Annotated in this window: 208 protein-coding genes, 5 pseudogenes and 3 riboswitches (1 of these 216 cut by a window edge); of the genes and pseudogenes, 54 read left to right on the top strand and 159 right to left on the bottom strand. The window is 38.0% G+C overall.

Features of this window, described 5'->3' with window-relative positions; genetic code table 11:
* Positions 1-43: the 5' end (the start) of a glutaminase A gene (gene glsA / locus LKW28_RS13460; protein ID WP_229140885.1), read on the bottom strand. 887 nt of this gene lie to the left of the window's left edge; 43 of the gene's 930 nt are visible here — the first part of the coding sequence; its start codon is at positions 41-43; its stop codon lies beyond the left edge, outside the window.
* A gap of 203 nt (positions 44-246) precedes the next feature.
* Here glsA and LKW28_RS23260 point away from each other — a divergent pair.
* Positions 247-435 (top strand): annotated as a pseudogene (locus LKW28_RS23260) (hypothetical protein); the annotation flags it as partial.
* A gap of 29 nt (positions 436-464) precedes the next feature.
* Here the strand turns inward: LKW28_RS23260 and LKW28_RS13450 are convergent.
* The 12 genes from LKW28_RS13450 to LKW28_RS13395 form a co-directional block, all read right to left on the bottom strand.
* Entirely contained in the window at positions 465-1448 is a 984-nt protein-coding gene (locus LKW28_RS13450) for an MBL fold metallo-hydrolase (RefSeq protein WP_229140884.1), read from the bottom strand.
* A gap of 130 nt (positions 1449-1578) precedes the next feature.
* A complete protein-coding gene (locus LKW28_RS13445) occupies positions 1579-2835 on the bottom strand; it encodes a benzoate/H(+) symporter BenE family transporter (RefSeq protein WP_229140883.1) in 1257 nt (418 codons plus the stop codon).
* A gap of 83 nt (positions 2836-2918) precedes the next feature.
* Positions 2919-3719 carry an enoyl-CoA hydratase/isomerase family protein gene (locus LKW28_RS13440; protein WP_229140882.1) on the bottom strand — a complete coding sequence of 267 codons (801 nt, stop codon included), beginning with the start codon at positions 3717-3719 and terminating at the stop codon, positions 2919-2921.
* Entirely contained in the window at positions 3719-5272 is a 1554-nt protein-coding gene (locus LKW28_RS13435) for a class I adenylate-forming enzyme family protein (protein WP_229140881.1), read from the bottom strand. The genes LKW28_RS13440 and LKW28_RS13435 overlap by 1 nt, the downstream gene beginning before the upstream one ends.
* Before the next feature lie 3 nt (positions 5273-5275).
* On the bottom strand, positions 5276-5779 hold the full coding sequence (locus LKW28_RS13430; protein WP_229140880.1) for a (2Fe-2S)-binding protein: 504 nt from the start codon (positions 5777-5779) through the stop codon (positions 5276-5278).
* A 2-nt stretch (positions 5780-5781) separates the two neighbouring features.
* The gene (locus tag LKW28_RS23150) at positions 5782-6657 is read right to left on the bottom strand and encodes an FAD binding domain-containing protein (RefSeq protein ID WP_229140879.1); all 876 of its coding nucleotides are present in this window, start codon (positions 6655-6657) and stop codon (positions 5782-5784) included.
* A gap of 18 nt (positions 6658-6675) precedes the next feature.
* On the bottom strand, positions 6676-7131 hold the full coding sequence (locus LKW28_RS13420) for an SRPBCC family protein (RefSeq protein ID WP_229140878.1): 456 nt from the start codon (positions 7129-7131) through the stop codon (positions 6676-6678).
* A 19-nt stretch (positions 7132-7150) separates the two neighbouring features.
* Entirely contained in the window at positions 7151-9562 is a 2412-nt protein-coding gene (locus LKW28_RS13415; protein WP_229140877.1) for a xanthine dehydrogenase family protein molybdopterin-binding subunit, read from the bottom strand.
* The gene (locus tag LKW28_RS13410) at positions 9546-10160 is read right to left on the bottom strand and encodes a nucleotidyltransferase family protein (RefSeq protein WP_229140876.1); all 615 of its coding nucleotides are present in this window, start codon (positions 10158-10160) and stop codon (positions 9546-9548) included. Before LKW28_RS13410 ends, LKW28_RS13415 begins: the two co-directional genes overlap by 17 nt.
* Positions 10157-11293 carry an XdhC family protein gene (locus LKW28_RS13405; protein ID WP_229140875.1) on the bottom strand — a complete coding sequence of 379 codons (1137 nt, stop codon included), beginning with the start codon at positions 11291-11293 and terminating at the stop codon, positions 10157-10159. The genes LKW28_RS13410 and LKW28_RS13405 overlap by 4 nt, the downstream gene beginning before the upstream one ends.
* 195 nt (positions 11294-11488) lie before the next feature.
* Positions 11489-12262, bottom strand: a complete 774-nt coding sequence (locus tag LKW28_RS13400; protein ID WP_229140874.1) for a helix-turn-helix domain-containing protein — start codon at positions 12260-12262, stop codon at positions 11489-11491.
* Positions 12263-12340: 78 nt separating this feature from the next.
* On the bottom strand, positions 12341-13840 hold the full coding sequence (locus tag LKW28_RS13395; protein WP_229140873.1) for a class I adenylate-forming enzyme family protein: 1500 nt from the start codon (positions 13838-13840) through the stop codon (positions 12341-12343).
* A 576-nt stretch (positions 13841-14416) separates the two neighbouring features.
* Here LKW28_RS13395 and LKW28_RS13390 point away from each other — a divergent pair.
* Entirely contained in the window at positions 14417-14710 is a 294-nt protein-coding gene (locus LKW28_RS13390; protein WP_229140872.1) for a hypothetical protein, read from the top strand.
* A gap of 145 nt (positions 14711-14855) precedes the next feature.
* Positions 14856-15023 carry a hypothetical protein gene (locus tag LKW28_RS13385; RefSeq protein WP_229140871.1) on the top strand — a complete coding sequence of 56 codons (168 nt, stop codon included), beginning with the start codon at positions 14856-14858 and terminating at the stop codon, positions 15021-15023.
* 471 nt (positions 15024-15494) lie between these two features.
* On the opposite strand, the gene LKW28_RS13380 is transcribed toward LKW28_RS13385, so the two are convergent.
* On the bottom strand, positions 15495-18122 hold the full coding sequence (locus tag LKW28_RS13380) for a putative bifunctional diguanylate cyclase/phosphodiesterase (RefSeq protein WP_229140870.1): 2628 nt from the start codon (positions 18120-18122) through the stop codon (positions 15495-15497).
* Positions 18123-18390: 268 nt separating this feature from the next.
* Between LKW28_RS13380 and LKW28_RS13375 the strand changes: the two genes are divergently transcribed.
* Positions 18391-19923, top strand: a complete 1533-nt coding sequence (locus LKW28_RS13375; protein WP_229140869.1) for a glycine betaine uptake BCCT transporter — start codon at positions 18391-18393, stop codon at positions 19921-19923.
* Positions 19924-19993: 70 nt separating this feature from the next.
* Here LKW28_RS13375 and LKW28_RS13370 read toward each other — a convergent pair whose 3' ends face one another.
* The 5 genes from LKW28_RS13370 to LKW28_RS13355 form a co-directional block, all read right to left on the bottom strand.
* The gene (locus LKW28_RS13370; RefSeq protein ID WP_229140868.1) at positions 19994-20947 is read right to left on the bottom strand and encodes a cation diffusion facilitator family transporter; all 954 of its coding nucleotides are present in this window, start codon (positions 20945-20947) and stop codon (positions 19994-19996) included.
* Between the two features lie 112 nt (positions 20948-21059).
* Complete coding sequence (locus LKW28_RS23145; protein ID WP_324255036.1) at positions 21060-21395, bottom strand: helicase-related protein; 336 nt, start codon at positions 21393-21395, stop codon at positions 21060-21062.
* Positions 21396-21407: 12 nt separating this feature from the next.
* Positions 21408-24383, bottom strand: coding sequence for an SNF2 helicase associated domain-containing protein (locus tag LKW28_RS13365; RefSeq protein WP_324255035.1), 2976 nt, complete (start codon positions 24381-24383; stop codon positions 21408-21410).
* A 375-nt stretch (positions 24384-24758) separates the two neighbouring features.
* Entirely contained in the window at positions 24759-26123 is a 1365-nt protein-coding gene (rlmD, locus tag LKW28_RS13360; RefSeq protein ID WP_420708875.1) for a 23S rRNA (uracil(1939)-C(5))-methyltransferase RlmD, read from the bottom strand.
* A 431-nt stretch (positions 26124-26554) separates the two neighbouring features.
* Positions 26555-26845, bottom strand: a complete 291-nt coding sequence (locus LKW28_RS13355; RefSeq protein WP_229140866.1) for a hypothetical protein — start codon at positions 26843-26845, stop codon at positions 26555-26557.
* Between the two features lie 238 nt (positions 26846-27083).
* Between LKW28_RS13355 and LKW28_RS13350 the strand changes: the two genes are divergently transcribed.
* From LKW28_RS13350 to LKW28_RS13340, 3 genes are read left to right on the top strand one after another with little or no spacing between them, the layout of a single operon-like run.
* Positions 27084-27581: a hypothetical protein gene (locus LKW28_RS13350; RefSeq protein ID WP_229140865.1), complete on the top strand. Its 498-nt coding sequence runs from the start codon at positions 27084-27086 to the stop codon at positions 27579-27581.
* An 18-nt stretch (positions 27582-27599) separates the two neighbouring features.
* Positions 27600-28529 (top strand): prenyltransferase, encoded by a 930-nt coding sequence (locus LKW28_RS13345; protein WP_229140864.1) that lies wholly within the window; start codon positions 27600-27602, stop codon positions 28527-28529.
* A gap of 15 nt (positions 28530-28544) precedes the next feature.
* Positions 28545-29027, top strand: a complete 483-nt coding sequence (locus LKW28_RS13340) for an immunoglobulin-like domain-containing protein (RefSeq protein ID WP_229140863.1) — start codon at positions 28545-28547, stop codon at positions 29025-29027.
* Positions 29028-29119: 92 nt separating this feature from the next.
* Here LKW28_RS13340 and LKW28_RS13335 read toward each other — a convergent pair whose 3' ends face one another.
* Complete coding sequence (locus LKW28_RS13335) at positions 29120-29578, bottom strand: hypothetical protein (protein ID WP_229140862.1); 459 nt, start codon at positions 29576-29578, stop codon at positions 29120-29122.
* A 5-nt stretch (positions 29579-29583) separates the two neighbouring features.
* The gene (locus LKW28_RS13330; RefSeq protein ID WP_229140861.1) at positions 29584-30372 is read right to left on the bottom strand and encodes a hypothetical protein; all 789 of its coding nucleotides are present in this window, start codon (positions 30370-30372) and stop codon (positions 29584-29586) included.
* A gap of 190 nt (positions 30373-30562) precedes the next feature.
* On the opposite strand from LKW28_RS13330, the gene LKW28_RS13325 reads away from it, so the two are divergent.
* The 3 genes from LKW28_RS13325 to LKW28_RS13315 are packed head-to-tail and all read left to right on the top strand — an operon-like array spanning position 30563 to position 34316.
* Positions 30563-32071, top strand: coding sequence for a spore germination protein (locus tag LKW28_RS13325; protein WP_229140860.1), 1509 nt, complete (start codon positions 30563-30565; stop codon positions 32069-32071).
* 29 nt (positions 32072-32100) lie between these two features.
* Positions 32101-33192, top strand: a complete 1092-nt coding sequence (locus tag LKW28_RS13320; RefSeq protein ID WP_229140859.1) for a Ger(x)C family spore germination protein — start codon at positions 32101-32103, stop codon at positions 33190-33192.
* 20 nt (positions 33193-33212) lie between these two features.
* Positions 33213-34316: a GerAB/ArcD/ProY family transporter gene (locus LKW28_RS13315; RefSeq protein ID WP_229140858.1), complete on the top strand. Its 1104-nt coding sequence runs from the start codon at positions 33213-33215 to the stop codon at positions 34314-34316.
* Positions 34317-34372: 56 nt separating this feature from the next.
* On the opposite strand, the gene LKW28_RS13310 is transcribed toward LKW28_RS13315, so the two are convergent.
* Positions 34373-34621 carry a hypothetical protein gene (locus tag LKW28_RS13310; protein WP_229140857.1) on the bottom strand — a complete coding sequence of 83 codons (249 nt, stop codon included), beginning with the start codon at positions 34619-34621 and terminating at the stop codon, positions 34373-34375.
* 173 nt (positions 34622-34794) lie between these two features.
* Between LKW28_RS13310 and LKW28_RS13305 the strand changes: the two genes are divergently transcribed.
* Entirely contained in the window at positions 34795-35409 is a 615-nt protein-coding gene (locus LKW28_RS13305; protein ID WP_229140856.1) for a PH domain-containing protein, read from the top strand.
* 110 nt (positions 35410-35519) lie between these two features.
* Here the strand turns inward: LKW28_RS13305 and LKW28_RS13300 are convergent, their stop codons facing one another.
* From LKW28_RS13300 to LKW28_RS13265, 8 genes are all read right to left on the bottom strand, one after another.
* Entirely contained in the window at positions 35520-36056 is a 537-nt protein-coding gene (locus tag LKW28_RS13300) for a ribonuclease H-like YkuK family protein (RefSeq protein ID WP_229140855.1), read from the bottom strand.
* 271 nt (positions 36057-36327) lie between these two features.
* Positions 36328-36705, bottom strand: a complete 378-nt coding sequence (mnhG, locus tag LKW28_RS13295; RefSeq protein WP_229140854.1) for a monovalent cation/H(+) antiporter subunit G — start codon at positions 36703-36705, stop codon at positions 36328-36330.
* Positions 36680-36967, bottom strand: coding sequence for a Na(+)/H(+) antiporter subunit F1 (locus LKW28_RS13290; RefSeq protein ID WP_229140853.1), 288 nt, complete (start codon positions 36965-36967; stop codon positions 36680-36682). Before LKW28_RS13290 ends, mnhG begins: the two co-directional genes overlap by 26 nt.
* A complete protein-coding gene (locus LKW28_RS13285) occupies positions 36967-37443 on the bottom strand; it encodes a Na+/H+ antiporter subunit E (protein WP_229140852.1) in 477 nt (158 codons plus the stop codon). The genes LKW28_RS13290 and LKW28_RS13285 overlap by 1 nt, the downstream gene beginning before the upstream one ends.
* A gap of 56 nt (positions 37444-37499) precedes the next feature.
* On the bottom strand, positions 37500-38987 hold the full coding sequence (locus tag LKW28_RS13280) for a Na+/H+ antiporter subunit D (protein ID WP_229140851.1): 1488 nt from the start codon (positions 38985-38987) through the stop codon (positions 37500-37502).
* Positions 38980-39318, bottom strand: coding sequence for a Na(+)/H(+) antiporter subunit C (locus LKW28_RS13275; protein WP_229140850.1), 339 nt, complete (start codon positions 39316-39318; stop codon positions 38980-38982). The genes LKW28_RS13280 and LKW28_RS13275 overlap by 8 nt, the downstream gene beginning before the upstream one ends.
* Positions 39318-39743, bottom strand: a complete 426-nt coding sequence (locus LKW28_RS13270) for a Na(+)/H(+) antiporter subunit B (protein ID WP_229140849.1) — start codon at positions 39741-39743, stop codon at positions 39318-39320. The genes LKW28_RS13275 and LKW28_RS13270 overlap by 1 nt, the downstream gene beginning before the upstream one ends.
* Positions 39727-42141, bottom strand: a complete 2415-nt coding sequence (locus LKW28_RS13265) for a Na+/H+ antiporter subunit A (RefSeq protein WP_229140848.1) — start codon at positions 42139-42141, stop codon at positions 39727-39729. The genes LKW28_RS13270 and LKW28_RS13265 overlap by 17 nt, the downstream gene beginning before the upstream one ends.
* Positions 42142-42502: 361 nt before the next feature.
* Here LKW28_RS13265 and LKW28_RS13260 point away from each other — a divergent pair, with 361 nt between their 5' ends.
* Entirely contained in the window at positions 42503-43192 is a 690-nt protein-coding gene (locus LKW28_RS13260) for a universal stress protein (protein WP_229140847.1), read from the top strand.
* A 94-nt stretch (positions 43193-43286) separates the two neighbouring features.
* Here the strand turns inward: LKW28_RS13260 and LKW28_RS13255 are convergent, their stop codons facing one another.
* Complete coding sequence (locus LKW28_RS13255) at positions 43287-43850, bottom strand: tyrosine-type recombinase/integrase (RefSeq protein WP_229140846.1); 564 nt, start codon at positions 43848-43850, stop codon at positions 43287-43289.
* Positions 43851-44097: 247 nt separating this feature from the next.
* On the opposite strand from LKW28_RS13255, the gene LKW28_RS13250 reads away from it, so the two are divergent.
* From LKW28_RS13250 to menC, 6 genes are all read left to right on the top strand, one after another.
* Complete coding sequence (locus LKW28_RS13250; protein ID WP_229140845.1) at positions 44098-46314, top strand: PQQ-binding-like beta-propeller repeat protein; 2217 nt, start codon at positions 44098-44100, stop codon at positions 46312-46314.
* A gap of 212 nt (positions 46315-46526) precedes the next feature.
* Positions 46527-47564 carry a TRAP transporter substrate-binding protein gene (locus tag LKW28_RS13245; RefSeq protein ID WP_229140844.1) on the top strand — a complete coding sequence of 346 codons (1038 nt, stop codon included), beginning with the start codon at positions 46527-46529 and terminating at the stop codon, positions 47562-47564.
* A gap of 67 nt (positions 47565-47631) precedes the next feature.
* Positions 47632-48105: a TRAP transporter small permease gene (locus tag LKW28_RS13240; RefSeq protein ID WP_229140843.1), complete on the top strand. Its 474-nt coding sequence runs from the start codon at positions 47632-47634 to the stop codon at positions 48103-48105.
* Positions 48105-49373: a TRAP transporter large permease gene (locus LKW28_RS13235; protein ID WP_229140842.1), complete on the top strand. Its 1269-nt coding sequence runs from the start codon at positions 48105-48107 to the stop codon at positions 49371-49373. Before LKW28_RS13240 ends, LKW28_RS13235 begins: the two co-directional genes overlap by 1 nt.
* Positions 49374-49564: 191 nt before the next feature.
* On the top strand, positions 49565-50371 hold the full coding sequence (locus LKW28_RS13230) for a GNAT family N-acetyltransferase (protein ID WP_229140841.1): 807 nt from the start codon (positions 49565-49567) through the stop codon (positions 50369-50371).
* A 21-nt stretch (positions 50372-50392) separates the two neighbouring features.
* Positions 50393-51508: an o-succinylbenzoate synthase gene (gene menC / locus LKW28_RS13225; protein ID WP_229140840.1), complete on the top strand. Its 1116-nt coding sequence runs from the start codon at positions 50393-50395 to the stop codon at positions 51506-51508.
* Between the two features lie 305 nt (positions 51509-51813).
* Here the strand turns inward: menC and LKW28_RS13220 are convergent, their stop codons facing one another.
* Positions 51814-53865, bottom strand: a complete 2052-nt coding sequence (locus tag LKW28_RS13220; RefSeq protein WP_229140839.1) for a catalase — start codon at positions 53863-53865, stop codon at positions 51814-51816.
* Positions 53866-54019: 154 nt separating this feature from the next.
* Positions 54020-54568: a cupin domain-containing protein gene (locus LKW28_RS13215; RefSeq protein WP_229140838.1), complete on the bottom strand. Its 549-nt coding sequence runs from the start codon at positions 54566-54568 to the stop codon at positions 54020-54022.
* Between the two features lie 159 nt (positions 54569-54727).
* Here LKW28_RS13215 and LKW28_RS13210 point away from each other — a divergent pair, with 159 nt between their 5' ends.
* Positions 54728-55741 carry a DUF3231 family protein gene (locus LKW28_RS13210; RefSeq protein WP_229140837.1) on the top strand — a complete coding sequence of 338 codons (1014 nt, stop codon included), beginning with the start codon at positions 54728-54730 and terminating at the stop codon, positions 55739-55741.
* 27 nt (positions 55742-55768) lie between these two features.
* Here the strand turns inward: LKW28_RS13210 and LKW28_RS13205 are convergent, their stop codons facing one another.
* The 10 genes from LKW28_RS13205 to LKW28_RS13160 all read right to left on the bottom strand — a co-directional run bounded on the left by LKW28_RS13205 (position 55769) and on the right by LKW28_RS13160 (position 65943).
* Positions 55769-56152 (bottom strand): hypothetical protein, encoded by a 384-nt coding sequence (locus tag LKW28_RS13205; RefSeq protein ID WP_229140836.1) that lies wholly within the window; start codon positions 56150-56152, stop codon positions 55769-55771.
* Between the two features lie 72 nt (positions 56153-56224).
* Positions 56225-57604 (bottom strand): sensor histidine kinase, encoded by a 1380-nt coding sequence (locus tag LKW28_RS13200; RefSeq protein ID WP_229140835.1) that lies wholly within the window; start codon positions 57602-57604, stop codon positions 56225-56227.
* On the bottom strand, positions 57601-58281 hold the full coding sequence (locus LKW28_RS13195; RefSeq protein WP_229140834.1) for a response regulator transcription factor: 681 nt from the start codon (positions 58279-58281) through the stop codon (positions 57601-57603). Before LKW28_RS13195 ends, LKW28_RS13200 begins: the two co-directional genes overlap by 4 nt.
* 53 nt (positions 58282-58334) lie before the next feature.
* Entirely contained in the window at positions 58335-59021 is a 687-nt protein-coding gene (locus tag LKW28_RS13190; RefSeq protein WP_229140833.1) for an ABC transporter ATP-binding protein, read from the bottom strand.
* Between the two features lies 1 nt (position 59022).
* Positions 59023-60057: an ABC transporter permease gene (locus tag LKW28_RS13185; protein ID WP_229140832.1), complete on the bottom strand. Its 1035-nt coding sequence runs from the start codon at positions 60055-60057 to the stop codon at positions 59023-59025.
* Between the two features lie 258 nt (positions 60058-60315).
* Complete coding sequence (locus LKW28_RS13180) at positions 60316-61581, bottom strand: hypothetical protein (protein WP_229140831.1); 1266 nt, start codon at positions 61579-61581, stop codon at positions 60316-60318.
* A 46-nt stretch (positions 61582-61627) separates the two neighbouring features.
* A complete protein-coding gene (locus LKW28_RS13175) occupies positions 61628-62203 on the bottom strand; it encodes a hypothetical protein (protein ID WP_229140830.1) in 576 nt (191 codons plus the stop codon).
* Positions 62204-62397: 194 nt separating this feature from the next.
* A complete protein-coding gene (nagZ, locus tag LKW28_RS13170) occupies positions 62398-64104 on the bottom strand; it encodes a beta-N-acetylhexosaminidase (RefSeq protein ID WP_229140829.1) in 1707 nt (568 codons plus the stop codon).
* Positions 64105-64341: 237 nt separating this feature from the next.
* Entirely contained in the window at positions 64342-65265 is a 924-nt protein-coding gene (gene coaA / locus LKW28_RS13165; RefSeq protein WP_229140828.1) for a type I pantothenate kinase, read from the bottom strand.
* Positions 65266-65325: 60 nt separating this feature from the next.
* Positions 65326-65943 carry a YczE/YyaS/YitT family protein gene (locus LKW28_RS13160; protein ID WP_229140827.1) on the bottom strand — a complete coding sequence of 206 codons (618 nt, stop codon included), beginning with the start codon at positions 65941-65943 and terminating at the stop codon, positions 65326-65328.
* A gap of 263 nt (positions 65944-66206) precedes the next feature.
* Between LKW28_RS13160 and LKW28_RS13155 the strand changes: the two genes are divergently transcribed.
* The 5 genes from LKW28_RS13155 (at position 66207) to LKW28_RS13135 (ending at position 71992) form a co-directional block, all read left to right on the top strand.
* Positions 66207-67931: a sensor histidine kinase gene (locus LKW28_RS13155; protein WP_229140826.1), complete on the top strand. Its 1725-nt coding sequence runs from the start codon at positions 66207-66209 to the stop codon at positions 67929-67931.
* Position 67932: 1 nt separating this feature from the next.
* Positions 67933-68718, top strand: coding sequence for a response regulator transcription factor (locus LKW28_RS13150; protein WP_229140825.1), 786 nt, complete (start codon positions 67933-67935; stop codon positions 68716-68718).
* A gap of 107 nt (positions 68719-68825) precedes the next feature.
* Positions 68826-70130: an extracellular solute-binding protein gene (locus LKW28_RS13145; RefSeq protein ID WP_229140824.1), complete on the top strand. Its 1305-nt coding sequence runs from the start codon at positions 68826-68828 to the stop codon at positions 70128-70130.
* A gap of 76 nt (positions 70131-70206) precedes the next feature.
* On the top strand, positions 70207-71085 hold the full coding sequence (locus LKW28_RS13140; RefSeq protein ID WP_229140823.1) for a carbohydrate ABC transporter permease: 879 nt from the start codon (positions 70207-70209) through the stop codon (positions 71083-71085).
* A gap of 16 nt (positions 71086-71101) precedes the next feature.
* Positions 71102-71992, top strand: coding sequence for a carbohydrate ABC transporter permease (locus LKW28_RS13135; protein WP_229140822.1), 891 nt, complete (start codon positions 71102-71104; stop codon positions 71990-71992).
* 73 nt (positions 71993-72065) lie between these two features.
* Here the strand turns inward: LKW28_RS13135 and LKW28_RS13130 are convergent, their stop codons facing one another.
* From LKW28_RS13130 to xylA, 4 genes are all read right to left on the bottom strand, one after another.
* Entirely contained in the window at positions 72066-72683 is a 618-nt protein-coding gene (locus LKW28_RS13130) for a YesL family protein (RefSeq protein WP_229140821.1), read from the bottom strand.
* 127 nt (positions 72684-72810) lie between these two features.
* A complete protein-coding gene (locus tag LKW28_RS13125; protein ID WP_229140820.1) occupies positions 72811-73794 on the bottom strand; it encodes an aldo/keto reductase in 984 nt (327 codons plus the stop codon).
* 50 nt (positions 73795-73844) lie between these two features.
* Positions 73845-75344 (bottom strand): xylulokinase, encoded by a 1500-nt coding sequence (gene xylB, locus LKW28_RS13120; protein ID WP_229140819.1) that lies wholly within the window; start codon positions 75342-75344, stop codon positions 73845-73847.
* A 67-nt stretch (positions 75345-75411) separates the two neighbouring features.
* Positions 75412-76728, bottom strand: coding sequence for a xylose isomerase (gene xylA / locus LKW28_RS13115; RefSeq protein WP_229140818.1), 1317 nt, complete (start codon positions 76726-76728; stop codon positions 75412-75414).
* Positions 76729-77025: 297 nt separating this feature from the next.
* Between xylA and LKW28_RS13110 the strand changes: the two genes are divergently transcribed.
* On the top strand, positions 77026-78162 hold the full coding sequence (locus LKW28_RS13110; protein ID WP_229140914.1) for an ROK family transcriptional regulator: 1137 nt from the start codon (positions 77026-77028) through the stop codon (positions 78160-78162).
* Positions 78163-78270: 108 nt separating this feature from the next.
* On the opposite strand, the gene LKW28_RS13105 is transcribed toward LKW28_RS13110, so the two are convergent.
* Positions 78271-79260, bottom strand: a complete 990-nt coding sequence (locus LKW28_RS13105) for a glycoside hydrolase family 43 protein (RefSeq protein WP_229140817.1) — start codon at positions 79258-79260, stop codon at positions 78271-78273.
* A 274-nt stretch (positions 79261-79534) separates the two neighbouring features.
* Between LKW28_RS13105 and LKW28_RS13100 the strand changes: the two genes are divergently transcribed.
* The 3 genes from LKW28_RS13100 to LKW28_RS13090 all read left to right on the top strand — a co-directional run bounded on the left by LKW28_RS13100 (position 79535) and on the right by LKW28_RS13090 (position 83056).
* Entirely contained in the window at positions 79535-80227 is a 693-nt protein-coding gene (locus LKW28_RS13100; RefSeq protein WP_229140816.1) for a response regulator transcription factor, read from the top strand.
* A complete protein-coding gene (locus tag LKW28_RS13095) occupies positions 80205-82445 on the top strand; it encodes a sensor histidine kinase (RefSeq protein ID WP_229140815.1) in 2241 nt (746 codons plus the stop codon). The genes LKW28_RS13100 and LKW28_RS13095 overlap by 23 nt, the downstream gene beginning before the upstream one ends.
* An 80-nt stretch (positions 82446-82525) precedes the next feature.
* Positions 82526-83056, top strand: coding sequence for an RNA polymerase sigma factor (locus tag LKW28_RS13090; protein WP_267497998.1), 531 nt, complete (start codon positions 82526-82528; stop codon positions 83054-83056).
* 97 nt (positions 83057-83153) lie between these two features.
* Here the strand turns inward: LKW28_RS13090 and LKW28_RS13085 are convergent, their stop codons facing one another.
* The gene (locus LKW28_RS13085) at positions 83154-83765 is read right to left on the bottom strand and encodes a DUF4352 domain-containing protein (protein ID WP_229140814.1); all 612 of its coding nucleotides are present in this window, start codon (positions 83763-83765) and stop codon (positions 83154-83156) included.
* Between the two features lie 162 nt (positions 83766-83927).
* Between LKW28_RS13085 and LKW28_RS13080 the strand changes: the two genes are divergently transcribed.
* Entirely contained in the window at positions 83928-84245 is a 318-nt protein-coding gene (locus LKW28_RS13080) for a hypothetical protein (RefSeq protein WP_229140813.1), read from the top strand.
* A gap of 220 nt (positions 84246-84465) precedes the next feature.
* Here the strand turns inward: LKW28_RS13080 and LKW28_RS13075 are convergent, their stop codons facing one another.
* The 4 genes from LKW28_RS13075 to LKW28_RS13060 form a co-directional block, all read right to left on the bottom strand.
* A complete protein-coding gene (locus tag LKW28_RS13075) occupies positions 84466-85029 on the bottom strand; it encodes a Uma2 family endonuclease (RefSeq protein ID WP_229140812.1) in 564 nt (187 codons plus the stop codon).
* Positions 85030-85141: 112 nt separating this feature from the next.
* The gene (locus LKW28_RS13070; RefSeq protein WP_229140811.1) at positions 85142-86812 is read right to left on the bottom strand and encodes an SWIM zinc finger family protein; all 1671 of its coding nucleotides are present in this window, start codon (positions 86810-86812) and stop codon (positions 85142-85144) included.
* Between the two features lie 151 nt (positions 86813-86963).
* Complete coding sequence (locus tag LKW28_RS13065) at positions 86964-88136, bottom strand: diflavin oxidoreductase (RefSeq protein WP_229140810.1); 1173 nt, start codon at positions 88134-88136, stop codon at positions 86964-86966.
* Between the two features lie 320 nt (positions 88137-88456).
* Complete coding sequence (locus LKW28_RS13060) at positions 88457-89287, bottom strand: alpha/beta fold hydrolase (protein ID WP_229140809.1); 831 nt, start codon at positions 89285-89287, stop codon at positions 88457-88459.
* Positions 89288-89422: 135 nt separating this feature from the next.
* Between LKW28_RS13060 and LKW28_RS13055 the strand changes: the two genes are divergently transcribed.
* The 3 genes from LKW28_RS13055 to LKW28_RS13045 all read left to right on the top strand — a co-directional run bounded on the left by LKW28_RS13055 (position 89423) and on the right by LKW28_RS13045 (position 93091).
* Complete coding sequence (locus LKW28_RS13055; protein ID WP_229140808.1) at positions 89423-90202, top strand: ABC transporter ATP-binding protein; 780 nt, start codon at positions 89423-89425, stop codon at positions 90200-90202.
* 1 nt (position 90203) lies between these two features.
* On the top strand, positions 90204-91850 hold the full coding sequence (locus LKW28_RS13050) for a hypothetical protein (RefSeq protein WP_229140807.1): 1647 nt from the start codon (positions 90204-90206) through the stop codon (positions 91848-91850).
* A 191-nt stretch (positions 91851-92041) separates the two neighbouring features.
* Positions 92042-93091 (top strand): 2,3-butanediol dehydrogenase, encoded by a 1050-nt coding sequence (locus LKW28_RS13045; protein ID WP_229140806.1) that lies wholly within the window; start codon positions 92042-92044, stop codon positions 93089-93091.
* A 90-nt stretch (positions 93092-93181) separates the two neighbouring features.
* Here LKW28_RS13045 and LKW28_RS13040 read toward each other — a convergent pair whose 3' ends face one another.
* The 13 genes from LKW28_RS13040 to LKW28_RS12980 form a co-directional block, all read right to left on the bottom strand.
* On the bottom strand, positions 93182-93505 hold the full coding sequence (locus LKW28_RS13040; protein ID WP_229140805.1) for a hypothetical protein: 324 nt from the start codon (positions 93503-93505) through the stop codon (positions 93182-93184).
* Positions 93506-93600: 95 nt separating this feature from the next.
* On the bottom strand, positions 93601-94980 hold the full coding sequence (locus LKW28_RS13035) for an LLM class flavin-dependent oxidoreductase (RefSeq protein ID WP_229140804.1): 1380 nt from the start codon (positions 94978-94980) through the stop codon (positions 93601-93603).
* A 21-nt stretch (positions 94981-95001) separates the two neighbouring features.
* A complete protein-coding gene (gene ssuE / locus LKW28_RS13030) occupies positions 95002-95553 on the bottom strand; it encodes an NADPH-dependent FMN reductase (RefSeq protein ID WP_229140803.1) in 552 nt (183 codons plus the stop codon).
* Positions 95554-95656: 103 nt separating this feature from the next.
* A complete protein-coding gene (locus LKW28_RS13025) occupies positions 95657-95839 on the bottom strand; it encodes a YezD family protein (RefSeq protein ID WP_229140802.1) in 183 nt (60 codons plus the stop codon).
* Positions 95840-95974: 135 nt separating this feature from the next.
* A riboswitch (SAM riboswitch) is annotated at positions 95975-96075 on the bottom strand.
* A gap of 166 nt (positions 96076-96241) precedes the next feature.
* On the bottom strand, positions 96242-96745 hold the full coding sequence (locus tag LKW28_RS13020; RefSeq protein WP_229140801.1) for a hemerythrin domain-containing protein: 504 nt from the start codon (positions 96743-96745) through the stop codon (positions 96242-96244).
* Between the two features lie 124 nt (positions 96746-96869).
* The gene (locus LKW28_RS13015; protein WP_229140800.1) at positions 96870-97364 is read right to left on the bottom strand and encodes a DUF5381 family protein; all 495 of its coding nucleotides are present in this window, start codon (positions 97362-97364) and stop codon (positions 96870-96872) included.
* Complete coding sequence (locus tag LKW28_RS13010) at positions 97354-98154, bottom strand: hypothetical protein (protein ID WP_229140799.1); 801 nt, start codon at positions 98152-98154, stop codon at positions 97354-97356. The genes LKW28_RS13015 and LKW28_RS13010 overlap by 11 nt, the downstream gene beginning before the upstream one ends.
* A gap of 71 nt (positions 98155-98225) precedes the next feature.
* Complete coding sequence (locus tag LKW28_RS13005; protein WP_229140798.1) at positions 98226-99476, bottom strand: hypothetical protein; 1251 nt, start codon at positions 99474-99476, stop codon at positions 98226-98228.
* A gap of 288 nt (positions 99477-99764) precedes the next feature.
* Positions 99765-100619, bottom strand: a complete 855-nt coding sequence (locus LKW28_RS13000) for a glycerophosphodiester phosphodiesterase (RefSeq protein ID WP_229140797.1) — start codon at positions 100617-100619, stop codon at positions 99765-99767.
* An 89-nt stretch (positions 100620-100708) separates the two neighbouring features.
* Complete coding sequence (locus LKW28_RS12995; RefSeq protein ID WP_229140796.1) at positions 100709-102076, bottom strand: ABC transporter substrate-binding protein; 1368 nt, start codon at positions 102074-102076, stop codon at positions 100709-100711.
* A gap of 42 nt (positions 102077-102118) precedes the next feature.
* Positions 102119-102928: a carbohydrate ABC transporter permease gene (locus LKW28_RS12990; protein ID WP_420708874.1), complete on the bottom strand. Its 810-nt coding sequence runs from the start codon at positions 102926-102928 to the stop codon at positions 102119-102121.
* A gap of 2 nt (positions 102929-102930) precedes the next feature.
* A complete protein-coding gene (locus LKW28_RS12985) occupies positions 102931-103866 on the bottom strand; it encodes a carbohydrate ABC transporter permease (protein ID WP_229140912.1) in 936 nt (311 codons plus the stop codon).
* 5 nt (positions 103867-103871) lie between these two features.
* Positions 103872-104993, bottom strand: a complete 1122-nt coding sequence (locus LKW28_RS12980; RefSeq protein WP_229140794.1) for an ABC transporter ATP-binding protein — start codon at positions 104991-104993, stop codon at positions 103872-103874.
* Positions 104994-105421: 428 nt separating this feature from the next.
* Between LKW28_RS12980 and LKW28_RS12975 the strand changes: the two genes are divergently transcribed.
* Complete coding sequence (locus LKW28_RS12975) at positions 105422-105907, top strand: DinB family protein (protein ID WP_229140793.1); 486 nt, start codon at positions 105422-105424, stop codon at positions 105905-105907.
* A gap of 129 nt (positions 105908-106036) precedes the next feature.
* On the opposite strand, the gene LKW28_RS12970 is transcribed toward LKW28_RS12975, so the two are convergent.
* Together LKW28_RS12970 and LKW28_RS12965 are read right to left on the bottom strand one after the other, a co-directional pair.
* The gene (locus LKW28_RS12970; RefSeq protein WP_229140792.1) at positions 106037-106459 is read right to left on the bottom strand and encodes a VOC family protein; all 423 of its coding nucleotides are present in this window, start codon (positions 106457-106459) and stop codon (positions 106037-106039) included.
* 76 nt (positions 106460-106535) lie between these two features.
* Positions 106536-107780: an MFS transporter gene (locus LKW28_RS12965; RefSeq protein ID WP_229140791.1), complete on the bottom strand. Its 1245-nt coding sequence runs from the start codon at positions 107778-107780 to the stop codon at positions 106536-106538.
* A 520-nt stretch (positions 107781-108300) separates the two neighbouring features.
* On the opposite strand from LKW28_RS12965, the gene LKW28_RS12960 reads away from it, so the two are divergent.
* Together LKW28_RS12960 and LKW28_RS12955 are read left to right on the top strand one after the other, a co-directional pair.
* A complete protein-coding gene (locus tag LKW28_RS12960) occupies positions 108301-109056 on the top strand; it encodes a DUF2087 domain-containing protein (protein ID WP_229140790.1) in 756 nt (251 codons plus the stop codon).
* A 48-nt stretch (positions 109057-109104) separates the two neighbouring features.
* Positions 109105-109461 (top strand): GIY-YIG nuclease family protein, encoded by a 357-nt coding sequence (locus LKW28_RS12955; RefSeq protein WP_229140789.1) that lies wholly within the window; start codon positions 109105-109107, stop codon positions 109459-109461.
* A gap of 119 nt (positions 109462-109580) precedes the next feature.
* Here the strand turns inward: LKW28_RS12955 and LKW28_RS12950 are convergent, their stop codons facing one another.
* Both LKW28_RS12950 and LKW28_RS12945 read right to left on the bottom strand, forming a co-directional pair.
* Positions 109581-111191, bottom strand: coding sequence for an ABC transporter permease (locus LKW28_RS12950; protein WP_229140788.1), 1611 nt, complete (start codon positions 111189-111191; stop codon positions 109581-109583).
* Entirely contained in the window at positions 111191-112096 is a 906-nt protein-coding gene (locus LKW28_RS12945; RefSeq protein WP_229140787.1) for an ABC transporter ATP-binding protein, read from the bottom strand. Before LKW28_RS12945 ends, LKW28_RS12950 begins: the two co-directional genes overlap by 1 nt.
* A gap of 145 nt (positions 112097-112241) precedes the next feature.
* Between LKW28_RS12945 and LKW28_RS12940 the strand changes: the two genes are divergently transcribed.
* Entirely contained in the window at positions 112242-112826 is a 585-nt protein-coding gene (locus LKW28_RS12940) for a TetR/AcrR family transcriptional regulator (RefSeq protein WP_229140786.1), read from the top strand.
* Here the strand turns inward: LKW28_RS12940 and LKW28_RS12935 are convergent.
* From LKW28_RS12935 to LKW28_RS12920, 4 genes are all read right to left on the bottom strand, one after another.
* Positions 112791-113387, bottom strand: a complete 597-nt coding sequence (locus tag LKW28_RS12935) for a hypothetical protein (protein WP_229140785.1) — start codon at positions 113385-113387, stop codon at positions 112791-112793. The two genes, LKW28_RS12940 and LKW28_RS12935, sit on opposite strands and share 36 nt — an antisense overlap.
* Before the next feature lie 414 nt (positions 113388-113801).
* Positions 113802-113999 (bottom strand): glycine zipper domain-containing protein, encoded by a 198-nt coding sequence (locus LKW28_RS12930; RefSeq protein ID WP_229140784.1) that lies wholly within the window; start codon positions 113997-113999, stop codon positions 113802-113804.
* 142 nt (positions 114000-114141) lie between these two features.
* Positions 114142-115053 (bottom strand): ABC transporter permease subunit, encoded by a 912-nt coding sequence (locus tag LKW28_RS12925; RefSeq protein WP_229140783.1) that lies wholly within the window; start codon positions 115051-115053, stop codon positions 114142-114144.
* Positions 115037-115915, bottom strand: a complete 879-nt coding sequence (locus LKW28_RS12920; RefSeq protein WP_229140782.1) for an ABC transporter permease subunit — start codon at positions 115913-115915, stop codon at positions 115037-115039. The genes LKW28_RS12925 and LKW28_RS12920 overlap by 17 nt, the downstream gene beginning before the upstream one ends.
* A 458-nt stretch (positions 115916-116373) precedes the next feature.
* Here LKW28_RS12920 and LKW28_RS12915 point away from each other — a divergent pair, with 458 nt between their 5' ends.
* From LKW28_RS12915 to LKW28_RS12905, 3 genes are all read left to right on the top strand, one after another.
* Complete coding sequence (locus LKW28_RS12915; protein ID WP_229140781.1) at positions 116374-118308, top strand: endonuclease MutS2; 1935 nt, start codon at positions 116374-116376, stop codon at positions 118306-118308.
* Between the two features lie 251 nt (positions 118309-118559).
* A complete protein-coding gene (locus tag LKW28_RS12910) occupies positions 118560-119306 on the top strand; it encodes an SGNH/GDSL hydrolase family protein (RefSeq protein ID WP_229140780.1) in 747 nt (248 codons plus the stop codon).
* A gap of 292 nt (positions 119307-119598) precedes the next feature.
* Positions 119599-120327, top strand: a complete 729-nt coding sequence (locus LKW28_RS12905; RefSeq protein WP_229140779.1) for a CAP domain-containing protein — start codon at positions 119599-119601, stop codon at positions 120325-120327.
* A gap of 71 nt (positions 120328-120398) precedes the next feature.
* Here LKW28_RS12905 and aroQ read toward each other — a convergent pair whose 3' ends face one another.
* Entirely contained in the window at positions 120399-120842 is a 444-nt protein-coding gene (aroQ, locus tag LKW28_RS12900) for a type II 3-dehydroquinate dehydratase (RefSeq protein WP_229140778.1), read from the bottom strand.
* 232 nt (positions 120843-121074) lie between these two features.
* Here aroQ and LKW28_RS12895 point away from each other — a divergent pair, with 232 nt between their 5' ends.
* Positions 121075-121620 carry a shikimate kinase gene (locus tag LKW28_RS12895; protein WP_229140777.1) on the top strand — a complete coding sequence of 182 codons (546 nt, stop codon included), beginning with the start codon at positions 121075-121077 and terminating at the stop codon, positions 121618-121620.
* 61 nt (positions 121621-121681) lie between these two features.
* On the opposite strand, the gene LKW28_RS12890 is transcribed toward LKW28_RS12895, so the two are convergent.
* The 4 genes from LKW28_RS12890 to LKW28_RS12875 are packed head-to-tail and all read right to left on the bottom strand — an operon-like array spanning position 121682 to position 125016.
* The gene (locus LKW28_RS12890) at positions 121682-122785 is read right to left on the bottom strand and encodes a D-TA family PLP-dependent enzyme (RefSeq protein WP_229140776.1); all 1104 of its coding nucleotides are present in this window, start codon (positions 122783-122785) and stop codon (positions 121682-121684) included.
* Between the two features lie 33 nt (positions 122786-122818).
* Positions 122819-123928, bottom strand: a complete 1110-nt coding sequence (locus LKW28_RS12885) for a threonine synthase (protein WP_229140775.1) — start codon at positions 123926-123928, stop codon at positions 122819-122821.
* A gap of 14 nt (positions 123929-123942) precedes the next feature.
* Positions 123943-124320, bottom strand: coding sequence for a RidA family protein (locus LKW28_RS12880; RefSeq protein WP_229140774.1), 378 nt, complete (start codon positions 124318-124320; stop codon positions 123943-123945).
* Positions 124321-124368: 48 nt separating this feature from the next.
* Positions 124369-125016 carry a helix-turn-helix transcriptional regulator gene (locus LKW28_RS12875; RefSeq protein WP_229140773.1) on the bottom strand — a complete coding sequence of 216 codons (648 nt, stop codon included), beginning with the start codon at positions 125014-125016 and terminating at the stop codon, positions 124369-124371.
* A 339-nt stretch (positions 125017-125355) separates the two neighbouring features.
* Between LKW28_RS12875 and LKW28_RS12870 the strand changes: the two genes are divergently transcribed.
* Positions 125356-126576 (top strand): dicarboxylate/amino acid:cation symporter, encoded by a 1221-nt coding sequence (locus LKW28_RS12870; protein WP_229140772.1) that lies wholly within the window; start codon positions 125356-125358, stop codon positions 126574-126576.
* An 88-nt stretch (positions 126577-126664) separates the two neighbouring features.
* Positions 126665-127360, top strand: coding sequence for an aspartate/glutamate racemase family protein (locus tag LKW28_RS12865; RefSeq protein WP_229140771.1), 696 nt, complete (start codon positions 126665-126667; stop codon positions 127358-127360).
* A gap of 110 nt (positions 127361-127470) precedes the next feature.
* Here LKW28_RS12865 and LKW28_RS12860 read toward each other — a convergent pair whose 3' ends face one another.
* Positions 127471-128337 carry an RNA polymerase sigma-70 factor gene (locus tag LKW28_RS12860; RefSeq protein WP_229140770.1) on the bottom strand — a complete coding sequence of 289 codons (867 nt, stop codon included), beginning with the start codon at positions 128335-128337 and terminating at the stop codon, positions 127471-127473.
* A 15-nt stretch (positions 128338-128352) separates the two neighbouring features.
* Positions 128353-129627: a phytoene desaturase family protein gene (locus LKW28_RS12855; protein ID WP_229140769.1), complete on the bottom strand. Its 1275-nt coding sequence runs from the start codon at positions 129625-129627 to the stop codon at positions 128353-128355.
* Positions 129628-129767: 140 nt separating this feature from the next.
* Here LKW28_RS12855 and LKW28_RS12850 point away from each other — a divergent pair, with 140 nt between their 5' ends.
* Complete coding sequence (locus LKW28_RS12850) at positions 129768-130127, top strand: Lin0512 family protein (RefSeq protein WP_229140768.1); 360 nt, start codon at positions 129768-129770, stop codon at positions 130125-130127.
* 65 nt (positions 130128-130192) lie between these two features.
* Here LKW28_RS12850 and LKW28_RS12845 read toward each other — a convergent pair whose 3' ends face one another.
* The 5 genes from LKW28_RS12845 to LKW28_RS12825 form a co-directional block, all read right to left on the bottom strand.
* The gene (locus LKW28_RS12845; RefSeq protein ID WP_229140767.1) at positions 130193-130933 is read right to left on the bottom strand and encodes a type II toxin-antitoxin system Phd/YefM family antitoxin; all 741 of its coding nucleotides are present in this window, start codon (positions 130931-130933) and stop codon (positions 130193-130195) included.
* A 236-nt stretch (positions 130934-131169) separates the two neighbouring features.
* Positions 131170-131802: a nitrite reductase gene (locus tag LKW28_RS12840; RefSeq protein ID WP_267497996.1), complete on the bottom strand. Its 633-nt coding sequence runs from the start codon at positions 131800-131802 to the stop codon at positions 131170-131172.
* 56 nt (positions 131803-131858) lie between these two features.
* Positions 131859-134291, bottom strand: a complete 2433-nt coding sequence (locus tag LKW28_RS12835; RefSeq protein ID WP_229140766.1) for a heavy metal translocating P-type ATPase — start codon at positions 134289-134291, stop codon at positions 131859-131861.
* A gap of 71 nt (positions 134292-134362) precedes the next feature.
* The gene (copZ, locus tag LKW28_RS12830; RefSeq protein WP_229140765.1) at positions 134363-134569 is read right to left on the bottom strand and encodes a copper chaperone CopZ; all 207 of its coding nucleotides are present in this window, start codon (positions 134567-134569) and stop codon (positions 134363-134365) included.
* A 66-nt stretch (positions 134570-134635) separates the two neighbouring features.
* Positions 134636-134968, bottom strand: coding sequence for a metal-sensitive transcriptional regulator (locus LKW28_RS12825; RefSeq protein WP_229140764.1), 333 nt, complete (start codon positions 134966-134968; stop codon positions 134636-134638).
* Positions 134969-135473: 505 nt separating this feature from the next.
* On the opposite strand from LKW28_RS12825, the gene yidC reads away from it, so the two are divergent.
* Positions 135474-136265, top strand: a complete 792-nt coding sequence (gene yidC, locus LKW28_RS12820; protein WP_229140763.1) for a membrane protein insertase YidC — start codon at positions 135474-135476, stop codon at positions 136263-136265.
* Between the two features lie 110 nt (positions 136266-136375).
* Here the strand turns inward: yidC and LKW28_RS12815 are convergent, their stop codons facing one another.
* The 6 genes and pseudogenes from LKW28_RS12815 to LKW28_RS12790 form a co-directional block, all read right to left on the bottom strand.
* Positions 136376-138721, bottom strand: coding sequence for an ABC transporter permease (locus LKW28_RS12815; protein WP_229140762.1), 2346 nt, complete (start codon positions 138719-138721; stop codon positions 136376-136378).
* Position 138722: 1 nt separating this feature from the next.
* Positions 138723-139484 (bottom strand): ABC transporter ATP-binding protein, encoded by a 762-nt coding sequence (locus tag LKW28_RS12810; RefSeq protein WP_229140761.1) that lies wholly within the window; start codon positions 139482-139484, stop codon positions 138723-138725.
* A 133-nt stretch (positions 139485-139617) separates the two neighbouring features.
* Positions 139618-140880, bottom strand: coding sequence for a HAMP domain-containing sensor histidine kinase (locus LKW28_RS12805; protein WP_229140760.1), 1263 nt, complete (start codon positions 140878-140880; stop codon positions 139618-139620).
* The gene (locus LKW28_RS12800; protein ID WP_229140759.1) at positions 140877-141566 is read right to left on the bottom strand and encodes a response regulator transcription factor; all 690 of its coding nucleotides are present in this window, start codon (positions 141564-141566) and stop codon (positions 140877-140879) included. Before LKW28_RS12800 ends, LKW28_RS12805 begins: the two co-directional genes overlap by 4 nt.
* 154 nt (positions 141567-141720) lie before the next feature.
* Positions 141721-143151: pseudogene (locus LKW28_RS12795) on the bottom strand (MFS transporter).
* Between the two features lie 168 nt (positions 143152-143319).
* Positions 143320-143670: pseudogene (locus LKW28_RS12790) on the bottom strand (pyridoxamine 5'-phosphate oxidase family protein); the annotation flags it as partial.
* A 126-nt stretch (positions 143671-143796) separates the two neighbouring features.
* Here LKW28_RS12790 and LKW28_RS12785 point away from each other — a divergent pair.
* From LKW28_RS12785 to LKW28_RS12770, 4 genes are read left to right on the top strand one after another with little or no spacing between them, the layout of a single operon-like run.
* Positions 143797-144930 carry an ABC transporter ATP-binding protein gene (locus tag LKW28_RS12785; RefSeq protein ID WP_229140758.1) on the top strand — a complete coding sequence of 378 codons (1134 nt, stop codon included), beginning with the start codon at positions 143797-143799 and terminating at the stop codon, positions 144928-144930.
* Complete coding sequence (locus LKW28_RS12780; RefSeq protein ID WP_229140757.1) at positions 144930-145844, top strand: carbohydrate ABC transporter permease; 915 nt, start codon at positions 144930-144932, stop codon at positions 145842-145844. The genes LKW28_RS12785 and LKW28_RS12780 overlap by 1 nt, the downstream gene beginning before the upstream one ends.
* Positions 145841-146653: a carbohydrate ABC transporter permease gene (locus tag LKW28_RS12775; protein ID WP_229140756.1), complete on the top strand. Its 813-nt coding sequence runs from the start codon at positions 145841-145843 to the stop codon at positions 146651-146653. The genes LKW28_RS12780 and LKW28_RS12775 overlap by 4 nt, the downstream gene beginning before the upstream one ends.
* A gap of 17 nt (positions 146654-146670) precedes the next feature.
* Positions 146671-148035 carry an ABC transporter substrate-binding protein gene (locus tag LKW28_RS12770; protein WP_229140755.1) on the top strand — a complete coding sequence of 455 codons (1365 nt, stop codon included), beginning with the start codon at positions 146671-146673 and terminating at the stop codon, positions 148033-148035.
* A gap of 59 nt (positions 148036-148094) precedes the next feature.
* Here the strand turns inward: LKW28_RS12770 and LKW28_RS12765 are convergent, their stop codons facing one another.
* The 14 genes from LKW28_RS12765 to LKW28_RS12700 all read right to left on the bottom strand — a co-directional run bounded on the left by LKW28_RS12765 (position 148095) and on the right by LKW28_RS12700 (position 158765).
* Positions 148095-148355, bottom strand: coding sequence for a metal-sensitive transcriptional regulator (locus LKW28_RS12765; RefSeq protein WP_229140754.1), 261 nt, complete (start codon positions 148353-148355; stop codon positions 148095-148097).
* Positions 148356-148785: 430 nt separating this feature from the next.
* Positions 148786-149562: a sulfite exporter TauE/SafE family protein gene (locus tag LKW28_RS12760; protein ID WP_229140753.1), complete on the bottom strand. Its 777-nt coding sequence runs from the start codon at positions 149560-149562 to the stop codon at positions 148786-148788.
* Positions 149563-149619: 57 nt separating this feature from the next.
* Positions 149620-150747 (bottom strand): MBL fold metallo-hydrolase, encoded by a 1128-nt coding sequence (locus tag LKW28_RS12755; protein WP_229140752.1) that lies wholly within the window; start codon positions 150745-150747, stop codon positions 149620-149622.
* A 51-nt stretch (positions 150748-150798) separates the two neighbouring features.
* On the bottom strand, positions 150799-151374 hold the full coding sequence (locus tag LKW28_RS12750; protein ID WP_229140751.1) for a sulfurtransferase TusA family protein: 576 nt from the start codon (positions 151372-151374) through the stop codon (positions 150799-150801).
* Between the two features lie 75 nt (positions 151375-151449).
* Entirely contained in the window at positions 151450-151746 is a 297-nt protein-coding gene (locus LKW28_RS12745) for a rhodanese-like domain-containing protein (RefSeq protein ID WP_229140750.1), read from the bottom strand.
* A 21-nt stretch (positions 151747-151767) separates the two neighbouring features.
* Entirely contained in the window at positions 151768-152127 is a 360-nt protein-coding gene (locus LKW28_RS12740; RefSeq protein ID WP_229140749.1) for a rhodanese-like domain-containing protein, read from the bottom strand.
* A 19-nt stretch (positions 152128-152146) separates the two neighbouring features.
* Positions 152147-152626 (bottom strand): DsrE/DsrF/DrsH-like family protein, encoded by a 480-nt coding sequence (locus LKW28_RS12735; protein ID WP_229140748.1) that lies wholly within the window; start codon positions 152624-152626, stop codon positions 152147-152149.
* A 20-nt stretch (positions 152627-152646) separates the two neighbouring features.
* Positions 152647-152874: a sulfurtransferase TusA family protein gene (locus LKW28_RS12730; protein ID WP_229140747.1), complete on the bottom strand. Its 228-nt coding sequence runs from the start codon at positions 152872-152874 to the stop codon at positions 152647-152649.
* Between the two features lie 255 nt (positions 152875-153129).
* On the bottom strand, positions 153130-154824 hold the full coding sequence (locus tag LKW28_RS12725; RefSeq protein ID WP_229140746.1) for an FAD-dependent oxidoreductase: 1695 nt from the start codon (positions 154822-154824) through the stop codon (positions 153130-153132).
* Between the two features lie 283 nt (positions 154825-155107).
* Entirely contained in the window at positions 155108-155740 is a 633-nt protein-coding gene (locus LKW28_RS12720; RefSeq protein ID WP_229140745.1) for an FMN-dependent NADH-azoreductase, read from the bottom strand.
* 449 nt (positions 155741-156189) lie between these two features.
* Positions 156190-156507, bottom strand: a complete 318-nt coding sequence (locus tag LKW28_RS12715) for a hypothetical protein (RefSeq protein WP_229140744.1) — start codon at positions 156505-156507, stop codon at positions 156190-156192.
* Positions 156492-157517, bottom strand: a complete 1026-nt coding sequence (locus LKW28_RS12710) for an anti-sigma factor (RefSeq protein WP_229140743.1) — start codon at positions 157515-157517, stop codon at positions 156492-156494. The genes LKW28_RS12715 and LKW28_RS12710 overlap by 16 nt, the downstream gene beginning before the upstream one ends.
* Entirely contained in the window at positions 157510-158001 is a 492-nt protein-coding gene (locus LKW28_RS12705) for a sigma-70 family RNA polymerase sigma factor (protein WP_229140742.1), read from the bottom strand. Before LKW28_RS12705 ends, LKW28_RS12710 begins: the two co-directional genes overlap by 8 nt.
* Positions 158002-158183: 182 nt before the next feature.
* Positions 158184-158765 (bottom strand): hypothetical protein, encoded by a 582-nt coding sequence (locus tag LKW28_RS12700; RefSeq protein ID WP_229140741.1) that lies wholly within the window; start codon positions 158763-158765, stop codon positions 158184-158186.
* 173 nt (positions 158766-158938) lie between these two features.
* On the opposite strand from LKW28_RS12700, the gene LKW28_RS12695 reads away from it, so the two are divergent.
* Positions 158939-160330: an amino acid permease gene (locus LKW28_RS12695; RefSeq protein ID WP_229140740.1), complete on the top strand. Its 1392-nt coding sequence runs from the start codon at positions 158939-158941 to the stop codon at positions 160328-160330.
* 40 nt (positions 160331-160370) lie between these two features.
* On the opposite strand, the gene LKW28_RS12690 is transcribed toward LKW28_RS12695, so the two are convergent.
* The 8 genes from LKW28_RS12690 to LKW28_RS12655 all read right to left on the bottom strand — a co-directional run bounded on the left by LKW28_RS12690 (position 160371) and on the right by LKW28_RS12655 (position 169980).
* Entirely contained in the window at positions 160371-161111 is a 741-nt protein-coding gene (locus LKW28_RS12690; RefSeq protein ID WP_229140739.1) for an amino acid ABC transporter ATP-binding protein, read from the bottom strand.
* 20 nt (positions 161112-161131) lie between these two features.
* Positions 161132-161875, bottom strand: a complete 744-nt coding sequence (locus LKW28_RS12685; protein WP_229140738.1) for an amino acid ABC transporter permease — start codon at positions 161873-161875, stop codon at positions 161132-161134.
* A gap of 65 nt (positions 161876-161940) precedes the next feature.
* Positions 161941-162777, bottom strand: coding sequence for a transporter substrate-binding domain-containing protein (locus LKW28_RS12680; RefSeq protein ID WP_229140737.1), 837 nt, complete (start codon positions 162775-162777; stop codon positions 161941-161943).
* Between the two features lie 94 nt (positions 162778-162871).
* A riboswitch (Lysine riboswitch) is annotated at positions 162872-163052 on the bottom strand.
* 101 nt (positions 163053-163153) lie between these two features.
* The gene (locus LKW28_RS12675) at positions 163154-164353 is read right to left on the bottom strand and encodes an MFS transporter (protein WP_229140736.1); all 1200 of its coding nucleotides are present in this window, start codon (positions 164351-164353) and stop codon (positions 163154-163156) included.
* A gap of 241 nt (positions 164354-164594) precedes the next feature.
* Positions 164595-165833, bottom strand: coding sequence for an amidohydrolase family protein (locus LKW28_RS12670; RefSeq protein WP_229140735.1), 1239 nt, complete (start codon positions 165831-165833; stop codon positions 164595-164597).
* Positions 165834-166116: 283 nt separating this feature from the next.
* Positions 166117-167442 (bottom strand): 6-phospho-alpha-glucosidase, encoded by a 1326-nt coding sequence (locus LKW28_RS12665; protein WP_229140734.1) that lies wholly within the window; start codon positions 167440-167442, stop codon positions 166117-166119.
* A 49-nt stretch (positions 167443-167491) separates the two neighbouring features.
* Positions 167492-169093 (bottom strand): PTS transporter subunit EIIC, encoded by a 1602-nt coding sequence (locus tag LKW28_RS12660; RefSeq protein WP_229140733.1) that lies wholly within the window; start codon positions 169091-169093, stop codon positions 167492-167494.
* A gap of 116 nt (positions 169094-169209) precedes the next feature.
* Positions 169210-169980, bottom strand: coding sequence for a MurR/RpiR family transcriptional regulator (locus LKW28_RS12655; RefSeq protein WP_229140732.1), 771 nt, complete (start codon positions 169978-169980; stop codon positions 169210-169212).
* Positions 169981-170236: 256 nt separating this feature from the next.
* Between LKW28_RS12655 and LKW28_RS12650 the strand changes: the two genes are divergently transcribed.
* Positions 170237-171127: a cation diffusion facilitator family transporter gene (locus LKW28_RS12650; protein ID WP_229140731.1), complete on the top strand. Its 891-nt coding sequence runs from the start codon at positions 170237-170239 to the stop codon at positions 171125-171127.
* A 137-nt stretch (positions 171128-171264) separates the two neighbouring features.
* Positions 171265-171825 (top strand): annotated as a pseudogene (locus LKW28_RS12645) (DUF2935 domain-containing protein).
* Positions 171826-172134: 309 nt separating this feature from the next.
* Here the strand turns inward: LKW28_RS12645 and LKW28_RS12640 are convergent.
* The 11 genes from LKW28_RS12640 to LKW28_RS12590 all read right to left on the bottom strand — a co-directional run bounded on the left by LKW28_RS12640 (position 172135) and on the right by LKW28_RS12590 (position 188287).
* On the bottom strand, positions 172135-172464 hold the full coding sequence (locus LKW28_RS12640; RefSeq protein ID WP_229140730.1) for a hypothetical protein: 330 nt from the start codon (positions 172462-172464) through the stop codon (positions 172135-172137).
* A 436-nt stretch (positions 172465-172900) separates the two neighbouring features.
* Complete coding sequence (gene nadX / locus LKW28_RS12635; RefSeq protein ID WP_229140729.1) at positions 172901-173680, bottom strand: aspartate dehydrogenase; 780 nt, start codon at positions 173678-173680, stop codon at positions 172901-172903.
* An 81-nt stretch (positions 173681-173761) separates the two neighbouring features.
* Complete coding sequence (locus LKW28_RS12630; protein WP_229140728.1) at positions 173762-174268, bottom strand: DoxX family membrane protein; 507 nt, start codon at positions 174266-174268, stop codon at positions 173762-173764.
* Between the two features lie 190 nt (positions 174269-174458).
* Complete coding sequence (locus LKW28_RS12625) at positions 174459-176717, bottom strand: ATP-binding cassette domain-containing protein (RefSeq protein ID WP_229140727.1); 2259 nt, start codon at positions 176715-176717, stop codon at positions 174459-174461.
* A 37-nt stretch (positions 176718-176754) separates the two neighbouring features.
* The gene (locus tag LKW28_RS12620) at positions 176755-181218 is read right to left on the bottom strand and encodes a hypothetical protein (protein WP_229140726.1); all 4464 of its coding nucleotides are present in this window, start codon (positions 181216-181218) and stop codon (positions 176755-176757) included.
* Complete coding sequence (locus tag LKW28_RS12615; RefSeq protein WP_229140725.1) at positions 181196-181942, bottom strand: DUF6063 family protein; 747 nt, start codon at positions 181940-181942, stop codon at positions 181196-181198. Before LKW28_RS12615 ends, LKW28_RS12620 begins: the two co-directional genes overlap by 23 nt.
* Positions 181942-183453, bottom strand: a complete 1512-nt coding sequence (locus LKW28_RS12610; RefSeq protein WP_229140724.1) for a hypothetical protein — start codon at positions 183451-183453, stop codon at positions 181942-181944. Before LKW28_RS12610 ends, LKW28_RS12615 begins: the two co-directional genes overlap by 1 nt.
* Complete coding sequence (locus LKW28_RS23140) at positions 183444-184517, bottom strand: Wadjet anti-phage system protein JetD domain-containing protein (RefSeq protein ID WP_229140723.1); 1074 nt, start codon at positions 184515-184517, stop codon at positions 183444-183446. The genes LKW28_RS12610 and LKW28_RS23140 overlap by 10 nt, the downstream gene beginning before the upstream one ends.
* Positions 184518-184907: 390 nt before the next feature.
* The gene (locus LKW28_RS12600; RefSeq protein ID WP_229140722.1) at positions 184908-185813 is read right to left on the bottom strand and encodes a Gfo/Idh/MocA family protein; all 906 of its coding nucleotides are present in this window, start codon (positions 185811-185813) and stop codon (positions 184908-184910) included.
* 206 nt (positions 185814-186019) lie between these two features.
* Positions 186020-187000: a tRNA dihydrouridine synthase gene (locus LKW28_RS12595; RefSeq protein ID WP_229140721.1), complete on the bottom strand. Its 981-nt coding sequence runs from the start codon at positions 186998-187000 to the stop codon at positions 186020-186022.
* Positions 187001-187432: 432 nt separating this feature from the next.
* Positions 187433-188287: a malate synthase gene (locus LKW28_RS12590; protein WP_229140720.1), complete on the bottom strand. Its 855-nt coding sequence runs from the start codon at positions 188285-188287 to the stop codon at positions 187433-187435.
* Positions 188288-188774: 487 nt separating this feature from the next.
* On the opposite strand from LKW28_RS12590, the gene LKW28_RS12585 reads away from it, so the two are divergent.
* Positions 188775-189416, top strand: a complete 642-nt coding sequence (locus LKW28_RS12585; RefSeq protein WP_229140719.1) for a DUF3267 domain-containing protein — start codon at positions 188775-188777, stop codon at positions 189414-189416.
* 96 nt (positions 189417-189512) lie between these two features.
* Here the strand turns inward: LKW28_RS12585 and LKW28_RS12580 are convergent, their stop codons facing one another.
* The 18 genes from LKW28_RS12580 to LKW28_RS12495 form a co-directional block, all read right to left on the bottom strand.
* A complete protein-coding gene (locus tag LKW28_RS12580) occupies positions 189513-190112 on the bottom strand; it encodes an HAD-IA family hydrolase (RefSeq protein WP_267498002.1) in 600 nt (199 codons plus the stop codon).
* A gap of 85 nt (positions 190113-190197) precedes the next feature.
* Complete coding sequence (gene metH / locus LKW28_RS12575) at positions 190198-193641, bottom strand: methionine synthase (RefSeq protein WP_229140717.1); 3444 nt, start codon at positions 193639-193641, stop codon at positions 190198-190200.
* Positions 193622-195505, bottom strand: a complete 1884-nt coding sequence (locus LKW28_RS12570) for a bifunctional homocysteine S-methyltransferase/methylenetetrahydrofolate reductase (protein ID WP_229140716.1) — start codon at positions 195503-195505, stop codon at positions 193622-193624. The genes metH and LKW28_RS12570 overlap by 20 nt, the downstream gene beginning before the upstream one ends.
* Positions 195506-195681: 176 nt before the next feature.
* Positions 195682-197700 carry an ABC transporter ATP-binding protein gene (locus tag LKW28_RS12565; RefSeq protein WP_229140715.1) on the bottom strand — a complete coding sequence of 673 codons (2019 nt, stop codon included), beginning with the start codon at positions 197698-197700 and terminating at the stop codon, positions 195682-195684.
* Positions 197701-197724: 24 nt separating this feature from the next.
* Complete coding sequence (locus tag LKW28_RS12560; RefSeq protein WP_229140714.1) at positions 197725-198621, bottom strand: ABC transporter permease; 897 nt, start codon at positions 198619-198621, stop codon at positions 197725-197727.
* 37 nt (positions 198622-198658) lie between these two features.
* Complete coding sequence (locus LKW28_RS12555) at positions 198659-199588, bottom strand: ABC transporter permease (protein WP_229140713.1); 930 nt, start codon at positions 199586-199588, stop codon at positions 198659-198661.
* 23 nt (positions 199589-199611) lie between these two features.
* Entirely contained in the window at positions 199612-201252 is a 1641-nt protein-coding gene (locus LKW28_RS12550; protein ID WP_229140712.1) for an ABC transporter substrate-binding protein, read from the bottom strand.
* Between the two features lie 66 nt (positions 201253-201318).
* On the bottom strand, positions 201319-202653 hold the full coding sequence (locus tag LKW28_RS12545) for an LLM class flavin-dependent oxidoreductase (protein WP_229140711.1): 1335 nt from the start codon (positions 202651-202653) through the stop codon (positions 201319-201321).
* Positions 202654-202762: 109 nt separating this feature from the next.
* Complete coding sequence (locus LKW28_RS12540; RefSeq protein WP_229140910.1) at positions 202763-204079, bottom strand: LLM class flavin-dependent oxidoreductase; 1317 nt, start codon at positions 204077-204079, stop codon at positions 202763-202765.
* Positions 204080-204137: 58 nt separating this feature from the next.
* Complete coding sequence (locus LKW28_RS12535) at positions 204138-204503, bottom strand: hypothetical protein (protein WP_229140710.1); 366 nt, start codon at positions 204501-204503, stop codon at positions 204138-204140.
* A 62-nt stretch (positions 204504-204565) separates the two neighbouring features.
* The gene (locus tag LKW28_RS12530; RefSeq protein WP_229140709.1) at positions 204566-205882 is read right to left on the bottom strand and encodes an O-acetylhomoserine aminocarboxypropyltransferase/cysteine synthase family protein; all 1317 of its coding nucleotides are present in this window, start codon (positions 205880-205882) and stop codon (positions 204566-204568) included.
* Between the two features lie 211 nt (positions 205883-206093).
* Positions 206094-206204, bottom strand: a riboswitch (SAM riboswitch).
* Between the two features lie 127 nt (positions 206205-206331).
* Complete coding sequence (locus LKW28_RS12525; RefSeq protein WP_229140708.1) at positions 206332-206673, bottom strand: hypothetical protein; 342 nt, start codon at positions 206671-206673, stop codon at positions 206332-206334.
* 215 nt (positions 206674-206888) lie between these two features.
* Positions 206889-207404 (bottom strand): spermidine N1-acetyltransferase, encoded by a 516-nt coding sequence (speG, locus tag LKW28_RS12520; RefSeq protein WP_267497995.1) that lies wholly within the window; start codon positions 207402-207404, stop codon positions 206889-206891.
* A 305-nt stretch (positions 207405-207709) separates the two neighbouring features.
* Positions 207710-208039 (bottom strand): type II toxin-antitoxin system RelE/ParE family toxin, encoded by a 330-nt coding sequence (locus LKW28_RS12515; RefSeq protein ID WP_229140707.1) that lies wholly within the window; start codon positions 208037-208039, stop codon positions 207710-207712.
* 3 nt (positions 208040-208042) lie between these two features.
* Positions 208043-208294 carry a type II toxin-antitoxin system prevent-host-death family antitoxin gene (locus tag LKW28_RS12510; protein ID WP_420708869.1) on the bottom strand — a complete coding sequence of 84 codons (252 nt, stop codon included), beginning with the start codon at positions 208292-208294 and terminating at the stop codon, positions 208043-208045.
* Positions 208295-208568: 274 nt separating this feature from the next.
* Complete coding sequence (locus tag LKW28_RS12505) at positions 208569-210362, bottom strand: ABC transporter substrate-binding protein (RefSeq protein WP_229140705.1); 1794 nt, start codon at positions 210360-210362, stop codon at positions 208569-208571.
* Between the two features lie 54 nt (positions 210363-210416).
* Entirely contained in the window at positions 210417-211910 is a 1494-nt protein-coding gene (locus LKW28_RS12500) for an ABC transporter permease (protein WP_229140704.1), read from the bottom strand.
* 12 nt (positions 211911-211922) lie between these two features.
* Positions 211923-213353: an ABC transporter permease gene (locus LKW28_RS12495; protein WP_229140703.1), complete on the bottom strand. Its 1431-nt coding sequence runs from the start codon at positions 213351-213353 to the stop codon at positions 211923-211925.
* Between the two features lie 157 nt (positions 213354-213510).
* On the opposite strand from LKW28_RS12495, the gene LKW28_RS23135 reads away from it, so the two are divergent.
* A complete protein-coding gene (locus LKW28_RS23135) occupies positions 213511-215232 on the top strand; it encodes an ABC transporter ATP-binding protein (RefSeq protein ID WP_324255034.1) in 1722 nt (573 codons plus the stop codon).
* 419 nt (positions 215233-215651) lie between these two features.
* Here LKW28_RS23135 and LKW28_RS12480 read toward each other — a convergent pair whose 3' ends face one another.
* From LKW28_RS12480 to LKW28_RS12445, 8 genes are all read right to left on the bottom strand, one after another.
* Positions 215652-216899: a DUF4153 domain-containing protein gene (locus LKW28_RS12480; RefSeq protein ID WP_229140702.1), complete on the bottom strand. Its 1248-nt coding sequence runs from the start codon at positions 216897-216899 to the stop codon at positions 215652-215654.
* 171 nt (positions 216900-217070) lie between these two features.
* Positions 217071-217571: a DUF1456 family protein gene (locus tag LKW28_RS12475; RefSeq protein WP_229140701.1), complete on the bottom strand. Its 501-nt coding sequence runs from the start codon at positions 217569-217571 to the stop codon at positions 217071-217073.
* Between the two features lie 30 nt (positions 217572-217601).
* On the bottom strand, positions 217602-218555 hold the full coding sequence (locus tag LKW28_RS12470) for a DMT family transporter (RefSeq protein WP_229140700.1): 954 nt from the start codon (positions 218553-218555) through the stop codon (positions 217602-217604).
* A gap of 384 nt (positions 218556-218939) precedes the next feature.
* The gene (locus LKW28_RS12465; protein ID WP_229140699.1) at positions 218940-219698 is read right to left on the bottom strand and encodes an AAA family ATPase; all 759 of its coding nucleotides are present in this window, start codon (positions 219696-219698) and stop codon (positions 218940-218942) included.
* A 332-nt stretch (positions 219699-220030) separates the two neighbouring features.
* Positions 220031-220543 carry a DUF4652 domain-containing protein gene (locus tag LKW28_RS12460; RefSeq protein ID WP_229140698.1) on the bottom strand — a complete coding sequence of 171 codons (513 nt, stop codon included), beginning with the start codon at positions 220541-220543 and terminating at the stop codon, positions 220031-220033.
* On the bottom strand, positions 220530-220958 hold the full coding sequence (locus LKW28_RS12455) for a hypothetical protein (RefSeq protein ID WP_229140697.1): 429 nt from the start codon (positions 220956-220958) through the stop codon (positions 220530-220532). Before LKW28_RS12455 ends, LKW28_RS12460 begins: the two co-directional genes overlap by 14 nt.
* A 289-nt stretch (positions 220959-221247) precedes the next feature.
* Positions 221248-221463 (bottom strand): hypothetical protein, encoded by a 216-nt coding sequence (locus LKW28_RS12450; protein ID WP_229140696.1) that lies wholly within the window; start codon positions 221461-221463, stop codon positions 221248-221250.
* Between the two features lie 121 nt (positions 221464-221584).
* Positions 221585-222070: a hypothetical protein gene (locus LKW28_RS12445; protein ID WP_229140695.1), complete on the bottom strand. Its 486-nt coding sequence runs from the start codon at positions 222068-222070 to the stop codon at positions 221585-221587.
* A 99-nt stretch (positions 222071-222169) separates the two neighbouring features.
* Between LKW28_RS12445 and LKW28_RS12440 the strand changes: the two are divergent.
* A pseudogene (locus LKW28_RS12440) lies at positions 222170-222631 on the top strand (isochorismatase family protein); the annotation flags it as partial.
* A gap of 349 nt (positions 222632-222980) precedes the next feature.
* Here LKW28_RS12440 and LKW28_RS12435 read toward each other — a convergent pair.
* From LKW28_RS12435 to LKW28_RS12400, 8 genes are all read right to left on the bottom strand, one after another.
* Entirely contained in the window at positions 222981-224618 is a 1638-nt protein-coding gene (locus LKW28_RS12435) for an acyl-CoA dehydrogenase family protein (RefSeq protein WP_229140693.1), read from the bottom strand.
* Positions 224599-226116: a class I adenylate-forming enzyme family protein gene (locus LKW28_RS12430; protein ID WP_229140692.1), complete on the bottom strand. Its 1518-nt coding sequence runs from the start codon at positions 226114-226116 to the stop codon at positions 224599-224601. Before LKW28_RS12430 ends, LKW28_RS12435 begins: the two co-directional genes overlap by 20 nt.
* A complete protein-coding gene (locus LKW28_RS12425) occupies positions 226113-226496 on the bottom strand; it encodes a MerR family DNA-binding protein (RefSeq protein ID WP_229140691.1) in 384 nt (127 codons plus the stop codon). Before LKW28_RS12425 ends, LKW28_RS12430 begins: the two co-directional genes overlap by 4 nt.
* Before the next feature lie 116 nt (positions 226497-226612).
* Positions 226613-227404: a serine hydrolase domain-containing protein gene (locus LKW28_RS12420; protein ID WP_229140690.1), complete on the bottom strand. Its 792-nt coding sequence runs from the start codon at positions 227402-227404 to the stop codon at positions 226613-226615.
* A 304-nt stretch (positions 227405-227708) separates the two neighbouring features.
* Entirely contained in the window at positions 227709-228275 is a 567-nt protein-coding gene (locus LKW28_RS12415; RefSeq protein WP_229140689.1) for a nucleotidyltransferase, read from the bottom strand.
* Positions 228262-228495, bottom strand: a complete 234-nt coding sequence (locus tag LKW28_RS12410; protein WP_229140688.1) for a hypothetical protein — start codon at positions 228493-228495, stop codon at positions 228262-228264. Before LKW28_RS12410 ends, LKW28_RS12415 begins: the two co-directional genes overlap by 14 nt.
* Positions 228496-228950: 455 nt before the next feature.
* Positions 228951-229688 (bottom strand): tRNA pseudouridine(38-40) synthase TruA, encoded by a 738-nt coding sequence (truA, locus tag LKW28_RS12405; protein ID WP_229140687.1) that lies wholly within the window; start codon positions 229686-229688, stop codon positions 228951-228953.
* A 41-nt stretch (positions 229689-229729) separates the two neighbouring features.
* Positions 229730-230578 carry a sialate O-acetylesterase gene (locus tag LKW28_RS12400; protein WP_229140686.1) on the bottom strand — a complete coding sequence of 283 codons (849 nt, stop codon included), beginning with the start codon at positions 230576-230578 and terminating at the stop codon, positions 229730-229732.
* Between the last annotated feature and the right edge of the window lie 108 nt (positions 230579-230686).

Genomic DNA, 230686 nt, shown 5'->3' with positions numbered 1-230686 from the left:
CTTGAACCAGCTCTTTTAATTCGTCACTTGATTGACAAGCCATTTTCATCACCATCAGTAGTATTTACTAAATGTAATTTTACTATGAAAATAACATAGCCCATTCCCGGAAATGGGAAGGGCCTTTGTTAACTGCATATGTGTACCCTAGGAAATGTGTTTTAATTACTATCCTGTTGCCTTTTCAGCGAACTGACTATTGTATAGATCCGCGTAAAAGCCTTTTTTCTCTAACAACTCCACAGTGTTGATACGAGGACTGAACGTTTTATCCAAAAAGCAATGAATCGTTTGATGCATGGACGGACAAATTTCGTCATTGCCCACCGTTTATCAACAATTAAGGATGCTGATTTAATTCTTGTAATGAACCACGGACAAGTGATTGAACAAGGAACTCAACAAAACAGTTATCCACAGATCGTTTTTTTATAATATCAGAAACAAAAAAACACATGATAGTTTCATGTGTTTTTAGATCCGATTTTATATTTTTTTATATAAACAATGGGATCTTGATTTTGTTTTGTAATCCGGCCCTCTCGTTCTAAATAGTTTAAGTGCGCGATTGTTTCTGCAATTGCGAAACGCCATTGATGTGAATTTAGCTCTTTATAGGAAAATAATATCTTCGCAATCTCATAAGTTGTATTATGATCAGCTAAGCTCTCAATATATGCAAGCCGCTCCTCATGATGCTGGATTAATTCGTCGATTCGTTCATTTACGTTTAGAACTGGTGTATGATGGGCAGGGTATATTTTCTTAATCGGATACTTTTTAAGTTTCCGTAACGAGTCAATATATTCATGTAACGGCTGCTGACATGCACCTGGCATTACACTAATATTCGGTGTAATCTTTTCAAGAACATGATCGCCACCAATTAAGATACCTTCTTCTTCCTGAAAAAAGCAAATATGTCCAGGACTATGCCCTGGGGTATGAATAACTGACCATTGTTTTTCGCCAAACTCAATCTTATCACCGATTGGTTTTGAAGCAGGCAGTGGGAGAACATTCTTTTGTAAATTATCCATTTGGTCGGTGATTTCATCAGCTAAATCGACTGGAACTCCATGCTGTAATACCATTTCCTTCATTCTTGCAACATATACATTACCCTCACCCCATTCGAGCTCGATCATTCTAGCGTCCACTTCATTCATAAATAGATCAGCACCCGAGTGCTCTTGCATCCAACCAGAAAGACCAGAGTGGTCTGGATGGAAGTGGGTTAAATATATTGTTCGAATATCTTGAGGTCCGATTTCAAAATGGTCAAATATTTCCTGCCACATTTCTCGTGCTGCCGGATAATTTAAACCTACGTCAATCAACACATAACCATTATTCTGTTTAAAAAGATAACAATAGACATACTTCATTGGAAAAGGAACTGGAATTCCAATACGATAGCCACCAAATTCAATTTTTTCAATATTCATGGCTCACCTCAGTTAGATTTTGTTCTCTTCGAGTAGTTTGATTCCTTAGATTTCATTAACCTTGTACTCAATCGAAAGAAAGGACACCTTCGTCCGTATTGTCCAAAAAGGTGTCCATTCATTTGTTAAATCAAACTACTTTTTCAATTTCTTCTTGCATTTTTGTAACCTCTATTTCCGATCTAAAGGAATCAAAATCAGCCTTTTCAATGATTAGTGAAACTAATACACCACCAATAAGCGCCCAGAAAGGTGAGCTTACACTAAAGAAACTTACACCTGACATTGCAATGACCAATGAGAAAAATGCTCCAATTTGAAATCTTTTCTCTGAGAAAGCTGTTTGCAGTGAACTTAAAAGAACACCTATCATTGCCAAACCTGCAACAGTAGCAATTAATGCTCCTGGTAAAGCAGTAACAAACGGTACCGCAATCCCTGCAATTAATCCAAAGCAACCAAATATTACCCCGTTTACTATAACTGCTGCATAGCGACCATCTTTATTTTCACCAGACTCTTTCGATGAGCATATTGCGGTCATTGGTCCTGCAATATTAGCATTATGTCCTCCAAAGAATGATGTAACAATCCCACCAATACCACTCCAAATTGTCATTTCATTAATTGGTGGTTTGTATCCTTCTGCCATTAATACTCCAATTGATTGCGCATTTTCGGCACCAATTACCAATAGGGCTAAAGGAATTCCAACTGATATGATTGCTTCAATTGAAAAAGCTGGCATCAATATTTCAGGTAGGGTAAACCCTGCATTCATAGTGGATGACTGAAAATCACCCATAATTGCAGCGAGAACACCGCCAACAACAAAAGATATTAAGATTGGAGGTACTTTTTTTATGAATCGTGAAGAAAATAAATAAACTAAGATTGCTGAGCCTACGATGATGGGTACGCTTTCTAAAGCGGTAAACATACCGGTTCCAAATCGGATCATTGCTCCAACAATCATTGCCATTACAATTGGTACAGGTATCCATTTCATTGTTTTTCCAATAAGTCCAGAAATCCCAAGGATAAATACAAGAATACCAGCAACTAGGTAAGCTCCAGATATTTCACTTAGTGAATAATGCTGTAAACCTCCAGCTACTAGAACAGCCCCAGGTATAGACCAAGCTCCAGCAATTGGTTGGCGATATTTTAATGCTAAATATATTCCTATTAAACTACCAAAAAAATACACAGAAAACAGCCAGGAAATGGTTTGTTCAATGGACAATCCAGCATCTGTTGCACCACCAATAATAATTAATGCTGGACCCGTACAACCGAAAATAGCAGCAATTGTCCCCGCACTAAACGTATTTGCATTTAAATACTTGGGTAACAACCTTACACTTTCTCCAACAGAATATTTCATATATAGCNCAACCTTACACTTTCTCCAACAGAATATTTCATATATAGCCTCCTTTATTAAATAATTACAGATAAAGATAGACCTTATTTCCCTTTGAAATTAGGTTTTACCTTATTTCCAAACGCTTGAACACCTTCATTAAAGTCTTCTGTCGAACGAAGCATTCCATAGGCAAATCCTTCAATTTCCATTCCCATACTAAGGGGTGTATCTTGGGAAGAGTTTATTACACGCTTTAACACACTTAGTGTCATCGGAGAAAGTCTTACTAGATCCTTTACTAATTTGTCTACCTCTTCTTCTACGTTTTCAGGAGAGGTAACTGTTGTTAATAATCCCCACTGATGTGCTTCTTCGGCTGGAATACGGCGCCCTCTCATAATCATGTCTTTTGCTCTTCCAACCCCAACAATTTTTGCTACACGTTGTGAGCCACCACTTCCTGGAATCATACCTAGGTTGATTTCTGGTAAAGCTAATAGTGTGTTATCAGCTGCGATTCGGAAATCGCAAGCCATTGCAATCTCTAGTCCAACCCCAAAGGTATACCCTTGTAATTGTGCAATAACAGGTTTTGGAGAACGTTCTGGTGCGGCTACATTTACATGTAATTCTGAGAGTACCGCTGGATGCTGCTCCATGAATTCAGCGATATTACCACCAGAAGTAAATGCCTTTTCACCAGCACCCTTAATAATGATAACCCTTACATCATCATCGTGATTTAATTCATTAAAAATTGCATGAAGATGTGAACGAGCAATAAAGCTTAAAGTGTTCATTTTTTCTGGTCGATCCAAAATAATCGTTGCTGTTTTTGCCTCAACATCTTTTTCTACAGAAATATGGTCCCACTGAGTTGTTTGGTTATTAATTGTTGTCATTATAGTACACTCTCCTCAATTTTAAATGTTTGATAGTTTTCTTTTAATTTTCTTCTTAAGATTTTACCAACTGGACTTTTCGGAATTTCTTTAATAAACTTGTACTCTCTTGGGCGTTTGAAGTTTGCAAGTTGGCTCGACTGTTTACAGAAACTGTCTAATTCCTCAGTTGTTAGTCTCTCACCCTTGCTAACGACAAAAGCAACTACCTTCTCACCAAATCGTTCATCTGGTATTCCTGCAACTGCTACCTCCAAAACGTTCGGATGTGATGCTATAACATCTTCTACTTCAAGTGGATGTATATTTTCGCCACCAGAAATAATCATGTCATCTACACGTCCAACCACGTACAAATCCCCATCTTCGTCTAGCACACCCATGTCTCCTGTAAAATACCAGCCATTTCGGATTGATTTTTTATTTGCGTCTGGTCGATTCCAATAGCCTTTAAATGCTTCAATCGAATCGATATTTATTATGATTTCTCCTGGAGTACCGTTTGGAATAATATCATCTGGTGTCGAGTTTCCATCAGGGTCGGGTGTAACTAATCTTAATTGTTGATGAAAACCTGCCTTCCCTGCACAACCTGGTTTTTTATCTAGATAATCACAAATAGTGAATGTATAGACCTCTGTAGAACCATAGTGATTGACAAACACTTCTGGTTTAAGCTTGCTAATTACTTCTTTTGTTAACTCTGATGTCATCGAAGCTCCTGCATATCCAATCTTTCGAAGACTCAGTAGATTGAAAGTATCGAAATTCTTATGATGTAAAAGGTCATGGATAATTGTTGGGACTAAATACACACAGCTTACTTCTTCTTCTTCCATCACTTTTAGCATTGTTAGTGTATCGTTATCTGGAATCATGCATAACTTACCATTTAAGAATGTCATTGATAAAAGAGAGCGCATTCCCATTGTATGGTAAAGTGGCATGACACCAAGTGTACTTTCATGTAGCACATATTTGTTTTGAATAATATGTGCAGTTGCTGCGCTATACTCATTCTTGTGACTTCTAGGTACACCCTTTGGTTTACCAGTAGTTCCTGAAGTGTAAAGCATTAAACAAATGTCATCAAAATGAATAGTTGGTTCGTCAAAAGACTCTTGGTTATGATCAAGAAGTTCTTCATACGTTACGTCGCCACCTGATGCTCCTAGTACACTTATAAATAATGGTTTGTGCTCATACTTCCCTTCAAGTGCTGCAGCCTGACTACTTGGTTCATATACTACAGCTTTCGCATCTGCATTATTTACACAATAAGCAACCTCTTCTGTTGAAAGACGAAAATTAATAGGTGTAAATACCGCACCCAATTTTTGAATGGCCCAATATAACGCAACCATCTCTAATCGATTTTTTAAGATAATGACAACACGGTCACCTTTTTTAATTCCATGCTTTTGTAATGAAAATGCAATCTTATTCGTAATTTGATTAAATTCCTTATACGTTAATCTTCTTTCACCTTCAACAATTGCTGTTTTGGAAGGAAACCTATGCACTGCAAAATTAAATAATTTTCCAAGATCCATTCATTATTCACCTTCTTTGCAATTATTCATTTCACAAGCCTTCTCTATTGCTTCAATAATTCCAGTGTAGCCAGTACATCGACATAAATGTCCCGAGAGCATTTCTTTAATTTCCTCTGTTGATGGTTTTTCATTGTTATTCAACATTTCAAGAGAGGACATTAAAATCCCTGGCGTACAAAAGCCACATTGTAAACCATGGCATTCACTAAAAGATTGCTGTAAAACATGCTGTTGCCCATCCTTAGCCAATCCTTCAATTGTTTGAATTTCAGAGCCATTTGCTTGTACTGCAAACATTAAACAGCTTCTAACTGCAGCTCCGTTGTAGAGAACAGTACAAGAACCACATACTCCATGTTCACATCCAACATGTGTCCCTGTTAAGCCAAGTTCTTCTCTAATAAAATCACTTAGCAACTTTCTAGGCTCTACTTGCTCTTCCACCACCTTTCCATTTATAGAGAATGAGACTTTGATCTTTTCTTTTAGTGTGGAATACGACAATATTAGCCCTCCTTTTGTAATTCTCGATTGTATGCTTTCAATAACGCCCTTCTAGTTAATACCTTTGATAAATGAAGTCTATATTCTTTTGAAGCGTGTAAATCTTCATCTGGGTCAGCATCAACTATTGCTAATTCTGATGCTCTTTCAAGTGTTTTTTCTGTTAGATTTTTTCCAACTAAATATTCCATTGCTTCTTCAGCTAATAATGGTACTGCATCTACTCCACCTAAAACGATTCTTGCATCATCAATTGTTCCACTATCATCGGTAGTAAGAACACAAGCAACCGCAACTAATGCAAAGTCTCCATGTCTTCTACTAAATTCTTCAAATGCATATCCGTTCCAACGGGACAATGGTACATGTATCTCAGTTAACATATCCTCTGGCATTAGTTCTGTTGTTAAGTACGTTATGAAGAAATCATTGATACTCGTCTCTCTGACTTCATCAACGTTTTGAATGACAATTGTAGCATCAAGTGCCAAGAAACTAAGGGGCAATTCCGCACTTGGATCTGCATGTGCAACACTACCACCTATCGTTCCTCTATTACGTGTTTGAACATGACCTATATATCTAGCTGCTTCCGCAAGCAATGGAGCATGTTGTTTGATCAAATCAGACTGCTCCAGTTTTCTTTGAATGGTTAGAGCACCAATTTTTAAAACTTCGTCCTCTATTCGAATTCCTTTTAATTCGTCAATTTGACTTATATCAATCAGGCAACCCGGGTCGGACATCCTCATATTTAAGATTGGAATAAAGCTTTGCCCTCCAGCGATGATTTTGCATTCATCACCATACTCATTTAATAATTTTACTGCTTCTTCTATACTTGAAGGACGTAGGTAGTTAAAAGTAGCTGGTTTCACGATGCCCCCGCCTCCTCTCTAATTAGCAATATCAACCTTTTCTAGTTCCTTTTTTATTTTCTTAAAAAAGTCTTTTATGATGAGCTTAGCGACTCCACCGAGCATTCTTTGACCAATCGAGGCCACTTTTCCACCAACCGCTGCTTCATAGACATATCTAAGCTCAGTATTTTCTTCATCTAGCTGTGTGAGATAAATATCTGCCTCTGCATCAACAAATCCTGGTGCACCTTCGCCGTGAACAATCAACTTATAGTGATTTGGTGGTTCTAGGTCACTAAGTGTAATCGTCGCATCATATTTTCCTTTAACAGCTGCAACCCCAACAGAAAGATTTGCAAGATAAACATTATCCCCTTGTTTCTGTAATTCTTCACAACCCATTATGCAACTTTTTAGTACTTCAGGGTCTAATAAATTATTAAAAACAGTTTCTACATTTCCATTTAGTTGAATATTTCCTTCACCATTCATGATATTTCCTCCTTTAGTGTTATATCTTTACTTCCTGTTTTTTATGAATTGCTGACCAAACACGATCAGGTGATAATGGAAGTTGATTAAATGATAGATTAAATGGCTTTAATGCATCCGTTACTGCATTCGCAATTACAGCTGGTGCACTCATCGTATTACCTTCTCCTAATCCTTTTGCTCCTAATGGAGTCAATGGAGATGCTGTTTCAATATGCTTAATTGTGACTTTTGGGATCTCTGTTGCTGTTGGACATAGGTAATCCATAAAGCTTCCCGTTAAAAACTGACCTTTTTCGTCATAAACAAGCTCTTCATATAATGCTGCACCGAGTCCATGTGCTAACCCACCCATAATTTGACCTTCTACGATTTTTGGATTTAACAGTTTCCCCGCATCATGAATGGTCGTATAGTCTAGGATTTTCACTTCACCTGTTTCAATATCTACCTCTACTTGAACGGCATCAAATACAAATCCATATGTTACAGAGCCATTAACCAGGTCCTTTTCATTCGGTGGTTTGGCAGTTGATAGACTGAAAAATGCTGTCTCATGAATTCCAGGCTCTACTCCGGTCGGAAGTCCATCAGGATTCCAATGAGCCAGCCCTACTAATCTTTTAAGTGAGATATTTCTTGTTGAATCATCTTTCACCCAAACTTTTCCGTCTCGCATAACTAATTCATCTACTGTTACATCCAATTGATCTTTTGCAATTTCTAGTAATTTCAACTTTACCTTTTGGGCAGCTTGATAGACTGCACTTGAACCAATAGGAGCAAATCTACTAGAATAGCTACCAGAAGCTACTGACCACGGGCTTGTTAGTGTATCTAATTCAGCAACTACCCGAATCGTGCTTGGGTCAACTCCTAGTATATCTCCTATAATTTGAGCGGTAACCGTTTCATGACCTTGACCAGTAGGAACCGTACTTATTCTAGCAGTGATACCACCCATTGGATCAATGGAAATGGTGGCTCCTTCATTAGTACCTGATTTTGGTAGTGATTTTGCTCTTTCTTCAGGTGTTAATGCAATCGTGACATAACCCATATTAGATCCTGATGGCTCGACAATGCTTGCAAATCCTATTCCTAAGTATTTTCCTTGTTTCCAAGCCTCTTTTTGTTTTTGTCTAAAACCTTCATAGTCAATCGTTTGAAGAGCCAGCTGTAAGGCTTTATGATAATCCCCACTATCATAAATACCACCCGGTGCTGTTTGATATGGAAATTCTTCCTTTCTTATAAGATTCTTACTAATTACTTCAATAGGATCTAAGTCAAGTTCATGTGAAATAATTTGTACCATTCTTTCTAATGGAAAATAAAGCTGTGGACCACCATATCCACGTATTAAGCCTGTCGGTAACTTGTTTGTCACAACCGCAATCGCTTCCATTTGTAGGTTTTGAATACGATATGCTCCTGTCGAATTTGAATGTGTACGATATAAACTAGCTGGTTCTGGTGCTCGAATATATGCTCCGACATTATCTGCAAACTTCATCTTCATACCTAGAATAGTCCCATCATTTTGTACAGCGACATCAATCCAGGTTACACGATCTGTTCCACTTGAACTGGCTAATAGATGTTCTTGGCGATCTTCAATCCATTTCACGGGTACACCTACAATTCGTGAAACAACTCCCATTAATACCATGTAAGGAAATACACCTGCTTTGATACCATAGCTACCTCCAATATCTTTTGGAGTGATAATGCGAAGTCTATTACTTGGTACTTTAAGTGCAGCAGTCATAACCGAATGAAGTGTGAATGGACCATGGAAATTTGCCCAAATCGTATATGCCCCTTCACTTTGGGTAAAGTTTGCGATAACCCCGTAATTTTCAACAGGTGTTGCAGTAACCTTTGGAAATGTAAATTTCCTACTTATAACATGATCAGCATTGTTAAATGCTTCTTCTACGTTTCCGTAATTAAAGTGACGATGATTTACAATGTTATTTCCTACTTCTTCATGTAAAATTTCTGAATCAGGAGATAGAGCGTCTTCAATCTGAACTACCGCAGCTAACGGTTCATAATCCACCTTAATTTTAGAAACCGCATCTTCAGCAATGTACCGATTTTTTGCTACAACAACAGCAACTGTCTCCCCAACAAAACGAACTTTATCCACTGCAATTGGATAATATTTTACCGGGGCTTTTACACCTACAGGAAATGGTTTTGTTAACTCTTCCACTTGCTTACCAATCACGACACCTACAACACCTGGTACTTTCACTGCTTCTTCGATATGGATATCAATGATACGGGCATGTGCATGTGGACTTCTTAGAATAGCTGCGTAATGAATGTTTGGTAATGGTGAGAGGTCTTCTATATATGTGCCTTGCCCAGACAATAATCGCGCATCCTCAACACGATTCATAGGCTTACCCAAAAATGTCAATTTCCTTCCTCCTTTTTAATAAACTGATATAATCTTCTACTGTATCAATATCTTCAGGAGCTTTTTCTTCTACTGTGTGAATAAGGGCATGTTTTCGATTTGATTGAATAATAGATTTGGCACCTTCGTCCCCAGTTAAGTCCATCAAGTCTTTGAAAAACGGTTTGCCAAAAATGATAGGATGGCGAGTCTTTCCTAAATAAGACGTTACTATCAATGATTGTTTTGATGTTTGATACAAAGTAAGTATTTCATTCATAACCTCTATTTTTATCTCTGGCTGATCAGCTAATAAAATCATTGCAGCATCACAAGTGGAAGGGAGACATTCAATTCCTAATTTAAGTGAGCTGCTCATTCCCTGTGATGTGACATGATTCCAAACAATAGACACAGGTAAATCTGATAGCTCCCGTACCAATAGTGGAAATTGCTGATTCAATACCACCACTGTATGATCTGCTTGATTGCGTAACACTTTTTTTACGGTATATCGTAAAATTGTTTCTCCATCTAAATCCAACGCTAATTTATGACACCCTTGCATTCTTGTAGAAAGACCCGCTGCTAATACAATGTTCCATATTTCTTTTTTCATTTTGCTACCAATTCGTTTGGCCTTGATTCATGATTTGGAATTGACTCTTTAATGTGAATCGAATCTTTTTTAAATTTTAAAGACCGGTTGGACGTATTATTTTTATGACCCATGATTTCAGCTACAATACTTAGTGCGATTTCCTGAGGAGTTTCAGATCCAATATCAAGCCCAATTGGAGTATAAATATTATTTTCAATCTTTGAAGGAATCGAAATTCCTTTTTGCTCTAAATCTTTTTTTAATTTTAGAAACCTTTTCTTTGGTCCTAATAATCCAATGTAATTGATTTCTGAGTGAAGTAATCCTTCTAGATAAATGAGGTCCTGTTCATAATGATGCGTCATAATCACAGCGTACAAATTGGAATGAAAATCTACATCTGCCGGAAATTGTCTTGGTGGAACAAGGATTGAATCATCAACATTTGATTGTTGAATTTGCTCCAAATATCCTGGGCGATGATCTACAACCGTCACCCTCCAATCTAGAAGTTTCAATTGTTGAATCAAAGGTATAGCATCCGGCCCTGCACCAAATATGACTATGTTAGGCGTCGGTGTAATCGTTTCCAAAAATAACGTTGTTGAAACAAGTTCGTTATTAATCAAAAATGTATGTGTTATCATTCCGCTGTTCGAGTTTAACCCTATCAAGTTTGGGCTTTCTTGTATTTCACTTGCTTCCAACATGTGACCTAATGGCATTAATCTGTGATTACTTGACTGAAGAACTGTATATATAGTATATGGAGTAGTCCTTTTATATTTTTTATTAAAGATGTTTAACATTTTGTCTGTTTCAAACTTCTTATTAATAGGATCAATAAGAGATAGCCATATTGTAATTTCTCCATTGCATCCCACACCTAGTCCCCATGGTGCGTCATCATCATTTCGCAGATCATAGATTACTTGCTTAGGATGACCATTTTCAAACACTTCTTTTGCATGTTCAAATAAATCTTGTTCAACGCAACCACCACTGAGAATTCCATAACTTCTTCCATTTTCAAGGATGAGGCTTTTTGCACCAATTTGTCGATACGAAGACCCATTCTTGTCAATAATAGTAGCAAGGACTGCTTTTTCATTGTTCTGTATGCATCTCATGAGTTCTGTTGTTACTTTCAATAGCTCCTCACTCCCTTTGAAATATAAACCAATTATAAAAATAATCAGAATCTTCAAGTTTCACATTTTTGTCATAGTTACTTCTAAATTTTTATTAACAAAGTTTATTTCGTTTAGCGGGGAAGATATAGACGTTCATGCTCATTCAATAAACCTAAAGAAGGAGACACAAAAAAAAGATAAATCCTTTTAGATTTATCCTTCCTTTCTAATTATTTGCTTGTTAAAAAACAAATTTCTATATTCTGAGGGTGTACAACTTTCGCTTTTCTTAAAGGTCGTTGCAAAATACCCAGAGCTTGTGAAACCGATCTGATGAGCAATTACTTCAATTGGTAAAGCGGTCATTTTTAATAATTTTTTTGATTGTTCAATACGATATGAAGTTAAATATTCAATAAAGTTAACACCCATTTCCTCTTTAAACAAACGACTAAAATGTGAGGGACTTAAATATACGGTATCAGCAACTTGATTCAATGTAATGGGTTCTTTGAAATTTTCTTGGATATATTGAATAGAAGCATTTATAGGATTCGCTAAATCAGGATTTGTAGGTAATTTATTGTTACCAATAAATTGTTCTGATTCGTTAGATATACTTTTGATCATGATTCTATCAAAAATTTTTATTATATCACTCTTGGAACATGGTTTTAATAAATACCCAGAAAACCCAAGATTTATACTTTTTTGCACATATTCAAAAATTTGAAGATGAGTAATAATTATGACTGAAATATTTGGATCCCACCGAATAGCCTCCATCCCTAATTCTAAACCACTACGATCTGGTAAAGATATCTCGGCGATAAGTATAGATGGTTTTATTTGCTTTAGTAGCATTTCCCCTTTTTCATACGTTTCTGATTCATGTACTGAAAAATAATTATATTTACTTGAATTAACAAATTCACGAAGGGAATACCGACTTTCAAATTCATCATCAACTATTAATATGTTCGCCATTTTGAATTCCCCTCCTATGGCTGATTTTTAAAATTTTGCGAAATGAGAAAAATTTAAATATTTACCATTTAACCCCAACTACACAAAAGTCTTTGTTCTTAAATATTTTTTTGGTAAGGTTGATTCAAATATATAGCGTCGTGGTCTTTTATAATTAGATAATATCGGATGATTTTTGCAAAATAAGTCTAACTCACCCACTGATAATGTATCGTCACTTGGAACGATAATCGCAACAACAATTTGTCCCCAACGCTCATCACATTCTCCGACTACAACTGCTTTATCAACTTTTGGATGTTCCATTAATACATTTTCAACCTCTAAGGGGTATATGTTATCCCCTGCACAAAGAATCATCTCATCAATTCTGCCCACTACATACATATCACCATCAGAATCGATATAACCTAAATCTCCAGTATAATACCAACTTTGTACAACACTACGTTTTGTTAAATCTGGCTTATTCCAATATCCTTTAAACGCTTCGGGTGATTGCAAATTTACAATAATTTCCCCTACTTTTCCTTCTTCTACAATATCCTCTGGAGTTTTTGTTCGTTTAATATCGGGTTCAATAATTCGAATGTTTTGATGAATACCAGGTTTGCCAGCGCAACCAGGCTTTTTATCAATGTTATCACAATAAGTAAACGTATACACTTCTGTGCTCCCATAATGATTCACAAAATACGAGGGCTGAAAAATATCTTGACATAACTGAACTACTCTCTTAGACATTGGAGCACCCGCATATGCGATTGTTCGAATTTCGTTAAAATAAGAACTTGTAATATCAGTAAGCATGGCAATATCATAGTACATATTTGGAAATAAGTATAAACATGTTATTTTTTCTGTCTCAATTAATGTAACAGCATCATAAGCATCAAATTCTCTTTGAATGATGTATGTTCCATTTAACATAACCATACTGATTAGTGAACGCAGTCCCATCGTATGATAAAGAGGCATCACCCCTAAGGTCGTATCATGCAACTGATAATGACATTGAAAGATATGAGCATACGATGAAGAATACTCATTTTGATGAGAACGAGGTACTCCTTTTGGTCTTCCAGTTGTCCCAGATGTATAGAGTATGACAGCTAAATCGTCACTATTAATCTCATTCGGATTAAAATCATTCGAACTTAATCTTGTTAGTTCAGAATAATTAATATCACCTTTTCCATCTATATTTAATAAAAGTGGACGTTCTTTAAATTTTGTTTTATTGATTAAGATTTCGGTGGATTGTTCATATATGATTAATTTAGCCTCAAGATCATTTAAACAATAATGAACAACTTCTTGGGATTGTCTACTATTTATTGGAGCAAAAATAGCACCAAGCTTTTGAATGGCCCAAAAAATAACGATTGATTCTAACCTATTCTTCAACAAAAGAGCAATTCGGTCTTTTTTCTTTATACCAATTTTATGAAAAGAGGACGCTACACTATTAACTTCTTTTCCTAACTGACGATATGTATATTTTCTTTCTCCATCCACAACGGCAATTTTATTCGGAAATCTTTCGACTGCGAAATTGAAAATTTGATTCAAATCCATCCTATCTCCTCCTAAAACGTTTATACTCTCTCGACAAAGTTTTCGATTAGATTCTTTTTCTGAATTTTCAATACTCTAACTTCCATTCAATATACCATTTATTGTGTAAGGTCACAACAATAATTCATTTACATCATAAGTTGTCATGACATCGGTGAAAAGAGTTCAGAGCTTCTCATTTCATCCTTTTTCACACAAAATAAATACACCCACAAACATTGTTGGAATACCATTTGTGAGTGTTAGAAAGTTCTTTAAAGGGTAACCGGTGTCTAGGTTGATAATCTCCTACATTTAAACCACAATTTTTCCTGTATGACCATTATTTAATCTTCACCGGTTGAATCTTATTTGAATATAACTTGCCTAACCTGACATATTCCATTTCTGATTCTCTTATTCTTTCACTTTCATCAGGCGAAATCGATTTTATTACTTTAGCTGGTATACCGGCAACAAGACTATTAGGCTCAATTCTGGTTTTAGCACCAAAATTAGACATCCTTCCGTCATGGATGTGATGTAAATAGCTGGACATACTAATCACAACCGAAAATCTCAGAGAGGTGATTCAACATGAATATTGATATAACATCAATTTACGACAACATGCCGGATTTTTCGAATCATATGGAAGCGAGAGAATGGTTTAAGAACGAGTTTCAAGACAGATTTTTCCTACGGACACATAGTGATAACGATGGAAAGATGACGTATTATTATCACATCGTGAAAGATCCCGAAACGTATCAACGATATATGGAGAGTTTTGCGAGTGAGGAAAAACGAGAAATCACCGAGATGTCCACATTTGAAAGCTATACAACCGTTAAAATAAGTGAAGACGGAGATGTAAATATTACAATATGAGGAGATAAGCTTAATGCTTCTGCTAATCGGCGACAAGCATAAGACGTGCGCTGACAGAAGGTGCATTTTACCTTCCGAAGCGATTGGCTAGACCCAAGAGCCGAGATGGCTTCTTGAGCTAGACATTGAAAAAAGGAGGTTCACCGTGGAACGGGTTCCGTTTCCTGTCGCAAAACCCGAAAATGTAGCCCATTTTGTACTGCTTTTTGTATCTGTTTTTGCAATTAAAAATAAGGTGGCTCAGTTCACTGAGCCATTTTTGATTGGAAAAGAGGTTAGGGGGGCAGCTTACGCACCGGATTTTAAAAAATAGAGGGAGAAATTCCTCTTAATTTGTAAATAGGCTAAAAAATAGCGTAAATAAGAGGAGAAATTTCCCCTATTGACTCAAGTAACGTAAAAATTGGGGATTTTTCTTTGCATAAGCGGAAAATTTCCCCCTATCAACCCCGAAAAGAGCTCTATTCTGCATTTAATGGAAATATCTCCGCTTATTTTAAATATCACTGGGTATTCAATTAAGGATAGGATTTCCTATGTTTCTAAGTACTTTTGTAAGATAAAATGTATGCCAAATTGTAGGGGTACAACAGCCATTGTACCCCTACAATTTGGGGGTCATTTTCCTATACAACTTTTTATATAATTTCAGCACAAATGGCTTTACTCCCAATAAAAAATGAGCGTCAATTTCATATGCAAATTGGCACTCATTTTAACTTACATTTTTAATGTTTGTGATAGTTAACGGAACCCGTTATTCACCGTGGAATCCTCCTTTTCCTTATAATCTATCCTCTTCAACTGCCGCTTCTATCATATTTGAATTTTTATGATGAATGAATTCAACCATGTCTTCTTTACTGATTGGTCGACTGAATAAATAGCCTTGAATTTCATCACAGCCCATATCCACAAGCATTCCACATTCATCCCATGTTTCTACACCCTCAGCGACTACATTCAGTTGCAGCCCGTGTGCGATATCAAAAATCGCCTTAACCAATAAAGCCTTTTTATCATTTTTATCAATATTATGGATAAATTTTCGATCAATTTTAATTTCATCAATTGGAAGCTTTAATAATTGGTACAGGGATGAGTATCCTTTACCAAAATCATCGATGGAGATTTGCACTCCAAGCTCTTTTAGTTTTTGAATCCTCTCCGCAACACGCTGTTGGTCTGAAATAAACACACTTTCTGTAATTTCGAGTTTTAAATATTTGGGCTCTAATCCTGAATTCTCCAACGCATTCTTTACCATAGACACTAAAAATTCTTGTTGAAAATGCTTTGCCGAGAGGTTTACTGAAATCGGAACGTGTAATAGATTGTTAAGTTGCCATTGTTTATTCTGCCTGCATGCCTGAACAAGGGACCATTCGTCAATTTGAGAAATTAAGCCGATTTCCTCAGCCACTTCAATAAACACCCCTGGAGAAACTGTACCTAAAACAGGATCATTCCAGCGAAGCAGGGCTTCGATACCTGTTATTTTGCCTGCAAATATTTTGGGCTGATAAAACTGTTCAAACCCTTCTTTATCAACTGCAATGCGCAAGGAGTTTTCAATAGTTAGACGCTGCTGGAATTTATTTTTCATCGATTCATCAAAAAACTGAACCGTGTTGCCGCCCATCTCCTTTGATATATACATGGCAATATCTGCATATTTTACTAATTCATCTAAGTCTTCCCCATTCTCAGGGTACATACTTACTCCAATGCTAGCGGTAATGTAGTGGTCTTGACCTGAGATGGTGAAATAGGATGAAAATTCCTTAACAATCATATCTAAGGTTTGATGGACTTCCTCTCTATTTTCCACCGAATGAACGACAACAAACTCATCCCCGCCAAGTCGGAATACCTGCCGATTATCTGCTTGCAATGTCTTCAGCTTATTCCCAGTTGCTTTAAGAAGCATATCTCCGGCCTCATGGCCCAAAGTATCATTTATTTGCTTGAATTGATTTAGGTCAATAAAGATAATCGCAATTTCCTTTTTAAGGCAATTTCTAATTAAATCTCGAACGTATTTTTGAAAAAAATAACGATTAGGTAGATAAGTCAAGCTGTCATAAAAAGCTAGCTTATGGAGCTTGTCCTCGGATTCCTTCAGTTTCACAGTTTGTTCTTTTAAAATATGGTTCATTTCGATACTTTCTTGAAAAAGCTCCTTCAACTTATCTGCCATCTTTTTAAGATTTTTACCTAACACTCGCAGCTCTGAAATTGTACTTTGAGGCCACTCAATATTCTCCATTCTTCGCAGCTTATTTGGTAAACCAGTCGTTATTGTTGTCAGCTGCTTTAAGTTATTCGTAAGAAGCCGACTAATGACCACCACAAAAGAAATAGCTGATATTGCAAGAATGAGTAAGAATTTTAGCTGATCAAGTGAAGTATTAAAGAGCTGTTGTTGATCCCCGGCAATAGGGAATTGGAGCATGATTCGAAATGAATCTGTATCCCTTGTATAAAAATAAAACGCATCCATCCATCTTGTAATTGGCTGAACATCATCCTCAGTAACTGGCAACGCTTCAAATAATCTTGGTGAAATCTCACGAATCTCAAACCTATTAGGATCAAAATCGACCAAGGCTGTAGATGCTATGACATTATTCTTATTATCAAAGATAATAATTTCGCTTTCTTTAGTCTTATTGCGCCAAATGATGTCCTCAATTTGCTTTACATCGATTGTGCCATTGTCTTTTTCCAATTGAAGAAACTCATTCTCTATTCGATTTACCCTCGTTTCCCCAACAGAACCCAAATCCTTTTTTATGAGTTCAAACGTATTCACTGCATTTATCATCACACTTATAAAAAACGGAACAAGTATGGTGAAAATGGTGATCTGGGATAAAAACTGATGAATCGACACATTATTTTTATTTAGCCGGTTATTCTTAACCAATTTATAAAATGGAAAATAGGCCAGGAGCACGTCTGCTACTAAAACATTGAAAAGCCCATTCGTAATATCTTTACTGATTAAAAAATAAAGTGTAGTCCCTGATAAAGATTCTCGACCTGCAAAAAATAATAGCCCTATTCCAATCGAGAACCAAAAAAACACATCAACAAAGAACATTTTTGCTTTTCTGCCACGCAGGAAAAACGCACCAACAAAAATGATTTCCACCAAGCCTATGATTGAATAAAATGGACTATTTGAAAAAATGAGAGCAAAGAAGATTGTGATAAGCCCGGTTACAATCGCAGCGGTATAGCCAAATATGCGAAGTATTAAAAATAGAAAGATACTCGCAAAAGTGAATGTTATTCCATACAAAAGTGACAATTTAAAGTGAGAGGCGAGCAGTACCAGTCCCATTAGGGCTACTAATAGGATTATGTCGCTATTCAGTTTGCCTTTTATTTGTGTCAATCCTATCATAAAGTCTCCTCTAATTTTTCATACGATCTATGTAAAACGATTTTTCATTATGATTATGATAATATCATAAGTTCTACAAATTATTCCGATATTTTCTCTTTAAATGATGCCTATTATTACTACTTTCCTTTATAACCCACGACTGACAACACTTTAGTTTTGTTGGAAAAAAACAATAAACTCTGTTAACCTAAAATGAGCTAATTATTTTGGAGTGTGGGAAAGCTATGAAATACATATAAGTTTTTAATATAGAAAGGATTTTATAATGAAAAAAGTATCGAATGTTTTTTGGATCTCTACTGCAATCGTTCTTGCAGCTGTCATATTTGGTGTTGCTGCACCAAATAGTTTTGAGGAAGTAACGAATAATTTTCAAGCATTTATCACTTCAGCCTTTGGATGGTACTACTTAATTTTAGTTACAATCATTGTGATTTTCTGTGTTTTTCTTATTTTTAGCCCTGTCGGCACGATCCGTCTTGGAAAGCCTGATGAAAAACCCGAGTATTCAAACACATCTTGGTTTGCCATGTTGTTTAGTGCAGGGATGGGGATTGGACTTGTGTTTTGGGGCGCAGCAGAACCGCTTTCCCATTATCTTACTCCACCACTTGCAGAAGGCGCTACAAATGCTGCCCAAAAAGAAGCAATGCGCTATACCTTTTTCCATTGGGGGATTCATGCCTGGGGAATATATGCGCTTGTTGCTCTTTCCTTAGCCTATTTTAATTTTCGGAAAGGCGAACCTGGTCTCATATCAGCAACCTTAAAGCCTGTTTTAGGAAAAAAAGCAATGGAAGGGAGACTAGGTACACTTGTCGATGTGTTAGCCGTGGTAGCAACCGTTGTTGGTGTCGCAACAACATTAGGTTTTGGAGCCGCACAAATTAATGGTGGGCTTTCGTTTCTACTTGGAATACCTAATAATTTTTTCGTCCAATTCATCATTATTGCTATTGTTACCGTCTTATTTATGATTTCGGCATGGTCGGGATTAAGTAAAGGTATTAAATATTTAAGTAATGCAAACATGATTTTAGCACTTGCTTTACTCATTTTAATGTTTGTTTCTGGCCCTACTGTTCTAATTCTTGACATGTTTACAGATACAATAGGTGGATATATACAAAATATTGTACAAATGAGTTTTCGGATTGCCCCACTTAATGAGGAACATCGCTCTTGGATTAATGGTTGGACTATTTTCTACTGGGCTTGGTGGATTTCATGGTCGCCATTTGTAGGTATTTTTATTGCACGTGTCTCTAGAGGAAGAACGATTCGTCAATTTATTATAGGTGTTTTATTACTTCCTGCTCTGGTAAGCTTTTTATGGTTTGCCGTATTCGGAACTTCCGCAGTAGAGGTTCAAAAGGAAAGCATTGTTGATCTATCGCAATTTGCTACTGAAGAGGTTCTTTTCGCTATTTTCAATCAATCTTCCCTGTCCGTTATTTTATCGGTAGTAGCTATTGTACTTGTTGGAACATTCTTTATTACGTCTGCTGACTCTGCAACATTTGTACTAGGGATGCAAACAACATACGGGTCACTCACACCCCCTAACAATGTAAAACTAACTTGGGGAATCCTACAATCAACCGTTGCCTTAATTTTATTATACAGTGGAGGGTTACAAGCATTACAAAATGCACTCATTGCAGCAGCTTTCCCATTCTCCATTATTATGGTGCTGATGATGATTTCCCTGTACCGCTCATTAACAAAAGAGAAAAAAGAACTTGGCTTATATTTAAAGCCTAAACCAAAGAAAACGACTTCACCACAGCAACATTAAATAACAACAAAAAACCAGGATGAATATCCCGGTTTTTTGTTTTTTTCATGTGAACTTAGTTAGGAACAATTCATTGTGTCCATGACTTCACACCATCGTCCTCTACGAACTCAATGATGACATCAGTCACTCCTTTCAATCCTTGAATTTTTTCTTCAATTTTGTTTTTTATTTGAATAGCTTCTTTAACTGTTATATTCGGGTCAATTTCCAGCTTCATTTCGATATGGAAATCCTCCCCTTCCTTCATGGCAAACAATGTGTTTATATCTTTGATTTCTGGGTTCTTAAAAATACATTCCGCAATTTTGTTTTCTAGTTCTTCGTCTGCTTCCCCAAGCACCCCTTTGGCATTGTCCAAGAATACTTTACCTACAACATAAAACATCATGAGACCAATGATAATCGAGGCAATTCCTTCGGCAGCATGCCAACCTCCATAATAAGAGAGTAATATCCCAATAATAGCAATAAGTCCACCCAGAGTTGCGACTAAATCCTCCATAAATACAAGCTTTGTTGCAGGTGTTGCCCTTCCTAAATGACCAAAGCTTTTACCTACAACGGCAAATCCAGTTGCTTCCACATGTGCTTCGTGCAGAACCTCCTTCATTGCCTTAAAAAGAACGTATGACTCCAAGAGGGCTGCCAACCCTAAAACGGACAGGTTAATGGCGATACCAGTAGATTCAGTTGGGTGTTTAATATGGTGATACCCTTCTTTTATTGTTTCATAGCTCATTATTCCAACGATGAGAACAGCACCGAGTAAAACCAGATTTACCAGACGGCCAAAACCATTCGGATATTTTTCAGACGGCATTTTTTTACTTAATGCACTCCCGATAAACACGAAAAATTGATTGGCTGCATCCCCTAAAGAATGCATCGTTTCCGCAAACATTGCGACATTTCCTGTAAAGAAGTACGCAACTCCTTTAATAATCGCAATAATCGTATTTACAATTGCCGCAATTAAAGAGGACTTGTTTCCATTCTTTAATAACCCCTGTTTTTTTGCCATAGTAACCTCCAATGGATGAATCATGGTAATAATTGTAGTATTTATTACTTTTGAAAATATTATCAGGATAACAGTAAAAAAGGTGCCCAACCACCAGGATAGGCACCAAAAATCATATATTCAATATTGCCCTAATTTCTTGTTCAGTAATGGTCGAGATTGCTTGGTCACCTGGTTGAATGACCGTTTCAATGAGCTCCTTTTTGTTTTGTTGAAGTTCATATATTTTTTCTTCTATAGTCCCTTGGGTGATGAGTCTGATCACTTGAACGACATTTTTTTGACCCATACGATGTGCCCTTCCCGCAGCTTGCTCTTCAACAGCTGGATTCCACCAAAGATCATATAGGATAACCGTGTCCGCACCTGTTAAATTGAGTCCAGTATTTCCGGCTTTTAATGAAAGTAAAAATACATCTCCTTCACCTTGATTAAATTGATCCACCATCTTAACCCTTTCCTAAGGTGCTGTTTGCCCATCTAGATAAAAGTAATTCAATCCCGCTTTATTTAAATGCTCACGAATTATTGAAAGCATGCTTGTGAACTGAGAAAAAATCAAGATCCGTCTTCCGTTCTCAACAGCATTGTTAACAATTTCCATTAACTGCTGTAGCTTGCCTGAATCCCCATTGTAGTTGTCCAAAAATAACGATGGATGACAGCATAGTTGACGAAGTCTCGTCAAACCAGCTAGGATTTTTATCCGGCTTTTTTGAAAACCTTCTCCTTCGAGTGATTCCTTTGATTCCTTTTGGATTTTTTCCAAGTATGCTAGATATAACTTTTTTTGTTGGTTCGTTAGCTCAGAATAGTTAACCGTTTCGATTTTATCGGGCAATTCCTTTAATACATCTTTCTTTACCCTTCGTAATAAAAACGGCCGAATCATTTTTGCAACCTTTTCTGGCTCTAATTGACGAAATGTCCTTTGATTAGGGAAAAAGTTGGGCATGATCGTTTGAAAAATGGACCAAAGCTCATCAATTGAGTTTTCAACCGGTGTCCCGCTTAGCGCAAAACGTGTATCAGCCTGAATACCCCTGACCGCTTTCGATATTTTGGTTGTATAATTTTTAACCACCTGGGCCTCGTCTAAAATAAGTGTACTGAACTTATGTTGTCTATAAGAATCGATATCCTGTCTTAATGTATGGTAGGACGTAATCCAAACATCGGGTAACGTACTATTTTGTAGCCTTTCTGTTCTCTCCCCGGGGTCTCCAATCATCACTTCAACCGTTAAAGTGGGGGAGAACTTTTGAAATTCATTTTTCCAATTATAGACAAGTGATGCAGGTGCCACAATCAATGCAGGCCCGCTATCCTTGTTGCTTTCTTTCTCAGATAAAATATAAGAAATGCTTTGCAACGTCTTCCCTAACCCCATATCATCAGAAAGGATTCCACCGAGCCCATAACTTTTTAGGGTTTTAAGCCATTGATATCCATAGTGTTGATAGTCCCTTAAAGTAGCTTGTAACGATTCAGGAACCTCAACTTCGAGCTCCTCTGGATTTTTCAAACGATTTAAGAAGCGCCGAAACTGTTTTCCGTATTTTGCTTTGTTTCCCGCTTTCTTGTCAATCATTTCATCAAGCTGTAAGCCTCTGTATATAGGGAGCTGGACTTTGTCCGTTTGTAATTGCAATGGGTCAATCCTTAACTCTTGAATCATGTTTTGAATAGAATGAAATTCCTCAGATTCCAGGGAAACGAATGCACCATTAGGGAGTCGGTAATATCTTTTCTTTTCAACGACTGATTGTAATATATTTTTAACTTCGTCCTGTTCAATACCATCCATATCAAAACGCACCTCAAGCCAATTCCCTGATGAATCAACATCGATATTTGTTACTGGGTTATGGCTATTCGGTAAGAGTAATGACTTAACACTGCTTGTAAGGTAAATTTCAGCCTTATCCTCAAGCTTTGGAAGAATACCATATAAAAACTCAAAAATTTCTTCCTCGCCTTCAACATATAGCATCTTTTCATTGAGCCTTAGAGATGTTGACTCAATCACGTTCATTATCTCCTGTTCCTTCTCTGAATCCCGCATTAGTATGCGCCCAACTTTATCAGGTCTTGATTGTTCAAACGGATTTATTTTATCCTCACCATACCAAAATTCCAAAGAAACAGTGAGTAACTCGCCACGACGGTCGACAATCAGCTTAGTCTTCAATGGAAATTTACTAATTTTTTCTGAAACTTTATCACTTATCACCAATTTACTAACCTTCCCGATTCTCGGAACCACCTGGGAAACAAAGGGCTCGATTTGGTCATTAGCAATTGGTAAGATAGGGTTTCTCGACTGATCAATTAACTTCTTTAGTTCCTTAATGAGGAGTTGCTGCTCTTCCGATATTTTATAAAAATGATTATCTAAGATCAGGTAACCGTATAAATCAATATATCTAAAGGATTGGAAAGCGGTTAAATCCAACTGGAATTCGTCTGCTCTCCCTGTATCTAATTTAACGGAAAATGGAAGCTCGGTATCTTGAATTTCAATGTGATTAAATACTTCCCCCTCCATTTCAAAGCGAATTAGCTTTTGATCAAACTTTGTAAGAAGTTCATCTGCAATCATTGGCGGGATGGTAAGCATGCGCTCATCAGAAGACCGTGTCACTTGATAAGGATTGTTGTATTCCTGATAGACTTCCTCATATTTGATTGCGTCATGTAAAAGATTAATAATCTCTTGATCCTCCGGTGTAAACACCATTTCTGTCGGATCATAGGTAAAGCTTTTTGTAAATGGATATTGCGCTTGAACTTTAATAGCTTTAAGAAATTCTTTTATTTTCTTAACCACATAAGTTCGCTTTTGACCAACCTTTATTTCCAATGACAGAAATGGTTTTGATGTGTAGTATGGTTTATAAATTCTTAGAATCCAGTCAACCATTAAGGGTGATTGTGAATTCGCAGCTCTATGTTCATTTCTATCAATCGATAAACCCGAGATTGTTTGAATAAATTGATTCGTAAGATACTTTACATGGATGCCTTGCCTTTTTTCCCTATCCCTTTTCAATTCCTGTTGAAGCATTTGAATATTGTCCAATTGTTTTTGAATATTAACATTTTGTATCTGATCGGGAATGGAATGTGCACCGGAAGTAACAGTACTTTCTTGATTACTGTAATAGATTTTTAACATAACCGCAGCAATGTGTTTACAAGGCGCCCAGTATGTTTCATACGCTGGACAGTTACATTCTGAAGATATTCCAAACTTATCTTCCTCAATTGTGACTTTATAGGATTTGGAGCCGCGCACACTTGCAATCCACATGTTTCTTACGGGATCATGCGCCAAATTTCGGACACGTCCCTCACGAAAGTAACTAAGCCCACGGCGATATACTGTATTTGAAAATTTTTTTACAATTTCATCTTTTGTTATTTTGCTAATCATATTTATCACACCTTTTGTACCCTATTAATCTTAAATATTTAGTTAGGAATATATAGACTTATAATACTAGATTTATAAGGAAATAAAAAAAAGTTTCAGGCTCCGAGTTTGGCAGGCCCAGATGAAGGACTTTTTAAAGTGGAATCGCTGTCGTAAAGTCCTTCATAACCCCGATGAAGGACATTATGAAGAAAAACCCGAGCCAATTTGTCCTTCATAGCCCCGATGAAGGACTTTTCAAAGTAAATTCACCGTCGAATGGTCCTTCATAACCTCGATGAAGGACATTCCGAGTCAAAATCATGGGGAAATTGTCCTTCATATTAGCCGAAAACCAAAAATGCCCACCCCCAATACAGGAGGTCAGGCATCTGATTATTCTTTTACAAGTAATGCAACGGCTTCAACATGCACAGTATGGGGGAATAGGTCCACTGGCTGCACAACTTTTAATGTATATCCGAATGGTTCAAGTTCTTTAATATCCGTTGCGAAAGTCTCTGGATTACATGAAACATAGACGATTCTTTCTGGCTGTGAACGGCCAATTCTTCTCATTACCTTGCCGCCAGCTCCTGAGCGTGGAGGATCGAGTAAGAGCAGTTCAGGTCTTCCAAAGCTCTCAAGCACTTCGTCGATTCCTTTTCTCGCATCCTTGGCTAAGAAGTAAGTGTTAGATAAACCATTGTCACTTGCATTTCTCTTAGCAGATTCAATCGAGCTTTCAACGATTTCAATTCCCGCAAGCTTTTCAACCCGGCTTGCGAACGGCAATGAAAATGTGCCGACACCACAGAAAAGATCAATCATTTTTTCGGTTTTCTTCGGCTCGCCCATTTCAACCGCTAGATCAACTAATTTTTGAGCTTGGGTTGGATTTGTTTGGAAGAATGTATCAAACCAAACGCGGAAACGATATCCATCCATTTCGTCGTAAATAAAATCGCGACCCGCTAATACATGTGTCTTTTCAGATTGCGTGCGGTCCGCCCAATCTGTATTTTCAAGCCATAATAAACTTTTTACCTCTGGGAATTTTTCTTCAATGCGTTTGACTAAATCATCCGCCGCTTCTTGCAGTTTCCCCTCTGGTGCTTCGGTTGCAAAAAGGGCAAGCATGATTTCACCAGTTGCAAAGGATTGTCTCACCATCAGATGGCGAAGAAGTCCCTCATGCTGATCTTTGTTATAACCTGGTAGGCGATGGTCCTTAGCCCACTTAGCTACCTCCATCGCACCTTCCACCATTTTTTCACCTGCGATTAGGCATGTTTCAAGGGAAATGATTTTTCGGAAATTTCCTTGTTCATGTAAACCAAGTGCCCCATCAGGTGAGAATGTAAATTCCATTTTGTTACGGTAACGCCAAGGTTCGTCCATGCCAATGGTATCTTTAACAAGGTCCGGATCGAAGCCCTGTGATTCAACTTGCCGTTTCACATAATCGGTTTTGTACTGAAGCTGACCATTGTAGTCCCAATGCTGCCATACGCAACCGCCACATTTTTCAAAATGTGGACAAGCTGGTGCAATTCGCTGTTCATTTGATGTAAGGATTTCACCAGCCGGGACTCTTCTTCGTTTGCGGTCAGGCTGATCAACTGTGACACGAACTTGTTCACCAATAAGGGTTTGTGGAATTGTGAGCTTTAGCTTCTTTTTATTACCATGCTCATTTTCGCGCCAGACGTTTCCCCGCCCTGATCCCTTTTCATCTAAACTCTTTATCTCAACAATCATTGTTTCTGGTTTTGTTAGTGCCAATTATTGTTCCTCCCTCGGTTAAAACTAGTTATCTATATTGGGTTCATTCATTTTAGTTATCGGGTTTCATAAAAAATATAAGTATAGTCCATTTCTATCCTATTTTACAACATACTAACCCAGTATAAAGCACAAACTGTAAATTTGGAATTCTTATAGCCTTAGAAAGTATTAACAATCCACTGAATCTTGCTTATCAAAGGTGGCATATTCACGGATTTGAGTCTTCATTCCACTTTTTGCATCCTCGGGACAAAATTTGCTTCTTCGGTCCACCTTTTGCATTTTCAGCACAATATTTGCTTCTTCGGTCCACCTTTTGCATTTTCAGCACAATATTTGCTTCTTCGGTCCACTTTTTGCATCTTCGGCACAATATTTGCTTCTTCGGTCCACCTTTTGCATTTTCAGCACAATATTTGCTTCTTCGGTCCATCTTTTGCATCTTCAGCACAATATTTGCTTCTTCGGTCCACCTTTTGCATCTTCAGCACAATATTTGCATTTTCGGTCCACTTTTTGCATCTTCGGCACAATATTTGTTTCTTCGGTCCACCTTTTGCATTTTCAGCACAATATTTGCTTCTAATCGGTCCACCTTTTGCATCTTCGGCACAATATTTGTTTCTTCGGTCCACCTTTTGCATTTTCAGCACAATATTTGCTTCTAATCGGTCCACCTTTTGCATCTTCGGCACAATATTTGCGTCCCCGTTCCACTTTTTGCATTTTCAGCACAATATTTGCTTCTTCGGTCCACCTTTTGCATTTTCGGCACAATATTTGCGTCCTTGACAGGGAAACTTGTACAAAAGCAATAATAATCCCCTCCTTTAATTTGAGGCGAAAATGTGACAGTTTCTCAAAATTGATGCAGGTCACATTTTTTAAAGTTAGACCGTTTTATAATGAAGAAAAAGGCAGTTGGTGATAAAAATGTCTTGGGAATTGTACCTTTTATTGAAGGGATTTCATATTCTGCTCGCGATTATTTGGGTGGGCGGTTTGCTGTTTATGGGCTGGGGTGTTTTTCCGGCTCTAAATATATTGAAGGTTCCAGAACAGCGTCTTTTCCTTAAAACGCTCATGAAACGTTCACACTGGAAATTTACACTTATAGGTGCAGTCGTTATTATCACCGGAATTCTACTTGGAACTGTTGCTGGCCCGATTGATAGCTGGCATGATGTATGGCATACACGCTACGGTAACATCTGGTTTGCAGCATTCATAATCGGAATCATTACATTGGCTTGGGGAGTACTCGTTGGATACAGGCAAACAATGAAGGTCCTTTTTAATGACTCCATTTGGGAGCTTGCCGAAAAAGGAAACGCTAAACCCTTATATAAAGCCTTATTCCTTACAGCAGCAGTTGAATCGATTGAGGTTTTTGGATTTGTCGCGCTTCTAGCTTTGATGATTTTATTTTGATAAAGGAGGAATAAGAAAATGGGCATGAATCAAATTCACTTTATCCACGAAAAGCATGAACGCCTTACCTATCGTACTTCCTGGTTTCAGCTTGTACGTCCGATGACCTTTACAGGAACCGTAAGCCCTGTACTTGCCGGGACTGCTTTAGCCTATTTAAAAGGGCCAGTTAGATTAGATTTATTTTTCGCAATTATCATCGCTGGGCTTTTTGTTCAATTTTCGATGAATATGCTAAATGATTATTTGGATTATCAAAAGGGGCAAGATCATGAAAAATGGGTACGCCCTGGCGATCCCTTATTTGGAAAGGGTCCAAATTATCATACTATTCCTTATGTGGCCACAGTCCTGATCCTAATCACGATTGGAATCAGTATTTGGATTGCATCCCAAAGTACTTATTGGATTCTAGCCGTAGGTGGTTTTGGATTTTTAATAGGGCTCAGCTATTCCGCCGGTCCACGCCCTTTATGTTCCATTGCTTTAGGAGAAATCGATGCAGCGATTTGCATGGGGATTGTTCCAGGGGTTCTTTCCTATATCATTCAGGGACACAGACTTGATATAGAAATCATAGCCGTCATTGTTCCCTTTATGTTTTTAATTTTTTCTATGATTCTATCAAATAATATTCGCGACCTTGAAAAGGATAAAGGAATCCGCAAGACACTTCCGATGTTCATTGGACGTGTCCGTGCCTCACAGTTATTAACAATATTACTATCTCTCGCTTATCTCTGGGTTATTACTCTAGTTAGTATCGATGTTCTACCACTGTTCACTGTTGCTGTTATTCTGGCGTTACCGCTAGCATATCGCTTAAATATGTCCTACAAACCCGGTGCAAACCGCAGTGATGAGGTCAAGGGTATGAATCGGGCAGCGTTACACCATATGGGCTTTGGATTCATTTTAGCTGCCAGCCTATGGTTATCATCCTTTTAAAGGAGGTACCTTGGAATGAAATCAACTCATAATATTCTAATCAGTACTTTATTTATTATATTATCCTCATGTAATCCACAGAATTCGGCGCTCACATATGAGGAACCTGCTCCAATTCAGGAGTTAGGTTCTTCCAAAAAGGGGATTAAGATAACGCTAGCGGATACTTCCTATTCTTCCTCTCCGTCCAGTATTTTTGCCACTATAAAAAATACCAATCGTTACGCATGTGCGTACGGCCATTTCTTTTATATAGAGAAAAAGCATAATGGACAATGGTTCGGTGTGATTTTTAAGGAATCTGTTTTTTATATTTACACTGGATTCTCCGACATTGGGTTTATATTAAATGAAAATAGCAGTGTGACCCAAGTTTATTGGCTCACTCATTTGAATTTGGAACTACCGCAGGGGGAATATCGAATTGTTAAGACACTATCTTGTCCAACCACAAACGGAACTGAAATCATGATTTCGGCAGAATTTGACGTTCAATAAGTAAACAACAAAATCAGTGTAATTACGGGATAACCGAATTACATTGATTTTTAATATTGTTTCATTGGATCTTTAAATGAGCGTTACCATGTTTATTGAATTAGTGCTACTCCCATGGCAAAATGTTCCCATAAAATAGACTCGACTTGTTTCGCTTCTGTTTCTTCACAATCAATGATGAGGATGATTTCTGCGATTTTCCCTTTTTTTAATCTTTTTTTCTTTTTATAGACTGTTTCCACGAATAACCTAATTAAAAGCCCGACTATAAATCCTATGGCAGCACCAATTAACCCCCAATAGATGGGGCCCCAAGTCAGTTTGAACCCGACGCTTGCGCCAATTACGGAAAATGCAGTAGCAAGTGCCACCCCAATATCAATAAGGGTGGTTCCATCTGACCGGTGCAAGGTATCAAATAGTTTTAGGTCCTCAGTTCGATTATCAAGCGGAACAGCGAAAATGTTTTCGCTCTTGATCCCTTTTTTTTCTATTGCCGCGATTGCTATTTCAAGATAGCCATGGCTATCAAATGTTGCAAACAACTGCATTCATATCACTTCACTTTTTGTCCTTTTAGAACTTGAAATTGGCTAGACTGATAATTTTCTCGTAGGTATTTACGCTGTTCCCTGTCATAGAGGTTATTATTTTCAACAGCATTTATATAAGAATCATATATCGCAAACCCAAAAACAGATGGCAAGAACATAAACCACTCTGGGTCCAAAACTGCTGTGGCTTCATCTATTTTCCCTAGAAACAATAAAGAGGCCGCTTCAAGTGCATGAGAAAAATAAAAAAAGACGACGCTGCAAATGATGATAAAGAAGGCTGAAATCGTCTTATGGTTATAAAGATGCCCTAGCCCTGGCATAAAAACCGACCATACAAAAGCCAATACCGGATTTCTTTTATCTAAGTAGTTCATACCTGCCGCGCCCATACTAAACGTGTTAAAACGATGATCTTCATGGTCAGCCAAGATATAGATCCTATTCAGATCAATCGTTGAACGATAGCTATCCCAAACACTAAATATATATACAGGGATGTAAATGAGAAGCCATCTTGTATCCAATATATCCTTAGCCACCTCAATATTTCCGTGAAACGAATGGATCATTGCTAAATTTATGTTTGCTTTAAGATTTATAATAATTTCCCAAATAATAAGGAGGTAACCCCTATGAAATTTACCTAACATAATGTGGCCGAAGCCCGGAAAAGCAGCCGACCACCAGCCCATAATATATGGGTTTCTCAAATAAATGATAGCTGTACCAAACATACTGACATCCGCTATATAACGCCTTGCCGTATTATCATTCGTATAGTTTCTCATGATGTATAAGGATTTCCCCCATCCACTTCCTCGCCTTCATAAGTGGTAATATCCCCCAATATGCCGAAAATATTTCAAAACGAAACTGACAAATATCAAAAAATACCTTTATTTTCGATTAGGTACATAATTCCATTAAAGTTGCTTCATACTAAAATGACCATTTTTAACCTGTTATGGGGGTGGATGTATGAAGCGAAAAGTTTTGCCGTCACATTATGAAACGAAAGAGCGAACGATTGCTGAAGTCTTTCAACAGTCAAAAAAGTCAGCTGATTTTACAACATTCTCCCCTGTCCTGTCTTATGAACTTTTCGAAATTGGCTTTTTTAGTACGATGGTTGATATGAATACCCTTCAACAGTCTGTTTTAGTAACATTGAAGGAAAAAATTACAGATGTAAAGCAGCTTTCTGATTTAAAAAATATTATTCCGATTGAAAATATTCAATTTATAAAAAGTGCGCAGGACCTTGAAAAAGGATTACATTTAGGTGCAGTTGCTGCTTATTTTAAAAATCAGTTAGATGAAATTGCCCTGCTGAACATTGGAAATTCAAGACTTGGCCAGCGTGAAACAAATGAAACAGAAAATGAATTTAGTGTCATTGGTCCAAAGGTAGGATTTATCGAAGACCTTAACTCTAATCTTCATTTATTAAGGGATACGTTAGCCACAACAGACTTGATTATTGAGGAATTCACGATTGGTACTAGGTCCAATACAACTGTCGTCGTTGCCTACATAGAAGGAGTAACGAATCCGCAGTATATCAATACAGCGAAACAACGGATATTGGATCTTGATGTGGATAGTGTATTCGATAGTACTGAACTGGAACAAATGATTTCTGATCACTCTCGTTCACCATTCCCGTTATTTATTTCAACTGAAAGAGTCGATCGTGCCTCAGCAGCACTTTTAAAAGGCGAAATTATAATGATGTGTGATAAATCCCCTTATGCTGTAATTGGACCTGTTACACTGATGGACTTTTTCTCAACTCCAGAGGATTTTTATATTCCTACCGTGATTGCATCTTTTTTTAAATTAATTCGCATATTTGGTATGTTGTTTTCCATTTTTGCCACTGCGTTTTATGTGGCGATTTTAACCTACCATTTTGAAGTGATACCGAAGGATTTACTAGGTCCACTTATTTTCTCGAGGGCCAATGTTCCTTTCCCTCCATTTATAGAGGCATTATTTTTAGAGGTAACTATTGACCTTCTGAGAGAAGCAGGAGCCCGTCTTCCAACAAAAATTGGGCAAACTCTTGGGATTGTTGGGGGTATCGTAATTGGACAAGCGACAGTTCAAGCAGCACTAACAAGTAATATTTTGTTAATCATTGTTGCACTAGCAGCATTATCTTCATTTACAACACCGATATATAAAATGTCAAATGCGGTACGGTTGTTAAGATATCCGTTTATTATTCTCGCTGCCATTTGGGGAGGGTTGGGGATTTATGTAGGGATATTATTCTTAATTGGGCACTTACTACGTTTAAAATCACTTGGTATACCATATTTAGTACCACTTTACCCCTACCGAAAAGGGGGCGTCATTTATTCATTTTTTAGACCGAGTTACGAAGGGGATGGAAAACGCCAATCATTTTATCGACCTTTAAGTTTTATTAGATTTAAGCCCGCTGCAAATCAAGATTCTGAAGATGGTCTAAATTCAGAGTAAAATATGATAAAAAGGCTGAGATTGAAAATATGGACAAGTGGAGAAAAGCGATCATATTATTTTTAGTATTTGCTTGTTTGGTAACCCTTGTTGGCTGTACAAGAATGAGAATAGTCGACAAATTAAGCATTATTCATGTCTTTGGATTTGACTTAAATGATAGGGGGGAATTGATTGGAACTGCCCTTATTCCCGAATATACAAAAAGTAAGACAAACGATAAAATTGAGTATTTACAAGAAGAAGCGGATGTAGCTGCTATATTATCACATAGGATGGCAACTCATACGAGTACTCCTGTTGAATTAGCCAAAACGAGGGTATTGGTTTTAGGAAAAGACTATTCTGAGGCTGGAATTCGTGATGTGGTAGATCGTATTCTTGTGAATCCAAAAATCGGAACGAATATTCAAATTGTCGCTTCCACTCACTCTGCTGAGGAATCACTTAAAGCCTTGAAAAAACAAGGAGATCTAACATTAGCCGATCAAATCAAACAAAATATGACAGGACAAATAATTCCAACCATGAATCTCCACGTCTTCTTAAATCATTTTTATGGAGAAGGAATGGATCCATATTTACCAATGATAACAATTGACAAAAACGGAAAGATCCAAGTGGATAAAGTTGGAATTTTTAAAGATGATACGTTCAAGCTTCATTTAAACGTGGAACAAACCTTTATATTTTCGATTCTTAAAGATTATCGGACACAAGCAATGTTTGAAATTGATTTTCAAAATGAAGATCGGCAGGAAGCAATCGTTGTCCAAGGTTTCCGAAGCAGAAACACATGGGAATGGATAAAAAGCAAACAACAAGTAAATCTTACGATGAATCTTATCTGGACGATAACCCATCGCCCACAACGGTATGATTTAACAAACACAAACGATATTGTAACGTTAAAGAAAATTATTGCGAAAGACGTAAAAAAAGATGTAGAGGATCTAATAACTACCTTTCAAGAAAAAGGGGTTGATCCCTTAGGAATCGGAAATATTGTTCGTTCACAAGATAAGGACTGGAATGAAGAATCATTTTATGAACTTTACCCTTCAATACCAGTAAATGTTCACGTGAATTTGGAATTCATACATTCCGGCCTTCAAGGCTAGCTAGACTAGGATGGTCCATTATGAATAGTAAAATGAGCGAAAATAAATTAGTATCACCCTTTTTCCTATTCTTTTTATTTCATGGTTCCCAAACTGGAATAACCCTTTTAAAATATCAAAGATCTATCGCCCAAGGAGCCGGCTATGATGCATGGTTATCCGTGTTCGTAGTAGGTTTAAGTACACACCTTATCTTTTTCATGATGTTATATATCATAAAACAATCTACCGCCGGCGATATTCTTTCATTACACAAGGATATATTCGGCAAATTTTTCGGGGGGGCATTGAATATATTATTGGCTTGCTATTTTTCTGTAGCTGGCGTATCTGTTTTATATTCATATATCGATGCTCTCCAAGTTTGGGTATTTGATGGAATAGCTAGCTGGGAATATGCATTGGTTCTATGTATTCTCATTTTTTATCTTGTCGCAGGCGGATTTAGGTGCATTACCGGGGTTGCCTTTTGGGGTGTGGTTATACCTTCTTTCTTGTTACTTTCCTTATTGTATTTAATACAATATCTCGAAATATCTTACCTTTTACCACCCTTTAAATATGGGTTAAAAGAGCACTATATTTCCACTAAAGAATCTGTACCTTTATTCCTAGGATTTGAAACAGCACTTATTTATTTCCCCTTCTTAAAGAACGGAAAAAAGGCGAGTAAATGGGGGCATTTTGCTTTATTCCTTACAACGATCATGTATACAGTAATAACCATCGTCACGTTCATGTTCTTTACCGAAGGCAAACTTCAGCATTTAACATGGCCAACCTTAACGATGATTAAGATTATTGAATTCTCGTTTTTGGAGCGCTTTGAATTTATATTTATCTTTACATGGCTTTTAGTGATTATGCCGGTCATTTGTATTTATCTTTGGTCTGCTGTGAGGTCCATTAAATTTACACTTCCTAAAATAAAACCGACATACATCCTACTCTTTTTGCTCGCCCTTTATTTGTATACCAATAGTTTCCTAATCGATTTGTACTACACCCAGTTAATTAGAAAAATCGTGAAGTATAGTGGCACCTTATTCATATATGGATACATTCCATTGATTTTTTTGATAAGTGTTATTCGGAATTTGATTAAGTCACAAAGGAAAGCCTGATTTCCTGATACTTATTGAAAGAATAGCTCAACCATATATAGGCTGAGCTATTTCTTTCATTTTTCGACTTTCATTTCTACTTTTTCAAGAATTTCTAGCAGTGCCTCGTATTGAAGCTGATAAGCTCCTTTACCATCTAAACCTTTGTTATCTTTTATCACATTTGCGGCATCTTCAAGTTCATGATCCTTTAGAGAATCAAACATGACTAGATGCGGTTCAAGGGTCAGGAATCCTTCATACCCTTGTCGGATTGCCTGTGTGAGAATTTCCTCAACTTTGCCTTCGCCCGTTCCACATACCACGTTTTGATTAACTTTAGCTGGGTTGTCATTTCTTTAGGTGACAAAAAATGAAGCACTATGGCTTAAATGGTCATCATACAAGTGGAGTGTTTTTGTGAATTTCTGGTTATATTCACCCAGCAAACGCGATATAATGAAGTCGGAGTTAAAGTTTTAATGGAGGGGATGCTATCATGTTAAAAAAATTCGCTGCAGATGCATTAGGTTTATCGGACATTGGAAAAATTATTGGCCCAGAGGACTATGACAAAACGGACGCGGACGATTACATACGTCATGAGGATAATGAGAAGATTTACTTTTTAATTAAAACGAAGGCAGATGAGTATTGTTTCACAAATATTGCATTCATCCATGTTGATGGTGCCAATGCCGTTTCTTCGAAAAGGATGTTAAAACGATACCCATATTCACAGCATAAAATCACAAATGTATTTCTTGAAACTGCTGGCAGAGTTGACTTAGATATCGAGATTAAATTCAATCTAGGTAACCAAGCCTTTAGTATTGATGTAGATAAAAAACAGCTTGAAAAACTAAATGATTTATATAAAGCACTTGTTTATATTTCTGAAGTTATCCATGAAAATAACGTGATGTATGATATAGCAGTCAATAGCCTAGATAAAGCCGTAACTGTATTGCATAATTCAAGACCGGCAGAAATCAAGCTTTCTGACGAATACAAGCAACTAACAGAATACGGATTCTCCTGGCTATCCTCAGCACGCGATCAGTATCATAGAAAAGACTTTGGAGAAGTATTTGAAAAGTATATAAATAACTAAAAAAAAATCGGTGCCTGATTCCCAGCGAGAGCTTAAGATTGCTCGTTCACTGGGTGCCAGGCACCGATTCCGTTTTACCGGGTAAGGTGGGCTAGCCACCTTAGGCACATTTATTTGGTGTAACGGTTTGCGTAGCATGAAGCCACAAATGCATTTGGTTTAATTTTTGGTTCCACGCCGATCGCTTCCATTCGTGTGACCATTTCTTTCACAAATTCACGTGTTTTGTTCCTCTTCCCTGCCCCAATATCAATATGCCCCTCCATTGTGAATGATGCACCGTCGTATATATGTGGCAGCACAATATCGATAAGTTGATTTTTCTTTTCCTCTGTAAATAATGAAACGATTTCCTCCGATAAGGATAATTCATAAGAAATCCGCTCATGCAAATGCTCCATCCTCCTCGGAACAACCACTTTTCGAATACAAGCCCACACACCTTTTCCTTCATTAAGTATCACAACACCCGTAATAAAGGTGGTCTGCCTTGGATGTACTTGAGAATCTGTGCCAATGATGAGCCTAAACTTGCCCTTGGGATCTGATCGTATGAAATCTAAAATATGTTCAAACACCCGCTCAAAAGACATCCGTTTTTCCATCAAATTTTTAAATAAGTAGTGATTGTTTGAATTGTTTTTCATAAATTCACATCACAACTTTCCCAGTCATTATTTGACCTGCTTTTATACAGTTTATGACTGGAATCAGGATAATGTGTGCTAAATGGTGATTTGGTACAAAAATTGGATGTCCACGATAAAAAAGCCGATCCCAAAGTGAAAGGAACAGCCTGAATCACGGAAATTAATTTCCAAATGAGAATATTTAAGTAAACAATAAATTGCCCAACCTCTGAACTTATGAAGGACTTTACTGACCCGCCGTCCCCAAGTACAGCGGTCCCGTAATCTCCTACTGCTCCCTTTCCCCTTCAATCTCAATGATCCCCTTTAGATCGTCTTGGACACTTATTGGAGCAAGCGGAACTTTGGAGCGGTACGCAGAGCGCATGATGACGTGCGCTGAGACGGGAGCTGTTAAGAATACGAAGAAGATTCCTAGAAATAGACGGATGCTAAACGTACCTTCCATTATAAAAAATAGAAACGTTCCTACTAATATAAACAGCACTCCCATCGTTGAGCTCTTTGATGCTGCATGGGCGCGAGAATAGATGTCAGGTAACCGAATCAATCCAACAGCACTTAAAAAACTGAAGATCGCCCCTACCAGAATAGATATGACTGCAAGGACTTCTATTACCTCAATCGGATTGTTTACGTCGCTCAATGACAACACCTATTTCCATAAATCTTGCAAAGGCAATCGTTCCGATAAAGGAAAGGATTCCAATTAACAAAATGACTTCAAAAAATCCGCTATTCTTTAAAAACACAGAAAAAATAGCTACACCTGAAATAATATTGATCCCTAGTACATCTAGTGCTTGTATTCGGTCAGAAGCTGATGGCCCCTTCACTAAGCGATAAATCGTTGCAAAAATGGCAAATGTAAGAAAAACCATTGAAATGATTAAAATTGTTTTGATCATTAACGCGTCACCCTCTTTATCGCCTTTTCAAATTTTGCTGTCGAGCGTATGACAGCATCACTTGATTCAGGAATATCCATGGCATGGATATAAAACTTTTTCTCATCGTGTGAAACTTCAACTACAACCGAACCAGGAGTTAATGTTAATAACATCGCAAGTAAGGTTATTTCCAAATCCCCTTCCAGCTCCGTTTCTAGGGTGAAAATGCCCGGAGTTATGTTAATCGTAGGTCGCATAACCTGTTTTACAACTAATACACTTGAAGTAAATAGCTCATGGATAAAGACAAGGAATAACTTTACAATTGCAAGTAAAGTCACTACATAAAATTGGTGCGGAAAATACCTGCGCAATATAAATAGCACGATTAAACCAAATAAATAACCACTAAAAAAGGTGAGAACGGTCCAACTATCTTGAAGAAACATCCAAATAAAACCGATCAGCAAATTGATAAGAACCTGCATGGGCATTGATACCACCCCTTTCCTATATAGAATGCAGCAACGCACCCGCCGCCTCTAACACCCTACTCCGTAAAAGCACCTAAAACTGCATCAACATAGATGCTTGGATTCATAATGGCATCAACAGCAAGATCAACATACTCGCTAATCCCTTGTGCCCCTACTCCAAGCGTAATTGTCATAGCTGTAAGAATCCCCATTGGCAGTAACATACCTTTTAATGATTTGGATTCACTTTCTTCAGGTACGTCTGTGTGACCCCAAAAACCGTTCATAAAGATTTTCATAATTGAGTACAGCACCATCAAGCTAGTTAACAAGCCGATTCCTCCAAGCCAAAAATAACCGGAGGCAAATGTGCCCTCTGTGATAAATATTTTTCCTAAGAACCCGCTTAAAGGGGGAATTCCTGAAAGCGACAAAGCTGCGATGAAAAACATCCAGCCGAATTTTGGCTGAAGTCGCATAACCCCACTGAATTCTTTTAAATTACTCGTTCCAGTAAAATAAATAAGCGTTCCGCCTAAAAGAAAGATAAGTGCTTTCACAATCATATCGTGGATTAAATAATAGATAGAACCCGTAATCCCTTCAGCCGTAAGTGAAGCTACCCCAGCTAAAATAAATCCAACCCCTACTACCACATTGTAGGTAATGATTTTTTTAATATCCCAATAAGCTACCGCACCAAACGCTCCAAGCAACATCGTAACAGCTGCTAATATGCCGATTAATAAATGCGTCACCTCTGGCTCATGGTAAAAAATGAGCGTGAACACTCTCATAATCGAATAAATTCCAACCTTAGTTAAAAGTGCTGCAAAAATGGCCGCAATTGCTGTTGGAGGAGCACTGTATGAGCCAGGCAGCCAAAAGAACAGAAACAGACCTGCTTTTAAACTAAATACGATTAAAAAGAGGATTGCTACTGTCGTCATGACGCCATCTTGGCCAACTTCAGCAATGCGAACAGAAAGATGAGCCATATTCAATGTACCTGTCATCGCATATAAATAGGCAACTGCCACTAAAAATAAAAATGACGAAATCAGGTTCACTAAAATATACGTAATCGATTCGCGAAGTTGGATTTTCGTCCCGCCTAACGATATCAAGACATATGAGGAAACTAGCATGACCTCAAAACAAACAAACAAGTTAAAAATATCACCTGTCAAGAAGGAACCATTCACACCTGTTATTAAAAATAAAAAGAGCGGATAAAAATAAAATGATTCCCTTTCCCTCCCAATTGTTCTAAAGGCATAGACTAGACAACAAAATGCTACAAGGCTAGTAACCATAACCAAGATTACAGCTAACATATCTGCAACCATACTTATACCAAATGGTGCGTCCCAGCCACCTAATTGTAGGACCTGAATGCCTTCTATTTTATTTCGATGCATGAGCACCAAAGAAATGATAAATATACTCACTACTGCAACAAGACTAAGCACCCTGTGCAGCGTAATTTTATTTCGAAAAATAACCAAGATCATCCCAATAATAACGGGAATGATGATTGGAAAAATGACTAAATTACCCATCGCTTTTACCTCTCAAGCTTCTCGTATCGTCCGTGCCTAACACCTTGTATGCACGGTAACTTAGCACTAAAAATAATGCTGTTGTAGCAAAATTAATAACTATTGCTGTTAAAAGAAGTGCCTGCGGCAATGAATCAACATAGGATAATCCCTTTATTCCCAGTAAGGGTGGTCCACCTTTTTCAAGTCCACCCATTGTGATAATGAGTAAGTTCACACCATGACCGAGTATAGAGGTTCCTAAAATGATTCGTAATAGAGTTTTCGTTAAGATCAGATAAATCCCGATTGAAAATAAGATTCCTACTAGAATAGACATTAAAGTTTCCATTATCGATCATCCCCTATACTCATAATAATTGTGAGGGATGTTCCAATGACTGCCAAGGCGACACCTACGTCAAATAAAACAGCTGAAGCAATCTCTGTTTCCCCGAAAACAGGAAGCTCAATATATCCATAGGTTTGTGTTAAAAATGGTGCACCAAAAAGCATGCTTCCAAACCCAGTCCCTACTGCGATCAATACCCCAATTGCCGCAACCACTTTAAAATCGAGGGGCAGATTTTTACGAACCGTTTCAATATCATAGGTGAGGAACAGAAGAACCAATCCAGCCGAAAAGGTTAAGCCTCCAATGAAACCTCCGCCCGGATGGTGGTGACCCGAAATAAACAGGTTGATTGCAAATGTAAAAATGATAATTACGGCAACCTTCGTTACACTGCGGATAATGACATCATTCGGCTCCTTCATCTGATCCCTCCTTTGCTAAACGCAGCTTGATTAATGAATAAACACCAAGACCCGCAATAGTTAACACAAGAATCTCGAGCATCGTATCAATCCCACGAAAATCAACAAGGATTGAATTGACGATATTTTTTGCACCTGCAAGCTCATAAGCATTTTCATAGTAGCTGGAAATGGAATCAAACAGTCGATTTCCATTCACAGATAAAGCCACTATCGTTACTACCGCTCCCGCCCCGATGGAGATAATCGCATTTGTTAGCTTAAATGGGATTCTTGTTATTTCCTTGTGAAATTGTGGCAAGTGATAAAAACATAACAAGAACAGAGCAGTCGTCACAGTTTCCACAACAAGTTGGGTCAAAGCCAAATCAGGTGCACGGAACAATACAAAGAAGAACGCAATTAAAAATCCAAGTGCCCCCACCGCGACGATGGAAGTAACTCTCGTTTTTGAAAATAACACAGAAACCGCTGAAACAACCGTAGCGATCATAATCGCTATTTCAAATAGTGTCACCGGATTATCGTTTGAGGAATCAAAGGAAACTCCATCAAATAACCAGATCGACCCTCCGACAACTATGATCATGAAGCCAAAAATATAAACTAAATAATCCCGAATGAAACCTGTCATATAAAAATTGGTGATTGAACCAGAAAGATTCTCCATTTTATCTAATCCAAGATTATAAAGATTGTTAATCGTCAGTGACTGTGGATAGGAATTATACATTCGGTACCATTTTCTAAGATTGACATAAAGAATCGTCCCGAGAACAACTACGCCAATTGTCATCCATAGTTCTGGACTTAAAAAACCATGCCAAGCTTCTATGTTGAGTTCCAGTACTTCTGCCTCAGAGAGCACTGGTAATATGGAAGTCAATGCCGGCTTTAATAAATAATTCGAAAGTAGATTCGGGAAAAAGAAACCAAGAATGACAAGTGAACCTAAAATAATTGGTGAAATCAGCATTCCTAATGGTGCTTCATGGACTACTCGGGTTTTATCAAGCTTATTTTTCCCTCTAAACGTTTTAAATACAAGAATCATGCAATAGATGAATGTAAATACACTTGCAATCCATGCGACTATAGGAATGAGTATCCCAATTGTCCCCATATGGAAAAAATCCATTTTTGCAACATGATTTACCGCAGCAAAAAACATTTCCTTACTTAGGAAACCATTAAATGGAGGTAAGCCTGCCATTGAAAAGCCACCAATCACCGTAAGCGTAAAGGAAATAGGCATAAGCTGCATCAGCCCACCAAGTCTTCGAATATCACGAGTCCCCGTCTCATGGTCAATGATCCCAACTACCATAAAAAGGCTTCCCTTAAAGGTTGAATGGTTCACTAAATGAAAAATAGCAGCAAAGGTAGCCGTCCCATAAATCACGGTTTCGTCTCCCAATCCGAAATACATTGCAGCAGAGCCAAGACCTAAAAGACTCATTATCAAACCCAATTGACTGATTGTCGAATATGCTAATAACGCTTTTAAATCTGTCTGACGTACCGCATTGACTGATCCATAAAGCAAGGTGATTAATCCGACACCCGTAACAAGCCAAAACCAGACACTGGAGCCGCCAAATACAGGAGTTAATCGCGCAACTAAATAGATGCCCGCCTTTACCATTGTGGCTGAGTGCAAGTACGCACTGATCGGTGTTGGTGCTTCCATCGCATCTGGCAACCAAATGCTAAACGGAAATTGAGCTGATTTTGTAAAAGCACCAAGCAGGATTAATACCATTGCCGGTATGAATAATTCACTTGAGTAAATCGACTCAACATTCAATATCATTTCACGAATACTGTATGTTCCTGAACTGCTCGCAATCATAATGAGTCCAGCAAGCATCGCCAATCCGCCAAAAATCGTAATTAACATCGACTTCTGTGCACCATATCGTGACTTTTCACGCTCATACCAATAAGCAATTAATAAGAAGGATGACACGCTCGTCATTTCCCAGAATACATATAATACAAATATATTATCGGAGAACACTAAACCAAGCATCGCACCCATAAACATCAGTAAATAAACGTAAAAGTTATGAAGTTCTTCACGTTCTTTTGATAAGTAAAAAATGGAATATAAGATGACTAATGCACCAATACCAGATATTAACAAACCAAAAATTAAACTTAAACCATCGATATAGGTTGTAAAGTTGATATTATAGGAAGGCATCCAAGGTAAACTTGAGATGATGGTATTCCCGTTTGCAATATTGGGAATATATGTTATAAGGTAAGAAAATATCAGAAGTGGCACGAAGAGAACGAACCAGCCCGTATGAATACGTGGAATAAATTTATATAATATAGGAACAAACACGGCAAAGATAAATGGCAGCATGATTAAAATATGGAACCAATACAATGGAATCCCCTCCTTAAATCGGATATTTTTTACAAATCTCCTGAATGGATTGACTCATTTTGTGGCATGCGATATAGTCATACATAGTTTACTTAGTTTTCAATGTCTAGCTCTAGGCGCCATCGGCTCGGGGTCATAAGCCAATCGCTTCGGAAGGTAAACTGCACCTTCTGTCAGCGCTCGTCTTATGCCTGTCACCGATAGGCAGGCGCCTTGCGCTTTTATAATTTATAGGTGGTGTGTTAAATGTAAGCCCGGCAGAATGAGGGACTTTCTATAAGGTTTCCTTATTTTCTAGGTATTTATGAAACGGAAAATTGGCTAGGCCAATGATTTCACATCAACTCTGAGGTGAGTAATAATGAGAATGAAAAAAGAACGCATGGACGAAAGTATTCTTGTCTGTGTATATTATGGTCCAAATGGTGAACGGCTTATCCAACGCGGTTGCAAGATTGCCAAAATGCTAGACTGTCCACTATATATCTTAACCGTAGACCCGAAACCTTTCGATGATCTTGATCCTGAGAAAGTAAATTATATTACGCGATGGAAGGAATTAGCTGACCAACATAGTGCTGATGCATTTATTATGAAGGACGATGAAAAAAGGCCAATTTCAAAAGTGATTGCCGATGTTGCCAGGGAGAAAAATATTACCCAAATTATACTTGGCCAAACCGCACAAAGTCGCTGGGAGCAAATCGCGAAAGGTTCAATTATAAATTCATTACTGAAAGAAATCCCTTTTGTTGACCTCCATATCATTTCAGTTGCACGTTTTCTTAAAAATACGGAAGGTCAATTTGAAAAGGGTTGTCGTGCATATTTAGTTAATGACGATGATCAATATCGCCTAATCTTTAAGCATACAAAAGATGTTGTTTACGAAGGAATCTTCTTCAAAGAGTTTGGCACCGACTTTAATAACGGTATTTTTAAATTTATGATAGACCAGAAAACGTTACAGGTCCAAGTGAATGACGATATCGTCACCGACTTTACAAACGTTGATATGAATACAAATGTAGATGATGATGACTTTTTATAAGTACTCCACCTTTGGGTGGAGCTTTTTTATGCCCACACGATGTCGGTCAAAGACATCATTCCCTAGACTTATTCTGTGATTTCGCTGATTAAAGTTATAAATTAACATCCACTTTCACTAAACTCTTCTCTTCCTTGTTAATTCCGATATATTTGAATGTCTCTGATGGGGAATGATGGTTATAGATGTCCATTAAGATGGAAATTGCAATTCCTTTTAGGTAGGCGTGATAACCAAATGTTTTCCGAAGCGTATGCATGCCAATTTTCCCAGGAATCCCGACCTCTCTAGCAGCATGATTGATGATCCGATAGGCCTGTTGTCTAGAGATTGGCTGGTTATCTTTTTTTGATTTAAATAAGAAATCACTGTATTCGTATTCTATTGTTTGTAAATACTCACTGAGTTCTTTTTTAATCATATTGTTTAAGTAAAAGGCATTTACTTCCCCGCTTGTAGTGTCCTTCACATATAGGAATTCCTTCATCCCTGATTCATCCCATACATCCTTGACTCGCAAATAGAGTAAATCACTTACCTTAATCCCTGTATTAATCCCGAAAACAAAAAGCAATAAATCTCTTTGGGACTGTTTTTTTAATACATCTTTAATTTCATTGATTTTATTTACGTCCCGTATTGGATCGACAAACTCCATCAGTTTATCCTCCCACTCATGTTACATAACTTAAATCTAACATAGATTAAGTAACATGACAATTATTTTGCTTACAAAATTAATTGAAGAAAGTTTTTCCTGTTTTGTTTGGAATATTAAAAAAAGCTCTGATTATCCTCTCAAATTCACTATTAAAACATGATTATTTTATGTAAAGCAGGGCAAATTATAAAAAGCTATTTTAGCAATTATCACCATTATCACTATGGAAAGGAGTTTTAAAAGTATGGGTAAGTTTGGATGGATTATTATTGCCGTGCTTCTTGTGATTGCGATCGGTGCAGGTGTGATTATTTCACAAAATCTCGGCGAGGAAGAACAGGCTGAACAAGGCATTGAAAACCAAGTAAAAGAAAATCAAAATGCCGACAATGACAAACATTTTTCGGTACAGCATATGGACTACCCAGGAAAAATTGCCCCTAAATTTTCTGGGGATGATTTAACTGCTGCACCAGCAGGTGATTGGATTACAAACGGTGGGAATATTTTTAATGGAAGATACTCTCCATTAGATAAGATCACTAAGTCCAACGTTAAAGGTTTAAAAGCCGAATGGGTCACAAGTCTCGGATCTGGTTATGAATTCAAGTACTCAGGTGAAGCAACACCAATCGTTTATGATGGGGTTATGTTCACCATTACTGGAGCAGATGACGTACAAGCCATCGATGCAAAAACGGGTGAATTAATTTGGGAATACCGTCCTGAGTTAGCTGCCAATTTAGATACCGTCTGCTGTGGATGGACAAGTCGGGGTGTTGCATTAGGTGACGGTAAAGTATTTGTCGGAGCTTTAGATGCAAGATTAATTGCCTTGGATCAAAAAACAGGCGAATTTATTTGGGAAGCTACAGTGGAAGATTGGAACAAAGGTTATACCATTACAAGTGCACCTCTTTATTATAATGGCATGGTATATACAGGTATTGCCGGCGGTGAATACGGGATTCGTGGATTTGTTGCCGCATATGATGCTGAAAAGGGTGAAGAGGTTTGGAGAAAGCACACGGTTCCGGGACCAGATGAAATTGGGCATGACACTTGGCCAAAGGATACCGATGCTTGGAAAAGAGGCGGTGCAGCTGTATGGCAAACACCAGCCATTGACCCTGAATTAGGTCTTATCTATTTCTCTACTGGTAATCCGTCTGCAGACCTTGATGGAAGCACTCGTGAAGGGGATAACTTATTTTCAGATTCCGTTCTAGCATTAGATGCAAAAACGGGTGAATATAAATGGCATTTCCAAGAAGTGCACCATGATATTTGGGATATGGATGCCCCTAACCCAGTCGTTCTATTTAATGTAGAAATGGATGGGAAAATGCGAAAAGGAATTGCACAAGCTGGAAAAACAGGTTGGGTCTACATATTGGATCGAACAAATGGTGAGCCGCTTATCGGGATTGAAGAAAAGCCTGTTCCCCAAGATGAAAGACAAAAAACATCTGCAACCCAGCCGTTCCCTGTTGGTGATGCTTTTATTCCACAGGAAGTAACAGAGGAAGATGTTAAAAAGGATTTTCCTGAAGGTTGGAAAGGAAAAATCGGATCGATCTATACACCATTCTGGGACGAATTTGTTACATTAAAGCCTGGCCCACAAGGTGGAGCAAACTGGCCACCATCGGCCTATAACCCAAATACAGAGCTTTTTTACTTATTAGCAAATGATACGTATTTCTCATTCTCACATCATGAAGGTGATGAGGCTAATAAATACAAAGAAGGTGAACAATGGCTTGGCAGTATATGGCAGCCAGTAAAAACGGCACCTGGTCGTGGTGTTGTTACAGCAATGGATATTAAAACGAATAAAATTGTTTGGCAGAAACATTGGGATACAATCGCTTATAGTGGGCTATTAACCACAAAAGGAGATCTCCTGTTTGCTGGCCATAATGATGGCCGAGTAATTGCCTTTGATGCAACGAATGGGGACGAATTATGGGAGTTTAAAATGGACGCGGGGGCAAATGCACCTCCTATCACATATGAAATTGATGGTAAACAATATATCTCTATTTTTGCTGCGGGTAACTCACTTGCTGGAACTACCCATGGTGACAAGATTTATACATTCTCTTTAGAAGGCGCATATGCATCTCTAGAAGAAATACCTGAAGATAAAATCAACAAATCACCGACAGCTAATGACCCATCAGCTACTGATAAGAAGCAAGATAAGGAAGAAACAGATAAGTCAACAGCCCATGAGGGTATGGATGTTTACAAAAACAATTGTTTAGCATGTCATGGTGACAACGGTGAAGGCGGACACAATGGGCCAAAATTAATGAATAGCGACATTGTTAAAGACACAGATAAATTAATTGAACAAATCAAAAATGGTAGTGCCGGAATGCCTCCATTCAAGGACCAACTTGATGATAATCAAATCAATGTGTTAGTTGAGTACTTACAAGGGCTTGGGAAATAGCATTATAGGGAATCGTTCATAGTGAACGATTCTCTTTTTTTGTATTAAAACCTAGAAAGTACTATTCAAATATAATAACAACCCCTACTTTTTCCTGTAAACGCGTCCATTTAAAAAAATATCAAAAAACATAAAATATTGTAGAAAAATATCGAAAAGATGTTATAATGTTCAATATCATCTAAAATTTTCTGACAATAGGGGGCTTTATCATGAAAGGAAGAAAACTTTCATGGATGGTACTATTTCTAGTGTTTGCTCTAGTTTTAGCAGCATGTGGAGGTACTGAATCCAGTAAAGAAGGCGACTCTTCATCTGAAGGCGCTAAAGACGAAGGAAAGACATACAACTTTAAGGCAGGGCATTCTCAAACTGAAGAACACCCTTATCATCTTGCTTTGCTTGACTTAGCTAAAAATGTAAAAGAGCGCACGAATGGAAAAGTTAATATTGAAATTTTCCCACTGAACCAATTAGGAGCAGAGAGAGAATTAACAGAAGCTCTTACACTTGGTACAGCTGATATGTCCATTTCATCTACAGCACCGATTGCAAACTTCTACCCACAAATCGGGATTGTTGATTTACCATTCTTATTTGAATCAAGAGAACATGCTTATTCTGTTCTTGATGGACAAGTTGGTCAAGATCTTTTAGCTGGTATGGAAGATGTTGGTCTTGTTGGACTTGCTTGGGCTGAAAATGGTTTCCGCCATATCACCAACAGCAAACACCCAATCACAAAACCTGAAGACTTAAAAGGATTAAAAATCCGTACGCAAGAAAACCAAATACACCTTGATGCATTTAATGCACTTGGCGCTCAACCAACACCAATGGCATGGAACGAAGCATTAACTGCCCTTCAACAAGGCGTAGTGGATGCACAAGAAAATCCATTAATCATCGCAGATACGTATAAGCTTTTTGATTCAAACCAAAAATACATGACCCTAACAGGACATATTTACTCACCAGCTGTTGTTATGTTTAGTAAATCTGTTTTTGATACACTTCCTGCTGAATACCAAGAAATTCTTAAGGAAGAAGCAAAGATTGCTGGTGACAAAGTACGTGAACTTAGTACAAAAGCTGATACTGATTCTTTACAAGTTGTAAAAGACGCGGGTATGGAAGTAATCGAAAATGTTGATGTACAACCATTCCGTGATGCCATTCAATCCGTATATGAAAAATACGAAAAAGACTTTGGTAAAGAAAATATCGATGCAATCTTAAACGGGAATTAATCTAAATAAAAAACTTGGTGAGTGCCTTCGCACAATCCAAGTTTTTTTACCATAAGGGGAAATACAGGTGAAAAAAGTAGTAGATTTAATAAACGGATTTTTTAAATGGATATTAATAGTTCTATTCTTTGTTTTGGTAGTTGTTGTCTTTTTACAGGTTCTCTTCCGATTCGTCCTTGAACAGCCGTTAGCTTGGACAGAGGAATTAGGGCGTTATTTACTTGTGTGGACCACATTCATCGGAGCAGGTTATGGAATGAGTGTAAAAGCACACCCCGGTGTTGAGATTCTTTATGATGCTTTTGGACCCAAAGTAAAAAAAGTGCTAAATGTGATTATTGCGATTCTTGTCATCTTTTTCTTTTCGCAAGTCATCATTCACAGCTTTGACTTTATCGAACGCAGTATGATTCAGAAGTCTCCTGTCCTGCAAATACCGATGGGATATATCTATACAGTTATTCCGATATCTAGCATCCTGTTCATAATCAATCTGCTTTATGTCGTAATTTCTGAATGGAATAAGGAGGCGAAGAACTGATGGCTTGGTTACTATTTGGAATTTTAATTGTTCTTTTCTTTATTAATATACCAATTGCTGTTGCTCTTGGACTCGCTTCGATGATTGTACTGATGATTCAGGACAATGTTCCATTAATGGTTATCGTCCAAAAAATGTTCACATCAACAGACTCCTTCACATTAATGGCTGTCCCCTTCTTCATCTTAGCAGGAAAGTTAATGGAAGTTGGTGGCATTTCAAAAAGACTCGTTGATTTTGCCATGACGATCGTTGGAAGAATGCATGGTGGTTTGGCAATGGTATCCGTTGTTACCTGTATGTTCTTTGCCGCTATTTCAGGATCTGGTGCGGCAACAACAGCAGCCGTTGGTGCGATCATGATCCCGGCAATGGTTCAAAAAGGCTATGATAAAAGCTTCTCAACTGCAATTCAAGCAGCCGGTGGTACGATCGGTGTCATGATTCCACCAAGTGTACCAATGATTTTATTTGGTGTTATCGCTGGAGCATCGATTAGTGATTTATTTATTGCTGGAATAATACCTGGTATTTTTGTTGGTCTTTCATTAATTGTAGTTGCTTACTTTATTTCTAGAAAACGTGGTTATGGAAAAGAAGAAAAGAGCTCAATGCGTGATGTTTTCACATCTTTTAATCGAGCAATCCTTGCGATTTTAATGCCCGTTATCATTCTTGGCGGAATCTACGGCGGGATTTTTACTCCAACCGAGGCTTCGGTTGTAGCAGTCGTATACGGTTTGATTGTTGGTCTGTTTATCTATCGTGAAATAAAATGGAAAGACTTACCGGAGGTCTTTATTCAATCAGCCGTAACATCGGCGGTTATTATGTTTATCATTGCCTGTGCATCGATATTTGGATTTATTTTAACGAGGGAACAGATTCCACTTCAAATCACAAATTCACTACTTGAGATTTCATCAAATCCGATTGTCGTTCTGATTATTATTAATATCATTCTGTTGATTGTAGGTACATTCTTAGAAACATCCGCTGCGATTATCATCATGGCACCAATCTTGCTTCCAGTTACAACAGCCGTCGGTATCGATCCAGTTCACTTTGGGGTTATCCTCGTTGTTAACCTTGCGATTGGTTTTATTACACCACCGGTAGGAATAAACTTATTCGTAGCTTCCAATATCGCAAATCTTCGATTGGAAAAAGTCGTGCGGGCTATCATCCCGTTCCTAATTATATTAATTGTAGACATTATCATTATTAGTTTCGTACCAGAATTAAGCTTATTCTTTTTAGATAAGTAATAGCTGTTATGATTGAGGAGTGCTTGCTTCCATATATCCGTGGAATGCAGGCACTTTTTTATGCTATTGGACAGAGGGACAGGTCCCTGTTGAGTCACGAACCTGTCCCCTTGTCCTTCCTTTATTTATCCTTGATGATCATTTTATAATGAAGGTATACGTTTTTTAGACGGAAAAGTAGGAGGGAAACAATGCAACTAGAAATTTTATCTTCAATGACGATTAGGAATGTAAAATCTATTAAAGAATTGGAGCAAGTCCACAAACTAGAATCAATGGTTTGGAGTCCAGAGGACACGGTTCCTATCAGTCATACAGCTGCCACTATAAAAAACGGCGGATTTATTTTAGGTGCTTTTTACAAGGACGAGCTAATTGGCTTCCAATATAGTTTTCCTGGATTTGATGGGAAAAAGCCTTACCTTGTTTCTCATAGCCTTGGGATTCATCCTGACTTTCGAAAGCTAGGAATCGGTGAAAATTTAAAACATGAACAAAGGAAATTGGCCGCTGAAATGGGTTATGATTTAATTACTTGGACGTATGACCCACTTGAAACAGTAAACGGCAATTTGAACCTGCATAAATTAGGGGCCGTGTGTACCTCTTATATCGAAAATGCCTATGGTGATATGACAGATGGTATGAATGACGGTCTTGCCACGGATCGATTCGTCGTAGAATGGGCTGTTAACGGAAGAGGACATGATAATAGAAACATTAATTTTAATAATGCAATGGTCTTAATTAGTACGGAAATTGAAGATGAGTGTTTATCACCTGGTGAAATTAATTTGGAAGCATCCAGCAAGACATTGTTGGTTCCGGTACCTAGTAATTTTCAAGAAATAAAGAGTAAGAACTTTCGTGTTGCGTTAATGTGGAGGGAAAAAACGAAGCAAGTGTTTACTCATTATTTGAATCACGGCTGGGTTGTCACTGATTTAATAAAAGATCCTGAACTTGAGGGGCAGTACATGTACCTTTTAGAAAAATAATATTAACGAGGTGATTCAGGTATGGAAGTTAAAAGTATTGTTTTGCGATATATGAGAATGCAATTGCTCACCCCTTTTAAAACAAGTGTTGGAACACTAACAGATAAAGACTTTATTTTGGTGGAGGTAAAATCGAAAAGCGGTATCTCAGGTTGGGCGGAAACCGTCTCTGATGCCATCCCTATTTATCACGAGGAAACGGTTAAAACGAATTGGCATATGTTAAAGGATATTTTAATTCCAAAGCTTATGAAAACAGAAATCGGGCACCCTGATGATGTATCGAAAGCCTTCAAGGATTTACGCGGAAACTATAATGCAAAGGCCGCTTTAGATGGAGCAATTTGGGACCTGTATGCGAAGGAAAAAGGTATTTCATTGGCTAAAGCTATTGGCGGTGTAAAAGAGAAAATTGAAGTTGGGGTAAGTGTTGGGATTCAAAAGACTGAAAAAGAATTACTTCAAAAAATTGAGGGCTTTGTAACGAATGGCTACAAACGCATTAAGGTTAAAATTATGCCAGGTTGGGATATGACTATTTTAAAAGCGATTCGCAGAGAATTTTCTGATATTCCGCTGATGGCGGATGCAAATTGTGCGTACACCATTGATGATATTCCATACCTTAAACAATTGGATGAGTTCAATCTCATGATGGTCGAGCAGCCTTTTGCCTATGATGATTTGATTGATCATGCGAGATTGCAAAAAGAGTTGAATACATCAATTTGCTTGGATGAGTGCATTCACACAGCAGAAGATGTTCGGAAAGCAATCGAGATCGGGAGTGGCAAAATCATCAATCTAAAAATCGGTCGAGTTGGTGGTATTACTGAATCGTTAAAGATTCATGAGCTGTGTGAAAGGAACAATATCCCAATGTGGTGTGGTGGCATGCTTGAAGCAGGTGTTGGCCGAGCACATAATATCGCTATCACGAGTCTGGCAAACTTCACGTTACCTGGAGATACTGCCCCCTCCGCTCATTATTGGAAAGAAGATATTATTACCCCAGAGGTTACGATGACGGATGGATATATTGAGGTTCCAAAGGGGCCAGGTATTGGCTTTGAACCGAACAGGGATAAAATTGAGGATTTTATGTTGTATAGTGAGACGTTTCACAATCATGAATAAAAAGTGGGACGGTAATCGGTATACTCTTTCTCGGTATATCAACTAGTTGATTTGGTGCGGTTGATATACCTCTAGGCTCTTTTGCGGTATATCACCTAGTAGATTTGGTGCGGTTGATATACCTCTATGCTCTTTTGCGGTATATCAACTAGTAGATTTGGTGCGGTTAATATACCGCTAGGCCCTTTTGCGGTATATCAACTAGTAGATTTGGTGCGGTTGATATACCGCTAGGCTCTTTTGCGGTATACCAACTAGTTGATTTTAAGAAGTTGGTATACCGATATTGAATAATGAGCCAACTACTAATCTATTTCACGCTGCCAGAACCGATGCTGTTTTACTGCATTAGTAAATTCCTTTTCAAATTGCCCCTTATCGTCAGAAAAAATCACACCCGGAGCGCTTTCAATGTGATTAACCTCGAGCCACTTTTTCCCTTCTCCGATTGCTCCAATTGGCTTATAATGTGTGTAGGCTTCATAGATAAAGTGTGCTGCATCCTTATTAAACTTCTTGCTTTTTCTACTTCCTCTCACCATCAGTACTCCATCAAATAATACCGATTCAGATGTTAAAAAGGTGTGGTCCACCTTAAGCTCGGTACCATCCGTGCCCTTAATTGATCCTAACTTTTCACTAATGATTTCAGGTTGTATTCCATTCGCTTTCAAGTCTTTAAGTATATTTTTTACATCTGGTCCATTAAAACCATCTGTCAGAATGACTGCAACTTTTCTAGTTTTTGGGCTGAATTTTGTGTTGAGCTGACTAAGTGCAGGAGAGGATTTTTTTATGTTTGATCCACCACCTTTTGGCGGGTTCACACCTAGATAATTCGCTATATCGGTCGCCAATCCAAGATTAACATTCGCAAACATGTCTACCACTTGCTGTTGAACGGATTTACTCTGAACTTTACCCAACTCAAATTGAAAAGCAGCCTGGATATGCTCTTTTTCAGGTTGACTCATGCTATTCCAGAAAAGAGTTGCTTGTGTGAAAAAGTCCTTAAAGCTTTCACTTCTTGCTTGGACTTTTCGTCCTTCAACCTTTTCTTGATAATGTGCAAACCCACCTTCTTCAACACTTGCTGGTGCTGGTGTATTCCCCGCTAATGAATTCTTGTTATAGCTCACATTGCCGACATTAATTGTTTGCCGGTGATAGCCATCACGCTGATTATTATGGAATGGACATACTGGCCGATTAATTGGGATTTCGTGAAAGTTTGGTCCACCAAGACGGATTAATTGGGTATCTGTGTATGAAAACAAACGCCCTTGCAATAATGGGTCATTCGTAAAATCGATCCCCGGCACCACGTGTCCCGGATGAAAAGCAACTTGTTCTATTTCAGTAAATGCATTGTCCACATTCCGATTTAATGTCATCTTTCCAATGATTTTTACTGGAATATCTTCCTCAGGCCATATTTTTGTGGCATCTAAAATATCAAAATCAAATTTAAACTCATCTTCTTGAGCAAGAATTTGGACACCTAATTCAAATTCTGGAAAATTCCCTTTCTCAATGTTTTCCCATAAGTCTCGGCGGTGGAAGTCAGGATCCTTTCCGGCAATTTTTTGTGCTTCATCCCACACAAGGGAATGTGCGCCAAGCGTTGATCTCCAATGGAACTTAACAAAGTGTGATTTGCCTTCCTCATTGACCAGACGGAAAGTGTGAACCCCGAAACCATCCATCATCCGGAAGCTTCTTGGTATCGCCCGGTCTGACATCAGCCACATGATCATATGGGCAGTTTCTTGGTTATTTGCGACAAAATCCCAAAATGTGTCATGGGCAGAGGATGCTTGGGGAATCTCGTTATTTGGCTCTGGTTTGATTGCGTGGACCATGTCCGGAAATTTAATCGCATCCTGGATAAAAAAGATTGGGATATTGTTACTCACCAAATCATAGTTTCCTTCTTCTGTATAAAACTTGGTTGCAAACCCCCTCACATCACGAACTGTATCTGCGGATCCGCGTGAACCTACGACTGTTGAAAACCGAACAAAAACAGGTGTCTTTACAGTTGGATTCTGTAAGAATTTTGCTCTTGTATACTTCTTCATGCTATTGTCATACACCTGGAAATCACCAAATGCCGCAAAACCACGAGCATGAACAACCCGCTCTGGAATTCGTTCATGATCAAAATGCGTCATTTTTTCACGAAAATGAAAATCCTCCATTATCGTAGGGCCACGTACCCCCGCTTTTAAAGAAAATTCATCATTCGATACCTTAAGCCCTTGATTTGTTGTAAGCTTTTTCCCTCGATCATCTACCCTGAATTGATCCAACTGTTCATCTTTACGATTTCTATTCACCTTACGCTCATCGCTCAAATCACTGCCTCCTCCCTCATACTACATACTATGAGCAGCCATAACTGGTTATTCTCTAAATTTCTTAACAGGTATCGTCGTGATAGCGCCCCAACGAAAATAGGGCAAAGCCTTATGGCTTTGCCCTATTTTGGTCCAGTGATTATGGATTTGTTTAGTGATGCTCGTGTTCGGCTTCCATTGCGGCCTTTTTCGTTTTATGGACAGTTCCAAATGGATGGTTTGGTGGTGCGTAGATGGAATACAGCTTTAATGGGATGTTTCCTGTATTGGTTAGATTGTGCCAGGTACCAGCCGGGATAAAAATGGCGGAGTCGTCATTAACCTCACGCACAAAATCCAAATGGTCTTTTCTATTTCCCATTTGAACAATTCCATGCCCTTGCTCAAGACGTAAGAATTGGTCTACATGTGGGTGCATTTCGAGCCCAATATCTTCACCTACATGGAGACTCATTAAGGTTACTTGCAGGTGGTCACCTGTCCAAATCGCAGTGCGATACGTATTGTTTTGCTTTGTTGCTTCATTAATGTTAACTACATAAGGCTTTTTCCCATGATCTTTTAACTCATGTTTTTCTCGATAGATAGGTGTTTGATAATAATCCCAGTGATGCATAGGTACATTCATATAGTACGGATGATGTTGGTGATGATAATATTGATGGTAATGATATGGATACATATAAGGTATATAATACATTTTTTCATGATCCCTCCACATATTGATAAATTATCCTATGCAGGTCAGCTTGGGAATGTAACTTTTCATCTGTCACTCCATTTGTCCAAATTCTTTTGCATATTTTTCACTTAGAAGAAACATACTTCAAGTAAAAGAAGTGCAAGGAGTAGAACCTTAATGTTCAAACACGATAATCCATTAAGTGCAGCTGAAATTGGGACGCTTTGGCTTACCTATCAGGAAAAAACACTGATCCTTCGAGTATTAGAGTACTTTCTTGAGAAATCAAATGATCAGGAAGCAAAGAATATCATGGGCATGCTGTGGCAGGAATTGGACTATTACGTAAAATTAATTGAAAAAGTGTATGAGAGTGAAGGAATTGTAGTGCCGAATGGGTTTAAAAAAGAGGATGTTAATTTAGATGCTCCTAGCCTTTTTGACAACGGATTTGATATTATGTTCCTCCGAATTTTAAAAGAGGTAAGTATGGGCATGTATACAATCAATATGAATATGGCTTACCGAATAGACGTCATGACGATTTATGAAGGGCTAACCGTCGTCACTCATAAGGTTTATAAATTAGCGACCCTTTATTTATTAAAAAAAGGCGTACTTACTCTGCCACCAAAAGCAACACTGCCCAAATCAACGGAGTTCGTAAAAAGTAAAGATTATATGAAAGGATTTAACCTTTTCAATGATAAAAGAGCCTTAAATCATATCGAATTAGGATTTCTTCACCACAGTGTTGAAACAAATAATATTGGGATGCAATTAATGACGGGATTTGCCCAATGTGCAAAAAACAAAGAAGTTAAACAATATTTTATAAAAGGAAAAGAACTTTCAAAGAAACAAATAAGAATTTTTGAAGAAATTCTTTTAGAGAGCGATGTTCAGTTTTCTGCAACCTCTGGCAGTACGGTCACAGCTTCAACGGTTGTTCCCTTTTCTGATAAATTGATGATGTATTGTACATATTTATTGAATGGATTCAGTATGGTGGGAGGCAGCTTCGGCACTTTTTTTATGTTGCGCAACGACATTACCATGAAAACCGCAGCTATTGTGAAGGATATCTACTTTTACGGTGAAGACGGCGTTAAACTCATGATCAAACATCAATGGTTTGAGGAACCGCCACAAATGGAAGATCGCCCAAAAATCATTAATAATAAGAAATAGGGTCAGAGGGATAGATCCCTCGTCCCATTACTTTTTTGTGAACAAAGTGATGAGGAAGAACGTAATGAAGCTCACAAGTAACGCTACACCACCGCCAATGTAAACGATGAGGGTTACGCCTTCTGGGAGCGGAAATGGTTTTACCATGTATAACCACATTCCCACTGTTAATCCGGTTGAGCCAATGATTGCCGTCCAAACGTGGATTCTTGTTAGGATTGTTTGCTCGACCTGAAACACTTTATAAAAAACAGCCCATGCAAACAAACTCAAAAATCCTACGACTAAAATATGCGCATGCACTGGTCGAAACGCATATGAACCTGAACCCGCCATATGGGCCCCAAGTATCGCCCCGATTAGACCAAATAGACTTGCAAATCTTAATAAGAGTAAACTATTTTTATTCATTTCATTTCCTCCATTCATTTTTCTTAACAATATCAAAGAAATGTGAACGGAGGATGAATAGAAGATTACAATCTATTTTACTGGCAATTCTACGTTAATAGTTGTTCCTTCATTTTCTTTGCTCGAAACGGAAATGCACCCATCATGCAGGTCAACAATCATTTTAACGATTGATAAACCAAGTCCCGTTCCTTCAATTGAGCGCGTACGTGATTTATCCGCTCTATAAAAACGATCAAAAATCCTTTCCACCTCTGAATTTTTCATCCCGATTCCAGAATCCTCGAATTTGATAAAGACCGATTCTCCCTTTTCTTCTACTGAAATTTCAATATTGCCATCAGGCTTATTGTATTTAATTGCATTTGATAAAAGATTATCCCACACTGTATTTAGTAATGTAGGGTCACCGACAATCTCAATATCTGGTAAAGTAAACCCTAGCATAATTCCCTTTTCACCAATCAACCATTGATAATTTCGGATTAAATCTTTCATTTGCTGGCCAAGATTAAATGTTCTTTTCTTTAAGATTTCTTCATTTCGATCAAGTGAAGCAAGCAATAACAGTTGTTTCGTTAAGCTTGAAAGCCTCTTAATTTCACCATTAATAATCGAAACATATTGCTTCTTTTCCTCTGATGTATTCGATTCCTTCTCAAGTAAGCTTGTGTATCCTTTTATATTGGAAAGCGGCGATTGGATATCATGAGAAATATTTGAGATAAATTCCTTCCTGATATCATCTGTCTGCTCCAGTTTCCGGGCCATTTGCAAAAAGCTTTTTGAAAGCACACCTAGCTCATCATGACGATTCGTATCCACATCCACATTAAAATCACCGGACTCCAAGGATTTCGTTGCCTTCGTTAAATCGGAAATCGGCTTCACCAAATATCTTGTATTGATCAAAACCATTACCACGCTAATGAAAATCGTTAATCCCCCAATCCAGCCGAACAATACATGCATCTCATTAAAGAGAAACTTAATATTCGGCCTCATAAAAAGGGCAAAACGGCTGCCATTATGGTTCAAAGGAACCCCAATTGTATTTTTTAATTCATTCGCAAAAAAGCCGGTCACAAAGGTTTCCTGCGGGAACTGAAGAATACCGTGAAAAACTTTCCCTTCAAGTACCTTTTGTTCAATTGCAGCAGGAAGATTTTTGTCCCGAAATGTCTCTCCAAAGAACATTCCGTTTCCGTCTTCGTCAATCAGATAAAACTGATAGCCGGTAGCCGCAATGCTTTCCATATACTCTCCTAAAGAAATCTCGGGATGTGCTTCAGCAAATTCTGCAATGTTCAGTGCAACTTGTGTGTTTTTCTGATCATTAATCGGCTTCAGTTTGTGTTGATAGTACGAATTCGAAATGATAAAGGCTAGGATAAAACTTATGAACATCATGCCCATCGTGATGACAATGAATTTGACATAAAGTGTTTTCATGGTCGATGTGCCTCCAGCATGTAGCCAATCCCACGCACTGTTTTGATTTGAAAGTCATCCGTAAGTTTTGAAAACCGTTCCCTTAACCTTTTGATGTGTACATCGACGGTTCGCTCGTCCCCTTGGAAATCCAATCCCCAAATTTGTTCAATTAAGTGGTCTCTCGAAAATACCTGCCTTGGATTGGAAACAAGATAATACAGAAGCTCAAATTCCTTTAAGGGTAAAAGGATTGTCCGGCTACCAAGTTGGACCTCGTAGCTCTTTTTATTAATTGTGGTTTCGCCAATATGGAGGATTCCTTCATCTGTTTGATAATCGTATCGTCTTAGCAGCGCCTTAATTCGAAAGGTAAGTTCCATTGGTTCGAATGGTTTAACGAGATAATCATCGGTACCTGCTTGAAACCCTTGCTCCTTGTCCTCAATTTCGCCTTTCGCGGTCAAAAGTACAACCGGAATATTGTACAATGCACGTATCTCCCTCGTTAGCGCAAAGCCGTCCATGTATGGCATCATCACATCCACAACCGCTAAATCACACGGTTCCTTTTTTAATATGTCCAAGGCCGCCATTCCGTCTTTTGCTTCAAGAACAAGGTAGCCCTGTTCCGTCAAATGAATACGGACAAGCTGTAAAATATTCGGATCATCATCTACAAGTAAAATCGTTGCCAATTTTAGTACCCCCAATATGGGACAATGAATCTGTCCCTCTGTCCCAGCACAAATTAAACCGCATTTGGTATGATCTTTCCATCGCTCATTTTTATAATCCGATCTGCAAATGGGAGCATTTCCTCGTCATGCGTTACCATTAATGTTGTGATGTTCAAGGTTTTCGTAATGTTTCTAATGAGCTTTATTACATCAGTTGATCGTTTTGAGTCTAGGCTTGCAGTCGGCTCATCTGCAAAAAGAACCTTTGGTTTATGAATAATAGCACGGGCGATTGCCACCCGTTGCTTCTCTCCACCCGATAAGGAGGACGGATACGTTTTTCTCCGATGGTCCATTTCCACTACTTTTAGTATGGCATCTATTTCCTCTTTTTGCTCATGTTTCGATAATTTCGTTTCAGATACTTCAAGCATAAGTGCTAGTTGTTCCTCCACAGTAAGAAATGGGACAAGATGAGCAAATTGAAACACAAATCCGAATTTCGTTGCCCGCATTTTTCGAATCTGTTCAGAGCCCATTTTTGTAAGATTTTTACCAGCAAATACGATCTTTCCATCAGATGCAGGTTGAAGGCCCGCTGCTATCGTTAGGAGTGTACTTTTACCAGAACCAGACGCCCCAACTAGTGCGGTGACTTCACCCTCTTTAATAGATAGGTTGACCCCTTTCAAAATTTCTTCTTTCACTTCACCATTTGTAAAGGTTTTTCGAACATCATCAATTGTAAAAATGGTCATCTTACATCTCTCCTTGTTGGATCGCTTGTAATGGTTCAACTTTTTTAATTTGGATTCCTGAAAGTGTTGCCCCAGCAAAGCCAATGAGTAAAAATATCATGGACAATTGGACTGTCGTTTCCGATGTTAAATGAAACGGCATGCTAGTTGGAGCAAGGATATTAAAGGTTTGACTTAATAAGACTGATAGACCCAGGGCAATGACTGTGATGAAGGCCATTTGAGTCCACATCATCTTAAATAAGGAACTTGTCTTTACACCAATGGCTTTAAGAATGCCATACAGTCCCATTTTTTGAATGTTCATCATGTAGAAAAAGATTGCAAACAGCATCCCGCTAATGACAACTAAAAACCAAATAATCATATTCAATGACATTTGCTCTGCTTTATAGCTTGAAATAGTATTTAGGAACTCTTTTTGTGAAAATGCCTGTAAGTTTTCAACATTTTGCGGTGTGTCTGCGCCCGGTATAAAAATCAATTGCATTTCACTTATACGATAGATTTCTTGATAGTCTTCAGGATTGATATAGGCAACAGGCGCGTGGCTGTATTTACTTTGTTCGACGAAGCCCTTCACTTTGAATTCACCATTATGTTGACTGTTTGTTAAGATGTCACCAATTTTTATCCCGGCATCCTTCATTGATTGATCAAGGATGATTTCTCCTGGATTCACCGTTTCGAATAGGGGTGAATCGGTTGAAGTGACAAATGCGACACTTCTTTGTTTTCCATTTTGCTCATTTAGAAACCCCATTTGAATCGAAAAAGCAACAGCATCTTGATGCTTGGTTAACATTTCGCTCTGAGTTTCTGGATCAATTTTTGAAAGATTATACGTTTGTTCTGCATCTTTCGCCATGTAAAACTGACCGTCCGGCAGGTTCTTAATTAACGCTGCATTATCCTGCGACAATCCGTTTGCTAAGCCCGATATAATAAACGTTAAGAAACTCACAAGAAACACAATCGAACCCAAAATCAAAAATCGTACCCTATTCTTCTTCATTTCTTTCAATGCCATTTTCATCTTTATTCCTCCAATCATGGTGGGACAGTACGCCCCCTCTTGATACCATTAGTTTATAATTGGTATGTGAACAGAAGATGAACTGGGGATTACAAATGGATTTGGGGTAATTTATGCTAATAGCCATAAACTTTTATTATTAGCCATATTTTTAAATTATTGGCTATAAACTTAGGATATCAGCTATAAATTTTATTTATTGACCATAAAAAGAAAAAAGACACCCAAATGTTATAGGTGCCTTACCATTAAAAATCTCTATAACTCATCCAACGTTACTACTTTCCCCGTTGATGCATTCACTGCAAACTGGCAATCTATTTTTCCGCATAGCACATACTGATTTTGGTCAAAATCATACACATAATAAGGGATCAGCTCATACTTCTCTTTAAGTATTTCATAGGCTTCTTCTTTGCGGATTACTACTTTCCCAGGTGCTTCAAATTTATCAAACATCTCCCACATCATCTGATTGTCCATATAATTCACAGCTTGAAGGGTCTTTGAATCAATTATGACATTCATTTTCCGCTGAAATACTCGCTGATCCTGCCGATTCGTTCTAAGTATGGCATGAATATATCCATTTTCACGATGAAGAGATTTTAAGATCCAGATTCCGGAATCGTTTGGATATTCTTGACGAAGAAAATCCCGAACAACCCCAATACATTTTTCTTGTTCGACCTCTGTGATTGGTTGTAAATCAGGAGAGGCTTCACCGGAAAATGCTTGTTCTACCGTAACCTCCTTATGCCAATTAAATTCTTTTCGCTCAAACTTGTGCTCAAGCGGCTCATCCCAATACAGAGCTTGATCCAGTTTCAAATATCCCCTTACATCTACATTGGTTTCAAAAGGGATCGTGGATGTTTGATCATTCCGAACATAAATCTCCTCCACTGCATATGCGGCTACTAAACGTTCTTGGTCAAATAATGGAAATTCGAGTAATTTCAATTGTTCCTTCGCTATGTCCTCAATTTTTTTAAAGTCCAGTTTGTATGGTTCCACTTTGACCATTTCTTTTGTAGGAAAGTGCCCATGGACTGAAAATGAAGTGAGCCTGCCGTCTTGGTCAAATTTCACCTCAATATATCCAGATGGTGAAACACGTATACCATCAATACATTCACTAAATTGCAACTCTCCGTCTTCTTCCTTACGAAGCTGAAATTGTTGTTCATACATTAATCCGGTTTCCTGCTCAATCCATTGTATGATGTCATTTTTATCTGCAAAGGTTACCCCATTTTTTGCAAACGTCTGACCCATTACGAAAATTGCACTTTGAAACCTGCGGGTTTGAATATCTATGTCAATTGCTGCAGTTCCATCTGGATTCTCATCTTCGTCCACAGGTTCCTTGACATCGTTAGGTAACCATTCCATTGAAAGTGAATAATTCGTTTCATTAAAAATAGTTACATTCCGATTGAAGCTGTGTGATTTCAAGTAATAGTCCCATAGTCCAAACTTTTCTCTTGTTAAATCAACTAATTCCTGTATTCTAGTATCCAATTCTTATACCCCGTTTCTGGTACAGTGTACCTGTCCCTATGTCCCATTAAACATTCGAAATTACAAAATAAATGGTCAGCATAAATATCGCCAAACCGAATATGAGTCCACCAACAGCTCCTATTAGGTTTGATTTCCATGTATAGCCCTTCATATCCGATACTGAGGTTGAACGGTCGACTTTTCTAATATGAACAAGCATTCCAATGTTAGTTACAACAATAATCATCAAGGTCATGATAAGCATGATGATAGGCTCGATTTGGATATTGGTATCACCATAACCAAGACTCAGATAAAATTGAAGAAACATGACAGCACATAGTACAATACTCGAACCGCTGCTTGCTTTTCGGGTTTTTGACCATTCGTCACCCATTTTTTGTTTTTCATAGATTGCTACTTTTTCAAGAATAGGAATGAATGATTTTGTAGAATCTCTTTTAACATAACTGTAAATTGCTTGAAAAAATAGGAAAACCGCTAATATAAAGAAAAAGTATGGAAACCTAATCTTAAATACATTTATTACAATAAAATATAGGATAAGAACTGTAAACATTGCCCCATTGGTCAATAGAATCTGGTTCACACGCATTTTACGAATCTCATCTGGCTCCATTTGTATCTTCCCCTCCTCGTTTATTCCTTTCTTACTACTACGAATCACACAACAATTGGTTTCAAAAAGTTTCCAATTGGTTGTTTTATGTACAATAAAAACTGCACTCAATCAAGTGCAGTGCTTTCTCCATTACATTTTCGGTCAAAAAAATAGAGTTAGCTCTATTCTCGACTAGAACTAACCCTGCCACACTATCTTGAAAGCACTTGTTCAATTTCTTGATTCAAAACATCAACATTTACCGGCTGTACCGGAGAATCGTTCAATTTATATTTTTCTTTTAATTGAAGGATTCTTTCTATACTTTCGTCGATTCTTTTCTCGGAAATCTCTCCGTTTGTGACTGCATTTTTAATTGCAGTATGGACTTCAATCACTTTGTTATAATCATGTGCCACCATGACAATGTCACTGCCTGCTTTTATCGATTGAATTGCCGCCTCACCAATCTCATAATCATTGGTGATTGCTTTCATGAAAAAGTCATCGGTAATAACCACACCATTAAAACCCAGTTGCTTGCGAAGAATATCCGTAATAATTGGTTTTGACATCGATGACGGAAAGGTTTTATCAAGGGCCGGAACTAAAATATGGCCAATCATCACCATATCTACACCTTCTTTGACCGCCTGTCGAAACGGAATGAGTTCGAGATTTTCAAGCTCCGCACGCGTTTTATTTACCTTTGGCAGCTCAAGATGAGAATCCACTTGCGTATCCCCATGTCCTGGAAAATGTTTTACCGCAGACACGATTGATTGTGATTGCAGTCCTTTCATTGTTTGAATTCCAAGCCTACTCACAATCTCTGGATTGCTGCTAAAAGAACGGTTCCCAATGACCGGGTTATCCGGATTACTATTTACGTCAAGTACTGGTGCAAAATTCACATTAAAACCAAATGCATGCAGCTCTTTTCCAAGGACTGTGCCAATTTCAAAAGAAAGCGATGGATCATTTCTACTTCCAATTTCTAAATTGGTTGGAAAATCAATAAGTCCTCCTGGCAGCTTCGAAATTCGGCCACCCTCCTGGTCAACTCCAAAAAACAATGGGATATTACCTTGATTGGCTTGCTTGATTTTATTCAAATAGGTCACTGTTTGTTTCGGACTAACTAAATTATCACCATTAAAAATGATACCACCGACATGATATTTCGTAATTAAATTGTTCATATTCGAATTCATCTTTGTTCCGGAAATACCGGCAAAAATCATTTGACCAATTTTTTTATCTAAACTTAAGGATTCATCCTCGTCAACTGATTTTTGAATTCCCGTCACGACATTAATATGATGAACTGTCGGATTAGGCTCTTGCTCTGTCGGTTTCGGTAAAATCCATTTCAACTGAAAAGTTGAATTGACTTGATATATTAAGATAGTTTGGTTTACATTTTTATCCTGATAATATCTAACCTCATCCGGTTCACCCAGTGTATTTTTTATATCATCTAAGTGTATGCCGGTTAAGCTTGAAGCATTGGATCGAATATCAAAAGCGAGTTGATCCTTGATCCCAATTGTCACATCATGGTCCGGATACACCATGAAATCTCCGATCGAAGTATTGTCAATTGTTTGTGGCTCTCCCCAAAGTTCCTGGATTTCCTCTAACTTTGTCTGTCCAGCTATAAAAGATGTTTGGGGAACTTTCCCTTTTTCCGCTAGTGAATAAACTTCCTTCACCAGCGTAAGGATATCTGTTTCTTCTTTAGGTGGTTCCTCTTGATCATCCACTATTTCTTCATCTGCATCTGGCTGAAGTGACTCGTAACTAGGTGCAGCCTGGTCATTTTTCTCACTTCGATTATTATTAAAATATAGAAAACTAATCACCAAGACAACGGAAATTATACCAATTATACCTATCAGTAATCCCTTTTGTTTCATTGGCTACCTCCTCGATCTTTTTTCTGTATAACATTAGACTCTATTTTTCCCCAAAACGTTACAAAGGGACAAAGAGCTATGAAAATTGTGTTAGATTTTTGTTATCAGCTATAAATAGTTTTTATTAGCCGTATTTAAAATTTATTAGCCATATATTTTAAGTATCAGCTGTATCTCCAAATTATCAGCCATTAATAAAAAACGCCGCTTATCTAAATTGCGGCGGTATGGTACATATTAAAATTTCTTCAGAAAGACTTTCTCCATTAAGTGATCTTGGCCCTTTTTTAATACGACTTTCGCACGCCGGCGTGTTGGCAGGATGTTTTCCCGTAAATTTTTTGCGTTGATTTCTTCCCAGATATCGGTTGCTTTTTGAATAGCCTCTTCTTCTGACAAACTCGTGTAGCGATGAAAGTATGACATTGGATTTTGAAAAGCTGTTTTTTGCAGCGTCAAAAATCGTTCAATATACCATTTTTTGATATTCCGTACATCTGCATCAATATAAATCGAGAAGTCAAAGAAATCGCTAACAAACACAGAATGTGCTTTACTGACTTGCAGGACATTTATCCCTTCCACAATTAAAATATCTGGTTGATCAATAACCTCGACTTTATCGTTCAGCACATCATAGGTTAAATGGGAGTAAAGCGGCGCTTCCACTTTCGATTTGCCGGATTTCACTTTCATCATAAATTGAATTAATTTTTGTGTATCATAGCTTTCGGGAAACCCTTTTCGACTCATTAGTCCCTTTCTTGCTAACGTTGCATTCGGATATAAAAAACCGTCAGTTGTTACTAATCCCACTTTTTTATGATTATCCCAGCGTGATAATAGGGTTTGAAGTACTCTTGCAGCAGTGCTCTTGCCTACTGCAACACTTCCCGCTATCCCAATAATATAAGGAACTTTTTTAGCTTTATAATCCAAGAATGAATTAGTTACCCCTTCTAGCTGTTGTGAAGCTTCCACTTTTAAATTGATTAAACGAGTCAGTGGCAAATAAATTTCTTCTACTTCTTGAAGTGAAATTTCATCGTTTATTCCTCTAATACTCTCAAGCTCTTCCGCTGATAGCAATAAAGGAGTCTTGTTGCGTAGTGCTGCCCATTTTTCTCGATTAAATTCGATATAGTTTGTTAACGGATTCATAACATTACCCCATATTTAGATTCTCGTTTATTTTATCAAATTGTAGCTTGTTTGTAACTTTTAAATAGAAACAGTTGTGTTCGACTCGTTCATGATTCTCTTCATTCTATTATTTACGACCTGAATGATTTTACCTAATAGCAATGCGATTACTAACGTGCCAATCCCCACTGGCCCCCCTACTATAAACCCTAGGACGGCACCTGTCACTTCAATGCCCATTCTCACAATTTGAAAGCTCAAGCTGAACCGATTGCTGATTGCCACCATCATTCCGTCAATTGGCGTCTTTGGCAAGTTCGCCTCCATATAAATGCCGATTCCGATGCCCGCGAAAACAAGCCCTCCAACGAAACTAACAATCTGTAATTCCAAAGCCGATGTAAAATCAACAATCCCTAAGACAATATAAAACCAAAAATCGACAAAAACACTTCGAATGAAAATTGGAATGACTGATTCAATTCGTAATCTTGTTTTTTCGAGAATCCAAGTAATCATTGTAAAAGTGATTTGAGTTAAAATTGACCACGTTCCAATCGTCAGCCCTAAATGATTGGTAAGCCCGACCGCCACCGTATCCCATGGACCTGCCCCGATGAATGATTTAATAATAAGGGCAATGCCAAGTGCGGTAAGGGCCAATCCACCTAAATAAATACCAATGCGTGTTGTCATGGTGCACCTCGAAGGATAGAATTCAAAATAATTATTCAATTATAACACTTTCAAAAAATTTCGCACTTATTTTTTATTTTTCATTGAATTATAGTCATTTACTTTGTCTAACGAATATACAATCATTTTCAAACTTTTCAACAAATGATAAAATAGCACTAGGTCTAGATCACTAATACAATTAAATGGTAAGTAGCCGCAAAAAGGCAACGGTTACATAGTACAAGTTATAATTGAAATAAACAACGAAAGGCGACCTCACCATGCTCAAGCAATTGAAAAAATGGAACACAATGCGTAATCAAATACTATTTATCTTCTTATTCGTAATGATTATCGTTCTGTTGATTGTGGGGCTTTTAACATTAAGACATGTTTCTTTTCTCTTGAAAAGTAATGCAGAGAAGCAAATCCACCAGGTCGCGATTGAAGCAAATGGTAGAATTGAATCCCTATATGAACAAATTAATATGTCCTCAAAACTGGTCATTACGGACGAAGGTGTTCAAGATATTTTAACGAAACCTGTTGACGGAGAAGAAATCTCCTTTCAGGAACGCCAAAAATTAATGGGGCACGTGAACCGAATTATGGGAAACACCGATGGGATCTTTTCATTTCAGATTTTTTCTAGTGGGCAACAGCGCGTCATTCCACTCGATGAAGGCTTATTAAAGAATCGGATCGATAAAAAGTGGATTGAAAAAGCAAAGCAAACAAAAGGTGGATTAGTCTGGATCGGAGATGACCCACTGGACAAAAATAATTTCCTTGCTATCCGAGGGGTTAGTTTAATCGAACGAAAATATGAAAATGGGGGTTACCTGTTAATAAGCATTAACCGTGATCATTTTCAGTTTGCCAAATCGGAGAATCAATACTCCATTCTTTTGGATGAAAATGAAAAACCAATTGTTCAAAATTACAATGGAGATATCTCCGAAATTATTTCAAATCCTGAAAGTATAATTCATCTCGATGAAGGTGAGTACATCGTCACAAAGGAAACTTCCAATCTCACAGGTTGGACTGTCCTTATTCTAACCCCTGTGAGTGAACTAACAAAGGGCCTTGCTGGAATTCGGACAAGCATTATTTTATCTGGTGTAGCTGGTGCGATTATTTTTATGATTTTTTCATTATTCCTATCAACGGTTATTACAAGGCCTATTGTCCACCTAACTAAGACAATGCAGCATGCCGGCCAAGGCACCCTAACCTTAAACCCGGATGTTTCTTCAGTCAATGAAATAAATGAACTTAATAGTACGTATAACCAATTGGTGAAGGAAACAAACCATTTAATCCGAATGGTTTATCAAAAAGAGATTCTAAGAAGCCGAAGCGAATTAAAAGCACTTCAGGCACAAATTAATCCACATTTTCTCTTCAACACCTTAGATGCACTTCATTGGTCACTTGAAGAAAAAAATGAAGATGAGCTTTCAGAAGTTGTCATTGCCATGTCTGATCTATTTCGTTACACCATCACGAAAGAAACAGACGATGATTGGGTCTATATAAAGGATGAAATCAAACATATCGGAGACTACATGGAAATTATGAAAATGCGGTTTGGGGACCGACTACATTGGGAGGTTTTTCTTCCTAAAGATTTCGAACATGTACGAATTCCAAAACTCATTATTCAGCCACTTGTTGAAAATGCAATTCTGCATGGGACCGGTAATAAGGTTGGAGATAGTCTTGTCACCGTTACTGTGGAGGAAATTAAAACAGATAGACTTCGGATATCTGTCCAAGATGATGGTCCGGGGATGGATCGAGATCGGATCAACCAGATTGCCAATTCGATGAAAATAAGCGGGGTCGCATCAACTAGAGGAAAAGGCATTGCCATCTCCAATGTAAACAAACGCTTAAAACTCTATTACAACGAGACTTTGCATTCAGAACTTTTAATTGAAAGTGAGCCAAACAAAGGGACACGGATTTCATTTGAAATTCCAGTTAATGGGGGAGATTAACATGTTTACCAAAAATATCGTGATTGTTGATGATGAACCAAGAACAAGGCAAGGCTTGCAAAGAACGTTGGAAAGCTGGAATAATGGAGAATTCACTATCCTCACCGCCGAAAGCGGTGAGGAAGTCCTTCAAATCGCGGAAGGACAGAAGATTCATATTTTACTATCGGATATACGAATGCCCGAGATGACTGGACTTCAACTCTTAAAAAATATTAAAGAAAAAGGGATGTCCCCTGTTGTGATCGTCATTTCCGCATACTCCGAATTTGAATACGCTCAAGAAGCACTTCGACTAGGCGTTGTGAACTATCTTTTAAAACCAATTGGCAAAAAGAAATTAATTGAAGCAGTTGAAGAAGCAGTTCAGGTTTTGGAAAAACAATTTAGAGTAGGAATGATTGAAAAAGTAGTGGATGAAAAAATCATCGACGCAACGTCGAAAATTGACTCGACCTCAGCAACCATTCGGGAGGCGATGACCTATATCGAACATCGTATTAATGATGAAATTACCCAAAAAGATGTTGCATCCCATGTCCATTTAAACCCTAGTTATTTTAGTGTGTTATTTAAAGAAGAAGTTAAGCTAAATTTTAGCGAATACGTCACCAGACGCCGAATTCAGCGTTCAAAAGAATTACTCCTCTCTACTAAACTTACTATCAATGAAATTGCAGAAGAAGTCGGTTATAAAACGACTAAATATTTTATTAAAATCTTCAAAGAATACGAGGATATGACACCAACCGCATACCGAAAAGCAAACAATGAAAGGGCTTTCTGAAAATAGTAGTATTTTTCCCAATCATCGTTCCCTTTTTTGATAATTCTTGCGGTGTTAGACTTTACTTGTAAGGCAAAGAGGAAAACAAATTAAGGGGGTTTTGATTAATGAAAAAGAAAGCGTTTGCTGCCGTAATTTCTATGGCATTAGTTGGCGGATTAATTTTAGGAGGATGTTCCTCATCTGATGATACGGCTAAAGATGCCGGATCAAATAGTGAAAAAACAGTTGTGAAAATGATGCATCTATGGCCTGAGGGAAGTTCTAATGCTCAATTCACGATTGTCGATGACATTATCAAGGCATATGAAGAAGAGCACCCTGATGTTGAAATCCAAACTGAAATCCTAGGTAACGAGCAATACAAAGAGAAGATTAAAGTACTATCAGCTTCAAATGAACTGCCGGACGTTGGGATCACGTGGGCGGCTGGATATATGAAGCCTTTCGTTGATGGAAATATGTTCGCACCACTTGATGATATCGTGAAAAAAGACGAATTCGTAGCTGGTACACTGGATGCTTTCTCAGTAGAAGAAAAGACGTACGCTCTACCTTTAGAATTAAACATTACGCCAGTTTATTACAATAAAGAAATCTTTGAAAAATATAATCTAGAAGCTCCAAAAACTTATGATGAGTTTTTAAACGTTGTGGAAACACTTGTGGATAACGGTGTTACTCCAATCACTTTAGGTAACAAAGACCGCTGGACAGGTTCTATGTGGTATATGTACCTTGCAGATAGAATCGGTGGTCCTGAAACATTAAACAATGCAATCAATAGAACAGGAAGCTTTGAAGACCCAGCATTAGTAAAAGCTGCTGAAGAAATCGAAAACCTTGTAGATATGGGCGCATTTGTTAAAGGATTTAACGGTCTATCAAATGATGAAGCAAAAGGATATTTCATGAACGAACAAGCGGCTATGTACTTAATGGCTACTTGGGAATTACCAAATTATACAACAAGCCCTGATGTGGATCAAGAATTTAAAGACAAAGTTGGTTACTTCAAGTTCCCTACCTATGAAGGCGGTAAAGGTGACATAGACAGCTATGTAGGTGGCCCTGGTGTCGGTCTATTCGTATCTGAACAATCAAAGGTTAAAGATGAAGCGAAGGAATTTGTTTCTTACTTAGTTGATGAATGGGGCAAGCGTTCAGTAGTTGATGCTGGTGTTATCCCTGCAACAGTTGTTGATACATCAAATGGCGACCTTGACCAAATGTACATTGACATTCTTAACGATTTAGGAAATGCAACTAACTTAACACTTTATGCGGATGTTCAAATGTCTGCTGGCGTGGCTGATGTTCACTTAAATCAAATTCAAGCATTATTTGGCGGTCAAACAACTCCAGAAAATTTTGCAAAAACACAAGAAGAAGCGCTTGCTGCCAAAAAATAATTATAGCTAAAAAAGAGAGGGCATATTGCTTGTAAATATGTCCTCTTCTTTATAGAAAGGAAGGGGCAAAACCATTATGAAAAATGTGATGTCGAACAAATTCGTTATCGCCCTTTATACACTCCCAGCTTTACTTCTTATACTAGTCCTTATCTATATCCCTATTGTGTTGTCAGGTTACTACGGTCTTATGGATTGGGACGGAATTGGTGCCATGACATTTATTGGATTAGACAACTACATTACCTTAATTCAGGATAAATTATTCTGGTCAAGTACATGGCATTCATTTCTATTAGCAATCTTTTCAACTGCTAGCTTACTTCTCTACTTAGGCATTTCACTTATTTTAGCTAGCAAAATCAAAGGTTCTGACCTTTTACGTAAAATTTACTTAATTCCGATGCTTTTATCATCCGTTGCCATTGCGCAGCTTTGGATGAAAATTTTTGACCCAACAAACGGTATGGCAAACACATTGCTTGAGTTCTTTGGCGTAGAAAATACACCGATTTGGTTAGCAGACCCAAAGATTGCGCTCTATGCGATTTTTATTCCAATCATTTGGCAATACGCTGGATTTTACATTTTAATTTACTATGCAGCATTAAAAAATGTTCCGGATGAAGTCATAGAAGCCGCAAAAATCGATGGAGCGAGCCCATTCCAAATTGCTTACAAAATTAAGCTGCCACTGATCTCAGGCATTTTTAAAGTGACAATTATGCTTGCGGTTGTGGGATCATTAAAATATTTCGATTTAATCTATGTAATGACTGGCGGAGGACCAAACGGGGCAAGCGAAGTGATGGCTTCTTACATGTACAAGGAAGCATTCAAATTAAACAACTTTGGTTACGGTAGTGCAATTGGATTTGGACTATTAGTCATCTGTCTTGTAATGACATGGTTAACATCACAATTAACGAAATCCAAGGATGATGTTCAATTTTAAGGGGGAGTGAATCAAAATGAGTGAGGTTCGTACACAACAAGCAATACCAAACCTACCCGCACCTAAACCAAAGAAATCCTTCTTGAACAAAATTGGCTTTGGATTTCTTTATCTCTTTTTAGGAGCATTTGCTATCATTCAAATCTATCCATTAATTTGGTTATTGTTCTTTTCACTAAAAACCAACAAAGAAGTTTTCGGTATGTCTCCCTTCGCTTTACCGCAAAGTCCGCAATGGGAAAACTATACGAAAGCTTGGACCTCTGGTAATATCGGAGTCTACTTCTTCAACAGTGTTTGGATTACGGTTCTTTCAGTTGTTCTAACAATCATTTTAGCTAGTTTTGTAACTTTTGCAGTAACACGGATGCACTGGAAACTAAGCGGCCTAGTCCTTGGATTATTTTTAGTCGCTTATATGATTCCGTTACATTCAACAATCATTCCATTATTTAAAATGTACAACAGTGTAAATTTAATTGATAATCCGTTATCGATTGTATTATCCTATACAGCCTTTAACTTACCATTAACCATTATGATTTTACTCGGCTTTTATAAAACATTCCCACGGGAAATTGAAGAAGCTGCGATAATGGATGGATGTTCAATCCATCGAATCTTCTTCCAGATTACATTACCAATGACAGTCCCTGTCCTATCAACGACAGCGATAATCAATATGATCTACAACTGGAACGAATTCGTATTTGTCAATACATTCATCAGTTCTGATAAGTGGAAGACATTAACGGTTGGTATTAATAACTTCGTTGGCCAGTATTTAACAGACTGGGGCGCAATCGGTGCAACACTTGTCATCAGTATCGTGCCAATTCTGCTCGCATTCCTATTCCTAAGCGATAAGATTGTCGAAGGTATGGCAGCCGGGTCTGTGAAAGGATAAAACTTTACAAAAAAGACAGATAGGAAAGGTTCATATAAGAATCTACCTATCTGTCTTTTTGATTCCTTCAATTCTACCTTTTACGCTTCTCTTCCATCTTTTGAAAAGCACGTAAGCAAGCGGCCATAATGATTGTTGCTAATATACTGCCACCAAAGAAAAAGCCTAAACCTGGAATGTACTTCACAACAAAGAACACTGTTACCAGGCTAATAAGCATCACAAGGTTCTCTAAAGGATTGATGGTCATTAACAAAAACGAATTTTTTATAATTTGGACTACTTTTAACTCATAATGGACGAACACCGGAAAAACGTACATTGTCGTCAATACTGCTGCAAAAGCAAACAAATAGATAGGGATTTGAATTGCACTCACAAAATTCCCGCCCGAATTCTTTATAAAAACCAAGTCGAGTACAATTAAGCTACCAACTACTACAATAATCAACCCAAGTCCGTTGCTTCTCAAAAACTCCGCTTTATAAGTACTCCAAAACATACTAAAAACTGCAATATCAGTCTCCCCCATCAACCATTTGCGGACCACTGAAAACATCGCAATTGTCGCAGGAAAAAATCCCAAAACAACGAGACCGACTAATGAGAAGCCAAGCCAAAGCAGATTTAGGTATGCGAATTTTGATATCCATGCAGTAGCAGCATAAGCCCGATTTGCCGTTTTACTCATCAAATCCCCTCCGACATCAACAAACATAAAATTATTTTTGTATAATTTTATCATATTCACTTCAATGGTACACTGAGTGTATTACCGAAGCCTCATCCCTAATAAAAAAAACAGTTCAAACCCCAATTTAATAGGCACCTCTAATATAATCTTTCACATTTTCTTTATAAAAATGTTGAACCTTCTCCATTTCTTCAAATGTAAATGGGTGAGTCTCCAATGCCGTTAAGTTATCCTGAACTTGTTTTACATTTTTGAATCCTGGGATAATACAGGAAATCTCCTTATGATCTAAGATCCAGCGAAGGGCTGCACTTGCCATTGAATTCCGTCCTTCAGCAATCCACTTTAATTGGTCTGCAAGCTCAACACCCTTTTTAAAGCCTAGGCCAGCAAATGTTTCTCCCACATTAAAGGCCTCACCATTTTCATTAAAACGGCGATGATCATCCTCTTCAAAAACATGGTCAGATGTAAATTTACCTGTAAGCAATCCACTTGCAAGCGGCAATCTCACAAGTAGCCCAACGTCTTTTTTATATGCTTCAGGGATCAGAGTTTCTAACGGCTTTTGGCGGAGCATATTAAAAATAATTTGCAGGCTTTTCACATTTGGATTTTCCAAACAAATTAACCCTTCCTCAACGGACTCCACACTCACACCATAGTGACGGATTTTCCCCTCCCTTTGGAGACGATCAAGTACGTCAAACACACTGCCATCTCTTAAAATCTCTGTAGCTGGGCAATGAATTTGGTATAAATCAATTGCCTCCCGATTTAAACGACGAAGGCTGTCCTCACAGTAGCGACTTACTTGCTCGTAGCTGTAATTTTTGGGATCAAAAATGTCACCCTGACGGCAAAACTTTGTAGCAATATGAATTTTATCCTCCTTACCCTTTGTCGCCTTTGCCAGCAACTCTTCGCTATGACCGTCACCATACACATCGGCTGTATCAAAAAAGTTAACACCTTGGTCAATCGCATACTCCAATGACCTTAAAGCCTCAGCGTCACTTGTCTTTCCCCAAGCACCGCCAATAGCCCAAGTTCCAAAACTTACTTCACTAATTTGTATACCCGTATTTCCAAGCTCACGATAGTTCAATAATAACTCTCCTCTCGAAAGAAACCCCACTATCTGTGGGGTTATTTTATTTACTTTCTAAACATTCTTAATTGTATATTTAGATTCTTTGTTTGGGTATAGATCTGTTGATACATTGTGAAAAATTTTTGATATGCTTCTACATTTTCTGGAATTGGTTCATATGTTTTTGCGGGTTGTAAAAATACGTCAGCACATTCCCTCAATGATTCAAACCAGCCGCACCCATATGCAGCAAGCATTGCTGCTCCCATTCCAGGGCCTTGTTCAGAAGTCATTTTTTCAATTTTTGCGTTAAAAATATCAGCCTGCATTTGGAGCCAGGTTTCATTTTTGGCTCCGCCACCGATTGAAATAATTGTATCAATCGTTTTTCCACTGTTTCTAAAAATCTCAATGGATTCATTTAATGAAAAAGTAATACCTTCCAGAACCGCGCGCGCAAAATGTTTTCGTTCATGAGCCGCATCAATTCCTATAAAGCTGCCGCGAATGTTTGAATCAGCATGCGGGGTTCTTTCACCAACAATATAAGGTGTAAATAACAAACCATTGCTTCCCGGAGACACTTCATCTATCCCCTCTAATAATTGGTCAAATGCCTCTTCTTTTGCAAAGGTATCCTTGAACCAACTTAAGCTATAGCCTGCAGCAAGAGTCACACCCATCGTATAATACGTGTTTTGTTCACCATGGTTAAAATAGTGGACCTTGCCTTCGAAATCAAGGTCATTGCGCTCTTCATATGACAGCACTACCCCCGAAGTTCCGATACTACAAAGTGTTTTGCCCTCGGATAAAATGCCTGATCCTATCGCACCACAAGCATTGTCCGCACCGCCGGCAAACACTTTTATTTCCTTAGAGAGACCAGTCGACCAGGCAAATTCCGGTGTAGCTGTGCCAACAAACGTATGGGACTCCACTAATGGAGGACAAAATTCAGGAGCTAAACCAAATGCTTCTAACATTTCTGAACTCCATTCGCGTTCAGCCACATTGAGCATTAACGTTCCGGCTGCATCCGAATATTCCATATGAATAGCACCCGTTATCCGGTAGCGTAAATAATCCTTCGGTAGCATGAATACACTAGCGCGTTCAAAAACCAGCGGCTCATTTTCTTTCACCCAAAGAATTTTCGGCAACGTAAACCCTTCTAAAGCAGGATTCTTCGTAATCTCTAAGAGGCGTTCTTTTCCGAAAGTCTCATAGATTTCCTCACATTGCTTTGTCGTTCTTGTGTCATTCCATAAAATAGCGTTTCGTAATACTTGGTTCTCTTTATCTAGTAAAACTAGTCCATGCATTTGTCCGGAAAAACTAATGCCTTCAATATCTCTTACATCGCCATCGAAATGCTCAACCAGTTCTTTTAGACCAACTGTTGTCTTTTCAACCCACTCTTCCGGATTTTGCTCACTATAACCTGACTTTTCAATGATAAGAGGATATGATTTCGATACCTCATGAACTACTTCTCCATATTGATTCACGAGTAAGATTTTTACCGCGCTCGTTCCAAGGTCCACACCGATTACATATTTCATCCGGATCATCCTTTTCTGTAAAAATGTGCTGGAATAGTATACTTCCAGCACATTTTAGTTCTATAAATTAAAGTGTTTCTAATAGGTATTGATTAATTAAAGCTTTTAAGCGCTCAGTTCTTCCTGATGTATTACTAATTTCTGTTAAACCTAGCGCATATTTTTCAAGTTCACGGAAGTTTGTTTTTCCTTCAACGATATCTAAGCCGATACCTTTCGTATAACTACTGTAGCGCTCCTCAACAAAGTCATCTAGCACTTTATCTTCAATTAATTTGTCAGCTACTTTTAAGCCCACTGCAAATGCGTCCATACCTGCAATATGTGCATGGAAAAGATCCTCTGCATCGAAAGAGCCTCTTCTAACCTTTGCATCGAAGTTTAGACCGCCTTTACCAAGACCGCCATTTTTCAAGATTTCATACATGGCTAATGTGTTTGTATATAAGTCTGTTGGGAATTCATCCGTATCCCAGCCAAGCAGCATATCCCCTTGGTTTGCGTCAACAGAACCAAGCATTCCATTAATACGAGCTGTTCTCAATTCATGTTCAAATGTGTGACCCGCAAGTGTAGCGTGGTTTGCTTCAATATTAAACTTGAAGTAATCTGTAAGGTCATATTTTTGTAAGAATGCCAGACCTGTTGCAACATCGAAATCATATTGATGCTTAGTTGGCTCCTTTGGTTTTGGCTCGATTAAGAACGGAACGTTTAAGCCAATTTCCTTCGCATAGTCTACCGCCATATGGAAGAATCGAGCTAAGTTGTCCATTTCTAATTTCATATCTGTATTAAGAAGGGTTTCATACCCTTCACGTCCACCCCAGAAAACATAGTTTTCAGCACCAAGTTCTTTTGCAACCTCTAATCCTTTTTTCACTTTAGCTGCTGAATATGCAAACACATCTGCATTTGGAGATGTTGCAGCACCATGTGTATAACGTGGATTTGTAAACATATTTGCTGTATTCCATAATAATTTAACCTTGCTTGTTTTCATGTAATCCTTGATCATTGCAATAATAACATCAAGATTTTCGTTTGTTTCCTTCAATGTGCTTCCTTCTGGTGAAATATCGACATCATGGAACGCAAAGAACGGAACATCTAATTTTTCAAAAAGCTCAAATGATGCTTCAACACGAGCTTTCGCTAAGTCTAATCCTTTTAGGTGACCCCAGGGACGGATTGCTGTGCCTACTCCAAATGGATCTGACCCATCTGCAGTAAATGTATGCCAGTACGCAACAGAATAGCGAAGGATTTCCTCCATCGTCTTGCCGTTGATTTTTTCATCTGGGTTGTAGTATTTAAATGCAAATGGATTCGTTGATTTTGCACCTTCAAATTTGATTTTGTTCACTGATTCGAAATAAGCCATCGGGTTATTCCTCCTAGTATTTTTTAGCGTTTTTACTTTAGAGTGAAAATGCTTTCAAAAGAATTTTCAAAGCTCACAATCTATAAGCTTTTTATACTGAAATTATAGCATCGCACATAAAGTTTGTCTATACGGTAAACTAAGTTACGCTTATTATTTTTATTTAAAGATTTTCCACCTTCCACTTTAGACTATAATCCTTAATTTTAATAAGTTCTCCATTCGTATATCCACCATACTAAGTTTTATGCTAAAATATAAACACTACCAAATAAGGAGTTTTGATTAGTGGGAACGATGACATGGAACCAACAGGTTGTGAAAAAGAATAATAAAGCACTCGTGTTGCAATTGATTATTGAAAATGAGCCGATTTCTCGTGCGGACATCGCTCAAACTTCAGGTTTAAATAAAACAACGGTTTCTACTTTGGTTACTGAATTATTAGAGGAAGATTTGATTTTCGAATCAGGACCAGGGGCCTCTAGTGGCGGGCGTCGTCCCGTTATCCTTCACTTCAATAAGGATGCCGGTTATGCGATTGGAATTGATATTGGTGTAAACTATGTGTTATCTGTGATCACCGATTTAAAAGGAAATATCCTAATCGAAAAAAATCAAACCGTGGGCCGTACCACCTATGCGTCGATCATGAACATTGTGCAAGATATGATTCAGTCGTTAATGGATGAAATGCCCAAGAGCAGGTACGGTATTGTCGGCATCGGAGTTGGTGTACCGGGAATTGTGAACAACGAGGGCTCGATTCTACTAGCACCGAATCTTGGTTGGAGCAATATTCAATTTAAAGAGGAGCTTGAAAAGCTATACAAAGTTCCTGTTATCATTGAAAATGAAGCAAATGCTGGAGCTGTCGGCGAGCAACAATTTGGCGCGGGACAAGATAATGAAAATATCCTTTATATCAGTGCTGGGATTGGGATTGGTGTTGGAATCATTGTTAACAAGGAGCTTTATAAAGGGAAAAACGGATTCTCTGGTGAAATGGGACATATGATTATTGACATGAATGGGAAGCGCTGCAACTGCGGAAGTCGCGGATGCTGGGAAGCTTATGCGTCTGAGCAGGCTCTTATTGAAATGTCTGACCCAAACATTGAGTCACTGGAAATGCTAATTGAATTAGCAGAGAGCAGCGATGAAAAAGCTATTAACCTCTTTGATGAGATTGGAAAATACCTTGGGTTTGGGATCAATAATATCATTAATACATTTAATCCCGAACAAGTCATTATTGGAAACAGACTCACTTTGGCCCAAAAATGGCTCGAACCTGCTATTAGGAATACGATCGAAAAACACACACTCGCATTCCACCAAAACAACCTGCAACTTAACTTCTCAAAACTGGGGAAATACTCAACTTCCCTCGGCGTATCAGCCTTTGCCGTCGACAACTTCATTAAAGGTTAGTTTAAGGGGCAAGTCCATTGTCCCAAATCCATCCCTGCTTTTTAATAAGAAGCAGGGATTTTTTTGATAAAAAATCGACAGGCTGCTGCACCTGTCGAAATCCCGATATTATTGATTCTCATATGGGTCAATTGTTTGAATCGTTCCATCTTCATTATATTTAAGTTCAGTAAATTTTACACTGCGTTTATGGTTAACCCCATTTGATAAAGAGCAGTCATGGTAGAAGAGATACCATTTATCCTTATATTGAACGATGGAATGATGCGTTGTCCAGCCCAAAACAGGTGTAAGAATTGTCCCCTTGTAAACGAATGGTCCTTGAGGATTCTCGCTGACAGCGTATACAATTTTATGCGTTGTGCCTGTTGAGTAAGAAAGATAGTAAAGTCCATTATATTTATGAACCCATGGTCCTTCGAAAAATCTACGATCTTCGTCTCCTGCTAAGATTGGGTTTCCATTCTCGTCTATAATTGAAATTTCCTTTGGTTCACTTTTAAAAGTTAGCATGTCATCACTTAATTCAGCAATGATTGGTCCTAAAGCTGGTTCCGTAGAAGCAGGGCCTTCTGTCACCTCAGGTTTAAATGTGCCAGTTTGCCATTTTTCAAGCTGTCCGCCCCAAAGTCCGCCAAAATACATATATGCGCTATCATTATCGTCCACAAAAACTGCCGGGTCAATACTGAAACTTCCCGGAATATAATTTTCTTCAGGCTTAAAGGGACCTGCCGGACTAGTTCCTGTTGCAACCCCGATTCTGAAAATACCGTCCTTATCGCGTGCAGGAAAGTAAAAATAATATTTGCCATTTTTGTATGCTGCATCTGGTGCCCACATTTGCTTGCTTGCCCACGGAACATCCTTTACATGTAGCACTTCCCCATGGTCGATAACAGGTCCATCAACATCCTCCATCGATAAAACGTGGTAATCTTCCATCTTATATTGGTCTCCGTTATCATTTGACGGTTCATCATGTTCAAGGTCATGCGAAGGATAAATATAAAGCTTCCCTTCAAAAACGTGTGCCGATGGATCTGCTGTAAAAATATGTGTAACAATTGGATCATCAAGTTTTACGTTTTTCACCATAATAGCCTCCAATAACTATGATACTTACACAATCATTATACCTGTATCGCCTTAACTTTGTATAGCGAAACAACTAACTTTTTTATTTTCTTCCCATAGAACTCGCCAACTTTATAAAAAAATCGGGTATCTCTCCCTATCTAGTATAAAATGAAAGAGAAGTTTCATAGACTTCAAAAATATTAAGAAATTCTTAAGACTTTTTGATATTGAATGTTAAGATTTACCGGTTATGATAGAAACAATGAAAGCGGATTAGAAGGTTGGGTGAAAGATGGATCATTATTTTGTTCTGGTAGTTGATGATGAAAAAGAAATTCGGGATGCGATTGAGATTTACCTAAAGAATGAAGGAATCACAGTATTAAAGGCCAAAGATGGAATTGAAGCATTGGAGATTTTACATGAAAACCAGGTTCACCTGATTATCTTAGATGTGATGATGCCTAAGCTTGATGGAATTTCGGCTACTTTTAAAATCCGCGAAACCAATAATATTCCCATCATCATTTTAAGTGCAAAAAGTGAAGACACCGATAAGATTCTTGGGTTACAGGTTGGGGCTGATGATTATGTCACTAAGCCGTTCAATCCGATGGAGCTTGTTGCCCGCGTGAAATCCCAACTTCGACGTTATGTCACATTTGGTACCTATGAAGGTGCAAAAAAGGTGACTGACCTAAATGGATTGACCCTTGATCAAGCTGCAAAAGAGGTAGCTGTTCATGGTGAACCGGTAAAACTTACCCCGATCGAATATAAGATTGTTGAGTTGCTTATGACAAATGCCGGTCGAGTGTTTTCCATTACCGAAATCTATGAAAGAGTTTGGAAGGAACCTAGCTATAACGCGGAAAATACGGTTGCCGTTCATATTCGAAAAATCCGCGAAAAAATAGAAATTGATGCGAAAAATCCTAGATATTTAAAGGTGGTATGGGGCATTGGCTACAAAATGGAAAGGTAAAATCACAATTGGTTTCATCGCACTTTTATATACATTTGGTCTTTGTGGCCTCATATCAGTAGTCACCCATGGAGGCAATTATTTACATAAGGATTATTTTCACACTCCAGCTTTTCAAGATGAACTAGGTCAGTTTGCCGGATTGATTAGCTTGTTTGAGCTACTTGATACCACTCCTGAAAAAGCGAAAGAAGCAATTACCGTTACTGAAGATGACATTGATGAGCACCGTTTTCGCTATGGAGAACTATCACAGCAAATTGAAAATATCAACTCACAATATGAAGAAAGAATTCAAGAAGCGTTGGATGCAAATTACCAGGAAATAGCCGATACCTACATTGCGGAACGTGATAAAAAAATTGCAGACATCACGCAAAATTTTAAAAGTGATGACTATGTAAAAAACAAGGTAATTGTTGAAAAAGAAAAAAGTATCGATGATTTTTATAAATCAAAGGAAGGGTACAAGTCCGAATACGCAAAGTATAAAAAAATGTTTACCTATCATTTTACAAATCCATCAACTGGAAAAATAGTTACGAATATAAAGCGTACAAATAGTGAGTCAGTCGAAACAGCAATAAACGAGGAAAGTAACTATTTTCTTACAGATTACTCAATCACAAGAGATGATGGTATTTATTTTGGTTCTTACGATAATACAGGATTGCTTGAGTCAATTATCCCCTTTGATATTGGAACACTTGAAGGAAAAATAGCAGTGCCAATGACCGGAGATGCCTCAAATCATTTTATTCGGCGATATGACAACTACAGACAAAGCCAGCTGATTTTACTGATTACTGCAATAGCAAGTATTCTATCATTCATTATTTCTTATGTACTCGGTAAAAAGGTACAGGCTGTTCCAGCAGAAATTGAACACTTGAGGACAACTTACAATAAACTCCCAATTGATTCACGGGTAATCTTCTTCATAATAACAGGATTGATATCAATTTTCTGTATTGTGCCTGTTGTGACTGAATTCTATTATATTCTCGAAAACCCTTTTTACGCAGTGGGCATAAGTCTGTTTATCATAGTTGGCTCTATTTTTGTAGGTATTACTTATCTTCAAGGAAAATATCTTTTTACAGAATTAAAGGATTGGCAGAATGTAAAAACTGAATGGGAAAGTGGCCTAGTCAGTAAAGCTGAAAAAGGGATAATCGTTCTTTTTAACAAAGGTAAGCAGAGTCTAAACGAGGCATTTTTACACCAGAGTACTGGGACCCAGTTTTTTATCATTCTTGTCATTGTCTTTTGTTTGGGGTTTGGGGTCATTTCAATTTTTATAAACCCTCTACTTTTCCTAATTTATCTCTTGACCCTTGGTCTTATCGGAATCCCCCTTTTCTTTGCTATGGTCAAGAAGGTTGGGTATTTTAATAAAATTGTAGAGAAAACCGACGAGCTTGCAGCTGGAAAATTAGGTGAGGACTTGCCTGTCAGTGGAAAATCCGTGTTTGCTACCCTTGCAGGAAATATCAATACCTTAAAGCACGGTGTAAAAACTTCTCAAAATGAACAAGCCAAGAGTGAACGGTTAAAAACGGAGCTGATCACGAATGTTAGTCATGACCTCCGAACACCTTTAACTTCAATTATTACCTATACGGAGTTGTTGAAAACTCAAAATCTATCTGATGAAGACGCTTTAGCTTATCTAGAAATCATTGACCGTAAATCAAAACGGTTAAAGGTCCTTATTGATGATTTATTTGAAGTCTCAAAAATGGCAAGTGGAAATATTGAATTAAACTTAGAAAAGGTTGACCTTGTTCAGCTCTTACAGCAGGCGCTTGCAGAACATGATGATACACTTAGCACTTCTAACTTACAATTCCGGGTGACGAACAGTGAGAAACCACTATACGCACTTGTGGACGGACAAAAAATGTGGCGTGTTTTTGATAACTTAATCGGAAATATCATTAAATATTCACTCGAACATACACGTGTTTATATTTCGACATACACAAGTGAAAATCTAGCAATAATTACATTTAAAAATGTATCGAAATACGAACTAAGTGAAAATAGCGACGAGCTTTTCGAACGTTTCAAACGCGGTGACACATCACGTCATACAGAAGGTTCTGGACTTGGGCTTGCCATTGCTCAATCGATCATCGACCTCCATCACGGAAATCTCGAAATCGAAACAGACGGCGACCTATTCAAAGTTAAAATTTCTTTAGCGTTAATGTAACAGGGACGAGAGGGACAGGTCCATTTACCCAAGTGGAACGGACCTTTCCCCCTTGCCCGAAACCAAAAGGGGTGTATGTTTTGGAATTAAATTTCACAAACATCTATCACGAAAATTATGGTCGTCTGTTTCGAATTAGTTATTCGATTACGAGGGATATACAGATGGCAGAAGATGTTGTTCATGAAACATTTATTAAAGCGATCAATAAAATAGATACAATCGAAGATGAGACCAAAATGGGAGCGTGGCTGTCTACCATCGCAGCAAGAACGGCGATTGATCTTGTCCGGATGGAAAGAAACAAAAAGGGTATTCCAATGGAGCATGATTTGCTGGAAAGCTTAGGAGAAACGATGAAGCAAAATGTCGAAGAAGAAGTGGAGACAAGCATGGTAATGGAGCAAATCGAACAAGCCATTCGAAAGCTGAAACGTGAATACCGGGACGTCCTCTCCCTTAAAATATGGCATGGTCTAAAAGAAAGTCAAATAGCCCACATCCTTAATCTTAAACCATGCACGGTTAAAACGAGAATCTATCGGGCTAGGAAACAATTGAAAGATTTTCTGGGTCAAGAGGACAGGTCGGTCGTCCCACCTTCTACATAAAAAGATCAGTTGCGATAAAATCGCACTGATCTTTTGGTTTAAATTCCCCTAATTGCTTCTTATAGGCTGACCTCCACTATACGCGCATCCATTTACATTACTGTAACGAGATTTCCCCTGTTTCGGTTCCCCAGAAACCGGTTTGTACTTGTAAGACGAGGTTTGATGTACCTGCTGGAATATCAAAAACAACTTTACCTTTGTTTTCGATACCAGGGTTTACATCCTGTAAGAAAAAATTATTGTCTTGGTTCGCCCATATTCCCGCTTCTGTATCCGCCTCATATGTAATGTCGCCGGACTTTAATTTAAAGAATGACGAATCCGTGGTGATGGCTTCCTTACCTTCATTTTTTACAATGACATCCAAAATAAAAAATTCCCCTGAAGAATTCTTTCCATACTCTCCACCAATATTAGTAGCCGTGCTTGTCCCAGTCACAGTAAACACAACTTCACCGACCTTTAGAGGCTGACCGATACCTGCTGTTTGTACCTTTTCTTCTGGTTCCTCTTTATCTACCTGTTCCTCTTTTTTAGTCTCATTCTTTTCAACAGACACATCTGTTTTAGGTGTTGTAGAAGCCTGTTCCGTCCCTTCCTCCTCGCCACCACTGGCAATTACGCCGATGATAATCACTGCCAAAACCCAAACCCAAATTCTCTTGTAAAACGGTTTTTTACCTTTTATTTTCTTTCCTTCTGACATTTTCAGACCTCTCCTTTTAAATGTTATAAAAAATGATTCTAGTTACCCGATTTTTTCCCATAAAAAATGAGTCTTGCCAACAAACTTTCGGCAAATTTTAATAAGGTATTCGTATGGAAAAGCAACAAATGTTACTTACTTAACTTTTAACATTTTGGGAAAATGGGAGAAAAACTCTCCGGATGTGATGGTAATATCAATGTGGCAAAAGCTCATGGTTTGGAGATAAAAGGGGTAAACATAAAAAAATCAAAAGCATGTGCGGCCTCAAGAATAATTTCTTTGGCATTTACCTGGCACTTAATCTACAAATTAGTACCTCATTTTGTAAGGACGAAAACTATTATTTTTGGCATTAACATAGTATGGGATTTTTCAATTCTCGCAGAGTGGATTCTTATTTTGAGGCTAATCGATTATGTAGTGGCAGGTTCAACCTTCAGTGGGAATTACGTTGAGGCAAGAAAAAATGAGCAATAAAATTCAGTCGGTTCATCTTATATTAAGTTCTTCATCAATCACACCTCCTTTAATCTATTTTATATATTCGCCACACAGTAACAATTCCCTTCCTATTTTGTCAAAAAATATTTTTTATTGTCGAAGGGTCGGATCGACAGGTCCTTCGTACCGTTTAAAAATCTATTCGTATATTAAGCTAAAGAAAACACCCACTGTGTAGGTGTTTTTGGTTGAGGTCTTATTTATTGAATATCGTTTCAAGTTTTACCTTTAAATTTGGGAAAATGAATGATTTTAATTCATCCTTTTGTCCATACACTTCTTTTATACGAAAATACCCTTTATCAAGCCCATATACCTCAATTAATTTATAGTTCGGATCGATAATCCAATATTCCTGAACTCCGAATTGTTGATATATTTTAAACTTTTCATTTCTATCTTTGATTGCCGTTGACGGAGATAACACCTCAATTATTAAGTTGGGGGCACCATTACATCCTTTAGTTGAAAGTTGATTTTTATTACATATTACAGATATATCCGGCTGCAAAACATGACTTGGGTTCTCATAGTCCTCTTCTTCACTAAGAAAAACGTCAAATGGAAATACTGCAACATAACAATCCTTGTTACCAAAATAGGATCGAAGCATAAAATGAACTTCACCAACTATGAATTGATGATCCCACGAAGGTGCCGGTGTCATATTATAAGCTTTACCGTTGATAAGTTCCCAATGCCCTTCCCAGTTTAACCAGTCACTGATTGAGTAACTATTAGCTTTGTTAGGAGTCTCCAAACTATTACCTCCTTGCTACTTTTTACCATTATACCATTTAAAATAGTATGCGCATAAAGTAAACTTTTCTAGATGCAGATTCTATTCACTCTGCCATAGGGTGAAGGATTTTTCATTTAATTTTACCCAATTCATCTATAAAGGCTGGCCTTTTTCTATATAAGTCTATTAATTCATCAATCAATTTTGTTTGCTCCCGCTTACCTGCAAACTTTTTATATCTCGTGATTATGTTACATACCCCTCGATAATCCCTACGATTTGATGCTTTGCCTGCTGTCAATTTTATATATATTTCATAAATTTTGATGATCTCTTCTTCATATGGTTTGACTAATTTCTCGGCATAGGTTTCTATATAGCTTGGATTCATTCTGACAAATTCCAACATTTCTACAAGATCATTTTCTTCCTCAATCAACTTAAGAAAAATACGGCTGTTATGCCAACCTTTGCTTAATTTCAGTTCATGTTTTAAGTTTGAATAAAACTGTTCTTGGTTTTCTGATGCTAATTCTTTTAAATCCCAATAATATTCAAAATCTCCATTCAGCAAAAGTTCCTTTGCCAATGTCTGCTGTTCTTCCTTTAATGAAAGGAATTTATATGCTGAATAACGGTATTTTTTCCAAGAAGATACTAAGCCTGCATACTTTTTGTCCTGCTTTTCTCCTTCTTGAGCAACTTCAATTACCTTGTGATAGTTTTTTTCTCGTATTAACTTATTTAATAATTGTTGTCTAAAAGAAGAATACTGAAGGTGCTCGTTAATAAATTGTTCCGCTTCTTCTTGAGTACCATATTGCTCGATTAGTTGAAACAATAATTGTAGTAAACTTTCATTTCCATAGTGTAAATATCTATCATTTGTTTTTTCATTAAGCATAGACTCAATTTTAATTTTGAGTTTTTCCCTAAGTGTTTCATCCTCTGCAAATTCAAAACAGACATTAAGCAAGTCAATCTTGTAATCTACCCAACCATCAAAAATTTCACTATCGGTCAGTTCCAATAGCTTCTCAAAAGCCTCCATTTTTTGATGGTCTGTTTCAATGCAGTTATTGGCCATTTCTCCAACCAATTCTAAGATGTCCGTGATAAGGCCCCCAATATCTCCCCCGGAATCATCCGCATATTGAAATGCCTCTATTGCTTCCTCTAGCAACAGGATTGATATGTCCAAACCAAGCAAAGCATTTTCAGTATCTCTTGCTTTGTCAAGTACGTCACCCAGATCGTATACAAAATCACCCGTATTTCGATACTTGATAAATCCTTCTCTGCCTGTATGTTTTTTCACAATCGAATCAATTAACTTCTTGCTTGTCTCAAGCTCCAGTTGATGATCTCCTTTTGAGTATTTTACTAAGATACTGTTTTTAAGTACCGGATCATTATGTGAAATATTTATGATGATATCGATTAATTCCTCTTTGGAGAGATTATATAAGACATCTTTAAGTGAAGGACGCTTATAAGTCTTCTTTGTTACCGTGTTACTTCGGTCCCCTTGATTCAGCATTTCAAAAAGTTGAAAATATGCTGCAACTTCGTGTTTACAGACAGGTCCAAAATCATAGGGACAATCACATTCGGAATATAAAATTTCTCCGTTCACCCCGATTTCGACTACTAATTCGTAAACATCGCTTCCTTCGATTTGGAAAACAAACCCCATTTCCCCCTGTTCATATGCTTCTACAACATTTCCTGCAATGTAATAGTTATAACCTCTGTCTAAAATGACTTTATCTATATAACTTTCAAAATTATTAATGTTCATTTCTAGACCTCACAATCCATTAAGTATTCCTTTAATAAATATATCATGTGTCATAGTTTCGCTATAGAAAATCTAGGATTAAAAGGCACTCTTCTTAATCAACAACAAAAATAAACCCCTCGCGAGTAATGAGGGGCTAATTTCAAATATATTAATACACGTCACGCAGGTAACGGCCTTGTGTTTTCATTTCTTTTAGATATGCTTCCGCAGCTTCGCGGTCCATATTACCCTCTTGTTCAATAATGGTTAAAAGGGCTTCGTTTACGTCTTTTGCCATATGATCTTTATCTCCACACACGTAGAAATATGCACCATTGTCAATCCACTCGAACAACTCTTTGCTGTGCTCAAGCATCTTATGTTGTACGTATACTTTTTGCTCTGTATCACGAGAGAATGCAGCATCAATTTTTGTTAGAATACCGTCTTGCTGGTATTTTTCCAATTCACCTCGGTATAAGAAGTCAGTCGCCTCATGCTGGTCTCCGAAGAATAACCAAGAACGTCCAGTGGCTTTATTAATTGCAAGTTCTTCAATAAATGAACGGAATGGGGCAACCCCAGTTCCAGGTCCAACCATGATTACATCTTTATCAAGAGTCTCTGGTAAATGGAAGTGTTTATTTATTTGAACAAATACTGGAAGTGTATCGCCTTCCTGAACGCGTTCCGCACATTGTACAGAACAAACCCCTTTGCGTTCACGTCCATGCATGGTGTAACGAACAGCACCGATTGTTAAATGAACTTCATCAGGATGTGCAGCTAAACTGCTTGCAATGGAATAAAGTCTTGGTATCATATTTCGTAATAGTGCTACGATTTCTTGAGCCGGAACCTTCCATGGTCCAAAATCTCGAAGCATATCAAGCAGATCACGACCATCGATATATTCCTTAACCGCTGCTGCATCTTCGACAATCTTTTGGATTTCTTCGTTGTCTGTGAATGCTGCCGCGCTTTGTATCATCTTCCGTGAAAGTAAAGTGATATCAAGATACGTTTCCAATGCTTCTTTAAGCGGCATTGATTCACCCTTACGCCCAACGGTTACTACCTCTTCTGCATCCCACTTCATTTCTTCAAGAATGGCTGCGACTAATTCCGGGTCATTGGAAGGAGCGATTCCAAGGGTATCACCAGGAATATATGAAAATCCGGAACCCTCTAAAGATAATTCAATATGTCTTGTTTCCTTGCTTGAACCTTCCCCATTTAAGTTAATGTTCTTAAGAACTTTTGCGGGAAATGGATTTGTTCTTGAATATGTTGCAGGAACAGGCTTTTTCGGATTTTTTTCACCATCTATAGTTCGTTGCATTTTCTAAAAACCTCCAACAGTTATATATATTAAGAATAACACATGTACAAGTTATCTAGCGTGCATTTTAGCACATTACAGGCATTTATTCTAAATTTTCGACTCAAAGCTCAGCCATATTATCCAGTAAAATTATAGACCTTTACCCTCGTTCATTCAAACGAAAATATTGGATTTGGATTTGCGCAATGAACTAAATACCCTTTTAATATTATATAATACAATGCATATAATTCGTGCATTAGAAGCATTCGAAAAAGGGCAAAAAATAAGAGCCATCAGAATAGTTTGGATTGCAACTATTCTGATAGCCCTATTAGTCAATCTTTACCCCAATTTTCATTTAGAAAACCTTTAACAATCTCATTAAACTTTTCATCATGCTCCCAGAACATCATGTGGCCACCTAGAACCTTCACTTGGGATTCTGGTGTTAATTGTTTTATATATTTTTCCGCAATTTCGGCCCAGTGTTCAGCAACAATCGTTAAGGTAGGAACGGTTTTACTTGCTTTTTTTGCTTCCTCACGATAATCAGAAAACATCCCTGAAGCAAACAAATTACCGGCGATGTAGTATGGCGTTTTTAAGGATTGCTCTACTAGCCAGGTTAGTTCCTCTTTCTCAAGCTCTCTTTGAACCATGACTTGAGTGATGTAACTTGTTATAAACTCTCTTTGCCCCGCCGAATTTCGCAAATAACTATTGTAGATTGCAGCAATATCATCTAACGGTCCTTCCACCCAATCATTATGAACCGATAACGATTTCGGTGGCATATCCACAAAAATTAATGATTTTATATCATCAAATCCATTTTGCTTCACATACTCCCAAACTGTTAAACATCCAAAGGACCAGCCTACGAAAGTGGCATTTTTCACATCTAAAGCTTGTAGTACAGAAGCTAAATCAGATCCGTGTGTAACATAATCGTTTCCATGAAGAGAGATAGTCGATCTTCCGTGACTCCTTGGATCCGCTACAATCACTCGGTTCGTTTTTGAAAAATATTCAATTTGCTTTGAAAAAACTTCAGTGGTAAAGGTAAAACCCGGGATGAAAACAAGAGGTTCCCCTTCTCCAATATCTTGAACAAATAATTCGACACCTGAATCAACTTCAATATATTTACCTTCCAGAAAACTCATCGCAATTCCCCCTTATATGTAGCTTTTACACACTATATTCGCCTTTTAATCTCTTAATTCCTCTTATCATATAATGAATAGCTTTCTCTAAATATGGTAAAATAGGAAAAAACTAATAGTTACGGAGCTGATTGAATGACTGAAGCAATAGTCGAGATTGCAAATTTACAAAAAAGTTATGGTATCAAGCCTGTCCTTCAAGGAGTTTCCTTTACAGTAAATGAAGGAGAAATCATTGGGTATATTGGGCCAAATGGCGCTGGAAAAAGTACGACGGTAAAAATTATTCTTGGGATTGAAGAAGGCTTCCTGGGTGACGTAAAGATTTTCGGTCAAAGTATCACAGATGGGGATATGGACTACAAGCGGAAGATTGGGTATGTGCCAGAGGTTGCCGATGTCTATGACAGTTTAACAGGCCAAGAATACCTCACTTTCATTGGCGAATTATATGGGGTTGATTATGAACTGGCTGACTATAAAGCGCAAAACCTAATGGAGCTGTTTCGCATTGGTGAGGTGTATCATTCCCGAATTGCTTCCTATTCAAAGGGAATGCGTCAAAAACTCCTAATTATTTCGAGTTTGTTACATAATCCAGAACTTCTCTTTTTTGATGAACCGATCAACGGGCTGGATGCAAACAGTGTGATGATTTTTAAGGAAATCATGACTCAATTGGCACAGCAAGGTAAAACCATCTTTTATTCTTCACATATCATGGATGTCGTTGAAAAAATAAGCAGCCGAATCATCCTTCTCCATGACGGAAAAATTGCAGCAGATGGAACCTTTGAGGAATTAAAGGGTCAAAATAAGGAAGGCTCTTTGGAGGGGATTTTCAATCAATTAACTGGATTCAACGAGCATACAGAGCTTGCCTCACGTTTTGTGTCGATTGTTGGTGAGGTGTGATATGCAGGACTTTCCTTCTTTAAAGCTGTTGGATCGTTTTGAAAAAGTCTTTAATAGGTTTGGTATTGATTATCGAATGATGAGAAAAATTTTACAGGCGAAGCTCGTTATGGACCGCCGACGTGTGCCGACCATTTTCTCACAAAATAACAAAAAGGATAATAAAGAGAAAAATCATTATCTATTATCCTTGTGGATCTATTTATTGTTTGGGCTCTTTTTAATTCCTTTTATCATTATAGGGGACAATTACCTATTTCAAATGAGCCTTGTTTTTGGAATGATCATCTTTTTCTTAATGACCTCATTGATTTCTGATTTTTCGTCTGTGCTCCTTGATATTCGTGACAGAAACATTCTTTATCCTAAACCAATTGATCGAAAAACAATCAGTGCCGCGAAACTAACTCATATTCTGATTTATTTATCCTTGATGACCATTGCTTTGGCGGGGCCATCGATCATTGTAGGACTTTTTAAACACGGCATTTTGTTTTTTCTTGTTGGGTTTTTAAATGTCATATTAATAGATGTATTGATTATTGCTATGACAGCGTTAATCTATTTAATTATCCTTCAATTTTTTGATGGAGAAAAACTAAAGGATTTAATTAATTATGTCCAAATCGGCTTGTCTTTTTCAATTATGATCGGCTACCAGCTTCTCGTTCGATCATTTGAAATCGTAAACCTTTCCGTCAACCTTGAGCCGGCATGGTGGCATATCTTTGTTTTTCCAATATGGTATGGGGTTATAATAGAGTTGGTCATGAACGGTGGTACACAACCCTTCTTTTTATTACTTGCAGGGCTAGGTGTTATTATCCCGTTTGTTTCGATTTGGATCTACTCACGCTTGACTCCTGCTTTTGAGAGAAATCTTCAAAAGCTTTCCCAGCATAATAAAGGAAGAAAGAATAGACGTCTAAAGCTTAGTGAATCTTTTAAAAAATTTATTTGCCCAACAAAAGAAGAAAGAGTGTTTTATCAGTTTTCTAGAATGATGTTAAAAAATGAGAGGGATTTTAAGTTAAAGGTCTATCCTTCACTGGCCTTTTCGGTCGTGATACCATTCATTTTCTTGTTTACATTTATGGATGAATTCACCCAGGAATCTTTTAATCTGATTAGAGAAGGCAAGTCCTATTTAAATATCTATTTTAGCTTGATGATGATGCCAACCGTAATCATCACACTTAAATACACAGGTACACATAAGGGAGCCTGGATTTATAAGCTTCCACCTTTAAAAAGCCCAAAATCGATTTTTAGTGGTACGATAAAGGCTTTTATTGTGAATCTGTATTTTCCAATTTATTTACTACTGAGTCTTGTGTTTGTCCCTATTTATGGAGTAAGGATTATACCTGACCTGATTCTAGTAATTGTCAGCGCACTGATTTATGCAGTACTTTGCTTTGCAATTTTGGAAAAGGCCCTTCCTTTTTCCCAATCGTTTGAAACCTATAGTGCAGGAAATGGTGGCATGATTTTTCTATTAATGCTACTGGCAGGTCTATTTGCGGGACTCCATCTAATCAGTTTGCTTTTCCCATATGGGCTGTATATTTATCTGGCAATGGCCATCCTCATTTTGCTAATTCTATGGAAAAAAGTCTTCAAAGTGTCATGGGATAGCGTGAAGTAATGATGTCCAATGGACTACTGTAAAACTGCCCTTCTTCGGATAAGAGGGTAGTTTTTTATTTGGACTTGCCAGCCAACTATGTGAAAAGATTCACAATATCGTAATATTCTACCCATATTTTTCTATTTATAACTGTTATACTGATATTGTATTTGAGAATCTACTATTTTATTTTTGAAAGGTTGAGGATCATGAAGGCACTTAGATGGTATAAAGCAAAAGATTTACGATTAGAATACATTGAAGAACCTAAGGCAAAAAAAGGGGAGGTAAAACTTAAAGTAGAGTGGTGTGGAATTTGTGGTAGTGATTTACACGAATATACAGTAGGACCTATTTTTATTCCATCGGAAACCCCACATCCTATAACCCGTGATAGAGCACCAATTGTTATGGGACATGAGTTCTCTGGCCAAGTTATTGAAATTGGAGAAGGTGTAACTCGGGTACAGGTTGGTGACCGTGTTGCAGTTGAGCCAATCTATTCTTGCGGGGAATGCCAAGCTTGCAAACAAGGAAGATATAACCTCTGCGATAAAATGGGCTTTTATGGCCTTTCTGGAGGCGGCGGAGGATTTTCTGAATTTGCCGCTGTTCCTGAGCATATGTTACATAAACTTCCTGAAACAGTATCTTATGAACAAGGGGCACTTGTTGAGCCGGCAGCTGTTGCACTTCATGCTGTGAAACAAAGTAAGCTTCGAGTAGGCGATAAAGCTGCAGTGTTTGGAACTGGTCCAATTGGTCTATTAGTGATTGAGGCCCTCAAAGCTGCAGGCGCAACCGAAATCTATGCAGTAGAGCTTTCGGAACAACGAAGACAAAAAGCAGAAGAACTTGGGGCAATTGGAATTAATCCAAATAATGGCGATGTGGTAGAGCAAATTCAACAGTTTTCTAATGGTGGTGTTGATGTTGCTTATGAAGTTACAGGGGTTCCACCTGTCTTGGTACAAGCTATAAATTCTACTAAGTTCAATGGTGAAACAATGATTGTCAGCATTTTTGAAACAGAAGCTTCTATACATCCGCAAAATATCGTAATGAAAGAACGTACTGTAACAGGTATTATCGGTTATCGAGATGTATTTCCGGCTGTTATTAATTTAATGGCCCAAGGATATTTCCCTGCTGAAAAACTTGTAACAAAACGCATTACACTTGATGAAGTTGTTACAGAAGGATTCGAAGGTCTTCTTAAAGAAAGAAATCACATAAAAATCCTAGTAAAAGCCGAATAGTGGCAAAAATGAGCCAATCGAACATAAAACTTTGTTCTTTTGGCTCATTATTTAAGCGAAAAAGGCAGGTGGTATTTTTTTATCCCTTATTCACGCTTCAATTTTTATATTATGTTCTGTATGCAATGTTGCAATCATTCCGTAAAACGCATAGTAGAATGATTCTGGAGCGATCAGACGGAAATGACCCACCTCATCTGTATTGAATTTCAAAGCATTTTCTAAAAGTCGATAGGTGGAATAGGCATAAAAGCAAAAGTACACATAATCAAACTTCGGCATTTTCTCATAAATGACTGAGATTTCTTCTTTATACAAATCTAGATTTGCTGTGGCTTCATCAATGATTGTCTTTAAATCTTCCAGCCCTGCTTCGAGAATTAAATCATTTTTTTCGATTTTAATAGTCGCCATTATTCATACCTCCATTTTTGAGCTTCTACCACCATTAGACCATTTTTTGAAGTCTTTTGTTATGATATTAATCACTCAATAATGGATAAATGAACCTATTGTAATGCAGGGGTTTTGGTGTATTGCTTTCCTGGGTGATGGGCCGGTAATTGGCTGCCTTGACCGAATAGGCTGTCTCTTAGTGTGTTGCCTTCGTATTCTTTTCGGACAAGGCCTCTTTCTTGTAATACCGGAACAACAAGCTCAATGAAATCTTTGAAAGTACCAGGAGTAATCGCGTATGCAATATTAAATCCATCTACACCGGTCTCTTTTATCCAACTCTCCAAATCATTTGCAACCTGTTCTGGGCTGCCAACGGTTACAGGGCCTAATCCTCCGATTCCGGTATATTTTTCGATTTCCTCAATCGTCCAATTTTTATCGGAATCAATTTTTGTAAAGTTTTCGACTGTTGATTGAATCGCATCATTTTTTACAAACTTAAGATTTTCATGGGGACCATATTCAGAAAAGTCAATTCCGGTCCAACCACCAAGAAGTGCTAGTGCGCCTTCATAGCTTACATGTTTTTGATACTCATTGAATTTTTCATATGCCTCTTCTTCTGTTCGACCGACAATCGGAGTTATACAAGCAAGTATTTTTAATTCTTCAGGTTCTCTTCCAGCATTAATTGCCTCTTCACGCAGTTTCTTTACTGAGTGCTTCGCTGCGTTCTTAGTGGGTGCTCCAATAAAGATTAGTTCAGCATGTTTTCCTGCGAAAGTCCGACCTTTTGTTGATGTTCCTGCTTGATACAGCACCGGCGTTCTTTGTGGGGACGGCTCGCATAAATGGGCACCCGGGACTTTATAATATTTCCCTTCATGATTGATATCATGGACCTTGCTTGGGTCGGCGAATATTCGATTCTCTTTGTCTTGTAAAACAGCATCATCCTCCCAGCTGCCTTCCCACAATTTATAGCAAACTTGTAAATATTCTTCGGCGATATCGTAGCGTTCATCATGCTTGATTTGGTCTTCCATTCCGATATTCACAGCGGCGCTTTTTAAATAAGATGTGACAATATTCCAGCCTACACGCCCCTTTGTAATATGATCCAGTGTAGACATCCTGCGAGCAAATGTATACGGATGCTCATGCGTAACGGATGCAGTGACACCAAAGCCCAAATGCTTTGTCACCGCAGACATTAAAGGCACAATAAGCGATGGATCATTAACAGGTGATTGTGTACCTTGTCGGATCGCAGCATCTCTAGACCCTTGATACACGTCATACTGCCCTAACACATCTGCTAGAAAAATAGCATCGAATCTGCCCTTTTCTAAAAGCTTCGCAAGTTCAATCCAATATTCGCTATCTTTATAACGATAGGACTGATCCTCTGGATGTGTCCACAAACCTGGAGATTGATGCCCCACACAGTTCATATCAAATGCATTTAAATAAATTCTCTTTTTTGTCATTGTAAATTAGCTCCTCTTCAATTAACTTTTTATGGCGAAATCTTTATTCTGTTTAACTTCATTAATAAAGTAATAAAGCTCCTTTTTCAGTCTTTCTAACACATTCACATCGATAATCGGGTTGACTGCTTGTGCTTTATCAATTTGGCAATCCTGAAAGTACACTCCCTGTAAGCTTTGGCCCTTTAATGCAGCCAATAATGGTTTAAGGCTGTAGTCAATCGCTAGCAAATGTGCAGGACTTCCGCCTGTCATAATTGGTAAAACTGTTTTTTTAGCTAATACATCTTGGGGAAGCAAATCCAGAACAGCCTTCAGAACACCTGTGTATGCTGCTTTGTATACTGGGGATCCTACAATCACTCCCTCTGCCTCTTGAATTTGTAATGTTAAATTCTTTAGAGCTGGACTATCAAACTTCAAATTAAATACGTCATCAGCCGGAATATCTCTAACGGATACATGTGTAACTGAAAAACCTTCATGTTTAAGCTTTTTTCCAACATATTGCAGAACCAAATCTGTTCTGGACTTTTCTGAAGGGCTCCCTGATAAAATAACGATTTCACTCATATTGATCATCCTTTCTTTTTGGAATAAAAAAAGGCATCTTTATCCAAAACGTCATGGATGGACGCTTTGAAAATAAAGATGCCTTTAGTGGTCTAATCGGCAATTATTTGGTATATTTATGCGTTGGTTGATTTGATGTCGATTTTTGCAATGTAAAACGTCTCTTTTCCGTCGCATCAATTTGGGTAATTTCCCCGTTGTGGACGGTAATCACAATAGATCCAAATTCCAGATTCTCTAAGGTAGATAAAATATGCTTTACCTTTGCTTCATCTAACGCTGCCATGTGACTCCTCCTTGATAAAGATGTGTATCATTTCATTGCTGCTGGTTGACCAGTTTAGCAATCGGTTCTTTTTGCACAAAATAAAAACCCTCTTCTAACAAGAAGAGGGCATACGTGAATAATTCAAATACACTCTTCTTATCTTTCAAGCTTGACGCTTGCTGGAATTGGCACAGTACAAAATGTCTGTTGCCGAGGCTTCAACGGGCCAGTCCCTACACCTCTCTGGATAAGAATAAAATGGTAATTTAGTTGTTTGTTGATTATTAAATTACACGGAAATTTCATATCTGTCAATCACTTTATTGAAAAATTTTTAAAAGAGGGAACTTTTAGTTATTTAGTCCCGGATGAATTCAAAAAGACCTCGAATTCTTTAATTGAATTCAAGGCCTTATTTTTTCAATTACGGAGCATTTGCCCAAGCTCTTCCATTTCTTCAGTTGACAATATTTTCTCCGCTAATGGAAACAGCATATTTTCCTCCTTGGCGAAGTGTTGTGTTAATGTCGCATACGCTTGGACCGCGTAAACGGTAATAGTTTGTGCATCGTATTCATCCATTGTTTCCTTCGCATTGGCAGCTTCATCAAAAAAATCCCGAAGATGCTGTTCCGCCTTATGATGCTCATATTCCATCGTTTCAATGGTATGATCGTTTTCTCCGAGATGGCGATTCATCAACGGGAACAAGCCCTCTTCCTCACGTTTCGAATGTGCGGCTAGCTTACTGTTGAAGGCTGAAACCCGCTCAAATAAATCCCCAAATAATTGAAGCACTTCCGGACCGGATTCGAACTCTATTTCTTCCGCAATCTCATAGAAACGGTCCATGTCTGCCCTCAACGAAATATGCTCGTCTTTTAATTGTTGCAGTGGCGCACTATTTGGATCATCTAATATCATTTTATCCCCCAGCCTCCTTCACCATTTTTTCGTATTTATCATTACCATTTCTTATAGCATACGTTATATGCACGAAAAATTTAGTGATAGGAATCACGGCAGAGGGAGGAACAGCACTACGTCCCTATTTTCTCTTTCGTTTTTCCCAGTTATTTCTTAATTCAGGATTTGCGTATGGGATGACATATGTTTCGATTACATGATTAACAGGTTGTTCGGACACTAGGTTGTAGGTAGAAAGTTTTATTTTTTTATTATTAAGGGTTTTTACCATAATATATTTTAAGGAAGCCCCGCCCCAATAAATATCTTTAATTTCTCTTATCGGAATGACATTTTTCCTACCTTTCAGATTCCCATCTTCCACGGTAAATAATGCCTTTCCAGTCAGTAAAACAGATAAAATCCTCAATAAAATGCTTCCGAAAAATAATGTACCAATGATGCCAATAATGATGGCAAGGAATGCTCTTAGAATACCTGAATTGGGTACAATGTAAAAGAGGGTGAATAGTCCCGCGGCGGTCATTAACCCACTTCCAAACACCATACAACCTGCCCAGGATGACAGATAGACCACATCAACCCTGTCATTCGTTATCTTAATATTATTTTCCATGCGTAAGTTCCCCCTCAGTTTCCTTAAAAGGAGATACGTTGTTTTCTAAGAGGAGATTAATACTTTTTGTATGACACGGTTGAACTTCAAAAAGATCATCCTTTTTTTCAATGATCCAATTATCTTTGGCACGATTTGTAAACATAACAATATTTGTTGCATACGGCTCTTTGTTTTCATTAAACTTTAAAAACAGCAATGTATTTAGTAAGCCGTTGGTTTCTTCTAAAATAGCATTAAAAGGCTTTTTCTCTTCTTTTAGAGGTGGTTGTTCAAATTTACTTTTATTATCGTTTAATGCTAAAAGTAATTCCTCAAATTCCGCTTGTGTCAAGTGCAATGGATCCTGTCTAGACCCTGAAGCATTTCCTACCCGATAATACTCAGAAATCGACTCACTCACATCCTTCATCGAAACAAAGGTAAATACATGCACCATTTCATCAAATATCAACTCATGCTGAATAATACCTGTTTTACCAAAGTGATAGGAAATCTGTTCCTCTCCTTTACCACCATTTGCATGACGTGAAGCCTTAATAGATTGTTCTGAATAATTTAAGGTTGAAACAATATCTGCCAATTCATCTGATAAAGTAAATTTGTGATTTTCATAATGTACTAGTTTTTTAGCTAAGAGAGATCGACATGTAATTTGTAAAAGCAAATCCATTTTGTCATCATCAAGCTCCCCAAAATAGACTTGTTTAAGTGCATTTCCTTGTTCAAAATATCCCTCACTATAAAAGCAATAGATTAATTCTTCAATTGAAAGTGAAATTTGTTCCATTACTGCCTCCTATTTTTAACATAAAAAATCAATTATTGTTGATGAATCCTGTTCAAATTACTAATCCACGATCAGCCAAAGCCGAAGAATTTTTTTGAGCCACTTAATAAATCTCCCGCGAAGTTCTTTACATTGTTAAATCCTTCTTTTACTGATTCAACGCCTGAACGAACTTCTTCAGTTACTGAGTGAATTTGATCTTTAAAATTAACGGCGACATCCTTTGCCCAGCCTGCTGTTTTTCCGGCGATGATATCTCCAGCCATGCTGCCAACTATACCACCGAGGGTGGCACCGACCACTGTACCTACTGGACCACCAAGGGATCCTATCGCACCTCCAATAACAGCTCCTCCAACAGATGTTGCTGTTACAACACCTGTTTTCCAAACCGCTTCACCTACAACCTTTGCATTTTCTTCTTTCAATTTTTCAACATTTCCACCATAAATTGAATAGTTTTCGCTGATTTTCATAGTTGCACCTACTGCCTCGGTTCCAGCCGTTATCACACCAGCTAAAAGGGCATTTGATTTTACCACTTTCAGTCCTGTTTTTAAAATGCCACCCGCATGCTCTTTGACCAGCGAAAACCCTAATCCACTCTGTTGAATAGCCTGTTTCAACGATGTTATTTTATTACTAAAGTTAACAATGTCACTAGGGAAGAAGTTTGCGAATCTCTTATAAAGATGTTCTGATAATGGTTTACTTCCGTACCTGAGCGCTCCATATGGACTAACCATCATTTTCGCTAAAAAATGGAACTTTGAATTTTCAATACCTTTGATTGCAGTACCTAATGGAAGTTTATATTTTCCAATTAACACATCATCAGCAAGATCAAATCTACGTAGAAGCCCCTCGAGTTGAGTGTATTTAAACCCAAGAAGATGCATGATTCCGGCACCTGCTGAATACTGTAAGCCATGTAAAAGGTCCTGTACTCTTCCAATTGTATTATTATAAAATTCATATGCATTACTAGCCATTCGTTCATCTAGAATCTTTTTTATTAAATTGGATTGTGCGACAAGTGCTTGACCTTGTTTATTGACCTGCGACTCAGCCGTTGAGTATTGTTCAACCGCCGCCGATGTAAAAGTCTTGACCCGATTTACCATATTCTCTACATTCTCTAATTCACGCCCGATTCCTGCAAGCCTTGAGCCAATACCGCTTCTATTTAAGATTTTGGGATCAATGCTCCCGCGTATTGTGGCAATACTACTATGTGTACTGTTCAACTTTGCCAAACTCTGAGTCAAATCACCTTTCGCGCTAATCACCGCATTCGTTTTAAACACAATTCTTGATGACATGATTTATCACTTCCTTTTAATGATTCAGTCTTCCATTTACCGGAACCCATTTATTACTCTTAATGACTTAATGCCTATTTTTCCAAACGAAAAGATGGATAGAAAAACTTTCCATAATATTTCAATTATAAAAGAATGTAAGCACCGAAGAAATAATCTCTTTGGCCTACATTAAGCAGGTGCATAGTCTAAAAGAACTAAAAGAAACAGAGGGACAGTTCATTGTCCCTCTGTTTCTTTTGTAAAAAAAATCGTAACCTGGTACCTTCACCAATTTCCACTAACCCTTCATACTAACTTCATCTGTTCATTTCTTATCCGTATTGCGCGATTTGGAAAATCAGTTATAATCGCACCGGCTTGCATTTTAAATAATCTTTCAATCTCATCTGGTTCATTGACAGTCCAAACCCGCACCTTATCGTATAGACCTTCTAAACTCACAACATAATCCTCATTCGCTCTTTTGTTGAGATAATTTAATATTTCAATAGGAAGGTACATCGGGAATTGTTTGTTAAATTGTAGGAGTTCCTGGAATATTTCTCTTTCTGGTAAGAGTATTGTTTTGTTTAGATGTAAAGCCTCTAAATCTAACATATTAATATAATCGTGTGGAAGAGAAATGGCATCATTTAGTAACCACGCTATTTTCGTGTTTGGATCAAGCTGCTTCATTCGTAAAATCGATGGTATATGGAATGATGAATAAATCACATTCCGATCGTTTCCATACTGATCAACGATTTTTAGAACTCTCTCCTCAATTCCTTCATAAGGTACGGAATAGGTTTTTAGTTCGATATTAAGTTCAAGATCATACGGAGCCAATAATCCCAGAACCTCTTCTAATGTTGGTACCTGTTCGTTATCCCAATCTTCTTCGTATTTGTCGAAGTGAGTAAACGGTTTTCCAGCGCTACATTTTTTGATCTCAGCTAACGTCATATCCTTAATCCAACCCGTTCCAGTTGTTGTTCTGTCAAGTGTTTCATCATGAATCACAACAACTTCCCCATCCTTTGTCAAATGGACGTCTAATTCCAACCCATCAACACCTTGATCAATTGCTTTTTTAAAACTAAGTAACGTATTTTCCGGATATATTCCCTTTGCCCCACGGTGCCCATAAATTTTTGTCATCGAAAACCATTCCTTCCTTACTATTATTAAAATGATGTTGGGAACTAAGAAAAAAGCGTGGTATCCACACTTTTCTCTCACTCATTCAATTATTTCGCTCTAGCTTTATTTGCCTGCTCAATTGCTTTGTTAAATTGATCTACTGCAGTAATATAGGCTTCATCAACAGATCCTCCGTTATATACGGATTCAAGAGCAGTCTCCATTACTTTTCTTCCTTGTGGAAGCATATCCATTAATGCACCCTGCGTAGCAAATGATGCTTTCGCTGCTTGCAATTGCTCAACTGTGACACGTAATTGTGGCTTTTCAGCATGTGCATCTTTTACCAATTGTTCCTCATAGGCATCTGGATTGATCGCAAAGTATCCAGTACCAACATGCCATTTAGCTTGGACTTCTGGAGTCTGTAAATATTTCATAAATTCCCATGCTGCCTTCGTTTCTGCTTCTGGTTTTTCATCGATCATCCAAAGACTCGCTCCACCAATGACGACCCCTTCACGTTCCTTATTTTCAGGGTGTGGAAGGAATGCAATTCCTACTTCAAAAGGAGCATTATCTATAACATCTCTTGCACTTGCAGAAGATTGTAAGAACATGGATACATCTCCTGCTAAAAATCCAGCAACCATGTTATCTCCATTCGTTCCATAATTCGCAAATGTACCGTCATCTACCATTCGTTTAACCCATTCAAAAATTGACTTTCCTTCTTCTTCTGTCCATCCAATTTCAGTTGGTGTGTCAGAACGTCCATTGTCATTATTTAGTAATAAAGCACCTTGATTTGCTAATAATTGCTCCCATAACCAACCATATGCTTGTAAAGCGAAGCCTTTCATTTCTGGATTTGATTCAACAATTGCTTTACCAGCTGCTTCGACTTCTTCATAAGTAGCTGGAGGAGTTTCTGGATCTAAACCAGCAGCCTCAAATGCATCTTTGTTATAGTACATAACTGGTGTTGAAGAGTTAAAAGGCATCGAATAAAATGTACCATCTAATGAATAGTAATTAATGATGTTTTCTTCTAATCCACTCATGTCATAACCATCTGCATCAACTAATTCCTGAATCGGAATAATATTTCCACTATTAATCATAGACATTGTTCCGATTTCAAATGTTTGAATCATTGTCGGAGCACTATCCGTCCCAGCAACAGCATTAAATTTTGTTAATGATTCATCATATGTACCTTGATATTCTGCATTTACTTGAATTTCTTCTTGTGAACCATTGAAGTCTTCGACAATACTATTTAATGCTTCTTGACCTGCTCCACCCATTGAGTGCCAGAATGTTACGGTCTGTTTTTCACTTTTTCCTTCAGAATCTGAGCCATTACTTGAGCCCGTTTTTTGATCACCTTCGCCAGTTGTTGCTTCTCCTCCAGCACAAGCTGCTAGAAGTAAAACCAATCCTAATCCAAGGATCATCATGATTTTTTTCATTTAAATTACTCCTTTGATATTGGTATATTTTCGAGGAATCTGTTATTTTACAGCGCCCTCTGTTAAACCTGTTTGAAGCTTCTTTTGTCCTAAGAAAAGTAAAATTAATGTTGGGATGATTACGATAACGGCACCTGCCATGATAACGCCCCATTCATTTAATTGTTCCTGTGTTTGTAATTGCTTCAAGCCAATCTGTACTGTACGTACAGTATCGTTTGTAGTAGCTAAAAGAGGCCACAAATACATATTCCACGATGTTAAAAAACCGTAAATCCCCAATGTAACTAAGCTTGTTTTTGATACAGGCAACACGACCGTTAAGTAAAATCTAAAATCACCAATTCCAGCGATTTGGCTTGCTTCCCTTAACTCCTTAGGAATTTGTTTAAATTGTTGTCGCAGCAAAAAGGTTCCAAAGGTCGTTGCAAAAAATGGAATCGTTAATCCAGCATAGCTATCAAGCCAGCCAAAATCACGGATAATGTGAAAGTTTGGAATGATCGATGCTTCAAAAGGAACCATCATGGTTGCAATAAAAAGATAAAATAATGCATCTCTACCTTTAAACTCTAAAAATACAAAGGCATAAGCTGCTAGACTTGATAAAGCCAGTTGTCCGAGCATGATGACAATTGATACTACAAAACTATTAAATAAATATTTCATTAAAGGAAATCGTTCAAAGGCTGCAACATAATTATCTACTGAAAGTGTAGTCGGCAAACTGGCAGTCAATATATCTTGATTCGTCATGAAACTCATGACTATCGCCATAACAGCAGGGCCAGCTATTAGAATGGCTGATACGATCAATAAAAGATAGAAGGTTACCTTTCTCCCCCATGACATCATCATTGATAGTGGACCCTCCTCTCGCCCAGCTTAAATTGCAGTGCAGTCATCAATAATATAAGTAGGAATAACACGATGGCCTGGGCGCTTGCTGACCCGAATTGATAATTCACAAATGCCTCACGGTAAATGGAATACACGATTAAATTCGTTTCATTTGCTGGTCCACCTTGAGTTAATATATCAATTTGACCAAATGTTTGGAACGAATTGATAATGGACACCGTAATCACAAAGAATAAGGTCGGAGAAAGCATAGGAACCGTGATTCTTCTAAACTTATAAAAATACCCCGAACCCTCAATATCCGCACTCTCATATAAGGAAGAATCGATAGATTGGAGTCCACCTAGCAAGATTAAAAATGTAAAACCAATATTCATCCAAATGGTAGTAATCGCAATTGCAATCATTGCCCATTTCGGATCCGTAAGCCAACCAATCGATTCAGCACCAAACATGTTAAGTATTTGGTTCAATAGCCCCATTGTTGGATTGAATAAATACAACCAAAATACAGAAGCCGCCGCAACCGATATTCCCATGGTTGATGTAAAAACGGTCCGAAAAAAGCCAATTCCCTTTAGTTTTTCATTGGAAATGACAGCTAAAAATAAGCTAATCACCACAGTTGCTGGTACCGTATAAAGTACAAACAAAAAAGTATTTTTGAAGCTTTTTAGAAAAATAGGATCGGTAAACATATACAGATAGTTTTCTAAACCCACAAAGACAGTTGTAGCTCCCTTAGCATCCGTCAAAAAGAAGCTTAAATACATGGTCCGAAACAAAGGATAAAACACGAAAACACTAAATAAAACAATAGATGGGAATAAAAATAGAATCCCTTTTAGCAAACTAGTGACCCTTTTTTGTTTCTTTGCTCTATCAATTTGGACGGTAATGGTTTCTTTATTTTCGATAATGGGGCTCATCATACTCATATCACTGCAACCTCTTGTTTTTTCCCAGAGTTAGCAGCTTTAAGCAACTTTCCAGAATCACCATCAAAAAATAGAATATATTCAGGGGCGATTTGCACAGGAACCCTTTGTCCATATTGGATTCTCCATTGCCCCGGCCATTTGGCCGTCCATAATTCAGTCCCAACATCGAAAGCAACGGATGTTTCATTTCCTAGTTGCTCCACATTTACTGCTTCTAAGTATGTACTATAATTTTCTTTACCAAGACCTGAAATTAGATGTTCAGGGCGAATGCCTACAACGAGATTCTGGTTTCTCGGTATGTCCTTTAAAATCATTGGATCTGTTGAAAGATAGATTTGATTTTCAATGATTAATTGTGTCCCATCCTCTGAAAATACTGCTTTTCCAAGATTCATTTTTGGGGAACCGATAAATGATGCAACAAATAAATTTTCAGGTTCATTATATAGAGTGATTGGTTTTCCTACCTGTTGAATTTTGCCTTCATTAAGCACCATAATACGGTCACCCATCGTCATTGCCTCGACTTGATCATGGGTAACATAGATCATCGTTAGACCTAGGCGCTTCTGTAATCTCCGAATTTGAACCCGCATATTTGCGCGAAGCTTTGCGTCCAGATTAGATAATGGTTCATCCATTAAACATAAAGGAGCGTGACTCACTACCGAACGGCCAAGTGCCACACGTTGTCTTTGACCACCCGATAGCTCCCTTGGCTTCCGGCTCAATAATTCACTTAACCCTAAGATGTCTGCTGCTTCTCTGAGTCTTCTTTGCTGTTCTTGTTTATCCACCTTCCTAGCTTTTAAACCAAACAGAATGTTTTGCTCAACCGTCAAGTGTGGATATAAAGCGTAATTTTGAAAGACCATCGATAAATCTCGATTTTTCGGAGGGAGATGATTTACTGCCTCATTGTTAATCTTTAAAATCCCATCAGAAATTTCTTCGAGTCCCGCTATCATTCTGAGCAACGTACTCTTCCCAGATCCAGAAGGACCAACAAGTACAAAAAACTCCCCTTTCTTTATTGTTACATTGATTCCATTCAATACATCCTTTTGTTTATCGTATGATTTGGAGATGTTAACCAACTCAACCTGACTCATGCGCAGCCTCCTTTCGAATTACATCCCCATTTAACCACATTAGCTTTCAAAAAAAAGCGTATTTACAGATTTTTGACAAACCTTTACAGTAGATTGATTAATGAGGATATATTTTCATAAACTAAACGAATTTTTTACAATAAATAATCCCGTTGCACTATTTACATCGGGACAGAGGGACAGGTTCACTTTCCCAATAAGTATGCAAATGGTGGGACGCGGTACCTTTCACCAATCCCTAAATTTACAAAAACTATTTACTTTGGAAAAGAAAGCATTTACAATTGCCTTCTTAGAAAGAAAAAGCAATCGACGGGCTGCAATAGCAGAAAAAGCAAAGTGGAAGCAAATTTCAAACACTCAAAAAAAGAATAAAAATAGATAATTTAGTGGATCGTTTGATTTTTTCTAAATTTGGAGGGATATGATTGAAAACATTTTTTCGCTATAACTGGATGGTAAGAGAAGAATGGTATCAGTGGTGTGAAGAGCTAAGTGAAGAGGAACTTCTACAAGCCAGAACTGGAGGAGTCGGCAGTATACTCCAGACACTCTTTCATATCATTGATGTGGAATGGAGCTGGATTCGTCTTTTACAAGGTAAACCTGATTTTGAGGAAAGCTTTGATGATCATAAAAGCTTGCATCTCGTTCGAAAATTGGACTCTGAATTTCGTACAGAAGTGGAGAATTTTGTAAACAACTGGGATGATAGTATGGAAAATCAATTATTTTACGATACCCTACCAAACGGAAAAATTGTAACAGATACTTGGGGTGAAGTAATGAGACATGTTATCGCACATGAAATTCACCATATCGGTCAACTTTCTATTTGGGCAAGAGAAGTAGGGAAAAAACCAGTATCAGCGAACTTCATTGGCCGTGGTCTCGTCTCTCAATCGGATCAATAATGAAGTAAATTTGATAGTTACCAATAACCTGCACTCTCACAATTTTGATCGTTATGACTTAAAGAGGCTGTATGTGTAAACCACATACAGCCTTTTCAAACCTTGTAGTATTTTTTAGCAGCTTGATATCTAATTCTCAAGCTCCCAAGCTGGATTCCAGACTACTTCCCATAAATGGCCATCCGGATCCTGAAAATGACCAGAATATCCTCCCCAAAAGGTGTCATGTGCTGGGTCTGTTATGGTTGCACCCGCTTTTTCAGCCTCTTCAATTACCCTATCTACCTCTTCTTTACTACTCACATTGTGACCAATTGTAAATTCAGTTGGACTTGCTGGAGTCTGTGTCACCTTTGCCTCATAAGCAAGATCTTCACGTTTCCAAATAGCAAGCTTCAAACCTGCTTGTAGGTTAAAAAAGGCAACTGCTCCATGCTCGAATTCTTCCCCTACAATACCTTCTGTTGGAAGTCCCAGTCCATCCCGATAAAACGTTAACGCTCTTTCCAAGTCATCCACACCTAATGTAATTACAGTGATTCTAGGTTTCATTAATGATTAAATACCTCCTCGAGCAATACTTAATTCTATAAATATAGAGAGGGCAAAATAGCCCTCGCTCTTAACTTTACGATTCTTCTAATGCAGGTTTTCCCGCTTCAATTAATACTTTATTTCGCCCTAGGAAAACGGCAAGGATCACAATGAATATTCCAGTTCCTACTAGCAGCCATTCGATTTTGATAAAATCTGCAATTGGACCAAAGATGAGCATTCCAAGCGGCATCATTGAGGTAGAGATCATCCCCATTACACCAAATACCCTTCCTAAATAATCTTCTTCTACTTTCTCCTGTAACAATACAGTGGCTGGTGTATTAAATATTGGCATAGCAACGCCGAATATAGCCATGAAGGCAAAATAAACCCAGAAATTCGGAACGATACCAAGTGCAAACGTGCAAACCCCCATAATAATACTTGCGAAACCTAATGTTTTAATTTTATTTGGAAAGCCTCCCCATGAAGCAATTATTCCTCCACCGACCATCATGCCAATGGAGAAGGCAATTTCGATTGCAGCCAATCGCCATTCGTCACCACCAAAACTTCGTGTAACCTGCAGTGGCGTCAAAAATGCTGCTGGCGCCATTAATACAAAAAACACTGCAAAGAATAAGAAGAATGTCTTTAGAAAACTATGGTTATTCACATAGTGTAACCCTAGTTTAAAATCACTTAAGTAGCTTGTTGTTTGTTTTTCTGCTGCCTTTTCATGCACAGAAATTTTCAAGAAAACAAGCAATGTGAAGATTGCAATTGCTGCCGTAATCACATCAATAAAGAATATCATTTCGATCGAGGTCAATCCTAAAAGCGCTGCACTGACCATTGGTGATACGAACATGATAACAGCCTGAATGCTTCCATTTGCTCCGTTCACCTTTGTCAGTTTATCCTTTGGAACAATTTGCGGTAGAATCGCACCAACAGCTGGCATTTGAATTCCCGTTCCAAAGGCACGAACAGCCGCCATAACAAATAGCAACCAAATTGCATCAAATCCCATTAAAAAGAGAATCGCAAGAATCAGTGTTGAAATGGCAATGAGACCGTCTGCTAAAATAATCAGCATTTTGCGGTTATAGCGATCCGCCCAAACCCCTGCAACAGGCGACAAAATAAAGGTTGGAATAAAACCGCAAATGATAAACAACGTCATCATTAAACCGGATTCCGTCTCTAAAGTAATATGCCACATAATGGCGTACTGAACCAGTGACGATCCAAAAAGTGAAATCGTCTGGCTAGTTAAGAAGAGAACAATATTCCTAAACCAATTCTCCTTGAAATTATTTTCGTTTGTATTCATAAACTAACAACTCATTTCTATTCATAATTTTTTAAATATACCCTTCACCTACATTCATTATGCCGATCAATTCTACATATATTTTGGACAACAAAAAGAGGGAGCACTCGCCCCCTCTTTTAAATAACCGTTAAATATAGGTTTCCTTAAAATTAGACAGACCAATCCCGTTGCTCTGAACGTAGGCAGAGCTTTCAAACGTATTCAATTAACGAATGAATAATGGGAATCGTAATCTCATTGATGCTGTCACAAGGAAAACCTCCATTTCATAATATCGATATTTATAATAACAAATATGCCCTTTAAATACAATCTTTTTATGGGTCAAACGGGCAGGTACATCGACCCAGATTTTGCATATTTTTATTAATTGTTTGCATATAGTTAAACAATTCTTCATATTGTTTGTTCCTTCGATTGACAAAAATGGAACTTCAGATTAGTATATTCATTATCAAACAGACGATTTATTAATTTGTTTATATAATTACCAACAATGACAGGATGTGTTTGAATAATGGATATTTCAGAAAGTTTTTGGAATGCGTCATTGGAAGAGCTAAAACAAGGATTTATTGAAGAGTCAGATTCATATGTTTGTCTTTTGTGTGGTGAGAAAATCAAAAAAGGGATCATTTACCCCCTCGAAGGAATTTTTTATGAAGCCGAAAGATATATGCGTGTTCACATCGAAAGCTCCCACCAATCTGTATTTGATTATTTAATTGGTCTTGATAAAAAACTGACTGGACTTACTGATCATCAAAATCAGCTCCTTCGTCTTTTTTATCAAGGCAAAAGTGATAAAGAAGTTCAGTCTGAGATGGAGATCGGAAGCACCTCTACGATTAGACACCATCGATTTGCATTGAAAGAGAAAGAACGTCAAGCACGGACCTTTTTAACTATTATGGAGCTTTTAAAAGAAAAAGATCAGCATGCACCAGCATTTGTCCCGCCACATAAAACAGCGACAATGGTTGATGATCGGTATGCAGTTACTGAAAAGGAACAAAAAGAAATCACTGAGAAGTTTTTTCCTGAGGGGATAAATGGACGATTAACAAAATTTCCGCCGAAAGAAAAACAAAGACTTATAGTTCTTCGAGAAATAGCTAAACGCTTCGAAAGTAATACCATTTATACAGAAAAAGAAATCAATCAGATTTTAAAAGATATATATGATGATCATGTTCTAATTAGGAGATATTTAATTAGCTATGGGTTTTTAGAAAGAAAAATGGATGGGAGTCAATATTGGCTAAAAAAATAGGATTCCTTATCCCTATTGGAAAATAACCAACGAAAGCGAGTGTCTTTTATGGACCGAAAAAAAGAATTAAAACAGTTATATATGGAAACCCCGATTGAGGGTGGTGTTTTCCAGATTAAAAATAACCAAAACGGAAAACTGTATATCGGAAGCACAAGAAATTTCAAAACATTAAACGGACTTAAATTCAGTTTAGAAGCTGGCTCAGCCGCACCCACGAACAAAGAGCTGCAAGAAGACTGGAGTCATTATGGTGCAGGTGCATTTAGTATTGAAAAATTAGAAACGCTCAAAAAGAAAGATGACCCTTATTTCAATGAAAAAGAAGCCTTGAAGGAACTTGAATCCAAGTGGTTAGACCAGCTTCAACCCTATGAAGAAAGAGGATACAACAAGAAAAAGTAAAAAATAGGAAGCTATTTGTATTATTTTATCAATAGCTTCCTTTCTATATATATGATTGAAAATCCCTCGATACAAAACCTTTGATTATTGGCTTATTATACGGACATACTTCGCTAAATTCACCCCATAATATCCCGTTTATTATAACCAATAAATCCAATGAACGATAATACACTTGCAAGCAATGTTAGAACAATCATCACCATGAAATTCATGTCATCAATTGGGATTTGCGGAATATAAGCAAAGATGGATAAGTTATTCATCCAGTCTGGAAATTCAAGTAAATCACCAAGGTAAAGAACAATAAAACAATAAACAACGTACATCCAAATCAATCCTGTAAATTTCGGTGCTCCTCCAATCAATACGACCACAAGACCTACTACGACCCAAATCGCAGGTAAATATACATAAGCAGATGCGAAGGTGGTGCTAAATAATAAGGCGTGATCCATCACTGTTCTGCCTATTGACCACACCCCTAACGCCACAAGTGTTTGCATGATAAAACTTATAATAATCGCTAAAAAATAGTGATTACCTAAAACACGGGTTCGTGAGACTGCACGACTGTATAAATTTTCTGTAAGATTTTTAGACTCTTCTCCTTTTATTTTTAATACGGCCATCAATGCAGGAACCAGGCTTAGCAACGACATAATAGCCATTAATAGCGTTAGAAATTGTTCAGTCATCGTATAATCTGACTCTATATCTATATAGGCTTGCATAAACTCATTTTCAGAAAAATACAATTCTAAATCTCCTAAAATGGCGCCAAAAGAGCTACTTAACGCAAATAATCCAATCGCCCAAGCGATGATATTCGTACGCTGTAACCTTAAGGTAAGACCAAATGTTGTTTGCAAAAAAGGGGAAGCCTTTGTTTTACCTTTCCTAGCCGCTATAAATCCAGCCCCCAAATCACGAATGGAATGTAAATAAAAAGCAACAATCCCCAATATAATAGCAGCAACAAAGGCTAAAATAACTGGCCACCAATTATTCCCTACAAACACACCGGTCCTAACTGTCCACCCAAGCGGTGAAATCCATGATAGAACGTCATTACCTACATCGCCAATTACTCGAACTAGATAAGCAATAATTAAAATCGTAAATGAAAACATGATTGTCCCTCTTGAGGTTTCGGTAAGTTGGGCAAACACCGCTGTGAATGCCGCAAATAAAAGTCCAGTTCCCCCTAAAATGGAACCGTATAAGAAAGAGCCTTCGAGACCCACACCCTCTATTCCTAAAGAAGATAAACCAAGACCAATTAAAATAGCTAGAAGAAAATTGGTTGACAAGATGATAATCATGACTGCACTTGCATAGGACAACCGACCAACAGATAATGCCCGAATCATCTCAATTCGGCCATCCTCTTCATCCCCACGGGTCGCCCGTCCTACAAGTAAAATACTCATGATGGCTACTGCAACTGCTGTAAAAAGCAACATTTCATTGGCAAACATGGCTCCAATAGAATTTATATATTCACCGTTTTCATATCCCGGTCCAAGCATTGCCACCATTGCTGGATTTTCCATTGTTAGAGAAGCAGCCTGTCTTGATTGTTCGTCTTTATAAATACCCGGATAGGCAGTTGCAACTGATAAGGTGATTCCGACCAAACTAATTAACCAAATAAGAATTTTAAAACGTTGTTGTCTTAAAATAAACCCAGTTAATTTCTTCGTCCCTTTAAAATATCTTATGGCCATCACAAAGCCCCCTCCGCCCTAGATTGATCTGTTTGATAATGACGCATAAACAAATCCTCCAATGTAGGGGGGGCACTTTCTAATTTTAAAATTCCAAACTTGGCTATATAACGGAGGAGTGTATCCAATTCCTCTGTATCTACCTGGAATGTAAGCTCTGAATCTGTTTCTACTAAATTATGAATCCCTTTACGTTCATGGAAAGAAGGAATGGATTCTTTTGTTTTAATCTTTAAATTGGTACGTGTTAAGTGACGTAATTCATCCAATGTTCCCGTTTCAATTATTTTCCCCTGACGGATAATCCCAACTCGATCACATAACTTTTCTACTTCAGATAAGATATGACTGGAAAGCAACACGCTTTTACCAGCTTTTTTTGCGTCCAGTACACATTCCTGAAAGATCTTTTCCATCAATGGGTCGAGCCCTGAAGTTGGCTCATCTAAAATATATAGATCCGCATCTGATGCAAATGCTGCGATTAATGCAACCTTCTGTCTATTCCCCTTCGAATATGCTCTACTTTTCTTTGATGGATCAAAATCAAACTTTTTTATTAACGATTCTCGTTTTTCCTGATTAGTACTTCCATTCATTTTCATAAAGAGGTCAATAACCTCACCACCAGTAAGATTTGGCCATAAATTCACATCACCTGGCACATAGGCAACCCGTTTATGAATCTCAACTGCATCATCCCAAACATCCTTACCGAAAATCCTAGCCTCTCCTTGTGTAGCTTTTAACATACCTAATAAGATTCGAATAGTTGTTGATTTTCCTGCCCCATTAGGACCAATAAAACCATACACTTCCCCTTCATTCACTTCCATGTTTATCCTGTCTAATGCGGTAAACTTGCCAAAACTTTTTGATAAATTATTCGCTTTTAAAATAGTCATAGTTCATTCTCTCCCTTTAATTATGAAATTTTTTAATCTATATAGTTCATAATATACAAAATAAATCTCCCTCGCAACAGTTTATGAACTATCTTTATTGTTTTATTACATAACTTTTATTACACTTACATATGAGGTGAATGAATTGGACGGTTTTGAAAAGCGCAGAGAGCAAAAGAAAAAAGATATTTTAGAAGCCTCATTAGCGCTATTTATGGAATATGGAGTGCAAAAGGTATCTATTGCAGAAATAGCGAAAAAGGCAAATGTATCTCAAGTCACAATCTATAATTACTTTGAAAATAAAGATAATCTAGTTCGGTTCGTTTTTAAGTTCTATGTCGATCAAGTTTGGATTGAACAAAAACAGCTATTGAAAAGTGACCTTCCGTTTAATATCAAAATAAAACAGATCATATTTGAAAAGGGAATAGCTGTAACACAAATAAGTGACAAATTTTTTCGAGATTTTATGAAAGATTATGCGAGTGGACAAAGTTATATTGAGGAAGTATATCTGAAGGAAGCACTTCCGCTTCTTACTTCACTATTTGATGAAGGAAAACAGCAAGGATATATTGACCCAGCCATTTCAAATGAATCTATTTTGTTTTACATGCAAATGTTTCAAGAATTTATGCAACGTGAGGATACCACCAAGAGGATCTTTCCAATAGCAGAAGACCTAACAAAGTTATTTTTTTACGGCATAGCAGGTAAAAGAGAGTAAAGTGGGAAAGTTTGTCGTCCCACTTTTTTCTACATTATTAGTCTGATAACTGGTAAGCTTCCCTTCATATTCAAATTGCAGTGATCCAATGCTTTGTAAATCATTGGGTGCAATAAGGGAGAGTGGTTTTTCGAAGTCAACACTGCTACATTCGTTAAGTATAGATGCTACAAACTGAGAACAGAAGAAGGCCTTCTTTCTTCTTAATGGTTTATTAAACAAAACTCCAAATAAGCCTAAAAAATTATAGCGGTAATATTTCTTTTGCGCTTCAATTTCGGTTAGATAGCTTTGCATTTTTTGTAAGTCAATTTCTGTAACTTTAATCGAATAGATGGCACAATCGGCCCGTTTAAACAAACCTCTCTTCACGTCCTCTTTTACAAATCCCCCAATAAATGGATTCCTAGCTGTCTTTCTTCCAAAACTATATACCTCTGACAATTCAGAGTCGAAGGCTATTGATGCATGATTATAAGGCTTTTTCGTACATAGCTTTATCAACCTTGTAAATAATGTCCCGGTATCTGTTAAAAGAATATAAACCTTCTTTTCTGACATAATCATTCTCCCCATCCTAACAATCTCATGTAATCATCATACAAAAGGAAATGAATGGGTTTAACCGACCGGGGACTAAATAATGACTAGGTCGCTGGTCTTATTTTAATACTGTTTTTGTAAACTTTGTTGCTTCGACACACGGTTGATTTCCGCTCTAGGCGGACGCTTTCCGCGGGCGTGGCTTGAGCCTCCTCGTCGCTAACGCTCCTGTGGGGTCTCAACTCTCACGCTTTTCCCGCTGGAGTCGCCGCCTTCCGCTTCAATCAGCAGAGTTTACATTTTATATAAAAGCAACATTCTTTTAAAATAGAGACTATTTTAGTTAGAAACCAAGAAAAGACTGAACCCTTATTGGATTCAGTCTCATGTATTTTCATCAAATAGGCTACGACAGTAAATATCAGCTTACCTTTATTTTTCTTCTTGTTCCACAGCCTCATCTGCGCCTTCGCCCACTTTGTTACCAAGGGCACCTCCGGCAATAGCCCCTGCAACTGTGCCAAGGGGACCTAATACAGATCCAACCACTGCTCCAGCTGTCGCACCAGCACCTGTTCCTAGTGCCTCACCAGCATTAACATCATCGCGATTTCGTTTATTTTCTGCCAATTATTCCACCTCCTCATTTGGGAATTGCTATTCCTTTTTGCACTTCCCTCAAACGATAGTTTGCTCAAAGTCGGTACTTATTTATCAGCTACATTTTTCCTATCTTGCCCAATTCAATTCAACTGTCACGATCCCCGCGACCCTAAACATACGTCTGATATTTATTTCTATGACTTTCCTTTAACCCATGGGCAAGAAGGTATAGCGAAAACAGGAATAATAAATATCCTAACAACGGAAACCCGATAATCCATTTTGCAGAATAAAATGTGAGCCGGGATTGGCCAATTAATCCAGCCCATTCGTTCGTAATCGAGAGATATATTGTTGGAGAGAGCTGCATTTCAGTTCCTCCAAAGAACAAATTAAATATCGCTAATTGACCGATTAAATTTAAGACGTGAATAACCTCATTGACCGATATAAGCAGAAGGTTCCCTTTTAATGTAGGAAAAATATGCTCTTTTACAATATGAAATGTATTGCCGCCAACAGTTTGAGATGCTAACACAAACGGACTCTCCCGAATTTCAACCGTTTTTTCAAATACAACCTGATAGACTCCGGGAATTCCAAGAATAATCATCAACACACACTGAAACAATACCAACGATCGTATTCCTACTGAGGACTGAATATTAATCCCAACCATTACAAAATAGATGATTAGAAATGGTGGAATCCCGCTTAATAATGTGAATCTCGGTGTCCTTCGATGCTCCTTTTTTTGTAAAGCATGATACATCCCGAAGAACCCACCAATGATTACCCGACAAATGGCTACTGCTAGTGATGCAAACACTGTATACTTTGCCCCATAAAGCATTAACGTTAAAATATCATATCCCCATTTATCCGTACCAAATACGTGTTCCTTTGAAGGCGGGAACGGTGCTGCGCGAAGCTGCTCCCCTTCGTCTGTTTGTACATATTTGATTTTCTTCGAATAATCCTCGTCATACGGTGCAAACAATGGACCAAACAAGCCCAGCACAACAAACAAAAGGAGTAGCAGTGACCCAATGATTAGACTTATATTATAACGAGTGCGCATGTTTTAGTGTCCTCTCAATCAAGATCACGATTAGCTTCATAGTGAAATAAACTGTAATATATAAGATAAAAAATGATAGAAAACATAGGATGAACAAATTATATTGGTATTCGAATCGCATCGGAAATAGCATGGATGTTAGCCCTTTATAATTATAGAGATATTCAATAATGAACAGATTTCCTATCATAATCGAAACAACTTTATGAAGATCAGCTTTTAAAAAGGGAATGACGTTAGGGGTCACATGATACAGATAGATATATCTTTTACGAAAACCTTTCGATAAAGCTGTTCGAATATAATCTTCTGTTAATACGTCGGAGGATTTATCACGTAAAGACCTAACCAAATAGACAAAAGGAAGAATGAACAGAGTAATCAAAGGCAGTACAATTGCAGGTTCGTCCATATTTGATGATGCTACTCTGACAGTTTTCCAACCGGTTGTTTCATAAATATAAATCACAAGAAGCTGAAGTAAGAACACCAGAACAAAATCTGGAATTAATCCAATAAAACCGATTATGGGATGTAATCCCTTCTCACTTCTTCTCCGAAACCAAATACCAAAAATAATCGATAGAACAATCACAAACACTCCGGCAATCAATAAATAGATCAGTGATGAAAGGAAATAACCTCCGACAATATGAAAAAAATTCAGTTCCCTCTCTCCATCCAAATAATAATAGGAACTACCGTCAAAGAGACCCTCTAGGAATGGAATGATTTCTTTCGGAATCCTCTCTATTTGAAAAATCACCTTATCCTTACCACTAAAAACAACCAATGGCAACGTCCCCAATATCAGTAAAAAGGTGAGGCTCCATAACTGGAATAATATAGTTCTGATTCTCATTTTTACCCTCTCAAAAATACGTCTAATTTTCCTATATTATATTCTTTAAAGATCGTAAGAATGCGTACATGCACTTGACTTCTAATACGAGCATAGGATATAAAGAAAGTGGAAGTAAAATAATTCCTTATTTAAAGGGGTATGAGTTTATGTTATCGGTGGTTCTTAACTAAATCCATAATTGGATAGCTGGAAGAAGCAAAAACGTAGCAATTGCTATGTTTATTTCACTATGGCTTCTTTTAGAAAGTTAAGAACACGCATCATAGCTATGAAAAATAGATCCTGCTATGGCATGTTTGTCATGGTTTTTTTGTGTTTAGAAAACCAGGCATTCTAAGCCCGAGGTCTATCTTCTGCCGTCATGAGCGCTTTGTTCATGGCGGCTTTTTTGTTAGAACCAGCCCGTGAACAAGTCCTCATGCATTACTTTTCATATATAAAAAGGAGGATTACCATTGAATACTCAAACAATGGAAGCATTAGGCTATTACCAAATTTTGAACGAAATCTCAGAATTCGCTAGAACAAACAGAGGAAAAGAAACACTTCTATCGTTAAGACCAACACAAAACAAAAAGAAAATCGAGCATTCTTTACATGAAATTTCAGAAGCAATGAACATCATAAAAATTAGCGGAAGTATACCGATTCACTCTTTAGATCAAATCGGATATTACATCACACAAGCAAAAAAAGGCATGGCGCTAAAAGTCGACCAATTGACTCAGATTGTCTCGTTCCTAGACCACTGCCAAAAATTAAAACAATTCATGAAAGACAAGGAATTTGCCGGTCCGATGGTAAGCATGTATGCTTCATCGGTTGGGGATGTATCACAACTGGAAGCCGAAATTAGCCGCTGTTTACGAAATGGCCAAGTGGATGATTATGCTTCAAGTGACCTGAACTATTTGCGAAGACAGCTTGCTATCGGGCAGGAGAAATTAAAAGATAAAGCACAGTCCTTAGTGAAAAGCGGAAGGATTTCTCCGTACCTGCAAGAAACGAATGTCACTGAACGTTCTGGTCGATATGTTCTGGCCGTGAAAAAAGAATATCGGAAAAAGATTCAAGGCTCAGTATTAGATACTTCATCTTCTGGCTCCACCCTTTTTATCGAGCCTGTGGAATTAGGGTTACTTCAGGAGGATATTGAGCTTATTAAAATCGCTGAAGAAACAGAGGTTGAGCGAATTTTATATGAACTAACCCAGCTGTTTCTTTCTTATGAACCAGTCATCCAGGTTGCCGTTGAAACCATGCATCATTACGATGTTCTCTTTGCCAAAGCGAAATACAGTCAAATGATACAGGCAGATATCCCAACGATCAACGAGGAGTTCAGGATTGATCTTAAGGACGCACGCCATCCGATGCTAGGAAACAAGGCTGTTCCACTCACCATTCCGATTGGAGAAAAGGAACGTGCTCTTGTGATTACTGGACCAAATACTGGCGGAAAAACAGTTACATTAAAAACGGTGGGGCTCTTAACATTGATGGCTCAATCGGGTCTCCCAATCCCGGCCGGAAAAGGAAGTGAAATTGCCATCTTCCAACATATCTTTGTCGATATTGGAGATGGTCAAAGCATTGAGCAAAACTTAAGCACGTTTAGCTCCCGGATGGTGAATATTATTGACATTTTACAAGCGACAAATGATGCATCGCTTGTGTTAATTGATGAACTAGGTTCCGGTACTGACCCACGGGAAGGAATGGCCCTCGCTATTGTCATTTTGGAGCAGCTATATGAAAAAGGCGCTACCTTATTTGCGACGACCCATTACAGTGAAATGAAGAAATTTGCAGATGAAACGGAAGGCTTTATAAATGGTTCAATGGAATTTGATATCCATACTTTACAACCAACATATAGACTATTACTCGGAAAGAGCGGACAAAGCCAAGCCTTCGATATCGCAGCAAAACTCGGGATGCATCCTTCACTGCTTGAACGCGCACATCATAAGGCATATCAAGAGCATAAGGATTTCCATCAAAACATGACTCAAGAAACATTACAATCGCCTTCCTATCAAAAGCAAGTCATTGTAAATAAATATGCACGGAGCAATGTTGGAAAAAGGAAACAAGAACAACCTGTATCTAAGGTAACAATCTACAACCAGGGAGACAACGTTCTCCTCCCTTCATCAGGTGAAACCGGCATTGTGTACAAAGGTCCAAATGATCATGGAGATTATATAGTGCAAATTAAAGGAGAAAAAAGAACGATTAACTATAAGAGACTCGAGTTAAAAATTGCAGCTGAGGAGCTCTATCCGCCTGATTACGATTTTGACATCATCTTCAAAAGTAAGGAATATCGCAAAATAAAAAAAGACATGAACCGCAAATATGTAGAAGGTCAATGGTTGGAAGACTAGGGTCTTGGTGACAAGTCCCCCGTTCCACCATTTAAACAAAAATCATAAAGGGAAAAAAGTGAAGGCGAAAATATATCAGCTTATTAGTCAAACAGGGCTTACGGGACAGGTTTTTTTAGTATATTAAATTATATCATGGTAGTATCAGCCTTTTAGTACCTAAAAAGGCTGTAAATCCCCGAAAATTATGTAGTATTTTCCTTTCATTCGTAAATAGTAATAGTACATCTCATATGAAAAAGGAGATCAAAATGAGGAATTCTCCAAAAGTTTACCTTTTTTATTTTTTATCAATACTTATTTGTGTATTTGTTTTGTTTACTATTCAACAGAAAAGTAAAGCTGCTAAACCAGTATCAACCACCGACTACGAGTATTCCGTCCTTGAAAAACTTAATCATCAGCAACCTGTTACAATCGTGGCCTATGGTGATTCCATTACGTGGGGATATGATCGGGATGCTCGAAGCGGAAAAGTATATCAGGTAAAAAACCCTTATCCACAAGTGTTAGAAAGAGAGCTCAGAAAAAAGTACGGCTATCAAAAGATAAAAGTGATTAATAAAGGACATCCAGGCTGGACCTCTGTACAGGCAATAGAAAATATAAAAAGTGAGGTTCTAAACTATCAACCGGACTTGGTCATTTCTATGTTTGGCATTAATGATGCAAGGGGCCACAGAAAATATAGCCCGAACGCGTTGCCCGTTCCTGTTGAACAATATCGAGATAACAATCGACAATTAATACAAAAGTTTGTGGAAAACGGAATCGAAGTTGCGATTATTTCCCCAACCTCCATTACAAACAATAAAAATAATGGTATTGAAAATCAAGAACACTATACAAATGTAATTAAATCAATTGCGCAGGAGGAAAAGGTCCAATATGTAAATGGTTCGGAAATTCCTATAAAAGGAAATCTAAGTGATGGGATTCACTTTAAAGCCGAACAATATCGTTTGATAGCGGAAAAACTAATGCTCAATCTATTTTAGGGACAGACTCACTGTCCCATCTTTCCCTACGTCATATTCGTCATTTAATAGTAAAATACGACATAATCCATCAAATATTTCAAACCTGTCAATAGGTAGATCTAAGTATCTTTTACCTGTCATTCCAAAAATGGGCAGCATATTCTGTTTAGTAATTCTATCTATTTTCGGCTCTCAATAGACATAAAAATAGTAGAAAAGTAATAGCAGGAAAAGTCTTCCTCAATTATTACAAAAATCACATGCTATGATTTTGGTGTAGTGATCGGACATACAACAAGGAGGACTTATTATGAAGAAAACAATACTATCTTTAGCAGTAGCAGGTGCGCTATTAGTTACGGTTCCATTGGCAAGTTCTGCGGAGCAGCTAAATGGCCCAAACAATGGATATGAAGGCCGTTACGTCGTATCCGTACAAAACTCTAACTCTACGAATTGGAATAACCTGATTCAAAGCTTACTAAAAAAATACTACTCTCAATATGGTCAAACTCAGCCAAATGTGGAGGCTCCTACACCACAACCTGAAGTGCCCACACAACCAAAGGCAGAAGAACCTGTTAAAGAGGCCCCTGCTATTCAGCAGCCTGTACAACAACCAGCAGAACAAACAAATGAAACTACTAATCAAGCTGCTTATTCCTTAAGTCAGTTTGAGCAAGAAGTTGTAACATTAACAAATAATGAACGAGCAAAATACGGGTTACAGCCACTAAAAATTGATTTGAAATTAAGTGACGTCGCGAGAACAAAGTCTTCGGATATGAAGAGTAAGGGGTATTTTTCACATACAAGTCCTACTTACGGATCGCCATTTGACATGATGAAGCAATTTGGAATTCAGTATCGTGCGGCTGGTGAAAATATTGCAATGGGACAACGTTCACCACAGGAAGTAGTAAATGCGTGGATGAACAGTGAAGGTCACCGTAAGAATATCTTAAGCTCAAACTTTACACATATTGGCGTCGGTCATGTGGAAGGCAATTATTGGACACAGATGTTTATAGGGAAATAAGATGTTTAATGAAGATGATAAAATTAATTTGGCACTCAGCGAATAATCGTTGAGTGCCATTAAAATACTCCTTATTTATCTTTAATCAAAGATACCGCCGCACGTAAACCAAGATTGTAGCTGTCTTGTCCAAATCCACAAATCTGGCCATTCACAATTTCCGCAAAAACCGATTTATGTCTGAACTCTTCCCGCGCATGAATATTTGACATATGGATTTCAATGATTGGTACCTCAAGAATCGCTAGAGCATCTCTCAATCCATAACTATAATGTGTCCATGCTCCAGCATTTATGATCACAGCATCTTTATTTTCAAGATATGCCTTATGAATTCTTTCGCACATCTCACCTTCATGATTAGTCTGGAAACTTTCAATTTCGACTCCAAGTTCATTTGCTAACTCATTCAGTCCAGCATCAATTTCCTCTAAGGTCACTGTACCATATTGAACAGGATCCCTTTTTCCAAACATGTTATGATTAATTCCATGCAGCATCAGAATTTTTTTCATTTTTTCTTCCCCTAACCACTTTCGTATTATTAAATACCTTTAGTATAACTTGTTTTAAAATTTTCAGGCAAACGTAAGGAAATTCACTCCATTTTAATTTTTGTTTTTATGAATTTTCTAAAAAATGTTGATTAGTTTATAAGATTTCCTTTTAAAAAGCAAAAAACATATGATAGTATTTATTAAAATACTGCCATCAACTAAAAGAAACTAAACAATAGGAAGTGCCGAAATGATTAATCATATTTCATTAAAAGAAAAGAGTATCGTTTTCATTGGTTTTATGGGAGTTGGAAAGACAACGATTGGTCAACTTGTTGCAAAAAAACTATATAGAAGTTTTATAGATATTGATCAAGAGATTGAAAATGAATATAATATGCCCACTTCACAAATCTTCAAATTAATCGGAGAAAAAGCTTTTCGGGAAAAAGAAAAAGAGATAATCTCAAAATATAGCATGCAAAAATTAAAAATCCTCTCCCTCGGTGGTGGTGCCTTTTTACAAAAGGAAACGAGAGACATTTGTTTAAAAAATTGTATTGTTTTTTATTTGGATGTTTCGTGGAATTCGTGGAAAGAAAGAATAAACATCTTGATTGATAGCCGCCCAGTTTTACAGGGACGCACCTTAGAAGAAATTGAAGAACTGTTTAGTGAACGACAAGAAATATATTCGTTACACCATTCTAAATTAAATACAGATAACCATGATGTAGAGGAAATTGCAGATTATATTATTGAATCGTTGAAATTAGCTTGGGAGTTATATGAGTAAAATAGCTAGATGGTAGACCCCGCAGATCTACCATCTATTTTTATGAAGAAAACTATCTTCTTTACTGCAGTTTCCCCCTGCACAGGATTGGAATTTCTTCCACTACCTCATCTCCAGAAACAAGGTAGGCGTGATCATAAAGGTTACAGACCGGGCATATATGATTTGGGATAATTTCCACCACTTCACCAATTGCCACTTGGTTTCTGAATTCTTCATTATAGATAATTGCGTGTTCATCGTACACTTGGTCAATATGTACGCCATAGTTTTTAATATAGCCTAATCCAGTAGTGGCACAAATTCCTTGGCTGCGCGTTTGCATGGTGATTCCTTTTGCTCCAACATCGGTAATAACCCGTTCATTTGTTGGTTTGCTGATGACGGTTGTTAGGATACTCGCCGCACATCTATCGTAAGTTCCAATTGCATTTCCCTGCGCAACATCCATGAGGATATAAGTTCCAATACGAAGCTCCGTAATTCCCTCCATTACTCCAAAATCATGCATGAGCGGCGGAGTAGAACCGATGCTTACTGTTTCTAGTTTGCAGCCTAATCCTTCCGCTAGATTTGCAAAATGAAGGGTGCGTTTTTGCGCTGAATTATAGAGTTCTCGGCATTCATCAAGATCTTTTGCTTTGTACGTATTACCGTCATGTGAAAAAATTCCTTTTAAATTCACATGTGAGCATTTTTTAATATATTCTACTAAACTTAGAAAATCGCTTTCTTTAATCACACCTGAGCGGTTTTCCCCGACCTCGATTTCGATGAGAACTTGAGCTGGCTGTTGACTATCACTAAATACTTTTTCTATCATTTCACATTGTTCGATGCTGTCCACACCAAAGGAAATATCAATGGTTTCAGCAAGCTTTTTTATGCGATTTAATTTGACCACACCTACAATTTCGTTTGCAATAAAGATATCATTTAAACCATTTTCTGCCATAACTTCTGCTTCGCCAACCTTAGCGACTGTAATTCCTTTGGCACCTGCATCTACTTGTAATTTAGCTAGAGCTGGCATTTTATGTGTTTTTGTATGCGGACGAAGGGAAACACCATATTTGTTCGCATATGATTGCATCCTTTCAATGTTGTCCATCATGATTTCGCGATCAATGACTAAGGAAGGCGTATCTAATTCAAACTTTTTCATCGTGATCTCTCCTCATTCTCTATATTTAATCGTTTAGTTACTCTTAATACCTGCCCCGCATAAAGGTAAAACGAGTTGCTGTTCTTTTAATTCCGGGTATTTCTCTACATATTGTAAGTATCCGGCGTAATTAGCTGCAGAAGTGATTTCAACATAGATTCCTTGTAATGCAAGCTGTTTTCGAGCCTCTATAATACTTTCCTCGGATACACCGATAATGTCGCCACCCGTTTCCCATATCGCATGTAAAATTTCTGTTCCTCTTGCTGGTGCTGCAATGGCAATACCCTCCGCTAAAGTCCCAGAATGTTCAACAGGCTCGACCGTATCTCTTCCTTCCTCAAAGGCTTTCATAATTGGAGCACAGTTTTCAGCCTGAACCGCAAGGATTTTCGGCATTTTCTTGATGTGCCCGCTTGCCAACAGTTCCTGAAAAGCAATATAGGCGCCCATTAACAAGGTTCCATTTCCTACTGGAATAATGAATGCATCAGGCATTTTGTTATTCATTTGCTCAAATATCTCATACACATAGGTTTTCGTGCCTTCCCAAAAGATGGGGTTATAAATATGGCTGGCATAAAATGAATCTGTATTTTCAACCATAGCTATCGCCGCGTTCGCCGTATCCTCTCTCGTTCCGGGAATCTTATGGATGACCGCGCCATGTGCCTCAATCTGAGCTATTTTTTTACTGGAAGTAGATTCAGGGACGAAAATATCACATTGGATCCCCGCCCTTGCTCCATATGCTGCGATGGCTGTTCCCGCGTTACCGCTACTATCTGCAACGACTCTTTCAATGCCCAACTTTTTCGCCATGGCAATAAGAAGAACAGCGCCACGATCTTTGAATGATAGAGTAGGCATATAGTATTCAGCTTTTGCGTATACATTGTGGCCAATTTTAATGAGTGGGGTATCTCCTTCCCCTAGCGAAATCTCCTGCCAGACATCTTCTTTTTCAAATGGAAGTGCATTAATATATTTCCAAAGAGAATGATTTCGTGATGTGGCTGTTTCAGTAAAATCAATGGCCTTTTTCTCGTATTCAAGGCTTAGTAGACCTCCACAATCACATTTCCATTTATTACCTTCTAACGGATATGTTGAGTGACATTCAAAACAAATATAGTCCATCATCAATCTTCCTTTTCTTAATCAATATACGCAATCGCCTCAAGTTCAATCGAATATCCATAGTGCAGTTGGTTGGTAGGAACAACGGCTCGCGCTGGTTTATGATCACTAAAATACTGTTTGTATAATGCGTTGACGGTATCCCATAAAGATATATCTGAAATATAAATAGTGACCTTCATGATATCCTCTTTTTTCGCATCTGCTGCTTCGAGAATGTGGTCTAAGTTAGACAGTACCTGTTTCGTTTCTGCAGTAATATCACCACTTATTCCTTCTCCCGTAAAGGGATTAACTGGCAGTTGACCTGATATGAAGAGGAGGTTACCTTTTTGTGTTGCAGCGGAATAATGGCCAGGGTTTGGTTTCGCACCCTTTATTGAAATAAATTTCATATTAATTCCTCCTTAGGTATTGAATTTAATAATATGATCGATCCTTGCTTACTTTTTATCTTTAATTTCTTCGATATAGCTGTATACTGTGACTTTAGAGATATTTAACTTTTCAGCAACCCTGTCGATTGTTCCACGAATCAGGAAAATCCCTTTTTGCTCCATAAATCGTACCATTTCAACCTTTTCATCCCGTCTTAGCTTTTCTACTGGTTTATTGCCAATGATTTTATCGATTAAATCATTCGCCACCTCCTGGATATGCTCCATTTCATCCATGTTTTCTTGCTGATAATTTTGTTTTGGAAGCTGATCAGGATTTTGAGGAATCAGGCTAGTTAGCCAGTTAATATTTTCTGTAATTCTGGTTGTATCGACGTTTATGCAAAGTGCACCTATTACCTTTTTGTCTTTATTTCGAATTAACAAAGTAGAGGATTTTATTAACCTGCCATCTTCTGTATGAAAGTAATAATTTGCTGAATAATCATTCGTAAAGTTTTGAGATAGCAATACTTCTGTAACAAGATGATTAAAACTTTGCCCTACTTGCCTTCCGGTAACATGATTATTTACTGTGTACACAACGGAGCTTTGGGGAACCGTTAAATCATGCAATACAACCTCGCAATCATGCCCAAACGTTTTCGCAATCACCTCTGCCACTGGAATATACTGTTCATGTATTGAATTCATTCAAAAATTCCTTTCACCATTCGATTTAAATAAAATATATATAATTTTTTATATGAAATCAATATTTTTTTATATAACCGTAATCCCCCTTTTAAAATTTATTTTAGTAAAGGCTATTGACTATTTGTGTAAATTTTTATATAAAAAGAATAAGCAATCTATAAATTTTTATATTTTTTTGAAGTAAAATGAGAGCGTTATCAACCCTAGGAAGGAGTATAAGTAAAATCTTACGGTAAATGTATTTTTTTATCTCGAGTTTTTGGAATCTTGATAAAATTCTACATTCTGGGGTCATAGGGACAGGTTCCACGTCCCACTAAATCAAAGGAGGGTATTATGAAGAAAATTGGTTTGCTTTCACAGATTTTAATTGCTTTTATTATTGCTATAATTGTTGGGGCTATTGTTGGACCTAGTATCGAGGTGGTAAAACCTCTTGGTGATTTATTCTTGCGGATGATCAAGTTTATTATTGTTCCTTTAGTGCTAGCATCCCTTGTAGTTGGTGTTGCTGGTACTGGGGACATTAAAAAAATTGGACGAATGGGCGGAATTACATTTTTTTATTATTTATTAACTACAGCTTTTGCGGTAACAATCGGTTTAATTCTTGCAAATATCTTCTCCCCAGGTAAGGGCTTGGATATAGCTGCTACTGTGGAAAAAGCCGATCCAGCTGAGGCACCTGGTGTTATTGACACCTTATTAAATATTATCCCTACAAATCCAATTGCATCATTAGTAAATGGGGATATGTTACAAATTATCTTCTTTGCCATCTTCATTGGTCTTGCAATTGCAATATTAGGAGATAAGGCAAAGACGGTTTATAACTTCTTTGATGAGCTTGCTGAAATCATGTATAAAATAACTGGAATTGTGATGAAATTGGCTCCAATCGGGGTTTTCGGTTTAATTGCACCAACTGTTGGAGAATACGGAGTTTCTGTACTTCTTCCACTTTTAAAGGTAATTTTAGTGGTGTATGTTGGGTGCATACTACACGCTGTCATAACTTATTCAACCTCAGTGAAACTTTTTGCGAAGATGAATCCACTGAAATTTTTTAAAGGAGTTGCACCTGCTAGCTTGGTGGCATTCAGTACAACTAGCAGCTCTGGAACATTGCCAATTACAATTAAAAACACGGAAGAAAACCTTGGCGTTTCTAGAAAAGTAAGCAGCTTCGTCCTTCCATTGGGTGCAACCATTAATATGGATGGTACCGCCTTATATCAAGGTGTATGTGTTTTATTCATCGCACAATTTTTCGGTTATGATCTCTCTTTTGCACAACAGTTAACGATTGTATTAACTGCAACCCTTGCTTCAATCGGTACTGCTGGGGTACCAGGCGCTGGTTTGATCATGCTTACTATGGTGGTTACTTCAGTTGGACTTCCAGTTGAGGGTATTGCTCTCATTGCTGGTATTGATAGAATCCTAGATATGATCCGCACATCTGTAAACGTCACAGGTGATGCATCGGCAGCAGTTGTCGTAAATGCGATTGAAGAAAAGCGAGATTTAAAAGTCTCGAATGGGGTTAGTGCATAAGATTATCTAGTTAAATTCAATAAAAGGTTGTTGGGGATTTGGATGAATAAATCTTCAACAACCTATTTTTTATAAGGCGGATGATAACATGAAAAAAATAGTAGGTATCATGGGTGGAATGGGGCCACTTGCAACAGTAGATTTAATGTCAAAGATCATTCATTTAACGCCTGCTAAGAGCGATCAGGATCACATTCATATGATTGTCGATAATTACCCGCAAATACCGGACCGTACATCCGCTATATTCGGGAAAGGTGCATCCCCCCTCCCTTCTATGATTGAATCTGCAAATAGATTAGAAGCTGCAGGTGCAGATATGATTGCAATAGCCTGTAATACTGCTCATTATTATCGAAATGACATTCAAGCTTCGGTCAATATTCCGATTTTGGATATGCCAAAAGAAGCTGTAAGATTCATAGAAAACAAAGGATTAAAAAGCATGGCATTGTTAGCTACTGACGGCACCTTATCAACAAATCTATACCAAGAATCCCTTCGCGAACAAGGAATTGCTGTTGTGGAGCCAGATAAAATGACACAAGATAGGATTATGGAAGGAATTTATGCTGTAAAAAGTGGTGATCTCGATGAAGGAAAAAAGCTTTTACTTCAAGCAGCGAAAATAGTACTTGATCAAGGAGCAGAGGCAATACTAGCAGCTTGCACTGAAATTCCGCTTGTATTGAGTGAATTGGATGGGATTAGAGTAATAGATCCAACAGAAATCTTAGCGAAAACGATTGTAGATCGCTGTTTGGTACCAACGTTTTTAGAATAATTGAAAGTACGAAGGAGGTTAGGCACATATGCTTAACCTCCTTCGTTGTTGAAACCTGCAACATATTATTTGGATTCAGGCATCTGAATCAGATGGCATCATTTATACCATTATTCATTTAAATGTATGAGTTTATCGGGGTTTGAGACCATGTACAAATTGGATATTTTCCCATCGCTTACCTCAAAAGAAATGACATAATCGACATTTCCATCAATCATTATGACGATACCGGGATGGCCATTCACATTTTTAATTTGGTAGGATGCATTTTGTGGAAGCCTTGTAATGATGCCCGCCAAGAAACGTGTAATATACTCGCTGCTAACGATTGGCCGCAATGCAGCTTTAACCTTCCCGCCACCATCGGAATAGAAGACTGCATCCTTTTTTAACATGGCTTGAACCAATTCAATATTTCCATCGAGGACAGCCTGCGCAAATTTTTCAATATACGTTTTGGATTGATATTCATTGGGCTTTACTGCATCCCTTTTGTCCATGATTCCCTTCTTGGCCCGATGGAAAATCTGTCGACAATTCGTACTGCTTTTCTCTACTATTGAAGCAATATCATCATAATCATATTGAAAGATCTCACGCAAAAGAAAAACAGCTCTTTCATCTTCAGTTAATTGTTGCAATAGCAACAAAAATGCCATCGAGATCGATTCCTTTTTTTCTAAGGAAATAGAAGGGTCGTCTAAGTCATCTCCAACAATGGGTTCTGGTAACCACGGTCCGATGTAGACCTCACGCTGTTTTGCTGCTGAACGCAGCTTATCGATGCACCGATTTGTCACGATTTTACATAGATATGCCTTACTATTTTTTATTTTTGAATCATTGTCCACCTTGTCAAACAAAAGAAATGCCTCATGCACAATGTCCTCAGCATCCATAACACTTCCTAACATCCTATATGCTAGTGAGAAAAGTAATGGTTTATAAGTTTGATAAGCTTGGGCCGTATCCACAATCAATCCCTTCTCTCATACTAAGATTTTACTTTTTTCTAGAATTTTTGCAGCTGCCCTCTTTCCGCTCGCAACAGCCCCATCTGCCAATAATTCTTCATGACTTGCCCAATCTCCTGCAATGTAGAGCCCCTGAGTTGATGGAACTTCAGGACCTGCTGGACCCAATCTATCAACTCTTGGGAAATCATACACGACGGTGATTTTCGGCAAAAATTGTTGTGTGAGAAGCGCATTTCTCCACCCTGGATGGAGGAGATCCATTGTTTCTTCCATTTGTTCCTTATTTGCATGGGGATCATAATCTGGGCATGACGGATCATGATACCTTACTACATGAACAACGACATTTCCTTTCTTACAAACCTTAGCTGCCCTTGACTCGTTCGTAAAAAAAATCGGCTGATCCAAGCCTAATACAAATTGATGGTCAGGATTTGGCAAATGGGTCAAACAGAGATCCAGAGCGCTCGCTGTAATCGGAACCGCCTGCTCTTTCCAAAGTGATAGTGATGAATTTTCTATTAAGCGACAGGCTTCATTTGGAGGTACTGCCAGGATAACATTCTCAGCATCAATGGTTTCACCATTTGCAAAGTGAATTGTTTTTAAGGGATGACGGTTTTCTACGCTTTCCACCCTACTATGATTTCTTATTTTTACACCTAGATTTTCTGCTTTTTTTCTTAAATCCGAAACGATGGTTTCCCAACCACCATCAACATAAATTACACCCGTTTTAAGTGATCTTTGAAGTTGCCTTAATACGGCACGGGCTTGTTGAAGTTCTGGTGCATGTGTATATGTGGCTGTACGACATAACGCGTAAAAATGATGTCTAATCATCGGACTTTTAATTTCCTTTTCTGCCCAATCTCTTATACTAACTGGCATTATCTTATCTATATTCATTTTCCAAATCTGAATGATCAACTGAGTAAATTCGAATTTTTCTGACCAGGAAAAAAGGGGGGAGCTAAGCAGTGAACCAATACCCGTTGCAAAGGGAATCACTTTGTTTTTCCAAATACCATGCGTTTGTATAAGCGCGTTTTTCCCACTAATTTCAACACCCAGCTCTTTAAAAATGGTCATGGCTTCTCCACCTTTATAAAGTGCATGAGCACCGATATTAAACAATGCACCGTTTACGTTATGGGTCATAGACCGCCCGCCGAGTCGGTTCGCTTTCTCAAAAATAATGACATTTTTACCTTCCTTAGCCAAATAATTAGCTGCTGTTAATCCTGCCAATCCACTACCGACAATTGCTACATCAACCTTTTCCATACAACTTCCTCCTTCATATCGTTCTACACTCAAGACGATTAACAGAGGGATTTTGTGACAGATTAAAAGAGTATTTTCACATTCATTTGCAATTCTTTTGGTAAGATAAAGGTATTACTTAATAACGAGGTGTCTAATTGATGGAAAAATTAATGTTTATCGAAACGGGCATGGGTATTGATGTCCATGGTCAAAATATTACGAAGGCAGCTGTTCGTGCTGTAAAGAATGCAATTCACTTTAACTCAATGCCTGGAATTCGGTCTGTGCTACCAGGAAATAGCTTAGATAACATGGTAGTGAATGTAAAATTGGCAGTCCCATGTGATAAAGAACAGTTAGATATCGAGGAAGTTAAAAGAGCTATCCCGTTTGGAAAAGTCTCTGTGGAAGTTATGGACGGTGGAATGCTAACAACAAGCGGAATCGTCATCGAGGAAAAAGGCGATCAAAATGATTTAATGTACATCGTTGTTGCATCAGTCGAGGTAGGGTACTAGGGAAGAGTGGGACACGTGGTTCCCTTTCCGCCAAAGTTGGTGGGAAACGGAATCACGTGTCACTGTTATGTTCTAAAAATTCTTCTAATTTCTGCACTTAGTCCTTTAAAGATGAATGACTGGACAGCCTCGTTATTCTTGTAGGTGGCACTGTTACTGATATTCAGATCCTCAAATTGATAAACCGTTACCTCTTTATTGTCTGGATTTACAATCCAGTACTCACCTACACCAGTGGACATATAGAGATCAAGTTTTTTTATGAGATCCTTACTCCTTGTACTTTTCGAAAGCACCTCGACAACTAGTGATGGAACCCCTTTATAATAATCATTTTCATTTAAATTTTCTTCTAAATCACATATCATCATCAGGTCCGGCTGAACGATATTAATATTTTCCGGTGTTCTTTTTAGCTCAATATCATATGGAGCAACCAACGGTGTACAGCTTGTTCCTTGGAAAAAGTTATAAAAGAGCCCAAATAACTCAGTAATCGCTATTTGATGAGCAGTTCTAGGAGAAGCGAGCAAATAGATTTCACCATCAATATACTCGTACCTTTCATCTGATTCCTGTTGTAATGTAAGAAATTCCTCATATGTCGACTTTTTCTCATCATAACTATATTCTTTTGCCTTTTCATGTACCATATCTGGCTGGATTTTATTTTCTGTTGCTGTTTCTTTAACCGCTGTTAGTTTGGCAATTTCTGTACCGTTGCGGGTAATGACAATCTCCTCTTGTGCTGCAAGCATTAAATATTTTCCAAAATTGTTTTGCAGTTCCGTTGAGTTTACAATCATTTCAGCTCCACCTCACATTAGTTAAAATAGCTAAATTAGCTAACCTTATTATATGGTATTGATTTTCCATTTTCAAGGGTGGACGATTGGTTGATAAAAAATATCAGACACCAAAATGGCATCTGATATTCCGTCAATGTTATTTACTTGTTTCCCTTCGAACGATTGGAGCTACTTCCGTTGCGGTTCACCGTCTCGGGGTTTAATCGGAAGTAATTCATGTAGTGAGTGTCCCTTTATATAACAGACTTTTTTATGTTTTCTAAACCATAACGAGTTACAAACTTAGAAAATTGTTCTCTCTTCTTCCCCTGTTCAGCATAGATTGTAATTATTTTTTCAACCACTTCATATAAGTGTTCCGGAGTTAGCTGCTCCATTAATAATGTACCTGTTTTGGCGTCTTTGCCTTTGGCTTTTCCACCAATATATAAATCATATCCATCTCTTACCTTCATCACGCCGATATCATTTACCAAAGGTTCACCACATCCTACCGGACATCCGGTATAAGCCGGGCGAATCGTAAAAGGAACTTGTTTTCCTGCAATACGCTTATTCAGTTCGATGGCTACAGGCATTCCTTCTTCTTCCGCACCTTTACAAAAATTACAGGTCCTTAAGCTTTTTACGAAATTACCTACCGGATAACAAGCTAACCCTACTTCCGCAAATTTTTCTTTAACCAATTCAACTTCACTTTCTAGTACTTCAATATATAGCTGCTGAAAAGTTGTTAACTCCAGTTCGTCACCATCATTCATGTACTCAGCAATGACAACAAGTTGCTTGGCATTTAATTTTGCACCTAATGCAATTCCACCGTTTATAGCCAGTTTAACCTTTTTTTCCGCTTGATCCACAATCATTCTCACATCCTTGGATGGGTTGAGGGACAGGGACAAGGAACCTGTCCCCCTTGTCCCTATTTTAGTTTGACTCGTTGTAAACGTAATGCGTTCAGTACGACCGATACAGAGCTGAATGCCATTGCCGCGCCTGCTACCCATGGGGCTAGGAATCCGATTGCAGCGATTGGAATTCCAATCGTATTATAAGCAAATGCCCAGAATAAGTTTTGCTTAATATTTCGCATTGTTTTGCGACTCATTAGTATCGCATCTGCAATGCTATTTAGATCACCGCGAATAAGTGTGATATCTGCCGCTTCCATTGCAACATCGGTACCCGTGCCAATGGCCATCCCGATATCGGCAGTAGCTAGTGCTGGGGCGTCATTGATGCCATCACCGACCATTGCCACTTTTTTGCCCTGCTGTTGCAGCTTTTTCACTTCTTCTGCTTTACCTTCAGGAAGTACTTCCGCAATAACTTGATCAACGCCCACTTCTTTCCCAATAGCCTGCGCAGTTCTTTCATTATCCCCCGTCATCATAATGACATGAATACCCATATCATGTAAGCGGCGGACAGCTTCTTTAGATGTATCTTTAATGGTATCCGCTACGGCAACTAGACCTGCATACTTCCCATTAATACCAGCCAGCATCGCTGTTTTACCATCACGCTCTAATTTTTCCATTACAGGTAAAACCGTTTCAACATCAATGCCGTATTGCTGCATTAGTTTACGTGTTCCAATGACAATCCCCTGACCCGAAACTGTTGCAATGACACCATAACCCGGAACCGCCTCAAAGAATTGAACATTCCAAAGTTCAATTCCTTTTTCTTGAATTCCTTCAACAATCGCTTGCGCCAATGGATGCTCGGATTGCTTTTCCGCAGCACCGATCAGTGATAAAAAGGTCTCTTCAACCTGACCCTTTGCTACTAGAACATCTGTTAAAACTGGTTTACCATGGGTTACAGTACCGGTTTTGTCAACTACTACTGTATCAATACTTTGAGTTTGCTCTAAGTGCTCCCCGCCTTTGAACAGAATACCAAACTCTGCTGCACGACCAGATCCCGCCATAATAGAAGTCGGTGTAGCGAGTCCTAGTGCACATGGACACGCGATAACCAAAACTGCAATTAACACTTCAAGTGCCGGTGTAAACTCTCCAGGACTTACCCATATAATCCATACTAGAAATGTCAGAATAGCAATCCCAACGACGATTGGAACAAAAATACCAGAAATTTGGTCTGCCAATCGTTGGATAGGCGCTTTCGAACCTTGTGCATCCTCTACAACTTTAATGATTTGGGCTAATGCTGTATCGCGTCCCACTTTTGTGGCTGTCATTTTGATAAAGCCATTTTTATTAATTGTTGAACCATATAAGACGTCACCCGAGGCTTTATCGACCGGTAAGCTTTCACCTGTTAACATCGATTCGTCAACCGCAGTTGTCCCTTCGACTACTTCACCATCAACAGGAATTTTTTCACCTGGTTTTACCAAAATCGTATCACCAATTACAACCTCTTCTAACGGAACTTCTTTTTCAACTCCATCACGTACAACGATCGCTGTTTTTGCCTGAAGCCCCATCAATTTTTTAATTGCTTCAGATGAACGCCCTTTTGCTCTTGCTTCAAATAATTTACCTAATAGAATAAGTGTGATGAGCACAGCACTTGTTTCAAAATACAGGTGCGGCATATGGTGCGTTCCAGCTGTAACAATCGCTTGATATACGCTATAAAAATAAGCCGCTGAGGTACCCATTGCAACGAGTACATCCATGTTTGCACTTCCATTACGAAGTGCTTTATAAGCTCCTACATAAAACTGTTTCCCGATTATAAACTGCACCGGTGTTGCCAAGATGAGTTGAATCCATGGATTCATTAAGAAATCGGGTACATATAAAAACGATGTGAAGGTAAAGTGTCCAACCATCGTCCATAATAAAGGTAATGATAATATCACTGAAAAAATGAATTTTCGTTGTTGATCTTTAATGTGTTTTTCACGGTGGTCTACAGGTTCTTTATCCTCTTGCTTCTGGTGTGCACCGTAACCGAGTTTTTCAACTTTTGCAATAATGTCTGCAATCGTTACTTCCGAAGGATTAAATTCAATCGTTGCTCTTTCAAGCGCTAAATTGACGGTTGCATTTGCAATGCCTTCCATCTTGTTTAACCCTTTTTCAATTCGGGTCGAACACGCTGCACAAGTCATGCCTGTAATATCAAATTCGGCTTTTTGTTTCACAACACCGTAGCCAAGTGCTTCAATTTTCTTTTCAAAATCTGCTTCACTCAGTTTTGATGGGTCATATTTTATTGTTGACTTTTCAAGTGCAAGGTTAACGGATGCCTGTTCAACACCTTCCATTTTATTTAACCCTTTTTCAATACGGGTTGAACACGCTGCACAAGTCATACCTGTAATTTGTATGCTCGCTTCTTTGAATTTATCAGCTCCTGCTGCTGCGGTACTCATAATTGATTACCTCCCTTATACCTCACAGGGGTATATTTTCACGAAAATGAGAGAGTGCTATGAAAGCACTCTTATTCTACGTCATATCCTTGATCGTCAATCGTTTCTTTAATTTTATCAAGGGATACTTTGGATTCATCAAAGGCTACTTCAACTAAAGCTTCGTCTAATTTTACCTTTACCTCACTAACTCCTTCTAACACACCAACGCTGCCTTCTACAGCTTTTACACAATGTCCGCATGACATTCCTTGTACGTTTAAAGTTACAGTTTGCATATTAAATTCTCTCCTTTAATCATTTTTATTTTATACTCCATAGGGGTATATCTTGCTTAAAAAATTTTACTTCTTCATTAGTTTTTGGATGGTTACTACTAATTCGTCCAGAACCTCATTGTCACCTTCGGACAGACGATCAACGACACATCCTTTTAAATGACCTTCCAAAAGAATCTTGGCTACACTATTTAAAGCAGATTGTGTTGCAGAAATTTGGGTAATCACATCATCACAGTATACGTCTTTATCAATCATTCCCTTGATGCCCCGAATTTGACCTTCGATACGGTTTAATCGAGTCGTGAGATCCTTTTTTACACGTTCGGGATGATGACTTTTACGACCGGACGTTCCGCAATCAGTATGACAAGCTGCATCATTAGCCTTGTTTTCCATAGCACAACCTCCTTATTTGACTCCATCATAGCATACCCCCTTAAGGTATGTAAAGTGACAACTTTTTAAACAATTTAAATTCTTGGAGTGAGAGCATCCTTTTAACTTCCATAAATTATTCTTAGTACATCTATTCGATTTCATGTATAGTAAAAGTATTGATTAACGAAAAGGGGTGACAATCCTTTGTTGTTAGATTTATTAATGTTGGACCCTGAATTTTATACTTTAATGGCACTTAATGTTAATCTCTATATCGGTTTAATGCTCATTTTACTATCTGCACGGAGGGTTGAAATTGGTTTTGGTTCACCCTTATCCGATATCACAGATATACAAAACAGTAAAAGTAAGAGATTTGATATAAATAGGAGTCTTTTAATTCAGTATTTTATTACTAGGAGAATTACAAGATCTATACGAAATCGAATATGTACGGGTGATGATTCTGATAGCTTTGTTTCCTTTTATCTTAACAGTTAAATTCAACTTTTAAGGAGGAAACATGAAAAAATATCGCTCTATTACCAATCTTATTGTCATTTTTATCGCACTTACTGCATTGCTATCCGGATGTGGAGTAAATTCTACTGGCGATAATCAAGGATTTTTTAATCAATATTTAGTGGAACCTATTACACAGCTCATAAATTTAATCGCGAATACATTTTCTGGAAGTTATGGAGTAGCCATTATTATTGTAACCATCTTAATTCGTTTGATTATGATGCCGTCCATGTTGAAGCAGTATAAAAATCAAACAGTGATGAAAGAAAAAATGGCCATTATTAAGCCAGAAATGGAATTGATTCAGAAGAAAATAACAGAAGAAACAGATCCGAAAAAGAAACAAGACTTACAACGGGAAATGATGGGGCTTTATCGGCAGCATGGAGTTAACCCTTTAAATATGGGGTGTTTGCCACTGCTGATTCAAATGCCTATTTTAACTGGACTCTATTATGCCATTCGTAGTTCGGCAGAAATTTCGCACCATACGTTTTTATGGTTTAGTCTAGGGCATCCCGATTTATTGTTAACAATCATTGCGGGAGTCATTTATTTTGTCCAATTTATAATCTCGCAGCTAAACATGACGGGAAATCAGCAACAGCAGATGAAGTTCATGGGTTTAATATCACCCATTATGATTGTTGTCATTTCATTCAGAGCTCCAGCGGCGTTACCACTTTATTGGGCCGTAGGCGGAATCTTCCTAGCCATTCAATCGTTTATCGGTCAGCGCCTTTATCGAAACAAGTCGGTAGAGACAGTTGTAGAAAGTAAACAAATTTAACAGGTTCATTTAGGCCAATCCCGAATGGGATTGGCCTTTACTATTTCAGGGTCAGTACTTCCGTTTCTAATTGGTAAAAACTAGGTAAACACAGGAACCGTCCCCCCGTTCTATTCTGTTATCAAACCATAAGCAGAGATTTTTTTTATTCTTCGAGAGACTATCATTGAGACTATATAGGCTAATAGAAGAATGCCTGCACATAGCAAGAGAATGGTCGGTAAATGAATGATAAAATTTAAACGTTTTACTCCTGCACTTGAGAGTAATATGGAAAGCATAGGATTTGTGAAAAAGTAGCCAAGTACACCACCAATGGCAACACCTGTTATAATGACAGGCAGAAAGCTGATCGATATTTGATTCATCAACTGAATCGTTGAATATCCGATTGCTTTCATTACCCCAAACTCCTTTTTACGTTTAATAATCATCGTTTTGATAACGAGATACAGTATCATCACAACAACTACCACCGTAATTGTCAATACCATCACCATGACAGCAAACACTGCTGCTGTATACATTCCTGTTTGGCTCTCTATATTTTCATCGATATCTAACGTTCCAACTATTTGATCCCCGTACTTTCCTTGGACATTTTTGATAAAGTCTTTATTCGAAATACCATCCAAATAGACATACAGGGTCGTTCCTTTATAGTCAGCTTGTAATTGCTGCATTCCTTCCATTGTTAATGCAGCTACCTGTCCTAAGTTTCCAATTGATTGACTGAGTCCTGTTACTAAATAACTTTTTGCTTCAGTCCCATATTCTACTTCAATTGTATCCCCAATTCCTTTATTAAGTTGGTTTGATACAACCCAGGAAATCGATATTTCATTTTCATATTTTGGCTGACGCCCTTCATAGACGATATCGTTCTCTAACTGGTCAAAACGATCGGTTACATTGGTATACACGGTTTTGCCATCAATTTGAGTTGTAATTAAGTCGAATATATTCACTTTCCGCACATGGTCCATTTGTTCAATATCGCTCAACAGTTCCTTTGTATCTGTATCTGGCATAACAGTAACCATTACGTTTGATGGTTCCGAGCCGAATAAGTTAATAAACGCGGTTTTATCTGAAGCAATATTGTAATATAGGACTATTGAAAAGACCGAAGCAAACGTTAAAGCAATCATGATTACAAGAATCATGATATTTTGTTTTGCATTCGCTAGCATCGATTTAATCGCAAGTAAAAAATGCAGACCACCTTTCGCTTTTTCCAAAGGGAAGAAATTTTTTCTAAAACTATGGGTCTGAATACCTCCACGAAGTGCAGCAACAGGAAAAATCTTGCGAACACGGAAGGCAGAGAGTAATGTAACGATTACTACACATAAAATAACTAGGAATATACTCACTAAATTAGCGATTAAATCAAAGCTTTGATGCCAAATTAAACCGGATAAAGAGGAAATAATCCCGCCGATAAAAGGCATTAGACTATATGAAAATGCAACCCCCGCCAAACTGGCACTTAGGGCGATTAAGATAAACTGCAAAATGATTGATGAAAGAATCTGCCCGCTTGTATAACCAATTGCTTTAAGGGTTCCGATGTTGGTCATTCCATCTTCAATGCTATTTGAAATACGGAATCGAATGACAATCAGTGAAACAATCACAATAATAGCTGCAAAAACGACTAATATGGTCGCAACGATGTTGATGGTCATTGTACTTACACTTTTAACCAATTCAATATCCAATCCCCAAATATACGAAGTAGATTCTCCTACAACAGATTGCGGAAATTCCTTCGTAAAGTCATTTAGCAACTTCGAAGATTGAGTTTTGTCAGTCATCAACGCGGATATAATCATCCCTTTTGATTGCTCGTCTAGTTTGTTGACCAATGCTTGATAGGGTCCCTCTGGTAGCATAAATTTCATAACTCCGATGTTACTTGTCCCCATTATAGTTGTTTCTAAGAATCCGGCAATTCGATATTCATAATCCCGATCTTGATAGGTAAGGATAAATTTGTCACCCAATTCATAATCCCCGTTTGTTTTAAAACTGTAAGGCACATAAATATCATTTGAACTTGTTGTATCAAGCTTTTCAATCAATTTTAGCGGTCCAATACTGCGATTATGATCTGCATTAAAAATTGCGATACTACTATTTAATTCACTATTGCCAAGTTTAAATGTAGCGAGGCTCATGATGACAATTTCTTCAGTTTCTGTCTCTGTTACACCGGAATAGTTTGCTAGGAAGTCTTCATAAGTCGAGTCATAACTAAACTGATCCATCATAATCGTGACATGGGGATCTTTTAATTGTTCAACCTTGTTATCAAAAAACGGATTTATTTGAGTAATGACCATGAGGCCAATATTAAGTAGCAGTGCCGCAACCAAAATAAAGATAAATAAAGAAACTGTAGCTGATTTGCTTTTCCTAATATTCGCCAAAGCTAGATTTATAATCTTCACCTTACCACCCCATTTCAGCAAGAAAATGTTTTAACTTTTTATGGCGTTCGAAATTTTCATTCTCATTGTGAGCATCTAGCCGCAAGTCACCGCAAATAACTCCATCTCGCAAATACAGAATTCTATTTCCGCGCAAGGCCGTTTTAATGTCATGAGTTACCAAGACAATACTTTGTCCCTTCAGATTTACATTTGTGAATACATCTAAAACACGATCACTTGCCGTTGAATTTAATGCTCCAGTTGGTTCATCTGCAAATAAAACCTTTGGATTGTTAATGATGGCTCTAATAATCCCGACTCGCTGGGCCTCACCACCTGAAAGCTGTGCAGGAAATTTAGACCATGAGTCTTCATGAATCCCTACTTGTGTTAAAAGCTCTTTCGCCTTTTTGACGAGTTCCCGCTTATTTTTATTGACTAAAAGCCCACTTGCAAGGACATTATCAAGTACACTCATATTATCCAGTAAATAAATCTGTTGGAACACAAACCCACAATTCTTTCTTCTAAATATCGCTAGTTGGTCGTTGTTTAATGTGGCTATATTTTTTCCGGAAAATTCAATATCACCTAATGTTGGTTTATCCATCCCGCTAATTGCGTAAAGTAGCGTCGATTTCCCAGATCCTGAACTCCCCATGATGATGGTAAAATCCCCTTCTACTAAACTGATATCTAGATTTTTTAAAACATGCTGTTGAATTCCACCGCTGGAAAAGGTTTTACATAGCTTCTCGGTTCTAATAATTGTGTTTGTCATGATTTATAGACATCTCCCTTTTTCACATTCATTTTCAACCAAAAGAAAAAAGACCGCAATGAAGATTACAGTCTTATCATACTAAATGAATTCTTATTAAATCTTTGTGCAATTCTTAATTGATTCTTAATTCTTATGCAAGCTTGATTTTTAAGACAACCGTAAATCCATTCTTTAGGTTAAAACAGCTAATTTGGCCATCCATATTTTCCATGAAGTACTTCGATATATATAGACCAAGGCCGGAACCATTGTTGCCTTCAACATTTTTCCCTCGATAATATTTATTGAAAAGTAAAGGTAATTCATCCTCACTAATTCCTGGTCCGTGGTCTATTATGTGGAGTTCAAGATAACCCTGGTTGATTTGAGATGTAATGGTGACTTTTGTTCCCGCATACTTATATGAATTACTGATAATATTGTCGATGACCTGCCGCATGCGCAGGGGATCCGTTAAAATAATACATGGTGGAATTGGCTCATAAAATATTTTGTGGTCATAATTGAGATTCTCAATCATATCAACCAGTATTTCGCTCGATTCTTCAGTTACCGTTAATTTTAATTGCTGAAGTTCTTCTAGGGTGGCGTGAAACATATCCGTGACAAGCAGGTTAATTTGCTCCGCCTTCGAATAAATTGTATTCACTTGCCTTATCACCTTGTCGTCTTTTGACTGCAATAGCATTAGTTCACTAACTGCTTTGATTGAAGCAACAGGCGTCTTAATATCATGACTTAATGTAGCAACAAGCTCTTTTTTACTGCGGTTCGATTCGTATTCTCTTTGACGTGCAGCATCAAGTTCTTCACGCAGTATATCGAAGCTTTCCGTGAACGCACCAAAGTAATTATTCTTGTCCATGTTTAATGGGATATCAAAATTGCCTCTTGCCACATTCGCTGCGAAATGTTGAAGCTGCCGAAAGGGTTTCAATAATGTTCTATAAATATAGGTTATGTAAAGGATAATAAGGATCATTATTAGCCCAAATATTAAACTAGTCGTTGTGATCAGTTCACTTTTCATTTGTTCTATGATTTCTAGTTCATTATTATGAATGATTATTTTTCCGACAATCTCGTTATTTTGCTTAAGGTCAATAATTGTATCCCTATTTTTTATCGCATCGTAAAGATTAGTAAAATGATAGTCTGGTGTTTGATAAATGACGTTACCTAAGTGATCTATAATTGAAATGGGTTGTTTTATGTCATTGTAAAATGTTTCCTCACTAATTTGGCCCCAATTTTTTTCAACTGTTTTCACCACATCATTTATGGCGACAAGATCCACTTCCGAACTATATTTACTATGAATCATGAATATGGACAGGACGGTGCCTGCACTAAAAACGACTATAATCGTGACAATGAATATTTTTATTCTCATTGATTGGTATCCTCTAGGACGTACCCTGTTCCCCATACCGTTTTAATAAATTGCGGTTCCTTTGGATTGCTTTCAATTTTCTCACGTAAATGCCGAATATGTACGTTAAGGGTCCCATCTCCCACAAAAGAATCTCCCCATACATTTTGAAACAATTCATCTTTTGTAATGATTCGATTTTTATTTTTTGCTAAATAGGATAGAAGTTTAAATTCCATCGTTTTTAGTTGAATATCAACACCATTTACCCGGACACGATGCAGCTTTGTATCGATCTGTATCTGTCCAAACTCTAAAACCTCTTGTTGATTGCTAGAGCTGCCGCCGAATCTTTTAAGAAATGCTTTAACCTTTGCAAGCAAGATGCTTAATGTATAAGGTTTTTGGATGTAATCGTCCCCGCCTATATTTAAAGCAATCAGTACATCGTCATCACTAGAACGTGCACTGATAAATAGAATCGGAATCTGCGTGGTCTGGCGCAATTTTTTACATAAATCAAATCCAGAAGAATCTCCAAGATTTATATCAAGAAGAATCAATGATGGTTCATGTTCTTCTAAAAATTGCTCGCACTCCACAGCACTTGTCACAAATGCCGTTTTGACATCAAACATATTAAAATATTCAGAGGTTGTTTCAGCTAAAACAAACTCATCATCAACAATCAAACAATCTAATTTCATCATAATTCTCCTCATGAAAAGGATTATCCCGCTTTGTGAGCAGGATAATTATAGTATACATTAGATTCGAAGAAATTGTGTTAATAAATGGGGCCTGACCCCCGGTGCGGTAATGTGTTAGCACGGCGGGGGTCAGGCCCCGCGAAAATGCTATTTACTTCTGGTCATCCGAATTATTTTCTACACGCTCCTCGATTTCTTTCTTTTCATCATGCCACCATAATGCTTCCTCTGGTTCGGCTAATATTCCTTTTATCTCCGCTTTCTCTTCAACAGCAGGTGGTGAACCCCGAAGTGCCTTCCCGGCAGTCTCTTTTAGAAAAATGGTTACGACAATGATACCTATATAGTAGATGCAAATATGAGATAGTAGGCAGGAACCATTTCATTCATCGTTTTGCTTATTAACCAAGCTACAAGTAAAGGTGTCGTGCCGCCAAACAATGATGCGGAAATATTAAATGTAATTGCCAATGCACCATTGCGCACACTTGTAAAAAATAGGGAAGGTAATAATGCCGGCATTGTCCCCTGAAAAGAAGCGGAGAATACGGCAAGAATCATTAAACCAAAAAATACAGATAAGGTATTTCCACTACCAATCAAATTAAATGCGGGGATACTCAAAAGAATCAACCCAACTAAACCGAATTGAATAATCTTTTTGGCTCCAATCCGGTCACTAAAATATCCCATTAACAGAACAATTGGAATCATAATCACCATTACAATCACAATCAATAAAAGCCCTTCTGCCTCTCCATATCCGAGAACAGCGGTTAAATGAGACGGCATATAAGATAAAACGGTGTAGTTTACAACAATATAAAAGAAAACAACAAACATACCGATAAGTATTGCTCTCCAATGGTACTGTAAAATATCCTTAACGGATGCATAATCATCATCGTCTGATTTGTTTTCCTCCATTGCTTCAAAAGCAGGTGTCTCCTCTAAATTATTACGCAAATAAAAGCCAATCAAACCAATCGGAGCTGATAGGAAAAAGGGAATACGCCAGCCCCAATCTAACATGGTATCCTCCCCTAAAATAAAGGTAAGTAAAGTAACAAGACCCGCTCCAGCAATGTAGCCGACTAGGGTACCAACCTCAAGACCACTTGACATGAAGCCTCTTCTCTTATCAGGTGTAGATTCAGCAATAAACGTCATTGCACCTGAATACTCTCCGCCAGTTGAAAATCCCTGGACTAAACGAGCAATAAGTAAAAGCACAGTAGCGGTAGATCCAATTGATGCATGGCCTGGGATTAAGCCTATACTTAATGTGGCTAGGGCCATTATGATTAAGGTAATCGCTAAGACTTTTTTACGGCCTAATCGGTCCCCGAGCATCCCAAAGAAAATACCCCCAACAGGTCGAGCAATGAAGGCAACTGCAAATGTTGCAAAGGAATATACCAACTGCATGGAGCCACTTACTTCTGGGAAAAAGACTTGACCAATTGTATCGGCAAGATAAGAATAAATGCCAAAATCAAACCATTCCATTACCAACAGCAGTTGCCACAACAGCTTTGCGTGCTGATTTTGTGTCAACAACGGTAATATCATCTTTTTTCAGCTTAGGCTTCAATTTTTTTTCGGTTTTGGGCTGTCATTGTTTCGGCTGTTATCCAATGAAAATCCCCCTTGTATTGATTAATTGACAATATCCTTAACCTCTCCAGAAGGGAATTAATATATTTATGAAAACTGAGTTTATCAGTGAATTGTCTGCTCTCTTATTCCAATAAAGTCTTTTAGTATAACTTTCTTCAAGGCTTTCTTCAATCGAATCAACGCTACTATTAGGAAGCTTAGCATGTTCGAATAGTATTTTGGCGGCGGATGGTAGTTTGGCTTTATCGGACCAGGTTGTTGGATCCCATAGACCTGAACGTTTAAAGGCTTTTGCACAATGTATGAAACATTCTTCCACCTCTACACCAATACCAAAAGGAGAACGTTTATCTTTAACAGCCATTTTTCCAAGCAATTCTTCATCTCTTAATATTGTCGCATTGCCATTGACTCTGAGTGTTTCTCCAAGTCCAGGAATCAAAAACAGGATACCCATTTCGGGATTTGATAGCATTTTTAAACCAACTCAGGAATATTTTGTAAGTGAATTAACAAATATCTCTAAAAAAACAACATATAGATTATTAAAGAGACCTTGGACAAATTAGTAAATTTAGGTATTTTTTCAAAAGGAAGGATTGGTCGAATGAAAAAAGTCGAGCTCATTAATATTTCGAAATCCTATGATAAGTCAACTGAAGTCATTTCAAATATCAATGTAACGATAAAACCTGGAGAGTTCTTTGTATTGGTAGGTCCTTCAGGTTGCGGAAAAAGCACGATGCTGCGAATGATCGCTGGATTGGAGGACATAACAGCTGGTGTTTTAAAAATCGGCGATAAAGAAGCAAATCTGTTGCCCCCAAGTAAGCGTGATATTTCGATGGTATTCCAGAACTATGCCTTGTATCCTCATCTGTCTGTCGAGGAAAATATCGTGTTTGGTTTACATGTAAAAAAGATTTCAAAGGATGAAAGAAAGAAGCGCTGTACGGATGTGGCAGAGATGCTGGGTCTATCTGAATTACTAAAGCGGAAACCGCGGGAACTATCAGGAGGTCAAAGACAAAGGGTCGCATTAGCAAGAGCGATTGTGAACCAAGCTCCGATTTGTTTGATGGATGAGCCTTTATCTAACCTGGATGCGAAACTGCGTGCCCATATGAGATCTGAAATTAGGCAGATCCAGCGGAAGCTTGGTATTACGATGATTTACGTTACACACGACCAGGTTGAAGCGATGACAATGGGAGATAGAATTATGATTCTACACAATGGAAAGATTCAACAAATTGGAGAGCCTATCGAAATTTATAATCAGCCTGCAAATCCTTTTGTCGCAACCTTCATCGGGTCTCCCCCAATGAACATTGCAAATGGAAAGATACATAAGGAAAAAAGAGAAATTTCAATTGGGGATCAGGTACACATAAAAGTTCCAGAACAGGATACCCATTTGTTGGACTCTGACCAAATTATTGTTGGAATTCGACCAGAGCATTTAAAACCTTACGTGAAGGAGGAAAAGAATACAAACCACATTTCGGCTGAGGTCATAAATGTAGAGGTTTTAGGCAATGAAACAATCCTCGCATTTAAAATCGAAGAAAAGCAATGGTTAGCAAAATGGAATGGGCAATGGAGAGTTCAAGTAAACCAGGTGATACCGATTGCCGTAGACTATGATTCTATTTGCTTATTTGATGGTAACACTCACGAATTGATTAAGTCCCCTTCAAACATTGAGAATCATGTGATTGATAGTGAGGTGGTCATGTGATGCAGCCTGCTTTGGAAAAACCGCAAAAAATAAGTTTTTGGAAACGATCACTGAATGCAAGAACAGCGCTTTTGTACTTATTACCTTCTATTGTTTTATTCAGTGTGTTTGTTTTCTATCCGATGTTCAGAACGATTTACTTAAGTTTCTTTCTTACGGATCAACAGGGTGAAGCGGCGCTTTTTGTGGGACTAGAAAACTACACCTATTTATTTGAGTCAGATAGTTTTAAACAAAGTACGAAAGCTACGATACTATTCGTCCTTTATACAGTTCCAGCAGGCATCATTCTTGCATTGTTTCTAGCCTTATTGGCTAATGAAAAACTGAAAGGGATTGGTTTTTTCAGAACAATCTATTCATCTACGATGGGTATTTCAGTCGCAGCATCGTCCGTGGTATGGTTGTTTCTTTTTCACCCAAGTATCGGGATGTTTAATCGGTTCTTAGGTTTATTTGGATTTAAGGACATTCAATGGCTCTTAGATCCGGAATGGGCTTTGATATCAGTGTCCATTTCAACCATTTGGTTAAATCTAGGTTTCTCGTTCTTAATTATTCTTGGAGGATTACAAAACATCGATGAACATTTGTATGAGAGTTCAAAAATTGATGGTGCAGGTTATTTTTATCGATTAAGAAGAATCACGATTCCTATGCTTTCTCCTACCTTGTTTTTTATCATCACCATATCGATGATTAATGCGTTTCAGACGTTTGGACAAATTGACATTTTAACGAAAGGCGGACCTTCGGAATCTACGAATCTTATTGTTTACTCCATCTACAAAGAGGCTTTTATAAACTATCAATTTGGAACGGCCAGTGCACAAGCAGTTTTCTTATTTATTACAATTTTAATCGTAACCATCCTTCAGTTTAAGTTTGGTGAAAAGAGGGTGCACTATCAATGAACATCCCTGCAAAAATTTTATTTTATGTTCTTTTAGTAGTTTCGGCCTTACTCGTATTTTTTCCAATTTTGTATGCGCTCATGATTAGTTTCATGGGCAGTAAGGAGATCCTGCAAGGCAGCTTTTTTCCTGAGGCCATTAACTTTGATAACTATGTCAAAGCATTTGACCGATTACCCTTGATGAAATATTTATTAAATAGTTTTATCGTTTCAGCAACGGTCATGATTGGCCAATTAATTGTATCGAGCATGGCAGCATATGCCTTTGTTTTCATTCCTTTTAAAGGCAGAAATTTTGTTTTCTTCCTATTCATTTCAACCATGATGATTCCATGGGAAGCTACCATGATCCCAAACTTTTTAACGATTCAAAAGCTTGATTGGATTAATACGTATCAGGGCTTGAATGTTCCCTTCTTCGCACTTGCATTTGGGACGTTCTTACTCCGACAGCATTTCAAGACCATTCCAAAGGAATTACACGAAGCTTCACAGGTTGCCGGATTAAGCAGATTCCAATTTTTCATAAGAGTGATTCTGCCTGTTTCAAGAACGAGTTTGGTTACGTTGGGTGCGTACGGTTTTTTAACAACATGGAATATGTATTTATGGCCGCTTTTGGTCACAAACAATGATTCTGTAAGAACCGTACAAATAGGATTAAAACAGTTACAAACGCAAGAAATGGCTACCGATTGGGGGGTGGTAATGGCAGGGGTAATGGTTGTAATTATCCCAACATTAATTTTATTATTCTTGGGTCAAAAGCAGCTGCAGAAGGGTCTGTCTCAAGGTGCATTAAAATAAGAAGGAGGTTAACGAAAGTGAAGAAATTTACAAAGCATTTTGCGATTGTTTTCATTATTGGCTTACTTTTTACCACTGCTTGTTCAAATAGCGCAAATAAAGATAATGAACCTAAGGATGACGGCGGGAAGGAACCAACTGGACCAACAGAAATTGTCTTTTGGCATGCCATGTCTGGCGCTGGCCAAGAAGCTCTTGATGAGATTGTGAATGACTTTAATACTTCTCAAGATAAAGTAAAGGTTAACGCCGAATTCCAAGGTACTTACGAAGAATCATTAACAAAATTCCGGGCTGTTGGCGGTACGAATGATGCACCAGCTCTTATTCAAACATTTGAAGTTGGAACAAAATATATGATTGACAGTGGTTTCATTGAGCCGATGCAATCATTTATTGATAAAGACAATTATGATCTTTCACAGCTTGAAAAGAATATCCTAAACTACTATACAGTTGATGATAAATTGTACTCGATGCCATTTAACTCATCTACACCTATTTTACTGTATAACAAAGATGCGTTTAAAGAAGCTGGGCTAGATCCTGAAAATCCTCCAAAAACCTTCAGTGAAATAAAAGCTGCGGCCGAAAAGTTAACAAAGAAAAATGGAGATAATACAGAGCAATACGGATTTTCCATGTTAACCTATGGCTGGTTCTTTGAAGAACTTGTTGCTACGCAAGGTGGATTATATGTAAATAATGATAATGGTCGTTCAGATGATGCAACTGAAGCCGTGTTTAACGGTGAGGAAGGATTACGCGTATTTAAGTTTTTAGATGATATGAATAAGGCTGGTACATTTGGAAACTTCGGCACAAACTGGGATGATATTCGCGCTGCTTTCCAAACTGGAAAAGTTGCGATGTATATGGATTCCTCTGCTGGAACGACAAATGCTGTCAAAACGGCCCCATTTGAAGTAGGAGCTGCTTTCATTCCTCATGCAGATGAAGTTGATAGCAATGGTGTAATCATTGGGGGAGCCTCCCTTTGGATGTCAAAAGGAATTGATGAAGCGAAGCAAGATGCTGCTTGGGAATTTATGAAGTATTTAGCAAGTCCTGGAGCACAAGCTAAATGGCATGTAAAAACAGGCTATTTTGCGATCAATCCTGCAGCATACGATGAGCAAATCGTAAAGGATCAATGGGAAGAGCTACCTCAGTTAAAGGTAACAGTCGAACAGCTTCAAGCAACGAAGCCATCTGTTGCAACTCAAGGTGCACTGATTTCCGTATTCCCTGAATCAAGACAGCAGGTTGTAACTGCCTTAGAAAACTTATATCAAGGTCAGGATCCACAGGAAGTCCTTGATAAAGCGGTCGCAGAAACGAACCGTGCGATTGAAATAGCGAATAAAACGAAGAAGAAATAAAAAAAGGCCTTCCCCCATTGCGGTATTGCGTTAATACGCTTGGGGGAAGGCACTTAAATTCACCTGCTTCTAACAAGCAGTTCCACAGCTTCTTTTACTAATGTCTCTGTATCTTCCCCTTTTTCATCTGCATGTTTGACACATGAAACGAGGTTAGAGCTTACAATTACACCAATTGTACGATCAATCGCCGTTCTAGAAGCAGACAATTGGGTAATAACATCCTTACAATCTTTATTTTCTTCCATCATTCGTAAAATGCCACGTAATTGTCCTTCAATACGTTTAATCCGATTTTTGGTCTTCTCATCATATTCCATGTTCATGTTTCCTTTCTTAAAGGTTTAATGTAACCTTATGTGACTGCATATTACAGCAAAATTTCCGAGAATTAATTAGTGAATATCCACTTACTTGAAATCCTTTACGCCTTAATATTCGAATCGCAACATTTTTCTCAAGTCTTGTTGATGCTGCAACATGAACTTTTTTATCTGGTATTTCATAACAGTACCTCGCTAAATAGGCGACAGGAATATTAATTGCATTCTCGATAACATCTTTGTATGAAATATTATAGTCTCTTACATCAATAACCTCAATATTCGTTAAGTCAACTTTTAACACATCTTTACATTGTATTCCGATTATAGGAAAGTACCTTTTGTATAGTTCCCATACTATAAATAGTAGCAAAAGACTACATAAAATCAAATGCCTACGAACCTCCTCCCTAAGTAGTTGGAATCACTATAAAATATCCATCCAAATCTTCACTGCGGTAACAGCGATTAAGACTGCTAGGATAATCTGCAAAACCTTTGTGTTCATCTTTTTTCCTGCGTTTGCACCAAGCGGCGAGGCTATCAAACTTGCTACAATCATAATAATAGCTGGGACATATTCAATTTGTCCTGTTGTGATTTTACCAACAGTAGATCCAATTGATGAAATAAATGTAATCGCAAGTGAAGATGCGATTGTCATTCTGGTAGGAATTTTTAAGACAACGAGCATAATTGGTACAAGTAAGAATGCACCCGCTGCTCCAACAATTCCAGCACCGAGCCCTACAATAAAGGCAAGTAAGGCAGCTAGCCATTTATGAAACGTCACTTGGTCGAATGGAATATCATCTACATTCTTTTTTGGAATGAACATCATGATAGCCGCAATTAACGCTAATACTCCATAGACAACGTTAATACCGCCTTCTGACATAAATTTGGACCCAAATCCTCCAACAAAACTACCTATTAAAATACTAATCCCCATATAAAGAATAAGGGGTTTATTTAAATAACCACCCTTACGATAAGCCCATACACCACCAATAGTTGCAAAAAACACTTGAACAGCACTGATGCCAGACACCTCATGGGCACTAAACGCTGCTAATCCAAATAACGGCGGAATATATAATAGCATTGGATATTTAATGATAGATCCGCCAATTCCTAACATTCCTGAGATATATGAACCAATAAAACCAATTAAAAAGATTGTAATGATAAAAGTAAAATCCATTCCATGTTGCCTCCTCTTAAGAAAAGGGAACCCTTTATGGTTCCCTTTTAATATTCATTAACGTACTGCACAGCGGTTTGGTCCGATTTCCATTTCACGTTGTTTTTCTTCATCAGGAGAGATTTTCCCCATATTTGTTTCACGAATCTCTTGATAAGCATTTGGTTGTGGTGGTAGGTTTTCTGTTACGATTTTTCTAAATTCCGCTTCGTCCTTAATATTTAGACCATGGTTTTTCACAAATAGTGTTCCTAGTTTTTCAGATACACTTCCATCTTCATTTAATTCGTCAATCATCATGAAGTGAGCTGGTAAAACCACTAGATCATTAGACAATTCTCTATAACGCTTATAAAGAGTTTCTCTTAGATCCCCTACCCAATCTTGTGCTACACCAGCAAGGTCTGGTCTGCCGATTGAATCGATAAATAGAATATCACCAGAAAGTAAGAATTTTTCATCCACAACGAAAGATGTGGAACCAATTGTGTGACCTGGAGAATACAAGGCATGAATATTTATTGTAGTATGACCAATTGTCACATCTAGCCCACCTTCTAGAGCAGCGTATTCAAACGTTACTTCAGTAGCATCTTTTGGCGGTAACCAGTAAGTTGCATTTGTAGCTTCAGCGATTTTTCGTCCACCAGAAATATGATCAGCATGTAAGTGAGTATCAAATACATGCGTGATTTTTGCACCCTTACTTTCAGCAAAATCAAGGAAAATATCAGTCATACGTGTTGCATCGATAATGGCAGCTTCACCGTTTGAAACAATCATGTAAGATAGACAGCCTTTGCCGATACGAACGAATTGATAGATTTCACCACCATCTTTTAAGTCCCCGACTTTAACTGGCTCTAAATGCTCACTCCAAGCCTTCATACCACCTTTAAGATAAGAAACTGCAAGTCCAGCTTCAGAAAGCATATCGGCTACCATGACAGATGATCCTTCTTTTGCACAAACGACTAAGATATCCTTATCTTTTGGCAGTTTTTCAAGGATTTCCTCAACCCCATCTAGTAATTCAAAGTAAGGAATGTTTAAATAATCGAAGTTTTCACCTTCAATTTTCCAATCGTTAAAATCATTTTCGTTACGAACGTCTAGGATAAACAATGTTTCTTTACCGAACACTTTTTTCGTAACATCTTTTGCAGTCATTACGTTAACAGTCATCTCCGAAATTACCCCCTATGGTATATTTTTATTTAAAAAAAATGATCTTTTTTATTTTGTAATACCAGTTGTGTTACCAGTCCACTTGCTCATTCCAGGAACGACATTTTTTACGTTTATAAATCCATTTTCGGTTAATTTTTGTGATGCTAAATCACTTCGGCTACCAGTACGGCAAATTACATAAATCTCTTTCTCTTTATTTAATTCATCAAATCTATCTTCTAATTGCCCTAATGGTAAAGAGATTGCTTCAGGAATATGATTAAATGCATATTCTGCTGCTTCACGAACATCAAGAACTACCATTTCTTTCCCTGAGGAAATTGCAATTTTTAACTCTTCATTTGAAACAACATCAGGATGTCGCTTTTCTACAACTTCTTCTTCACTTGACTTACGTAAATAATGCTTAAGTACATCGCCCTCTTCAAGCGTACCAATGTATTGATGTCCAGTGCTCTCGGCCCATGCTTTTAGATCTGCCTTTGAACCCTTATCAGTTGCTTGGACCTCTAAGACCTGACCGCTCTCTAACTGATTCATTGCTTTTTTCGTTTTTACGATTGGCATTGGACATGCTAACCCTTTTGCATCTAAGACAGAGTTTGTTTTTAATGATTCCATCATTATTCCTCCCAATTATGTCTTGTTATCTTCCTTCCCAACAATACCCTAATAGGTATTATAAAAGGCTAAAAATTACTCAACTTTACCTTCCCAAGCGAGCATTCCGCCCTCCATATTAATCACTTTGAATCCTTGGCCTTCAAGGAATTGATAAGCCCTTCCACTTCTGCCACCTGAACGGCAAACCATTACATATTCCTTTGATTTATCTAGTTCATGCATTCGAAATTCAATTAATCCTAATGGAATATTCACTGCTCCAGGAATCTTTCCTTCTTTAACTTCATCGACCTCACGTACATCAATGATATTTAATGTTTTTCCTTCTGTTAACAGTTCTTCAACTTCTTTTGGGGTTAATTGTTTCATAGTGCTTCCTCCTAAAGTATATTATCTCCAGGCGCTTACTCCGCCTTTTACATTTGTAATATTTTTAAAGCCCTTTTTCTTGAGTAGTTTACTCGCTTTTTGACTTCTCATGCCACTTTGACAGATGACCACAATCTCTTTTTCCTTCGAAAGTTCATTCGATTTTTGTGCAAGCTGATGAAGAGGCATATTTTTAAATCCATGAATATGGAAACCTTTGTACTCTCCAGGAGTTCGAACATCAATAAATTGTTTATCTTTGTTTTTAAGTTCATTCTTTAGTTCAGATGTTGTTATATTTCGAACACCTTTAGTCGGTATAAATAGTTGCAGGATAAAAATGACGATTAATGCCATTAGGATATAATTGATATAATCCATGTTCATTGCCCCCTCTATTTTAGATAAATAAATTTACATTTCCGTCTTGGGCATCCGCCAGATAAGCTGCAACTCCTGCATACTCAATATTATCAAGGAGCTCTTCTTGCTTAAGACCTAGTAAATCCATTGTCATCGTACAAGCAACGAGCTTTATATCCTGCTCCTGTGCCATTTCAATAAGTTGCGGCAATTCTAGAGCATTGTGTTTTTTGATGACTCCTTTTATCATCTTTGGCCCCATTCCCGCAAAGTTCATCTTCGACAGCCCCATTTTGTTTGCGCCTTTAGGCATCATCTTTCCAAACATTTTTTCCATGAAACCTTTTTCCACTTTAAGATCCTCATCTTTGCGAAGTGCATTTAGTCCCCAGAACGTGTGGAAAATCGTCACTTCATGATCATATGCAGCTGCACCATTTGCAATAATATAAGCTGCCATTGCTTTGTCATAATCCCCACTAAATAAGACAATGGTTGTTTTCTTTGTTTCAGACATTTTCTATATCCTCCCTCTCGTTACCCTTTTTTAATATAAAACGTTAGTACTCCATTTTCTTCTTGTATATCAAGGATTTCGTGACCAGTAGAAGCTGCCCATGCAGTTAGGTCACTCTTTGCCCCTTTATCAGTCGCAATGACTTCTAAAATTTGACCTGACTCCAAGCCATCAATTGCTTTTTTTGTTTTCACGATTGGCATTGGACATGCTAAACCTTTTGCATCTAAAACTTTATCAATATTCATTCTACATACCTCCAAGTTATTTTACCTCTACCCCTATGGGTATAATATCAATTAAAATAAAAATGGGCATCTACCCCATTTTTTGATCAAGTGAATAAAGTGAAACCTTTATCACACGACCTATTTTATACCCCTATGGGTATTGTGTCAACACCTAATTTCTAATGATTTATAATGCTCAACACTTTTACTTCAATTAATCAGATAGGGTTTAGAGTATCCTAAATCCCTATCTTACATATTTAATTGTGGATTCTATTTAAAATTATATTCAGTTACAATTTTCTCTCTTCCATTAACCCTATCATTAAAATATTCGTACAAATTAACACCTAGGTATGACCCAGAGATATTGTACACATTCTCATATCCCAAATTTTGCAAGGCCATCACCATATTATAACTTCTTTGACCCGAGCGACAGTGAATATATACAGGTCGGTCCATCGGAATTTCATCAAGCCGTTGTCTAAATTCACTTAATGGAATGTTAATTGCATTTTTTAAATGACCTGTCTTATATTCATTTTTTTCACGTGCATCAATAATAAAAGCATTGCTCTCAACTAATTCTCGAACTTGTGAAACTTTCACTTCTCTATACCTGCCTTCTAGTAGGTTAAACCCTACTAAGGCCGCATGGTTTACGACATCCTTTGCCGTACCAAGCATTGGCGAATAGCTCAGCTCAAGATCTTTTAAGTCTTCCAACGTGCCGTTCATCGTAATCATGGTTGCGATGACATCGATTCGCTTATCTACATTTCCCTTACCAATTGCTTGGGCTCCTAAAATCCGACCCGTCGGGTATTCATAGATTAATTTAAAATGCATAGGATTACTGTCAGGCATTAGTCCGACTTTATCTCCAGGCATTAGATAAACATAATCATGTTGTATTCCAGCTTTCTCAGCTGTTCTTGCATTTAGTCCGGTTGAGGCTGCATTAAGATCAAACAGATGGATGGATGATGAACCAATTACACCCAAATTTCTGCTTGGAATTCCATACATATGGTCAGCCGCAGCTCTTGCTTGCTTTTGTGCTGGACCTGCTAATGCCAGTCTAGTTGGCTTGTGCAACAATCGATGATACACCTCAATGGCATCCCCAACAGCATAAATATCCTTATCACTTGTTAAATAATGATGATTCACTTTAATTGCACCAGTTTCACCAATTTCAAGATTTGCCTCTTTTGCCAAACTAGTTTCAGGTCGAACACCAATTGCCAATACCACTGCTTGTGCATTAATTTTCTTACCAGAATTCGTTCTGACATACCCATCACCTATCTGGGCTAATCCATCATCTAGGACAAGGCTGACACCATGATCTACCATTTCTTTATGAAGGATTTGTGCCATATCATAATCAAAAGGTGCCATCACTTGATTAGCAAATTCTACTAATGTTACATTATAGCCGGCTAACTGCAGGTTTTCCGCAACTTCTACCCCTATAAAGCCACCACCAATAACAGCAATATCTTTGATGCCATTTTGCTTAATGTATGAGTTGATTCTTTCGATATCAACAACATTTCGCACCGTAAACACATTGGAATTGTGAACTCCCTCTATATTTGGACGAATCGGCGAAGCCCCAGGGGAAAGTACTAATTTATCGTATTTTTCTTCGTAGGTTGTATCAGTTATCAAATCTTTTACAGTAATTGTTTTTATATTACGGTTAATCTGGATGACCTCTTGATGGACTCTAGCCTCAATATTGTATCGATTTTTAAACATTTCAGGAGACATCAAAACGAGTTTCTCACTCTCTTCGACAATACCGCTTAAGTGATAAGGTAATGAACAGTTCGAAAAAGATACATGAGGTCCTTTTTCAAACATGATAATCTCTGCACTTTCGTCTAATCTTCTAACCCTTGCAGCAACAGAAGCTCCACCTGCAACCCCACCGACCACTAATATTCTTTTTGACATAGATAACCCTCCGTTTCAAATTACTAACACTATTTTTCCTAATATTTCTTCTTTTATCTAGTTATAATAGATCCTACTAAATTAGTTCACATTTACCCAATAGGTAGATATTGTTTCTACATCCAATTACCCTATGGGGTATATAGATATTTAAAATTTTTTTGAAGTTAAAACTACTACATGAGTAAGTTTATACCCCTAGGGGTAATATGTCAATGTACTTTTTATGAAAGTTAAACAAAGGGGCTGCTCGCCAGCGCGGAACAGCCCCCTCATTTATTTATTATACTAATACCGCTGATAAATTTTTAGCTACATTTTTAACTTTTTCTAGCCCATCAGCAATGATTTTTTCTGCTTGATCTGGTGCTGCAGCATGACCTTCAATAATGACTTCATCTATGATCTCCATACCAAATACGCCACCAGCAACGTTTTTAATATAGGTAGCAGCCATTTCAAGTGGCGCCGCTTCTGGCGTTGAGTAAATGCCTCCACGAGCATTTAGTATAACAGCCTTTTTGTCAGTCATTAATTGTACAGCTTGGCCATTTTCATCGTATTTGAATGAGTAACCCGCTTGATATACATAGTCAATGAATGTTTGTAATTTAGCCGGGATTGTTAGATTCCATAATGGGAATACAAATACAACAACGTCTGCCGCTGAAAAAGCATTCATAGCCTTTTTCTTAGCAGCTAAAATACGTGTTTCAATGTCGGTCATTTCTTCGCCTGATTTTACTTTGCCGAAAGCGTTGAATAAGTCTTGGCCAAGGTATGGCATGTCTTCTGCAAATACATCGTATGTTGTTACATTTACACCATCTATTGTTTTTATGAATGCTTCATACATTTTAGTTGAAACAGCTTCTGAAGCTGGGCGGTTATTTGCTTTTACTACTAAGATATTCATTATGTTAAATTCCTCCATTTATCTTGATGTTAATTATCTTAAAACGATATTATCTTAAATTAACATAGTCGTTCATGGAAGACAAATTAAACACTTTAATGAATACGCTATTTTCCTAGTTTTTTTTTAAAATATAGTGCTAGATCAGTAGAATATTAACGCTTAATCAGTTGGGGTTGGGCACTTTGTTTATCAGCCACTCTTTTATTGGTATTTCAAAAAGTTACCAAGGTGGAGAAACCGTTTTGGGAGGCATTGATTATATAATATTTTTTCCCTACACTGTTTCGGAATGGAACTTGTATTTGGACTTATTTCTGGATTGGTGTTGCTTGACCTGTCCGAATAGATCATTCATTTGGACTCTTTACTGGCTTGATGCTTGATGCTGCCCGAACTGTCCAAATGCTGCCCATTATTTAATCCAGCGTATTCATTGATATTCAATATCAAGGCTTCGGATTAATTCCTACCCAGGATAGGCCAATCATTAAAAATGTAAAAACTAATATAAACAAACTAAGCCCAATCCCCCAAAATGCATATAATCTTGATTTTTTGGTTGTGATCAAACCAAGTAGCCCTAGGATGAGCCCAACAATTGGCAGGTTGACGAGAAACATTTGAGGAAAATCATCGATATCAACCAATAAAGTAATATTAACCCCCGCTAGCGCAATAAGAGCGGTCAGGAAGGAAAGGAATCCCGAAATGGTTGGCAACTTTCTTTGTTTTCCTTTGTCCTTATTGTTCATTTCCAGTTCCATAGCTTCACTTCCCCTACCTTCATGATCCCAATCAGTCCATTACCCTTTAGTTTTCTTAATTCTGGAGTTGGTCCGGTAACAACTGCTCCATAGACATTGATTCCATTTTTCTCAATGTACGGGATTCTTTCTTCTAAAACTAAAGATCGTGCCCGCGATATTTTCTCAGCTGTTTTTTCATCCTTGGCTAGGAAATTTAAAATATCTAAAAATACTTCTTCATTTGATTTATCTCTTCCATTAAATGGAGACCAGGTGGTGGTATCGACCTGTGCTGGATAGCCAATCGGCGCAACAGAATATCCCGCTTCATATAAATTCTTATCCTCAAGCCCCGTATCAACCGCTACCCATCTTACCTCGACATTTTTCCCAAGCTGTTTTTCAATCTCTTCCGGTTTCATTAATTGATTCAAGGAAAGATAGATCTCCCCCACTGTTCCATCCGGAAGTTGATCAAGAATTTCCCAGTCTGAATCTACTGTTTTCCCATATCGCCCATCTGGATGAAAAAGCATATCGGTCTCCATATCTCCCGTATTTGGAAGGGGTCTCTCAAGTTTCATATCCCGCTCAGGAAGATTTGGCTTATCAAGCGCAAAACGAACCGTGTACTCCCCCGCTTTATAATCATCTTGCCCAACCCGCTTAAACACATCAAAATAAAGATTCATCGTAAAAAATCCGATATCCTCTTCTAACTCCATCTCTTCTATACTCATATTCGGTTCCGTTACATAAATGGTTTTTGAGGCGATCTCAATCAGATGGTTCGCTTTTCCGCCAATCGCATAATACAAATAGCTGCTTAATGTAAGTACTGGCACAATTAGCAATAAGACAGCCAGGCTGATCATAATATTAGTCCTTAAAGCATGGTTTCTGCTCACTTTTATCAGTCTTCTTTGGTTTTCTTCCGGCACCTTATGGCTTGTTTCATAGTCTTGCATCGATTCATTGATAAAAGATTGATAAAGTTCCGCATCGTTATGATTTTGTTCCTTATCCATCTTGTCTCCTCCTTTCCTTAACCCTTTCAACCACCTTTTTCCTTCCCCGGAATAAATGGCTCTTTAGCGTATTCAAATTTAATTGAAGAATTTCCGCCGATTCGTTCAAACTCAACTGATGCAAGTCACACAGAACTAAGGCATGCATTTCAGTTTCCTTCAACGAATGTATATCGTTCATGAGTGTGGCAAACCCCTCTTTTTCTAATAGATAACTTTCCGGTGTTTTCAGGCTAACTCGATTATGAATTTCATCAGTAATGAACAGCCGATTATGTTTCCTGGTAAAATCGATAAAAGCATGATAAGCCACTTTAAACAGCCATGGTTTGATATGACTAATCTCATCTTCTGCCAGCTGAAGGTACGCCCGGTAAAATGTCTCCTGGACTAAATCCTCCGCCGTATGATGATTTTTTGAAAGGGAAAATAAATATCGATATAGATCGTCTACATATGATTCAAACGCCTCATCTAAACCCACCGCTTTCCCCCCTTCAACCTATCCACGAAACAGACCTATAAAAAGTTGCAAAATCGATACTATATTTTTATTCAATTGAAATGATATGAAGTAAATTCATTGGCAAATTAAGGATGACGATTGTGAATTGTCCATGAAAAAAGGATACGGGTCTTTGCGTTTCCAAAAGACTGTATCCCTTTTTATGCAGCTGCAAGCTGCCCAGTCATCTTTAAGCGTTCAGTTTGTTGAATTTGTTCGTAATATGATTTTTGTTTTTCTATTCTTCCATTTGTTAGATAAAAGATAAAATAAAGGATGATTTGAGTGGCGATAAAGTTTATTAAATTTCCTACTAAATCCTGTTCAAAAAAGGTGTATCGCGTTTCTTGATCAATAAAAGTAAAATATCCAAACAAAAACAAAATCGATAAACAATTTAATAACAACGAAAAGTAAAAAAGCCTTTTATCAAAAAACAAAATCGAAAGGGCCGGAATAAAGGATAAAAAAATAAAAGAGGATCCGGTCTCAGGGTATAAAAGAAACATTGTGTAAAAGTAAATGAACGCAACCATAATAATACATAGTCTAAGAATACCCGTGCTTTTCCTAGGATAAAGTAATAGGCAGACAGATAAAATGAATACAAGGACCATATGGAGTATATAACCCATCCGATATTCTCCAAAATACGGGTTTTCAACCAACAATCCAGTTATCATAATGGCTATAATGAGCCAAACGGCAGTGTAATATATTTTTTTATTAGTAAACTCCTTCATTTTTACCTCTTTTTATGTTAGTCATCCTTTAAAATATATCATTTTTCAAGATGGTATTGTATGCGTATTAAGATTTTTTCGACAGTATTATCGGTAATTCGACAAAACTGGTTGACCTTTACTAAATTAACATATAGACTTTTTACATATTTTCAAAAAAATGAGGGTTCAATATGAAAGATGTTTTATTTAGGAAAAAAGATCTCAAGGAGTTACTGGAAAAAGATGGAGATATTCAGTTACCGAAAACGTTAGGAGCTTTTGACTTAATGCTCCTTGGTGTAGGTGCCATTGTTGGAACTGGTATTTTTATTCTTCCTGGGACAGTAGCCGCTGGGCACGCAGGACCAGGTATCGTTATTTCGTTTATTATAGCTGCGATAGTCTGTGCATTTGCCGCGATGTGTTATTCAGAATTTTCTTCCTCTGTACTAGTAACGGGCAGTGCCTATACCTATTCATACATAGTATTTGGAGAATTAGTCGCTTGGTTAGTCGGGTGGGCGTTACTGCTGGAATACGGCTTGGCGGTTGCTGCGGTTGCGACTGGTTGGTCTGCTTATTTAAGTGCTTTGTTAGAAGGTTTTCATGTTACCATTCCAAAGGCAATCTCAGGTTCTTTTAATCCGGCTGATGGAACATATATAAATATTCCGGCAATAGCCATTATCTTTGCTACTGCTTTTTTATTAACACTCGGAATAAGAGAATCGACGAAGGTTAATATGATCATGGTATTTATTAAAGTAGGTGTGATTCTTTTATTTATTGGAGTCGGTATTTTCTATGTTGAGCCTGCTAATTGGCAGCCGTTTATGCCCTTTGGAATGAATGGCGTGATAACGGGGGCGGCTCTCGTTTTCTTTGCTTATCTTGGGTTCGATGCTGTATCGTCAGCTGCTGAAGAGGTAAAGAACCCGCAACGGAATATGCCAATTGGAATTATTGGATCATTATTGATATGTACGATACTTTATGGGACGGTTTCGCTTGTTTTGACCGGAATGGTTTCCTATACAAAGCTAAATGTAAGTGATCCGGTCAGTTTCGTGATGCAGATTGTCCATCAGGATTGGGTAGCAGGTGTTATTTCGCTTGGTGCTGTTGTTGGGATGATGACAGTTATACTTGTTATGTCATATGGCGGAACTCGACTTCTATATGCGTTTGGCCGTGACGGATTGTTGCCGAAAAGTTTGTATGAGCTTAGTAAAAAACATAAATCCCCCGTTAAAAATACGTGGGTATTTGCAATTCTCGTAGCTTTTTGTGCAGGTTTTATTCCGTTATCTAAGCTAGCAGAACTAGTAAACATGGGAACATTACTTGCATTTACAGTCGTTTCACTCGGGGTTATTTACTTAAGAAAAAATAAAAGTATTCCAACGAATGGTTTTAAAGTACCATTTTTCCCAATCTTACCGATTTGTTCATTCTTATTATGTTTATTTTTAATGACTCAGCTCTCCGTCTTTACATGGGTTGCCTGCGGTGTTTGGTTTCTAATAGGATTACTTTTCTATTTTGCATATGGTCAAAAGCATAGCGTAATGAATAGGGAATAAGAAAAAGCAGTGTGATTTGTGAAAAATCCACTGCTTTTTTTTATGAATGTACTAACGTACGTTTTAGGAATTCCCTCGTACGATCTTGTGTAGGATTATTGAAAATCTGCTTCGGACTTCCTTCTTCTGCAATAACTCCTTTGTCCATAAAGACGACCCGGTCAGATACTTCTTTTGCAAATTCCATTTCGTGCGTTACGATTAACATCGTCAGACCAGATTCAGCAAGTTCCTTCATTACTTTCAGAACTTCTCCCACCATTTCCGGATCAAGTGCTGATGTTGGCTCATCAAATAACATCACATCTGGTTCCATGGAAAGTGCTCTTGCAATTGCAACACGTTGCTTTTGGCCTCCGGACAGTTGCTTCGGCTTGGCGTTAATGTATTTATCCATGCCAACAACCTTTAAGTATTTCATCGCGACTTGTTCCGCTTCTTCCTTGGAGCGTTTCAGCACTTTGATTTGTCCCACTACACAATTGTTAAGGACATTATGATTATTAAATAAGTTAAATTGTTGGAAAACCATCCCTAAATGCCTTCGATAGGTAGTTACATCATGCTTGTCATCCAAGATATTTTTGCCTTGATAGATAATTTCCCCGCCGCTGGGTCTTTCTAAAAGATTAATACAACGAAGAAGAGTTGACTTACCAGAACCTGAGGAACCGATGATGGAGACTACCTCTCCTTTATTAACAGAGAAATTAATATCTTTTAATACTTCATGAGCGCCGAAGGATTTGTTTAAATGTTGAATATCTATAATCTTTTCCATATACTCTCCTCCTTCCTCCGTTATTTTTGATTTGCTTCTAATGAGGTGTCGTTTCCAATCATTGTATAGTTGTCTGCACCATCTAATTTCTTTTCAAAATATAGCAATATTCTAGTTACAATAAAGGTCATCACAAAGTAAATCATACATGCTACGAAAAAGGATTCAAAATATCTAAAGTTATTTCCTGAAATCGATTTGGTCACGAAATATAATTCTGTAACGGAAATGACGTTTAGAACGGATGTATCTTTAATATTAATCACAAATTGATTACCTGTTGCTGGTAGTATGTTTCGGATTACCTGTGGCAATACAACATTCCACATTGCCTGGACATGATTCATTCCAATTGCATGGGCTGCTTCGAACTGTCCTTTATCAATTGATACAATCCCACCACGGACATACTCTGCCATATATGCGCCTGTATTAATCGAAACAACGATAATGGCTGCGACAAAAACATTCATATCGATTCCAAATGCCATCGCGGAACCATAATAAATCACCATCGCTTGAACAATCATCGGTGTTCCACGGAAGAATTCAATATAGATTGAGAGGATTGTGTTAATCACCTTTAAAAATACTTTGTTCATTCCACGTTCAGGCACTGGAATGGTACGAATGACACCTGCTACCAAACCTATCATTGCCCCAAAGATTGTCCCGATAAGAGCAATCAAAAGTGTTACGCCAGCACCACGAAGGAACATTGGCCAGTTTTCTGCGATTATTCGGATGATCCACTCAAAACTCATCTTATTTCCTCCTTTACTCGATAAAACCGACTGTATGTTGGTATACAGCCGGTTTCCGGCGTTCTTTATTCTGCTGCTGGTTGATTAATAATAGCAGTATCCATAATGCTTGTACGTTCTTCTTCTGAGATACCTGCTAAAACTTCATTGATTTTATCTGTTAATTCACTGCCTTTTTTAAGTCCGACAGCGATTGCTGTATCATCTGCTGATGTTTTAAATCCCTCTTCAAATTCAACCATGACAAAGTTTTCGTTTGCAGATGAAGCACTAATTCCTTCAGGACGCTCTGAAACGTATCCATCAATGATTCCCGATTCAAGAGCTACACGCATTGCCGGGAAGTTGTCCATTGCTGTTTTCTTCTCGACACCTTCAATTTGATCGATCACTGAATAGTGGAACGTATTTAACTGAGCTGTAATTTTTGCTCCATTAAAATCTTGTATAGAAGCAGCATTTTCATACTGGCTGCCTTTCTTCACAACCATTACTAAATTCGATGTATAGTAATTTTCGGAAAAGTCGATTGCTTCTTTACGTTCTGCTGTCGGCGACATACCTGCTACGATGGCATCAATTTTTCCTGATTGTAAAGCCGGAACAAGGCCATCCCACTCTGTTTTAACAATCACTAATTCTTTTCCTAATCCTTCAGCCACTTTTTTCGCGATTTCTACATCATATCCACCCGCATACTCTGCTGAACCATCAATTTTAACCCCACCGTTGGAATCATCGTTTTGAGTCCAGTTAAACGGCGCATACCCAGCCTCAAGACCGACCTTAAATGTATTGTCTTCTGATGAACCGGCTTTGGAAGTATTACTCGTCCCACATCCTGCCAATAAAAGAATTGCTGAAATCAATAAAACTATGAATAATGATAATTTGTTTCTCATAATCTATCTACTCCTATTTATAAATTTCGACAAAAAAAGACCTGAGATATACTCAGGTCGCTGTATCGATGCCTTAAGTCCTCTCTTTTATCCCAAATGAGATAGCACAACTCAATAAACTAGGTGTTTATTGAGACAGTCCTGCAGCTCTTAACTGCAGACCCAGCATGTAATACCGAGATTATTACAAACTTCGGCGACATTTCCTTCTCCTTAGCATCATTGCTTCTCAAACTCCACTAAAGACTGTTAAATATCGCGCCTCTACCCCACTAATAAAAGTGAGGTCTTATTTAATTATTTTCTATACTACTATAATACCTGTATATCGTCAACCCGTACTCATTAGCAATACTTGTAAACAGGTCGCGAAGATTTAAGTTAATTCAACCTGTTTTGTTTCTTTCCCTAAAACCGCAAGGATAATCACACCGATGACGATACTAGCACAAAATAGCGCAAAAATGAAACCAATCGGTTTACCTGCTGCGACTAGTGATCCAACAAGAAGTGGACCAAGGATCCCACCTACACGACCGATAGCTGCGGCCATACCAGCCCCAGTCCCACGAATGACAGCTGGATATTGTTCAGGGGTGTAAGCATATAAAGCTCCCCATGCGCCAAGGTTGAAGAACGATAATAAGATTCCCGATACGATCAAGACTGCAGTTGTTTCTGCCTGACCGAAAACTAGGGCCGCCCCCGCTGTCCCAAGTAAATAAGTGACAAGCACAAACTTTCTCCCTACTCGTTCAATAAGCCATGCAGCTGTAAAATAACCCGGCAGCTGTGCCAAAGTCATGATTAATACATATTCGAAACTTTGAATCATACTAAAGCCTTTCATCACCATCACACTTGGCAACCAAAGGAACATCCCATAGTATGAAAAAACAACTGTGAACCAAACCATCCAAAGAACGAATGTAGGGCGTGCATATTTCTTTGACCAAACATCTCGGATATTTTGTCCAATCGACCGTTTCTCCACTTTTTTGGGCGAAAATGCCGGAGAATCTGGAAGTTTCAAACGTAAATAAATGGCATAAAAAGCAGGTAAAGCTCCCAAGATTAGGGCTACTCTCCAGCCAAATGATGGAATAACAAAATATGAAATAAGTGCTGCCAATAGCCAACCAAATGCCCAAAAGCTTTCAAGCAACACAACAACTCTACCACGCTCTTTGGCTTCTACACTCTCTGAAACAAGTGTCGAAGCAACTGGTAATTCCCCGCCCAGACCTAAGCCAACAAAAAAACGCAGAACTAAAAAGGCGAACAGAGTCGTTGTCAATGCCGAAATACCGCTCGCTAGTGAAAATAAGATTAATGTGATTATAAATATATTTTTCCTGCCAATTTTATCAGCCCAAAGACCAAAAAGAAGGGCACCTACAGCCATCCCAATGGAATTCACACTTCCAATCCACCCCATCTGTTCTGGTGTCAAACCCCAATCAGCGCTCAGTGCTGCAATGATAAATGAAAGCATCCCAACATCTAGTGCATCAAACATCCAGCCGAGCCCTGCGATACCAAGAAGCTTTCGCTTTGAAATTGTATTTTCTGTCATCATTTTTACCCCCACTTAGTGTCTTGACAGTTGTCATTACCTATCTACTATAATTTGATTTAATTGAAAATACAAGGTTTTTTTCGAGGTCTGGATTTAGTATGAACCCTTTAATCTCATATTATCTATTTGGTATAAAAAAGTGAGGCTGCTGGGGACAGGCCCTACTTTAAGAATAAGAAATGCAAAAAGTAAGCGTACGTTGTCAGACTGTAGACAATGTATGCTCACTTTTTAATGATTACTTTTTATCTAAAGCCCCTGAAGAAAAAACACCTTTATGCAGTACTGCCACACGTTTTGGCAATCGTGCTACTGCTTCTGCCGAACAGCTTGCTGGTACGAAGACGGCAGTTGCTTCATCTCCAACCCTTGGCCAGATCTGATTACCCTCTTTATCTAAAGGAGTAATGCCTCTAGTGGCTAGGGATAAAGCACGTGACAAATGGTACTCATTACTCCAACCATTTAATTGTGCTGCAAGATGAGCTTTTTGAAGAATATCTCCAACCCCAAACGGTGACCAATGATCTGTTATACTATCATTTCCAAGAAGGACTTCTACCCCCTGCCTTTGTAGGAGTGGAATCGGCATGATCGTTTTACCAATAGGAACAGTTGAGGCAATCGAAATTCCTAATGACGCTAGCCGGTTTGCAAGCTTGATTCCTGATTCTTCCGACAACGAAGCTAGTGAGAATGCATGGCTGATTGTTACTTTTCCCTCTAGTCCAGCTTCTTCCGTAAAATCTGCCAACCTATTAATGGCTTTTATGCCAGTTTCCCCACCCTCATGAAGATGAATATCAATGCCTGCGTTATAATCCACTGCGATTTGTACCATCGTTTCCAGGGAATTTTCCATATTTCCATCAACAATAGTTGGGTCAAGACCTCCTACATGTGTTACTCCAAGTTCCATGGCTTCTCTGAGAAGACCTTCTACATTTGAATGAAGTAGCCCATGTTGAGGAAAAGCCACGATTTCATGTGAGACCTTGTCTGAATATTTCTCTAAGGCTGCCTTTAATTTTTCGAGATTTTTTAGCCCGACAGTCTGGTCAATATTACAGTGACTTCGAACATAGGTTGAACCGTAGCTTAGGATCAACTCAATTAATTTTTCCGAGCGCTCTTGTGCTGTCGGAAGCAGTTCTGGCAGTATTTTTTCTTCAAATTCAATCATGTCAAAAATACTTTTTCGATTCGCCCCTGCCCTCCAAGGACCACCATAATAGGTTTTATCTAAATGAATATGCATTTCTTTGAATGCAGGGAGGAGCAGCATTCCCTTTGCATCATAGCAATCTTTATCTCTACTATATGGTGTATTTGTATCTTCGATTTTGATAATAATGCCGTTTTCAACTTCGATATTATGTAATTTCGTTTCAGTAGCGACAACCTGCCCATTTTCATATTTGTATCCGCTTTCTAATAAAACATTCAGAAGCAAATAGGAGTTTTTCGGATTCTTCATTTGTGTATTCTCCTTTGTGGGTTCACCTGCAAATTCGAGAGACTGCTCTTGAGGATTTGTAGAATCCTGTTTATTGCATTCTCTGCTATTTACATCATACCAAAAAAAGAATATCAGACCGAAAAAATGTCTGATATTCTTGTCTATTTTTATTCATTGTATACGGCAATCAGCCGATTTCCCCTAATCCAACTAATCCTATTTTCATAGATAATCTCTTCGCACAAGGAGAAAAGGGCGAAAAAATCGACATTCCGTTTTTTCGCCACTTTTTTCCTATCTATTAATTTAACTCAGGCCAGTACGCTTTATTAGCTTCTATTAAGTCATCTAGGATATCTTTCGCTACTTTTGCACTTGGTACTGTTTTTGAAAGCGTTAGTGCCTGCCATAGTTTTTGGTAGCTTCCTTCAATATAAGCTTGAACAACTAATTTTTCGACTGTTACTTGCTGGTACATTAGCGCTCTTTGGAATTCTGGAATCTTCCCTTGGCTTAATGGCTCTGGACCATCACTGCCAACGATACATGGTACTTCTACCATTGCATCATCATCAAAGTTAGCAATCGTTCCATTGTTTTCCACAATCAATAACATTCTTTCATGAGTGTTGAAGGCAATCGCACGAGCCAAGTCAACTACGAAAGTGGCATGTGCCCCCATTTCAAATTCACAGCCTTCAGCTGTTCCTCTTTCAATGATTGTTCTTGCTGTTGAGAAGACATTCTTTTCCCTGCCGGCGATAACTTCATTTGCTCTTGTGTATTCCGGATTAGACGTTTCTACCACATAATCAGGGTATAAATAATATTTTAAATACGTATTAGGTAAGAATCTTGGATCGACAGCCAATAGGTCTTTTGCTTTTTTATGTGTTTCCTGCCAGCTGGCATCCGTATGCTGAGTATCTACTTCTTTTTGAGTCAGATAACCGTTTTCCGCTACATAGTCGCGAATTTGAGGTAGGTATTCATTACCTTCTTTATCTTTTACACTTGTCCACCAGCCAAAGTGATTTAACCCGAAATAACGTACTTCTAAATCACTTGGTTCTTTGCCGACGATGTGAGATATTCTGCGCAGTGTACCAACAGGCATATCACAAATATTCAATACTTTTGAATTCGGGCGCAGAACACGGCAAGCTTCCGCTACAATAGCCGCAGGATTGGAATAGTTTAACATCCATGCATCTGGTGAATATTTTTCCATGATGTCAATTAACTCGATCATATCACCGATGCTTCTCATTCCATATGCAATTCCGCCAGGTCCGCAAGTTTCTTGACCAACGACTCCATGCTTTAATGGAATTTTTTCGTCTTTTTCGCGCATTTCATATTTTCCAGTACGAATATGAGCAAAGCAGAAGTCGATATCCGTGAAAGCCTCTTCTGGATCAGTTGTGAAGCAATACTCGATATCTGGCGCATTTTCTTTTAACACAATTTCGATTGCTTCTCCTAGAACAGCTTGTCTTTCCCTATCATTATCATATAATTTTAATTTCCGAAGAGGGAAACGGTCCAAATTATCTAATAACATCATAACAATCCCCGGTGTATAGGTACTTCCCCCGCCTGCAATAACGACTGAGAATTTTTTCATTTTCTCCATTCCCTTCTCTATCTTTGTTGTTTGTTTATTTTTTACGGTTTTATTCGTTTGTTGTTAATCCTAAATAGCTGTCTACAGCTTTTCTAATATTTGTTACCTCTAAGCCGTATACCACCTGAACGTTCTTATCTTTAATTACAACTCCACTGGCACCTGTTTCTCTTTTCAATACTTCTTCGTTGACCATTTCAGGATTATCCAGTGTTAAACGAAGTCTTGTATAACAATTTGTTACTGTATTAATGTTACTTGCTCCGCCTAAAGCGTCGACAATGACTGGTGCAATACCGTCATTCCCCTGTGGCTCGGAAGCTCCAGTTTTTCCTTGTTTTTGTTTCTCTTTAAAATCTTTCTTTGAATATAATTTTGTCTCCCCGCCATCATCTTCTCTTCCAAGTGTCTTGAAATTGAATTTCACAATAAGGAAACGGAATATTAAATAGTAAATACCAAAGTAGATTAATCCAATTAAAATGTACATTGGCCAATGTGTTTTTTCGATTCCAAGCGGTAAATTGAATAAAAGGAAGTCAATCATTCCGTTTGGTCCAATGGCTCTGACATCCAATAAATTAAATGTCACCATTGCTAAACCACTTAAGGCAGCGTGAACGACAAACAGTAATGGTGCGACGAACATGAACGAGAATTCAATTGGTTCCGTAACACCTGCAATAAATGAAGTAAAAGCAGCTGGAATTAATATCGCTTTTACCTTTGTCTTGTTCTCAGGCTTAGCCGTATGATACATCGCCAAGCAGGCACCAATCAGACCGAACATTTTTGAAATACCGCGGGCATCCCAAACGACAGATGAAGAAAGCTCTTTTACAGTTGGATCTGCAATCTCCGCATAATAAATATTCCTTGCTCCTTCAAAAACTTGTCCGCCAACTTCTGCAGCACCACCCAAAGAAGTGTATAGGAATGGCGTATAAATTAAGTGGTGAAGCCCAGTTGGAATTAATAAGCGCTCCAACATTCCGTATAAGAAAATCCCGAAGCTTCCACTGTGATTAATAAGCGTTCCAAGATTGTTAATGCCGGTTTGGAAAAACGGCCAAATATACGTAAGTGCGATTGATAATAATACAACTACTGGAATAAGTACGATAAAAACAAAACGGGATCCCCCATAAATTTGAAAAGCACCTTTAAAATCTGTATCAACAAATTTGTTATGAACTAGAGCGGTTACAATTCCAAGAATAATTCCGAGGAAAACACCCATATCAAGGATTTGAACACCTAAAATAAGCGTTTGTCCAGTACCCTGCAAAGAGTCACCCTGGAACAGCACTCCTTTAAGGTCCATAAATTTATTCATGGCATTAACAAATACCAAATAACCTAATAAGGCATTAAAACCGGCAACCGCTTTTTCTTTATTAGCTAAGCCGACCGTGATACCGACACAGAATATGAGTCCTAAGTTACCAAGAATCGAGACAAGTGATCCGGTTAAAATTGACCCGAACCCCGTTGTAATCGGATTATCTAAAAATGGAATTACTTCCATTAACCTTGCATTCGTAAATAAGTTACCTAATGCAATTAAAATCCCCGCAATCGGCAAAATAAGAACTGGAATGAACATCGCTTTTGAAAAACGCTGCATACCTTCCATTAATTGGGCTTTCATTTGCCGCACCTCCTACATTCCATTATTTTTTCGACTCGTTTAGAATACAATGGAAGCGTTTAATAGTCGATAGATTTAACATGATTAAAAACGTGTTTCAGAGATTGAAACACGTTTCATTTTTTGCTATTTTTTGCGCCTAAATTCTCCACATACTGCTTAAGAATGAACTCAAACAGTAAAAGCATCTTAGGAAAGAAGCTATTTGGAAGCATATTTCGGTCATCCAGTTTATTAGAATCCAGGATCTTAAAATTTATATCTGACAGCTCTGCAATCCGATTTTTCGTTTCCTTTGTGAAGGACGCTGTAAAGATGTGATGTTCTTTTGCCGCATGCAATTTATCAATTACTGTCTGTGTCTCACCTGATTTTGAGATAACGACTAACGCTCCGATATCCTCAAGATTATTTTCAAATATACCAACAGAATCCGTTGCGCTCGCTATAATCGTTTTACGGCCAAGCACTAATAGTTTTTTATAAAAATACTCCGCCGCAATGGCTGAAAATCCAGTTGCATAAATAAAAATATATTTTTGCTCCAGATTTAACACTCGGCTAATAAACATTTCTATATCTTTCCTTGTATTAAGGGTTAAAAAATCCGTTTGATTTATCTGTAAAAAGTCCTCTATATCCGTATTTTGCGGTATTTCTACTTTCTTAATCATTGGTAAGAGCTGATAATACATATCAACAAATCCTGTGTAGCCCAGCTTTTTCGACAAACGTATCACAGTTGCAGGAGATGTGAAATTTTCTTTTGCTATTACACGAACTCCCTTTTGTAAAACATTATCAATGTTATCAATGATATATTGAATGATTTGAATATCTAATTCCGTTAAATTTTTCCCTTGAATAATTTTGCTAATATCAATCAAACCTACTCACTCTCATTCTTCATCCTTACTTTCATTTTTTAGTATACCTCAACTTTTACTGTTCAAACGAATAACGGAAAAGTAGGACCTGCACTCATTGCGATAACGGCGGGGGCAGCCCATCCTAATTTTTCCCCAGGTAAAAACTCTTTCCTAACAAGTTATTTTGTTGCTATTCCACAAAAACGTTGCCGTAGACTAACACGAAACCCCTTTGTTACAATAAGATTCAATGTTAATTTTTGGAGGAAGCGAAATGGAGCAGAGGTATCAGGATTTGAAGTTAGGGGAACGTGGTGCGATTCTAAGCATTGCCGTTTATATCTTCTTATCGATCTTGAAATTACTCATAGGGTATATAGCCGGTTCAGAAGCTTTAAAAGCCGATGGGTTAAATAATACCACTGATATAGTTGCTTCTGTTGCAGTTTTGATTGGTTTAAAACTCTCTCAAAAACCAGCAGACGACGATCACCCGTATGGACATTGGAAAGCCGAAACAGTTTCTTCGTTAATTGCATCATTAATCATGATGATTGTTGGTGTTCAAGTTTTATATGGCGCAGCATCTTCTGTCTTTATTGGTAAACATGAGTCACCCGATATGATCGCAGCATGGACAGGGTTCATTTCCGCTTTTATCATGATATTAGTATATCGATATAATAAAAATCTGGCTAATAAAGTAAAAAGTCACGCAGTAATGGCTGCCGCAAAAGATAATCTTTCTGATGCATGGGTTAGTATTGGTACGGCAATAGGTATTTTAGGCTCTCAGCTTGGTATACCTTGGCTTGACCCAGTAACTGCTTTTGTTGTCGGTTTATTAATCTGTAAAACGGGGTGGGACATTTTCCGAGAATCCTCACATTATTTAACAGATGGCTTTGATCTAGAGGATTTAGAAGAATATAAACAAACCATTTTGAATGTAAACGGGGTTTTAGAAGTAAAAGACATTAAAGGACGAACATACGGAAATAGCAATGTAGTAGATGTCGTGATTTCGGTTTCAAATACTTTAGATATTACAGAGGCACATGAAATATCATCAAAGGTAGAGAGTGCCCTAATTAAGCAACATAACATATTCGATGTTCATGTGCATGTTGAGCCGGTTAGGGATGAAACGTTAATGATGAATTGATTCATGTTATGCTAATCGGTTAACATCCTCCCCATAATAATACGTTTAGCATAGATAACCCTAATCAAATTGCAGTATATTCAGATTGCTTACTACATATGATTTACGGAGATGTTACGATTAATGGAGGGATTGGAATAAATAGAAATAAAGATTTGCATGCTGATACTGGTGTCACTTCAGGACTGTTTGTAGAGCATCTTTAAATGAAATTCGTTTTTGGTCTAGGATCATGAAGGAACATTCTTTATTTCTCCGATTAGGTTTTAGGGCAGAGGACACTCAACTAATTCAAGAAGCCAACCAATTTTACCGGATTTTTGAACGCATCGAACAAATGGCTCATTCCCTCTCCAATCAAACCGACCCCGAACAAATAAGAAAATTTAATTCAGAAGTACAGCAAGCCGCAACTGGTATTTTTGCATTTAAACGAAAAGTATTAGGATTAATTCTTATTGAAGCCACAATCTCAAACGGTTCCGCTTTTAGATCAATTTCTGGATCAAAATCGTGTGTCTGTCGCATCACTTCGGGACTTCAAGAAAACTGCGCGTGATCTAATCGAACAATGTAAAATAAAGAGTATCATTCATCCGTTATTAGCGGACCATGTTTTCCGGGAAGCTGATAGATTCCTAGAAATAATTGATATGTTTGATGCTCACCTCACAAGCATAAATCGTCAATCAAGGTAGTGGATCTAGCACTGCATTTAAAAATATAAAGCAGTGCAAATTTGTGTGAACTACACTGCTTTTATGATTTTACTCACAAATCTAATACAACTATAATTAATATTTTTCACAAGAATTGGCCATAAATCCTTAAATTACTCAATAACCACTATTATTTCATCGGGATAAAGTTAGCTCAAGTATGATGTTTTGATGTTGGTTTAAAAGGGATTTAAAAGAGAAATTGAGGATGGAAGACAATTGAAATGAATGAAATACCACTAAGACATGAATCGAAATAGAAGAATTCAGAAATCAATCCGAATCATATTAACCAAATAACACTTTTACACTCCCTTCTTTTTGAGCTGTTATTAAACAATTTAGGATAAAATCTTGTATTTGTTTTTGATCCCAATTTGCTCCATTACTTTCCAACTGGACTTCTCCACTACCAAAAAATTGCTCGTAGGAATATAAAGCCTTTTCAATTTGTTCTGTCGAGAAGGTAGTACCGCCGCCTGTACCGCTAACTCCTGCATAATATTCATCAGCATCTAAAAAACTGTACAGGAACGTAGAGTTATAGTTGCTCATACCAAAACGTGCATAAGCAATCTCTTCTCCTGCCTTATTGTAACCTGAAATATCGTGACCCATCGTTTTCCTCCTTCAATGTAATGTAAATGACTAGAAACAATTTGCTAAATCGTAAAGTGCCTATAATAATAGATTACACGTGTTATCACTCCTTTCAGTCTTTACTTTTAAATAATTGTTGGATAAAAAAAGTATAGTTGGGGTAGGAAAGTTAACATGAAGATTCATTAAAGGATTAATTGGAAATACTAGTTGTCTCAGTCTTGAACAGTTTAATATGTAAGTCGAAAAAATATATAGGGGTAAATCTTATAGGAGAGTGTAATAATTAATTTAATATTTTCATAATCTTTCAAAAATGTCAATACCTTATATTTCGACAAAGTTCGAATACCTTAAATTACGTTCCAATGAAAATCTGGTAATCTATTTCAAGAGGTTTAAAGGCAACTTCCCAGAGGTTAGTCGCCTTTTTTTAATATACCTAAAAAGTAAGTTACCCTCCGACTCTAAGTTTCCCGTTCATTCTTTGTAGGGTCCCTAGAATACTCATCGCAGCTAAATAACTCGTCTTTGGATTTTCAGGAAGTGGATTGTTTGTAATGGTAAATGTTGCTTCTCCGAAATCACCTGTTATGTCGACTTGATGGATGTTCTTTTCAATATGTGGATCAGCCACGAGACTCACGGTCGTCTTCTCTATCCCTAGTCCAGCTAGTGACAGGACAATGGAGACATTCATATTTTTGGGAAACTGCTTAATTGCTTCAATCGCTTTCCCCTCAAAAACAACCTTTGCTTCATCAATGGCTTCCTCTATCAGCGACCCGGCAGGTTTTCGAGTTGTCAAAGAAACGCTGGAAACCGTGCCAAGGGCGTGTGCATTCTGCAATAAGTCTAAACCTCCTATTGCACCAGACGGCAAGTAAACAGAGTGTTTATACTTATTAACAAGAATACTAATTTCTGTTAGAAGTGCTTCATCTGCAAGTGCGCCAATACTAATTAACACTGCATCCTTTTTCTTAATAACAGATGGCAGCAAGGTTTTCACTGCATGTATGTTCGCTGCCTCCACCACAATATCGATTTCTGAATCGAGAAATGCGTTAAGATCCGTAAACAATTTCACCCCAAACTTTGGCTCCAACAACTGGTATTTCTCTTTATTCCGTACTAAAATACTTGTAATCTGTAAATCTTCATGGTGTTTTTGATTGATTTCTTTCAGCAAAAAATGTGCAATGGCTCCTGCACCTATTAACCCAATATTCATTGTTAGCCTCCTTGCTTATGGTGAGACGTACTGGAAAAATCATCTGTTATTATTCTATCATATGCAGTTAACAGCTTTTATTTAAGCGGAAGCTTTAATTTCGTTTGCAGCATTCTTGTAGAAATGTAATTTGATATATCGGATGGCAAATCGATCAAGTCCAAAGTAATATCTAGTCTTTCCAACAAATAATAGAATCATTGCTACTACGAAAAACTTCGAATCAAGGCCAGATAATCCAACCCCCGCCATTATAAAGTTAGCATTCATTAAGGCGCCGCCAATCAAGGCTGGAACTGTTGCTAACCCTAGAATTAATCCTAGGCCAACAAGGAATTCACCCCATGGGACAAGGATGTTAAATAAATCAATATTGGGTAACGCAACCTTTTCAAGGAAGCTGGCATACCAGCCTTGAACTGTTGGAGAATCTCCATTGGCGTTTGCAATTGCCGCTTTGATAAATCCACCTGCATCAAAGCCTTGGGAAATTTTATAAAAACCCTGTTCTATCCATTGAAGTCCTAACCAAATACGTACGATTGTCCATACGATTGCCATTATTGTTCCATTTAATAATTTTTTCATAATAAATTGCCCCTTCCCATTGTGAATCTCTTCACAATTATGATTAAAAAAATGTATAGATGCGCTGCAACTTCATCTTTATCGATACATTTATTTTAAGAGGATCACATATTATTTTATTTGACCTAGGTCAATTTTTTCAAAAAACAAGGCCTGATCCACGTGTACGATAGCAGTCAGGCCCATCAATTTACATCTTTATCCATTTTGCTGTCAATGTCTCTGCATGTAACATTTCCTCCGGTGTACCTTCAAATATAATTTGTCCGCCTTGTTTTCCTCCTCCCGGGCCCAATTCTATGACCCAGTCGCTAGACGCTATGAAGTGTAGATTATGTTCAATGATGATGACAGAATTACCTCTGTTTACGAGATTTTGAAAGACATCTAAGAGCTTGCCATTATCTTCCGTGTGCAGTCCTAAGGATGGCTCATCCAATAGATAGATTTGTCCTTCATTTTGTAAGTGGCTTGCGAGTTTTAGACGTTGGATTTCTCCTCCACTTAGAGAACTTGTTGTCTGCCCTAGGGTCAGATACCCTAACCCTACGTCTTTTAGCGTCTGCACTCTTTTGATGACTTTTGGTATTTTAAAATAATTCATAGCCTCGTCTATTGTCAAATCTAATATCTCTACTATATTTTTATCTTGAAATCGATACACAAGTGCCTCGTCTGAATATCTCGTACCGCCACATGCTTCACAGGGGATTGTCACCGGATCAGCAAATGCTACTTCTGGTGTGAGGATCCCTTTTCCCTTGCAGATCGGACAGGCTCCTAAAGAGTTAAAGCTGAACAAACCTGCTGGTTGTCCTGTTACTTTTGAAAATAGTGTTCGAATATCGTCCATTATTCCCATATATGTTGCTAGAGTCGAACGGCTGGAAATTCCGATGCTGCCTTGTCCTACCATGATCGATTCCGGATACTTTTCTGCGAATGCTTCCAACATTAAGGAGCTTTTACCCGAGCCTGATACCCCACAAATAGAGACCAATACATTTTTAGGAATATCTACGTTGATGTTTTTTAAATTATTGTTATTAGCACTGTTTATTGTAAAATAGCTTTTTATATCTCGCGTATTTTTATTTATGTTTAGCTTGTGGTTTAAGGCGGTAGCAGTGGGAGAGTTTTTCAGGTACTCTACTTTTCCTTGAAAGACAACTTCCCCTCCATTTACACCGGCTCCTGGGCCCATTTCTATGATTTCATCCGCTACTTTTATGACGGAAAGATTATGTTCGATTACGATTACCGTATTATACTGGTCTTTTAGCCTTTTTAGCATTTGGATTAACATATCGACTTCTTCTGGATGAAGTCCTGCACTTGGTTCATCAAAAATATATGTAATATTGTTTAGGCTGCTTCCTAAATGTTGAGCTATTTTTACTCGTTGAGCTTCGCCGCTCGACAAGGTGCCCATTTTTCTGGACAGACTCAAATATCCTAGTCCCATATCAACTAACTGCCTTACCTGCGGGATTGCTTGCTGTGCTATGGATTTGCCCATAGGATCGCTAATATTCTTTAGTTCTTCCAGTAATTCAGGAAACTCTAATTGATCATATTCTGCAATATTGACACCATTTATTCTACATTCTAATACCTTTGGATTTAGGCCAGAACCTTCGCAGGTTGGGCATAATGTGTGTGTTGAAACTGCCAGGACGTCATCCTGGGATACTTCTTTTAGCTTTGCAACATCCCGATTGATATAAAGCCTTGTAAACCTAGGCAATAACCCGTCCCATTCATGTGGTTGAGGTCCGTTTTTCGTGTGAAACGGCGCAAAGACTCGTTCTCCTTCTTTGGGACCAAATAATAGAAGCTGGAGTTTTTCCTCTGAGTAGTCTTTGATTGGTATATCCGGATCAAATAATCCGCCGGTTATCATCCATCTTCCTTGCCAACCAGACGGGGATAATGGCTTAAATTTAACTGCATACTCCCGTAGTGATTTCTCGAAATCGATGATCTTATTTAGGGCTGGTGCGATTACCTCTCCAAATCCGCCACATTCCGGACATCTGCCAAAGGAACTTTGGCTTGAAAAATCATTGGCAGAACCAATTGATGGATTTCCAATTCGTGAAAACAAAAGTCTAATTAATGGATTGATATCCATATAGGTACCTACGGTCGAACGAGAATTGCCGCCGATTTGTCTTTGTTCTACTACTATCACTGGGCTTAGGTTTTTCAGTAGATCGGCATGTGGTCTTTCATACCTTGGCATTTGATTTCTGACATAGAGAGGATAGTTCAATGTCATTTGTCTTCTGCTTTCTGTTGCTAATGTATCAAATACGACCGAGCTCTTACCTGACCCTGAAATACCAGTAAAAACGATGATTTTTCTTTTCGGTATGTTTAAATCGATATTTTTTAAATTATGTTCTTTAAGCCCTCTTAAAATGATCTCATCTTTTATATCTGACATTTTGCTATCCTCTCTTTCTGATTTTATCGCTGCTTTATTAAACCACTGTCTCCCCTTGATAAATCCGAAAAGCGGGAACAATTGTGTCGGAAACAATTTCTTTTCCTCTTTCACGAATGAAATCGAGTTTGTAATAGGCATCGAATCTTTGGCTGATCTCCGTTTTCACCAGCTCTGGTGGAGTAACGACAATGAATTGGAATTTCAGCTTTTCGGCAACGGCGAATATCGGGTCAAGGACATGGGCGGATGCTGCTTGTCCGAATGGATTATCACAGACAAGCGGAACCCAACTCTGGTCCGTTTCACTTTTTACCGATAATAACATCATCATCATCACCATACGGGCTGATAGTTTTTGTCCGCCACTGCCGTCTGATTTCGTCTTCGAGCCTTGATTAATCGTTTGCCATGTTGAGTAATGCTCCTTTTGCGGTTTCCCGTACATAAAAGCATTATCCGTTCTCATGTTATAAACGAGTAACTCTGGAAATCGGTTCCGGAGGGATACAAATAAAATCTGTTCATCACTAATGAGTTCTTTTATTTCTTGATCTAGCGCTCGGTTATTGTCATCAATCATATCAAATTGCTTCGTAATTTTGTTAATGGACGATACGAAATGCTGTTTTAATAATGGTTCGACATCTTCAGGCCTTTTCGGTAATATATCCTCTTTTAGTTGAACAAGCGGGAATGATCCGCGCTCATTTTTCAGCTTCATTTTTGCAATCATCGAACGGATCGCCTCTGAAATGCTCATAACCTTCATGCTGGCACGACTCGCCCAGAAGCTTTGAGCCTTCTCCGCTCTTTCTTTGTCCCGCTCTAATTGCTCCAAACCGCTTTGTGAAAAAAGTTTCATATTTTTTACGATGCTTTGAATATGGGTATAATACCTTGTATCCAAATGATCGAGTGTCGATAATACTTCATTTTTGAAACGAATCTCCCAATCCTTGCCTTCAATCGTCAGTTTTGCATTCCTTAATGATTGCTCAATTTTCGCATGCTTTTCCTGGCCTTCCTCTTGAATGGCTTGATGCTCTTCACACCAAGCTAAGATACAAGCTTTGCCTTGACTCTTAATCTTTTCTATCTCATGATCTGTGAATGTGGCTGCTTCCTCTTTGAGAATAACAGATAGAGTTAACAAATCACCTTCAAAGCCGGCAATATTGGCTTCTGTTTCTTTTTGAAGTTTCTCAGTTTGCTTGATTCTCTCAATTGTTTTCTTCGTTTGGTCTTTAATTTCAACTTCTTTTACTTTTAAGTCAAGGTCCGCCCATTCTTGTGGCTGTTTTTCGTGCTTAGTCACTTTTTTGCTCGCCTTGTCACGCTGTTGCTTTTCATGCTCTAGGGTCGTTTCTGCTTTCGTTACAGCTGTTCCCTGTTCACGTTCTTCCTTTTCTGCTAGCTTTGCTTCCTTCTGTGCTGTTTGTAGCATCGTTTCTAATATACTAATTGGTTCACTCGGTTCTGGAGCCTCATTCCAATCCTGTCCTTGTGCATTCAGCTTTTTCTCTAATTTTTTTTGCTGCTTTTGTTCAGAGTCTTTCTTAGCCTGAATAATGAGTAATTCTCTCGCCTGCTCTTCCTTTGATTTTTGAAGCTGTTTTAGCTCGTCCATACTTGAGTTAATCTTTTCTAATAGATAAGGAGATAGGCTAGGAATCTCATCGTTTTGGTCTGCTTTTTCCTCAGCAGGAAAAGTTGCTCCCTCTATAAAAACGGCAATCTCTTTTATATTTTGTTCCGTTTTCAGCTTCCATTCCAAATACGTTTGGTGCCATTGGGCCTCAAGTCGGACAATCGTTTCAAGCTCATGACTGATTTCCTGTTGTTTGACAATAGTTACTTCTTTTTGTTTCTCCTTCTCCGTCTTGACCCGTTTGTTTTCCTCATGAACGACTTTTTCCAACTTAAAACTCTCTAACACTTCAACATCCTTTGAAAGTTTATCGATCTTTTTTAAAGCTTTCTCCAGCTGTTCCTTAAGTTGAAGCTGTAACTCTTTTTCTTTTCCCGCTTGTTTCGCGATGTCCTTTAAATTTACCTTCTTTAATTGAATGGTGTTCTGTTCCTGATTAATCGCTTTTTCCAAATCAATCGAAAGATCATTTGATAAAAATCGATCTATTTCTTTTAATATACGACGCAGCGAGTTTTCCGTTTTTTCGATCTCACTAAGTGTATCTTTCTTATCTTCTATTTGTTTGGCAATCTTTATTTTCCAATTGGTGAATTGATTTTTATCCGTTAATAGCTCTCTTTCGGTACCATTTATCAACACAAAGGAACTCTGCACATTTTCGTTTCTGTTCATTTCCTCACGCAAAAATATTGGAACAGGACTGTTGAACATTCTTACTGAAAGAACCTGTTGATTTATTTTTTGCCATTGATGCTGATTGACGACTAATCCATACGGAAGAAACGGGTACGCCAGCAGATGGTTTGCCATTTCCTCGGTACTTAGTGACTGAAGAAATTGCGAACCATAAAACACATCAATACCTGTTTTTTCATCAATCCATTCTTTTAATTCCTTCACATCTTTATTCGCAATCCAAAACGGTTCATCATTTAAAGTATGGTCAAGCTGGGTTTCCCAAAGCTCTTTTTTGATTTGTTCTCCTTCTTGCCTGTTTTGTTCAAGCATTTCTTCTAGCTGCACGGAATAATTTGATAAAAGAGAGTTTGTAAACGGTACTGAGACATCTGCTAACAGCCCATGAAGCTTATCGTAAAGCTTAGCTTCCTTTTGCTTCTGCGCCTCATTTGCTGCCTTTAATTCTTCCCACTTTTCCTCTGAATGCTGAATCGATTGGACAAGTGTTCCATGTGTTTCGGCAAGTTGATTTTGCCTTTCGATTAATGCTTTATCCTCTGCTTGCAGCTCTAAGAATCGAGACTGTTTTTCTTCTTTTTGTTTCATTAGACTTTCGATAAAACCCTTTAAATCATAGGTAACGCGGTCACCATATTCTTCAACAAGTGCCTCTTCTTTCGTCTCAAAGGCATGAATTTGCGTATAAAGGAAATCAATTTCCGTTGAAACTTGAGCAATTTCTGTTGTCAATCGTTTGTCCTGCCGTGAAAGCTCCAATCCTTTCTTCTTTAGGAACTTTTGATAGCCAAAATGCTGTTTTACAGCTTCTTGTAATTTTTGATACGCTTGCTCCCATTCCGCTGATACTTCCTTCTTAATCTCGTCCATTCTTTCATTCACTTGCTCTAACCCACTATTTTGTTCAAGTGTTGCAATCTGCTGTGAAAGAGAGCGAATGGTTTGTTCAAATTCATGCCACTCTTTCAAAAGAAGTTGAAAGGAAAGCTTCTCTTTTCGTTCCTGCTTTTCTAGAACAACTTCCTCTAAGGTTGTATGCTTCTCCTTTTCTTCAACTAGCCTTTTTTCCCAAACTAGAACCTCTCGATGGGCTTTTGCATACTCCAAATTGTCTTTTTGAAAGCGTAAATCGTCTTGCTTAACTGTTAATATTTCCTTTTCCTTCTCTAAAGCAAGCTGTGTTCCTTCTTCCGTTTGCTTCAAATGCTCTAACGCTCCAAGAAATTGTCTTCCCACTTTAATACTCTCTTCGACAATTTCCTTATGTTCGATTCCTTTTGCCAAGTGCTCCTCAAATGGGACAATATCCTCTAGGAACTCCTTGTGGGCTTGCTCTCTTTTTAAAAGAACAGGCAGATCCTTCGCGATACTTGCCTGACTTTTGAAGATTTCCACGAGATCGTTCTTTTGATGCTCAGTTCGATGCAGCACCTGATTAACCGTCGGAATGATTCTCTTTTGGAATAAGGAATGGTCATCCTCTGCTCCTTCAAAGTATTTTCCAACTCCGCCTTCATCTTTATTGATATCCTTCATAATATCCCAGTCTTTACGGTTAATTCCGTATGTATCAAGGATGCGATAATGCTTCTTCGTATCCCGGTAAACATCGTAGCCATTCCATTTTAAATAATCCTTCAATTCTTCCGTCTCCGCCACTTCGTCGTTTTCATAAAGCGGAATATGTTCAAGGGCTGCTACTTCATTTCGTTCAAACTCTCTTGTGTAAAAGGTAATATTCGGAAGGATCTTCGCTTCTTGCTCCAAGGACTTCCTTTCGATTTCACCATCATCACTCATGGAAATCCGTTGTTCTGCCGAGAACATTCCTCCTGTGATCAGATGTCTTCGGTCAGAACCATCTAACTCCCACTCCATAGCAACATGAAAGGTATAAGGAATAAATTGCTCTTTAATATTAAAAAAGAACTGCTGATAATAACGATTGTTTTGTTTTCCCCAAGAGGTTCCCGGCTTGATGATTTGGAAGATTGTTTGCAGGAACACCCCTTTTCCGCCGCCGTTCATCATCGCAATAAGGCCATTTGATGATGTTTTCTCATTATGGAAATTGAATGTAGTATCCTTATATTGCTTTTGCATGCCATCATACTTGAGGCCAACAATTCTAATTCGATGAATTTTCGGCATGCTCATCCTCCTCTCCTGTTACCAATTTTTTAAACATTTCATAGCGGTCATAATCGTGATATAGATACTCGATGCGCTCAAATAGCTCATTCTTAGGAATCACCTTTGGAATATCATCCCGATCTAGAATGACAATCAACCCTTCAGTCTCTAATAACCGCATGCTACTCGCAATTAGACCAATTCTTGTACGACGATTCCCCTTCTTCATGCCATAATCGTCCGTGTCGACCTCCATATACTTCCAGACTGTAACAGCATCCTTCATATCAATTCGTTCGTCTTCCCCGAAACGTGGGTTCCCTTTCAGAATGCTATCCCAATTCATCATGAGGTCGTTAACTTGTCGTTCTAATGCGTAATAACTAATCCCTTCCCGCTTCGTACGAACTTTAGCAGCTTGGTTTCGGTCGATGCTTGCTAAAAAGGACATAATAATGATGCTCATAAGATGGAAGTGTTTTTTCGTTTCAACTTGCCGATGCTTATCTTTCATATGGGTAAAATTTGTCGCGAAGACAGAACCTGTTGGCTGGACAACTAAGTGAATACGCTTAGGCGCTTCAATAATATATGTACCCGATTCATCTGCTAATAAAAGGACCGTTTGCCTTACTTCAGGGTCAAAGTAGGTTTGGAAGTGTTCACTATTTTCGTCAATCACTTTCTCTTTTAAGAGAGTAAAGTAAACAGCTGATGCTTTTTTGATTGTTTCTGCGTTCATCACTTTTCCTCCTGTACACAAATTTTAAAAGGGGTTATTTTCATTCGATGCCACAGAAGCGGTTCTGCTAGGGTGTCAAATTCTGTAAAAATCTTCATGCCCTCAAATAGTTGAAATTGGGGATATTCCTTCATTAATTTAAAAAGAAGGATTTCCCGTTCATCACTTAATGTTTCTTCTTTCCGATGCATCACTTGAATTTTTAGCGGCTTTTTATCAAACATCATCCATAAATCAATCGTTTCCGATTCCTCTAACCACAAATCCTGCACCTCTAATGGCAAATCTGCTAAATCCGCTAGAGAAAACTCACGGTATGTTTGCAGATATTGAAAAACATAGCTCCAAGCCTTAATAACTGAATCCCAGTTCGTCACACGCTGGGTCATGATGCTTTCCTTTGGCTCCTCTTCCTCAACTGCATCCGATTGGTGCTTTTCATCAAATTCTTGTTCACCCCAAATCCAATCAAGAGGCAAAATGAACTCATTCTTCGGTGAGAATAAAGGGGAGAGAACATTTTCAATTTCCCGGAAGCGATAAAAGCCTTCCTTCATGAACCAATTTTCATAGTAATGCTCTCGGAATGAAACGAGGCTATTTTCCCAAAACAACGAAGGGTTTTCTACTTTCAGCTTCATCTCATAGGATATATTTTGAATCACGAGTTTCGCAAAACGATCATGCAATTGCCGTGTATGGCCAATTTTTTCCTGAAGAACAATCAGTTCTTTCTGAATATAATCATCTTCTTCGTTCCTTCGTTTCGATTTTTCAATCATATTTGTAATCGTACGGAAATGATTTTTTTCCTCTTCAAATTGATTTTCGATTTCTTCACGATTGTCAGCCCTTTGCCATTCCTCTTCAAGTAAAAGGATTTTGGGATTGTTAATCATTTCCTTCTGAAAAGAAAACTCCCTTGCCATTAAACGGTTCACTCGCGAAATGAGGTGATCGAGGTTTCGAATAGCTTTTCTGAAATTCCCATTTTTAATAAGCTGCATACTGTAAAGCTGCTCAATGGTGATTGAGAATTCCTCTGCCATCTCCCTGCTCATAAAGATCATTTCCTGTGCAACCTCCGTAAGTTTATAAACAATAGAGCCGCCTATTTCTAAATTTGTATATAGTTCATCCATGGTGACATAACGGAATGTTTGCGTCTCCCACGATCCTCTTATTTCATCGTAATATAACGCTTCAAAAGGTTTACTAAACTCTTCTTTTCCTTGATACAAGAGACCGCTCGTAATCCGATCGAGTTGCTTTTCGTCTGCTAAAAGCTGCATTTCCTTAATCGAATCTTCAACCATATACTTAATATCCGATTTTCGTCGACTGTCATCATCATTTAATTCTCGATAAAAAATGGTAAGGAGCACCTGCATAAGTATAGTCTGGATATGTGGCTTCAACTCCCCTACATCCATACCCCTTCCAAGCTCAAATAGAGGATTTAATCGCTGCATTCGTTGGGCAAATCCATCCCATGACTCGTTCACATCCATCTCCTCCATGTTTCGCTTGTTAGTACTTCCTGCGGAATCCGCTTATTTTCCTCCCATAACTGAAGTAACAGTGCTTGCTCTTCAACTGTAAACCATCGAAAAAATGCATCACGGTATTTGAGGTTTTGAGTCTGGCCTTGTTTTTGGTCATTCTTTTGTTCGAAGCAATCTAGCATTTTGCGGTACAGCTTCAAGGCCGGTTGGATGGAGCAATCGGGATATTTTTCAATCAATCTAATGAGAATTCCATACCCTGCTGCATCTAAATCACCAGCATAATAAAATAAATAGGGCTTAGCCGGAAACATTTGAAAGAAATAGGAAAAGCTCCGTTCAATTTTTGTTCCTTCTCCGTAAATAATCAATTCCGGTTCATAGTCCAGCAGATTTGATTCCAATAGCTTAATGGAGGTATGAAAGAAAGATAGATTTTCAACAATGAGGACTCTTCGAATCTCACTCATTTCTTTCCCCTGCTTCATCCAAAAAACAAATGGCTCCCCGTAATTTACCATTTTTAACTGTTCTTCTGAAATGCCTATTCTCGCTAAAAAGCCTTTTCCATCAGGAAAACTCTCAGCGTCTAGAAGAAATTTTTCATGTCCAAAGAGTTCGAGGCTCCTTTCCTCAACGGATACAGTTTCCCGTTCAAAAACAGACTTTAGAAATGTATATACATGTTGGATTCGCATCCATTCCTCTTTCGATTGCCATTCGGGATGACGTTCATAAAAGGAAAAATCGAATAGATCGCTTAATTTCATCATGTCAAGGCGATCCCATTTGTCTTCCTGAGTTTTGATATTCACCCAGTAATATAAGGAAAGTGCCGGTGTTCTTCCATTTAATTGTTTGTTTTGAATGGGGGTCAGTACCCCTTCAGCCTGTAAGGCTTCAATTGATTGGTAGAACAAGGAATACCCGTCCATTTCAAAATAATCATCCAAAAGCTTACGTAACTGAAACTCTAGATCGTTTATATTAATCTTCTTTTTCTGCTTTGGGTGCTGAATATCCTCGATAAAACCCCTCACCCTTGCTTCAATTATATTAATTGTACTCACCTACTTGCTTCTACTTTTTCATAAGCTATTTTTGCTTTGTTGATTTCCGCTCCAGGTGGACGCTTTCCGCGGGCGTGGCTTGAGCCTCCTCGTCGCTTCGCTCCTGCGGGGTCTCAAGTCTCACGCTTTTCCCGCTGGAGTCGCCACCTTCCGCTACAATCAATAGGATTATTTTATTCAATAGCAACAATCTTTTAGAAAAGAGCCTTACAAAGGAATAGAACTCTATTATCCAATAAGGATATCTTTTAATTATAAACCAGTTAATGAAGTAGAGGTAAATGGATTTTTCTTCTAAAAGTAAAGACCTGCCCTCAGTACTGTCATACTTTAGTACATTTGGGGCAGGCCTTTTTTATTAATTAATTTAGAAATAAACCAGTTTAGCTTCTATTCCGTCAGTTTCATAAGTATTTTTCCGCAAATTTCATGAGTTTCCAGAGCATCCCAAGCTGAAATTTTAGGTTCTGAATTTGTGCGGACTGCATGGATAAAATCTTTAACCATTTGCTCAAACCCTCTTTTCAACAAGGTGGATTCCCAGTCACTGCTTCGAACCTCAATATTTTCCATACCTTTCGAAATGACTAAGGTGGACACATTTGTCACCGTCCGCTTCTCCAACGGACCCATAACTTCTGCAATTTCCTCGGTTGTTCCATTATCCCGATTCATGATACCAATTGCCGTACCGCCTTTAGAAATAAATTGAATCACAACGTGGTATAAAGCTCCATTTTCCATGCGGCCGTTCACAAGTAGTTCTTCTATCGGGTGAGGAAATAAATATCTCATCGTATCTACAACATGGATGAAATCATCAAAAATAAAAGTCCTCGGTTCACCAGGAAGATTTTTGCGATTTTTTTGGACGACTACCATATTTGGCTGCTCAACTTCCTTCAATTTTACATACGAAGGGGCATATCTGCGATTAAATCCTGCCATTAATATAAGTCCGCGGTCATCCGCCAGTTCAACAAGCCGTTTTGCACCTTCATAATGATCCGTAATTGGTTTGTCCACAAACACATGAATTCCGCGTTGTAGGATCCACTCAACAATTTCTTCATGAGAGGATGTCGATGAATGGACGAATGCTCCTGTAATGCCGCTATTAACCAGAGATTCGAGATCAGAGTGTATATGTTCAAATCGATACTGGCTGGCAATCGTTCGTAACTTTTCTTGATTTCTTGTGTAAAAATGAAACTCAATCTCCTTTAATTCGCTATATACTGGAAGATAAGCCTTTTGCGCAATATCTCCAAGTCCAATAACTCCTATTTTTATCATGTTAAATCCCTCTCTTTATTACTCGATTTAAGTGTCACAGTGACTACCCGAACATTAAAGTGAATCCCTTTATCTATTATGCATAACATTTTATTAATGATAAATGATGCTCCCAAAACAACAAACGAATAAACTAAAAATTGGCCGGTATGAGTTCGGTCCAATACCGCAATCACACCAGCCAATTCTATTTTAAGGAACATCCACTATTCCAACGTCCCCTCAACATCCTCAAACACAAAGTTATCAAGTAGTGCACGCACTTCATCTGTCGACTTTGTATTCATCATTTGATTTCTAAGTTCACTCGCCCCACGAAACCCTTTAACATAAATCTTAAAAAAGCGATGAAGAGGTTTAAATGAACGTGACTCCAATTCTGAATATTGATCATGGAGATCAAGCTGCAGTCTTAAAAGATCGAGCAATTCCATACTGCTATGCTCTTTTGGCTCTTTTTCAAAGGCAAATGGATTTTTAAAAATACCGCGCCCAATCATAATTCCATCAACACCATATTGTTCAACAAGCTCCAAGCCTTTTTGACGGTCAGGAATATCTCCATTAATCGTTAAAAGTGTATCTGGTGCGATCTCGTCACGAAGTTCTTTGATCGCCGGAATCATCTCCCAATGCGCATCTACTTTACTCATTTCCTTTCTCGTACGCAGATGGATGGAAAGATTCGCAATGTCTTGTTTCAATACATGTGTCAGCCAGTCACGCCATTCTTCTAGTTCCGTGTAACCAAGCCTTGTTTTCACACTAACAGGCAATCCTCCCGCTTTTGCCGCTTGTATTATATCAGCAGCAACTTCCGGACGGAGAATCAAACCGGATCCCTTCCCTTTCGATGCCACATTAGGTACAGGACACCCCATATTGATATCGATACCCTTAAATCCTAGTTCAGCCATGCCAATACTCATTTGTCGAAAGTATTCCGGCTGATCCCCCCATATATGAGCCACAATCGGTTGTTCATCTTCTGTAAAAGTCAAACGCCCACGAACACTTTGGTTCCCGTCTGGATGACAATAACTCACTGTGTTTGTAAACTCTGTGAAAAACACATCTGGTCTTGCTGCTTTACTCACTACATGTCGGAAAACAACATCCGTCACATCTTCCATTGGTGCTAGTATAAAAAACGGCCGTGGTAAATCACGCCAAAAATTATCACTCATAATCAAACTCAGTTCCTCTCATTATGGGACTCTGGATCCAATTCTTGTCCCAAAATAAAAAGCAAAAATATTGCTTCCTTTACACTTATACCATGTTTGAACACATTTTATCAAATGCTGTTTTCGCTTATCAAAAGTAAATAACACTTGTTTTCTAACTTATAAGATTATGATAACGCAATCATAGAAAATATAAAAAAACAGCAAGGAGCAGGTGTTAAAAAAATCAACGGGGTCGTCGGTGCAATGACTGTATCAGGGCTAGCACACGATTTGATCATGCAATGATTGTCAACGTCATTCAAGAATATTTGCAAAGCAAAGGGTAATCTTAAGTTATTGAAACACAATCCGAAAAAGGACCTGATCCCAGTATCGTAGACACTTTGGGGACCAGGTCATAAATTCAACTATTATCTTACGGGCTAACGTCTAGATACGTAATAATGCACCATTTGGCTTGGGCAACTCTTGCTCTGTAATCAAATTCATTTTACAGAAATGATCAAAGAATTGTTGTGCCAGCTCTCGTTCCTGTTCGTCACTTTTCAACGAAACGATATCAAGCAAAATTTGCGCCATCCATGAATTATCAAAATAACGGTATTTTCCAGTATTCCATGACATTCTGTGGGGGAATTTTTCATTTACATAATACTTCCAGAAAAGCATCTGATCCGATTCCTGTTCTGTAAGTTGTATTCTGTATTTTGAATGGGCAGGAATATATCCGTCTTCACAAAGCTTTCCGATAAAACCTTCTTTCACCATATAGATTCCTAAGATACGTCTATCTTTTTCAGGCATGCCGGGATCTAATGCAGTTAACACGACGGCGCTATTTTGGTGTAAGCGGATGGGTTTGTTTGGATTCCCCTTATTAATACCACTTTTAATTACACCTGAAAAAACCTTCCACTCTAAAAGGGAACTATTCCGTTCTTCCGGGTCACACCAAAAAACCATTTGTGATTCGGGATGAAGTTTATGATTTTTCATAAATTTTTCATGCTTCAAGCGAAGTTCCTGTTTTTCTCGATGCAGCTTTTTTTCCGCTTCCTTCTTCCATTCTTCCTCTTTTCGTTCCGTTTCCTTTTTTTGTATAATTTTTTCGAGTGAATTAGCAGCATTTTGATCATGTAGTTTTAGGTGCTCTCCAAATACATCGGGGAAAACAAATTTTTTAGTGTCCGTAGCGAAATGAATTTCAATACTAGATTCATTATGGTTAACAATGCTTCCCGTGCCAAAACGCTTGTGTGTAACTTTCTTATTGATTAGATTCATTCATCTAGTCCTCCTTGTAGAATAAAAACTCTGGTTACTATTAAATAGTACATGGATCATTTTATTCGACTAACTTTCTTTAAAGCTCACACGACTGTTCGAATTATTAGGTTTAAAAAAGGGCATTAAAAAAACGTATCCATCATTCTATCTGCAGCGGAATACGATTAAAAAAATTATAAGATTATTATAACACTTTTTGAAAAATAATACAAATTTGTTATTGACAACACATTTTCTTGTAAGGTAAAATGAAGTTTTGTTCTCTCTAGACAACTAAAAAAGGACCTCCAAAAGGCGAAAAACTTCGAAAAAAGGTGCCTGACCCCGAGCGAATTAACGCTTTAGCTTACTGGGGGTCAGGCACCTTTACCAGGCGTGAAATTTATTATGATTTAGTATGAGAATTAAGCTGCGACTACTAAGGTTTTTGGATTATTATGTTAAAATATATGGTTATGGAAGAATTTCGTAAAGGAGTTGTACTATGAAGTTAGTCTGGAAAGGAATTTACAAAGATTTGGATCAGCTGCCAGTTGGACAACTGCCTGATCATGCTGTGAAGTTTAAAGAGCCTAATTCAATGCTGATGCTTAATCTAGTCGCGTCTCTGTTTATCATACCTGTACTTCTATTAATAGCCTTAGCAGTAATTTTAAAATCACTTTTATCTGGAAGTGTGGAAATGAGCTTCTTTAATGTATGGGGAATTGTTTTGGCATTTTTAATGATACTGCCCCATGAATTATTGCATGCAATCGTTTTTCCGAAAGAGAAAGAAGTGGAATTATGGTTTAGTCCGAAGTCTCTTGTTGCTTTCGTTATTTCCACCGCACCAATTTCGAAAAGCCGATTTATTTTTTTATCTATGTTACCCAATCTAATTTTTGGGTTCATTCCACTGCTTATCTGGATTTTTCTTCCTCAAGGCTTAGTGATAACTGAAATTGTTTTTTCATTTGCATTTATTAGTTTGATGTTTGGTATTGGGGATTATCTGAATATATTTAATGCGATTCTTCAAATGCCGAAAGGATCGCTTCAACAACTTTCGGGCATGAACTCCTACTGGTATATGCCGCGGTCGCAGGAGACCAGTATGCTGGGGACCAAAAATGAACAAATTTAATTGGACCGAGTAACCTGTTAACGCGGATTTAAAAAAAGGTGCCTGACCCCAAGCACATTACGCTTTAGCTTATCGGGGGTCTGGCACCTTTACTATTTATACATAAGGAAGGACCTTCGTTCTAAAGTCACCATAGTTATCAAGATGAAAGTCTGCCTCAATATCCGGATTTTCAAAGGCAACGGTTTTGATTCCAAGTTCTCTAGCAGGAATTAAATCCAGTTCGCGATCGCCAATCACTAAATCTATTGGATGATCTTTGACTACATGCTGATAGGAAGCTGCATGAGGTTTCCGATTAAAGCCATCTTCCTCTACCGAAACTATCACCTTGAAGTAGTGTAATAATTTAAATTTTTCCAGAAGGAATAGTGTAGATTCCTTATCGCGGTGCGTGACGATGAAATTGTCATCTGCAACTTGCAGAACCTCTTCTAAATGTTCAAACGGCTGGCTGTCAAAAGAATACTTATTGTATAATTTGATGTATTCCTGACGCTTACTTTCATCGATTTCATAATGCTGAAAGGCCACTTTCGAGTTGACCTTGAGCCACTTAAGTACTTCTTTTGGATCCAAATCCTTGCCGCTTAGATGGATAAAACCCTTAACCAAGGCAGGATAGGTGTTAAACAAAGTTCCGTCAAAATCCCATAGAATATTAATGTGAATCCCTCTCTTTTTTTTATAATACATTCTATTATATAAAAAGATGACAGGAGACACAGCATATAGACTTAGATTATACAAACTTTAATTTTATTTAGCCCTACCCTTTCTCCTATCTCATCACGTTGAAGTATCTAGCTTCTGGATGGGCGAAAACCATAGCAGAGACAGATGCTTCTGGTTCCATCATACACCCTTCCGTTAAGTGAACACCTATTTCTTCTGGCTCGATGAGACCAAATAGTTTTTTCTGATCCTCTAGGTCAGGGCAGGCTGGGTAGCCGAATGAGAAGCGCTGACCTGGGTAGCGAGCGGCAAATCGTTCCTGCATGGTAAAATCAACCGGGTCTGGAAAGCCCCAACGGTCTCGCATTTGCCGGTGAATTAATTCGGCGAATCCTTCTGCGCTTTCAAGTGCCAACGACTGAAGTGCGTGACATTCTAGAAATCGTCCTTCCTTCTTCAACTGATCGGCAATCTCTCGGATCCCACGGCCCGCTGTAACGGTGAAGAATCCAACGTAGTCCATCAATCCGCTGTCAACCGGTTTTAAATAATCTGCTAAACAAAGATAGGGTGCCGAATCCTGACGCGGAAATTTAAATGTTTCAATCGTTTTTCCCAAATTGTTCGGATCATAAATGTAGACTTTATCCCCATCTGATTGAGCTGGAAAGAATTGATAGACAGCAGCTGGTGTAATCCACTGATTGCTTTTTGCTTGTAGTAGAAGACGGTCCACCATTTCCCTCACCTTTACCGCTTTTTCATCCTTGTTCTCAAGTAGGTTTGCTATTTTACCTTTCACACCAAGGTGATGGCCAAGCAGCATTTGCATATTAATGTATGGCTCGATATGTGAAATCGAATAGGATCGCAACACATGTCGTCTTGTATCCTGAGGAACAAAAACCGGCACATCTGTTGATACACGCGGCTTTACCGCTAATGATGTCGTTGTCTTTCTTGGAAGGTCCATCACGACAGGTTTGGCCGCTAATTTTTCTTCTTTAATCGAAAAAAGTCGTTCCCGCTCCTCAGCTGATTCTAAGGAATTTGCAAGTGACAGCCCTGACATCGCATCCTTTGCATAGAGGACAAGTCCATCATACTCCTTGGAAATTTTTGAATCCGTGAATTTTCGAGAAAGCGCGGCTCCTCCTACTAAGATCGGTAAAGATATTCCTGCCGCCTTCATATCTTGTGCCGTTATAACCATTTGCTGAGCTGATTTTACCAAAAGGCCAGAGAGGCCAACCATATCCGGTTTTTCTTCACGGATTACTTTTATCAATTCGGCTGGTGCCACCTTAATCCCTAAATCAAGCACATCATAGCCATTATTGCTAAGAATAATGTCGACAAGATTCTTTCCAATATCATGAACATCACCCTTGACCGTAGCGAGAACAATCTTCCCCTTTGAAGTAGAGACATCCCCTTTTTCCATAAATGACTCCAAATACGAAACAGATGCCTTCATTACCTCGGCGCTTTGCAAAACCTCAGCTACAATCAACTGATTATCATTAAATAATCGCCCAACCTCCTTCATCCCATCCATTAAGGGACCATTGATTATATCAAGAGGGGCAGGATATTCCGCAAGCGCCTGCTCGAGGTCAGGAATTAGCCCTTCCTTCGTTCCTTCTACAATATAGTACGCTAACCTTTCAGCTAGACTCATATCAAGAACGGCGCTCTTATCCTCTTTTTTCTTATCCCTGTAAAAATCAGTGAATACCGCTAATGCTTCATCGGTCGTTTTAAATAAAAGATTCTCCGCTAACTGAATCTCCTCCTTTGAAATCGACGCAAATCGCTCTAGCTTCTCTGTATTCACAATTGCGTAATCAAGGCCAGCCTGTGTGCAGTGGTAGAGAAAAACTGAATTTAAGACCTCACGACCGACCGGCGGAAGACCAAAAGACACATTACTTACCCCAAGGATGGTTTGGACCTCAGGAAACTTTTCTTTTATCATTCGAATTCCATCAACGGTTGCCTTTGCTGAGCCGATGTATTGCTCATCACCCGTTCCAACTGGGAAGACCAATGGATCAAAGATGATATCCTGTGGTTTCAACTTATATTTATTCACTAGGAGGTCATAAGAACGTTCGGCAATTTCAAGCTTTCGTTCGGCGGTTACTCCCATTCCCTCTTCATCAATCGTCCCGACAACAGCCGCAGCACCATATCGATGGATCAGTGGAAGAACCGCCTCAAAGCGCTCTTCCCCATCCTCAAGGTTAATGGAATTGATAATGGCTTTTCCTTGCGAGTATTTGAGTGCCCTCTCGATCACTTTTTCATCTGTGGAGTCAATGACAAGCGGTACTTTAACCTTTTTCACGACTTCTTTGATAAAATTCTCCATATCAGCAAGCTCGTCACGGTCAGGGTCAGCAAGGCAAAGATCGATTACATGGGCCCCGCCCTTCACTTGTGCGCGCGCAATTTCGGCTGCCTCTTCGATTTTTCCTTCCCTAATTAATCGTTTGAACTTCCGTGAACCGATAACATTTGTCCGTTCCCCAACCATGATTGGCCTGAGTGTTGGATCATCATAAATAAACGGTTCAATTCCAGACACCATATGCAGGGAGTGTGAGTTAAATTTCCGAGGTTGATGCTTTCTCATCTCTTTGGTAATTGCCCGAATATGTTCTGGTGTTGTTCCACAGCACCCACCGACGATATTCAGCCAGCCTTGTGCTGCAAACTCACCAAGCTTCTTAGCAAGCATCTCGGGTGTTTCATGATAATTCCCTTCCTCATCGGGAAGCCCAGCATTCGGGTAACAGCTGACTGCAGTTGAAGCAAGTCCAGACAGTGAGCGAATATGGTCCTGCATGAATTCCGGACCGGTGGCGCAGTTTAGTCCAACAGCTAGAGGATTCATATGCTCAATCGAAATGTAAAAGGAATCAATCGTCTGCCCCGCAAGCGTTGTCCCCATCGGTTCAATCGTACCGGAAACAATGAGCGGTATGGTTTTTCCCGTTTGTCCAAAAGCACGCTGAATGCCGACATATGCAGCCTTCACATTCAGCAAATCCTGACTTGTTTCAAGAAGTAAGAGTTCTACGCCACCATCAATCAATCCGATTATTTGCTCCTCATAACTAGCGGATAATGCATCAAAAGTGGTGCCCCCGGTAACACTTAGTGTTTTCGTTGTAGGTCCGATTGAACCTGCGACATAGCGAGGCCAGTCTTGAGTGGATGCTTTCTTTGCCTCCTTGATCGCGAGTTGAGCTGCAATTTTATTAATTTCATAGGCTTTATACCCGAGATTATATTCATCAAGGACGAGACTTGTCGCACCAAAGGTATTTGTTTCAATAATATCAGCCCCAGCCTCCAAATACTCACGGTGAATTCTCGAAATCACCGCTGGGGCGGTTAACACAAGATGTTCATTACAGCCATCATATTCCTCACCACCAAAATCCTCGGGTGTCAGATCCGCATTTTGAAGCATCGTCCCCATTGCCCCGTCCATTACAAGGATTTGCTTCTTGAATTGTTCACTAATTGGTTGCTTTGGCATAGTGATCCCCCCTTATTTCCCTCGCACGCCGGCGGGCATATTGTGCCAGCTCGACCGTCAGCTCATAACGCAGAAATGGTGTAATTAAGTAGATTCCATTGAATAAATCTAAAGCGGCGTCAATAAGTGATTTAGTGATGTCAATCCCTTCTTGAGCCGATTGAACAGGGTCGCTTTTTAAAAATTCCATCCGGTCTCGGATAGAATCAGCAATTTTGATTCCTGGTACTTCATTGTGCAAGAATTCTGTATTTTTATGATTTAAAAGTGGCATCAAGCCAATGTAAATCGGTGCCTTTATGTGTTTCGTATGTTCATAGATTTCAAGTAGCTTTTCCTCTGAAAAGACCGGTTGAGTAATGAAATAATTAGCTCCGCAGGTAATCTTTTTCTCCATCCTTTTGACGGCATTTTCTAAAGACCTTACATTCGGATTAAAAGCACCCGCAATGCTAAATGCTGTCTTTGAGCCTAGATCTTTTCCAGAATAGGACATACCTTCATTTAGCCCTTTGACCATTTGAATTAATTCAAATGAAGCCATATCATAAACCGAAGAAGCTCCGGGAAAATCCCCGACGCGGGCCGGGTCCCCAGTTATCACCAATATATCATGCAAGCCGAGGGTATGCAGTCCCATGAGATGGGATTGAAGACCAATGATATTCCGGTCCCGACAGGCGATATGAATAAGCGGCCTCATGCCAAGATCCCGTTTTACTAGGTAGCCAAGTGAATCATTTGCAATTCTTACCTGAGCCAGGGAGTTATCAGCTAAAGTAACCGCATCAATACCTGCATTCTTAAGTGCACGTGCCCCTTCGAAAAATTTAGTTGTATCGAGTTTGCGTGGCGGGTCTAATTCGACAATCACGGATGGTCGTTCTCTCACAATTTCCTGGAGTGGCGGGAGGTCCCTTATACCAGAATGATTTGATATGATAACTTGCTTCGGTGTTGCTTTAACTGTTTTTTCGGTAATAGGCGAGCAGTTGTTTAAAGCAGTGGCAAACGCCTGGATATGCTCAGGCGTTGTGCCGCAGCAGCCACCAAGCAGCCGTACCCCTTGCTTTCGGAATTCAAGGGCTGCTTTTCCAAAATAGCCGGTATCTCCTCCATAATGGAATTTCCCGTCTGTATAGGCTGGCAGACTAGCATTTGGATAGGCAGAAAGATAGGCATGATTGGGTAGTTCAATTTGTTCAAGTGCCGTCAGCATATGGTGTGGGCCTAATCTGCAATTTAAGCCCACCACATCTGCTCCATGTCCTTCAAGTCTTCGGATAGCCTCATTTACCGGGGTGCGATCCTGCAATATGCCGGGCTCCTGATGGGACACTTGGGCAATAATCGGCAGTTTCGTTTCCTTTCTCGCAATTGTCAGGACTGTTTCGAGCTCCTCTAAATCCCAGAACGTCTCTAGCAGCAGCCCATCCACTCCTTCCAACAAAAGACAATATAACTGCTCACGGAAACTTCGCTTAATTTCTTCCATTTTAATAGAGCCTGCTTTCACTCCTCGGTTCCCGCCTAATGTCCCCAATACATAAATCTGTTTTTGATACTGATTCTGCATATGTGCTTGCACAGCCTTTTTCGCATGACGGACTGCAGCACTGTTGATGCTTTTTACAGAGTCCTCGAGACCATACCTGCCAAGTTTCAAATAATTCGCGGCATATGTATTGGTTTGAATCACACCCGCTCCTGCGTCCATATAGGCCCTGTGTATGTTCTGAATTTGCTCTGATTGCGACAGATTCAGTTCTTCAAAACAACTACTAGCACCGTAGGAATAAAGCAGCGTCCCCATTGCCCCATCGCCAATTACAATTTCTGACTCTAACTTTTCTAGTAAACTCATTTTCACTCCCCTAGTCGTCATAAAATCCTCGAAAAAAGTTAAAAGCCTACTATATAGAAGAAGACTTTTCCAATTGGAAATCGCAACATCTTTCTCCTTATCTTGCAAATGGAAACTCACTTGCAAGTGCATCAAAATAAAACATTTTCATCCTTTTTTAACTTCTTTTCGTCTACTTATACTGGATAATGGCATGCAACAAAATGTTCCGAATTAATCACTTTTAATTCTGGTACTATTTCCTTGCAAAGTGCTGTCGCAGCAGGACAGCGAGGATGAAAACGGCATCCAGATGGCGGATTGGCCGGGGATGGGACTTCACCCTTAATTGTAATCCTTTCTCTTCTTTTCGTTGGGTCAGCAATTGGAATAGCGTTTAACAGTGCCTTTGTATAATGATGTGCCGGACGAAGAAACAACGCATCTGCTGGTGCAATTTCTACCAGTTTCCCTAAATACATAACCCCAATCCTATTTGAAATATGACGGACAACATTTAAACCGTGACCAATAAATAAATAGGTTAAACCAAGATTATCTTGGAGCTCTTGAAATAGATTAATTATTTGCGATTGTACAGATACATCCAGTGCAGAAACTGCCTCATCTGCAACAATAAATTGTGGATTTAAAGAGATCGCTCGTGCAATTCCAATCCGTTGCCTCTGTCCACCTGAGAATTCATTTGGAAACCTGTCATACCAGCTTGAATTAAGTCCTACTAACTTCATGATTTCTAATACTTTTTCTTTTTTTTCTTTCTCTTTCAATGATTGATGTACCCAAAGTGGTTCGCCTATTACATCTCCAACTTTCCATCTTGGATTGATTGAACCATATGGATCTTGAAAAACAACTTGCATATCAGCCTTTGCTTTTTTTGATTCTGATTTATTTAATTCAAGCAAGTTCCTACCTTGGAACAATACTTTTCCGTTTGTAGCTTTTTCCAATTGCAAAATGACACGGCCTAAAGTAGATTTTCCACAGCCAGATTCTCCAACAAGTCCGAAAGTTTCCCCTTGTTTAATGGTGAAGGATACATCATCTACAGCACGAACAAATTTTTTCTTTCTATTTAATAATCCTTTTTCAATTGGAAAGTACTTCTTAAGATCCTTAATTTCAATGAGTGAATCTTCATCTGAGTTATTTTGTACTCTCAATGTTTTATACTCGCTTTTATTTTCTGAAACAGAGGTTACATTATTTGGTTTTGATAATTCAACTTTCTCAGTATGCCAACATGCGACTTTATGACCTTCATACTCCACTAATGGAGGTTCTTCAATTGCACACTTTTCCGTAGCATATGGACAACGAGGGTGAAATCTACAGCCAGTTGGTATACTATCTAATGCCGGGATGGAACCATCAATCGAGTACAAACGGCTTCTTTGTACACTATCTAAAGGTACAATGGATTGCAGCAAACCCTTTGTATAAGGATGACGCGGAAGTTCGAATAACTGAAAAACAGATCCTTCCTCGACAACCTGTGCAGAATACATTACAACAATTCGATCAGCCATTTCAGCAGCAATTCCTAAGTCATGTGTGATGAGTAAAATGGACATGTTAAATTCCTCTTTTAACTCCTGAAGCAATGCAAGAATTTGTGCTTGTGTGGTTACATCTAGTGCCGTAGTAGGTTCATCTGCAATAAGTAATTCAGGACCGCAAGCTAGTGCGATTGCAATCATAACGCGCTGAAGCATTCCCCCTGATAATTCATAAGGATATTGTTTCATTCTTAATTCTGGCTCAGGAATTCCAACTCTTCGCAATAATTCTATTGCTTTTTCAGTTGCTTCTTCCTTACTCACCCCGTTATGATGAAGCATTACCTCGGTTATTTGATGACCAATCGTGAACACTGGATCTAAGGCTGACATAGGCTCTTGAAATACCATTGCTATTTTTTTACCCCGAAACTCACTCATTTTTTTCTGCGATATCCCAACCAAGCTTTGCCCTTCCAACAAGATTTCTCCATTAGTAATAATTCCGTTATTAAAATCAATTAGACGCATGATGGAAAGAGAAGTAATCGTCTTTCCACTTCCGGATTCACCAACCAAACAAACAATCTCACCTTTATTTACTTGCAAATTGACCTTGTTAACAGCATTCAACATTTCATTTTGTGTTTTAAATCCAACCGATAGTTCTTGAACATTTAAGAGTGGTTTCAATTCCAACCCACCTCCCCGTAATTCTTAATTTTTGGAATGCTTTGGATCTAGTTGATTTCGTAGTTCATCTCCGATTAGATTCACTGCAATAACTAGAATGGTAATGGCTAACCCAGGAAATGTAACAATCCACCAAGCTACTGTTATATAGCTTCGACCTTGAGAAAGCATATAGCCCCAGTCTGGTATTTCCTGGATTACTCCTAGTCCCAGAAAACTAAGACCTGTTCCGATTAGAATGCTCGTTCCGACCCCTATTGTAGCCATCACAAGTAATGGAGAAATACAATTCGGAAAAATATGACGGAACAAAATGTTTAAATGTGATGTTCCTATTGATCGGGAGGCATCAACAAAAGGGCGGCTTTTTACTGCAATAACCTGGCTTCTTATAACCCTAGAATATCCAGGAATGGAAGCAACACTAATTGCTAAAATGATATTTCCTAAACTTGCACCAAGTGCTGAAGAAATAGCTATGGCTAACAGTATATTGGGAATAGTCATCAGAATATCTATAAATCTCATAAAGATGGTGTCAATAATACCACCAGCATATCCGGCAATTAAGCCGATGATCGTTCCTGCTAAACCACCTAATGCAACGGATGCTACACCTGTTAATAATGACTGCCTTGCTCCATAAACAATTAAACTAAAAATGTCACGACCAAATTGATCCGTTCCCAAGACATAGGACAAACTAGGTGGCTGCATGACGGATTGAGTATTCATCTGAGTGGGCGAGTATGGTGCAATCCATTGAGGAAATAGAGCACAACTAACAATAAAGGCAATGATTAACGTGGACAGTATTAGGATTACCTTTGACCATTTTATACGTCTTGCTCTATAACCAATATCCTTTTCTTTTAGAGTCTGGGTTAGAGTCTCCCTAACAGTGCCCGAATTTGAAATCATTCAATTACCACCTCACACGTTTTATATTTTCCAAGATTTATTTAATAGTAGATTTTCGTAATCTAGGATCGATGTAGGCATAAGAAAGATCAACAATGAAATTAACAAGAACGTACATAATTGCCGCAACTAAAATAACACCTTGAATCATAGGAATATCTTTTTGATTGATTGCATCAACTACAACTCTTCCAATTCCTTGTCTAGAAAAAACAGTTTCTGTCACGACAGAGCCAGCGAGTAAATCCCCAATTAAAATTCCTAGAACTGTTATTCCTGGTAAAAGTGCATTGCGTAAGACATGCTTATACATAACTATTTTTTCCGATAAACCTTTGGCCCTAAGTGTTGAGACAAACTGTTCATTAATAATTTCTAGAACACTATTCCGTATGATTCTTGTTAATAAACCAGATTGGGTTATACCCAAACAGAGGGCTGGCAAAACTAACTGTTTAAAACTACCATTCCCAATAGCTGGAAACCAATTTAAATTAATGGAAAAGATAAGTATAAGAAGTATTCCAAGCCAAAATGTCGGCATAGAAATGCTAAAAAGCCCTATAACTCGAACAATATAATCCAGCCATCGATTTTGGTAAATAGCTGATAGTACTCCAAATACGACACCTATAATTATTGCTATAAACCCACTTCCTAGAGTTAAAGATATAGTGGCGGGAATATTCACCATAAGCTTATTAATCACTGGCTGATTATCCACAAATGACTCACCTAAATTGAAAGTCACCAAACCTTTTATATAATCAGCATATTGCTCATTAACTGGGCGGTCTAAGCCCAATCTTGTCTGTAATTCGGCAACTCTCTCTTCGCTCATATTTTCTCCTCCAACCATCCGGGCAGAATCACCCGGTAATATATGGAGGAGAAAAAATACTAATGTTACTGAGCCCAGGACGACAAGAAGGGATACTAATATTCTTCTTAATACAAATTTAAGCATACCTAAGACTCCTTTAGTGATTGTTATTGTTGAATCCAAGCATCATAAAAATCAGGAAATGCTGGAGAATGGAATCGAATTCCTTTTACTTCTTTTACTGTTGCAATTGAGTACTGGAATAAATAAGTAGGGATAGAATATACATTTTCAATGATATATTCTTGTACTTTTGTATATATTTCTTTGCGTTTTTCTGGATCCTGTTCTAAATACCCCTGTTCTAACCATTCATCGAGTTCAGGTACGTTAACTCGTGAAGGTGTTGCTAACCCATAAGGCCCTTTTGTTGAAAAGATCGATCTCATAACATCTGGATCCCCGTAAAATTGACTGGAAGCAAACATATCGTATTCACCATTAAATCTTCGTTCATCATAAGCACCTGCTGATAATGAAACGATGTTTAATTGAATACCTGCTTGTTTTAGCTGCTGTTGAAACACTGTGATTAAATCAATTCGTTTTTCACGGTTACCTTGAGTATCAATTAAATCTATGGTTAAAGGTTTTCCATCTTTTTCCCATAAACCATCAGACCCTTTTTTCCAGCCTGTTTCCTGGAGTAGTTTGCTTGTTTCTTCTAAATCTTGTTTCCAAGAGTTTTCTACAGTTTCAGTGTAAGAAAACATTGTTTTTGTAAGCGGTGACCAAGCCTGTTCTGAAGTGCCTAAATATATAGTGTCTACTGCGGATTTAATATTAAGAGCTGATCGTACCGCTTTCCTCACTTTTACGTCATCCCATGGTTTTCTACTTGGATTTAAATATAATGAAAAATTTATTTGTTTCAATTCAGTTTCAATAACATTAAATTGATTATCCTTTTTTAGTGCAACTAAATTTTGAGGTGGAATAATATCAGCCACGTGTACTTGTTTGCTTTGTAAGACCCCAACACGAGTCGCTTCTTCTGGTACAAATTGAATGGTAATTTTATCAAGATATGCTGGTCCCTGATGTCCAGCATTTTCGGGTGCCCAATTATAGTCCTCATTTTTTACTAGTTCAACCTGTGTTCCTAGAGTGAATTTTTCTAATTTAAATGGACCTGTACCTACTGGATTTTGTGGAAAGGCGTCACCAAATTTTTCAACTGCAGCAGGGGATACCATTCCTAAATCGGCCTTAGCAGCATTACTTAAAAATGGTGCAAAGGGTGTAGAAAAATTAATTTTCACTGTAAACTCATCAATTACTTCTGCCGACTCAAAAGGACCGATCGCATTTAATGAATTAGTAGATTTTGTTGCCGGATCTTTAATTCTTTCAAAATTAAATTTAACTGCTTCAGCATTGAATGGCGTCCCATCATGGAAAGTTACATCTTCTCGAAGCTTGAATAAATAGCTTTTGTTATCGGCTGAAATCTCCCATGAGGTAGCCAGCCATGGTTTAATGGTTCCATCCTCTAGTTCAACTACCAAACTATCATAAAGTGATCTCATAACCCGACCATTTTGTGCATTCAATGATTTATGAGCATCAAGATTGTCTTGTGTTACGGTACCAGCAAGTGCCCATTTCAATTCTCCCCCGGGTGTTATCTCACCCTCAGCAGCCGCTCCACTAGCTTCATCATTATTTGATTCAGTATTCGAACATCCTGCTAGAAGAACACTAAATGCGATTAAAATGATAAATATTTGTATATATAACTTCTTCACAAAATTTCCCTCTTCTCTATACTAGCTTTGTCTAAAGTACGTAATGTTCTATCTTACTTACTTTGCTCACAACTGTTGAACTGGCTTTCTAGCGTTCCGATTTTCAGGTATTTCTAATCCTAAATTTCCTCTTAAAGTGTCATGCTCATACTCTGTTCTATATATTCCACGTTCTTGCAAAATAGGCACAACACGATCTACGAACTCAGGCAGTCCTTTCGGTGTTGCTGCCCCAATGATAAATCCATCAGATGCTTCTTCCTCAAACCATCGCTGGATAAGATCTGCTACTTTTTCCGGAGTTCCAACAAATCTTCCCTTCGGTGTAGCAAAGTCCAGTGCCACTTGACGCAACGTTAAATTTTTCTCCTTCGCATTTCTTTTAATTATGTCGGACATACCTTGATGACTATTGCTTCCTAAACTCCCTAGATCAGGAAATGGCTCATCAAGTGGATATTGAGTAAAATCATGATCATCAAATGGTCTACCTAGTGCATTAAGTGCTTTATCTATAGAGACTAGATTTGCAATTTCTTGATGCTTGCGATCCGCTTCTTCCTGCGTATCACCAATAATCGGAATAATCCCTGGCAGAAGGGAAACCTGGTTTGGATTTCTTCCAAACCCACGAGCCCTTTGTTTTACATCGGCAAAATATTCTTTGGATTCCTCAATATCCGTTCCTTCCCCTGCAAAAATCACATTTGCGTTTCGTGCTGCAAAATCTCTTCCTACTTCTGATTTACCGGCTTGGAAAATAACAGGCTGACCTTGTTTGGAACGTGCGATATTTAATGGTCCTTTAACTGAAAAGAACTCTCCCTCATGATTTAACGTATGAAGTTTCTCTTTGTCAAAAAAGACTCCAGACTCTTTATCATAGACAAAAGCATCATCTTCCCACGAATCCCATAACCCTTTAGCTACTTCTAGGTATTCCTGTGCCATTTTGTAACGCAAATCATGAGGAGGATGTGGTTTCTTATTGTAATTGTCAGAAGTTCCTGAAAGCCATGATGTGACTACATTCCAGCCTGCCCTACCATGGCTAATATGATCAAGAGAAGCAAGCTGTCTAGTAACGGTATAAGGTTCGCTGTAACTCGTAGTAATAGTGCCTACTAACCCGATGTGATTTGTTACGGCTGCAAGAGAAGACAAAACGGTAACTGGTTCAAATCTATTCAAATAATGCGGACTGGAATTTTCATTAATAGAAACACTGTCAGCAATAAAAACAAAGTCTAACTTTCCTTCTTCGGCCTTTTGAGCCTGTTGCTTATAGAACTCAAAATTGGTGCTTGCATTTGGTAAGGAATCAGGATGCCTCCAATCTCCCCATCCACCTCCAACTCCGTGTATCCAAGCTCCCAACTTTAATTTTCTTTCCTTAGTCATTGAAACTCCTCCTCTATTTATGAAATTGCTTTATCAACAATTAGCAAATTTAAATTATTCGCATCTAAATACTTGGCTATCATGTTAAAGTGTTTCCTTTTAGTACGACCTAAACCTCTACGCCACTTCTCGCATATCGATATTCCGGCTCCCGCAATCCAAGATTCTCCCTTAAAGTCACACCTTCATATTCTTCTCTAAACAATCCTCGTTTCTGAAGTTCTGGAACCACTAATTCAACGAAATCTGTTAGGCTATCAGGGAATTGTGACAGCATCAGGTTGAATCCATCTGCTGCTTTATTTACAAACCATTCCTCCATTTGGTCTGCAATTTGCTGTGGGTCCCCAAATATAATTCGATGACCTCTAGAACCAGCTACATGTTTAGACAATTCTCTAATCGTCATACTTTCTCTTTCAGCGAGCTCGATTAACAGCTTTCTTCTACTCTTGTTCATATTTGTTTCAGGAATATTTGACGGCAATGGACCATCTAATGGGTAAGGCGATAAATCAAAGTCCCCTAGGTATTCAGAAAGGATTTGTAACCCCACTTCTGGAGTGATTAAATCCTGAAGTTGATGATACTTTCCTTCCGCTTCTTCCCTTGTTCTTCCTGTATAAATTGATAGTCCCGGCATGATTTTTATATCCTCTGAAGAGCGCCCATATTGAATAGCCTTTTCCTTTACCTTTTTATAGAAATCCTGTGCACCCTCAAGTGTTTGTTGTGCTGTAAATATGACATCAGCTGTTTTCGCTGCGAGATTAATACCCTCTTCTGATGATCCCGCTTGAATGATAACTGGCCTTCCTTGTGGCGAACGGGATGAATTTAATGGTCCCTCTACCGAGAAGAACTCACCATGATGATGTAATCCATGCAACTTACTATCATCAAAGTATTGTCCTGATTCCTTATCAGATAGGAATGCATCCTCTTCCCAGCTATCCCAAAGGCCCTTCACTACATTCACAAATTCCTCTGCTCGCTTATATCGGATACTGTGATCAAGATGCTGCTTCTTAGTAAAGTTTCTTGCTTCTGTTTGATAATAAGAGGTAACCACATTCCATGCTGATCTCCCTTCACTCAGGTGATCAAGAGATAGAAACTTTCGTGCGATATGAAAGGGTTCATTATACGTTGTGGTTGCTGTCGCAGCCAAACCTATATGTTTGGTCACGACAGATAATGCTCCCAGCAAAGTGAATGGTTCAAATCTTACTAGCTCCGCAGGATGTGAATGTTTGTCAAACGATAATCCATCACTCAAGAAAAGCATATCCAACTTACCCTTCTCCGCAATGCTTGCTATTTCCTGATAAAACTTAATACTTATAGCAGATTTTCCGGGTACATTTTGATGTCTCCATGAAACTATATGATGACCCGTACCCATTAAGAAAAGTCCCAAATTCATTTTTTGTAAACTCAATTGATAATCACTCCTTTTAACTATGCAGGTTACTTTTTTCTACTTAAACAAAACTAGGTGCAATCTCATCGCTAGGAAGTGTTTCCTGAACTTCAATTACCCTCTTATTTACTTGCTCTGTAAACTGACTAAATGAAATAACAGAAGGTAAGTGGAAAAACTTTATTTGATTCGCTAACGCTTTTTCATAAGACAATTCACAAAATGTCTGAGGTGGTGCAGCAAATGCGGCAGCACCTTTTTGTTCGGCAAATTTTAAGGCAGCCCCCCTTCGTCCTTCTTGTAATTCAAGAGCTGGATTTGGAAATTCCTGATACTCACTCGTTTCCGTATTGTAGATTCTAACTTTCTGGCCCTCTACAATCGGGACAATATTTTCTGTTTTGTCAATAACAACGGCTATTAGCATTTTAACTCTCCTTCATTTTCATTTTTATTCACATAGATTTACTTGGTTATATCTAAAAAATCTTACCTTTGGACACTTGTTAATCGACTGCTAATTTGCAATGCTTGATCAATATCGGCAAAAATATCCTGTACATCCTCTAATCCAATCGATATACGGATCAACTCTGGAGTAACCCCCGCTTGCAGCTGTTCCTCAGGAGATAATCTTGAATGTGTTGTGCTTGCAGGGTGAATAATGAGTGTTTTGGAGTCACCGATATTCGCTACATGTGAAAGTAACTTTAAGGAATTGATAAATACCTTTGCAACTTCCAAACCACCCTCTACACCAAATGTAAAAATTGCCCCTATCCCATTTGGTAAATATTTTGTTGCCAGCCCATATTGAGGATCATGGGGAAAGCTTGGGAAGTTCACCCAGTCCACTAATTCATGATTAGATAAATATTCTGCAACCTTTTGTGCATTACGAACATGTTTCTCCATTCTTACCGGCAAAGATTCTAATCCTTGAATAAACAGCCAGCTGTTAAAAGGGGAAAGCGTTGCTCCTAAATCATGACCAAGTTCAAACCGGACTTTTGCAATATATGCTTTCTCTTGGGCTGCTTCAACAAAGGAACGATTATTTAAAGTGGGTTTTACCTTCGTAAAATCAGTAAATCTTCCATTTCCCCAAGGGAATTTTCCGGCATCTATAATCACACCCCCAATGGAGGTCCCATGACCACCGATATATTTTGTAGCGGAATGAACAACAATATCTGCACCATACTCAATCGGTTTTAGTAATACGGGAGTCGCAAATGTATTATCGACTACCAATGGAATACCGTTTCTATGAGCAATCTCGCTTAGCTTCTCTAAATCAGCAATTTCTAAGTTTGGATTTCCAATCGATTCTGTGAAGATGGCTTTCGTATTTGCATTTATTGTCTGCTCGATTTTTTCAAAGCTTCTTCCGTCAATAAAATGTACGGTAACTCCAAAGTTTCGAAAGGTCTCTGAGAATAATGTATAGGTCCCCCCATACAATGCACTTGTCGCTACGATTTCATCTCCTGCTTTCGCTAATGTAAGTAATGCAATGGTTACAGCAGCTTGCCCTGATGAGACAGCAAAGGCTCCCACTCCTCCTTCAAGTTGAGCTATTCTTTCTTCGAACACAGAATTTGTCGGATTAGCATTTCTTGAATAGATGTACCCTTCCCCCTGCATCTTGAACAGGGCGGCAGCATGATCTGTATCATCGAACACATACGATGTTGTCTGGTAGATTGGAACTGCTCTAGATCGTGTAACTGGGTCAGGCTTTTGTCCCCCGTGAAGAGAAACTGTATTAAATCCAAACTCATTCAAATGCTCATTATTCGTCATTTTCTTATACTCCTTTACCTACTTTTATTAGAAAACCAAGCCTTCAACCTTTTGATCTCCCCCCTTTTCAACAAAAAAAGACAGCATTCCCCAATCATTTGGTGAATAGCTGCCTTTAGTCGTCTAATCGGCTTTAATATTTAAATAAAAACAAACAAAAACCTCTTCTTTAAAATAAGAAGAGGTTAAGAACGAAATTAGTCCATTTCTCTCCTTATCTTCCAAGCAATTAACATGCTTGTTGGAATTAGCACAGTACTTTAAAAAAAAGCCTGTTGCCGAAGCTTCAAAGGGCCAGTCCCTCCACTTCTCTTGATAAGAAAGTAAAACTATATGGTTTTTATGCAATTCATTACTTTTATTATAATTCAGTAATTAGAATTTATCAGACTAATGCGTTAATGTCAAATTTTTTTTATTTACACTATGCGAATATTTTTATCCCGCTATTAATTCCCTTCAAAAATTTTACATTCCTTTGCAAACTCCTGAAATTTCATTTTAAGCCCACCAGGACCAAAACGAATATATCTATGTTGATTTTGTGCTGGTCTATCATCACTCAAAAAATCTAAGAATGCTAGAATATTAATGCGTCGATTATGAATATTGACCATCCCGCACTCAAAAAACCAGTTATCTATCGTATTGTAAACTCCCTTATTCAGCCCATGTTGTTGATTGCACCAATTAAAAAACTGTAAATCAGGCAAATTGAGATAGGAGCTTTTCCTTAAAACATCGGATTGCCTTTTAGATTCCAAAACATTATGATTCTTTAATTTCTGCATATGAAAATATCCGCCCTTCATTAAAAATGTGGATTAGGCGAAATAATAGAAATTAACTCAGCTTATCAGAAATGAAAAAAAACAACCTGAAATACTTCACCTAAAAAAGAATGTATTTCCGGTTGTCCGGTCAGTACTAAATATTGAATTTTCCAATTTTAATTAAATGTTATTATAAATTTTTCGTTTATTAAAGTCAACTGAAATAAACTATTTCAAGTGCTCCTGTTAAAATACTGATGCTGGAACATACACATTCTTATTGCATTGTGATATTCGCCGCCAACAAAGAACTCATCGATTAATTCGCCTTCGAACTGAAAACCAAGTGTGTTATAAATATGAATCGCCTTTTCGTTCGTTTTATCAACAATTAAATATAATTTATACATATTTAATACAGAAAATGCATAGTCCATTGCGAGGTATGTTGCAGACTTTGCATATCCGTGTCCTTGATGATTCGGATCAATTATAATTTGAAATTCAACCCTGCGATGAATATAATCAATCTCTACTAATTCAACAAGTCCCACCATTTCATCGCCTTTTTGTACGATAAATCTTCGTTCACCTTGGTCATGGATATGTTTATCATACAAATCCTGTAATTCAACAAATGACTCATAGGGCTCCTCAAACCAATAAGACATAATATTTGCATTAATATTTAATTTATGGACAAATCCGAGGTCAACTCTTTCTAAAGGCCTTAATTTTACATCCTTCATTATTTTTCATCCTCCGAATTCCGCATTCGATCTTTGGGTTGTATCCATTTCCATGTAGATATAGTTTATTATGGTTTAAATTGTTTTATTAAACAATTTAAATGTCTCATAAAGAATGATTACAATAACGATAGTAAAACGGCAAACAATAAACAAGTTAATACCATTTAAGAAAGCTGGAGACATTATGGTTCAGTTAATTGGGATTTAACGCATCAACATTTTAATGATGGTGTTAAAACGAAAAAAGATGCCATACCCCAAGCACATTAATGCTTTAGTTACTAAGGGCTGGCACCTGTACCTTAATTATCTTTAGATTCGGAACTAATTCCAAACAATTGTTGCATGTAATTCTGCCGTTCATTTAGCACACGTACAATTCGAATGATATCCAACTCAATACGAAAAAAAACATAATTCTTTTCAGAAAATAAGTACCGGTATTCTGTTGGAACATCAATAATCTTTCCTAAATCAACGCCTGATAAAGGATATTGTTCTAGTCTTCTAATATCAGATGTAATCTTTTTCAATACCTTAGTTGCAACACTTTCTCCCCAATTATCCAATATATAATCCCGGATCTGTTGTAAATCTTCTAGTGCTGCCGGGGAGTATTTAACCTTTAGCATAATTTATAACCCTAACCTATCTTCAACATCATTTGCCGACAACCATCCTTGTTCTCTAGCTAATTTCTCCCCAACTTCCAATTTTGCCAACAAATTGACTGCCGCTTTCAATTTATCTAATTCTTCAAGTTTTACTATTGCATATTCTCCTCGTCCATTTCTGGTTAAATAAACTGGACTCCCCTCTGCAACTTCATTAAGCACTTCTGTATAATTTCTTAAATCGGAAACCGGTTTAATATTTGTCAAAGTCATCATCCCCTTATGTAAGTAGTATATGTTATATGCTGAAAAATAACAATGCAAATATACATGTTAATTTACAGCGAAAAATCATAAACTGTAAAATAAAAATGTGCCTGACCCAAACGTATTAGCGCTTTAGTTTACTGGGGGTCTGGCACCATTACCTTAATGACTTATAAGAAATGCTTCCCATTAAAAACATTTAGCCAATGTACCTTGATACAGAAAAAAGGTGCCTGCCTCTTAGCCAAGCTATGAGATAGACACCTTATCGATTTTCACATTATTTATTGCTCAAATATTCATTTAGGAATTCTTTCGCTTTTGCACTGTCTGCAACTACTTCTAATCCAGTGTCTACTAAAGGACTGACAGTTGAAACAGCCTTCATTTTGTTTCCTTGGTAGAAGCTAATGAATTCATCTTGATTTACAGAGAATAGAATGGATTTACGTAATTCCGCACTCTTAGAAACTTCGCGTCCATTCATGTTGAAGGCAAGATATGAAACCCCGTTACTCTCGTTTTGTTGAAGCGTTAATTTTTCGTCTTCATTTACAAGATCATATTTAGTTTCAGGAACACCATTCAAGATATGGATTTCGCCGTTACGTAAAGCAGATAATGCACTGTCCGCATCTTGGATGAATTTCACTACAATTTCAGAAACCTTTGGTTCATTTTCAGTACCTGTCATGTAAGCAGGATTTTTTACAAAATGAGCTTCATAATCATTTTTATACGTTAAAATATATGGCCCGCTTGCAAAAAGGTGATTGTCGTATGTTGCACCTTCTGTTACAGTTCTTTGATCACCATAAGGGATATCTTTATTAATATCAAAGCTTGCTACATCATACGTATTGATGCTTTCCACTTGTTTTTGTGAAACAATACCAGCAGATTGGTGAGCCAGATAGTTCAATACTTGCGGGAATGGGTTCACAGTTGTTATTTTAACGACTTGGTACGTACCAGAATCATTATTTACTTTTGTTTTATCAGTAGCTAATTCTTTAATTTCTCCGTCAATACCATTTTCTAATGCCTCAAGAATGGTTTTACCATCTGCTGTTTTACCATCTAGTTCGCTTAAATCACTAACGATTGAGATAGATTCCATGTTTTCATGAAGACTGTAAGTACGATGGTCTGGAACAGATTTTGCATCCTTCGCACGATTTAGTGAGAATACAACATCTTCTGCACCAACAAGTTCACCTGTATCCACTGCTTGGTTGTCGGTAACAGACGCGAAATGAATATCATCGCGCAGTAAGAAGTAGTAGTCTTCGCTTCCTTCAGCAATTGCGTGATTTAAAGATAGTGAACCATCAGAAACAACCTTGTCATCGTCAGTTAAGTTAACTAAACGAACATACATATTTGTATTTAACGTATTAATTGAACCGTCATTCCCTTTGATTGGATCTAAAGATGTTAAAGAACTTATGGACTGATGAACAATCAATGGCTGGCTATCGCGTTTGGATTGGTCCACGAAGTCATATTTTTCCCAAACTTGTGCTCTTGATTTTGGTAAGCGGACAGTTGATTCATCCACTACCTGGCTGTTCACTGCTTGCGCTTTATATGAAGTGAATAGCGGTACGATATACGCATTGTCTAAAACTACGTGTTGTTCTAATTCTTTGTATGTTTCTTGATATTCTTCAGGTAATTGTGTAGCAGCTTTTTCAACCAATTCGTCAGCCTTTTCATCAGCAAATAAGCTATTGTCACCGTCAGTAGTAAATAATGAACGAACAGCGTAATCAGGGTTTCCTGTTACAGTTGTCCAGCTATTTACAGATAGATCGTAGTTACCCGCTTCTTTTTGAGCTGTAAAGCTGCCGTAATCTGGTTGGATATTTAGTTTTACTTCAAAACCATTTTTAGTCAGCTGGTCGCGTAAGATGTTCATACTATCTTCGCCAGTAGCCATTCCTAAAATTTCAATCGTTGGTGCTTTCGCTTTTGGATCTGATGTAGCATCATCTTTAACATCTTTTTCAGTTTGAACACAGCCTGTAACAAAAAACATCAATGCTACAAGTAAAATACCTAATTTCTTCATTTCCTTTCAACCTCCGTTTATTCATTATGATGTAATATTTAAAAAAAGAAAAATCTACACATCTAACTTCGGATCCAATGCATCTCGTAAACCATCCCCCAGGAAGTTAAAGGAAAGAACCAAAAGAATAATGGCTATCCCCGGGAAAATGGCTAAATACGGATTGGTTTCTAAGTACATACTGCCGATCTTTAAAATATTTCCCCATTCAGGAATATGCGGTTCCACACCTAAGCCTAAGAAGCTTAACGAGCTTGTTGCAATAACCGCACCACCGATGGTTAACGAAGCTTTCACAATCATTGGGGCAAATGCATTCGGAACAATCTGTTTAAAAATAATTTTCCATTCATTTTCCCCTAATGCTTTGGCAGCCTCCACATATTCCAAATTTGAAACCATCAATACATTCGCCCTCATTGTTCTTGCATAGGTTGGTATCGATCCTACACTTAACGCGAGGATTAAGTTAAATGTACTTGAACCAAATGCTGCAATGATTGCAATTGCCAGCAAGATACCTGGCACGGCATATAACACATCAAGTAAACGCATGATGATGTTATCAACCGATTTTTGATAGTACCCCGAGATTGCTCCTAAAAATCCGCCAATTACAAGGGGAATCAATGTCGTAAGCAAGCCGACAATCAAGGATATCCGTGCACCGAAAACGATTCGAGAAAAGACATCTCTCCCGAAATTATCGGTACCAAATGGATGTGCAAGGCTTGGCTCTAAAAGCAGTGCGTTATAGTCGTTATCTGTGGAAAAGGAACTAACAAAAGTTCCGTAGCTAGCAATCGATAGAGCAAACATCAAAAATACGAATAAAAATCCGAGCATAGCCGTAAAATTGTTCGTCATGCTTATCCAGAACTTATTCCATTTATCAATCGTCGAAGCATTGCTGCTGATTGACTTCATCACTAAGCTATACCCCAAAATCAAACCAAAAAAGTTACCGGTGAATCCAATCAAAAAGATAATAACCCCTAGCCATTTCAATAGTGGCTTCACACCCTGCTCAACATCTGTACGCGAAAGGATAATGATTAAAATGAATTCAATGACCATCGCCAGGATTAATAGGGTCATAGAAGGGATGAATAGATTGGACACATATGGCTTAAACAAATTGAACAAGGAAATAGCAAAAATAACAAACTGCGTCAAGAACATATAGTACGCAAGGGTGTACTCAATCGAATCCCTCTTTTTCAACATTCGGAAGGCAAATGCAGCGGTAAATACATTACCCGCAAATAAACTTATCAGCTGAACACCGCTCAAGAGTCTTGTGCGTTTCTGTATCGCCCCAAAAGTCAATAAATCTTTTTTTATAAGAAGAACAATGGCTCCTTGTAAGATTGAGGTAAAGAAATAGGCAGCCGTTACGATTCCCCAGATTAAACTCCAGGTCCCTTCCGCGAAATCATAAGCATTAAAGAAAAAGATGATTGATAATGCGAACGAAAGAAACAAGGAAAAACTAGCATTCTTAAATACTTGTGATTGTTTTAGTGCAAACTCCTGTTGTGTCGTCATTTCAAACACCTCTTAAGAACTTTTCATTTGAGAACGAATTCTCGGATTCAATAATGCATAGATAATATCAACCACAAGGTTTACAAGAGAAATGGTAATGGCAATGTAGACAACCCCACCTAAAATCGATGGAATGTCCGGAACAAATTGTTTATCAACGATATAGCTTCCTAGACCGCTAATATTGAAGACCTTCTCAGTAACAGCAGCGCCGCCGAGCATTCCGCCAAACTGTAAACCCATCACAGTAATGATGGGTATCATTGCATTCCTTAGAGCATGCTGGATTAGAATTTTTCTAGGGCTAAGCCCCTTCGCCTTCGCTGTCACAATGTAGTCTTCATTAATCACTTCAAGTATCGATGAACGTGTCATCCGAGCAATCGATGCCGTCAATCCTGTACCAAGGACAATCACCGGCATAATAACAGATAGCCAATCTCCCGGTGAATAGGTTGCCGGCAACAAGTTCCATTTAATGGAGAAGTTCAGTATAAAAACTAAACCTTGCCAGAAGTTAGGAATCGACAAACCAATTAGTGCGATAAACATAAAACTATAATCCCAGATGGAATTCCGTTTCGCGGCAGAAATAATTCCGATTGGTATCGCCAAGACGATAGCCATCACCAAGGAGAATACAGCAATTATTAAAGTAATCGGGAATTTATTCGCAATACTTGCTGCGATATCTTCATTACCTGTATAGGAAAATCCTAAATCAAAGGTGATAATTCCTTTTACAGCATTTGCAAGCTGTACCAAATACGGCTGATCTAAACCATATTGATGATTAAATTCAGCTCGCTGTTCCATCGTAGCGGCTTCACCTAAAATGTTCGCAGCCGGGTCTGATGGTGAAAAATATAAGATTGTAAAGACGAAGATTGCTACTGATACAATAACGAAAATCGTCATCACCAGCCGTTCAAAGATATAGCGAAGAATCATTTTGGAATAGATCCATAGGAACAAATACATCAGAATACCCGGAATAAAACTAAACCAAACAAAGGTTGGTTTATGTAAACACTCGCCAAAGAATTGCAGATACGTAGAATCTTTGATGTTTTTCTCTGACAAAGAAGCTTTAGCCATTTCCTCAGCTTGTTCATCTGCAAGCTTACTAGCCTCGTCACGCATCTCTTTTTCAACTATTGGTTTATTAAAATAGTGCATTTTGCTTTTGTATTGATCTTCATAACGCCGGGTCCATGTACCGTATACAGATGATTGTTGAATCGCTTCTTTCTCCTTTTGGAGGTGCTGCTTATAGGATGAATTTTTATATTTAAATTGATAAAATAGCCATGTCACCAAATGAACAGGAAGTCCCAGTAAGATAAATACGTACTTTAATGAAGGTTGGGTAATAATTCCAAGATAATATTTTTCAAAACTAAACCGTGTTTGTTCATTTGTTTGAACCTTTTCTGAAAGCAAATAATCCCCCCCTCTTCGGAAATCTTTATCATTGATTAATCCTAGTGGTTTAGTGTATATTAAAACCTGTAACAAAAATAAAGTATAGTGATGAAATTACTAGATGTCAACTTATAAAATTTGAATATATTTTTACTAGAAATAGAGGCTATTCAATATGGAAAAATTATTAACAGTCAACAATGTGCATATCTCTTTCCTATCTAATAATGAAGTATTCGAAGCCGTCAAAGGAGTTACATTTGATGTTCGCAAAGGGGAAACACTTGGTATTGTGGGAGAATCCGGTTCCGGGAAAAGTGTAACTGCAAGGTCGATCATGCAGCTGCTCCCTTCTCCACCCGCATTAATGACAGAAGGCTCCATTGAATTTGATGGCAAACCGATCTCTACTTTTACAGATAGTGAAATGGAAAAAATCCGCGGAAAAGAAATCAGTATGATTTTCCAGGATCCGATGTCTTCATTAAATCCGACGATTAAAGTCGGGAAACAAATCGATGAAGTTTTAATCAAACATCAAGGTCTTTCAGCAAAAGAGGCCAAACAAGAGTCGATTGAAATGTTGCAATTAGTCGGGATAAAAAATCCCGGAGAGCGATACAATCAATACCCGCATGAGTTTTCAGGGGGAATGAGGCAACGGGCCATGATTGCCATGGCACTCGCATGCCGGCCAAAGCTATTGATTGCCGATGAACCGACGACTGCACTCGACGTAACAATTCAGGCGCAGATTTTACGTTTAATGAAAAAAATGCAAAAGCAATTCGGCACATCCATTATCTTAATCACCCATGATTTAGGCGTCGTTGCTGGGATGTGTGACCGGGTTGTGGTCATGAAAAAAGGCGAAATCGTCGAAAGAAATACCACGGAGAAGATTTTCTCCTCACCAACTCATCCCTATACAAAGAAGCTTTTGAACGCCCTGCCTCGGTTAGATGAAAAGAAACCGCCTAAGGGTGAGATTGACCTGCCAGAAGATATCAATCCGGACCGTCCGTTAATTGAGGTTAGGAAATTAAGACAAGTCTATCCGCTCGGCGGCGGAAAAACATTAAAGGCTGTAGACTCGATTAGTTTTTCGATACAGCCAGGTGAAACACTTGGGCTCGTTGGCGAATCCGGATCCGGAAAATCGACAACAGGAAGATTGCTATTGCGGTTGCAAGATGCAACTGAAGGCGAAATTCTTTATAAGGGAATGGCGATTAATCGTTTAAATAAGAAACAACTGAAACAATTGCGCAAAGAAATTCAAATTATTTTCCAAGATCCTTATGCTTCACTAAACCCGCGTATGAAGGTACTGGACATTATCGGACATTCCTTGGATATTCATAAATTAGTGAAAAGCAAAGCAGAACGGAAGGCTCGGGTTGAGGAGTTATTAGAGCTTGTAGGTTTAGAAAAAGAACATGCGGACCGATTCCCTCATGAATTTTCAGGCGGTCAACGACAACGGATCGGAATCGCTCGGGCGCTTGCAGTGAACCCGAAATTCATTGTATGTGATGAACCGTTATCTGCATTGGATGTATCCTTGCAGGCTCAAATCGTGGACTTATTAAAAGATTTGCAGAAAAAGTTAGGGCTAACCTACTTATTTATCGCTCATGATCTTTCAATGGTCAAACACATCAGCGACCGGGTGGCAGTTATGAATTCGGGAAAAATTATTGAACTTGCCGAAAGTGAAGAGCTTTACAGCGACCCGCTTCATCCGTACACGAAATCGCTGATCGCGACCATTCCCGTTCCGGACCCAGCAGTCGAGACGATTAAACTAAAGCAAGAAATGCCGGAAATGCCTCGTTTTGATTTCAGTCAAAATGAAATGCAGGAAATAAAGCCTGGGCATTTTGTGTTGGTATAATAATTTTGGCCTGTTCCTCTTGTGTACACTCTAACGTGTGCAATAGGAACAGGCCATTTTGGTTTGTTTTTTAACTTTTATTAGCTTTGCGGTTCAAATTATCTAGGGTTGAACAGCCCTCACTAGGTATATTAACTAAACCCTTGATAAATAAGCGGAAAAATTTCTTCTAATTCGGAGATAGAACTGAAAAGTACTTAAATAGACGGAAAAATTTCCGTTATTTAATCAAAAGAATTGAAAATGAACGTTTTTTCTTAGATTAACCGGAAAATCTACTCTAATTTCAACCAGAACACCCTGTATTCTGCAGTTAACGGAAAAAATTCCTCTTATTTAACATCATCAAAAAGGCGCCTCATCTCAGCATATTAAAGCTTTACTCCACTGGGGGTCAGGCTCCGAGAACTAGTCCCTTTCTACTTAAAAAGTATAGGAAAGGTAAATGTAACGAAGGCTGCCCAAAGTCCGTAGACAGGCAAATACTTAGTGACGGCATCTTGGATCGTTGCAGGTCCGGATTTGTTTTGCAGAAAACGCAGATAGGATAGCATAATCCAAATTAAATTTGCCCAGATAAGTATGTTTACTCCTAAAACCGCAATTCTATTCGGCGTAATCCCATAAGAAGAAAGTCTAAACACGATGGCTGACAAAGCCACACTGTCAATGATAAGCGCAAGAACAATTAAGGCAAAATTTATATAATCTGAAATGCTCTTTTTCTCGTCTGCGTCGCTCTCGATAATGGAAAATATGGTAACGACCAATACACCTAGAAGTATACCATTGAAGGCTATCAGGAAATTGCGATCCAAGAATGGATTTTTTCCGACCCATATAACCGTTATTAGATAGACCAGCAATGTGACCAAGACAAGAGGACTAAAAATTTTAGCGATATATGGTGTAATATTCTTAGCAAGCTTAAGATTCATAGAAACCAGGTATGCAGCCACAATAGCGAGCGCGGCAGCACCAAATAAAACGACATTGCTAAAATAGAAGTCTTCTATATCTAAGCCAACAAAGCTAAATAACTGCATGGTTAATGCGGCTAGTACCATACCGCTAACGGCCATACTTGCGTAGAGAATACAATATTCCACATTAAATTTAATATAGGCTAATCTTGAACTGCCTTTTGAATATTCATTTCCTGTAAATGCGAGCCCCACCAATACCCATAAGAATATAGGAAGGTGTAAATAAACAAGGATAATACTGTCTTTATAATTTAATGGCAACGTATTAAGATAAAACCCGGAAATTAGGAACAACACTAAAAGGCAATAAATAATACTTTTTTTTGGAGTATTATTGTAAACAAAAAAAGCTGCAATAAAGGGAATAATACCAAAAGCCAGGTTAATTGGAGCAATGGCTTCCTGTTCGACAAAATGGAAAATGATCCTTGTGCTTATCCCGGCCAGAACGGCTAAAATGCCCATAAATAAAAAACCTTCTTGAAGCAAGGAAGATTTCTCTGTATTTGCCGTTTCCTTGAAATTCAATCTTTCATGCCAAACACCAAGAACTTTAGAATCAGGATTTTGTTCCCATACGTGTGAAAATGACTTTTTAAAACCTTTCGGGTCCTTTCTATACAGTATCTCCAGTTCATGAGGGTTAGAAATATTTTCAATAATCAAATTGCTAATGTCCATAATTATACCTCCTTTAAATACTGATTTTAATATAATTTTTATTGTTTTTCAATAAATATTTATTAAACCAAATAATATTTTTATTGCATATTTCTTCAAATCAATAATTTAAAAAGGGAGTCAGATACTATTTAACAGTACCTGACTCCCTCTTCCCATCCTTTAACAGCGCTATCCCCTATATTTGACCGCTAGCCCTTTTAAGAAGTTTCTAGCGAAATTATCTCCGCATTCTTTATAGTTTTTATGCCCTTCTTTTCGTAATAAAGCACCTAGTTCCCCTTTTGTTACCCGCAACCCTGCATAATCAAATATATCGAGCATATCTTCAGTTGTTAAAGCCAGTGCAATTTTGACTTTCTTTAATAGAAGATTATTGACGTTTCCGCTTGTCTTTAGCGTAGGTTCTGGAGGATTAGGCTGTCCTGGTTTCGGCTCTTGCTTCCCTCTTTTGTAAATAATAAGCCCATTTAAAAAGGAGTCCAGCATACTGTGAGTGCATTTTATTTGGTCTTCATTCTCAATTTCATCATCATCGTAAGTCTTTGTAAGGATCTTTATCACCTCTGGTACCGTTACTTCCACGCCACCAAAATTAAAGATCTCGACCATTTCTTTATTTTTTAACTCCAAAGCATATCTTAACCGAATTAATATATCGTTGTTATCCATGATTTGAGCTCCCCTTTTTTCAAAAATTAGTCATGAAACATTTCTTTTCGCTGTCTTACTAACTTTATTCCCTTTTCCACGATAATTCAGTACAATAATACCGATTGCTACCATGGCAATAGCCACTAGAATAAACAAATTCAATTTTTCACCCGGTATGAAAATGGCTGACAGGATTGTTCCAGAAACCGGCACAATAAACTTATAAATGGTAATTTCCCCAGCATGATTATATTTTAACAACGTGTACCAAAGACCAAACGCAACTGCTGAGAGTACAGCAGAGTAGATTAATAGTCCCCATCCAAATGGTGTAAACGTAATTGATCCTGTATCCATCATCGGCAGACCAATAATAAGCATGACAAGTCCACCAAGGCTCAACTGCCATCCGGTAATCGCAAATGGATCAATCCCAGTTGACAGTTCCTTGGCCATGATTGTTGCAATCGCACCAGTGAGTCCCGCTAGAATCATATATCCTTCGCCATCCCATTGAAAACTCATTTTAAGCTCTTGCCCCCAGTTTGCTACCACAATTCCAGCGAAACCAGCAAATAGTCCAATTGATTTCTTCCAATTTAATCTATCATTCTTATAATAATAGTGAGCGAGTATAACAGTGAAAAAGGTTCCAACCGTCGATAAAATCGCCCCCTGCATCCCCGACACTTTTGCTAATCCATTATAGAAGAAAAAATATTGGAGGGCTGTTTGAATCACACCCAGCAAAAGGAGAATCAGAAAATTCCTCTTCGAAACCAATACTCTTTTCGGCTTTATAAATAATAAAAATCCTAAGACCAACAAACCTGCAAGCAAAAAGCGTATTCCCGCAAATACAACCTTTGCTATCACATCATCGAGGGACATTTGCAGCTCTTCATAGCTTACCTTTAAAACAGGAAACGCACTTCCCCACAAGAGCGAACAAAAAATCGCAATCCCAATAACTGACCATTTCTTCTGAAAAATCCATCTCATGATGTCAACTCCTAAAAAATCTATCAACATATAATTATATCATATTTGCATCTTTTGGATTTTGGCAATGGATGTGGGTGGGAGTGCCCATGTACGTCACAGTGACGACCCGAATTTTCTTGTTTCACAATTTGTTCCACAGATAAATAACAAGCTAAAAATGCCAATCAGCGCGTGGAATCATGTCAACGGAATGTGCATTTTGAATCCATTTAATATAAGCAGCAGGAATCCACATTATGGACCTGCTGCTTATAGTAAACCTTTCTGTGATACCGTCTCAACATGCGCCTAGTGTATGTGGCAACACGTTGGGTGCTGGTGAGCTCCTATCTTTACTTTGAGCCAATTTACACTCTGAAGGCCCAAAGCTGTTTCTGTTAATTATTCAAATTCTTTCTTACGATCTTTGAAAAAGTTGTAGAAAAATCTTACATTTTCAAGTTCAGCCCATCTATATGTTCTTAAAAGGGAAGCGTCAAGATTATAAATCTTAGCATCCAGTATTCCCAACATAAACGGAGAATGTGTCGCTATAATAAACTGACAGTTAAAAAATCTTGCCAGATTATTGATTTCTTCCGCCAACTGAATTTGATTTGTCGGTGAAAGAGATGTTTCAGGTTCATCGAGCAGGTATAATCCATTTGGGGCAAGATACTCATCAAATAACTGCATGGATGTCTCTCCGTTGGAATACTTTTCATTGGCAAACTTCATAATCTCGATTTGTTTGTACATCTGTGAAGAATGCTTCAACTCTTCCAGCTGCCCTTTCGTATACCCCAATTTAGAGTGTTGATACAGGTAACCTTCCTTAAGAACGGCCTCCTGCTGAATCTTCTTGATCTCATATAAGATATCTTCGCTTTTGATGTACTGACTATTATCCGGTATTCGTTCTGACTCCCCGTCACTCTTATATTCACCTAAGCTGTATGAACAAGCCGACATGTAATCTAGCAGGTAATGGTTATAAGCATTATTCGTAAGTCCCTCAGCCCCTATAATATTCAGCTTGTTTGCTATTAAATTTAACAGCGTGGATTTGCCGGAACCATTATTACCATACAAAACTGTAATGTTATTAAAGACAAACACTTCTCTACTTATTTTTCTAAACACATTGTATGGGATAGGCATTTGGATTCTTGACTGTGTGAGGGGAAAGTTTAAAGCTTTTTAAATATATCATATGGATAAACCTTCCTTTTAATAAAATGAATAGCTATAATCAATACTATCATCACTTTACCAAGTATGCATAGAAATATAGGGATTGATACAACCTCACACTCGATTGCTCATTTATTATTACTTTCTTATTATCCTGGAGGAATTAGCGCGAAAGATGTACGAAATCAATAAGAAGGAAAAATAAAAGGGTACATGAATGGATTTATTCTCTGTACCCAAGATAAATCTTATAATGAAGAAATAATTGAGTCCATGAACCGCAAAAGCCTATTGATTAATCAATAGGCTTTTAAAGAATCTAGTACAATTTTGTTTGTATATATTTCCGATTTCATGAAGTTTTCATCATTGTACTTAATACCTCGATAATGAAGTACACCATCTTCCAAATGTAAGTCTGAAATTTGAACATTATCATCATACTCTGTTATTGGTGCTCTATCCTTCGTTTTTATGTTCACACTGTATATATTACCACCAACGGCAACTGTGCCATCACCAAAACCAATTATCACCAAAACATGTTCGTCATCCTGCCATATTACGTTCTTGGGTATATAACCATCCTCGGGAACAACTAGTTCTTCCTGTTCACCTATTTTTAGATCCACAAGATATAAACTACCCGGTGCTTCCCACTCTAAAGGGGAAATATATACCGCTTTAGTTTTATCTGGAGATTTTATTGGTTCTGTTGGTGAGTCCGTAGCTAAAACATCAGTTTTTCCATTTGGATAAACTAACTCTACTTCTTCCAATTTCGAATTATAGCGTATATCAAAGATTGGCATCATTATCATCCCTTTTTTTTAGTTTACCGTGATATAAAACATTAATTAAATTGGGATTACTATTAATGATTTCTTCTATTTCAGCTAAAATCATTATTCGACACTTGGTTTTATCAAGGTACAATCCAGCATTTGAATATATTGTATCCATTTGATTTGATGTTGGATTGAAAGATAAAGCCAATACCCAAAAGTCAGGCTTATGACTAGCAGCTTTTATCATATCATTGGTGATTTCGGTTAAACTTGGCATTTTCTTCCGCTTTTTACACTGGAAAACCCATTTTCTTTCATAGCCCAGTTTAAATGGTAATTCTTCATATGTATAAGCAACAATATCCCGTCCTCTGTCACTTCCGCCTTCTCCATGCCATTCTCTGTTTCTAAACCCAGCCTGTCCCAAAGCATGGAACATAAACGCCTCAAAATTTGTTCAGCTAACTTCTTCCCATTTTATCTCCATGGCAATCCCCCACTCACCTAGAGTATGTTTAATCACATAATACCACATGCAAATAATTCGAGAAATAAACACATCTGTCTTTCTTCATTTATTTTTGCACTTTTAACACATTCCGCACTATTTATGCTTTGTCATTAATTATATTCTTTTGTATACTTAGCCCTACTTACAACATCATCCACGACAAGTTTATCGTCTATGATCTTAAAAGGACTCCGTATTTCCTATTCTAGCCCGATTATTATTCGTCTCTAAAGACTGCTTCAAAAGAATAGGTTTCACCATTTTCAAATTCTTTTTCAGCCTGCTCTATAATCTTCATTTCTTCTTCAGTTGGTTTTTCTTCCGGAATTAATGTAAGAATTCTAATAAGCCCTTCAAGTTCCTTTAGTTTTTCCGATGGAGCAGCAGTTATTAGATCATGCAATTCTTTTCTTTTTTCATCCATCATTGCCATCATACATTCCCTAATTTATCATTATTGTTAATTACTTTTTTAGTTTCCAAAAATGATGCCATATTCCCATTGCATTAACGTTTAACTTTACTAAGAGTTTGGCACCTATACAAAGTGATTACTAGGTAGATTTATGAGATTTTTTTAATTTCTTTATATTTTCTTCATGAATCTGTTTGCTTCTTCGAATACTATTATTGATGGCATCCGGGGAATTCTTTAATAATAATGGATATTTTTTATTAAGGTAAGTTTTGATAGCCTGAGATTCATTCTCAGAAGGAATAATTGGCGCTGGAGGTATTGGTAATGGACTGTTCTCACCTGTTGTAATACCTGACATTGCATATTCAAGAAGTACATGATTCTTTTCTGATAAATGATCATCTGAAAAATCATAAACACCATTCTCATCAAAGACCACACGTTCAAACCAAATAGGACCTAACTGATATGGCTTTCTATTTTCTGTTTCATATGCAAGTGTTACCATTAAAACCATTTGATTAGATATCTCTTCTTTTACGACCTTATTCGCATCAATTTGTTTAATTGGAATCTCATATACGTTACCATTGGTGGTTACACACAAACATTTCATACGCATATTAAAGCACTCTCCTTAATTTAAAAACAGCCGCTCTTTCACGTTCGGATGTTAGAGTAAGCAGATCGTCAACCCTTAGGACCATCTTGGGGCACACATAAGAAAGAAGAAACTTTATCAGTGATTAAACAATTGACTGCCAAGGCAGAAATGGAGGGCACGCACATTTTTTATGTTCAATTTGAGGATGAGGGTATGCTTAGAAATGGAACACAATTTTGGAAGTTTGCTCCAGGGATCAATCCTCGAGCCGAGGACGTCATTATTCCCAAACAAGCGGCAGATTCTTTTTACGGTACAAACTTGGCTGAAAAACTGCAGCAACTTGGCATCGAACACCTCGTTGTCGTTGGTTTCAGAACCGAGTATTGTGTGGATACTACCTGCCGGGCGGCATTGTCCCTTGGTTACCATGTAACCTTAGTCGAGGATGGATATACGACGCATGAGGGTGAATTGTCTGCAACCCAAATTATTAAGCATCATAACCAAATTCTTGCTAACCTGATAGTACTAGATCGGGGTATTGAGGTTGTGCCAGCTTCAAGAGTAGTATATTAAACAGTCCCTCCACAAGAAAAACCGTGCTCCTCAATTTGAATACACTCAATTCATTCATTACCTTTTTTACTGACTTCAAAAGCCAAAGAAAAAGTGGTGAAGAAGCGATTAAAGCTTAGACAAAAATTAAAAAACTCCCTGTAATGCTATATATTGCAGTATGTTTTATAAATGTAAAAAGGCCGAAATATGCAAGTTATGTATAAAACCTGCATATTTTAGGCTTGCAAATTTTCTTCATTACTGTGTTAAAGAACCAGCAATAAGCAGACGACTTAGACTCCATTGTATGTCCGTCTAAATCATCTGCTTTAATGTTTAGTTATAACTTAATATACTTATCTAGATATTAAACTTGTGAATAATACTTAACAGCTAGTGGTACTTCTCCAAACGAATGCTTTTCTAAAAACTGTTCAATATAAATTTCAGCTAACTTTTGCTCACGTTTACCATGTAATTCACCGTGTCTAACTGCACATACCGCTTCAAACAACTGAGTAAGCTCGACCATTAAAGGTTTGGCTTCAAGTGTTTGAATTGCCTCTGGTAAGTTTACAAACGTTTCAAACTTTTGCTGTAACGCAGCCACACGTTGCTTTAATAACGGGTGAGACGTACTACCTAGCTGTGTGAGTAATGTTTGATGGGCATTTTTTTTTGATAATCTGATTAGCTCATGTGCCAAAATATTGGCTGGCCCTTCCCACACCGTTAATACTTGTGCATCACGAAGCATTCGTGCTAATACAAAATCCTCGATAAATCCATTTCCACCGTGTAGCTCAATCGATTCATGCGCGAAATGAATGGCATGTTCTGCTGTTTCCTTTTTCAGCAGAGCAATTAATAGGCGTACCACAAGCTGTTCCTCTTTGCTAGCTGTACCCTTAGTCACTCTATCATATCGTTCAATCAAATCAAACAACCCAATTAGAGAAGCATGCCACTTTGCCTTTAGTGTTGAGAGCGTTTCTTTCACCATCGGATAATCTGTGAGTGTATAACCAAATGCCGTGCGACCACTTGTATAATGGAGTGCTTCATCTAAAGTACGCTTCATGATGCCTAGAGACGCAGCTGCATTACAAATACGAGATAAATTTAATGCTTCAAGCATATAGTAAAGTCCGTTATCTGGATCACCCACTACGTAAGCAATCGCCCCTTCAAATTCCACTTCTCCTGATGGAACAGCCTTTACCCCTAATTTATCTTTTAATCGACGAATGCGTAAATGATTAAGTGCGCCATCTTCCGTATGCCACGGAACCGCAAATAGTGTCAGCCCTTTTGAGCCGCTTGGTGCACCTTGTTTTCGAGCGAGTACCATTGCCACACCGCACATTCCTGCATTGGAAGCAAAATATTTTTCGCCATATAGGCGCCACTGACCATCTTCCCATCTTGCCTCTAATGTGTTCGCTCCAACATCTGAACCTCCTTGACGTTCAGTTAAAAAGGTTGCCCCTTCATAAAGCTCTACATCTCCTGTTGCAATGACATGTGGTAAAAACCGTTGCTTGAGCTCGTCACTCGCATAATGATCTAACAAAAATGCCGTTGCCATTGTTAAGGTTACAGGACAATAAAAGCCAGGCTCTGCATGCGATAATAAATAGCCTTGTGCAAAGCTATACACATAATTCCCCTTCTGATTCAGAGCCGGAATGTCTTTATGCACATAACCAACAATGCCTGTTTCATACGTTTCTTTAACCGTTTGCAAATAGCCTTCATTTACAATGACCCGGCTCACTTCTTCTCCGTATTCATCATAGCGCTGCAGTCTCGGTTCACCTTCTCGATCTGTTACCTTCGCACGCTGATCGATTGGACCCGCACAACGCTCACCGAACTTCAGAAGCTCCTGATCAGCAAACTGAAAAAACGCTGGTGAAAGCTTTTGCTTTAAAATCTGATGTAGCGTTTCGTCACTTTCATAAAAATTATTTTTCTTTTGTTGTTTATTCGCCAACACTTGCATGCGCTTGTTCCTCCCTTAGATGCTGCTTTAAAATTTTGCCAGATGCGTTACGTGGCAATGACTCTACCTGCTCGTAAATTTTAGGGATTTTATAGGCTGCTAATTTATCTTGTAAAAACGTTCGTACTTCCTGTTCTGGTAGCTCAGTATTCGCCGCATAAATTACTTTCACCGTTTCGCCCCATTCTGGATGCGGAATACCTATAACAGCGGTTTCAATTATAGCAGGATGCAGCAAAACGATATCCTCAATTTCCTTTGGATAAATATTTACACCGCCAGAAATGATCACATCTTTCTTACGGTCGACAATGTAGTAATAACCATCCTCATCCATGAAAGCCAAATCGCCCGAGCGTATCCAGCCATCAATAAATACCTTGCTCGTTTCCTCAGGATTTTTATAGTATTCCTTCATATTTCCTTCACCATATAAGATGATTTCACCAATTTCACCTGGTGCAAGGTCTTCATTATCCTCATTAATAATCCGGATTTCCGTACCGAATGGAGCGCGACGGCCAATAGAGCCTGGCTTCTCTAAATGCTCTTCTGCATGCAAAATCGTACCGCTTGGACCCGCTTCCGTTAAACCATAGACGCAAACGAGGCGATCTGTTTGGAATTGCTTTTGGATATAAGCAACTTCCTGTTTCGATAATGGAGCCCCGCCATAAACCCAATATTTCATCGAGGATAAATCTGCTGTTTTCATTTTTTCATTAGAAGCCGTTAATAAATAGGCTACCGGTGCTCCGAAGAAATGTGTCGTTCGATACTTTTCAATCGTGTCAATAAATAAATTTGGTGTAAATGTCGGTGTGAATACAGCCGTTGCGCCAACTAAAATGGCTGTCACGAAAAATAAATTTAATGGTGCTGAATGGGTAAGTGGCATCATAATGAGTAATCGGCTTTCAGGTTTTACCTCCATCTCAATCGCAATCATATGTGATACGGTTAACACATTACGGTTTGTCAGTAACACACCCTTGGGATTGCCTGTCGTGCCAGATGTGTAAAGTAATGTTGAATCATCATCCTCTACAAGATTGCATCGTACTGCATCATTATTTGCCTTCTCTACAAGTTCACCATAACTTTGCCAATCAGCCATTTCCTTCCCAGTTTTTACTTTTAATCCAGTAAATTGGACCTTTTTTGCTTGTTCCATTAACAACTCATGAACGAAAAGGGCTTTTGCATCACTATGTGAAAGAACATACTCAAGTTCACTCGTTACAAACTTTGCATTTACCGGAACTACAATGGCGCCAACTCGTTGAATGGCGAAATAAAGTGCCGCAAACTCACGAACATTTGGCATAAAAATGGCCACTTTATCACCTTTTGAAATATGTGCTTCAAGTAAAACATTCCCTAATCGATTCGCTTCTTCATCTAACGCTTGATAGGTTGTTTCATGTTCCATACTGATCACGGCAATGTTATGTGGATACTTTCTCGCATGTCGAGATAATAAATTTGAAATATTCATTTTTCATCCTCCATTAACAACTGTAATTTTTCTCGAAATAAACGGTCCGTTTTCACAATTTCCTCGCGAATCTCTAAAAGTTCTTCAATTTTACTGTCAATTTCCTTTAACTTTTGTTGGCCGAATTCGATCGTCTTCTCTAGTTGCTTCTTTCCGGAGCGGTCATAATCAAACAGCAATACCATCTCTTTAATTTCCTCAAGTGAAAATCCATACGTTTTTCCCCTAAGAATCAGTTTCAACTTTGCCTCCTCCCTTTTTGAAAAATGTCGGATACCATTATCTACCCGGTGCGAACTTAATATACCGAGCTCCTCATAATAGCGTAACGCACGTGTAGAAAGCCCATATTCTTTTGCTATTACTTTAATAGATTTCATTTGAGTATCCCTCCGTTTTCCCAAGTATAACATTGACGCTAACGTCAATTTAAAGTCATTTATCCAACTTTCTAATTTTTATGAAAGATGTAAATACCTCGTATACAATCACTTGTTCATGGTGAGTTGAACTCATTCCTGGCCTTGATAAATATCATTAATTCACGAGCCGTAGAAATACAACCGCCACTGGCGCGAATACTTCTAATCATTTTCGGAAGATAGAAGGGGGTGTCCTTATAGTAAACATTGGGAACAAAATCATCATTTTCTATCGGAAGGTATGTATTTTGAAGTCCTAAAGGCTCGAAAATAAATTGCTTATAAACATCTTCTAAGGTTGAATCAGTAACTATTTCAATTATTTTTCCTAGTAAATCAAAGTTTACATTTGCATAATGGGCTCTTTTTCCCATATCCGGTTCAAAATGTGGTTTCAATTGTTTCGTTTTCAGGATGGTTTCATCAATACTAATTTGCCTATCCTTATAGATAGCACGTTTTTTTGCCTTATTACTGCCTTCCTCTATGGCATCAGGCAATCCACTAGTATGAAATAATAAATGAGAAAGCGTAAGGTCCATGGAATATTCGTGCCCCTTGTATATATGAAGGCTACTCAACGTATCTTCTTCAAAGTATTTTGCTATTTTGTCGTCTAGTGACAGTTTTTCTTGCTCTCTCAAAATAAGAATACAAGTGGTTGTGAACAGCTTTGTAATACTTGCCGTTAGGATGGGGGAATCTGTCTTCTTACCTCCATACTCAAGTTGGTATGAAAAATCTCCATTAGAGTTTTCTATAAGTAGCACAGATTCATGTATTTGTTTGTTTTTCGTGGTTTTTTCGAATATTTTTTTTGATTTTTTGTTTTTGACTCTCCATATATATCCCCCTATCTTTTCCACTACAAGGTTTACCAGAGATTCTGAATATTCAAATATATTTTAACATAAAATGGTATCAATCCTTGATTTATTTAATATGTTTCATAATTGACATATCTTTTCGCAGTCGTTCATATTCATTCATATCTATCCCTCAATATTTGGTTATGTATAATAATATTATAACCAATTAGTTTGATAGAATACCAAAAGAGCTGAATGATGAAACTAAAAGGGCCTGACCCCAAGTCGCGGTTTCGCATTAATCCGCTGGGGGCAGGCCCTCTTTCTATAAAAACATTGTACTTTGTGAAAATTCACAAATTCATTTAGATTCTTCTATCCATTTGTCTAACATTTTTCTAGTTAAATCTTTTTCAGAAACTTCCTTCATATATTTAATATCAATACGGTCATAGTGAAGGAGGAACATTCTTTTTCCCCATTCACAATCAGAACTTGATTTCCAATGTATGCATGCTCTTAAACGGTCCAAAATGATATCTTCTATTCCAATAACATACACGCAGTAATTTTCACTAATACGCAATTTAGTAATTTTTCTATCATCGGCATCTTCTAAAATATCATTTGGAATTTCAATACTGACCATTAATTTATCATGATACCAGTGTCTACCTTCAACACTGAACCCCAGTTGCACTAAAATTTCCCCCGCAAGCTCACGATCACTAATAATCATATCAATATCGACCGTTGTGTAGTCGCTACGAGTGTAGATTTCTACTGCCAAACCGCCGACAATTACTGGGCGGATGTGTTTTTCTTCCAAGACTTTTGTAAGAATGGCAGCTACTTGCACCATTTTTTCAAAATTACTTTTAGATTCCAATTCAATGATCTTTTGTTTTGCATCATTAATCGAGTTCATAGTCCCACATCCGCTTACTGATATATTTTATCTTCCCTTCCTCTTCAGCCTTTTTCCAACGTTGTATGCATAACTCATCTAATATCTTAGCCTCACCCTCATCTCGAGGTCTTGTTCTAAATAGTCTATCAGAAGATTTGGTACGTAAAATGGTCCGCTCAACTTCACTTTTCTTCTCAAAAATTGTTTCATTTAACTCGGAAAAATCCATTTTTCTCATCGTAACCACACCTTTAAATTTATCCTACACTGATTATATCACGCTTTCACAAAAGCTATCCAGATATTAACATTATTTATTTTCCTTATTATTACACTAACAATAATCATTTTATTGTCGATCGGCTATATACTCAACATGTCCGGATTGTGCCTGGCAACACAGGGGTTAACTGAGTGACAGGCACCAGAATTAAATTTTATGAAATTATGGGTTTTATATTAATTATAAACCAACATCCAAAATTTAACCTTAATGCCATCTAAGCAAGCGGCAATACTACCTGGAGTAATAAAAATAGTTCAGACTTTTTGGACGCTTCTTTTCGCTGCATGCTAATGCTTTCCGCAAAATACTCCTCAGATTCTTCTAATTCCTGATAGTATAACTCTTCCAATTTTCGCGTTATTACTATTTTCAAAAGTAATTGTTGGTATAAAATATAAGGTGATAGTTTAAAACCCAACCCTCTCCAAATATAATCCTTCTGCATCCGCCATGCGGCCTGTTTGAATTCTTTCTTTTGATTCGAGAATACTTGGGATTGCAGCTGCATCTTTTTCTCCTAATCCAACTTCAATTAGCGTTCCGACAATTTTTCTCACCATATTGTATAGGAAGCCATTGCCTCTCACTTTGATTTCAATAAAGCCCGCATTTTCATTTATATCAAGTGAGTATATTTCACGCACCATGGATTTTTTCTTCGACTTTGCGTTGGAATACGAAGTAAAATCATGCTTACCTAGAAAATAGTGAGCTGCCTTTCTCATTTTTTCGATATCAAGCTTTTCCTCCACATGCATACTGTACTTTCTCATGAAAGGATGTGGATATGGCATGTTCCAAATCTTATACAAATAGGTTTTATCTTTCGCATTATAGCGCGCATGAAAACGATCATGAATGATCGTAACATCCACAACGCTAATATCATTAGGAAGATATCGGTTTAAATAATGCATCACTTCATCTTCTGTTGCATTCTTACTCATTTTAAAATTAGCGATTTGCGCAAGAGCATGTACACCTGCATCCGTACGTCCAGATCCAATGATTTCAATCTTTTCTCCTGCCAGCTCTGTTAATACATTTTCAATTTTCCCTTGAATGGAAATGTCACCATCACCAAGTCGCTGCCAACCCTTGTAACGGCCACCATCATACTGAATGGTTAATTTATAATTGTTCATTGCTTTCTCCTTGTTAGAGATCTTAATTTAGAATACAAAAGTTACCCTTCATTGATTTGCATAAGCTGAGATTCAAATTCTTCATATGATATATTTCCTAACGACAAATCTAAAATCTTCATATATATCATTTCCGATTTTGAATGATTTCTTGAGGGAATGAGATTGAGCAACTCATTTTCATTTATTAGCGGCTTCAATACATGCTGCTTATTAGAAAAGGCTTCATAGTAGCGCAAACCAAATTTCCTTTGAGATATTGCATCAATATGTATTCCATCAGGATTAGATGTTAAACCTTCGGCTGTGACAAAATAGCAATTGTCCTGTTCAAATGCAAATTTTTGCAACTCTTGATTAATAAGGTTATATTCTGTACAGTTTTTTCCGAATCCCTCTTTGCCTAAAAAATCCCCCAAACCACCGATAATGAGAGGAATATCTGGAGCATTCAATTCCTTTCTAAGCGCCTCAATAATTGAAAGTAATTTTTTGTAATAGACTTTATAGTTACCATTTATACTATCACTTTCACCCTGATGCCATAGAATTCCTGTTAATTCACTATTCTGCATAGCAAATTTCGCTTCCGTTATTGCATGTCTAAAAAGTACTTGATCTACCGCCCATTCATCCAGCGTGCTTCCACCTTCTGCACAAGGTATTAAACCAATCGTATCTTCTTGATTTTGACGACACCATGCATCTGCAAATGAACCGGCTAGACTTATTCCTGAAACAGGACGATCATAATTGATCGGCTCCGTCATCATTTGCCATCTGCCATTACGCAACATCTGGATTCTTTCATTAAAAATCGGGGGGACTTCATGGATAAACCCGCGTCCCGCCATGTTTGACTGTCCTAACATTAAAAACGATTTAATCATTTTATTCACCCTTTTACTTTATATTAGCTTCATAATGTACTTTGTTAATGACATCATGAAATGTCCAGAAAATGACGAGATATTTTGTCCTCATTTTGACGGAAACCC

It is taken from the genome of Bacillus sp. REN16, from assembly GCF_020731355.1.
Classification (GTDB): Bacteria; Bacillota; Bacilli; order Bacillales; family Bacillaceae_L; genus Ferdinandcohnia.
Note: the sequence above shows the minus strand (reverse complement) of the source record. Positions and strands in the feature narration are given on the sequence as shown.

Bases quoted from the DNA above. Each gene is read 5' to 3' on its own strand.
- LKW28_RS13450 (WP_229140884.1), bottom strand. From the start codon at position 1,448: ATGAATATTGAAAAAATTGAATTTGGTGGCTATCGTATTGGAATTCCA.
- LKW28_RS13445 (WP_229140883.1), bottom strand. From the start codon at position 2,835: ATGAAATATTCTGTTGGAGAAAGTGTAAGGTTGTTACCCAAGTATTTA.
- LKW28_RS13440 (WP_229140882.1), bottom strand. From the start codon at position 3,719: ATGACAACAATTAATAACCAAACAACTCAGTGGGACCATATTTCTGTA.
- LKW28_RS13435 (WP_229140881.1), bottom strand. From the start codon at position 5,272: ATGGATCTTGGAAAATTATTTAATTTTGCAGTGCATAGGTTTCCTTCC.
- LKW28_RS13420 (WP_229140878.1), bottom strand. From the start codon at position 7,131: ATGAATGGTGAAGGAAATATTCAACTAAATGGAAATGTAGAAACTGTT.
- LKW28_RS13410 (WP_229140876.1), bottom strand. From the start codon at position 10,160: ATGAAAAAAGAAATATGGAACATTGTATTAGCAGCGGGTCTTTCTACA.
- LKW28_RS13400 (WP_229140874.1), bottom strand. From the start codon at position 12,262: ATGGCGAACATATTAATAGTTGATGATGAATTTGAAAGTCGGTATTCC.
- LKW28_RS13395 (WP_229140873.1), bottom strand. From the start codon at position 13,840: ATGGATTTGAATCAAATTTTCAATTTCGCAGTCGAAAGATTTCCGAAT.
- LKW28_RS13390 (WP_229140872.1), top strand. From the start codon at position 14,417: ATGAATATTGATATAACATCAATTTACGACAACATGCCGGATTTTTCG.
- LKW28_RS13380 (WP_229140870.1), bottom strand. From the start codon at position 18,122: ATGATAGGATTGACACAAATAAAAGGCAAACTGAATAGCGACATAATC.
- LKW28_RS13375 (WP_229140869.1), top strand. From the start codon at position 18,391: ATGAAAAAAGTATCGAATGTTTTTTGGATCTCTACTGCAATCGTTCTT.
- LKW28_RS13370 (WP_229140868.1), bottom strand. From the start codon at position 20,947: ATGGCAAAAAAACAGGGGTTATTAAAGAATGGAAACAAGTCCTCTTTA.
- LKW28_RS23145 (WP_324255036.1), bottom strand. From the start codon at position 21,395: ATGGTGGATCAATTTAATCAAGGTGAAGGAGATGTATTTTTACTTTCA.
- LKW28_RS13365 (WP_324255035.1), bottom strand. From the start codon at position 24,383: ATGATTAGCAAAATAACAAAAGATGAAATTGTAAAAAAATTTTCAAAT.
- rlmD (WP_420708875.1), bottom strand. From the start codon at position 26,123: ATGATTGTTGAGATAAAGAGTTTAGATGAAAAGGGATCAGGGCGGGGA.
- LKW28_RS13350 (WP_229140865.1), top strand. From the start codon at position 27,084: ATGTCTTGGGAATTGTACCTTTTATTGAAGGGATTTCATATTCTGCTC.
- LKW28_RS13345 (WP_229140864.1), top strand. From the start codon at position 27,600: ATGGGCATGAATCAAATTCACTTTATCCACGAAAAGCATGAACGCCTT.
- LKW28_RS13340 (WP_229140863.1), top strand. From the start codon at position 28,545: ATGAAATCAACTCATAATATTCTAATCAGTACTTTATTTATTATATTA.
- LKW28_RS13335 (WP_229140862.1), bottom strand. From the start codon at position 29,578: ATGCAGTTGTTTGCAACATTTGATAGCCATGGCTATCTTGAAATAGCA.
- LKW28_RS13330 (WP_229140861.1), bottom strand. From the start codon at position 30,372: ATGAGAAACTATACGAATGATAATACGGCAAGGCGTTATATAGCGGAT.
- LKW28_RS13325 (WP_229140860.1), top strand. From the start codon at position 30,563: ATGAAGCGAAAAGTTTTGCCGTCACATTATGAAACGAAAGAGCGAACG.
- LKW28_RS13320 (WP_229140859.1), top strand. From the start codon at position 32,101: ATGGACAAGTGGAGAAAAGCGATCATATTATTTTTAGTATTTGCTTGT.
- LKW28_RS13315 (WP_229140858.1), top strand. From the start codon at position 33,213: ATGAATAGTAAAATGAGCGAAAATAAATTAGTATCACCCTTTTTCCTA.
- LKW28_RS13305 (WP_229140856.1), top strand. From the start codon at position 34,795: ATGTTAAAAAAATTCGCTGCAGATGCATTAGGTTTATCGGACATTGGA.
- LKW28_RS13300 (WP_229140855.1), bottom strand. From the start codon at position 36,056: ATGAAAAACAATTCAAACAATCACTACTTATTTAAAAATTTGATGGAA.
- LKW28_RS13290 (WP_229140853.1), bottom strand. From the start codon at position 36,967: ATGATCAAAACAATTTTAATCATTTCAATGGTTTTTCTTACATTTGCC.
- LKW28_RS13285 (WP_229140852.1), bottom strand. From the start codon at position 37,443: ATGCCCATGCAGGTTCTTATCAATTTGCTGATCGGTTTTATTTGGATG.
- LKW28_RS13280 (WP_229140851.1), bottom strand. From the start codon at position 38,987: ATGGGTAATTTAGTCATTTTTCCAATCATCATTCCCGTTATTATTGGG.
- LKW28_RS13275 (WP_229140850.1), bottom strand. From the start codon at position 39,318: ATGGAAACTTTAATGTCTATTCTAGTAGGAATCTTATTTTCAATCGGG.
- LKW28_RS13270 (WP_229140849.1), bottom strand. From the start codon at position 39,743: ATGAAGGAGCCGAATGATGTCATTATCCGCAGTGTAACGAAGGTTGCC.
- LKW28_RS13260 (WP_229140847.1), top strand. From the start codon at position 42,503: ATGAGAATGAAAAAAGAACGCATGGACGAAAGTATTCTTGTCTGTGTA.
- LKW28_RS13255 (WP_229140846.1), bottom strand. From the start codon at position 43,850: ATGGAGTTTGTCGATCCAATACGGGACGTAAATAAAATCAATGAAATT.
- LKW28_RS13250 (WP_229140845.1), top strand. From the start codon at position 44,098: ATGGGTAAGTTTGGATGGATTATTATTGCCGTGCTTCTTGTGATTGCG.
- LKW28_RS13245 (WP_229140844.1), top strand. From the start codon at position 46,527: ATGAAAGGAAGAAAACTTTCATGGATGGTACTATTTCTAGTGTTTGCT.
- LKW28_RS13235 (WP_229140842.1), top strand. From the start codon at position 48,105: ATGGCTTGGTTACTATTTGGAATTTTAATTGTTCTTTTCTTTATTAAT.
- LKW28_RS13230 (WP_229140841.1), top strand. From the start codon at position 49,565: ATGCAACTAGAAATTTTATCTTCAATGACGATTAGGAATGTAAAATCT.
- menC (WP_229140840.1), top strand. From the start codon at position 50,393: ATGGAAGTTAAAAGTATTGTTTTGCGATATATGAGAATGCAATTGCTC.
- LKW28_RS13215 (WP_229140838.1), bottom strand. From the start codon at position 54,568: ATGTATTATATACCTTATATGTATCCATATCATTACCATCAATATTAT.
- LKW28_RS13210 (WP_229140837.1), top strand. From the start codon at position 54,728: ATGTTCAAACACGATAATCCATTAAGTGCAGCTGAAATTGGGACGCTT.
- LKW28_RS13205 (WP_229140836.1), bottom strand. From the start codon at position 56,152: ATGAATAAAAATAGTTTACTCTTATTAAGATTTGCAAGTCTATTTGGT.
- LKW28_RS13200 (WP_229140835.1), bottom strand. From the start codon at position 57,604: ATGAAAACACTTTATGTCAAATTCATTGTCATCACGATGGGCATGATG.
- LKW28_RS13190 (WP_229140833.1), bottom strand. From the start codon at position 59,021: ATGACCATTTTTACAATTGATGATGTTCGAAAAACCTTTACAAATGGT.
- LKW28_RS13185 (WP_229140832.1), bottom strand. From the start codon at position 60,057: ATGAAAATGGCATTGAAAGAAATGAAGAAGAATAGGGTACGATTTTTG.
- LKW28_RS13175 (WP_229140830.1), bottom strand. From the start codon at position 62,203: ATGGAGCCAGATGAGATTCGTAAAATGCGTGTGAACCAGATTCTATTG.
- nagZ (WP_229140829.1), bottom strand. From the start codon at position 64,104: ATGAAACAAAAGGGATTACTGATAGGTATAATTGGTATAATTTCCGTT.
- coaA (WP_229140828.1), bottom strand. From the start codon at position 65,265: ATGAATCCGTTAACAAACTATATCGAATTTAATCGAGAAAAATGGGCA.
- LKW28_RS13160 (WP_229140827.1), bottom strand. From the start codon at position 65,943: ATGACAACACGCATTGGTATTTATTTAGGTGGATTGGCCCTTACCGCA.
- LKW28_RS13155 (WP_229140826.1), top strand. From the start codon at position 66,207: ATGCTCAAGCAATTGAAAAAATGGAACACAATGCGTAATCAAATACTA.
- LKW28_RS13150 (WP_229140825.1), top strand. From the start codon at position 67,933: ATGTTTACCAAAAATATCGTGATTGTTGATGATGAACCAAGAACAAGG.
- LKW28_RS13145 (WP_229140824.1), top strand. From the start codon at position 68,826: ATGAAAAAGAAAGCGTTTGCTGCCGTAATTTCTATGGCATTAGTTGGC.
- LKW28_RS13140 (WP_229140823.1), top strand. From the start codon at position 70,207: ATGAAAAATGTGATGTCGAACAAATTCGTTATCGCCCTTTATACACTC.
- LKW28_RS13135 (WP_229140822.1), top strand. From the start codon at position 71,102: ATGAGTGAGGTTCGTACACAACAAGCAATACCAAACCTACCCGCACCT.
- LKW28_RS13130 (WP_229140821.1), bottom strand. From the start codon at position 72,683: ATGAGTAAAACGGCAAATCGGGCTTATGCTGCTACTGCATGGATATCA.
- xylB (WP_229140819.1), bottom strand. From the start codon at position 75,344: ATGAAATATGTAATCGGTGTGGACCTTGGAACGAGCGCGGTAAAAATC.
- xylA (WP_229140818.1), bottom strand. From the start codon at position 76,728: ATGGCTTATTTCGAATCAGTGAACAAAATCAAATTTGAAGGTGCAAAA.
- LKW28_RS13110 (WP_229140914.1), top strand. From the start codon at position 77,026: ATGACATGGAACCAACAGGTTGTGAAAAAGAATAATAAAGCACTCGTG.
- LKW28_RS13105 (WP_229140817.1), bottom strand. From the start codon at position 79,260: ATGGTGAAAAACGTAAAACTTGATGATCCAATTGTTACACATATTTTT.
- LKW28_RS13100 (WP_229140816.1), top strand. From the start codon at position 79,535: ATGGATCATTATTTTGTTCTGGTAGTTGATGATGAAAAAGAAATTCGG.
- LKW28_RS13085 (WP_229140814.1), bottom strand. From the start codon at position 83,765: ATGTCAGAAGGAAAGAAAATAAAAGGTAAAAAACCGTTTTACAAGAGA.
- LKW28_RS13080 (WP_229140813.1), top strand. From the start codon at position 83,928: ATGGGAGAAAAACTCTCCGGATGTGATGGTAATATCAATGTGGCAAAA.
- LKW28_RS13070 (WP_229140811.1), bottom strand. From the start codon at position 86,812: ATGAACATTAATAATTTTGAAAGTTATATAGATAAAGTCATTTTAGAC.
- LKW28_RS13065 (WP_229140810.1), bottom strand. From the start codon at position 88,136: ATGCAACGAACTATAGATGGTGAAAAAAATCCGAAAAAGCCTGTTCCT.
- LKW28_RS13060 (WP_229140809.1), bottom strand. From the start codon at position 89,287: ATGAGTTTTCTGGAAGGTAAATATATTGAAGTTGATTCAGGTGTCGAA.
- LKW28_RS13055 (WP_229140808.1), top strand. From the start codon at position 89,423: ATGACTGAAGCAATAGTCGAGATTGCAAATTTACAAAAAAGTTATGGT.
- LKW28_RS13050 (WP_229140807.1), top strand. From the start codon at position 90,204: ATGCAGGACTTTCCTTCTTTAAAGCTGTTGGATCGTTTTGAAAAAGTC.
- LKW28_RS13045 (WP_229140806.1), top strand. From the start codon at position 92,042: ATGAAGGCACTTAGATGGTATAAAGCAAAAGATTTACGATTAGAATAC.
- LKW28_RS13040 (WP_229140805.1), bottom strand. From the start codon at position 93,505: ATGGCGACTATTAAAATCGAAAAAAATGATTTAATTCTCGAAGCAGGG.
- LKW28_RS13035 (WP_229140804.1), bottom strand. From the start codon at position 94,980: ATGACAAAAAAGAGAATTTATTTAAATGCATTTGATATGAACTGTGTG.
- ssuE (WP_229140803.1), bottom strand. From the start codon at position 95,553: ATGAGTGAAATCGTTATTTTATCAGGGAGCCCTTCAGAAAAGTCCAGA.
- LKW28_RS13025 (WP_229140802.1), bottom strand. From the start codon at position 95,839: ATGGCAGCGTTAGATGAAGCAAAGGTAAAGCATATTTTATCTACCTTA.
- LKW28_RS13020 (WP_229140801.1), bottom strand. From the start codon at position 96,745: ATGATATTAGATGATCCAAATAGTGCGCCACTGCAACAATTAAAAGAC.
- LKW28_RS13015 (WP_229140800.1), bottom strand. From the start codon at position 97,364: ATGGAAAATAATATTAAGATAACGAATGACAGGGTTGATGTGGTCTAT.
- LKW28_RS13010 (WP_229140799.1), bottom strand. From the start codon at position 98,154: ATGGAACAAATTTCACTTTCAATTGAAGAATTAATCTATTGCTTTTAT.
- LKW28_RS13005 (WP_229140798.1), bottom strand. From the start codon at position 99,476: ATGTCATCAAGAATTGTGTTTAAAACGAATGCGGTGATTAGCGCGAAA.
- LKW28_RS13000 (WP_229140797.1), bottom strand. From the start codon at position 100,619: ATGACAAAAATTTATGGGCACCGTGGGGCAAAGGGAATATATCCGGAA.
- LKW28_RS12995 (WP_229140796.1), bottom strand. From the start codon at position 102,076: ATGAAAAAAATCATGATGATCCTTGGATTAGGATTGGTTTTACTTCTA.
- LKW28_RS12990 (WP_420708874.1), bottom strand. From the start codon at position 102,928: ATGTCATGGGGGAGAAAGGTAACCTTCTATCTTTTATTGATCGTATCA.
- LKW28_RS12985 (WP_229140912.1), bottom strand. From the start codon at position 103,866: ATGAGCCCCATTATCGAAAATAAAGAAACCATTACCGTCCAAATTGAT.
- LKW28_RS12980 (WP_229140794.1), bottom strand. From the start codon at position 104,993: ATGAGTCAGGTTGAGTTGGTTAACATCTCCAAATCATACGATAAACAA.
- LKW28_RS12970 (WP_229140792.1), bottom strand. From the start codon at position 106,459: ATGAAACCTAGAATCACTGTAATTACATTAGGTGTGGATGACTTGGAA.
- LKW28_RS12965 (WP_229140791.1), bottom strand. From the start codon at position 107,780: ATGAATACAAACGAAAATAATTTCAAGGAGAATTGGTTTAGGAATATT.
- LKW28_RS12960 (WP_229140790.1), top strand. From the start codon at position 108,301: ATGGATATTTCAGAAAGTTTTTGGAATGCGTCATTGGAAGAGCTAAAA.
- LKW28_RS12955 (WP_229140789.1), top strand. From the start codon at position 109,105: ATGGACCGAAAAAAAGAATTAAAACAGTTATATATGGAAACCCCGATT.
- LKW28_RS12950 (WP_229140788.1), bottom strand. From the start codon at position 111,191: ATGGCCATAAGATATTTTAAAGGGACGAAGAAATTAACTGGGTTTATT.
- LKW28_RS12945 (WP_229140787.1), bottom strand. From the start codon at position 112,096: ATGACTATTTTAAAAGCGAATAATTTATCAAAAAGTTTTGGCAAGTTT.
- LKW28_RS12935 (WP_229140785.1), bottom strand. From the start codon at position 113,387: ATGTCAGAAAAGAAGGTTTATATTCTTTTAACAGATACCGGGACATTA.
- LKW28_RS12925 (WP_229140783.1), bottom strand. From the start codon at position 115,053: ATGCGCACTCGTTATAATATAAGTCTAATCATTGGGTCACTGCTACTC.
- LKW28_RS12920 (WP_229140782.1), bottom strand. From the start codon at position 115,915: ATGAGAATCAGAACTATATTATTCCAGTTATGGAGCCTCACCTTTTTA.
- LKW28_RS12910 (WP_229140780.1), top strand. From the start codon at position 118,560: ATGAGGAATTCTCCAAAAGTTTACCTTTTTTATTTTTTATCAATACTT.
- LKW28_RS12905 (WP_229140779.1), top strand. From the start codon at position 119,599: ATGAAGAAAACAATACTATCTTTAGCAGTAGCAGGTGCGCTATTAGTT.
- aroQ (WP_229140778.1), bottom strand. From the start codon at position 120,842: ATGAAAAAAATTCTGATGCTGCATGGAATTAATCATAACATGTTTGGA.
- LKW28_RS12895 (WP_229140777.1), top strand. From the start codon at position 121,075: ATGATTAATCATATTTCATTAAAAGAAAAGAGTATCGTTTTCATTGGT.
- LKW28_RS12890 (WP_229140776.1), bottom strand. From the start codon at position 122,785: ATGAAAAAGTTTGAATTAGATACGCCTTCCTTAGTCATTGATCGCGAA.
- LKW28_RS12885 (WP_229140775.1), bottom strand. From the start codon at position 123,928: ATGATGGACTATATTTGTTTTGAATGTCACTCAACATATCCGTTAGAA.
- LKW28_RS12880 (WP_229140774.1), bottom strand. From the start codon at position 124,320: ATGAAATTTATTTCAATAAAGGGTGCGAAACCAAACCCTGGCCATTAT.
- LKW28_RS12875 (WP_229140773.1), bottom strand. From the start codon at position 125,016: ATGAATTCAATACATGAACAGTATATTCCAGTGGCAGAGGTGATTGCG.
- LKW28_RS12870 (WP_229140772.1), top strand. From the start codon at position 125,356: ATGAAGAAAATTGGTTTGCTTTCACAGATTTTAATTGCTTTTATTATT.
- LKW28_RS12865 (WP_229140771.1), top strand. From the start codon at position 126,665: ATGAAAAAAATAGTAGGTATCATGGGTGGAATGGGGCCACTTGCAACA.
- LKW28_RS12855 (WP_229140769.1), bottom strand. From the start codon at position 129,627: ATGGAAAAGGTTGATGTAGCAATTGTCGGTAGTGGATTGGCAGGATTA.
- LKW28_RS12850 (WP_229140768.1), top strand. From the start codon at position 129,768: ATGGAAAAATTAATGTTTATCGAAACGGGCATGGGTATTGATGTCCAT.
- LKW28_RS12845 (WP_229140767.1), bottom strand. From the start codon at position 130,933: ATGATTGTAAACTCAACGGAACTGCAAAACAATTTTGGAAAATATTTA.
- LKW28_RS12840 (WP_267497996.1), bottom strand. From the start codon at position 131,802: ATGATTGTGGATCAAGCGGAAAAAAAGGTTAAACTGGCTATAAACGGT.
- LKW28_RS12835 (WP_229140766.1), bottom strand. From the start codon at position 134,291: ATGAGTACCGCAGCAGCAGGAGCTGATAAATTCAAAGAAGCGAGCATA.
- copZ (WP_229140765.1), bottom strand. From the start codon at position 134,569: ATGCAAACTGTAACTTTAAACGTACAAGGAATGTCATGCGGACATTGT.
- LKW28_RS12825 (WP_229140764.1), bottom strand. From the start codon at position 134,968: ATGGAAAACAAGGCTAATGATGCAGCTTGTCATACTGATTGCGGAACG.
- yidC (WP_229140763.1), top strand. From the start codon at position 135,474: ATGAAAAAATATCGCTCTATTACCAATCTTATTGTCATTTTTATCGCA.
- LKW28_RS12810 (WP_229140761.1), bottom strand. From the start codon at position 139,484: ATGACAAACACAATTATTAGAACCGAGAAGCTATGTAAAACCTTTTCC.
- LKW28_RS12805 (WP_229140760.1), bottom strand. From the start codon at position 140,880: ATGAGAATAAAAATATTCATTGTCACGATTATAGTCGTTTTTAGTGCA.
- LKW28_RS12800 (WP_229140759.1), bottom strand. From the start codon at position 141,566: ATGAAATTAGATTGTTTGATTGTTGATGATGAGTTTGTTTTAGCTGAA.
- LKW28_RS12785 (WP_229140758.1), top strand. From the start codon at position 143,797: ATGAAAAAAGTCGAGCTCATTAATATTTCGAAATCCTATGATAAGTCA.
- LKW28_RS12780 (WP_229140757.1), top strand. From the start codon at position 144,930: ATGCAGCCTGCTTTGGAAAAACCGCAAAAAATAAGTTTTTGGAAACGA.
- LKW28_RS12775 (WP_229140756.1), top strand. From the start codon at position 145,841: ATGAACATCCCTGCAAAAATTTTATTTTATGTTCTTTTAGTAGTTTCG.
- LKW28_RS12765 (WP_229140754.1), bottom strand. From the start codon at position 148,355: ATGGAATATGATGAGAAGACCAAAAATCGGATTAAACGTATTGAAGGA.
- LKW28_RS12760 (WP_229140753.1), bottom strand. From the start codon at position 149,562: ATGGATTTTACTTTTATCATTACAATCTTTTTAATTGGTTTTATTGGT.
- LKW28_RS12755 (WP_229140752.1), bottom strand. From the start codon at position 150,747: ATGACTGTTAACGTAATGACTGCAAAAGATGTTACGAAAAAAGTGTTC.
- LKW28_RS12750 (WP_229140751.1), bottom strand. From the start codon at position 151,374: ATGGAATCATTAAAAACAAACTCTGTCTTAGATGCAAAAGGGTTAGCA.
- LKW28_RS12745 (WP_229140750.1), bottom strand. From the start codon at position 151,746: ATGAAACAATTAACCCCAAAAGAAGTTGAAGAACTGTTAACAGAAGGA.
- LKW28_RS12740 (WP_229140749.1), bottom strand. From the start codon at position 152,127: ATGGATTATATCAATTATATCCTAATGGCATTAATCGTCATTTTTATC.
- LKW28_RS12735 (WP_229140748.1), bottom strand. From the start codon at position 152,626: ATGTCTGAAACAAAGAAAACAACCATTGTCTTATTTAGTGGGGATTAT.
- LKW28_RS12730 (WP_229140747.1), bottom strand. From the start codon at position 152,874: ATGAATATTGATAAAGTTTTAGATGCAAAAGGTTTAGCATGTCCAATG.
- LKW28_RS12725 (WP_229140746.1), bottom strand. From the start codon at position 154,824: ATGTCAAAAAGAATATTAGTGGTCGGTGGGGTTGCAGGTGGAGCTTCT.
- LKW28_RS12720 (WP_229140745.1), bottom strand. From the start codon at position 155,740: ATGAATATCTTAGTAGTAAAAGCAAATAACCGCCCAGCTTCAGAAGCT.
- LKW28_RS12715 (WP_229140744.1), bottom strand. From the start codon at position 156,507: ATGGAACTGGAAATGAACAATAAGGACAAAGGAAAACAAAGAAAGTTG.
- LKW28_RS12710 (WP_229140743.1), bottom strand. From the start codon at position 157,517: ATGGATAAGGAACAAAATCATAACGATGCGGAACTTTATCAATCTTTT.
- LKW28_RS12700 (WP_229140741.1), bottom strand. From the start codon at position 158,765: ATGAAGGAGTTTACTAATAAAAAAATATATTACACTGCCGTTTGGCTC.
- LKW28_RS12695 (WP_229140740.1), top strand. From the start codon at position 158,939: ATGAAAGATGTTTTATTTAGGAAAAAAGATCTCAAGGAGTTACTGGAA.
- LKW28_RS12690 (WP_229140739.1), bottom strand. From the start codon at position 161,111: ATGGAAAAGATTATAGATATTCAACATTTAAACAAATCCTTCGGCGCT.
- LKW28_RS12685 (WP_229140738.1), bottom strand. From the start codon at position 161,875: ATGAGTTTTGAGTGGATCATCCGAATAATCGCAGAAAACTGGCCAATG.
- LKW28_RS12680 (WP_229140737.1), bottom strand. From the start codon at position 162,777: ATGAGAAACAAATTATCATTATTCATAGTTTTATTGATTTCAGCAATT.
- LKW28_RS12675 (WP_229140736.1), bottom strand. From the start codon at position 164,353: ATGACAGAAAATACAATTTCAAAGCGAAAGCTTCTTGGTATCGCAGGG.
- LKW28_RS12670 (WP_229140735.1), bottom strand. From the start codon at position 165,833: ATGAAGAATCCGAAAAACTCCTATTTGCTTCTGAATGTTTTATTAGAA.
- LKW28_RS12665 (WP_229140734.1), bottom strand. From the start codon at position 167,442: ATGAAAAAATTCTCAGTCGTTATTGCAGGCGGGGGAAGTACCTATACA.
- LKW28_RS12660 (WP_229140733.1), bottom strand. From the start codon at position 169,093: ATGAAAGCCCAATTAATGGAAGGTATGCAGCGTTTTTCAAAAGCGATG.
- LKW28_RS12650 (WP_229140731.1), top strand. From the start codon at position 170,237: ATGGAGCAGAGGTATCAGGATTTGAAGTTAGGGGAACGTGGTGCGATT.
- LKW28_RS12640 (WP_229140730.1), bottom strand. From the start codon at position 172,464: ATGGGTCACGATATTTCAGGTTACAATAAGGCAGGAGAAGAGATTGCT.
- nadX (WP_229140729.1), bottom strand. From the start codon at position 173,680: ATGAATATTGGGTTAATAGGTGCAGGAGCCATTGCACATTTTTTGCTG.
- LKW28_RS12630 (WP_229140728.1), bottom strand. From the start codon at position 174,268: ATGAAAAAATTATTAAATGGAACAATAATGGCAATCGTATGGACAATC.
- LKW28_RS12625 (WP_229140727.1), bottom strand. From the start codon at position 176,717: ATGTCAGATATAAAAGATGAGATCATTTTAAGAGGGCTTAAAGAACAT.
- LKW28_RS12620 (WP_229140726.1), bottom strand. From the start codon at position 181,218: ATGCCGAAAATTCATCGAATTAGAATTGTTGGCCTCAAGTATGATGGC.
- LKW28_RS12615 (WP_229140725.1), bottom strand. From the start codon at position 181,942: ATGAACGCAGAAACAATCAAAAAAGCATCAGCTGTTTACTTTACTCTC.
- LKW28_RS12610 (WP_229140724.1), bottom strand. From the start codon at position 183,453: ATGGATGTGAACGAGTCATGGGATGGATTTGCCCAACGAATGCAGCGA.
- LKW28_RS12600 (WP_229140722.1), bottom strand. From the start codon at position 185,813: ATGATAAAAATAGGAGTTATTGGACTTGGAGATATTGCGCAAAAGGCT.
- LKW28_RS12595 (WP_229140721.1), bottom strand. From the start codon at position 187,000: ATGAGTGATAATTTTTGGCGTGATTTACCACGGCCGTTTTTTATACTA.
- LKW28_RS12590 (WP_229140720.1), bottom strand. From the start codon at position 188,287: ATGAATCTAATCAATAAGAAAGTTACACACAAGCGTTTTGGCACGGGA.
- LKW28_RS12585 (WP_229140719.1), top strand. From the start codon at position 188,775: ATGAAGTTAGTCTGGAAAGGAATTTACAAAGATTTGGATCAGCTGCCA.
- LKW28_RS12580 (WP_267498002.1), bottom strand. From the start codon at position 190,112: ATGTATTATAAAAAAAAGAGAGGGATTCACATTAATATTCTATGGGAT.
- metH (WP_229140717.1), bottom strand. From the start codon at position 193,641: ATGCCAAAGCAACCAATTAGTGAACAATTCAAGAAGCAAATCCTTGTA.
- LKW28_RS12570 (WP_229140716.1), bottom strand. From the start codon at position 195,505: ATGAGTTTACTAGAAAAGTTAGAGTCAGAAATTGTAATTGGCGATGGG.
- LKW28_RS12560 (WP_229140714.1), bottom strand. From the start codon at position 198,621: ATGATTTCAAATTCGGGCACTGTTAGGGAGACTCTAACCCAGACTCTA.
- LKW28_RS12555 (WP_229140713.1), bottom strand. From the start codon at position 199,588: ATGCTTAAATTTGTATTAAGAAGAATATTAGTATCCCTTCTTGTCGTC.
- LKW28_RS12545 (WP_229140711.1), bottom strand. From the start codon at position 202,653: ATGACTAAGGAAAGAAAATTAAAGTTGGGAGCTTGGATACACGGAGTT.
- LKW28_RS12540 (WP_229140910.1), bottom strand. From the start codon at position 204,079: ATGAATTTGGGACTTTTCTTAATGGGTACGGGTCATCATATAGTTTCA.
- LKW28_RS12535 (WP_229140710.1), bottom strand. From the start codon at position 204,503: ATGCTAATAGCCGTTGTTATTGACAAAACAGAAAATATTGTCCCGATT.
- LKW28_RS12530 (WP_229140709.1), bottom strand. From the start codon at position 205,882: ATGACGAATAATGAGCATTTGAATGAGTTTGGATTTAATACAGTTTCT.
- LKW28_RS12525 (WP_229140708.1), bottom strand. From the start codon at position 206,673: ATGCAGAAATTAAAGAATCATAATGTTTTGGAATCTAAAAGGCAATCC.
- speG (WP_267497995.1), bottom strand. From the start codon at position 207,404: ATGAAGGATGTAAAATTAAGGCCTTTAGAAAGAGTTGACCTCGGATTT.
- LKW28_RS12515 (WP_229140707.1), bottom strand. From the start codon at position 208,039: ATGCTAAAGGTTAAATACTCCCCGGCAGCACTAGAAGATTTACAACAG.
- LKW28_RS12510 (WP_420708869.1), bottom strand. From the start codon at position 208,294: ATGACTTTGACAAATATTAAACCGGTTTCCGATTTAAGAAATTATACA.
- LKW28_RS12505 (WP_229140705.1), bottom strand. From the start codon at position 210,362: ATGAAGAAATTAGGTATTTTACTTGTAGCATTGATGTTTTTTGTTACA.
- LKW28_RS12500 (WP_229140704.1), bottom strand. From the start codon at position 211,910: ATGACGACACAACAGGAGTTTGCACTAAAACAATCACAAGTATTTAAG.
- LKW28_RS23135 (WP_324255034.1), top strand. From the start codon at position 213,511: ATGGAAAAATTATTAACAGTCAACAATGTGCATATCTCTTTCCTATCT.
- LKW28_RS12480 (WP_229140702.1), bottom strand. From the start codon at position 216,899: ATGGACATTAGCAATTTGATTATTGAAAATATTTCTAACCCTCATGAA.
- LKW28_RS12475 (WP_229140701.1), bottom strand. From the start codon at position 217,571: ATGGATAACAACGATATATTAATTCGGTTAAGATATGCTTTGGAGTTA.
- LKW28_RS12470 (WP_229140700.1), bottom strand. From the start codon at position 218,555: ATGAGATGGATTTTTCAGAAGAAATGGTCAGTTATTGGGATTGCGATT.
- LKW28_RS12465 (WP_229140699.1), bottom strand. From the start codon at position 219,698: ATGCCTATCCCATACAATGTGTTTAGAAAAATAAGTAGAGAAGTGTTT.
- LKW28_RS12460 (WP_229140698.1), bottom strand. From the start codon at position 220,543: ATGCCAATCTTTGATATACGCTATAATTCGAAATTGGAAGAAGTAGAG.
- LKW28_RS12455 (WP_229140697.1), bottom strand. From the start codon at position 220,958: ATGTTCCATGCTTTGGGACAGGCTGGGTTTAGAAACAGAGAATGGCAT.
- LKW28_RS12450 (WP_229140696.1), bottom strand. From the start codon at position 221,463: ATGGCAATGATGGATGAAAAAAGAAAAGAATTGCATGATCTAATAACT.
- LKW28_RS12445 (WP_229140695.1), bottom strand. From the start codon at position 222,070: ATGCGTATGAAATGTTTGTGTGTAACCACCAATGGTAACGTATATGAG.
- LKW28_RS12435 (WP_229140693.1), bottom strand. From the start codon at position 224,618: ATGCAAGTGTTGGCGAATAAACAACAAAAGAAAAATAATTTTTATGAA.
- LKW28_RS12430 (WP_229140692.1), bottom strand. From the start codon at position 226,116: ATGAATATTTCAAATTTATTATCTCGACATGCGAGAAAGTATCCACAT.
- LKW28_RS12425 (WP_229140691.1), bottom strand. From the start codon at position 226,496: ATGAAATCTATTAAAGTAATAGCAAAAGAATATGGGCTTTCTACACGT.
- LKW28_RS12415 (WP_229140689.1), bottom strand. From the start codon at position 228,275: ATGAACTCGATTAATGATGCAAAACAAAAGATCATTGAATTGGAATCT.
- LKW28_RS12410 (WP_229140688.1), bottom strand. From the start codon at position 228,495: ATGAGAAAAATGGATTTTTCCGAGTTAAATGAAACAATTTTTGAGAAG.
- truA (WP_229140687.1), bottom strand. From the start codon at position 229,688: ATGAACAATTATAAATTAACCATTCAGTATGATGGTGGCCGTTACAAG.
- LKW28_RS12400 (WP_229140686.1), bottom strand. From the start codon at position 230,578: ATGATTAAATCGTTTTTAATGTTAGGACAGTCAAACATGGCGGGACGC.